The 230686-nt window shown below is 62.7% G+C and carries 178 protein-coding genes, 1 tRNA gene, 2 other RNA genes, 27 pseudogenes and 1 riboswitch (2 of these 209 cut by a window edge); of the genes and pseudogenes, 126 read left to right on the forward strand and 82 right to left on the reverse strand.

Translation table 11 applies throughout. From position 1 onward, the window contains the following. The 4 genes from PD885_RS10130 to PD885_RS10145 form a co-directional block, all read left to right on the forward strand. Positions 1-133: the 3' portion of a hypothetical protein gene (locus tag PD885_RS10130; RefSeq protein WP_065975229.1), read on the forward strand. It extends 80 nt beyond the left edge of the window; the window shows 133 of its 213 coding nt (coding positions 81-213); its start codon lies off the left edge, out of view; the stop codon is at positions 131-133. 163 nt (positions 134-296) lie between these two features. Continuing rightward, entirely contained in the window at positions 297-1484 is a 1188-nt protein-coding gene (locus PD885_RS20670; protein WP_134656604.1) for a hypothetical protein, read from the forward strand. Further along, on the forward strand, positions 1485-1775 hold the full coding sequence (locus tag PD885_RS10140; protein ID WP_065975232.1) for a DUF2523 family protein: 291 nt from the start codon (positions 1485-1487) through the stop codon (positions 1773-1775). Continuing rightward, on the forward strand, positions 1775-2953 hold the full coding sequence (locus tag PD885_RS10145) for a zonular occludens toxin domain-containing protein (protein ID WP_065975234.1): 1179 nt from the start codon (positions 1775-1777) through the stop codon (positions 2951-2953). The genes PD885_RS10140 and PD885_RS10145 overlap by 1 nt, the downstream gene beginning before the upstream one ends. Before the next feature lie 199 nt (positions 2954-3152). On the opposite strand, the gene PD885_RS10150 is transcribed toward PD885_RS10145, so the two are convergent. After that, positions 3153-3464 (reverse strand): chloride channel protein, encoded by a 312-nt coding sequence (locus PD885_RS10150; protein WP_083215074.1) that lies wholly within the window; start codon positions 3462-3464, stop codon positions 3153-3155. Between the two features lie 208 nt (positions 3465-3672). On the opposite strand from PD885_RS10150, the gene PD885_RS10155 reads away from it, so the two are divergent. Further along, positions 3673-3945, forward strand: coding sequence for a hypothetical protein (locus PD885_RS10155; protein ID WP_145954060.1), 273 nt, complete (start codon positions 3673-3675; stop codon positions 3943-3945). Positions 3946-4009: 64 nt separating this feature from the next. Here the strand turns inward: PD885_RS10155 and PD885_RS22725 are convergent. Together PD885_RS22725 and PD885_RS10165 are read right to left on the reverse strand one after the other, a co-directional pair. Beyond that, a pseudogene (locus PD885_RS22725) lies at positions 4010-4392 on the reverse strand (DUF3653 domain-containing protein). Beyond that, complete coding sequence (locus tag PD885_RS10165) at positions 4389-4859, reverse strand: DUF3693 domain-containing protein (protein ID WP_088056837.1); 471 nt, start codon at positions 4857-4859, stop codon at positions 4389-4391. The pseudogene PD885_RS22725 and the gene PD885_RS10165 overlap by 4 nt, the downstream one beginning before the upstream one ends. Positions 4860-5099: 240 nt before the next feature. Between PD885_RS10165 and PD885_RS10170 the strand changes: the two genes are divergently transcribed. From PD885_RS10170 to PD885_RS10200, 6 genes are all read left to right on the forward strand, one after another. Beyond that, positions 5100-6161 carry a replication initiation factor domain-containing protein gene (locus tag PD885_RS10170; RefSeq protein WP_065975223.1) on the forward strand — a complete coding sequence of 354 codons (1062 nt, stop codon included), beginning with the start codon at positions 5100-5102 and terminating at the stop codon, positions 6159-6161. 124 nt (positions 6162-6285) lie between these two features. Then, positions 6286-6576, forward strand: coding sequence for a hypothetical protein (locus PD885_RS10175; RefSeq protein ID WP_065975225.1), 291 nt, complete (start codon positions 6286-6288; stop codon positions 6574-6576). Positions 6577-6821: 245 nt separating this feature from the next. Continuing rightward, positions 6822-7034 (forward strand): hypothetical protein, encoded by a 213-nt coding sequence (locus tag PD885_RS10185; RefSeq protein ID WP_065975229.1) that lies wholly within the window; start codon positions 6822-6824, stop codon positions 7032-7034. A 163-nt stretch (positions 7035-7197) separates the two neighbouring features. Further along, the gene (locus PD885_RS20675) at positions 7198-8385 is read left to right on the forward strand and encodes a hypothetical protein (RefSeq protein WP_134656604.1); all 1188 of its coding nucleotides are present in this window, start codon (positions 7198-7200) and stop codon (positions 8383-8385) included. Further along, complete coding sequence (locus PD885_RS10195; RefSeq protein ID WP_065975232.1) at positions 8386-8676, forward strand: DUF2523 family protein; 291 nt, start codon at positions 8386-8388, stop codon at positions 8674-8676. After that, on the forward strand, positions 8676-9854 hold the full coding sequence (locus PD885_RS10200) for a zonular occludens toxin domain-containing protein (RefSeq protein ID WP_065975234.1): 1179 nt from the start codon (positions 8676-8678) through the stop codon (positions 9852-9854). The genes PD885_RS10195 and PD885_RS10200 overlap by 1 nt, the downstream gene beginning before the upstream one ends. Before the next feature lie 199 nt (positions 9855-10053). Here the strand turns inward: PD885_RS10200 and PD885_RS10205 are convergent, their stop codons facing one another. After that, positions 10054-10365 carry a chloride channel protein gene (locus PD885_RS10205; RefSeq protein ID WP_083215074.1) on the reverse strand — a complete coding sequence of 104 codons (312 nt, stop codon included), beginning with the start codon at positions 10363-10365 and terminating at the stop codon, positions 10054-10056. A gap of 208 nt (positions 10366-10573) precedes the next feature. Between PD885_RS10205 and PD885_RS10210 the strand changes: the two genes are divergently transcribed. Further along, complete coding sequence (locus PD885_RS10210) at positions 10574-10846, forward strand: hypothetical protein (protein ID WP_145954060.1); 273 nt, start codon at positions 10574-10576, stop codon at positions 10844-10846. A gap of 64 nt (positions 10847-10910) precedes the next feature. Here PD885_RS10210 and PD885_RS22730 read toward each other — a convergent pair. Continuing rightward, a pseudogene (locus tag PD885_RS22730) lies at positions 10911-11293 on the reverse strand (DUF3653 domain-containing protein). A gap of 277 nt (positions 11294-11570) precedes the next feature. Between PD885_RS22730 and PD885_RS22735 the strand changes: the two are divergent. Further along, entirely contained in the window at positions 11571-11753 is a 183-nt protein-coding gene (locus tag PD885_RS22735) for a hypothetical protein (RefSeq protein WP_425513299.1), read from the forward strand. Between the two features lie 593 nt (positions 11754-12346). Here the strand turns inward: PD885_RS22735 and PD885_RS10235 are convergent. The 10 genes from PD885_RS10235 to PD885_RS10290 all read right to left on the reverse strand — a co-directional run bounded on the left by PD885_RS10235 (position 12347) and on the right by PD885_RS10290 (position 20749). After that, the gene (locus PD885_RS10235) at positions 12347-13519 is read right to left on the reverse strand and encodes a zonular occludens toxin domain-containing protein (protein ID WP_088056839.1); all 1173 of its coding nucleotides are present in this window, start codon (positions 13517-13519) and stop codon (positions 12347-12349) included. Beyond that, positions 13516-13833, reverse strand: coding sequence for a DUF2523 family protein (locus tag PD885_RS10240; RefSeq protein ID WP_065975218.1), 318 nt, complete (start codon positions 13831-13833; stop codon positions 13516-13518). Before PD885_RS10240 ends, PD885_RS10235 begins: the two co-directional genes overlap by 4 nt. Continuing rightward, complete coding sequence (locus PD885_RS10245) at positions 13833-15326, reverse strand: A coat protein (RefSeq protein WP_231895739.1); 1494 nt, start codon at positions 15324-15326, stop codon at positions 13833-13835. The genes PD885_RS10240 and PD885_RS10245 overlap by 1 nt, the downstream gene beginning before the upstream one ends. 149 nt (positions 15327-15475) lie before the next feature. Continuing rightward, on the reverse strand, positions 15476-15727 hold the full coding sequence (locus PD885_RS10250; RefSeq protein ID WP_088056840.1) for a hypothetical protein: 252 nt from the start codon (positions 15725-15727) through the stop codon (positions 15476-15478). A gap of 315 nt (positions 15728-16042) precedes the next feature. Further along, the gene (locus PD885_RS10260; RefSeq protein ID WP_088056842.1) at positions 16043-16336 is read right to left on the reverse strand and encodes a single-stranded DNA-binding protein; all 294 of its coding nucleotides are present in this window, start codon (positions 16334-16336) and stop codon (positions 16043-16045) included. Beyond that, positions 16333-17442: a replication initiation factor domain-containing protein gene (locus PD885_RS10265; RefSeq protein WP_065975210.1), complete on the reverse strand. Its 1110-nt coding sequence runs from the start codon at positions 17440-17442 to the stop codon at positions 16333-16335. The genes PD885_RS10260 and PD885_RS10265 overlap by 4 nt, the downstream gene beginning before the upstream one ends. Further along, complete coding sequence (locus PD885_RS10270; RefSeq protein ID WP_065975209.1) at positions 17435-17617, reverse strand: hypothetical protein; 183 nt, start codon at positions 17615-17617, stop codon at positions 17435-17437. Before PD885_RS10270 ends, PD885_RS10265 begins: the two co-directional genes overlap by 8 nt. After that, positions 17614-17838 carry a hypothetical protein gene (locus PD885_RS10275; protein WP_065975207.1) on the reverse strand — a complete coding sequence of 75 codons (225 nt, stop codon included), beginning with the start codon at positions 17836-17838 and terminating at the stop codon, positions 17614-17616. Before PD885_RS10275 ends, PD885_RS10270 begins: the two co-directional genes overlap by 4 nt. Positions 17839-18357: 519 nt before the next feature. Then, positions 18358-20136 (reverse strand): hypothetical protein, encoded by a 1779-nt coding sequence (locus PD885_RS10285; RefSeq protein ID WP_002806575.1) that lies wholly within the window; start codon positions 20134-20136, stop codon positions 18358-18360. Between the two features lie 13 nt (positions 20137-20149). Continuing rightward, entirely contained in the window at positions 20150-20749 is a 600-nt protein-coding gene (locus PD885_RS10290) for an NfuA family Fe-S biogenesis protein (protein WP_002806577.1), read from the reverse strand. Positions 20750-20837: 88 nt separating this feature from the next. On the opposite strand from PD885_RS10290, the gene PD885_RS10295 reads away from it, so the two are divergent. The 5 genes and pseudogenes from PD885_RS10295 to PD885_RS20680 form a co-directional block, all read left to right on the forward strand. Continuing rightward, positions 20838-21194 carry a 4a-hydroxytetrahydrobiopterin dehydratase gene (locus PD885_RS10295; protein ID WP_002806579.1) on the forward strand — a complete coding sequence of 119 codons (357 nt, stop codon included), beginning with the start codon at positions 20838-20840 and terminating at the stop codon, positions 21192-21194. Next, positions 21191-21613 (forward strand): energy transducer TonB, encoded by a 423-nt coding sequence (locus tag PD885_RS10300; protein WP_002806581.1) that lies wholly within the window; start codon positions 21191-21193, stop codon positions 21611-21613. Before PD885_RS10295 ends, PD885_RS10300 begins: the two co-directional genes overlap by 4 nt. Positions 21614-21876: 263 nt before the next feature. Then, positions 21877-22053 (forward strand): annotated as a pseudogene (locus tag PD885_RS10305) (zinc transporter ZupT); the annotation flags it as partial. A 63-nt stretch (positions 22054-22116) separates the two neighbouring features. Further along, positions 22117-23260 (forward strand): annotated as a pseudogene (locus tag PD885_RS10310) (IS3 family transposase). Positions 23261-23285: 25 nt separating this feature from the next. Next, positions 23286-23755, forward strand: a pseudogene (locus PD885_RS20680) (ZIP family transporter); the annotation flags it as partial. Between the two features lie 7 nt (positions 23756-23762). Here the strand turns inward: PD885_RS20680 and PD885_RS10320 are convergent. The 4 genes and pseudogenes from PD885_RS10320 to PD885_RS10335 all read right to left on the reverse strand — a co-directional run bounded on the left by PD885_RS10320 (position 23763) and on the right by PD885_RS10335 (position 27699). Continuing rightward, positions 23763-24561 (reverse strand): IS5 family transposase gene (locus PD885_RS10320; protein ID WP_087946428.1). Its coding sequence is split into 2 segments (ribosomal slippage): positions 23763-24291 and positions 24290-24561, totalling 801 coding nucleotides; the frame shifts between segments, so codons are not numbered across the junction. A 145-nt stretch (positions 24562-24706) separates the two neighbouring features. After that, entirely contained in the window at positions 24707-25018 is a 312-nt protein-coding gene (locus PD885_RS10325; protein ID WP_231895740.1) for a hypothetical protein, read from the reverse strand. Further along, positions 25008-26374 (reverse strand): annotated as a pseudogene (locus tag PD885_RS10330) (IS5 family transposase). Before PD885_RS10330 ends, PD885_RS10325 begins: the two are co-directional and overlap by 11 nt. Before the next feature lie 338 nt (positions 26375-26712). Beyond that, positions 26713-27699: an RluA family pseudouridine synthase gene (locus PD885_RS10335; RefSeq protein WP_002806231.1), complete on the reverse strand. Its 987-nt coding sequence runs from the start codon at positions 27697-27699 to the stop codon at positions 26713-26715. 411 nt (positions 27700-28110) lie between these two features. On the opposite strand from PD885_RS10335, the gene PD885_RS10340 reads away from it, so the two are divergent. Continuing rightward, entirely contained in the window at positions 28111-31770 is a 3660-nt protein-coding gene (locus tag PD885_RS10340; RefSeq protein ID WP_040762549.1) for an Rne/Rng family ribonuclease, read from the forward strand. 715 nt (positions 31771-32485) lie between these two features. Here PD885_RS10340 and PD885_RS10345 read toward each other — a convergent pair. The 3 genes from PD885_RS10345 to PD885_RS10355 all read right to left on the reverse strand — a co-directional run bounded on the left by PD885_RS10345 (position 32486) and on the right by PD885_RS10355 (position 34660). Beyond that, positions 32486-33133: a response regulator gene (locus tag PD885_RS10345; protein ID WP_088056843.1), complete on the reverse strand. Its 648-nt coding sequence runs from the start codon at positions 33131-33133 to the stop codon at positions 32486-32488. A gap of 211 nt (positions 33134-33344) precedes the next feature. Beyond that, the gene (locus PD885_RS10350; RefSeq protein WP_002806228.1) at positions 33345-34106 is read right to left on the reverse strand and encodes a sulfurtransferase; all 762 of its coding nucleotides are present in this window, start codon (positions 34104-34106) and stop codon (positions 33345-33347) included. Between the two features lie 188 nt (positions 34107-34294). Continuing rightward, positions 34295-34660 carry a DUF6164 family protein gene (locus tag PD885_RS10355; protein ID WP_002806227.1) on the reverse strand — a complete coding sequence of 122 codons (366 nt, stop codon included), beginning with the start codon at positions 34658-34660 and terminating at the stop codon, positions 34295-34297. Between the two features lie 60 nt (positions 34661-34720). Between PD885_RS10355 and PD885_RS10360 the strand changes: the two genes are divergently transcribed. Then, positions 34721-35152 carry an FKBP-type peptidyl-prolyl cis-trans isomerase gene (locus PD885_RS10360; protein ID WP_002806223.1) on the forward strand — a complete coding sequence of 144 codons (432 nt, stop codon included), beginning with the start codon at positions 34721-34723 and terminating at the stop codon, positions 35150-35152. Between the two features lie 11 nt (positions 35153-35163). Further along, positions 35164-36434 (forward strand): annotated as a pseudogene (locus PD885_RS10365) (TIGR03862 family flavoprotein). Here the strand turns inward: PD885_RS10365 and PD885_RS10370 are convergent. Beyond that, a complete protein-coding gene (locus PD885_RS10370; protein WP_002806218.1) occupies positions 36418-37710 on the reverse strand; it encodes a nucleotide sugar dehydrogenase in 1293 nt (430 codons plus the stop codon). The pseudogene PD885_RS10365 and the gene PD885_RS10370 sit on opposite strands and share 17 nt — an antisense overlap. A gap of 139 nt (positions 37711-37849) precedes the next feature. Here PD885_RS10370 and PD885_RS10375 point away from each other — a divergent pair. The 4 genes from PD885_RS10375 (at position 37850) to PD885_RS10390 (ending at position 40992) form a co-directional block, all read left to right on the forward strand. Then, positions 37850-37933: transfer RNA gene (locus PD885_RS10375), tRNA-Leu, on the forward strand. A gap of 130 nt (positions 37934-38063) precedes the next feature. Continuing rightward, on the forward strand, positions 38064-39032 hold the full coding sequence (locus PD885_RS10380) for an IS5 family transposase (protein ID WP_088056844.1): 969 nt from the start codon (positions 38064-38066) through the stop codon (positions 39030-39032). Positions 39033-39298: 266 nt separating this feature from the next. Continuing rightward, positions 39299-39787 (forward strand): 4'-phosphopantetheinyl transferase family protein, encoded by a 489-nt coding sequence (locus tag PD885_RS10385; protein WP_108775418.1) that lies wholly within the window; start codon positions 39299-39301, stop codon positions 39785-39787. A 60-nt stretch (positions 39788-39847) separates the two neighbouring features. Further along, positions 39848-40992, forward strand: a protein-coding gene (locus tag PD885_RS10390; RefSeq protein WP_088057097.1) for an IS3 family transposase whose coding sequence is annotated in 2 segments (ribosomal slippage) — positions 39848-40085 and positions 40085-40992 — 1146 coding nt in all. Because the reading frame shifts where the segments join, the coding sequence is not laid out codon by codon here. Positions 40993-41018: 26 nt separating this feature from the next. On the opposite strand, the pseudogene PD885_RS10395 reads toward PD885_RS10390, so the two are convergent. The 14 genes and pseudogenes from PD885_RS10395 to PD885_RS10460 all read right to left on the reverse strand — a co-directional run. After that, positions 41019-41552 (reverse strand): annotated as a pseudogene (locus tag PD885_RS10395) (contractile injection system protein, VgrG/Pvc8 family); the annotation flags it as partial. A 48-nt stretch (positions 41553-41600) separates the two neighbouring features. Beyond that, the gene (locus PD885_RS10400; RefSeq protein WP_197685823.1) at positions 41601-43601 is read right to left on the reverse strand and encodes a phospholipase effector Tle1 domain-containing protein; all 2001 of its coding nucleotides are present in this window, start codon (positions 43599-43601) and stop codon (positions 41601-41603) included. Then, positions 43598-44065 carry a DUF3304 domain-containing protein gene (locus PD885_RS10405; RefSeq protein ID WP_088057122.1) on the reverse strand — a complete coding sequence of 156 codons (468 nt, stop codon included), beginning with the start codon at positions 44063-44065 and terminating at the stop codon, positions 43598-43600. Before PD885_RS10405 ends, PD885_RS10400 begins: the two co-directional genes overlap by 4 nt. Positions 44066-44192: 127 nt before the next feature. After that, the gene (locus PD885_RS10410) at positions 44193-45071 is read right to left on the reverse strand and encodes a DUF4123 domain-containing protein (RefSeq protein WP_088056847.1); all 879 of its coding nucleotides are present in this window, start codon (positions 45069-45071) and stop codon (positions 44193-44195) included. Between the two features lie 6 nt (positions 45072-45077). Further along, positions 45078-47840, reverse strand: coding sequence for a type VI secretion system Vgr family protein (locus PD885_RS10415; protein ID WP_088056848.1), 2763 nt, complete (start codon positions 47838-47840; stop codon positions 45078-45080). A gap of 92 nt (positions 47841-47932) precedes the next feature. Further along, positions 47933-48286 (reverse strand): hypothetical protein, encoded by a 354-nt coding sequence (locus PD885_RS10420; RefSeq protein WP_002812636.1) that lies wholly within the window; start codon positions 48284-48286, stop codon positions 47933-47935. A 30-nt stretch (positions 48287-48316) separates the two neighbouring features. Then, positions 48317-51055, reverse strand: a complete 2739-nt coding sequence (gene tssH, locus PD885_RS10425; protein WP_088056849.1) for a type VI secretion system ATPase TssH — start codon at positions 51053-51055, stop codon at positions 48317-48319. 85 nt (positions 51056-51140) lie between these two features. Beyond that, positions 51141-52232, reverse strand: coding sequence for a type VI secretion system baseplate subunit TssG (gene tssG, locus PD885_RS10430; RefSeq protein ID WP_002812660.1), 1092 nt, complete (start codon positions 52230-52232; stop codon positions 51141-51143). Beyond that, complete coding sequence (gene tssF, locus PD885_RS10435) at positions 52196-54031, reverse strand: type VI secretion system baseplate subunit TssF (RefSeq protein WP_002812662.1); 1836 nt, start codon at positions 54029-54031, stop codon at positions 52196-52198. The genes tssG and tssF overlap by 37 nt, the downstream gene beginning before the upstream one ends. Before the next feature lie 2 nt (positions 54032-54033). Beyond that, a complete protein-coding gene (tssE, locus tag PD885_RS10440) occupies positions 54034-54522 on the reverse strand; it encodes a type VI secretion system baseplate subunit TssE (RefSeq protein ID WP_002812665.1) in 489 nt (162 codons plus the stop codon). 147 nt (positions 54523-54669) lie between these two features. Continuing rightward, positions 54670-55167: an Hcp family type VI secretion system effector gene (locus PD885_RS10445; RefSeq protein WP_002812667.1), complete on the reverse strand. Its 498-nt coding sequence runs from the start codon at positions 55165-55167 to the stop codon at positions 54670-54672. A gap of 134 nt (positions 55168-55301) precedes the next feature. Next, complete coding sequence (gene tssC / locus PD885_RS10450; protein ID WP_002812669.1) at positions 55302-56798, reverse strand: type VI secretion system contractile sheath large subunit; 1497 nt, start codon at positions 56796-56798, stop codon at positions 55302-55304. Positions 56799-56801: 3 nt separating this feature from the next. Further along, complete coding sequence (gene tssB, locus PD885_RS10455) at positions 56802-57302, reverse strand: type VI secretion system contractile sheath small subunit (protein ID WP_002812671.1); 501 nt, start codon at positions 57300-57302, stop codon at positions 56802-56804. A gap of 45 nt (positions 57303-57347) precedes the next feature. Next, a complete protein-coding gene (locus PD885_RS10460; protein ID WP_172402119.1) occupies positions 57348-57962 on the reverse strand; it encodes a tetratricopeptide repeat protein in 615 nt (204 codons plus the stop codon). A 258-nt stretch (positions 57963-58220) separates the two neighbouring features. On the opposite strand from PD885_RS10460, the gene tssJ reads away from it, so the two are divergent. From tssJ to PD885_RS10550, 20 genes and pseudogenes are all read left to right on the forward strand, one after another. Then, positions 58221-58829: a type VI secretion system lipoprotein TssJ gene (gene tssJ, locus PD885_RS10465; RefSeq protein WP_002812675.1), complete on the forward strand. Its 609-nt coding sequence runs from the start codon at positions 58221-58223 to the stop codon at positions 58827-58829. Positions 58830-58977: 148 nt separating this feature from the next. After that, positions 58978-60312, forward strand: coding sequence for a type VI secretion system baseplate subunit TssK (tssK, locus tag PD885_RS10470; protein ID WP_002812677.1), 1335 nt, complete (start codon positions 58978-58980; stop codon positions 60310-60312). Further along, positions 60309-61100, forward strand: a complete 792-nt coding sequence (gene icmH / locus PD885_RS10475) for a type IVB secretion system protein IcmH/DotU (protein WP_172402118.1) — start codon at positions 60309-60311, stop codon at positions 61098-61100. The genes tssK and icmH overlap by 4 nt, the downstream gene beginning before the upstream one ends. A gap of 10 nt (positions 61101-61110) precedes the next feature. Beyond that, a complete protein-coding gene (locus PD885_RS10480; RefSeq protein ID WP_145954099.1) occupies positions 61111-63924 on the forward strand; it encodes a type VI secretion system Vgr family protein in 2814 nt (937 codons plus the stop codon). After that, entirely contained in the window at positions 63924-65471 is a 1548-nt protein-coding gene (locus PD885_RS10485) for a hypothetical protein (protein ID WP_231895741.1), read from the forward strand. Before PD885_RS10480 ends, PD885_RS10485 begins: the two co-directional genes overlap by 1 nt. After that, positions 65468-66547: an Imm71 family immunity protein gene (locus tag PD885_RS10490; protein WP_088056851.1), complete on the forward strand. Its 1080-nt coding sequence runs from the start codon at positions 65468-65470 to the stop codon at positions 66545-66547. Before PD885_RS10485 ends, PD885_RS10490 begins: the two co-directional genes overlap by 4 nt. 9 nt (positions 66548-66556) lie before the next feature. Then, positions 66557-67042 (forward strand): hypothetical protein, encoded by a 486-nt coding sequence (locus PD885_RS10495; protein WP_083215080.1) that lies wholly within the window; start codon positions 66557-66559, stop codon positions 67040-67042. Next, positions 67039-68118 (forward strand): Imm71 family immunity protein, encoded by a 1080-nt coding sequence (locus tag PD885_RS10500; protein ID WP_088056852.1) that lies wholly within the window; start codon positions 67039-67041, stop codon positions 68116-68118. The genes PD885_RS10495 and PD885_RS10500 overlap by 4 nt, the downstream gene beginning before the upstream one ends. Positions 68119-68185: 67 nt before the next feature. Next, positions 68186-68383, forward strand: a pseudogene (locus PD885_RS20685) (DotU family type IV/VI secretion system protein); the annotation flags it as partial. Positions 68384-68393: 10 nt separating this feature from the next. Continuing rightward, positions 68394-71208, forward strand: a pseudogene (locus PD885_RS22515) (type VI secretion system Vgr family protein). Further along, on the forward strand, positions 71208-72746 hold the full coding sequence (locus PD885_RS10510) for a hypothetical protein (protein ID WP_231895742.1): 1539 nt from the start codon (positions 71208-71210) through the stop codon (positions 72744-72746). Before PD885_RS22515 ends, PD885_RS10510 begins: the two are co-directional and overlap by 1 nt. Beyond that, a complete protein-coding gene (locus PD885_RS10515; protein WP_088056854.1) occupies positions 72743-73822 on the forward strand; it encodes an Imm71 family immunity protein in 1080 nt (359 codons plus the stop codon). The genes PD885_RS10510 and PD885_RS10515 overlap by 4 nt, the downstream gene beginning before the upstream one ends. Positions 73823-73899: 77 nt before the next feature. After that, on the forward strand, positions 73900-74256 hold the full coding sequence (locus PD885_RS10520) for a hypothetical protein (RefSeq protein WP_088056855.1): 357 nt from the start codon (positions 73900-73902) through the stop codon (positions 74254-74256). Continuing rightward, positions 74253-75332: an Imm71 family immunity protein gene (locus PD885_RS10525; RefSeq protein WP_088056856.1), complete on the forward strand. Its 1080-nt coding sequence runs from the start codon at positions 74253-74255 to the stop codon at positions 75330-75332. Before PD885_RS10520 ends, PD885_RS10525 begins: the two co-directional genes overlap by 4 nt. A gap of 9 nt (positions 75333-75341) precedes the next feature. Next, positions 75342-75827, forward strand: coding sequence for a hypothetical protein (locus PD885_RS10530; protein ID WP_083215080.1), 486 nt, complete (start codon positions 75342-75344; stop codon positions 75825-75827). Further along, a complete protein-coding gene (locus tag PD885_RS10535; RefSeq protein ID WP_088056857.1) occupies positions 75824-76903 on the forward strand; it encodes an Imm71 family immunity protein in 1080 nt (359 codons plus the stop codon). The genes PD885_RS10530 and PD885_RS10535 overlap by 4 nt, the downstream gene beginning before the upstream one ends. 154 nt (positions 76904-77057) lie before the next feature. Further along, on the forward strand, positions 77058-77744 hold the full coding sequence (locus tag PD885_RS20690) for a hypothetical protein (protein ID WP_145954100.1): 687 nt from the start codon (positions 77058-77060) through the stop codon (positions 77742-77744). Between the two features lie 529 nt (positions 77745-78273). Continuing rightward, positions 78274-79659, forward strand: a complete 1386-nt coding sequence (locus PD885_RS10545) for a type VI secretion system tip protein VgrG (RefSeq protein ID WP_231895776.1) — start codon at positions 78274-78276, stop codon at positions 79657-79659. Positions 79660-79663: 4 nt separating this feature from the next. After that, positions 79664-80011: a M23 family metallopeptidase gene (locus PD885_RS21415; RefSeq protein WP_156775353.1), complete on the forward strand. Its 348-nt coding sequence runs from the start codon at positions 79664-79666 to the stop codon at positions 80009-80011. A gap of 41 nt (positions 80012-80052) precedes the next feature. After that, positions 80053-81197 (forward strand): IS3 family transposase gene (locus PD885_RS10550; RefSeq protein ID WP_088056858.1). Its coding sequence is split into 2 segments (ribosomal slippage): positions 80053-80290 and positions 80290-81197, totalling 1146 coding nucleotides; the frame shifts between segments, so codons are not numbered across the junction. Positions 81198-81241: 44 nt separating this feature from the next. Here PD885_RS10550 and PD885_RS22045 read toward each other — a convergent pair. Continuing rightward, positions 81242-81499 (reverse strand): annotated as a pseudogene (locus PD885_RS22045) (recombinase family protein); the annotation flags it as partial. Between PD885_RS22045 and PD885_RS22050 the strand changes: the two are divergent. Continuing rightward, a pseudogene (locus PD885_RS22050) lies at positions 81494-81693 on the forward strand (Tn3 family transposase); the annotation flags it as partial. The pseudogenes PD885_RS22045 and PD885_RS22050 sit on opposite strands and share 6 nt — an antisense overlap. Positions 81694-81843: 150 nt before the next feature. Here the strand turns inward: PD885_RS22050 and PD885_RS10565 are convergent. Then, on the reverse strand, positions 81844-92046 hold the full coding sequence (locus PD885_RS10565; protein ID WP_088056859.1) for an autotransporter-associated beta strand repeat-containing protein: 10203 nt from the start codon (positions 92044-92046) through the stop codon (positions 81844-81846). A gap of 729 nt (positions 92047-92775) precedes the next feature. Here PD885_RS10565 and PD885_RS10570 point away from each other — a divergent pair. Then, a pseudogene (locus PD885_RS10570) lies at positions 92776-92986 on the forward strand (EAL domain-containing protein); the annotation flags it as partial. Here the strand turns inward: PD885_RS10570 and PD885_RS20695 are convergent. Further along, positions 92982-93104, reverse strand: a pseudogene (locus PD885_RS20695) (peptidase); the annotation flags it as partial. The pseudogenes PD885_RS10570 and PD885_RS20695 sit on opposite strands and share 5 nt — an antisense overlap. 331 nt (positions 93105-93435) lie before the next feature. Here PD885_RS20695 and PD885_RS10575 point away from each other — a divergent pair. The 3 genes from PD885_RS10575 (at position 93436) to PD885_RS10580 (ending at position 94853) form a co-directional block, all read left to right on the forward strand. Next, positions 93436-93693 (forward strand): KGG domain-containing protein, encoded by a 258-nt coding sequence (locus PD885_RS10575; protein ID WP_002812907.1) that lies wholly within the window; start codon positions 93436-93438, stop codon positions 93691-93693. A gap of 216 nt (positions 93694-93909) precedes the next feature. Next, a complete protein-coding gene (locus tag PD885_RS20700; RefSeq protein ID WP_156775354.1) occupies positions 93910-94131 on the forward strand; it encodes a hypothetical protein in 222 nt (73 codons plus the stop codon). A gap of 212 nt (positions 94132-94343) precedes the next feature. After that, complete coding sequence (locus tag PD885_RS10580; protein ID WP_002812909.1) at positions 94344-94853, forward strand: ferritin-like domain-containing protein; 510 nt, start codon at positions 94344-94346, stop codon at positions 94851-94853. 134 nt (positions 94854-94987) lie between these two features. Here PD885_RS10580 and PD885_RS21420 read toward each other — a convergent pair whose 3' ends face one another. Further along, the gene (locus PD885_RS21420) at positions 94988-95206 is read right to left on the reverse strand and encodes a hypothetical protein (RefSeq protein ID WP_002812911.1); all 219 of its coding nucleotides are present in this window, start codon (positions 95204-95206) and stop codon (positions 94988-94990) included. Between the two features lie 17 nt (positions 95207-95223). Here PD885_RS21420 and PD885_RS20705 point away from each other — a divergent pair. Further along, a pseudogene (locus tag PD885_RS20705) lies at positions 95224-95489 on the forward strand (transposase); the annotation flags it as partial. A gap of 391 nt (positions 95490-95880) precedes the next feature. Here PD885_RS20705 and PD885_RS10595 read toward each other — a convergent pair. Both PD885_RS10595 and PD885_RS22740 read right to left on the reverse strand, forming a co-directional pair. After that, positions 95881-96849, reverse strand: coding sequence for an IS5 family transposase (locus tag PD885_RS10595; RefSeq protein ID WP_088056860.1), 969 nt, complete (start codon positions 96847-96849; stop codon positions 95881-95883). A 51-nt stretch (positions 96850-96900) separates the two neighbouring features. Continuing rightward, positions 96901-97149, reverse strand: a complete 249-nt coding sequence (locus PD885_RS22740; protein ID WP_002812917.1) for a hypothetical protein — start codon at positions 97147-97149, stop codon at positions 96901-96903. A gap of 42 nt (positions 97150-97191) precedes the next feature. On the opposite strand from PD885_RS22740, the gene PD885_RS10605 reads away from it, so the two are divergent. Continuing rightward, positions 97192-98190 carry an NAD(P)-dependent oxidoreductase gene (locus PD885_RS10605; RefSeq protein ID WP_002812918.1) on the forward strand — a complete coding sequence of 333 codons (999 nt, stop codon included), beginning with the start codon at positions 97192-97194 and terminating at the stop codon, positions 98188-98190. 27 nt (positions 98191-98217) lie between these two features. Here PD885_RS10605 and PD885_RS10610 read toward each other — a convergent pair whose 3' ends face one another. Genes PD885_RS10610 through PD885_RS10620 form a run of 3 tightly spaced genes read right to left on the reverse strand, consistent with a single transcriptional unit; the run spans position 98218 to position 100424 of the window. After that, the gene (locus PD885_RS10610; protein ID WP_002812919.1) at positions 98218-98580 is read right to left on the reverse strand and encodes a hypothetical protein; all 363 of its coding nucleotides are present in this window, start codon (positions 98578-98580) and stop codon (positions 98218-98220) included. After that, entirely contained in the window at positions 98564-99133 is a 570-nt protein-coding gene (gene mobA / locus PD885_RS10615) for a molybdenum cofactor guanylyltransferase (protein ID WP_002812920.1), read from the reverse strand. The genes PD885_RS10610 and mobA overlap by 17 nt, the downstream gene beginning before the upstream one ends. Before the next feature lie 37 nt (positions 99134-99170). Further along, the gene (locus PD885_RS10620) at positions 99171-100424 is read right to left on the reverse strand and encodes a molybdopterin molybdotransferase MoeA (protein ID WP_002812923.1); all 1254 of its coding nucleotides are present in this window, start codon (positions 100422-100424) and stop codon (positions 99171-99173) included. A 264-nt stretch (positions 100425-100688) separates the two neighbouring features. Here PD885_RS10620 and PD885_RS10630 point away from each other — a divergent pair, with 264 nt between their 5' ends. Continuing rightward, on the forward strand, positions 100689-101459 hold the full coding sequence (locus PD885_RS10630; protein ID WP_040762974.1) for an OBAP family protein: 771 nt from the start codon (positions 100689-100691) through the stop codon (positions 101457-101459). A 38-nt stretch (positions 101460-101497) separates the two neighbouring features. Here the strand turns inward: PD885_RS10630 and PD885_RS10635 are convergent, their stop codons facing one another. Continuing rightward, on the reverse strand, positions 101498-104176 hold the full coding sequence (locus tag PD885_RS10635; protein WP_002812934.1) for a TonB-dependent receptor: 2679 nt from the start codon (positions 104174-104176) through the stop codon (positions 101498-101500). A 253-nt stretch (positions 104177-104429) separates the two neighbouring features. On the opposite strand from PD885_RS10635, the gene moeB reads away from it, so the two are divergent. Then, complete coding sequence (gene moeB / locus PD885_RS10640) at positions 104430-105572, forward strand: molybdopterin-synthase adenylyltransferase MoeB (RefSeq protein ID WP_002812936.1); 1143 nt, start codon at positions 104430-104432, stop codon at positions 105570-105572. A 171-nt stretch (positions 105573-105743) separates the two neighbouring features. Here moeB and PD885_RS10645 read toward each other — a convergent pair whose 3' ends face one another. From PD885_RS10645 to ndk, 8 genes are all read right to left on the reverse strand, one after another. Further along, positions 105744-106964 carry a molybdopterin molybdotransferase MoeA gene (locus tag PD885_RS10645; protein ID WP_002812938.1) on the reverse strand — a complete coding sequence of 407 codons (1221 nt, stop codon included), beginning with the start codon at positions 106962-106964 and terminating at the stop codon, positions 105744-105746. A gap of 170 nt (positions 106965-107134) precedes the next feature. Further along, a complete protein-coding gene (gene der, locus PD885_RS10650) occupies positions 107135-108532 on the reverse strand; it encodes a ribosome biogenesis GTPase Der (protein WP_002812940.1) in 1398 nt (465 codons plus the stop codon). Positions 108533-108542: 10 nt separating this feature from the next. Beyond that, positions 108543-109760 (reverse strand): outer membrane protein assembly factor BamB, encoded by a 1218-nt coding sequence (gene bamB / locus PD885_RS10655; RefSeq protein WP_162597163.1) that lies wholly within the window; start codon positions 109758-109760, stop codon positions 108543-108545. After that, positions 109760-110398 (reverse strand): YfgM family protein, encoded by a 639-nt coding sequence (locus tag PD885_RS10660; RefSeq protein WP_002812946.1) that lies wholly within the window; start codon positions 110396-110398, stop codon positions 109760-109762. Before PD885_RS10660 ends, bamB begins: the two co-directional genes overlap by 1 nt. 70 nt (positions 110399-110468) lie before the next feature. Then, positions 110469-111332 (reverse strand): helix-turn-helix domain-containing protein, encoded by an 864-nt coding sequence (locus tag PD885_RS10665; protein ID WP_088056862.1) that lies wholly within the window; start codon positions 111330-111332, stop codon positions 110469-110471. Next, positions 111329-112117 carry a type IV pilus biogenesis/stability protein PilW gene (pilW, locus tag PD885_RS10670; protein WP_002812950.1) on the reverse strand — a complete coding sequence of 263 codons (789 nt, stop codon included), beginning with the start codon at positions 112115-112117 and terminating at the stop codon, positions 111329-111331. The genes PD885_RS10665 and pilW overlap by 4 nt, the downstream gene beginning before the upstream one ends. Positions 112118-112127: 10 nt before the next feature. After that, the gene (gene rlmN / locus PD885_RS10675; protein ID WP_002812953.1) at positions 112128-113333 is read right to left on the reverse strand and encodes a dual-specificity RNA methyltransferase RlmN; all 1206 of its coding nucleotides are present in this window, start codon (positions 113331-113333) and stop codon (positions 112128-112130) included. Positions 113334-113351: 18 nt separating this feature from the next. Then, the gene (gene ndk, locus PD885_RS10680) at positions 113352-113777 is read right to left on the reverse strand and encodes a nucleoside-diphosphate kinase (RefSeq protein ID WP_002812972.1); all 426 of its coding nucleotides are present in this window, start codon (positions 113775-113777) and stop codon (positions 113352-113354) included. Positions 113778-113996: 219 nt separating this feature from the next. On the opposite strand from ndk, the gene PD885_RS10685 reads away from it, so the two are divergent. From PD885_RS10685 to PD885_RS10705, 5 genes are all read left to right on the forward strand, one after another. Next, entirely contained in the window at positions 113997-114629 is a 633-nt protein-coding gene (locus tag PD885_RS10685) for a TetR/AcrR family transcriptional regulator (protein WP_002812974.1), read from the forward strand. Positions 114630-114654: 25 nt separating this feature from the next. Next, positions 114655-117027 carry a 3-hydroxyacyl-CoA dehydrogenase/enoyl-CoA hydratase family protein gene (locus PD885_RS10690; protein WP_002812976.1) on the forward strand — a complete coding sequence of 791 codons (2373 nt, stop codon included), beginning with the start codon at positions 114655-114657 and terminating at the stop codon, positions 117025-117027. Positions 117028-117256: 229 nt separating this feature from the next. Then, the gene (locus PD885_RS10695; RefSeq protein ID WP_002812978.1) at positions 117257-118462 is read left to right on the forward strand and encodes an acetyl-CoA C-acyltransferase; all 1206 of its coding nucleotides are present in this window, start codon (positions 117257-117259) and stop codon (positions 118460-118462) included. A 142-nt stretch (positions 118463-118604) separates the two neighbouring features. After that, a riboswitch (Fluoride riboswitch) is annotated at positions 118605-118680 on the forward strand. A gap of 86 nt (positions 118681-118766) precedes the next feature. Beyond that, positions 118767-119999: a voltage-gated chloride channel family protein gene (locus PD885_RS10700; RefSeq protein WP_108780210.1), complete on the forward strand. Its 1233-nt coding sequence runs from the start codon at positions 118767-118769 to the stop codon at positions 119997-119999. Between the two features lie 281 nt (positions 120000-120280). Then, on the forward strand, positions 120281-121639 hold the full coding sequence (locus PD885_RS10705; RefSeq protein WP_088057125.1) for an IS5 family transposase: 1359 nt from the start codon (positions 120281-120283) through the stop codon (positions 121637-121639). Between the two features lie 75 nt (positions 121640-121714). On the opposite strand, the gene PD885_RS10710 is transcribed toward PD885_RS10705, so the two are convergent. From PD885_RS10710 to PD885_RS10725, 4 genes are all read right to left on the reverse strand, one after another. Continuing rightward, complete coding sequence (locus PD885_RS10710; protein WP_238396108.1) at positions 121715-123007, reverse strand: replication-associated recombination protein A; 1293 nt, start codon at positions 123005-123007, stop codon at positions 121715-121717. 160 nt (positions 123008-123167) lie between these two features. Continuing rightward, positions 123168-123797: an outer membrane lipoprotein periplasmic chaperone LolA gene (gene lolA / locus PD885_RS10715; RefSeq protein ID WP_002813398.1), complete on the reverse strand. Its 630-nt coding sequence runs from the start codon at positions 123795-123797 to the stop codon at positions 123168-123170. A 106-nt stretch (positions 123798-123903) separates the two neighbouring features. After that, positions 123904-125829 (reverse strand): DUF3857 domain-containing transglutaminase family protein, encoded by a 1926-nt coding sequence (locus PD885_RS10720; protein WP_088056863.1) that lies wholly within the window; start codon positions 125827-125829, stop codon positions 123904-123906. Between the two features lie 201 nt (positions 125830-126030). After that, positions 126031-128385: a DNA translocase FtsK gene (locus tag PD885_RS10725; RefSeq protein WP_088057126.1), complete on the reverse strand. Its 2355-nt coding sequence runs from the start codon at positions 128383-128385 to the stop codon at positions 126031-126033. Between the two features lie 285 nt (positions 128386-128670). Between PD885_RS10725 and trxB the strand changes: the two genes are divergently transcribed. The 4 genes from trxB to infA all read left to right on the forward strand — a co-directional run bounded on the left by trxB (position 128671) and on the right by infA (position 132109). Then, positions 128671-129639 carry a thioredoxin-disulfide reductase gene (trxB, locus tag PD885_RS10730; RefSeq protein WP_002813407.1) on the forward strand — a complete coding sequence of 323 codons (969 nt, stop codon included), beginning with the start codon at positions 128671-128673 and terminating at the stop codon, positions 129637-129639. Between the two features lie 57 nt (positions 129640-129696). After that, positions 129697-130815, forward strand: coding sequence for a GNAT family N-acetyltransferase (locus PD885_RS10735; RefSeq protein ID WP_002813410.1), 1119 nt, complete (start codon positions 129697-129699; stop codon positions 130813-130815). 246 nt (positions 130816-131061) lie between these two features. After that, on the forward strand, positions 131062-131811 hold the full coding sequence (gene aat, locus PD885_RS10740; protein WP_002813413.1) for a leucyl/phenylalanyl-tRNA--protein transferase: 750 nt from the start codon (positions 131062-131064) through the stop codon (positions 131809-131811). A 79-nt stretch (positions 131812-131890) separates the two neighbouring features. Then, positions 131891-132109: a translation initiation factor IF-1 gene (gene infA / locus PD885_RS10745; RefSeq protein WP_002813418.1), complete on the forward strand. Its 219-nt coding sequence runs from the start codon at positions 131891-131893 to the stop codon at positions 132107-132109. 270 nt (positions 132110-132379) lie between these two features. Here infA and clpA read toward each other — a convergent pair whose 3' ends face one another. Both clpA and clpS read right to left on the reverse strand, forming a co-directional pair. Continuing rightward, positions 132380-134662, reverse strand: coding sequence for an ATP-dependent Clp protease ATP-binding subunit ClpA (gene clpA / locus PD885_RS10750; RefSeq protein ID WP_002813421.1), 2283 nt, complete (start codon positions 134660-134662; stop codon positions 132380-132382). Positions 134663-134805: 143 nt separating this feature from the next. Then, positions 134806-135126: an ATP-dependent Clp protease adapter ClpS gene (gene clpS, locus PD885_RS10755; protein WP_002813423.1), complete on the reverse strand. Its 321-nt coding sequence runs from the start codon at positions 135124-135126 to the stop codon at positions 134806-134808. Between the two features lie 250 nt (positions 135127-135376). On the opposite strand from clpS, the gene PD885_RS10760 reads away from it, so the two are divergent. The 5 genes from PD885_RS10760 to PD885_RS10780 all read left to right on the forward strand — a co-directional run bounded on the left by PD885_RS10760 (position 135377) and on the right by PD885_RS10780 (position 139289). Beyond that, positions 135377-135835: an NUDIX hydrolase gene (locus PD885_RS10760; RefSeq protein WP_002813428.1), complete on the forward strand. Its 459-nt coding sequence runs from the start codon at positions 135377-135379 to the stop codon at positions 135833-135835. Beyond that, positions 135832-136968 carry a tRNA 2-thiouridine(34) synthase MnmA gene (gene mnmA, locus PD885_RS10765; RefSeq protein WP_088056864.1) on the forward strand — a complete coding sequence of 379 codons (1137 nt, stop codon included), beginning with the start codon at positions 135832-135834 and terminating at the stop codon, positions 136966-136968. The genes PD885_RS10760 and mnmA overlap by 4 nt, the downstream gene beginning before the upstream one ends. Then, positions 136968-137582, forward strand: coding sequence for a high frequency lysogenization protein HflD (hflD, locus tag PD885_RS10770; protein ID WP_002813431.1), 615 nt, complete (start codon positions 136968-136970; stop codon positions 137580-137582). Before mnmA ends, hflD begins: the two co-directional genes overlap by 1 nt. A 60-nt stretch (positions 137583-137642) precedes the next feature. Beyond that, complete coding sequence (locus tag PD885_RS10775; RefSeq protein WP_172402117.1) at positions 137643-138920, forward strand: methyl-accepting chemotaxis protein; 1278 nt, start codon at positions 137643-137645, stop codon at positions 138918-138920. 84 nt (positions 138921-139004) lie between these two features. Beyond that, entirely contained in the window at positions 139005-139289 is a 285-nt protein-coding gene (locus PD885_RS10780; protein ID WP_040762977.1) for a hypothetical protein, read from the forward strand. A gap of 154 nt (positions 139290-139443) precedes the next feature. Here the strand turns inward: PD885_RS10780 and PD885_RS10785 are convergent, their stop codons facing one another. Further along, entirely contained in the window at positions 139444-139719 is a 276-nt protein-coding gene (locus PD885_RS10785; protein WP_002813436.1) for a hypothetical protein, read from the reverse strand. Positions 139720-139933: 214 nt separating this feature from the next. Beyond that, a pseudogene (locus tag PD885_RS10790) lies at positions 139934-142726 on the reverse strand (sensor domain-containing protein). A 120-nt stretch (positions 142727-142846) separates the two neighbouring features. On the opposite strand from PD885_RS10790, the gene PD885_RS10795 reads away from it, so the two are divergent. Together PD885_RS10795 and PD885_RS10800 are read left to right on the forward strand one after the other, a co-directional pair. Next, positions 142847-144976 (forward strand): sensor histidine kinase, encoded by a 2130-nt coding sequence (locus PD885_RS10795; protein WP_002813438.1) that lies wholly within the window; start codon positions 142847-142849, stop codon positions 144974-144976. Between the two features lie 3 nt (positions 144977-144979). Then, on the forward strand, positions 144980-146701 hold the full coding sequence (locus PD885_RS10800; protein ID WP_002813441.1) for an EAL domain-containing protein: 1722 nt from the start codon (positions 144980-144982) through the stop codon (positions 146699-146701). A gap of 127 nt (positions 146702-146828) precedes the next feature. On the opposite strand, the gene PD885_RS10805 is transcribed toward PD885_RS10800, so the two are convergent. From PD885_RS10805 to flgA, 4 genes are all read right to left on the reverse strand, one after another. Then, a complete protein-coding gene (locus PD885_RS10805; protein WP_002813443.1) occupies positions 146829-148055 on the reverse strand; it encodes an ATP-binding protein in 1227 nt (408 codons plus the stop codon). Positions 148056-148219: 164 nt separating this feature from the next. Next, positions 148220-148552, reverse strand: coding sequence for a flagellar protein FlgN (locus tag PD885_RS10810; RefSeq protein ID WP_002813445.1), 333 nt, complete (start codon positions 148550-148552; stop codon positions 148220-148222). Positions 148553-148565: 13 nt separating this feature from the next. Further along, entirely contained in the window at positions 148566-148877 is a 312-nt protein-coding gene (gene flgM / locus PD885_RS10815; protein WP_002813447.1) for a flagellar biosynthesis anti-sigma factor FlgM, read from the reverse strand. A gap of 66 nt (positions 148878-148943) precedes the next feature. Further along, complete coding sequence (flgA, locus tag PD885_RS10820; RefSeq protein ID WP_002813449.1) at positions 148944-149588, reverse strand: flagellar basal body P-ring formation chaperone FlgA; 645 nt, start codon at positions 149586-149588, stop codon at positions 148944-148946. Between the two features lie 283 nt (positions 149589-149871). On the opposite strand from flgA, the gene PD885_RS10825 reads away from it, so the two are divergent. From PD885_RS10825 to PD885_RS10940, 24 genes and pseudogenes are all read left to right on the forward strand, one after another. After that, positions 149872-150816 carry a chemotaxis protein gene (locus PD885_RS10825; protein ID WP_002813451.1) on the forward strand — a complete coding sequence of 315 codons (945 nt, stop codon included), beginning with the start codon at positions 149872-149874 and terminating at the stop codon, positions 150814-150816. A 313-nt stretch (positions 150817-151129) separates the two neighbouring features. Beyond that, positions 151130-151531: a flagellar basal body rod protein FlgB gene (flgB, locus tag PD885_RS10830; RefSeq protein ID WP_002813453.1), complete on the forward strand. Its 402-nt coding sequence runs from the start codon at positions 151130-151132 to the stop codon at positions 151529-151531. Between the two features lie 3 nt (positions 151532-151534). Further along, complete coding sequence (gene flgC / locus PD885_RS10835; RefSeq protein WP_002813454.1) at positions 151535-151942, forward strand: flagellar basal body rod protein FlgC; 408 nt, start codon at positions 151535-151537, stop codon at positions 151940-151942. 40 nt (positions 151943-151982) lie between these two features. Then, entirely contained in the window at positions 151983-152648 is a 666-nt protein-coding gene (locus tag PD885_RS10840) for a flagellar hook assembly protein FlgD (protein WP_002813456.1), read from the forward strand. A 31-nt stretch (positions 152649-152679) separates the two neighbouring features. Further along, entirely contained in the window at positions 152680-153903 is a 1224-nt protein-coding gene (gene flgE, locus PD885_RS10845; protein ID WP_002813458.1) for a flagellar hook protein FlgE, read from the forward strand. A 141-nt stretch (positions 153904-154044) separates the two neighbouring features. Then, on the forward strand, positions 154045-154800 hold the full coding sequence (gene flgF, locus PD885_RS10850) for a flagellar basal-body rod protein FlgF (RefSeq protein ID WP_002813460.1): 756 nt from the start codon (positions 154045-154047) through the stop codon (positions 154798-154800). A gap of 479 nt (positions 154801-155279) precedes the next feature. Then, positions 155280-156065 (forward strand): flagellar basal-body rod protein FlgG, encoded by a 786-nt coding sequence (gene flgG / locus PD885_RS10855; RefSeq protein WP_002813462.1) that lies wholly within the window; start codon positions 155280-155282, stop codon positions 156063-156065. 38 nt (positions 156066-156103) lie between these two features. Then, the gene (gene flgH / locus PD885_RS10860; protein ID WP_002813464.1) at positions 156104-156796 is read left to right on the forward strand and encodes a flagellar basal body L-ring protein FlgH; all 693 of its coding nucleotides are present in this window, start codon (positions 156104-156106) and stop codon (positions 156794-156796) included. Positions 156797-156806: 10 nt separating this feature from the next. Next, positions 156807-157925 (forward strand): flagellar basal body P-ring protein FlgI, encoded by a 1119-nt coding sequence (locus PD885_RS10865; protein ID WP_002813471.1) that lies wholly within the window; start codon positions 156807-156809, stop codon positions 157923-157925. Between the two features lies 1 nt (position 157926). Continuing rightward, positions 157927-159111 (forward strand): flagellar assembly peptidoglycan hydrolase FlgJ, encoded by a 1185-nt coding sequence (locus tag PD885_RS10870; RefSeq protein WP_002813472.1) that lies wholly within the window; start codon positions 157927-157929, stop codon positions 159109-159111. Positions 159112-159122: 11 nt separating this feature from the next. After that, positions 159123-160997 (forward strand): flagellar hook-associated protein FlgK, encoded by a 1875-nt coding sequence (gene flgK, locus PD885_RS10875; protein ID WP_002813473.1) that lies wholly within the window; start codon positions 159123-159125, stop codon positions 160995-160997. Continuing rightward, on the forward strand, positions 160997-162202 hold the full coding sequence (flgL, locus tag PD885_RS10880; protein ID WP_088056865.1) for a flagellar hook-associated protein FlgL: 1206 nt from the start codon (positions 160997-160999) through the stop codon (positions 162200-162202). Before flgK ends, flgL begins: the two co-directional genes overlap by 1 nt. Positions 162203-162519: 317 nt before the next feature. Then, complete coding sequence (locus tag PD885_RS10885) at positions 162520-163719, forward strand: flagellin (RefSeq protein WP_002813477.1); 1200 nt, start codon at positions 162520-162522, stop codon at positions 163717-163719. 251 nt (positions 163720-163970) lie between these two features. Further along, a complete protein-coding gene (gene fliD / locus PD885_RS10890; RefSeq protein ID WP_002813479.1) occupies positions 163971-165296 on the forward strand; it encodes a flagellar filament capping protein FliD in 1326 nt (441 codons plus the stop codon). Between the two features lie 149 nt (positions 165297-165445). Then, entirely contained in the window at positions 165446-165859 is a 414-nt protein-coding gene (gene fliS, locus PD885_RS10895; protein ID WP_002813480.1) for a flagellar export chaperone FliS, read from the forward strand. 8 nt (positions 165860-165867) lie between these two features. Next, positions 165868-166161, forward strand: coding sequence for a hypothetical protein (locus PD885_RS10900; protein ID WP_002813482.1), 294 nt, complete (start codon positions 165868-165870; stop codon positions 166159-166161). Then, positions 166161-166727, forward strand: a complete 567-nt coding sequence (locus PD885_RS10905) for a PilZ domain-containing protein (protein WP_088056866.1) — start codon at positions 166161-166163, stop codon at positions 166725-166727. Before PD885_RS10900 ends, PD885_RS10905 begins: the two co-directional genes overlap by 1 nt. A gap of 69 nt (positions 166728-166796) precedes the next feature. Beyond that, positions 166797-167429 carry a response regulator transcription factor gene (locus PD885_RS10910; RefSeq protein WP_002813484.1) on the forward strand — a complete coding sequence of 211 codons (633 nt, stop codon included), beginning with the start codon at positions 166797-166799 and terminating at the stop codon, positions 167427-167429. Positions 167430-167652: 223 nt separating this feature from the next. After that, positions 167653-169056, forward strand: a complete 1404-nt coding sequence (rpoN, locus tag PD885_RS10915; protein WP_002813485.1) for an RNA polymerase factor sigma-54 — start codon at positions 167653-167655, stop codon at positions 169054-169056. Between the two features lie 8 nt (positions 169057-169064). Continuing rightward, positions 169065-169448 carry a response regulator gene (locus tag PD885_RS10920; protein WP_002813486.1) on the forward strand — a complete coding sequence of 128 codons (384 nt, stop codon included), beginning with the start codon at positions 169065-169067 and terminating at the stop codon, positions 169446-169448. Continuing rightward, positions 169441-170925: a sigma-54 dependent transcriptional regulator gene (locus PD885_RS10925; protein WP_002813487.1), complete on the forward strand. Its 1485-nt coding sequence runs from the start codon at positions 169441-169443 to the stop codon at positions 170923-170925. The genes PD885_RS10920 and PD885_RS10925 overlap by 8 nt, the downstream gene beginning before the upstream one ends. Before the next feature lie 127 nt (positions 170926-171052). Continuing rightward, a pseudogene (locus tag PD885_RS22520) lies at positions 171053-171136 on the forward strand (DegT/DnrJ/EryC1/StrS family aminotransferase); the annotation flags it as partial. Between the two features lie 119 nt (positions 171137-171255). Then, a pseudogene (locus tag PD885_RS10935) lies at positions 171256-172054 on the forward strand (IS5 family transposase). A gap of 287 nt (positions 172055-172341) precedes the next feature. Further along, the gene (locus tag PD885_RS10940; protein WP_040762984.1) at positions 172342-175839 is read left to right on the forward strand and encodes a glycosyltransferase; all 3498 of its coding nucleotides are present in this window, start codon (positions 172342-172344) and stop codon (positions 175837-175839) included. Positions 175840-175846: 7 nt separating this feature from the next. On the opposite strand, the gene PD885_RS10945 is transcribed toward PD885_RS10940, so the two are convergent. After that, positions 175847-175922: non-coding RNA, sX9 sRNA (locus PD885_RS10945), on the reverse strand. Positions 175923-176270: 348 nt separating this feature from the next. Between PD885_RS10945 and fliE the strand changes: the two genes are divergently transcribed. From fliE to flhA, 18 genes and pseudogenes are all read left to right on the forward strand, one after another. Beyond that, positions 176271-176642 carry a flagellar hook-basal body complex protein FliE gene (gene fliE / locus PD885_RS10950; protein ID WP_002813490.1) on the forward strand — a complete coding sequence of 124 codons (372 nt, stop codon included), beginning with the start codon at positions 176271-176273 and terminating at the stop codon, positions 176640-176642. 13 nt (positions 176643-176655) lie between these two features. Next, the gene (fliF, locus tag PD885_RS10955; RefSeq protein WP_002813492.1) at positions 176656-178389 is read left to right on the forward strand and encodes a flagellar basal-body MS-ring/collar protein FliF; all 1734 of its coding nucleotides are present in this window, start codon (positions 176656-176658) and stop codon (positions 178387-178389) included. 10 nt (positions 178390-178399) lie between these two features. After that, positions 178400-179389 (forward strand): flagellar motor switch protein FliG, encoded by a 990-nt coding sequence (gene fliG / locus PD885_RS10960; protein ID WP_002813494.1) that lies wholly within the window; start codon positions 178400-178402, stop codon positions 179387-179389. Next, positions 179386-180006, forward strand: a complete 621-nt coding sequence (locus PD885_RS10965; protein ID WP_002813495.1) for a FliH/SctL family protein — start codon at positions 179386-179388, stop codon at positions 180004-180006. Before fliG ends, PD885_RS10965 begins: the two co-directional genes overlap by 4 nt. Continuing rightward, positions 180003-181379 (forward strand): FliI/YscN family ATPase, encoded by a 1377-nt coding sequence (locus PD885_RS10970; protein ID WP_002813496.1) that lies wholly within the window; start codon positions 180003-180005, stop codon positions 181377-181379. Before PD885_RS10965 ends, PD885_RS10970 begins: the two co-directional genes overlap by 4 nt. A gap of 3 nt (positions 181380-181382) precedes the next feature. Beyond that, a complete protein-coding gene (gene fliJ, locus PD885_RS10975) occupies positions 181383-181838 on the forward strand; it encodes a flagellar export protein FliJ (RefSeq protein ID WP_002813499.1) in 456 nt (151 codons plus the stop codon). After that, positions 181835-183148 carry a flagellar hook-length control protein FliK gene (locus PD885_RS10980; RefSeq protein WP_002813501.1) on the forward strand — a complete coding sequence of 438 codons (1314 nt, stop codon included), beginning with the start codon at positions 181835-181837 and terminating at the stop codon, positions 183146-183148. Before fliJ ends, PD885_RS10980 begins: the two co-directional genes overlap by 4 nt. A 165-nt stretch (positions 183149-183313) precedes the next feature. Next, positions 183314-183862: a flagellar basal body-associated FliL family protein gene (locus tag PD885_RS10985; RefSeq protein ID WP_172404485.1), complete on the forward strand. Its 549-nt coding sequence runs from the start codon at positions 183314-183316 to the stop codon at positions 183860-183862. Between the two features lie 10 nt (positions 183863-183872). Beyond that, on the forward strand, positions 183873-184886 hold the full coding sequence (gene fliM, locus PD885_RS10990; RefSeq protein ID WP_002813504.1) for a flagellar motor switch protein FliM: 1014 nt from the start codon (positions 183873-183875) through the stop codon (positions 184884-184886). Next, on the forward strand, positions 184883-185221 hold the full coding sequence (gene fliN / locus PD885_RS10995) for a flagellar motor switch protein FliN (protein WP_002813506.1): 339 nt from the start codon (positions 184883-184885) through the stop codon (positions 185219-185221). The genes fliM and fliN overlap by 4 nt, the downstream gene beginning before the upstream one ends. Next, positions 185218-185625 (forward strand): flagellar biosynthetic protein FliO, encoded by a 408-nt coding sequence (fliO, locus tag PD885_RS11000; protein WP_002813519.1) that lies wholly within the window; start codon positions 185218-185220, stop codon positions 185623-185625. The genes fliN and fliO overlap by 4 nt, the downstream gene beginning before the upstream one ends. A 1-nt stretch (position 185626) precedes the next feature. Then, the gene (fliP, locus tag PD885_RS11005) at positions 185627-186460 is read left to right on the forward strand and encodes a flagellar type III secretion system pore protein FliP (RefSeq protein ID WP_002813520.1); all 834 of its coding nucleotides are present in this window, start codon (positions 185627-185629) and stop codon (positions 186458-186460) included. 166 nt (positions 186461-186626) lie between these two features. Further along, positions 186627-186896 carry a flagellar biosynthetic protein FliQ gene (locus PD885_RS11010; RefSeq protein WP_088056867.1) on the forward strand — a complete coding sequence of 90 codons (270 nt, stop codon included), beginning with the start codon at positions 186627-186629 and terminating at the stop codon, positions 186894-186896. A gap of 13 nt (positions 186897-186909) precedes the next feature. Continuing rightward, positions 186910-187701 carry a flagellar biosynthetic protein FliR gene (gene fliR / locus PD885_RS11015; protein ID WP_002813522.1) on the forward strand — a complete coding sequence of 264 codons (792 nt, stop codon included), beginning with the start codon at positions 186910-186912 and terminating at the stop codon, positions 187699-187701. 63 nt (positions 187702-187764) lie between these two features. Beyond that, a pseudogene (locus tag PD885_RS11020) lies at positions 187765-188471 on the forward strand (GGDEF domain-containing protein); the annotation flags it as partial. A gap of 409 nt (positions 188472-188880) precedes the next feature. Continuing rightward, on the forward strand, positions 188881-191802 hold the full coding sequence (locus PD885_RS11025; RefSeq protein ID WP_040762981.1) for a diguanylate cyclase domain-containing protein: 2922 nt from the start codon (positions 188881-188883) through the stop codon (positions 191800-191802). A 349-nt stretch (positions 191803-192151) separates the two neighbouring features. Continuing rightward, positions 192152-193282: a flagellar biosynthesis protein FlhB gene (flhB, locus tag PD885_RS11030; protein WP_002813524.1), complete on the forward strand. Its 1131-nt coding sequence runs from the start codon at positions 192152-192154 to the stop codon at positions 193280-193282. After that, positions 193279-195372, forward strand: coding sequence for a flagellar biosynthesis protein FlhA (flhA, locus tag PD885_RS11035; RefSeq protein ID WP_002813525.1), 2094 nt, complete (start codon positions 193279-193281; stop codon positions 195370-195372). The genes flhB and flhA overlap by 4 nt, the downstream gene beginning before the upstream one ends. A 31-nt stretch (positions 195373-195403) precedes the next feature. Here the strand turns inward: flhA and PD885_RS20725 are convergent. After that, a pseudogene (locus PD885_RS20725) lies at positions 195404-195644 on the reverse strand (transposase); the annotation flags it as partial. 632 nt (positions 195645-196276) lie between these two features. Between PD885_RS20725 and flhF the strand changes: the two are divergent. Genes flhF through PD885_RS11065 form a run of 6 tightly spaced genes read left to right on the forward strand, consistent with a single transcriptional unit; the run spans position 196277 to position 202267 of the window. Further along, a complete protein-coding gene (gene flhF, locus PD885_RS11040; RefSeq protein WP_002813527.1) occupies positions 196277-197932 on the forward strand; it encodes a flagellar biosynthesis GTPase FlhF in 1656 nt (551 codons plus the stop codon). Next, on the forward strand, positions 197919-198803 hold the full coding sequence (locus PD885_RS11045) for a MinD/ParA family protein (protein WP_002813529.1): 885 nt from the start codon (positions 197919-197921) through the stop codon (positions 198801-198803). Before flhF ends, PD885_RS11045 begins: the two co-directional genes overlap by 14 nt. Continuing rightward, positions 198800-199567 (forward strand): RNA polymerase sigma factor FliA, encoded by a 768-nt coding sequence (locus PD885_RS11050; RefSeq protein WP_002813531.1) that lies wholly within the window; start codon positions 198800-198802, stop codon positions 199565-199567. Before PD885_RS11045 ends, PD885_RS11050 begins: the two co-directional genes overlap by 4 nt. Positions 199568-199590: 23 nt before the next feature. Then, positions 199591-199983 carry a chemotaxis response regulator CheY gene (gene cheY / locus PD885_RS11055; RefSeq protein WP_002813536.1) on the forward strand — a complete coding sequence of 131 codons (393 nt, stop codon included), beginning with the start codon at positions 199591-199593 and terminating at the stop codon, positions 199981-199983. Then, positions 199983-200609 (forward strand): protein phosphatase CheZ, encoded by a 627-nt coding sequence (locus tag PD885_RS11060; RefSeq protein ID WP_002813539.1) that lies wholly within the window; start codon positions 199983-199985, stop codon positions 200607-200609. The genes cheY and PD885_RS11060 overlap by 1 nt, the downstream gene beginning before the upstream one ends. Before the next feature lie 2 nt (positions 200610-200611). Further along, positions 200612-202267 (forward strand): chemotaxis protein CheA, encoded by a 1656-nt coding sequence (locus PD885_RS11065; protein ID WP_002813542.1) that lies wholly within the window; start codon positions 200612-200614, stop codon positions 202265-202267. 94 nt (positions 202268-202361) lie between these two features. Here PD885_RS11065 and PD885_RS11070 read toward each other — a convergent pair whose 3' ends face one another. Beyond that, the gene (locus tag PD885_RS11070; RefSeq protein ID WP_145954063.1) at positions 202362-203987 is read right to left on the reverse strand and encodes an XVIPCD domain-containing protein; all 1626 of its coding nucleotides are present in this window, start codon (positions 203985-203987) and stop codon (positions 202362-202364) included. Between the two features lie 477 nt (positions 203988-204464). Here PD885_RS11070 and PD885_RS11075 point away from each other — a divergent pair, with 477 nt between their 5' ends. Next, a complete protein-coding gene (locus PD885_RS11075) occupies positions 204465-205271 on the forward strand; it encodes an IS5 family transposase (protein WP_083215081.1) in 807 nt (268 codons plus the stop codon). Here PD885_RS11075 and PD885_RS20730 read toward each other — a convergent pair. From PD885_RS20730 to PD885_RS11090, 4 genes are all read right to left on the reverse strand, one after another. Beyond that, positions 205222-205407: a hypothetical protein gene (locus PD885_RS20730; RefSeq protein WP_145954064.1), complete on the reverse strand. Its 186-nt coding sequence runs from the start codon at positions 205405-205407 to the stop codon at positions 205222-205224. The genes PD885_RS11075 and PD885_RS20730 overlap by 50 nt on opposite strands. 21 nt (positions 205408-205428) lie before the next feature. Next, positions 205429-205504: non-coding RNA, sX9 sRNA (locus tag PD885_RS11080), on the reverse strand. A gap of 74 nt (positions 205505-205578) precedes the next feature. Further along, the gene (locus PD885_RS11085; RefSeq protein ID WP_052032166.1) at positions 205579-206058 is read right to left on the reverse strand and encodes a hypothetical protein; all 480 of its coding nucleotides are present in this window, start codon (positions 206056-206058) and stop codon (positions 205579-205581) included. A gap of 42 nt (positions 206059-206100) precedes the next feature. Further along, positions 206101-206478: a hypothetical protein gene (locus tag PD885_RS11090; protein WP_052032167.1), complete on the reverse strand. Its 378-nt coding sequence runs from the start codon at positions 206476-206478 to the stop codon at positions 206101-206103. 481 nt (positions 206479-206959) lie between these two features. Between PD885_RS11090 and PD885_RS11095 the strand changes: the two genes are divergently transcribed. After that, entirely contained in the window at positions 206960-208327 is a 1368-nt protein-coding gene (locus PD885_RS11095) for an IS5 family transposase (RefSeq protein ID WP_088056868.1), read from the forward strand. Positions 208328-208349: 22 nt separating this feature from the next. On the opposite strand, the pseudogene PD885_RS11100 reads toward PD885_RS11095, so the two are convergent. From PD885_RS11100 to PD885_RS21725, 4 genes and pseudogenes are all read right to left on the reverse strand, one after another. Then, positions 208350-208577, reverse strand: a pseudogene (locus PD885_RS11100) (sorbosone dehydrogenase family protein); the annotation flags it as partial. Further along, positions 208574-208851, reverse strand: a pseudogene (locus tag PD885_RS11105) (hypothetical protein). The pseudogenes PD885_RS11100 and PD885_RS11105, both read right to left, overlap by 4 nt. A 216-nt stretch (positions 208852-209067) precedes the next feature. Beyond that, positions 209068-209289, reverse strand: coding sequence for a hypothetical protein (locus PD885_RS21720; RefSeq protein WP_197685824.1), 222 nt, complete (start codon positions 209287-209289; stop codon positions 209068-209070). A 17-nt stretch (positions 209290-209306) separates the two neighbouring features. Then, a complete protein-coding gene (locus tag PD885_RS21725) occupies positions 209307-209963 on the reverse strand; it encodes an alcohol dehydrogenase catalytic domain-containing protein (RefSeq protein ID WP_197685831.1) in 657 nt (218 codons plus the stop codon). Positions 209964-210153: 190 nt separating this feature from the next. Here PD885_RS21725 and xopAD point away from each other — a divergent pair, with 190 nt between their 5' ends. Continuing rightward, on the forward strand, positions 210154-219465 hold the full coding sequence (gene xopAD / locus PD885_RS21425; RefSeq protein WP_088056869.1) for a XopAD/skwp family type III secretion system effector: 9312 nt from the start codon (positions 210154-210156) through the stop codon (positions 219463-219465). Between the two features lie 966 nt (positions 219466-220431). On the opposite strand, the gene PD885_RS11120 is transcribed toward xopAD, so the two are convergent. Continuing rightward, a protein-coding gene (locus PD885_RS11120; RefSeq protein ID WP_088056870.1) for an IS5 family transposase occupies positions 220432-221206 on the reverse strand; the annotation gives its coding sequence in 2 pieces (ribosomal slippage) (positions 220432-220900 and positions 220899-221206; 777 coding nt in all). 204 nt (positions 221207-221410) lie between these two features. On the opposite strand from PD885_RS11120, the pseudogene PD885_RS11125 reads away from it, so the two are divergent. From PD885_RS11125 to PD885_RS11135, 3 genes and pseudogenes are all read left to right on the forward strand, one after another. After that, positions 221411-222777: pseudogene (locus tag PD885_RS11125) on the forward strand (IS5 family transposase). A 425-nt stretch (positions 222778-223202) separates the two neighbouring features. Beyond that, positions 223203-225923, forward strand: coding sequence for a S8 family serine peptidase (locus PD885_RS11130; RefSeq protein ID WP_002813560.1), 2721 nt, complete (start codon positions 223203-223205; stop codon positions 225921-225923). 162 nt (positions 225924-226085) lie between these two features. Continuing rightward, positions 226086-226292: pseudogene (locus tag PD885_RS11135) on the forward strand (efflux RND transporter permease subunit); the annotation flags it as partial. 83 nt (positions 226293-226375) lie between these two features. Here the strand turns inward: PD885_RS11135 and PD885_RS11140 are convergent. Further along, positions 226376-227501: pseudogene (locus PD885_RS11140) on the reverse strand (IS3 family transposase). A gap of 62 nt (positions 227502-227563) precedes the next feature. Between PD885_RS11140 and PD885_RS11145 the strand changes: the two are divergent. Further along, positions 227564-228170, forward strand: a pseudogene (locus PD885_RS11145) (IS5 family transposase); the annotation flags it as partial. Between the two features lie 192 nt (positions 228171-228362). Here PD885_RS11145 and PD885_RS20745 read toward each other — a convergent pair. Further along, on the reverse strand, positions 228363-228839 hold the full coding sequence (locus PD885_RS20745; RefSeq protein WP_145953988.1) for a hypothetical protein: 477 nt from the start codon (positions 228837-228839) through the stop codon (positions 228363-228365). A 378-nt stretch (positions 228840-229217) separates the two neighbouring features. Between PD885_RS20745 and PD885_RS11150 the strand changes: the two are divergent. Beyond that, positions 229218-230024, forward strand: a pseudogene (locus PD885_RS11150) (IS5 family transposase). Positions 230025-230335: 311 nt separating this feature from the next. On the opposite strand, the gene PD885_RS11155 reads toward PD885_RS11150, so the two are convergent. Further along, positions 230336-230686, reverse strand: partial view of a murein L,D-transpeptidase catalytic domain family protein gene (locus tag PD885_RS11155; protein ID WP_040762982.1) — the 3' end only. 396 nt of this gene lie beyond the right edge of the window; the window shows 351 of its 747 coding nt (coding positions 397-747); the start codon falls outside the window, past its right edge; its stop codon occupies positions 230336-230338.

The raw sequence follows: 230686 nt of genomic DNA on the forward strand, positions 1-230686 counted from the left end.
GACTGCGGGCGAACTGGCAGAAGCTGCCGTCGGCTCGATGGACAAGAGCGAGCTGACTGCCATCGGCGTCGGCGTGCTGGTCCTCTGCGGCGTCGTGGCCATCATCAAGTCGGGCAAGCGCGCAGCGGCTTGATCGCTGTAGGGGGGCAGGGCATAGGGCAGGGAAACCTGCCCTTTTTTTCAACGTGACGCGTCACGAAATAGGGGAACGAAATGGAATACGCAGGTTACTTCGTCATGGTCGGCATCCTGGGGGGTCTATGGCTCGCACTGGATTCCTAACCTTTCTCGGTCGCGTGTTCGCGTCCTCGATCGCTCGCAGCCTTGCTTACGCGGTAGCAGCGATCGTCCTTGCGACACTTGGCATTGGCAATGCCCGGGCTGCAACAACTGCGCAGGAGGCTTATGCGCGATGCATGCAGGACGCTTCTGTGCATGTACCCAATGACACGAACTTGATCACCAAGGCGGGTAGTTGCCCTCAGAAAACATCACCAAACGGCGGCAAGTTCTATCAGTGTCAATACGAAGCTGCTGAGTACTACCAGGGACCTGTCCGCATCGTTACGTGTGGCGATTTTGCATTCGACGACGACGCGAACACTTGTCCCTCTAAGCCTGATGAATTCGGTTGGCTGGTCGATGATCTCGGCACCAAGTGCCACGATGGCTGTACCTACGCGTACAACCCTACCGCAGGCGGTTACTCAACAACCGGCACGACGTGCACGCCGAATCCCGACCAGCCGGAGCCACAGCTAGACACTGATCGCGATGGTATGCCAGACGACAAGGACGCGTTTCCTAACGATCCCAACGAATCTAAAGATACTGATGGCGATGGCATTGGCGATAACAGCGACGTCGCACCTGACGACCCGGAGAATGGCAAGGACGACAAGGACGGCGATGAGAAGGACAACCAGGCCGCCGGGGGTGGAACCTGCGGTGCACCGCCTAGCTGCTCGGGTGACGCGATCGCATGCAACACAAATTGGCAGATCTGGCGCCTACGCTGCCAGGGCACTGCGACCGGTTCCGTGACGGGTGACGTAACTAACTGCTCGGCCGGCATCAACGTCACTAGCCCCGATCCACTCGCCAACGCGAACATCATCCTGCAGCGCAAGATTGCGTGCAAAACCGGCGATAGCAACGGCAACCAGGGCGACGGCGAGCAACCAGCCTGGACGAAGGTCAACGGCATGTCGCAAGACCCTGGCAAGGGCGGTAGCAACAGTGACATCCCTGGCATCAACGAAGTGCAGGTGACAGCAGACACCCTCGATCAATCGGGTTTCGGCGGCGGTGCCTGCGTTGGTTTTGTCGGTGCCAGCAGTGGCACAGGCGTGTCTTCTGGGTTCACGCAATCGCTTGCATCACCACCCGCGTTTTTCTGCGACTACATTGGCTGGCTCAAACTCGCAATCATCACCGGCGCTGCTATTTATTCCGTCATCACGATTTCAAAGGGACACGCCTAAATGCCCGCCATTCTCGGTGCACTCATCGCAGGCTTGTTGCAGGCCCTGCGCACGTATCTCCCCGGCATCGTCGGCCGGATCTTGTTGGCGTTCGGCATTGGCCTCACAACGCACGCGGTGGCGCTTCCAGCGATGAAGGCGGTGATTCAAGGCTTTCTCGGTCGGCTGCCCAACGTGCTTTATGCCTACTTCGAGGCGAGCGGCTGCGGCATTGCGACAACCATGGTTCTTTCCGCTGTGATCGCTGCGCGGTCGCAATCTGTGATTCTCACGAAATTGTGGAGCAAGTAATGGGCGTCTATCTCGTCACCGGCCAGCCTGGCCACGGTAAAACAGCCTATGGCCTTGACAAGGCCTTCCAGTGGCAGAAAGAGGGCCGCAAGATCTACGCCAACGGCGTCAAGGATCTGGACTACGGCAAGGCGGATTTCACCTACCTTGATGACCCCACCAAGTGGGAACAGCTGCCCGATGGATCCGTGGTGCTGCTCGATGAGTGCTACACCATCTTTCCGAACCGCAACCCAGGTGCCAAGGTGCCTGACCACGTTGAAGCGATGGCCCGGCATCGCCATCGCGGATTCGACTTCATCCTGATCGCGCAGCAAGGGCTGCAGCTCGACCCGTTCCTGCGTGGCCTGTACGAGGAGCACGTGCATGTGCGCCAGACCTCGATCATGAAGAGCAAGACGAAGTTGAAGCGCTGGAACATGTACCAGGGCAACGTCCAGGGCGCATGCAACGACATCGTGGATTGGGTGCGGCCTAAGTATGTGTTTGACTACTACACGTCCACCACGCTGGTCACCACGCGCCGCCAGATTCCCACCTGGATTCGCAACATCGGTATCGGGGTTGTACTGCTCGCAGTGGTCCTCTTTTGGCTGCGCTGGCACTTTCAATCCAAGATCGCCGGATTCGAAGCAGAGCACAAGGCACTGACCGCGAAACAAGGTGCGACACCGACTGCCCTGGGAGGTACGACGGGGGCGGGCGGTGTCGCCGTTACACGCGCACCACTCACGCCCCTGGAATACGCACAGGCGCATCGCCCACGCATTGCGTCCATGCCCTGGACAGCGCCCATCTATGACCAGCGTCCAGTCGTCTCTAATCCGCAGGTGTTCTGCATTGCAAGCAACGCCGGCATTGACGGGCAGGGCAAACACCACGAAGCCGGTTGCAGGTGCATGACAGAGCAGGGCACGCGTTACGTTGTACCGCCGCATGAGTGCCGATTCATGGCGGAGAACGGGCCGGCCTACAACCCGTACAAGATGCCTCCCACCGAGCTTGCCGCAACACTGCGCGACCAGCTCAACACGACGCCAGCTGCGGATGCTCCTTTGCCTTCCCTGACTGGGACCGTCCTGCAGACAAAACCGCGCAGCCTCGGCACCATGCCCGAGAACGAACCGTACAAGTCAGAGAGCTTTATCACCGCGCCAGCCCGCGAAGGAGTTATGTGATGCGTGACGAAAATGACAGTGCAACCCTGCAGCTCGCGCTACCTTGTCGACCAGGTCGGCCACCGGCAAACGGGTTATGTGCAATGACAGATGCCGAGCGATCCAAGCTCTACCGCGAACGCCAGGCCAAACGCCTTTCGACAGCCCCGCCAGGGGCGCAGTCACAGGGGAGTCGGCTTTCGCCTTACGCCCAACCGATTTAGCATGGGTCGTTAGTCAGTTCTTGCCATCCGTTGGATAGCCGGCCAAAGCGTTTGCCTTGAATGCATCGTTCGTCCGATTCTAGGGGGCGTAGCTTGGCTGCTTCTGATTGGTGCCGCTGGGCGTGTGGCGTGTATAGCTCTCGAGCATTTGGTTGAGGCACCGAACCTGCAATGCTGCGCACGGTCAAGTAGCCCAGGCATAGTGCTACCACGCCTGCGAATGCGGCGATCATTAGCTGTCCTACGAAGATGCCCAGTGCGATTTCCCACCAAAGCCCATCGTGGTTGTTTTGCGGTCTGTAGCCCATACGGCCCCCGATGACGATGAGCGGGCATTGTAGGGGTGTAGGGGCATAGCCCCTACGGATACTGCCTCACCCGCGCCGTGGACGTCTCGGCCCTCGCGTTCTATGCACAACCTGTGCCCTGTCGGCGAACTCCGCGCCAGCCACCACAGAATGAGCCGTATAAGACCGAGAGCTATATCACTTCAGCAGCCCGCGAAGGAGTTATGTGATGCGTGACGAAAAGGATTTGGGAACCCTGCAGCTGCCGCTACCTGGTCGACCAGGTCGGCCACCGGCGAACGGGTTATGCGCAATGACCGACGCCGAGCGATCCAAGCTCTACCGCGAACGCCAGGCCAAGCGCCTTGTCAAGGGCCGCTGCAACCTGCAGGAGCTGACCGACACCCTCCTCGTCGAACAGATCCGCCAGGCGATCGCCAACGGATCTGCCAAGCGCACGGTGGCCAGGTACGTCACCGAGCTGGCACGCCGCTATGCGTAACGGCCTGGAACCACCCGAGCGCCCTGGGTGTAGGGGCAGCGCCCCTACGGATACGCTCCACGCTTCACCCGCGCCGTGGACGTCTCGGCCCTCGCGTTCTATGCACAACCTGTGCCCTGTCGGCGAACCCCGCGCCATTCACCCTGCAGACCGCTTTTCGCGTCTGTGCCGGAGTATGTCCCGCAGGTAGATCACCTGGCAGGGCTCAGACTTCCTAGCGTCTGGTGTCCTTGTGGCCACAGGCGTTCCCGGCACGTCTCGCCGGCTTTGCCGTTCCTCGGCCATCATCAATGACCACTCCCGCGCGATGCAGCACGTCAGCGACCAGAACGCCATATCGGCGGGGTGCAGGTCTCGACCCTCGGGAGTGAAGAATCGGTCTCCCTGAAAACCAAAACCGGCCCAAGGGCCGGTCAGGTCTACGCGATCGTAGGTGTCTAGCTTCATTGTCCAGTCCGCTCCCTGTGGAGTGGCCGGCAGTAATAGGCCATCAGCACGCACAGGAGCGTCAACACGGCCACTTCGCATAATGTATAGAGGGTTGGCGTTATGGCGACCGGAGAGAAGGCCGCCACTACCGCCTCATGGCTTCCTGCGTGGATCCCTAGTGCGACTAGGCCCAGCACCCCGACCACCGCGGTGATCGGGGCCAGTCTGTCCAGGATCGATTGCCACAGAGCACGTTCTGTCGCGGACGCTGCACGCTCGGTGTGAATCCTTGCCATCCAGCTTGCCCCGTCTAGCGTTGCAAGCGCACAGAGCTGCGCAATTTGATCGTCCGGCAGCACATACCTGCCCGAACGCCAAGAGCTAACCATCGCCCTGGTCACCCCCAGCTTCTGAGCTAACTCATTGTCTGAACTGAACTTTCCTCCTGCTCGCACAAGGTTGATCAGTTCGTTTTCCGCGCTCATGTTTAGCTGACCTTTACATTCTTGTTTCGCTGAACTATACAAGCGTCTGCGTTTAGCGTGGCTAAGCGTCCCGCCCCCCGGCACCCCCCGGGGGTCACGGGTCAGGGTAGGGGACATGTCAAGGGGACATTTCGTGACGCATCACTTTATGCTGGCCGGCTTGCTGGTGCTGATCGCCTGCGCATACCTGCGCGGCGTGATCGGCTATTACATGATCGGCAACACCCCGGCGGTGGTTCTGTGACCCCGCTCCTCGCCCTTTGTTTACCCTTTTCACCGGCGCAGCTGTGCAATCGGCCGGCGCACCCGGTTGGCCCGAGCAGTAACACGGGCCAAAAGTCTCAGACCCTCGAATGTCTCTCGAAGCCGATCATCGATTTCTGCACCCTCGTTTTTGACTCTGACAAGGCCGTCAATTTCTTCAAGCGCATGAACGCACAGCAGATGGTGGCCTACGTGTTCGGCACCTCCAGCAGCATCGTTGCTGGCCCCCTCGCTGATCGCTTGTGGAACTTCCGCTATCAGCGCAGCGCAATGCTGATCGATGAGACTTCTAGCGTCTGTGGTCGCCTCGGTCTCTCCGACGATGGTGAGGTCATGATCAGCCTCACAGGGCAGGGCTGTAGCCACGTCCCCAGCTGGCCGTTTGTCGAGCGCATCGCCGAGGATCTCGGTGCGCATTTGACTCGCGTCGATATCGCCATCGATGACCACAGCGGTGAGATTTTCGATGTCCAGCAGTTCCGTGAGGCATACCACGAAGGACTGTTCACAATGAACGGCCGGCCTCCGCACGCTAAGTCGATCAACGACGAGGGCACCAACAAGGGGTCATCGTTCTACATCGGCCAAAAGGGCCACAAAGAGCTGTGCATCTACGAAAAGGGCAAGCAGCTCGGCGACCCGGAAAGTGATTGGGTTCGCTGCGAACTCCGTCTCTACGCCAAGCGTATCAATCTTCCCCTGGCCGCGTTGTCTAACCCTGGCAAGTACTTCGCCAGCGCTTACACCGTTCTCGCTGATCTGGTCATTGGTGAGTTGACCAGGCTGGAATTGAAAGAACGCATGGTTAATCCGTCCGTCAAAGCCATGGTCGATTTCATCGACACGCAAGCCGGCACAGCGCTCCGCGTCCTCTGGAACGCGTTGAACAGTCGCAGCCCCGAATACGCCGTGTCTGTCCTGCAGCGCTACCTGTCGCACGACGGCGTACCAGGGCGTTTCAAGAACCTGCATCAGCTCGACTTAGAGGTTCGCATCAGCAACCAGCTGGATGAGCTGTTCCCCGATTGCGCCTACTAGGGACCGTGTCGCTTGCGGCGCGGGCCCCACCAACACCGCATTCGTGACTCTTCACGAAACTAATTTATCGCAACCGCACCGTGACGCATCACGGAATTCCATCACAGTCAAGGTAACAATCGCAATGAAGATCACGATCACAAGCCAGCACGTCAATGAAAAGCACTGGGAGAAGCAGGGCCGCAGCGGAATCATCCGCACGCAGGAAGCCAGCGCCGAAACCCCGAAGTTCCGCCAGACGGTCCGTCTGGATCTTGGCAAGGAACCGCCCTATGAAAACGGCGTCTACGAGTACAACCTCGAAGACAACGTGGCTGTCAATCGCTATGGCGATTTCGAGCTCCCGCGTAAGCCGACCCTGGTGCGCGTCGACAAGCCCGCCCAGGGCGTCCAGCAGCCGCCCAAGGCTGCATAAGGAATCCTCATGGCCGTCTTTGTCCTGCACTGCAAGGAAGCCGACTACGACGCTTCTACGGGGCAATGCGCGGTCCCCTTCTACGGACCTGCATCGAGTTTCCCGCCGCCGATCGATGCAACCGAAGGCCTAATCCTCAGTGTCGCTATTGCTGGCATGTGGGGAGTGGGTTTCATGATCCGGCAAGCACGCCGGGCAGCAGGCGGATAACCCGATTCACCATCACTCAACCAAGGCACAAGCAAATGAAGAAGAACACCACCAAGCGTTTCACCCTTGCCAAGATCGGCACCGGCCTGGCCGCTGCTGCAGCTGCAGGCGCTGCGACTGCGGGCGAACTGGCAGAAGCTGCCGTCGGCTCGATGGACAAGAGCGAGCTGACTGCCATCGGCGTCGGCGTGCTGGTCCTCTGCGGCGTCGTGGCCATCATCAAGTCGGGCAAGCGCGCAGCGGCTTGATCGCTGTAGGGGGGCAGGGCATAGGGCAGGGAAACCTGCCCTTTTTTTCAACGTGACGCGTCACGAAATAGGGGAACGAAATGGAATACGCAGGTTACTTCGTCATGGTCGGCATCCTGGGGGGTCTATGGCTCGCACTGGATTCCTAACCTTTCTCGGTCGCGTGTTCGCGTCCTCGATCGCTCGCAGCCTTGCTTACGCGGTAGCAGCGATCGTCCTTGCGACACTTGGCATTGGCAATGCCCGGGCTGCAACAACTGCGCAGGAGGCTTATGCGCGATGCATGCAGGACGCTTCTGTGCATGTACCCAATGACACGAACTTGATCACCAAGGCGGGTAGTTGCCCTCAGAAAACATCACCAAACGGCGGCAAGTTCTATCAGTGTCAATACGAAGCTGCTGAGTACTACCAGGGACCTGTCCGCATCGTTACGTGTGGCGATTTTGCATTCGACGACGACGCGAACACTTGTCCCTCTAAGCCTGATGAATTCGGTTGGCTGGTCGATGATCTCGGCACCAAGTGCCACGATGGCTGTACCTACGCGTACAACCCTACCGCAGGCGGTTACTCAACAACCGGCACGACGTGCACGCCGAATCCCGACCAGCCGGAGCCACAGCTAGACACTGATCGCGATGGTATGCCAGACGACAAGGACGCGTTTCCTAACGATCCCAACGAATCTAAAGATACTGATGGCGATGGCATTGGCGATAACAGCGACGTCGCACCTGACGACCCGGAGAATGGCAAGGACGACAAGGACGGCGATGAGAAGGACAACCAGGCCGCCGGGGGTGGAACCTGCGGTGCACCGCCTAGCTGCTCGGGTGACGCGATCGCATGCAACACAAATTGGCAGATCTGGCGCCTACGCTGCCAGGGCACTGCGACCGGTTCCGTGACGGGTGACGTAACTAACTGCTCGGCCGGCATCAACGTCACTAGCCCCGATCCACTCGCCAACGCGAACATCATCCTGCAGCGCAAGATTGCGTGCAAAACCGGCGATAGCAACGGCAACCAGGGCGACGGCGAGCAACCAGCCTGGACGAAGGTCAACGGCATGTCGCAAGACCCTGGCAAGGGCGGTAGCAACAGTGACATCCCTGGCATCAACGAAGTGCAGGTGACAGCAGACACCCTCGATCAATCGGGTTTCGGCGGCGGTGCCTGCGTTGGTTTTGTCGGTGCCAGCAGTGGCACAGGCGTGTCTTCTGGGTTCACGCAATCGCTTGCATCACCACCCGCGTTTTTCTGCGACTACATTGGCTGGCTCAAACTCGCAATCATCACCGGCGCTGCTATTTATTCCGTCATCACGATTTCAAAGGGACACGCCTAAATGCCCGCCATTCTCGGTGCACTCATCGCAGGCTTGTTGCAGGCCCTGCGCACGTATCTCCCCGGCATCGTCGGCCGGATCTTGTTGGCGTTCGGCATTGGCCTCACAACGCACGCGGTGGCGCTTCCAGCGATGAAGGCGGTGATTCAAGGCTTTCTCGGTCGGCTGCCCAACGTGCTTTATGCCTACTTCGAGGCGAGCGGCTGCGGCATTGCGACAACCATGGTTCTTTCCGCTGTGATCGCTGCGCGGTCGCAATCTGTGATTCTCACGAAATTGTGGAGCAAGTAATGGGCGTCTATCTCGTCACCGGCCAGCCTGGCCACGGTAAAACAGCCTATGGCCTTGACAAGGCCTTCCAGTGGCAGAAAGAGGGCCGCAAGATCTACGCCAACGGCGTCAAGGATCTGGACTACGGCAAGGCGGATTTCACCTACCTTGATGACCCCACCAAGTGGGAACAGCTGCCCGATGGATCCGTGGTGCTGCTCGATGAGTGCTACACCATCTTTCCGAACCGCAACCCAGGTGCCAAGGTGCCTGACCACGTTGAAGCGATGGCCCGGCATCGCCATCGCGGATTCGACTTCATCCTGATCGCGCAGCAAGGGCTGCAGCTCGACCCGTTCCTGCGTGGCCTGTACGAGGAGCACGTGCATGTGCGCCAGACCTCGATCATGAAGAGCAAGACGAAGTTGAAGCGCTGGAACATGTACCAGGGCAACGTCCAGGGCGCATGCAACGACATCGTGGATTGGGTGCGGCCTAAGTATGTGTTTGACTACTACACGTCCACCACGCTGGTCACCACGCGCCGCCAGATTCCCACCTGGATTCGCAACATCGGTATCGGGGTTGTACTGCTCGCAGTGGTCCTCTTTTGGCTGCGCTGGCACTTTCAATCCAAGATCGCCGGATTCGAAGCAGAGCACAAGGCACTGACCGCGAAACAAGGTGCGACACCGACTGCCCTGGGAGGTACGACGGGGGCGGGCGGTGTCGCCGTTACACGCGCACCACTCACGCCCCTGGAATACGCACAGGCGCATCGCCCACGCATTGCGTCCATGCCCTGGACAGCGCCCATCTATGACCAGCGTCCAGTCGTCTCTAATCCGCAGGTGTTCTGCATTGCAAGCAACGCCGGCATTGACGGGCAGGGCAAACACCACGAAGCCGGTTGCAGGTGCATGACAGAGCAGGGCACGCGTTACGTTGTACCGCCGCATGAGTGCCGATTCATGGCGGAGAACGGGCCGGCCTACAACCCGTACAAGATGCCTCCCACCGAGCTTGCCGCAACACTGCGCGACCAGCTCAACACGACGCCAGCTGCGGATGCTCCTTTGCCTTCCCTGACTGGGACCGTCCTGCAGACAAAACCGCGCAGCCTCGGCACCATGCCCGAGAACGAACCGTACAAGTCAGAGAGCTTTATCACCGCGCCAGCCCGCGAAGGAGTTATGTGATGCGTGACGAAAATGACAGTGCAACCCTGCAGCTCGCGCTACCTTGTCGACCAGGTCGGCCACCGGCAAACGGGTTATGTGCAATGACAGATGCCGAGCGATCCAAGCTCTACCGCGAACGCCAGGCCAAACGCCTTTCGACAGCCCCGCCAGGGGCGCAGTCACAGGGGAGTCGGCTTTCGCCTTACGCCCAACCGATTTAGCATGGGTCGTTAGTCAGTTCTTGCCATCCGTTGGATAGCCGGCCAAAGCGTTTGCCTTGAATGCATCGTTCGTCCGATTCTAGGGGGCGTAGCTTGGCTGCTTCTGATTGGTGCCGCTGGGCGTGTGGCGTGTATAGCTCTCGAGCATTTGGTTGAGGCACCGAACCTGCAATGCTGCGCACGGTCAAGTAGCCCAGGCATAGTGCTACCACGCCTGCGAATGCGGCGATCATTAGCTGTCCTACGAAGATGCCCAGTGCGATTTCCCACCAAAGCCCATCGTGGTTGTTTTGCGGTCTGTAGCCCATACGGCCCCCGATGACGATGAGCGGGCATTGTAGGGGTGTAGGGGCATAGCCCCTACGGATACTGCCTCACCCGCGCCGTGGACGTCTCGGCCCTCGCGTTCTATGCACAACCTGTGCCCTGTCGGCGAACTCCGCGCCAGCCACCACAGAATGAGCCGTATAAGACCGAGAGCTATATCACTTCAGCAGCCCGCGAAGGAGTTATGTGATGCGTGACGAAAAGGATTTGGGAACCCTGCAGCTGCCGCTACCTGGTCGACCAGGTCGGCCACCGGCGAACGGGTTATGCGCAATGACCGACGCCGAGCGATCCAAGCTCTACCGCGAACGCCAGGCCAAGCGCCTTGTCAAGGGCCGCTGCAACCTGCAGGAGCTGACCGACACCCTCCTCGTCGAACAGATCCGCCAGGCGATCGCCAACGGATCTGCCAAGCGCACGGTGGCCAGGTACGTCACCGAGCTGGCACGCCGCTATGCGTAACGGCCTGGAACCACCCGAGCGCCCTGGGTGTAGGGGCAGCGCCCCTACGGATACGCTCCACGCTTCACCCGCGCCGTGGACGTCTCGGCCCTCGCGTTCTATGCACAACCTGTGCCCTGTCGGCGAACCCCGCGCCATTCACCCTGCAGACCGCTTTTCGCGTCTGTGCCGGAGTATGTCCCGCAGGTAGATCACCTGGCAGGGCTCAGACTTCCTAGCGTCTGGTGTCCTTGTGGCCACAGGCGTTCCCGGCACGTCTCGCCGGCTTTGCCGTTCCTCGGCCATCATCAATGACCACTCCCGCGCGATGCAGCACGTCAGCGACCAGAACGCCATATCGGCGGGGTGCAGGTCTCGACCCTCGGGAGTGAAGAATCGGTCTCCCTGAAAACCAAAACCGGCCCAAGGGCCGGTCAGGTCTACGCGATCGTAGGTGTCTAGCTTCATTGTCCAGTCCGCTCCCTGTGGAGTGGCCGGCAGTAATAGGCCATCAGCACGCACAGGAGCGTCAACACGGCCACTTCGCATAATGTATATTATGTCAAATCGCAGGGCGTGCACTGGGCTACTACGCCGGCTTGCTAAAGCTGCTGTTAGCATCTTTCTTTCCCGGACGGAAGTCCCCTACGAAAGGAAGCATCGACGCATGTGTGAGTATCTAAGCGGGCGTTTCGCCGGATGGCGTGTTGCAGGCAACTACCTCGTAAGTCCTGATGGTGATCGGATGACGCCTGAGCGGCTGAAAGGATTGGTGTGGCGAGACCAAATGGAGCTGCGACTTGCGGGATTTGCGACACGTAGAAAAGCGGAAGCGGCGAAAAAGCGGTTTCGGCAGCAAACAGTCAAAGTGGTCGTGGTCAACTTGAGTAGCTGGCGCGATAGGCACTTCGGAACGATTGCAGGATAAGCGTATCCGCAGGGGCGCATGCCCCTGCACCCCCACTCAAGAGATCTATACGAACTAGGCGAAAAGCCGACCCCTGCGACCACGCCCCACAGGGGCTGTCGAAAGACGCGAAAAGCGGTCATCAGTGGTGGCTGGCGCGGAGTTCGCCGACAGGGCACAGGTTGTGCATAGAACGCGAGGGCCGAGACGTCCACGGCGCGGGTGAGGCAGTATCCGTAGGGGCTTTGCCCCTACACCCCTAGAATGCCGGCATCGAGACAGATAGGGGGCGAAATGGATAAGGCTGGATGGCAGATATCGACCTTCGTAGCAGGCCTGGCGCTGCTAGGAACCACGTTGGGCATGGTCGCCAACAAGAGCGCACTGACACAGGAGCGCAACGATAGGCAGCCCTGCCCCGCGGCTGAAGTACAAACGCACGTCATCACCGAGACTCGGAGCATGGAGCTACCGAAAGACGTCATGTATTGGCCGGACACGGTGCGATGCCAGGGCGGACGGTTGCTGATCAAAACAGAACACGGCTTTGAATCACTGACGCGCCAAGGCTCAGCAATGCGCTGCGACAATTAGCTATGTGACGCGTCACGGAATTACATTTCCAAGGTCGTTGCCTTGGTGTAGCTCTGCGCCTGGTAACCAGGCGATTCCGAGAACGTGCCCTGGACACGCTGGCCCTTGGGAATGACCTGACCAGGCTGCGCATGCGCCTGCTGCTGGCTCACTGAGGCGTGCTGACGCTCCTCGCCACCCTGCTCCACCTTCGCATACTCCCGGCGCTCCTGCGGCGGCTTGTACGGGTTGTACGGCTCACCCCACCGCGCAACATCGCGGCACACATCGTCCCGCACCACGACGCGCGTGTTTTGCTCGGTGACGCAGCGGCAGCTGTTCTCGGTACTCATGCAGAACATGTGCGGATCTGCACGGAACTCGCGGCCCGCAAAGCCAGGCGCTGACCACGGCACATCCTGGACCATCGGCGTGATCGCACGCATGTAATCCTCACCGCTTGCGATAGCCGGCCTGGCGTTGCCTCCCGAGGTCGCTCCAGCGGAGGAATGGCCCGGCTGCGCCACAGGCGCAGTCTTGGCCATTTCCTCCGCTTCCGCTTGTCCATGGATGCCCTTCCAGAATAGCCACCCGAAAACGCTGAGCATCATCACGATGGCGATAGGTCCGGTGATCAGGATCTTCTTCATCAACGACGGCATGCGGTACTTGACAGTGTGCAGCTCGGCGCTCTTGTAGTACTGGAAATATTTCTCCGGCAGCTTCCACAGCTCGTAGTCGTACAGGCCCTTGATGCGCTTAAGGCCCAAGCGGACCTCATCCATCACCTGATGGTTGCGGAAAATAAAGGTCTGATCCTTACCGGACTGCCGCAGCAGATGCTCGTGGAAGCCCACCAACCCGCGCAGGTGCGTGTCGAGGTAGTTCGGCTGCTGAGTTGCCAGCACCAGGCGCACGCCGAGGTGACGGATAGTCTCCATGGCCATGATGTAATCCGGCGGCTCACCACCCCGGCGAGCGCGAAAATACTGCTGCGCCTCATCGACGAAGAGCACCGCGCCGGCCGGCAGATCCCTCCACTTTGTCGGGTCTTCCCAAGGCGTCACGCCCGGAACGCTGATGCCGTTGATGTTGCACGTGTAGACGTGCGCGCCCTTCTCAACCAGCTCCACAATGCGCTGCGTCATGCGTAGCGACTTGCCGGAGCCTGGAAGGCCGGTCAGCAGAGAAATAGAGGCAGTGTCACCGATCATTCGTCGCGCGCCTGGTTTGCACGAGTGAGGAAGACACGCTGCACACCTTGGATGCCGTACGCGCTGAGGAGGATTGAAATCGCTGTGTCCAACCCGAGTGCATGCACCCAATTGGCGGCAAGCGGCGGCACCAGCTGCCACGCACTCACGGCCTGGTCAATCAGCGGGTCATAGACAAATGCTTTGCCGGCGAAGCCGAGACCGAGCGCACCCAGCGCCTTGGCCGTCCACAACGCCAACTTGAGCTTCATGAGCTTGTTGAGCAATCCGCCCAGCGCGCCCAGCCACGGAACATCGAACGAGAACCACGACATTAGGACCTCCACAAGATCACGAACGCAGCCACCATGGCAGACGCGATGATGATTTTTTTGATGATGGCGAGCGCATCGTAGAACTGGGCGTTGAGCGTGAATGACGTGCCCATGATGTCAATGTTGCCGCCGAGCAAGTCGCCACCACCAATGCTCAAACGGTTCTGATCAAAATGCGGGCCCGGCTTGCCATCAGACGCCCACAGCTTGGCAACCTCGCCCTTTTCGTCATCACCAGCGGCATCGGCCGCACCGCGGGCAGCATCGGACTTCGCTGCGTCGCGATCCTTGTCAATCCCGCAACGTGTACGCCAGGACTGCAATACCTGCGTGTATTCGGCCGCCTTACAGCTCTTGCCGGCGCACATTGGCACGTCACCATCGCTGCAGGTGGTTCCGCCAGTGACTTCGCCACGTTCGGTGTTGCATTGCGTTTTCCATGTGAATTTCAGATGCAGACACTTAAGCGTGTCGCCAATGCACACCGGCGGCGTCGTGCAATTACCGCTATCGGTTGCACTGTCCTTACTCTCGTTTTCTTTGTCGCCGGATCCGCTCTCAAAGCCGTTACCGGACGTATTGCCAGAGCCATCTTGGCTGTTGTCACCGCTGGAGTTCTTCGACGTGCCTCCAGGGACGCTCGAATAGTTTGTGACGTTGTTCGTGTTGCAGCTGCCATTGGTGCACGTCGTCTGCTGATGCCCCTCTTTGCGCTGCCACTCGCCGTCCGCAGGCGGCACGTTCGGTGGCGTCACTGCCTCACCCTTAGGAGTTCGCGTCTGCGCATCTGAACCCTCAGTTTTCTTGCCGGTCTCCGCTGGACCCCAGCAGAACGTCTTGCCGGTTGAAGCAGTGGCACAGTAGTCACCATTGGGCTTTACACACGCTGTCTGACCGGCACCAAGTGAGGTGCATTCTGGCGACTTCGGTTGCGTCGCATCCTTCTTGTCATCCTCCGCCTGACCGATATCCTGAGTCGGTTTTTGTGGTGTGCACACCTGCCCGTTATAGGTGCGCTCCTTGATTCCATAGACCGTAACAGGTCCTTGCGCACTGCTAAACGGCGTACCTTGCACCTGACAGCCGCCAACGCAGGTTGAGGGTGCCGAGTAACCCAACGCGGCATCTGCGAGCTTGGTGCTATTACGCGCCGCGCACGTCTCATTTGAATTAAAACTGTAGTCGTATGCGCCACCTTGAGGCGGGGCGAAATTCTTAGCGAACGCAGCGCAACCGCCCGCACCGTTATTGACCGTACACAGATAGGTGTAATTGCCGGCCTGCGAGGGATCAATGACGCACGCAAAGGCGACTTTCCAATACTGGTCTCCGCGCTCAGAATTTTCTGACTGCACACGTGCTTGAGCAGCGGCCAAATGCGCCTGACACACCGCGTTCGCAATGCCCTGATCGCCGTAATTGGCAGCACGTGCGCCACCAATCCCGAGAGCTGCGAAAATCAACGCGACAAGCAAATAAACCACGCGTCGCACGACAGTGCGTGCAAAATATCGGCCTAGCCAACGCATCAGCGGAGACCATCGGCCATGATGCGACCGGCCATGAAATAGAAAATTAGGAGGACTGTTCCAGTCATATAAAAAAGGGCGGGTTTCCCCGCCCTGCCCTGTCGATGATTTGCTTACTTGCCGCCGATCAGGCCGAAGGCCTTCATGGTCCAACGACCCACCGCAAACGCGGTGTAGATCAACACGCCAGCCGCAGCCATGGCGGCCACCGCTGCCAAGATCGTTGACGGATCGAAACCGGCTGCGGCCTCCGCGAATGCAGACGGAGCGGCCATGGCAAACGCACCACCAACCGCGATGGCTTTCGGCTTGTTGCCGAGGGTGGACATGTAAGCGCCCAGGGCGCGGATCTTCTTGCTGTTCATTCGTCTTCTCCTTTACTTGGGATGATTAGCCGTAAGGCTGCGAGTGTTACGAAACCGACTACAATCGCTGGCCCCACGACATTGGCCTGTTCCGCCGTGGGCAGCATTTCCACCCAGCTGGATTGATCCAGCCAAGCAGTTTGGGAACACGTGCCGTCCTGCGCGGGCACTGGATCGATGCAGGTAAGGACACGTGTCATGAGGCTATTTCCGGGTTGCGCCGAACCACATCGCACCGACCGTCAGAGCGCCCAGGACGAAGCCTGATGCGAGGACGATGTAGGGATGCGTGGTGTAGATGAGGACGGCCATGGATTAGGCCGCAGCGCGTGCAGGCTTAACAGCGCGCAACACGTGAAATTTGCTGTAATTGATAGCACCCTTGTTGACAGTGACCATGGCTTCCAAATCAAGCTCATATTCACCCGGCTGATATGCGGCCTGGCCCTTCTCCAAGCGCACGTCCAGCGGGTACGCAAAGCCACCGGCTTCGAGCTTAGCTTTCTGCTTGCGCGTGGTGTATTCCCGGTCCTTGCCCTCGTCATCCTTGAACGTGCCGCCACGCTCATCGACTTCGGCGCTCAACACGGTGACTTTGATTCCGCTCATGGTGTTACCCCTTCTATGATTTGGTTAACGCCGGCAATTTCCGGCCAAAGGTCCGCTGCTTCCTGTGTTGCCCACGCCGGCAGCTTGTTCGACGTGCAGGTACTGATGACGGCATGCGCCGCTTCGGGCGTTGAGCAATGCCGCAAGATGAAATTGAGCGTTGCGCCGTACTGACGTTTAATATGCCGGCGCGCACTTTTCCAAGTGGCATCAACGGCAGCTTTTGTAATGTCAATGCGTAGCGCTACGCACTTAAGGAAGTTGAGGACGGGATAAGCGCCGAGCAGATAGGCAGCAGGGTCACGCAAAATATCGAGCGACAAATCTTTGCGGTTAGACGCCTTAAATTGCGCTTCGTAGCGCACCCAGGGCGATTCACGATCACCCTGCTCCCTGCCCTTCTCATAAACACGCAACTGCTTTTCTGATTTCTTGGTGCCAACATACAGGGTCTTGCCATCACCGCTGTCGTAGTCATCAATCAGCTGCGCCTTGGGACGCTGACCACGGTTGTCGAACTCACCATCCGAATACCACGTCTGCGCGAGTTTCAGCGGGTATTTGCCCAGAAGATCGTCGGCAGCGGTATCCACACGGGTCAATCGTCCTGCGCAGCTTTCGAGCTTCGCTCGAAGCTCCAGCCACCGCTTCGCATGGCCGCAGCGCGCTGCGCTCACCATGGCGCAACCTGTACCGGTCAACTCGATACGCGAGGTGTAGGTGCCATCTTTGCGCCGGCACTCTTCGCCACCGAACTCGATGATGCCCACGTGCTTGCCTTCGCGATCAAGTACACGCACACGCCAGGTGTAGAAGCTGCCGGGGCCTACCTGCTTGTCCAATTCCATGCCGAGGCCGGCGAAGAAGAACGTAAACAGGTTGATCGCAATGACCATGGCATTTTCGGCACATGCGTCCGACCACTGGCGAACCTCTTCGGCGTCGTCGAGGTCGAGGTAGCCGACCTGGCGCAGAACAGCGAATAGATCTACAGACGCAGAAAACCAGTCAATGATCACCGTCAGGGTGCCATCACTGTTCCTGAATTCACTGACTCCCCTGTTAGACGAGGGGAGTCCCGACACCGCGAGCGATCCATCAGCCATGAGCGTAGAACTCCACGGCAGCGGTTTCACACGCCAGAGCAGCACGGCGCGAGGCGTACTCGCTCTGCTCTACCAAGCGGCCAGCAACGCGGACGGTCAAGCGGAAACGCCGGGTGCGACGGCCACCAATCACGGTGTGGTAGGTGTCGATGTGGGAAACGATCGAGGCACTCATGCGATCACGTCCATTTCGCATTCGGCGCTGGAAATCGTGACGCGTCGCGAAATTGCCGGAGCGGCAAGTTCAACGTAGCTTTCGATGATGAAGACCTGTTCGCGGTGTACGCGCAGCGCAGCTTCGGCGCGACGGTCAAGAATCCAGGCGACCAATCGGGCGAGGCCGACGATCACGGTCAGCGCAGAAGCGCCGAGCAATGCAAGTGTGTTGGTGTCCATGAAGCCCCTATCCCCTACCCTGACCCGTGACCCCCGGGGGGTACCGGGGGGCGGGCGCTTACGCATGAGTAAGCATGTTCAGCTTATGGTAAGCGATACCGTACGTAAAGCGAAAGGTAAGCGAAAATGCACGTAGAAACCCTCATGCAGCTAGCAATTCAGCGAGCATTAAGGAAGACAATGAGGGGCCTAGCAGAGCAGATGGGAGTAACTAGCGCTGCGCTCAGCGAATGGAATAAAGGACACAAGCCGATCCCCGACGAGAGGATCAGGCAATTGGCAAAAATTGCTGGCCAGGACCCGGGACCGTGGCTACTTCTGATCCATTCAGAACAAGATCAGGGAGAGCTAGGGCGCGAATGGGCCAAGCTATACAAGCGACTGGGCATAACAGCAGCTGGAATTTTATGCGCAATAGGAATTGCTGCTAACCCACTGATTGCGAAAGCTAAAGCGGCTGAGCCGAAATCGGAAACGCGCGTAGCCTGTATATTATGTCCAAAGAAGGCTGGGGACGAACTATTTTTTGATCCCATTGTCTTCCTGCAGCTCCCGCTTGAACGGCACATCAGGTGGCGGTCTTGCAGTGGCCGGTTGATCGTTGAGGTTCGGGTCGCTCAGGCCGCAGCCACCGCCGAACTGCAGTAACGAAACTACGCAGCTGATCTTGGTGGTCGTTCCCGGGATTGGGATCTCAATCTTCTTCAAGCCGCGGCGTACCCATTCCTGCAGCAGCGACTGGTTCGGTATCCAGTATTTGTCCAGCGATGTCGGCTTGTAGCCATACGGCGGCCGCTTGAGCCAGGTGCCGCCTTGGGCGATCTGATCGCGGGTCCAAGTGTCGGTTTGGCTGCCTGGTGGTCCGCGGTCGCTGGTGCCGTTACCTGCATCACCTGCATCGCCGGTTCCGGCGGCCACGTGGACGCTGCCATCGGCGTCGAACATGCCGTTGCGCTGCCCGTTGGCGCTGGCTGATTCACCGTCACGGTTGCGGTTGGATTTGCTCCAATCGTCGGCACTGGCTGCCACATTCCATCCGCCGCTGCGGTCGGCAGGTTTCGGGCCAACATTGCTGCTGGTGGTCGGCTTGGACGATAAAGACCTGGCCGCTGTCGTGCTGTTGGATTGCTCGGATTTAGATGGATTGGCCTGCGCTTGCGTGGATGGCGCAGCAGTTGCCGCCGGCTGCGCGGCGGCGACAGACGAAGACGGCGCAGGCGCTGGATTTGCCGGCACCGGCACGCTCGGCAGCTCTGCGGTGCGGACCGCTAACTCGGGCATGCGAGCGATTGGCGTAATATCGCGAACGCGTGCGGTCGGCGCAGCGACTTGAGGCCGATCCGGTACAACGATAAGTTCGCGCTCACGAACCGCTGGCGCATTGGCAGACCGCACCGCAACCGTTGTGTCGGGACGTTGCAGCTCGCGCACTTGCGGCCGTTCGATCACGGTCTGGATGTCGCGTTGACGTACCTCGATCTGTGGCGCTGCCGGCTCGATCGGCCGCGGCGCCACCGTGATCGTTGGCGGTGGGGGCACGACGAAGTCGTTAGTTGCGACCGGCGTTTCGGTCACCTGCAACGGCGATTCGATCGTCACTGTCGGCACCTGTATCGTCACTTGCGGAACATTCGGTTTCATCGGTTCGCTGGCGGCCGCGATCACTGGCTCGGGCGCGATGTCCTGCGCCTGCGTAGCACTGGAACTGTCGACAGGATCAGCAGTTGGCTGTGGCGGCATCGGCGGCGATGTTTTCGGCTTGCCGGTCTGAGACGATGCACTGGACTGCGCCGAAGACGCCGCGTCACTTGAAGCCGCCTGCGTTGACGTTGCAGCAGCAGGTTGCCCTCCACTACTACCCTGCTCTGCCGCACCTTCACCAATAAAGGTCATGCGCACTCGCGATTCGTCGTCCGGCTTCGTTTCATCCGGTGCCCAACGTACCGTCACCACCCAGATCAGCATTGCAATGAGACCAAGATGGATCAGAAAACTGCCGAGCAACGCCAGCCAATGCTGCGAACGTTGATCTTTTGGACGCGGTTCCCAGTGCTGCCACCAGAGGCTGCAAAATGCCTGAAATGGCGACAACACGGCGGCAGTGCCGACACGGTGCAGTGGCACCGGCCGTGCCAGCAGCACATCCACCACCTGGTCGTCGTTGAACGGCGCAGCCGCGTTATCGCGATTGCACAGCCAGGTCGCCCAGCCATAAGGCAAGCCGGTGTGCGGATCGAGAACGAGCTGGCCCGGCATGCGCGCGCGCAGCGCATGCAGCAGATCGGCGGCGGTTGTCACCGGTGACGCGAAATCAGGCCGCGCTGTCGCGCGGGATATAAGGTGCGTCACCTGTGGCGTGATCGGTCGCATCGCGTACCGCGATCACGCCGGGCACACGGCCCATCAAGGTCTTTTCGATGCCCTGCTTCAAGGTGACATCGGCCATGCCGCAGCCGTGGCAACCGCCGCCAAAACGCAGCAGCACCACGCCCTCGGCCGAGACCTCTTGAACCGCCACACGTCCGCCATGCGAGGCCAGCTGCGGATTGATCTCGTTTTCCACCACCCAGCGCACGCGCTCCACCATCGATGCCGAATCTGTCGGCGCTTCGCCCTTGATCTTGGGCGCCTTGATGGTGAGCTGCTGGTTGCCGGTGGATTGGGTGACGTAGTCGATTTCGGCACCATCCATCCACGGCACGCTGGCGGCGACGACGTATAAGGTAAAGCCGTCGCAGTCGATCGCCCATTCGTCACCGCTCAACTCCGCCGGTTCGGCGAACTCGAGCCGGGCATCAGCACGTGGCGTACCTGCATCTACCGCGCTCAGGCGCACGCCCATACCGGGCACGCCCTCGCGTTCGATGAGCTTGCGGAAATAGGTTTGGGCTTTGTCGGATATCTGGATCATGCGGGTTATTCTACCGCTCAATGCGCCCTCGCTCATGGAACACCGTGATCCTGATAGGTGCGCTGTCCGCCACCCCTGCGAGACCGTCATGACCGATCTGATTCCCCTGGAACAGGCTCATTGCCTTCCGCGCAAAGGCAGCGACCACAAGCTTGGCGAAGCGCGCCTGGCCGAACTGCTGCCGCAGGTACCCGGCTGGGAACTGGCCGAGGCCGGTACGGCGATTACGCGCACGTTCCGCTTTGTCGACTATTACCGCACCCTCGCCTTCGTCAATGCACTGGCCTGGATCGCCCACCGCGAGGACCATCATCCAGACCTGGGCGTGCACTACGACCGCGTGGTGGTGCGCTATTCCACCCACGACGTCGGCGGGCTGAGCGAAAACGACTTCATCTGCGCAGCCAAGACCGCACAACTCTACGATCAGGGAGCCACTGCATGACCATCTATCGCGCCACCCTCGCCGGCTTGTTTATCGCCGCCGGCACCAGCGGGTGTAGCAAGTCGCAGCAGCAGGTGTCCGCGCCTGCTGTCGCGCCGACCGAGCTTGCTGCATTGAAGACGCCGCCGCCGGAATATTCGCCGCAACTTGCTTGCGCCGACATTGGCGGGACCACCGTGCTGCGTGTCGTGATCGGCGTCGAGGGCGCGCCCACCGATGTGTCGGTGTTGCAGAGCAGCGGCCAACCGGTGTTGGACGAAGCGGCGCAGAAGCGCGTGCGCGAATGGAAGTTCAAGGCCGCCACGCGCAACGGCCAGGCTGTGCCGCAGACTATCCAGGTTCCGGTCGCGTTCAAGCCGCCGGTGCCACGTCCGGACGACTGCTTCGCCATCGAAGAACGCGCGCGTCGCGGCGGCTAAGCACGGCTGATAAAAGGTCACCGTCCTTTTCGGCCAACGGGGGCGGCAAACAGGATCACGCTGCCCAAGCACTACACGCAGATCCTGGCACCGACCGCGCTCGCTTGCTGATCGCGCAACCACCTTGGTCGCTGCAAATACCACGCGTTCGTCATCTATGCATGGCCATCCTGCACCCGCGGATGGTCGTGCGCATATCGCGCAACTGCAGTCGCGACGCTCTCCGCAGGATAGCTTTCAATCCCACGAGGTCGTCGCGTCACATGCTTGAAGTGTCATCACACAACGTCTGGACCGCGCTTGCGGTCACCCTAGCCGCCGGACTTGCGACCGGGCTCGGCAGTCTAATGGTGGTGTTCGCCAAGAAGCCCAATCCGCGCTTGTTGGCGTTCGGGTTGGCATTTGCCGGCGGCGCAATGGTGTATGTGTCGTTGTCGGAGTGATACGCCCAGGGTTTCCTAGACATCTCAAGGCCATAGAAAATGGTCAATTCGGAGGTGTCTATGAGCAGCAAGCGGTATACGGATGAATTCAAGATCGAGGCGGTCCGGCAAGTGACCGATCGTGGTTTCAAGGTGGCAGAAGTCGCGGAGCGACTAGGTGTCACCACGCACAGCCTCTACGCCTGGCTGCGCAAGTTCGGCAAGCCTGGCGTGGTGCAGCGCGCCGAGGTGGACCAGAGCGCCGAGGTTCGGCGGCTGAAGGCAGAGTTGCGTCGAGTGACCGAGGAGCGCGACATCCTAAAAAAGGCCGCCGCGTACTTTGCCAAGGGGTAAGGGCAAAGTACGCCTTCATGCAAGCCCACTGTGGGGAATTCAGGGTGTGTGCGATGTGCCGGGTATTGCGGGTCAACCGGTCGGGCTATTACGCCTGGTTGTGCTCGCCCAACAGTGAGCGCGCCAAGGAAGATGAGCGCTTGCTTGGACTGATCAAGCACCACTGGCTGGCCAGCGGCAGTGTCTGTGGGCATCGCAAGATCACCAGGGATCTGCGCGATCTGGGTGAGCGTTGCAGTCGCCATCGGGTGCATCGGCTGATGCGCACCGAGGGACTGCGTGCCCAGGTGGGCTATGGTCGCAAACCGCGCTTCCATGGAGGAATGCAGTGCAAGGCGGCGGCCAACCTGCTTGACCGACAGTTCGACGTGACTGAGCCGGACACAGCCTGGGCGAGCGATTTCACCTTCATCCGCACGCATGAAGGCTGGATGTACCTGGCTGTTGTGATCGATCTGTTTTCCCGGCAGGTCGTCGGCTGGGCGATGCGCGATCGGGCCGACACCGAGTTGGTCGTGCAGGCCTTGTTGTCTGCGGTGTGGCGGCGCAAACCCAACGCTGGTTGCTTGGTTCATTCGGACCAAGGGTCTGTCTACACCAGCGATGACTGGCGCAGTTTCCTGGCGTCCATGGCTTGGTGTGCAGCATGAGTCGGCGTGGCAACTGCCACGACAACGCACCCATGGAGAGCTTCTTCGGACTGCTCAAACGCGAGCGGATCAGGCGGCGGACCTATTCCACCAAGGACGCCGCTCGCGCCGAGGTATTCGACTACATCGAGATGTTCTACAACCCCAACCGCCGCCACGGTTCAACTGGCGACCTGTCGCCTGTAGAGTTCGAGCGGCGCTACGCGCAACGAGGGTCTTGAGGGTCTACGGAACCCTGGGCGTATCATCGCCACGTTTTCCAGCACCTACAACGACAAGCTCGGTTTCACCTTCGGTACACTGACTTTTCTGGCCGGCATGCTGTTGATCATGGTGATCGACCGCCTGGTCCCCAATCCGCACCAGAGCCTGTCCAGCGATGATCCGCAGTTTCGCGACGATAACCGAGCCTACATCCGCCGGGTCGGCTTGATGACCGCAATCGCGATTACCGCACACAACTTTCCCGAAGGCTTGGCGACCTTTTTCGCTACGCTGGAAAGCCCGGCCGTCAGCATGCCGCTCGCGTTTGCGATAACGAAGTGTTCGGCACGGTATTCGGCCTGATTTCCGGCATCATGGTGTTCTTGGCATTGGACGAATTGTTGCCGGCTGCCAAGCGCTACGCGCAAGGCCACGAGACCGTCTACGGGCTGGTGTCGGGTATGGGGACGTTGGCGATCAGCCTGGTGCTGTTCCGCTTCGCAACGCCTTAGAGCCTGTTCACGATCTTTTGAGTAGAAGCGCCAAGAAGGCCAGATGGATGAACTGCAAGCTGGTGTTGAGTTTGCGCTCGCAGTTCTTCCACAGCCTTCGGTTTTTCTCCAGCCAGGCAAAACTGCGCTCGACGATCCAGCGCTTGGGCATGACCTTGAAGGTGTGCAGTTCGCTGCGCTTGGCAATCTGCACCGTGAGCTGCTCGCCTAGAATCTCTCGCACGCCTTCGGCAAACGGTACTCCGGTGTAACCACTGTCGCACAGCAGGCTTTGTACATGCGTCAAGTTTGACTGACAGCGCTCCAGCGCCCGCAGCGCACCTTTGCGGTCGGTCACCTCCGCCGTCGTCACCGCGATGGCATGGGGCAACCCCTGGGTATCAACAGCGATATGCCGCTTGATGCCCGACACCTTTTTGCCCGCGTCATATCCCTTTTGCCCGGCTGTGTCCGTGTTCTTGACGCTCTGCGCGTCCACGATCAAGAACCTGCTGAAGATGTTGCGCTCCTGTTTCTGGCGGGCCACGCCAACCTGATTTTTTGAGCGCCCGCTCCAGCAGGCTCACTCCTTCATCGTCGCACTCGCTCCACTTGGCAAAGTACGCGTGCACGGTCCGCCACTTCGGAAAGTCGCTGGGTAGCGCTCGCCATTGGCAACCGGTTCGCAGCACGTACAACACTGCGCACCACACCTCATACATATCCACTCGGCGTGGCTTGGTGCGCTTGCGCGCTTGTTCCAGGATCGGGAGGATGTGTTCGAAACGCTCCCGGCTCATGTCGCTCGGATAGGTTTTTTGGCGCATCCGCAGAGTCTGCACCAATCAGGAAAGATCGTGAACAGGTTCTAAGACATTTCGAACGATGAACCGTTGCGATATCCACGCTATCTGACGGTGCGTTCGTGACGATCGGAGGTAGCAACGGTTGATCAGTATCCCGTGGGGCTGATCACTGCGCGCTCAGCGCCACCTTGTAAGCATTGAATGCTCGGGCAAACTCGCCTGCCGCGATAGCGTCAGAAAACTGATGCTCCTCTTGAACGCCTCCCGGGCTGGTGAACAGCAAGCGTCCATACAAGCGTCCATACTGGACGATCGGGATTTGGTTGTTGTCCCGGAAGCGCATGTCGCGCGAGCCGTTCTTATTCACCTTTGCCCATGTCTGCCCCACGACGGCAGCGTCGGGTGGCACGACCTCATCCTCAATGAAGCGAACGACGTGGCATTGAGTCGTCCCTGAAAAATCCCCTTCAAGCGCCAAGTGCCGTCGGTGACAGCGGCACGGCACTCAAGGATGACCATCCCATCGCCCGCATCCAGGCACGCAAAAACGCGATCCAGCGCAGCAGCCAGCGCAGGTTGTAGCCGGCGGCGCAGCCGAGCACGTGCAGCGCATCGCCTTGGGCACCTTTCAGCCTGCAGCGACGCAACCGGCAGTCGTCTTTCAGATGTCCGATCACCGGCTCCACCGCCTGCCGTCGCTTGATCCAGCGCCATTGCCGTCGCGTCAGCGTCTTGGCCTTGCCGCGATGCAGGACCTGCACGCCATCGACCTCGCGCCCGCGATCGCCCAGGTCCACGATCGCCACCGTCGGTTCTACGCTCACATCCTGCAGTAACCCGCGTGTCTGCTCCAGCTGCTCGGCCAAGGTATCGCCGTCGTACGGGTTGCGCGGGAAGCTGCGCGCACCCACGACCAATCCCTTGCAGGCGGTGACCGCAATGCCGACCTTGACGCCGAATTCGTACGCTTGACGCGCCTTGCCCTTGCCGATGCATTCCACTTCCGGGGCATGCAATGCGTACAGTTTTTGTTTGTCCTTCGGACGCTGCGTGTACAGCCGTTGCGCACGTTCCAGCCAGACAGCGATGCGCTCGCGCACGCCGGTGTTTACCTGATCGAGTTTGCGTTGGATGTCGCGCATGAGCCGTCCCAGCACTGTGCGTTGACGTCGCAGGATGCGCCACATCCGCTTGAACTGGCGCGCATGCGCATACCGACCTGCCTTGCGGCTCAGGGCCGGGCCTTGCCGCGCGTAGCTCTGCCGCAATCCGATGCCGTGCCGCTTGGCCAGTAACATCAGCTTCTTGCGTGCCACCTCCAGCAAACGGCTGTCGGTCGGATAGGCGATCGCCTTTTCCTGCACCGTAGTGTCCACGATCACCCGCGACAACTCGCGTGCGTCCACCGCTTGCATCGCATGCGCGGCGTTGATGGTGTGCGCCAGCAGCTCTTCCATCCCGGCCTCACCCAGGCGCTGCCGCCAGCGCGTCAGCGAGCTGGCATCGCACGGCAAACACGTCTGGAACACGACCTCGCCAGTGAAGAACTGCCAGTACGGATTCTCCAGCCAGCGCTCGCACACCGCTTCATCGGACAGGTCGTAGGCGTGTTTGAGGTAGAGCAAACCGGCAATCAGCCGCACCGGCAATGCCGGCCGACCGCCACCGGCCTGGGTGGCCGGCAAGCGCGATGAAAGTGCTTGCTCCAACGCCGCCCACGGCATCTGTTGGCTCAGCCGCGTCAGCGGATGACGCAGATCGATCTGGTTCTCCAGCCGCGAACGAAACAACTCATCGGCGGGTCTGTCTCGGCAGCAGGACGGCGTGTACGCATGGGCGGAAATTGCAAGAAACCAGCCTTCAGCGTAGCGAACACTGGTAGTTCTGGCACGCCGGTGCAGACATCAAGGCCTTGCGGTCGTTGGGTGGTTGGGGGTTTTCAGGGGCGACTAGCGAGCGTCCGCAACAGTTGCCGCCCGCACCGCGCCCGGAGTCGCGCCCGACAATGAGGAACGAGTCTCAGCAGCACACGCAGCGAATGGCTTCCCTCACCCCGCCGCGTGCTGCCCATTGCCGGCCAGCCGATCCACATCCACCGCGGCCGTATGCACCACAGCAAGCGCGCCATCACGACAGCTGAGCGATCGCGCTGGCGCAGCTGCTACGGCTGCGTCAGCGCGCCAGTTGCTCAAATACCTCTGCCAGCTCCGGCGCTAGCGGTGCACTCAACACGTACGGCGTTTTGCCGGCATCCAGCGTGAACTCCAGCGATGCCGCGTGCAGAAACAGCCGCTTCAAACCGAGCTGATCGCGCAGGCGCTTGTTCACTTCTGCCTGGCCGTATTTGTCGTCGCCCGCCACCGGATGACCCAGATGCTGGGCATGCACGCGGATCTGGTGCGTGCGGCCGGTTTCGATGCGGACTTCGCAATACGAATGCCCGCCGCGACGTTCCAGCAACGTGAAGTTGGTCAACGACGGCTTGCCGATCGCATTCACCTGTACATGCCGCTCGCCGCCCTGACGCAGCCCGATATGCAGCGGCGCATCAACGGTCATCACCCCGTCCGGCAAACGGCCGACCAACAAGGTCAGGTAGCGCTTGGTGATGCCGCGGCCTTCGACACGGTCGTCTTCGCGCATCAGCGCCTGCATCTCGGTCAGCGCCGAGCGCTTTTTGGCCACGATCAATAGACCGGAGGTATCGCGGTCGAGCCGGTGTACCAGCTCCAGGCTCTGGTTCGGTCGCAGCGCTCGCAAGGTTTCGATGGCGCCGAAGCTGATCCCGCTACCGCCATGGCTAGCGACCCCGGACGGTTTGTTGAGCGCTAGCAGGCGCGCGTCCTCGAACACGATCGCCGCTTCCAGCCGCGCCAGGAACGACGACGGTGGCGCCGCCTTGTCGCTCTCTTGGTTGACATTCACCGGCGGGATACGCACTTCTTCGCCACCCTCGAGCTTGCGCTCGGCCTTTGCCCGCCCGCCGTTCACCCGCACCTGACCACTGCGGACCAGCTTGTAGATCAGGCTGCGCGGTGCGCCCTTAAGCTGACCAAGCAGGAAATTGTCCAGCCGCTGCCCAGTACGGTCTTCCGGAACTTTGAGAATGCGCACGCCCACACGGTCGGCGGGCGGCTTGGGGGACTGTGGGTCGGTCATCCGGCTCTTTAATTCTGTTACACTCGGCGAGCGAGATAAGGGTCTGATTTCGTTGGAAGTTGATTGGCCAGAAGCCTGCCTTCCGATGATTCCGGCACAGTGCGCGACCACCGTCCCCGGGGCGGCCATGTTAGCGGCTCACCGGCCTACCCAGCCATCGCCTGCGGTCTTTGGCCGTTGTGCTGAACATGTCCCGCGCGCTGCCCCGGTTTGTCCGGACTCGGCTGCCGGCCCTGAAACACCTAGAAAACTTAAGATAAGCGCTCCCGCGGCCTGCCGTGGTGTTGCAGCGCTGGAAACCCTGGTCAGGCCTGTCCGCGCGTTGCGCGAAGGGCCGACAAGCTGTTCCAGAGGCGAAACGTCACGGCGTTCCGCGCGGTAGAGCGCGTGAGGAACGCAACAATGAAGCGAATGCTGATCAACGCAACGCAGGCCGAAGAGCTGCGCGTGGCGATTGTGGACGGCCAGACCCTGTACGACATCGACATCGAACAGCCGTCCAAGGAACAAAAGAAGTCCAACATCTATAAGGGCCGTATCACCCGGCTCGAGCCCTCTCTCGAGGCGGCGTTCGTGGACTATGGCGCTGAGCGTCATGGCTTCCTGCCGTTGAAGGAGATCTCCCGCGATTATTTCCAGGCTGGCGTCGACCACACCAAGTCGACCATCCGCGAGCTGTTGCGCGAAGGCCAGGAAATCGTGGTGCAGGTCGATAAGGAAGAACGGGGCAGCAAGGGCGCTGCCCTGACCACGTTCATCTCGCTGGCCGGCCGCTACATGGTCCTGATGCCCAATTCACCGAGCGCCGGTGGCGTTTCGCGCCGGATTGAAGGCGAAGACCGCGCGGCGCTGAAGGAAGCGCTCGACAAGCTCGACATTCCGGACGACATGGGCGTGATCATTCGCACTGCCGGTGTCGGTCGTGACGCCGAAGAACTGCAGTGGGATCTGGATTATCTGCTGCAGACCTGGAAGGCGATTGCCGAGGCTGCGCTGAGCAAGCCGGCCGCATTCCTGATTTACCAGGAATCGCGCCTGATCATCCGCGCCCTGCGCGACTACTTGCGCGCCGACGTCGGCGAGATCCTGGTCGATACGCCAGAGCTGTATGCCGACGCCCAAGAGTTCATAAAGCAAGTGATGCCGCAGAGCTTGCGCAAGCTCAAGCATTACACCGATGACATTCCGCTGTTCAATCGCTTTCAAATCGAGTCACAGATCGAAGGCGCCTACGAACGCAATGTCCGCCTGCCTTCGGGTGGCTCGATCGTGGTCGACCAGACCGAGGCGCTGACCGCCGTCGACGTGAACTCATCGCGAGCCACTAAGGGCAGCGATATCGAAGAAACCGCCTTCCAGACCAACTTGGAAGCAGCCGAAGAAGTCGCGCGTCAGCTGCGCTTGCGCGATCTTGGCGGCTTGGTGGTGATCGACTTCATCGACATGGCGTCGACCAAGCACCAGCGCGAAGTCGAAAACAAACTGCAGAACGCGCTCAAGTACGATCGCGCACGCGTGCAGCTGGGCCGTATTTCGCGCTTCGGCCTGATGGAAATGAGTCGCCAGCGCCTGCGCCCAAGTCTGGGTGAATCCAGCCAGATCGTGTGCCCGCGTTGCGAAGGCCATGGCCGCATGCGCAGCGTCGAATCGCTGTCGCTGTCGATCATCCGCGTGGCCGAAGAGCACGCCATGAAGGAAAATACCGGGCAAGTACTGGTCCAGGCACCGGTGGAGATCGCCAACTACCTACTCAACGAAAAGCGCAGCGCGCTGCGTGAGATCGAAAATCGGCATGCCTCGCCGATTATCATCGTCGCCGACGAGCAACTGCACACCCCGCACTACGAAGTCACGCGCTTGCGTGAAAACGAGCTGGGCGAGGACAGCGGCAAGCCGAGCTACCAGCGCGGCACCCCGCGCAAGTTGCCGGTGCACGCGCTGACCAACGCGCAGTTGAATATTCCGGTTGCCCCGGCGGTGACTTCGATCAAGCCGAGCCAGCCGGCTCCGGTGCGTGAGGAGGCCCCTGCCTCGGTCGCTGCAGCACCTGCGCCGGCTGCGGTCGTCGCATTGCCACTGCCTGCGCCGGTGACCGGCGTGGTCAGTTGGTTGAAGCGCATCTTCGGTGGTGTCGAGCCGGTCGCTCCCGCGCCTGAACCGCCCCAGCGCCCGCGCCAGAACGATGCCGGCCGTGGCAACCGTAACGAGCGAGGCGGTCAGCGCCGCGATGGTCGCGATGCACGGAATGGCGGCAATAGCGGCAATAGCGGCAATCAGCAGCGTGGCAATGGCGGTAACGGCGGCAATGGCAACGGTGCCAACAAGGAGCGTCGTGACGAGCGTCGCCAGCCGAGCAACAGCCAGAGTGCGCAAAATGGCGCCCAGGTACAGCAGCAGGCGCAGGTCGCCAAGCCACCGCGCAATGAGGCGCAGGCACCAAAGCAGCAGCAACAGCAGCAAACTCAGAAGCAGAAGCAGGCGTCGCGTTCGCTGCGTGCACCTGCACAGCACGATGGCGCGTCGTCCGAGAAGCAGCAGCGTCCTGCGCGCCAGGACGAAGGCACTACAGCGGCACAGACGCTGACCTCGACTGCTGCAACGGCAACACAATCTAGCGTGGTTGGGGCAATAGCCGAGACTGTGGCTCCGGTGACGACGCAAGTTCCAGCGGAAGCGACCCAGGCGCATCCGGCTGATGTGATCGTGAGCGAATCGCCTGCCGACCGCAGCATCGACGCGACTGCGGATGGTCAGACCACGGATGCCCCGGGCGATGATTCGACCAATGGCGAAGGTGGAAGCCGTCGTCGTCGCGGTCGTCGCGGCGGACGTCGTCGTCGTCGCGGTGCTGGCACAAATGGTGAAGGCGGTACCGGCGTCGATGGTCTGGAAACGGACGATCTGGACGGCGATGCCGAAGGCGATCTCGACGGCGACAACGAGCACGACGGTGACGCCGCCACGCAGACACAGAAGCCTGCCGCACCGCGGGCCGGCCAGCCGGAGTTCGACTTCGACGACGAGGCGCCTGCCCCGTGTGCCAAGCCCGAGCCCAGCGCTTCGTCAGCGGTGAAGCCGCGTCCGGTTCCGAAGGAACGTTTGGAGACGCAAACCGATGCCGATACGTACTCGACCACCGCACCGGTCTCCAACGCCACGCCGTCTTTCGAACAGCAGGCCGCGGCTCCCGGTGCCGCAGCAGCTGATAGGGCACGTAGCGATGCGACAGTACTAGCTGCAGCATCTGCTGCATCGACGCCTGTTACTTCCCCCGTGTCGGATACAACTCCGGCTCCGGTTGCAGCTCCGGCTCCGATCGCTCATCAGGCGCCGGTTGCCACTTCGACTCCGGCGGCCGTGTTGAGTCCAGCACCTTCGACTCCAGTGACAGCACGTGATGCGGCAGCGACGTTGGCTCCTGCAGCCGTGCCTACAGCTCCCATTCCTGCCACCAAGCCGGTCGAGCATACTGGCACTGGTACAGCTGCAACCGCGGCGGAACCGGCTGAAGTCAGTCAAGAACGCGCTGTACATGCCACTGCTTCGACCTCTGCAGCGCAAGCCGAGCCGGTAAAAGCCGACACGGCGCCGATTGCCGTTGACGTGCAGAGGCCTGTAGCAACGCCGTCGAATGTCCCGGCTGCGCAGGCCACCGTGGTGACCGTCAATGCTTCGCATGCAGAGCCCACCAGCGCTGCGAGCCCCGCCGCGGATATCGCAGTGACGTCCACAACAACCGAGCCGCAGCGGACCCAGGCTGCGGATACCGCACCGATTGCTCCGGTGAAGCCATACGCCCCTGTGCAAACGAAGTTGCTCGATGTGCTGGCTACCGAAACCGCAGCAGCCCCGCCCTCGGCACCTGCCGAGACACTGGCGCCTTTCAAGGCTTCCGAGCAGTCAGCAACGGTGGCATCTGTCACGCCCGCAAGCGTCCAGGAACAGGCAGCCGACAAGCCGACGTCCACAGTCGTCGTCTCCGAAGTAGTCAAACCGGCGGACCCGGCAAGTCCTGCGGTCGACACTAAAAAGCAAGAAGAAGACGTCAATAAGCCGCGTCACGATCACTGATCGTGAAAGCCTAGCCTGCGAATAGTCCGGGCTAGGCCAGTGTCAAACAAAGCAGCCTTCGGGCCGCTTTGTTTTCGCCTACGGTGTGCTTGAGCAAGAGTGGTTGCGATATGGTGAAGAATAGCGGGACGTAGCTATTGGGTACGTCAAACAAACGAGGAAAACGCGCTACGCCTTACGTTCCGGCCATCTTTGCTGTGATGCCGCTGAGCTCTGCAGGATCAGCCCGATCTTGAAGGCTTTTTCTAACCAGTGTTCTTTAGACAAACGCAGCTGCCACTCGAACCGGATGCTTTTGATGGCGCACGCTTGCGCGCAAAGCCTCTGATCAATACTTTGCAGTCGAGAATTGATCCGCATCAATCGACAAGCACTTCTCGTAGACATCCGGTACCGCGCAGGAGGCATCGCGCGAAGACGTCATCGTGATGAACATGTGCCTGGCCGGACGCGCTTCCGCTTTTAGATCTCGCTCTTAACGAGGCGCAATTGCAACATGTGAGACTTGAAAAGCCGTGCATCTGCCAGTGCCGTTTTGGCGCATTCCGAGCTTTGAAGTACTCGACTTTTAATCGCCATCGAATCTCTGCACTGATCGCACAGACGGAAAATGAGGCACTTGCTCGCCTGCATGGAAACCCAGGCAGGGTTAGCCGACCAGCTCAAACCCCAATAGCGTGCTGCACACAGAAATCGGACAAGCCCGAATCGCGCATTACAGCGTTCGAGCAGGATCTGTAAGCCCATACTGATTGGCCAGGCGCGCCAACGCGATGTTGTCCTGGATGCCGACCTTCTCGAACAGACGCGCCTTGTGCGTGTTGATTGTCTTAGCGCTGAGATTCAAGCGCTTGGCGATGTCTTCCTGTCGTAGACCCTGGGTCAGCAGCAAGGCGACTTCCAGCTCGCGCGGGGACAACGCATCGAATGGCGAACCGCCGCCTTCAAGACTGGAAAGTGCCATGTTCTGTGCGATCGTATTGCCCAGATAGCGGCGACCCAGTGCGACCTCGCGCACCGCACGCAACATCTCGTGCGCATTGCCGCCCTTGCCTACATAGCCAGATGCGCCAGCTTCTAGCAGACGCTTCGGCAATGGGCCATCTTCTAGCACCGACACGATGATGACGCGCGTTCCGTAATCGCCCTTGACGATGCGCTCTGTGATTTCCAGGCCGCTAACACCGGGCAGATGCAGATCGCATAGCACGATCCCGGGCTTGATCTGACGAATCTGCGGTAATGCCGCTTCGCCGCTCTCTGCTTCCCCTACCACATCGATGTCTACTTCCTTGGACAGGATCATCTTCATGCCTGTACGCACGAGTGCATGATCGTCAATCAGAAAAACTCTGATGGTCATCCTTGTTGTCCTCGCTATGCGGCTGGCTGGTGCAGCCTATCTCCGTGAATAATTCAGGGCAAGCTCGATGCGACGTATTACATTTAAGTTAGAGCGAAAAACGCCTTGTTACATGGCACTTCACGACGCGCGCTCGGTGCAATATCGCGACGTGTTCCGATGATGCAGGCACCGCAGTATCTGATGTATCAGGCAATCCAGTCGCACTCGGTCAGATTTTTCCTGTCTCGACGGCACGCTCGGCGCCCATCAAAGGGCGCAGGTCGGGATCCAGCGCGACGCGTTGGTCGAAGACGAAGCACCGGCCATCGTAGCCTTCGCCACCGACTTCTTCGAAGTAGCCAAGAATCCCGCCTTCGAGTTGCAGCACGTTGTCCATGCCATCGGCTTGCATCCACAGTGCAGCCTTCTCGCAACGGATACCACCAGTGCAGAAGCTCACCACCGTGGCATCGGCCAACGCGGCGCGATGCGGTTCGAGCGCGCCTGGCAATTCGGTGAACTTGTCGATCGGCAGCGTCAATGCGCCCAGGAAGGTGCCGTGGGCCACTTCCTGTGCATTGCGGGTGTCCAGCAATACCAGCGGGCGACCACGGTCGTCTTGCCCGTTGCGCATCCACTCGCGTAGCACGGCGGGCGTCACCGCCAGCGCACGGCCTTGCAAGGGCGATGCATCGTCGCGACGGAAACTGATGATCTCCGGCTTGACCTTGACCTTGAGCCGTGCGAACGGCCGCTGCACGCTGAGGCTGAACTTGATGCGCATCTGCGCGAAGCGCGGATCGGCCTGCAACCAGGCGTAAAACGCGTCGATCTGCTCGGCCTCACCAGCCAGAAACAGATTGATGCCCTCCTCGGCCACCAGCACCGAGCCCTTGAGCGCTTGCTGCTCAGCGTGAGCCAGCACGCTGTCGGCAAGTTGCTGCGGGTCCAGGATGGTGACGAATTGATAGGCGGCGGTATTGGTAATCATCCGGCTATTTTAGCTGCTGGCAGAACGTAGCAAGCATGGTCAGACTAGGTTCGGCGCGCAGCCCCCCAGGCGCGAGTGAATGCATGTCAATTTCGAGCAACGGCCGCATCCGCTTGGCAACCGCGCACGCTTGGCAACCGCGCAGTGAAGGCGTGGCACCTTTTAACCCCGATACGGCCACGGGTAGGTCAGCCGCGCAGCAGCAAAAACGGCAGCAATACCAACGACGCGACAACCAACATGCAGATCAGCGTGGCGATCACAAACATCGGTCGCTTGCGCAGCAGCGCGCTGAAGGTTTCCGCAGTGCCCGCAGCGAGCGCGCCCTGACGCTGCGCGCGTGCGATGGCGCCGCGCTGGGCCTGATAGGCATCCATTACGGCCTTGGCGCGCGGGTAGTCGACATCCTCGCTAAGCCAGATACCTCCAGCAGAAATGCCCCAGTTGCTTGGTCGTGTTTCGTAGATCTGCACGAGGTGCTCGCGCATCAACGCCCGCACCTCGTCGGCTTCGTCATCGGGAACATTGCGCAGATTGAGCAGTAGCTTGGCCATGCGCACGATGATACCAGGAGCCAGGTGCGATAATGGCGCATCATCTTAAGAGACCATCTCATGCGCCTTCTATTGACGCTCTATGCCGCCTTGTTGCTCGCAAGTTGCGCGCCTGCCCTGCCGCCGTCTGGTGGCACCATCGCCAGCTTCCAGCGGATCGACCGCACCGTCGGCACAGGCGCAGAAGCCACAACGGGCTCGATGGTCACCGTGCACTACAGCGGCTGGCTGTACGACGAAAAAGCAGCCAACAAGCACGGCAAGAAGTTCGATAGCTCATTGGATCGTGCCGAACCATTCCAGTTCGTGCTGGGCGGCCATCAGGTCATCCGCGGTTGGGACGATGGCGTCGCCGGCATGCGCGTGGGCGGCAAGCGCACCTTGATGATTCCACCGGACTACGGCTATGGCGACAACGGCGCAGGCGGCGTGATTCCGCCGGGCGCCTCGTTGGTGTTCGATGTGGAATTGCTCGGCGTGCAGCCGCGCTGAGTGCCTGAGCGATGACCGATCTGAGCATGCGGCGGCTGACCGTCATTGGCGGTGGGACGGCCGGTTTGATGGCAGCAGAAGTCGCATGCGCGGCAGGTCTTGCGGTGGATCTGTACGAGGCCAAGGGTTCGGTGGGACGTAAGTTTCTAATCGCAGGCAAAGGCGGTTTGAATCTCACCCATTCCGATCCGATGCCACTGTTTGCGCAGCGCTACCGCGAGCGCACAGAACAGGTTGCGTCGTGGTTGCAAGACTTCGACGCAGATGCGCTGCGCGCATGCGCGCATGGGCGCGTGGGTTGGGCGTCGAAACCTATGTCGGCACTTCGGGGCGTGTATTCCCGATGGATCGCAAGGCTGCGCCATTGCTGCGCGGCTGGGTGCGACGGCTCAAGGACCATGGCGCAGCGTTTCATATGCAGCATCGCTGGCGGGGTTGGAACGAGAACGGTGCGTTGCGCTTCGATACACCATGCGGCGCAATCGAGCGCCCTGCAGGTGCCGTGGTGCTGGCGCTCGACGGCGCCAGCTGGCCGCAGCTCGGCTCCGATGGGCTATGGCAAGGCCTATTGCAAGAACGCGGCATTGCGGTTGCGCCATTGGTACCGCCGAACTGCGGTTTCGATATCGATTGGAGTGCGCACTTCGTCAAGCGGCACGCTGGCGCGCCGCTTAAACCGGTGGTGGCACATTGGCATGATCGAGATGGTGTGCAACACGAATTGCAGGGCGAATGCGTCGCCACGGCCACCTGCATCGAGGGCAGCCTGATCTATACCGTAGGCGCCGATTTGCGCGAGCAGATCGATACCCATGGCGTAGCCGAACTCGGCCTGGACTTGGTGCCTGGACGTTCGCTGGAACGGGTGAGCGCCGAGCTGGACAAACCACCCAAGGGACGCAGTTTCAGCGAGCATTTGCGGCGCCAGGTCGGTATCGGTGGCGTCAAGGCTGCATTGCTGTACGAACACCTCGGCAAGCAGCCCGGCGACGATCTTGCACTTGTGGCACGCACGCTCAAGTATTTGCCATTGCGCTTGTTGAGGCCGCGCCCGATTGCCGAAGCGATTAGCTCAGCAGGCGGCGTGCGGCTGGAGGCGCTGGACGCGCATCTGATGGCGCTCGCGCAACCGGGCGTGTTCTGCACAGGCGAAATGCTCGACTGGGAAGCGCCGACAGGTGGGTATCTGCTCACCGCCTGCTTCGCCGGCGGCTTACGTGCAGCGAACGGCGCGGTGCACTGGCTGCAGCGGCAGGGCGCTCGCGTTACAAGCGATCATTGACCGCTGCACGCGGCCACACCGATTTGACGTCGTAAACCACAGCGCCAGGCTTGCCGAGTGCGGCGATGCGCTCCGCGTCGTAGCCGCGATATTGCGCGTGCGCCACCGCCAGCACGACGGCATCATATGCACCTTCGTCTGGCGCCTCGCACAACTGCACGCTGGCATGTTGCAGCGCTTCGCCAGGGTCGGCCCATGGGTCGCAGGTGTCGACCCGCACACCCACGGCCTGCAGCAGCTGCACCAGCTCCAGCGCACGGCTATTGCGCAGGTCCGGGCAGTTCTCCTTGAAAGTAGCGCCAAGCACCAGCACCCTGGCCTGCGCGAGCACCACACCACGCATGGCCAGCATGCCGCATACCCGCTCGGCGACATGCTGGCCGACGCGATTGTTGACCTGACGCGCGGTGTAGATCAGGTCCGGGTGATAGCCCACGCTTTCGGACTTGTGCATCAGGTAATACGGGTCCACCCCGATGCAATGACCACCGACCAAGCCGGGTCGGAATGGCAGGAAATTCCACTTCGTTCCGGCCGCTTCCAGTACATCGAGCGTGTCGATGCCCAGCTTGTCGAAGATCAGCGCAAGCTCGTTGACCAGAGCGATATTGACGTCGCGCTGGATGTTTTCCACGACCTTCGCCGCTTCGGCCACGCGCATCGATGAAGCGCGCCAGGTGCCGGCCGTGATGATACCGGTGTAGAGCGTATCGACCGCGTCGGCCGCCTCTGCCGTCGAGCCGGAAGTGATCTTGCGGATATCGCGCAGACGCCGCTGACGGTCACCCGGGTTGACCCGCTCAGGGCTGTAGCCGCAGAAGAAATCTACGTTGAAACGTAGTCCGGATGCTGCTTCAAGCAAGGGAACGCAGACTTCTTCTGTGGTGCCCGGATACACGGTGGATTCGTAAATCACCAGGTCGCCTGGTTTGAGCGCGGCGGCGATCAAGGTAGTGGCGCTGCGCAGCGGTTCCAGGTCCGGTTGCTCGAAGCTGTCGATCGGCGTCGGTACGGTGACGATGAAGATACTGCACGCGGCCAGGTCCGCAGAATTGGCCGTGTAGTGCAAGTGCGTCGCAGCGGCCAATTCGGCGTCGTCCAGTTCCAGCGTCGTATCGTGGCCATCGCGTAATTGCCCTACCCGCTTCGCATCGATGTCGAAGCCCAAGGTGTCGCGCTGCTGACCGAATGCAACTGCCAGCGGCAGGCCGACATAGCCCAGCCCGATGACAGCGATGCGCGCCTGGAGCGGTTCGAAGAGCGTATTGCCGGACATGCAGTTCCTTGAGATTGTGCGCATTTGGTGGCCTAGCGCCGTGCGGCGGCAGCATAGCGCAGCTGCACCTGACCGGCAGCGCACAGCACCGTCGAACAGAGATTCACAATCGCCGCGCAATCAGGCACGCTATCGCAATGCCCGGGTGGCGAAATTGGTAGACGCAAGGGACTTAAAATCCCTCAGCTGCAAGGCTATGCGGGTTCGACCCCCGCCCCGGGCACATTTTCGATCGATCGGCATCCACCCAGGTGCGCCCCTTAGCCTGTGTCGCTGCCTGGGCAGCGCTAGGGAACCTCTGAACAACGCACTTCAAATGCGCGACACTACACACCTACGTTGAGGAGTCATCCATGCAACTGACGTTCGGTGACGCTGAAGGTTTGGGCAAGCGCAAGCAGACTCGCCGCGAGATCTTCCTGGCCGAGATGGAGCAGGTGGTTCCGTGGAGGCATTTGCTCGGACTGATCGCGCCGCACTATCCGGTGTCGGGGCGGCCTGGTCGACAGCCGTACGCACTGGCGACGATGTTGCGGATTCATTTGCTGCAGCAGTGGTATGCGTTGAGCGATCCGGCGATGGAAGAAGCGTTGCACCAGATCCGGACCTTGCGCCGTTTTGCCCGGCTCGGCGGTTTGGACAATGTTCCCGACGAGACCACGATTCTCAACTTTCGCCGCTTGCTGGAAACCCATGGCCTTGCAGCGCGGATGCTGGAGGCCGTCAACGCGGATCTGGTGCGCAAGGGTCAGAGCCTGCGGTCCGGCACGATCGTCGATGCAACCCTGATCGCTGCGCCCATTTCGACCAAGAACACCGACCGCGCGCGCGACCCTGAAATGCATCAGACCAAGAAAGGCAATCAGTGGTATTTCGGGATGAAGGCACCCATCGGCGTGGATGAGTTTTCCGGGCTGGTGCACCACGTCCGTTGTACGGCTGCCAATGTGGCCGATGTCACGGTGACCCACGCATTGCTGCACGGCAAAGAAGACAGTGTGTTCGGCGACAGCGGCTACACCGGTGCGGACAAACGCGAAGAACTGCAGACCTGCAAGGCTGGTTTTTTCATTGCCGCCAAGCGTTCGACGATTCAAGCCATTGGCAACAAACGCGAGCGCCGCCAGGAAGAACGTTGGGAATACTTCAAAGCAAGTGTGCGTGCGAAGGTGGAGCATCCATTCCGGGTGATCAAACGCCAGTTTGGCTACACCAAGGTCCGCTATCGCGGCCTGGCCAAGAACACCGCGCATGTGCTGACCCTGTTCGCACTATCCAATCTGTGGATGGTGCGCCGGCAGTTGCTGCCGGCCAGGGGATAATGCTGCCTGGCGCCAGCCAACGCCGCAAGAAACCGTAGAAATCGTATCGTACGCATCAACTCTGTGCGCTATTGGCACGCAGCAGGCTCGAATTTTAGAGGTCTGGTGCGTCGTTCAGACCTTCCTTAGCTCAGACAGAAAGGTCCGAGGAATTGAAGACCTCCATGATGTCCGATACGCGGGACGATGAAGGTCTTGACGAGCAAGCCTGCGCTTCTTTTTTGGCCAGGAGCGCGCTAGCGTCCTTCGACACGACGACCTATGCAATGGCTGCCATCCGCATGCGTTGGCAATACTCCCTGCCCTGCCCGGATGCCAGTACGCTGATCGTGCAGGTGATCGCATTCGAGTTCGAGCGCTTCTCACTCGATGCGTTTAGCCTCTGCGATATTGTCTGCCCTGACACGATTGCCCGCAGCGTTCGCAAGCGTCAGGCGGAATTTTTCTTTGGCCGGCTAGCTGCGCGAGAGGCCTTGCGCCAGCAGTCGCTGATTCCTGCCGACAGCTCACTCCAGATCGCCATCGGCGGCTTGCGCGAACCGCTCTGGCCGGCTACGGCGATTGGCAGCATTTCGCACACTCCCCATCTTGCTGCGGCTGCGGTAGCGCCACTTGGCACCTGGCGTGGTATCGGGATCGATCTTGAGCATGTTATCGATGCTGGCTCACGCGAAGCCTTGCTGAGTACCGTTGTCGACCGCTCGGAACTGTCACTACTGCAGTCGATCTGCACATCCACCGATTACCCATTGTGATACGCCCAGGGTTTCCTAGACATCTCAAGGCCATGGAAAATGGTCAATTCGGAGGTGTATATGAGCAGCAAGCGGTATACGGATGAATTCAAGATCGAGGCGGTCCGGCAAGTGACCAATCGTGGTTTCAAGGTGGCAGAAGTCGCGGAGCGACTGGGTGTCACCACGCACAGCCTCTACGCCTGGCTGCGCAAGTTCGGCAAGCCTGGCGTGGTGCAGCGCGCCGAGGTGGACCAGAGCGCCGAGGTTCGGCGGCTGAAGGCAGAGTTGCGTCGAGTGACCGAGGAGCGCGACATCCTAAAAAAGGCCGCCGCGTACTTTGCCAAGGGGTAAGGGCAAAGTACGCCTTCATGCAAGCCCACTGTGGGGAATTCAGGGTGTGTGCGATGTGCCGGGTATTGCGGGTCAACCGGTCGGGCTATTACGCCTGGTTGTGCTCGCCCAACAGTGAGCGCGCCAAGGAAGATGAGCGCTTGCTTGGACTGATCAAGCACCACTGGCTGGCCAGCGGCAGTGTCTATGGGCATCGCAAGATCACCAGGGATCTGCGCGATCTGGGTGAGCGTTGCAGTCGCCATCGGGTGCATCGGCTGATGCGCACCGAGGGACTGCGTGCCCAGGTGGGCTATGGTCGCAAACCGCGCTTCCATGGAGGAATGCAGTGCAAGGCGGCGGCCAACCTGCTTGACCGACAGTTCGACGTGACTGAGCCGGACACAGCCTGGGCGAGCGATTTCACCTTCATCCGCACGCATGAAGGCTGGATGTACCTGGCTGTTGTGATCGATCTGTTTTCCCGGCAGGTCGTCGGCTGGGCGATGCGCGATCGGGCCGACACCGAGTTGGTCGTGCAGGCCTTGTTGTCTGCGGTGTGGCGGCGCAAACCCAACGCTGGTTGCTTGGTTCATTCGGACCAAGGGTCTGTCTACACCAGCGATGACTGGCGCAGCTTCCTGGCGTCCCATGGCGTGGTGTGCAGCATGAGTCGGCGTGGCAACTGCCACGACAACGCACCCGTGGAGAGCTTCTTCGGACTGCTCAAACGCGAGCGGATCAGGCGGCGGACCTATTCCACCAAGGACGCCGCTCGCGCCGAGGTATTCGACTACATCGAGATGTTCTACAACCCCAACCGCCGCCACGGTTCAACTGGCGACCTGTCCCCTGTAGAGTTTGAACGGCGCTACGCGCAACGAGGGTCTTGAGGGTCTACGGAACCCTGGGCGTATCAGCCGTCGCTGACCACGATCGCACTCAGCGTGCCCACGACCGTCGGCTTGGGATGCAGGTGCACGCCATGGCCGTCCTCGGTCTGCGGCCGGTACGTCGCCGTGGCCGGCAACGCGGTGAAGTGGTTGCGATAGAACTCCACTTCAGCGTCTTCCTGTACCGGCGCATCGCCGCCGCTCAGGCCCGCCAGCGCCGGCGGCAGTGGCGCGCCGGCCACCGCCACCGCGCCCAGCGACTGCTCCAGCGCATCGAATACGTCCGCGCCCAGGTTGTTGCGCGCCTGGTGCCGCACCTGCAGGCACAGGAACGCCGCATCGGCCGCCACCCCGGCATGCTGGCTCAGCGCGAAGCGCGTGCCCGGCGCCAGCTGGCGCCAGCTGCCCTGGCCCTCGATGGTCTGCGCCGCCACCTGCTGCGCATCGAGCTGCTGCTGCGCGCGGCGCTGGCCGCGCGTGCTGTCCTGCCAACCGTAGGGGCCGGCGGTGTCCACGTCCTCGGCGCCGATGTCGCCCAACGGCGTGGCGTCGGCGCCGGCCGGGCTGCGAGCGCTGGAGGTGCTGCACTATATTGGCTCCACTGCAAACTATTTGTAGAGGTTTTTATAGGATTCCCACAAATCCCCCAAGAAACTCTTGTCGGGCTTGGTCTCGATCTTCTGCATCGGACGGCGGTTCATATAGTGCTTGGATGCGACGAACGAACCATATGCACCCTCAAAGCTGCTCTCTGCCATGCTGTCGTGTACATATTTAAGAAAGCCACCATACAGCGCCTCAACCTCTGGCAGTCGCTTACCAGGGTTGTTCCATATCCAATAAAGCGCTTGGCCTTGCGGATCGGTGACAAAGATATTGGATGCGACCTCTCCGTCGATCTGTTTCTTTGCCTGTTCCATGTTGAAGGTATCGACCGAACGCGCGTTGCGTTCCAGGTAGCTCAGTTCGGCCGCGAGCTTGTCGTACCGGCCTTTGGCGGCGGGATATTTCGGGGCACCCAACAACCAGGAGCCTGTATGTTCATTGGCAGTCTTGGCGAATTGCTCGTACCACATACGCAGCCACTGGATGTAGATGATCATATGGCCCTTCATCTGCCCCTGGATGTCCTTGGGCAGCGTGCGCACCACCAGCGGCTCCGGCGGCACATAACACTGACTTTCCTGTTCGGCCGTGCGTTGGCCGGGCTTGGTGTAGGTGCAGACGTATGGAAGGTTCAGGCGGATTACTGCGGGGCTGATTTCTTTGACATCCTCCACAAGCGTAGTAACGGCTCGTCTGTATTTGCGCTGGAATTCGTCAATTTCAGGAGTCGATGTCAGTTGCGAATGCAGCGCCGGGTTAAGTCCTCTCAACTCTGTCAAACTAGGCATCGGAATACCAGCTCCGTAAGCCCGGTTGTACATCATCTGAAGCGGATAACGTGCAAGTCCATCCAGCACACCCGCTTCCTCGGCTTCGGCACCTCCCCCCACATCCACCTGGCTGCCGGGGAAAAGCAGCTCCTGTCGGCTGCCCGTGGCGCTGGCAGTGCCACCGATAATCGTCAATGGCTTGTAGAAGCGTAGTTCATGTGCCGCCGCATAATGCACGCAGCGTTCGACCTCCGGCAGCAACTTCATCTCCGACGACACCTTGTTGCTGAGCGGGATGAATCCGGTCAGCAGGTTGTCGTCGTAGCGATTCGTCACGCAATCGAACAGGCCCATAAAGCGGATCTTGACCTCGACCGCTTGGTAGCGACCACTCGCACAGATGTCGTCGATCAGCAGCTTGCTGAACGCAAGCGCGATCCCGCCGCCCATGTCGTAGCCAAAGATCGCCACGTTGACCCTGTGCACCGGAAGCTTGGCCTTGGCCAGTGCGAACGCGGCCTTGAAATCGGTCTCGGCCGACTTCAGGCGCGTATCCGCGCCCGTGTTGAACAGCGCCGCACCGAGGGTCGAGTCGCGGATCAGTCCGACGCTTTCGGCCCCATAGCCAGCGGTATTCTTGGCCACGGCCGCGCCAGCATCCTTGGCTGCGCGCCACGGGTGCCTGACTACGTCCTTCCAGAGCCCACGCCATTCCTTGCGCAATTTTTTCCAGCCTTCCTTAGCTACGGTGGTAACGGGCTTCTGGGCCGTCTTGACGATCTGCTTCGCTTGCTTCTTGACGCGATCTATCGTCCAGGCCGCACGATTCGCATAGGACTTGTCACGCAGCCGTTCGCTTTCCTTCCAGGCATCCGTCACCGCGCCCTTGGCAGCGTCCTTCGGTGCGGAGCTGACCTTGTCCTCGATCTCCTTGCCGGCCTTGTCGCCCAGGGCGGCAGCAAGTGCGGCGTTCTCGGGGTCGAATTCTGCGCCAAGACCAGGGTAGTAAAAAGCTCGTGCACCGTTTGCCGGATCTTCGCGTAAGGCTGCATGAATTTTCGCGATGTTACTTGCAGGACCACTCTTGTCTGTGAAACCAAAACCGTCAAAGGAAAAACTCAACCAGAGCACCTGCTGGCAGGCCGGGCATCGCTGCTCAGCCTCGACTTTTGTGCGATCAAGAAATGCGCGCTTTTGGTCTGCATCTTTACTTTCTTTTCTCACCTGACTCACTTGGACTCTCCTTTTCCACCGGGCGTTGCGGGCAACTCTTCTGCCCCCATATCATCCACCCATTGCAAAGACGCCGTTCCATCTTTCCGGAAATAGACCCTAAAATAACGAGAATTCCTTGATTGCGGCTGAGGGATGGTTACCTTCGTAGTGTACTCCTTAGCTTTTTTCCCGGCGTCAAACTCCTCTACAGACTGCACAAAAGACCACTGCAAATTAACGGTCTTTCCAGGCGTAACATTACATCCGCAAGAAAACTTCCCACCACCTCCCCACAAAGTCCCAGCAGTCCGACCTGGAGGATTCCCAAAGCAGCCAGATTTTGACTCGTTATCCAGCCAAAATTCATAAATCTGCTTTTCGTATTCATTATATCCAGTCACGCAAACGGTTCTCGACTGCGAGAAACCATCCTTGCAACCGCCCAGCAAGAAGATAAACGCCACCATCAAAAATCTACGCATGCTCATAGGTGCCTCAAAGATCATACTTCTTTAGCAATAGATGGGGTTGGAGGAAGCTCATCCGCGCCCATGTCGTCTACCCAATGCAGCGAGGCAGTTTCATTCTTTCGAAGATAGACTTCGGTTCTCATGTCAGGCGCTCTTGCGTGCTCGCCGCGTCATCGGCCCAGTCGAACAGTTCCTCGCCGAGCGCGTCGTCATCGGCGCAGTGATCGTGCACGATGGAGGACAGCTGTGCGTGCCAGCTGTCATCGACATCCCGGTGCACGACCGCGGCGCAGCAGCGATAGAGCAGCGGTTCCGCTTCCAGTCCCGCCTCCAGCAGCACGTCCTGCATCACGGACAGTTTCTTCCACGTCTGGAAGGGATCGGCATCGACCGGCAGCGCGCCGTTGCGCTTCAGGTCCGCGGCAATGCGATCCAGCCGGCCGAGCGCGTCCAGCCGTTGCAGCTCGGGTGGGGTGAGCGCAAGGCGCGCGGCGGGCCGGCCGGGCCTGCGTTCCGGCGAGGGGCGCAGTTCCAGCGGGGTGGCGTCGCGACCGATACAGACCCATGCATCGGCGCAGGACAGGAAGGCATCCAGCTTGTTGGCCTCCACCGCCCTGGGCAGCGCCTGCAGCACCGCCGCATCGTAATAGCGGAGCAATCCTTTCTTGCCGCCGGGCAGGGATACCTCGGCACGTTTCGCCAATGCCTGGGCCAGTTGGACGATGGGAAGCGCGCTGGAAAGTGCGACGAAGGCGAACGGCCTGCGCGGCAAATGCCTGTTCAACAACGCATCGACCCAGGCGGCCTCGTAGTCCATCAGCAGCGCGCACACCGATGGATCGATGCTTTCGGGTTGATCTCGCAGCACATTGTAGACCCGCTGCTCGCCGATCATCTCCTTCCACGGCATCGCATTGATGGGCAGCTGCGCGGCATCCAGCAGCAGGAAAGCCCCGGTGCCCTCACGGTGGCGATGGGGGGCGAGGAAGGTGGACCACGATTCGAAGAGCGGATGCATGACCGATCATCCGCGAGATGCGACGGCTTCGTGCCGGGACGCCAGATCGCGCATGCATTCCAGGCACACCGGCTTGTCCGCCGAGGGCAGCTGCACGCGGGTGCTAAAGCCCTGCGGCCCCGTCCACACCTGCTGCCCGCCCTTGAACTCGATCGTCCCCGGCGCGCCCAGTTCGATGTCGTCGCCTTCCAGCTTGATGTAGGCGCCGGCCGCCGTGGCCAGCAGGTGCTTGGTCGGGGCGGCGATCTGGACGTCGGCGGTGGTGCTGACGAGTTTGACCTGCGTCTTGGCCGCGAGCTTGGCCAGGTTCTTGTGCGCGCGGGCGCTGAGCGTGCCTTGCGCGGCGTGCAGGGCGATGCCGCGCTCCTGGTTGGGACTGCCGGCATCCGGTGCGCTGCCCTGGGTGTATAGCACCAGCCCGCCGGCCACTGCCAGCACCAGCTGCGCCTGGCTGGCCCAGTTCAGTGCGGTGCCGGCCAGCAGTGTGGTCTGCGTGCCCGACACCCACACCTGGTCGGCCGGGGTCAGGCTCAGCAGGCCCGCGCTGCCGCTGCCCAGCAGCGCCGGGTGGCTCCAGCCCGGCGCCTGGCCGTCGCCACCCTGGAGCTGGCCGGCCGCGCTGCCGCGCTGGGTCGCCTGCAGGCTGGCCTGCAGGGTCTTGAGTCCTTCCTGGGCGGGGAGGCTGTCCGGGTCATTAGGCAGCTGCGCCTGCTGTTGCCGGGCCGCGTCGGCCAGCGCCTGCAGCAGCTGCTCGCCCTGTTCCAGCTGCGACAGCGCCTCGCTCGCCGCCAGCTGCTGCTGGCCCGGCTCGCTGCTCAGCAGCAGGCCCTGGCCGGCGCGCACCGCGCCGTAGGCCTGGGTGGACAGTTCCGCCCCGAATCCGCGCTCGCCTTCGCGCAGGTTGTCGCTGCCGCCCTTCAGGTGGCCCAGGGTCAGCGTGCTGGCGTGCTGGGTGGTCGACAGCTGCGCGCGGCCCTGGCCGGGGGTGTCGTCCAGACGCAGCTGCTGGTAGCCGCCGGTGCCGTCCTGGCTCTGCGCCAGCGCCTGGCTCTTGAACCCGGTGAACACCGCGCCGTGCGCGTTGCCCTGGAACCACGCCGGCGCATTGCCGGTGGCCCCGGCCCCGCCGCCACCGACCTGGTTGTGCGCCGCATCGGCCTGGCCGCGCCCGTTGTAGACGCTGCCGATCACCACCGGCCGGTCGATGTCCCCTTCCAGGAACCCCACCAGCACTTCCTGGCCCTTGCGCGGCAGCACCACCCCGCCCCAGTTGTCGCCGGCCCATGGCGTCATCACCCGTACCCAGGTCCACGCCGACGCGCTGCCCGGCGCGTTGTCCTCCCCGGCCGGGTGCGCCAGCGCGCTGCTGGCATCGGCACCGCGCTGGAACGGGAACTGCACCTTGATCCGGTGGTCGCGGTCGGACTGCACCGGGTCGCCGTCGCTGACCACGATCGCGCTCAGCGTGCCGGCCACCGTCGGCTTGGGATGCAGGCGCACGCCATGGCCGTCCTCGGTCTGCGGCCGGTACGTCGCCGTCGCCGGCAACGCGGTGAACTGGTTGCGATAGAACGCCACCTCAGCGTCGTCCTGCGCCGGCGCATACCCGCCGCCCAGGCCCGCCAACGCCGGCGGCAGCGGTGCGCCGGCCACCGCCACCGCGCCCAGCGACTGCTCCAGCGCGTCGAATACGTCCGCGCCCAGGTTGTTGCGCGCCTGGTGCCGCACCTGCAGGCACAGGAACGCCGCATCGGCCGCCACGCCCGCATGCTGGCGCAGCCCGAAACGCGTGCCCGGCGCCAGTTGGCGCCAGCTGCCCTGGCCCTGGATGGTCTGCGCCGCAACCTGCTGCGCATCGAGCTGCTGCTGCGCGCGGCGCTGGCCGCGCGTGCTGTCCTGCCAGCCATAGGGGCCGGCGGTGTCCACGTCCTCGGCGCCGATGTCCCCCAGCGGCGTGCCCTCGGCGCCTGCCGGGCGCAGGCTGAGGCTGCGGTAGTCCCAGCTGGCCCGCGACAGCGTGGTCGGGCGCCAGCGACACGACCGCACCCACTGCTGCACGCTGTCCTGCTGCTCGGTGACGTCGGTGCGGTGATAGCGCACCGTGCCCAGCTCGGCGAAGGCGTGGTTGTGGTCCGACAGCACCAGGGTGTGGCTGCCCAGGCGCTCGCTGCCGGCATCGCCGGCATGCGCGAACCAGACATAGATCCCTTCCTCGGCCAGCAGCCGCTGCACGAAGGCCAGGTCGGTCTCCTCATACTGCGTGGTCAGGCTGCGCTTGGCGTACACGCGGCGGTCGGCCAGCTCCCAGCGCCAGGCCGGCGCCAGCGCGCCCTGCTCGGCGTAGTCGGCGAACACGCTCTCGACGATCTCCACCACGCTCAGGTCCTGGAACACGTAGCTGTCCACACGCTGGCCCAGCAACGCCAGCCACGGCTCGATCGTCAGCCGATAGCGCGCCAGCCCGCCGTTGCTGCCGAGCCGCTCGAACGCGGTGACGTGGCCGTGGAACGGGCGCAGCGCGGTGCGCGATTCGGCGGTGAGCAGTTCCAGCAGCACCGGCTGGCAGAGCAGCGCGTCCAGCGGCAGGCTGGCGTTGGCCGATAGCGCGCTCACTTCGAAATGGAAGCCACCGCCGTCGACCGACTCGCGGCCGTCCAGGGTCTCGGCGACCAGCACATCGGGGCCCAGCGGGGTGTGCAACCGCAGCAGGCGTTCTTGCTGCTGCGGGGCGGCGCTCAGGGCGGAAAGTACTGTGGCGACCGGGTCCATAGGTGCTCCTTGCGATTACAGATCGGCCGCCCGCGCCTGGCGGCCAAAGGCCGCGCGAGCGCGGCCTGGAAGTTGGCGCGTGGTGAAACGGCTCAGGCGGCGATGATGCGCTCGAGCTGCAACGCCGGGCTTTCGGTGCACTGCAGCTTGAACTCACGGCCGGCGGCTGTGATCGCCACTTCGCGCACGTTGCTGACCAGTTGGTTGGCCTTGCCCTGCGTCGGCACCTGCATATTGATGCGCCAGCAAGTGCGCTCCATCAACGAGGCCAGCGCGCGCGCATCGGCGCGCGCGTCGGCGGCGGCATTGCTCAGCAGTTCGACCACGTGTTCCGGGCGCAGGCGGTTCCAGCTGCGAAGGCTGTCGGTCTCGCGGCTTGCCCGTCCCACGGCCAGGCTGTCGCAATGGGCAATGGCTTTGGCGCGGTTGTATCCGTAGAAATCCATGGTGTTCCTCCTTGGTGATGGACTGCGGGGTCAGGATAACTTGTATTTGAACGCGCCGTTCTTGCCGGCGCCTACCTTGATGGCGTTGATTTTGCCGCCTTCGGCCATCGCCGCGAGCACGCTCTCGGCGATTTCCGGCAACAGCGTCCCATTCAGAATGTGGTCGACGTTGCGCGCGCCCGAATCCACCTCCGTACAGCGCGCCAACACCGCCTCCACCAGGCTCTGGTCCCACTGGAAGGCGGCCTTGTGGTTGGCGGCCACGCGGTCGCGGATGCGGCCGAGCTTGAGCGCGATGATCTGCGCCAGCACGTCGTCGCTGATCGGGTAGTACGGCACCACCTTCAGCCGGCCGAGGAAGGCCGGCTTGAAGCTGCGCATCAGGATCGGGCGCAACGCCTCGGCCAATGCGTCGGCGGCCGGAATCTCCTCGGCCGGCTTGTTCAGGCAGGCCTGCATGATCTGCGAGGAACCGACATTGGACGTGAGGATGATCAAGGTGTTGCGGAAGTCGATCTCGCGGCCTTCGGCGTCGTCCATCACGCCCTTGTCGAACACTTGGAAGAACATCTCCAGCACGTCCGGGTGTGCTTTCTCCACCTCGTCCAGCAGCACCACGCTGTAAGGATTGCGCCGCACCGCCTCGGTCAGCACGCCACCCTCGCCGTAGCCGACGTAGCCAGGCGGGGAACCCTTCAGCCCGGACACGCTGTGCGCTTCCTGGTACTCGCTCATGTTGATGGTGATCAGCTTGCGCTCGCCGCCGTACAGGATGTCGGCCAGCGCCAGCGCGGTCTCGGTCTTGCCGACGCCGGACGGGCCGACGAACAGGAAGACGCCGCGCGGCTTGTTCGGGTCTTCCAGCTTGGCGGTGGCGGTGCGCACGCGCTGGGCGATCGCGGCCAGCGCATGGTCCTGGCCGATGACGCGCTCGACCAGCAGGCTGTCGAGGTTGCGCACGGTGCGGATCTCGTCCTTGACCATGCGCCCCAGCGGCACGCCGGTCCAGGCCGAGACGATCTCGGCGACCACGCCGCCGTCGACCTGCAGCGGCACCATCGGGGTCTCGCCCTGCAGCTCGCCCAGCGCGGCGAGCAGCGCGTCCAGCTGCGCGTGCTGCGGCGAAGCCGCCGCGGCGGCCTGCTTGGCCGCGCCGCGTGCCGGCTTGGCGGCGGCGCTGGCGGCCGCGGGTTCGGCGGCGGCCGGCGCCGCTTCCATCTGCGCGCGCAGGGCGACGATGCGCTCGGCTAGTTCGCGCTCGCGCACCAGCCGCGCCTCGTTGTCGGCCAGCACCTTGCGTGCGCGTTCCTGCGCCTGCAGTAGCTCGGCCACGCGGGCGTCGTGGTGGCGGGCGCCGCCGGAGGTCTCGCGGTTCAACGCGGCCAGCTCCGCGGCCAGCCGGTCCAGGTGCTTGCGCGTGTCCTCGATGATCGCCGGCGTGGCGCTCTGCCCGAGCGCGACCTTGGCGCAGGCGGTATCGAGCACGCTGACCGCCTTGTCCGGCAACTGGCGGCCGCTGATGTAGCGGTGCGACAGGCGCACCGCCTCGGTGACCGCCTCGTCCATCACCCGGATGCCGAAGTGCTTCTCCATCAGCGGCACCATGCCGCGCAGCATCGCCGCGGCCAGCGTCTCGCTCGGCTCCTCGACCTTGACCACCTGGAAGCGCCGCGCCAGCGCCGCGTCCTTCTCGAAGTACTTCTTGTATTCGCTCCAGGTGGTGGCCGCGATGGTGCGCAGCTCGCCGCGCGCCAGCGCCGGCTTGAGCAGGTTTGCCGCGTCGTTCTGGCCGGCGGTGCCGCCGGCGCCGATCATCGTGTGCGCCTCGTCGATGAACAGGATGATCGGATGCGGGCTCTTCTTGACCTCGTCGATGACGTTCTTCAGCCGGTTCTCGAACTCGCCCTTGACGCTGGCGCCGGCCTGCAGCAGGCCCATGTCCAGTACATGCAGTTCCACCCCCTGCAACACGTCCGGCACGTCCTTCTCGGCGATGCGCCGGGCCAGCCCCTCGACGACCGCGGTCTTGCCGACGCCGGCTTCGCCGGTGAGGATCGGATTGTTCTGGCGCCGCCGCATCAGGATGTCGATCACCTGGCGGATCTCGCCGTCGCGGCCGATCACCGGGTCGATCTGCGCATCGCGGGCGCGCTGGGTGAGGTTGGTGGTGAACTGGTCCAGCGCCGGGGTCTTGGTCAGGCCGCCCTTGCCGTCCGGCGCGCCGGTGAGGCCATCGACCGGGTCGCCGCCGGCGTCGGCCTGGCCGGCATCGGCGAAACGCAGGCTTTGCCCGGCTTCCTGCGAGCCTTCGGTGAGGCGGGCGAAGTCGTGCTTGAGCGCATCGAGTTTGATCTTCACGAACTGCTTGGAACCGCGGTAGGCCAGCTGCGACAGGTCCGGCTCGGTCAGCAGCGCCAGCAGCAGATGACCGCTGCGGATGCGCGTGGTTTCCGAATCCAGCGAGGCGATCAGCCAGGCGTGCTCGAACAGCGTGGGCAGGTGCTGGGAAAATACCGGCGTGCGCGTATTGCCGGCCTTGAAGCGGCCGACCTCCTCGCTGAGATCGCGTTCCAGCGTCTCCGGCGAAATGCCGCAGCGGCGCGCGATCAGCACGAAATCGCTTTGCGGTTGCTCCAGCAGCGCCAGGAACAGATGCTCCAGGTCGACTTCGTAGTTGCCGCGCGCCATGCACAGATTGGCCGCGCGCTCGGCCGCCTGCCGGCAGGTGTCGTCGAGTTTGCTGATCAGGGTCTTGAGATTGATGCTCATGCGAAAACAGGACGCTCCATGCTGGCGGTTTCATGATGTGGCGCCGACGTCACTGCCTGCCGTCGGCGTTGGGCTCGCGCCCGGGCTATTGAAGGGTATGCAGACCGTAGGTGGTGTCGGCGCGCGGCTGGGTCTGCGCGCGCGAGCATAGGTAGCTGTCCCAGCCCAGGCGTACGCCCAGTGCTGCGCCGACGCCGGAGCCGCGTACGTCCTCGGCGCGCAGCACCAGCTTGACCTCGTATTCCAGCCCGCCGCCGGTGAGCAGCGTCAGCCATTTCGACAAGGCCTTCGCGGCGCTGCCTCCGGGCAGGAACTGGTCGAAAGCCTCACGCTGCAGCGGACCGAAGCGCAGGCGCATGCGCAGGTCGCGCTGCCACACCCGCTCGCCGGCCAGCGCACTGGACCCGAGTGTGGCGTTGGCCTGGCCCAGCCGCGTGGCCTGTTGCGCCGGCACCTTGTACCAGGCGCCGACGAACTGCTCCAGCTCCACCGGCACCTTGAAGTAGTCGGCCAGCACGCGCTGCAGCAGCTTGGCCGAGATCGGCCGCTGGCGGATGGCGCCGGCGTAGTACGCCACCGCCTGGTCGAAGACGCCGCCGCCGCCGTCGACCATGCGATCGCGCAGTCCCGGCATGCCCATGCCCAGCAGCGACAGCACCAGCGGCAGGAAGCGTTCGCGCCGGTCCAGCTCATACTGCAGCGCCAGCCGGTGCTTCTTCCACGCGGCGTAGTGCAGCGCCACCGCGCGGTTGGAGAACATGTCCAGGAACGCGCGTGGGGTACGGTCGCGCTGGTACAGCTCGCGTTCGTGCAGGGTCTCGGTGTAGTGCAGCGGCAATGCGCCGGAGGTGCCCAGCAACCCCATGAAGTTCGGGGTCAGATGTACTTCGCCCAGGCTCTCGGTCTCGATCGCGAACGCCAGCGCCGCATCGCTTTCCAGGCGCTCGCCGTCCTGCGAATAGGCCTGGCCGACGGGGTCCAGCTCGGTCGCCGGAAAGGCCAACGACAGCGAGTTGTGGAAACGCACGCGCGTGGGCAGGGCCTGACCGGCCTTGACCCCCTGGCGCTGGAACACCCGCTCCAGAATCCGCATCGCCTGGAAGAACTGGAAGCGATGCGGCTCGGCCAGCAGTTGCAGCGCTACGCCAGGATCGATTCGCCGCTTCGCGGTAAGCATCGGACGAGTTCCTCCCCTGTGTCGCTGGAAATGAGCACCAGCCGGGTAAAGCTGTTGGCGTGGACGTACAAGCCGAAGAAGTGGTCGAGCACATGCGCGAACGCGGCCACGCCGGTGCCGACGAAATGGTTTTCTCTGATGGTCAAACGCACTTCCAGGCCGCGCACCACCGATGCGAAATGCTTGCCGGACAGCCAGGTGGTGACCGGATGCTGCTCGATGCTGACGATGCCGTCGATCTGCCGCGACGACACGCTGCTGCCGGAAATGTCGTACAGCCGCAGCATCTCCTTCAACGCCGGCAAGCCGCTGCCGGTCAGCGACAGCTGATTCAACGACAGGTGCGAGATCAGCCGCCATTGCGCGCCGCGCCCGTGGCGGAACCGCAGTGGCCGGCTCGGCTTGCGCAACAAGCTGATCGCGCGCGCCGGGGTTCCGCCCTCGATCGACAGGTCACCGCCGGCGATGCCGTAGGCGAGCTGGCTGGGCAAATCGCGATTGCTGCAGGTGAGCTCGACGCTGACCACATCGGTCTGCGGCAGGGTCGGATTGAATTCCAGGTCAACGAAGCTCAATTCGGTTTCGTAACCGGGACTCTGCCGCGCCACATCCTCGTCGCGCCGCGCCACCCAATACTGGCCGGCGCGCTCGGGGTCTTCGCCATGGTGCAGCGAATAGAACGGGCGGAACTCCTGGATCAGCTCGCCCTGCGGAGTCTGCCGGATACGGTGCACTGAGTCGATCGAATGCACTTCGTAGGCGAAGGCGCGGCGCCCGTCGGCGATCACCGGATAGGTGACGCTGCGATGGGTGATCCGGATCGGCTCGCCGTGCTGCGCAAACAGGTTCACCACCGGGGTGCAGCCCAGGCGGATGTTCTTGCGATCCAACTCCTCGAGCACTTGGTTGGCGGCGCGATCGGGCGGCGTCGCTTGTAAGACCAGGTGCAACGTGAACCAGCGGCTGGTGCCAGCGATCACCGGCTTGAGCTGGAGATCGAAGAAGCCGAACTTGTCCGGGTAGCCGAACAGCTCGGTCAGCAGGCGGTAGGCCGGGTGCGAACGCGCCGGGAAATCGATCAGCGATTCGTCGTCGGCGAATCCCACTGGCGCCAGCGGGGTTTCCGCCAGCCGGCGCCAGCGTCCGCTGCCGTCGGACTCGACATAGGCCGCCTTGACCCCCAGCGCCAGCGCATCGCGCATCGCCGAGCATAACGACGGCTCGCCGTCGACGAAGAAACGCAGCGCGTCGGTGCCCAGGCCGGCGAACGAGGCCTGGTCGGACAACAGCTCGAAGCTGATCGAGATCTGTGCGCCGGTGCCCGGCGGCAGGCTGACCGCCATTGGCGCTTCGGCCACGCCGCGGTAGCTGGCGGCCTTCACCGCCACCGGCGCCAGTATCACGTCGTAGGCGGTGCGGAACCGGCAGTTGATCCCGCGCACCGGGCGCGACTGCAGATAGCTGCCGCGCGGCAAGCGGATCGGCGCGCTGAGCTTGGCAGCCACGCCTTCCATGTCGAAATAGGCGATGGAGCAGGACGGAAACGGCCGCAGATAGTGCGGATACAGCACTTCCAGCAGCGCGTCGGTGAACTCGGGGTAGTCGTCCTCGATGCGCTTGGAGATGCGCGCGCCCATCAGCGCGAACGCCTCGATCAGGCGCTCGACATGCGGATCCTGGCTGCCGTCGGCCGACAGCTGCAGGCGCCCGGCAATCTTGGGATAGCGCTCGGCGAACTCGCGCCCGTAGCGACGCAGATAGCCCAGTTCGCGTTCGTAGTAGGGAAGCAGGTCTTGCATGGTCAGGGCGCCGCCTGGCGCCGCAGGCGGCTGACCGAGTATTGCAGCGTGGAGGGTTGCAGCATGGCGTCGAAGCTCACCGGCTCGCGCGCCGGCTCCATGTCCAGCAACGCATGGATGGTGAAGTGCAGGCCGCCACCGAACTGGCCGGCGGTTTCCAGCTTCACGTGCACGTTGCGCAGGCGCCGCTCATGGCGCGCGATCGCCTGCTCCAGCGAGCGGCAGATCATCGTGCGGTCGTAGCCATTGGCCAGGCTCATCGCGGAAAAATCGCTGAGACCGTAGGTCAGCAACGACTGCTTGCAATTGGGAAATTCGGTGAGGCCTTCTTCGCTGAAGGCCGAACGGGTGTTCAATAGGCCTTCCAGGTCGCGAGCGACCGATTCCTTGTACTGGTCGATGGAGATGGCCTTGAACACATGCGATCCACCCGTGGACTTGGGCGTGTCGTCGAACAATTTTTCCAACAGACTGGGTTCGAGTCCCTTCATTGACCGCCCCTACGTGAAGTCGTCCTTGAGCCTTGCTGCCAACTAGGCGCGACCGGCGGATGGCGCGGCCCTGCTGTGCGTCGGTCCTGTGTCTGCGCGCGGCGCGGAAATGCGATGGCGCGCGAAGGCGCCATCGCAAAACAAACATCAAACGGTGTAGTTGGGAATGTTCTTGGTAGCACTCCACTGCGCAACCGCTTTGCCGCCGACTCCGCCTTCCGGCTTCTGCTGGTTGTAGGTCCACTTGATCGCGCCGAAGCTCAGCTGGACGACTTCCTGCGGCATGCCGTCCTCGTCCACCGTCGTGGTGACGCGGTGTACCAGCACGTTCATCAACTCAACCAGGTAGTAGTTGATGGCATTGCCGTCCTTGTCGGCGCGCATGAACTCGATGCGGGCTTTGGGGAAGGTGGTGCCGTTGGCGCACGCCTGATTCAGCGCGGTGGTGGACAGATCAATCGCCTTGACGATCTCGATCGGCGACAGGTTCACACGAGCGGCCGACTGACCGCCAGCGGTGGATGCGGTGGCCGAGCGCGGCTGCAACAAGTCCTGGGAGAACGACTTGATCTCCACCCAATCCTTGTGCTTATCGTCGTGCGATTCACCCTTGATGGTGTCGATAGAAAGAAACGCGTGCTGCATATCTGGTCTCCTAAATTCCGGTCTTCCGTGAGATTGTTTTGCCAGGAGCGGCCTGGCGGTTATTTGCCTGTCCCGAAGGACATTGCGTCAACTGCAAAACAGTGGGATCTCCGTCCCTACGACAACAAGAAACGCTACGCCTTTTTAGTACCAGCCGGCAGTTCGGCCACCAGACGCAACGAAACAGACAGCTCATCGAGCTGGAAATGCGGCCTGATGAAGGCCACCGCGCGGTAGACACCGGGTTTCCCCGGCACTTCCGAAACTTGGACAGACGCTTCCCGCAAGGGGTATTGCGCCTTTGCTTCCTGACCGGCGTTGTCGTCCAGCAACACGTACTGTGAAATCCAACGGTTCAGGAAATCCTCGACATTGCGCGCCGAGGCGAAACTGCCGATCTTCTCGCGCATCATCGCCTTGAGGTAATGGGCGATACGCGACACGGCGAACATGTACTGCAGCTGCGCCGACAGGATCGCGTTGGCATTGGCCGAATCGGTGTTGTACTTCTTCGGCTTCTGCGCGGACTGCGCGCCGAAGAACGCCGCATAGTCGGTGTTCTTGCAATGCACCAGCGGGATGAAGCCAAGGTCGCTGAGTTCCTTCTCACGGCGGTCGGTGATTGCGATCTCGGTCGGGCACTTCAGCGCCACTTCGCCGTCGTCGGTGCGGAAGGTGTGGGTTGGCAGGTCTTCGACCAGGCCACCGCCTTCCACACCGCGGATCGCCGCGCACCAACCGTAGTCCTCGAACGCCTTGGTCAGGCGCGTGGCCATCGCATAAGCGGTGTTGCACCACAGATACTTGCTATGGTCGGCAGCGTCGACGTCTTCGACGAAGTTGAAGCCTTCGACCGTAGTGCCGTCCTTCGGGTTGTACGGCAGCCGCCCGAGAAAACGCGGCATGGTCAGGCCGACGTAGCGGCTATCCTCCGACTCACGGAACGACTTCCACTTGGCGTATTCGACAGTGTCGAACACCTTGGCCAGATCGCGCGGTTTGCCCAGGTCGGTGAAGGTTTCCAGACCGAACATCGATTCAGACGCGGCAGAGATGAAGGGCGCGTGCGCCGCGGCGGCCACATGCGACATCTGCTCGACGAAGTACATGTCCTCCGGCTGGCGGCCGATGTAGTAGTCGCCGACCAATGCGCCGAATGGCGCACCGCCGAAGGTGCCGAACTCTTCCTCGTAGACCTTCTTGAACAGCGCGCTTTGATCGAAGTCGATCGCCGACTTGAAGTCGCGCACCAGATCCCGCTGGGGCGAGTTGAATACCTTGATCTTCATCGTCACGCCGGTGGACGTCTGCTCGCACATGTAGTGCAGGCCGCGCCAGCTGCTCTCCAGCTTCTGGAACTCCGGCGCATGCATCACAGCGCTCAGCTGCTCGGAGATGATCCGGTCGATCTCGGCAATGCGCGCGTCCAGCGTCAGATTGAGGTTGTCCGACACCACGACGGTACCTTCTAGCACCTCCTTGGCCAGCTCGGAGATGATGTCCTTCGCACGCTGGTGCTCGGTCTCCGATTTGGCGACCTTGCTCTGCTCGACGATCTGGTCGAGCAAGCCTGTTTCTGTCAGCGTGGCCGGCGCCGAATTGTGGGTGGCACTCGAAACCTCTGCGGCCATGGCTTACTTCTCCTTTTCCCGACCCAGCTTCTTCAGCTGTTCGGTGTTGTTCAACACGTCCGTTAGCAGGTCTTCGAGCTTCTCGTTGCCGGCCAGCTTGTTGCGCAGGTCGGCCAGCTTGGTGCGCGATTCGAGCAGCTTGCGCAGCGGTTCCACCTGATCGACCACAGCCTCGGGACGGAAGTCGTCGATCGACTTGAACTTGAGTTCGACGCCGAACTCGCCCCCGGCATCGCTGATCTTGTTCGGCACGCGGTAAACCGCGCGCGGCGCCATTGCCTCCATCACCTCGTCGAAGTTGTCGAGGTCGACGTTGACGAATTTGCGGTCCTTGACCTTGGCCAGGGGCTGTTCGGGATTGCCGCTGAAATCCCCAAGCACGCCTACCACGAACGGCAGTTCCTTCTGTTCGATCGCGTCACCCTTTTCCACGTCGTAGGTCAGTTGCACGCGCGGCGGCCGAATCTTCTGCAGACGTTTCTGGATGCTTTCCTTCTTAGCCATGGGTGTCTCCTGACGTTAAGGCTTTAGGGGAGTCCGGATGACCGGTCAGTTGCCGCCCAAGTTCTGGAACGGATCCGCCGACGCATTGGGCGTTTCCTTGGGCGGCGCGGCGTCTTTCGCAGCCGGCGGCGCGGCGCGGCGGGTGTTGCGGACGGGCTTGCGCTTCTTCGGCTCTTCAGGCTGAAGGATATCGTCGCCCATAGTCGCGCGCAGCGTGCTAGCCAGCGTCTCGGCCTCCTTGCGAGCTGTGCCCGAAGCCAGCGCACCGCGGTTCTGTAGACGCTGCAGCGACTGGTTGGCGATACGGAAGCCTGCGACAGTCAGCACGCCATCGGCGACAAGGTCGTCGGGATCGCGCTGTAGCACTTCCTGCGCCGCGACGATGGCACGCGCGTAATTGGCGCGGTCGAACTGCAATTGCGCGATACGCACCCACGGCTCCTTGCGGGTAGGGTCGGCGCGGCCGGCGTCTTCGAAGGTTTTCAGAGCCTGCTCGGCCCCGCCGCTAGTGACTTCGGCTTCGGCGCGCGACATCGTGGCGTCGAACGACGACGGGGGCGGAGCCTTCTTCGGCGCGGAAGCGCAACCGACGAGGGCGGAGAGCAGAACGAGTGCGAACATCGTCCGGAATGTGACCAGCCCCTTGACTACCGTCATCATGACTTCCTCTGAAAACCAATCCTGGAGTTAACCTGGAGACCCCGATGTGAAGGCGGGGTGAGCCAAGCCTGTGCGTTTTTTCGTTAGTGTACAGCCACGAATAGGACCGGGTATAGTGGGCTCCCACGACCGCGTCAAGCCGGCCAGAGTCTGTCCTATGCTGCGTCTCTGCACGGGCGGTCGGGCGCACGGCACAGGGGCGAACACTCCTGAGTGGCTGGATGCGGATCGCCCTTCGTCCGCCACGTCAGAGCAAGCATGAATATATCCGCTCACCGTTTCGGTTTTCTGTTGGTCCTTGTTGCGGCCACGCTGGCTCTGTCCGGCTGCGCCAGCGGCGGCATCGGCAAGGCGATGGACAAGACCCTGCAGGCAGTGGGCATCAAGGACGCCAAGCCCGAGGCGCCTCCGCTGATTCCGCTGCGACTGTTCGCCGGCAGCAACCTGAATGCGGGCACCGACATGCACGCCACCGCCGCGGTGGTCAAGGTCTATCACCTGCGCAGCGCGCAACGCTTCGAGCAAGCACCGTTCAACGCGTTCCTCGATCAGGCCGGAGAGCAGGCGGCGCTGGGCGCGGACCTGCTATCGGTCAACGAGATCGTGCTGACGCCAAGCGCCCGCCAGGAACTGAACGAGCAGATGTCCGAAGGCACCACCACCCTGGGCGTGGTGGCCTTGTTCCGCGCGCCGGCCGAGGGCCGCTGGCGCATGGCCTTCGATACGCGGCGCAAGGAATTGCCGACCCAGGGCATCACCATCGGCATTCACGCCTGCGCGCTGACCACCGATAGCCCGGCGCTGGTCACCCGCCTGGCGGGCGATCCCAGCAGCCTGGCGTCGGTGCGTTGCGCCGCTGCGCGCTAGCGCCCGCCTGCGGACGCGTGCTGTAGTATCCCGTCCGTCGGCAAGGAATCTGCGGTATGGGCGCGAGGCCTTGCCTCTCGCGGCCGGCCTTATCGGTGCGGACCGACCTCTTCAATCCAGGGATAGACCCGTGTCACATGTAAGCAGGATGTCGAAAGTATTTTGGGGCGAAGGGCTGTTTTTGCGGCCGCAGCATTTCCAGCGCCAGGACACCTACCACGAAGCAAGGCTGCAGGATCTGGCGCAGACGCTGCATCCCTATGGCTGGGGAACACGCCGGATCCGCTTCGATCCGCAGAGCATGGCCAGCGGCAGCCTGCGCGCGCTCGACCTGTCGGTGGTCTTTCCCGATGGCGAATCCTACGACGCGCCGGCGCACGACGCGCTGCCCGATGCGCTGTCGCTGAATGACCTACCCGCCGGCATCCAGACCACCATGGTGTACCTGGCGCTGCCGTTGCTGCGCGACGACGGCGGCAACTGCAGCGATGCGGAGGGCTCGCAACTGGCCCGCTACCAGCAGCTCAACCGGCCGACCAGCGACCTGTACACCGACGCGGCCGAATCGGAACTGGCGTACCTGAGCAAGGCGGTGAAGCTGCTCACCGACGACACTCCGCGCGATCCGTACGTGACCGTGCCAGTGGCGCGTGTGCGCCGTACCCCGACTGGCGGCTTCGAGCTGGACGAGGACTTCATCCCGCCATGCGCGCACATCGACGCCTCGCCGACGCTGTATCGCGCACTGCGCGGCCTGCTCGACTCGCTGCAGGCCAAGGTCGATGCGCTGTACGGGCTGCATCGGCAACCGTCGCAGCACATCATCGAATTCCGCTCCGGCGACATCGCCTCGTTCTGGCTGCTGCATACCGCCTGCTCCTCGTTCGGCGCGCTGTCGCACCTGTTCCATCATCCGCAACTGCACCCCGAGCGCCTGCACCAGGAACTGCTGCGCATGGCCGGCGCGTTGCTGACCTTCTCCAACGCCTACCAGCTCAACGACCTGCCCAGGTACAACCACGCCGCGCCGGAAGTCTGCTTCCAGCGCCTGTTCCAGATCGTGCGCGACCTGCTCGACACGGTGATCTCGGCGCGCTACTTCAAGATCGCGCTGAGCGAGGTCAAGCCGTCGTTCCACCTGGGCCGGATCGATTCGCAGCGGATCGACGAGAACGCCGCGTTCTACCTGAGCGTGTCGGCCGACATGCCCGGGCCGGAGCTGGTGCAGACGGTGCCGGTACGGTTCAAGGTCGGTGCGCCGGACGACGTCGAGAAGTGCGTGCTGTCGGCCCTGCCGGGCGTGAAGCTGACCCACGCCGCGCAGGTGCCGGCGGCGATCCCGGTGCGTCCCGGCAGCTACTATTTCGCCCTGGAAGCGCGCGGGCCGCTGTACGAGCGCATGCTCAAGGCGCAGTCTATGATGCTCTATGTGCCGTCGGGCATTGATGACCTCAAGATGGAACTTGTCGCGGTGACCTCATGATGAACCCACTGCCCCCCACCCCCGGCCCGATGCCGTCGCTGACCTCGCAGGCGCCGCATGGCCTGGCGAGCGCGCCTCCCTCGACGCCGCAGAGCCTGCTCGACCTGATGGCCGACGGCTTCTACCTGTTGCTGCTGCTCAAGCGCGCGCAGATGCCTGGCGACACCGAATCCTTCGTGCAGTCGGTGCAAACATTCCTCGATGGCGTGGAACGCAGCGCGGTCAAGCTCGGCATCGCGTCCGAGGACATCTACGCGGCCAAATACGCGTTCTGCGCGGCGGTGGACGAAGCGATCCTGTCACAGCCCTCGGCCCTGCACGCAACCTGGGAACGCAATCCGCTGCAGCTGCGCCTGTTCGGCGAACACCTGGCCGGCGAGCATTTCTTCGATCGCCTGGAAGAGCTGCGCCGCCAGGGCGCCGTGCGCCTGCCCTCGCTGGAGATCTACCACTATTGCCTGCTGCTTGGCTTCGAAGGCAAGTATCGGCTGGAAGGGCCGGAGAAGCTCGGCTACCTGACCGCGCGGCTGGGCGACGAGATCATCTATTTCAAGGGCAAGCGCACCGGTTTCGCACCGCATTGGCCGCCGCCGGACACCGTGCGCCATGCATTGCGCCGTGTGGTGCCGCTGTGGCTGCCGGCCGCGCTGGTGGCCGGCTTCGGCCTGCTCGGCTTCTTCGGTCTGCGCCTGTCTCTGGACCATCAGACCGAGCAGCGCATGGCCGCCTACAACCAGGTGGTGCAGATGCCGCAACGCACCGCGCACATTACGATCACCCTGCCGTGAGGACGTCGATATGGATATGCCGACGCTGGCCGTCGCCCTCGCTAGTCTGGCGCAGCCGTCCCAACATGCCCGCCTGATCCAACTGCGCGCCCCGGTCGAGGGGCTGGTGGTGGAACGCTTCCACGGGCAGGAGGCGGTGTGCGGCGCCACCGTGCTGCAGATCGAGTGCCTGGCCACCTCGGCGTTTCTCGATGCCGAGGCGCTGCTGGAGCAGCCGCTGGACCTGCAGCTACGCCAGGCCGACAGCACGCAACGCCACTGGCAGGGCCTGTGCACCGAAGTGGCGCAACTGGGCGGCGACGGCGGCCTGGCCCGCTACCGGCTGACCCTGGCGCCGTGGACGGCGCTGCTGGAGCTGCGGCGCAACGCGCTGGTGTTCCAGGACCTGGACGCGCGCGCGATCTGCGAACGGATCTTCGCCGACTACCCGCAGGCGGCGTTCCGCTTCGACGTGCAAGCCGCGTTGCCCGCGCATCCGATCACCACCCAATACCGCGAGACCGACTGGGCCTTCGTCACCCGCCTGCTGGCCGAGGCCGGCCTGGCCTGGCGCTACGCGCACGCGCAGGACGAGGACAGCGAGGCGACCGCGGCCACGCTGGTGATCTTCGACCCGCAGGCGCAGGTGCCGGACAGCGGCACGATCCGCTTCCATCGCAGCGACGCGGCCGAGGCCGACGATGCGATCGGCGCCTTCGGCGAGCGCCGCAGCGTGGTGCCCACCGCCAGCACCGTGACCAGCTGGCACAGCGAGCAAGTGCGCGCGGTCGCCGCGCAGGCCCAGGCCGAGGCCGGCGCGCTGCCGCCGCTGGAGGTCTACGTGCAGCCGCGCGCCGGGCGTTTCGCCCAGGAGGCGACAGCGCAGGACCAGGCGCAGGCGCGGCTGGACGCGCTGCGCGTGCCGCACACGCTGCACGCCGGGGCCGGCAGCGCCCGCGTGCTGGCGGCCGGGGCGGCGTTCACCTTGCGCCAGCACGCCCAGCACGACGGCCAGCGTTTCGTTGCGGTGGCGATCGAGCACGTGGCGGTGAACAACCTGGGCCAGGGCATCGTCGCCCTGCTCGATGCACCGGACCTGGAGCACGGCAGCTACCGCAACCGCTTCCTGGCAGTGCCGGCGGCCACGCCGCTGCGCGCGCTGCCGCAGGACCGCCCGCGCATGCCCGGGCCGCAGAGCGCGCGCGTGGTCGGCGTGGCCGATGCGGCGCTGAGCCCGAGCCGCGACCACCAGGTGCGGATCCAGTTCCCGTGGCAGCGCGGCGCCCAGCCCACTCCCGGCGGCTTGACCGACAGCGCCAGCGCCGCGCCCGGCCACGCGCCGGGCGACCAGAGCGCCGGCACCTGGGTGCCGGTGGCCGAGTGGGTGGCCGGTCCCAACTGGGGCAGCCACTTCCTGCCGCGCATCGGCAGCGAAGTGCTGGTGGAGTTCCTGCACGGGGACATCGACCAGCCGCGCATCACCGGCCAGCTGTACAACGGCGAGGTCGCCCCACCCTTCGGCGGCGGCCTGGACGCGCGCGCCAGCCACCCCGGCACGCTCAGCGGCCTGCACACCCAGTCCCACGATGGCGGCGGCACCCAGCAATGGCTGCTGGACGACACCCCCGGCCAGCTGCGCACGCGCCTGCACACCTCCCTGGCCGACACCCGGCTGGAACTGGGCTACCTGGTCCAGCACAGCGACAGCGCCCGCGGCGCGCTGCGCGGGCAAGGCTTCGAACTGGCCTCGCAGGGCTGGGGCAACGTGCATGCCGCGCAAGGCCTGCTGCTGTCCAGCAGCGCCCGCGGCCAGGGCGCCTCGACCGCGCTGGACGTGGCCGAGGCGGTGGCCCAGTTGCACGGCGCCGAACGCACCGCCCAGGCGCTGCACGACACCCTGACCCAGCAACAGGTGCCCGGCCTGGACGCCCACCCCAGCGTGACCCGGCTGCGCGAGGCGATCGACCCGCAGGCGCAGGGCAAGTACGCCGGTGCGGTCGGCGGCCAGCCAGCGACCAAGCCGGCCGATGGCGGCCGCGACGGCCAGGCGCCGGTGGAACGATTCGCCGAGGCGCGCCTGCTGGGCGAGTCGCCGGACCACATCGCCTGGACCACCCCGGCCAGCGGCGTGGCCTATGCCGGGCAGGCCCTGCAGGTGACCGTGCAGCACGATGCGCAGCTGAGCGCCGGGCAGACCCTGTCGGCGGTGTCCGGCCAGCACACCGCGCTGTTCGCGCAACGCGGGCCGATCACACTCATCGCCGCCGCCGGCCCGGTGAGCCTGCAGGCGCACACCGGCGCGCTGGAACTGCTGGCCGACCAGGCGCTGACCGTCACCGCCACCGACACCCGCATCGACGTGCTGGCGCAGCAGAAGATCGTCCTGCAGGCCGGGCAGACCCGCCTCACCCTGGAAGGCGGCGACATCACCTTCGCCTGCCCGGGGCAGTTCACGGTCAAGGCCAGTCGGCATCCGTTCTTGGGTGGGGAGATGAAGACCGTCGCCATCCCCCCGCTGCCGGAAGAACGCCTTCCCCTGCAAACGTTGTCGCTTGATCATCGCTACCACGACGATCAGGGCCTGGCCGGTGCCGACTACGTGGTCACCCTGGCCGATGGCAGCAAACGGCAGGGCACGCTCGACGCGCAGGGACGCGCCGAGGTGGCGCATGTGCCCGGCGGCTCGGCCGAGGTGGTGTTCTCGCCGATGCCGGGCCTGTTCGGCCGCAAGGACATGACGCCCACGCCCGATCACGCGGCCAATCCTGCCGATGCAAGGCTGGACGGCGTGGTGGACAAGTATCTGGCCGCCGCCACCGCCGATTCCGGCAAAGGAGTGCAGTAATGGGCGCTACACCCGCGGTCTCTCCCCCAGGCGGGCTCAGTTGGAGCCAGTTCCAGGCGATGGCGGCCGATGTCGGCAGCTGGACCTGGGGCACGGTGCAAGGCGCCTTCAACGAGAAGGCCTCGCTGTCGCAGATCCTGGTGGATGCGGTGATCGGCATGATCCCGCTGGTCGGCGACGTCACCGCTGCGCGCGACATCATCGCCGTGGTCATCCGCCTGATCGACGATCCCGAGGCGCGCGAACGGGTCTGGGAATGGGTGTTGCTCGTGGTGCTGGTGCTGGCCTTGGTGCCGGTGATCGGTGGCGTCATCAAGGGCGTGGGCCGCATCCTGTGCAAGGTGTTCAAGGCCGCCGCCGAACTGCGCGGCGCCGCGCGTGCCGCGCACCTGTTGCAAGGTGCCAAGGACATCATCGCCTTCCTCAACCGCATCGGCACGCGCAACGCCGAGGCGTGGCTGCTGCGGCTGAAGTTTGCCGACTATCAAGCGCAGATACTGGAGCGGTTCGCCGCGCTCACCAATACCCTCGCCTCGGTGCTGCGCAAGGCCAAGGCGCGGATGGGGGCGCTGATGCCGCAGATGCTGGCACAGCGGATCGATGGACTGATCGGCGGCCTGGGCACCTTGCGCACGACAGCCGAGCAGATGATCCCCAAGGCGATCAAGGAACTGGACCAGAACCTGCGCGAACTGCAGGCCTACGTGCGCAGCGGCGGCGAGACGACCAGCCGGGTGGCGCTGCACCGGGTGGCCACCGGCGAGCGCGTCATCACCCGCGCCGACGAGGCGCGCCTGGTGGAAGATGGTGTGTTACCGGTGCGGTCGAGCCGGGGCGGGTTCAAGCAGAATCCGGCGCTGGTGAAAAGGCCTGAGCAATGGGAACACTTGTACAAACCGGAAGACGGGTATCCGAACTTGGCGGACCCTGCTCGGGCAGAGGGTGAGTCGACTTATCGCAACGTCCAGGCTTACTCGGGAAGGATGGTCAATCGAAGGTTGCACGATGGCGAATACTTCTTTCGTGCCTTTGGGGAAGAGGGCGTCACGCACGGCCTAGAAATAGGCGAGACTTGGGCAGGAGGGGCTTGGTGGGGCATCGGCGAAGCGCCGAAGAGTGCGCAGGAATGGCGCCCGCCAACGGCCGTACTGGACGAATTCAACCGCAATGGATTTATCGTCACCGGCAAGGTAAGCGGCGGCAATGGCCCCAAGGCGGTGGTCGGCACGGTGGCCGAGCAAATGGGTAAGGACCTCCCAGGTCAGTACCTGCCAGGTGGCGCCACGCAGGCATTTTTCTTGCTGGACAAACCGGTGGCGGACCAGCTGACAGACTTGGGCAAGCGCGCCATTGCAGAAAACAAGCCGTTTGCGTGGATCGACCCGGCGAGTGGCATGCGTTTCGAAGTGAAGCCGACCGGCTGGAAGGATGTCAACGGCATCATCGGTTACTTCCATACGCCTGGCCCGACCAGCGTCACAACCGTCCGACTTGCCGAGCGCGAGCAAGCGACCAAGGAGCATCGTCAAGTGGTGGTATCGCCGTGAGCAGTAATTTTCCTGAAGGCTTGAAACTTCCCAACGAACTCGAACGTCGGCAGATGTTCTACCAGCTGAAGAAGGAATCTTCGTTCACCGCGTGGAACCGGATGCTTGAGCTGTATCAAGCGTGGGCGGGTGTGACAGAAGAAAGTGTGCGACAAGCCGATGCGAAGGGGTGGCTGGATAAGAGCGGGATCCGCGAGTCTCATTACGTGCGCATCTTGAAAGGATTGGCACACCAGGAAGAAGGCGTGCGCAGGCTGCGCAAGGGCGACAAGCGCGTCTTCAAGTTCGATGCCAATGGCGAGTTCGTCATGGGGCATCGGACTGTCAGTCATTGGCTTGAGTTGGTATGGCGAATCGAGATTGGCGAGAACGGGATAAATGAAGCGCTGACTCCGTTGTGGAATGAGTTTTGCACTCGATTGAGAGAAATAGCGAATCTCAGAGCAGAAATCTGGTCAGATATCATCGAAAGTCCTTACTTTGAAGATTCTGCGCCCAGTATTTATGGCAGATGGTTCCAGGAAAATGTAGCAAGAATGCATTTTCCTCCGGTCATCCCGGAGGTGCCCAACCCTGTTGAGAACACGTTGATTGCCACCGGTAGTCGTATCCCCTGCTCGGGCATCTGGGAGCCCGTGGATGCGCCGAAGCCAAAGAAATTCAGCCTGTTTTCCAAGCCGGACGTGCCGACTGGCTTTTTGCCATATATAGGCGCACTCAATTATCTTCATGGTGGTTCGCCTGCGCCACAAGCCGGGCAAATTGTGAGGGACACTAACATCGACATTGATGTCGTCTGGCGCCTGATCTGGCGCGACGACCGCTACGAGGACGGCACCATTCCGGACGAAGAGGCCGGCTATGTTTTCATGAAGTCCGAGCCACCGCCTGTTCCGCAGGAGGCAGCAACGGACGCAGCGCGTCGGCAGGTCAGTGCCATGAGCGGTCAACGCGCATCCCAGGCCGGCCGTTGGCTGGTGATGGAAGATCTCAACGCGGCCGCGCAGTTCAACGCGGGCGACGAGCTTCCATTGCACGAGGGCCGCAAAGTGCAATGGGTACTCGCCGACCATTGAAGTGTTGATGTGGGTTCGAACTCGACGGGTGGCTTTTGGTGGGGCATCGGCGAAGCGCCCAAAAGCGCCCAGGAATGGCGCCCGCCAACGGCCGTACTGGACGAATTCAATCGCAATGGATTTATCGTCACCGGCAAGGTAAGCGGCGGCAATGGCCCCAAGGCGGTGGTCGGCACGGTGGCCGAGCAAATGGGCGTCAAATTGCCAGGACAATACCTGCCTGGTGGCGCCACGCAGGCATTTTTCTCCCTGGACAAACCGGTGGCGGACCAGCTGACGGCTCTGGGCAAGCGTGCCATTGCAGAAAACAAGCCGTTTGCGTGGATCGACCCGGCAAGTGGCATGAGTTTCGAGGTGAAGCCGACCGGCTGGAAGGATGTCAACGGCATCATCGGTTACTTCCATACCCCCAGCCCGACCAGCGTCACAACCGCCCGCCTTGCCGAGCGCGAGCAAGCGACCAAGGAGCATCGTCAAGTGGTGGTATCGCCGTGAACAGTAATTTTCCTGAAGGCTTGAAACTTCCCAACGAACTCGAACGTCGGCAGATGTTCTACCAACTGAAGAAGGAATCTTCGTTCACCGCGTGGAACCGGATGCTTGAGCTGTATCAAGCGTGGGCGGGTGTGACAGAAGAAAGTGTGCGGCAAGCTGATGCGAAGGGGTGGCTGGATAAGAGCGGGATCAGCGAGTCGGATTATGTGTGCATCTTGAAAGGATTGGCGCACCAGGAAGAAGGCGTGCGCAGGCTGCGCAAGGGCGACAAGCGCGTCTTCAAGTTCGATGCCAATGGCGAGTTCGTCATGGGGCATCGGACTGTCAGTCATTGGCTTGAGTTGGTATGGCGAATCGAGATTGGCGAGAACGGGATAAATGAAGCGCTGACTCCGTTGTGGGACGAATTCCGTGCGCGCCTGAATGATGTAGCCACTTTAAGGTCGGAAATATGGGGGGATATCATCGAAGGTCGTTACTTTGAAGATTCTGCGCCAAATGTATATGGAAAATGGTTTGTGGAAAATGTCTCCAAGATGCATTTTCCTCCCGTGCTTCCAGAGGTCCCTAACCCAGTCCAGAACACCTTGGTCGCCACGGGTAGCCGAATTCCTTGCTCAGGCATCTGGGAGCCGGTGGATGCGCCGAAGCCAAAGAAATTCAGCCTGTTTTCCAAGCCGGATATACCGACTGGCTTTTTGCCATATATAGGCGCACTCAATTATCTTCATGGTGGTTCACCCGCGCCGAAAGCCGGTCAAATTGTGAGGGACAGAAGCATCCACATCGATGTCGTCTGGCGCCTGATCTGGCGCGACGACCGCTACGAGGACGGCACCATTCCGGAAGAAGAGGCCGGCTATGTGTTCATGCAGCGCAATGAACGTGCGGGCGCCGCCGCAGCAAATGACCAGCCGCAGCGCCGACAGGTATCGGCCATGAGCGGTCAACGCGCATCCCAGGCCGGCCGTTGGCTGGTCATGGACGATCTCAACGCGGCCGCGCAGTTCAACGCGGGCGACGAGCTTCCATTGCACGAGGGCCGGAAAGTGCAATGGGTACTCGCCGAACCTTGATTCGCAACTGGCCCGCTACCAGCAGCTCAACCGGCCGACCAGCGACCTGTACACCGACGCGGCCGAACCGGACACCGCGCGCCATGCATTGCGCCGTGTGGTGCCGCTGTGGCTGCCGGCCGCGCTGGTGGCCGGCTTCGGCCTGCTCGGCTTCTTCGGTCTGCGCCTGTCTCTGGACCATCAGACCGAGCAGCGCATGGCCGCCTACAACCAGGTGGTGCAGATGCCGCAACGCACCGCGCACATTACGATCACCCTGCCGTGAGGACGTCGATATGGATATGCCGACGCTGGCCGTCGCCCTCGCTAGTCTGGCGCAGCCGTCCCAACATGCCCGCCTGATCCAACTGCGCGCCCCGGTCGAGGGGCTGGTGGTGGAACGCTTCCACGGGCAGGAGGCGGTGTGCGGCGCCACCGTGCTGCAGATCGAGTGCCTGGCCACCTCGGCGTTTCTCGATGCCGAGGCGCTGCTGGAGCAGCCGCTGGACCTGCAGCTACGCCAGGCCGACAGCACGCAACGCCACTGGCAGGGCCTGTGCACCGAAGTGGCGCAACTGGGCGGCGACGGCGGCCTGGCCCGCTACCGGCTGACCCTGGCGCCGTGGACGGCGCTGCTGGAGCTGCGGCGCAACGCGCTGGTGTTCCAGGAGCCTGGACGCGCGCGCGATCTGCGAACGGATCTTCGCCGACTACCCGCAGGCGGCGTTCCGCTTCGACGTGCAAGCCGCGTTGCCCGCGCATCCGATCACCACCCAATACCGCGAGACCGACTGGGCCTTCGTCACCCGCCTGCTGGCCGAGGCCGGCCTGGCCTGGCGCTACGCGCACGCGCAGGACGAGGACAGCGAGGCGACCGCGGCCACGCTGGTGATCTTCGACCCGCAGGCGCAGGTGCCGGACAGCGGCACGATCCGCTTCCATCGCAGCGACGCGGCCGAGGCCGACGATGCGATCGGCGCCTTCGGCGAGCGCCGCAGCGTGGTGCCCACCGCCAGCACCGTGACCAGCTGGCACAGCGAGCAAGTGCGCGCGGTCGCCGCGCAGGCCCAGGCCGAGGCCGGCGCGCTGCCGCCGCTGGAGGTCTACGTGCAGCCGCGCGCCGGGCGTTTCGCCCAGGAGGCGACAGCGCAGGACCAGGCGCAGGCGCGGCTGGACGCGCTGCGCGTGCCGCACACGCTGCACGCCGGGGCCGGCAGCGCCCGCGTGCTGGCGGCCGGGGCGGCGTTCACCTTGCGCCAGCACGCCCAGCACGACGGCCAGCGTTTCGTTGCGGTGGCGATCGAGCACGTGGCGGTGAACAACCTGGGCCAGGGCATCGTCGCCCTGCTCGATGCACCGGACCTGGAGCACGGCAGCTACCGCAACCGCTTCCTGGCAGTGCCGGCGGCCACGCCGCTGCGCGCGCTGCCGCAGGACCGCCCGCGCATGCCCGGGCCGCAGAGCGCGCGCGTGGTCGGCGTGGCCGATGCGGCGCTGAGCCCGAGCCGCGACCACCAGGTGCGGATCCAGTTCCCGTGGCAGCGCGGCGCCCAGCCCACTCCCGGCGGCTTGACCGACAGCGCCAGCGCCGCGCCCGGCCACGCGCCGGGCGACCAGAGCGCCGGCACCTGGGTGCCGGTGGCCGAGTGGGTGGCCGGTCCCAACTGGGGCAGCCACTTCCTGCCGCGCATCGGCAGCGAAGTGCTGGTGGAGTTCCTGCACGGGGACATCGACCAGCCGCGCATCACCGGCCAGCTGTACAACGGCGAGGTCGCCCCACCCTTCGGCGGCGGCCTGGACGCGCGCGCCAGCCACCCCGGCACGCTCAGCGGCCTGCACACCCAGTCCCACGATGGCGGCGGCACCCAGCAATGGCTGCTGGACGACACCCCCGGCCAGCTGCGCACGCGCCTGCACACCTCCCTGGCCGACACCCGGCTGGAACTGGGCTACCTGGTCCAGCACAGCGACAGCGCCCGCGGCGCGCTGCGCGGGCAAGGCTTCGAACTGGCCTCGCAGGGCTGGGGCAACGTGCATGCCGCGCAAGGCCTGCTGCTGTCCAGCAGCGCCCGCGGCCAGGGCGCCTCGACCGCGCTGGACGTGGCCGAGGCGGTGGCCCAGTTGCACGGCGCCGAACGCACCGCCCAGGCGCTGCACGACACCCTGACCCAGCAACAGGTGCCCGGCCTGGACGCCCACCCCAGCGTGACCCGGCTGCGCGAGGCGATCGACCCGCAGGCGCAGGGCAAGTACGCCGGTGCGGTCGGCGGCCAGCCAGCGACCAAGCCGGCCGATGGCGGCCGCGACGGCCAGGCGCCGGTGGAACGATTCGCCGAGGCGCGCCTGCTGGGCGAGTCGCCGGACCACATCGCCTGGACCACCCCGGCCAGCGGCGTGGCCTATGCCGGGCAGGCCCTGCAGGTGACCGTGCAGCACGATGCGCAGCTGAGCGCCGGGCAGACCCTGTCGGCGGTGTCCGGCCAGCACACCGCGCTGTTCGCGCAACGCGGGCCGATCACACTCATCGCCGCCGCCGGCCCGGTGAGCCTGCAGGCGCACACCGGCGCGCTGGAACTGCTGGCCGACCAGGCGCTGACCGTCACCGCCACCGACACCCGCATCGACGTGCTGGCGCAGCAGAAGATCGTCCTGCAGGCCGGGCAGACCCGCCTCACCCTGGAAGGCGGCGACATCACCTTCGCCTGCCCGGGGCAGTTCACGGTCAAGGCCAGTCGGCATCCGTTCTTGGGTGGGGAGATGAAGACCGTCGCCATCCCCCCGCTGCCGGAAGAACGCCTTCCCCTGCAAACGTTGTCGCTCGATCATCGCTACCACGACGATCAGGGCCTGGCCGGTGCCGACTACGTGGTCACCCTGGCCGATGGCAGCAAACGGCAGGGCACGCTCGACGCGCAGGGACGCGCCGAGGTGGCGCATGTGCCCGGCGGCTCGGCCGAGGTGGTGTTCTCGCCGATGCCGGGCCTGTTCGGCCGCAAGGACATGACGCCCACGCCCGATCACGCGGCCAATCCTGCCGATGCAAGGCTGGACGGCGTGGTGGACAAGTATCTGGCCGCCGCCACCGCCGATTCCGGCAAAGGAGTGCAGTAATGGGCGCTACACCCGCGGTCTCTCCCCCAGGCGGGCTCAGTTGGAGCCAGTTCCAGGCGATGGCGGCCGATGTCGGCAGCTGGACCTGGGGCACGGTGCGAGGCGCCTTCAACGAGAAGGCCTCGCTGTCGCAGATCCTGGTGGATGCGGTGATCGGCATGATCCCGCTGGTCGGCGACGTCACCGCCGCGCGCGACATCATCGCCGTGGTCATCCGCCTGATCGACGATCCCCAGGCGCGCGAAAGCGTCTGGGAATGGGTGTTGCTCGTGGTGCTGGTGCTGGCCCTGGTGCCGGTGATCGGTGGCGTCATCAAGGGCGTGGGCCGCATCCTGTGCACGGTCTTCAAGGCCGCCGCCGAACTGCGCGGCGCCGCGCGTGCCGCGCACCTGTTGCAAGGTGCCAAGGACATCGTCGCCTTCCTCAACCGCATCGGCACGGGCAACGCCGAGGCGTGGCTGCTGCGGCTGAAGTTTGCCGACTACCAAGCGCAGATCATGGAGCGGTTCGCCACGCTCACCAATACCCTCGCCTCGGTGCTGCGCAAGGCCAATGCACGGATGGGGGCGCTGATGCCGCAGATGCTGGCACAGCGGATCGATGGACTGATCGGCGGCCTGGGCACCTTGCGCACGACAGCCGAGCAGATGATCCCCAAGGCGATCAAGGAACTGGACCAGAACCTGCGCGAACTGCAGGCCTACGTGCGCAGCGGCGGCGAGACGACCAGCCGGGTGGCGCTGCACCGGGTGGCCACCGGCGAGCGCGTCATCACCCGCGCCGACGAGGCGCGCCTGGTGGAAGATGGTGTGCTACCGATGCGGTCGAGCCGGGGCGGATTCAAGCAGAATCGGGCGCCGGTGAATCAACCTGAGGAATGGGAACACTTGTACAAGCCGGAAGACGGGTATCCGAACTTGGCGGACAGGCAAAAGAAAGGTGTCTATCAAGCGGTCCAAGCCTACTCCGGAAAAATGATCAACAGGCAACTCCATGACGGCGAAAACGTCTTCCGTGCATTTGGCGAGGAAGGAGTCACGCACAGTGTCGCCGTGGGTTCGACCTCGCCGGGTGGCTTTTGGTGGGGTGTCGGCGAGGCGCCGAAGAGTGCGCAGGAGTGGCGCCCCTCCACCGCAGTGCTGGACGAATTCAACCGCAATGGATTTATCGTCACCGGCAAGGTGAGCGGCGACAATGGGCCCAAGGCGGTGGTCGGCACGGTGGCCGAGCAAATGGGCGTCACATTGCCAGGGCAATACCTGCCTGGTGGCGCCACACAGGCCTTTTTCCGCCTGGACAAATCAGTAGCGGACCAGCTGACGGCCCTGGGCAAGCGTGCCATTGCAGACAACAAGCCGTTTACGTGGATCGACCCGGCCAGTGGCATGAGTTTCGAGGTGAAGCCGACCGGCTGGAAGGATGTCAACGGCATCATCGGTTACTTCCAGCCCCCCGGCCCGACCAGTGTCACAACCGTCCGCCTTGCCGAGCGCGAGCAGGCGACCAAGGAGCATCGTCAAGTGGTGGTATCGCCGTGAGCAGTAATTTTCCTGAAGGCTTGAAACTTCCCAACGAACTCGAACGTCGGCAGATGTTCTACCAGCTGAAGAAGGAATCCTCGTTCACCGCGTGGAACCGGATGCTTGAGCTGTATCAAGCGTGGGCAGATGTGACAGAAGAAAGTGTGCGGCAAGCTGATGCGCAAGGTTGGTTGGAGAAAAGCGGCATTAAAGAGTTGGATTACGTCGGAATACTGAAGGGACTGGCCCATCAGGAAGAAGGCGTGCGCAGGCTACGCAAGGGCGACAAGCGCGTCTTCAAATTCGATGCCAACGGTGAATTCGTAATGGCCGACCGCCAAGTGAGTCATTGGATCGAATTTGTATGGAGAGTCGAAGTCGGGGAAATGAATATAAATCAAGAGATGACGCCGCTGTGGCATGAATTTTCTGAATGCCTCGAAAAGATGCGCCATCTCGGAAACGAAATCTGGGCAGATATCATCGAAGGTCGTTACTTCGAAGATCCTGCGCCAAATGTATATGGAAAATGGTTTGTGGAAAATGTCTCCAAGATGCATTTTCCTCCCGTGCTTCCAGAGGTCCCTAACCCAGTCCAGAACACCTTGGTCGCCACGGGTAGCCGAATTCCTTGCTCAGGCATCTGGGAGCCGGTGGATGCGCCGAAGCCAAAGAAATTCAGCCTGTTTTCCAAGCCGGATATACCGACTGGCTTTTTGCCATATATAGGCGCACTCAATTATCTTCATGGTGGTTCGCCTGCGCCACAAGCCAGCCAAATTGTGAGGGACAGAAGCATCCACATCGATGTCGTCTGGCGCCTGATCTGGCGCGACGACCGCTACGAGGACGGCACCATTCCGGAAGAAGAGGCCGGCTATGTGTTCATGCAGCCCGATGACCGTGCGGCCATCGTCGCAGCAAGCGATCAACCGCAGCACCGGCAAGTATCGGCCATGAGCGGTCAACGCGCATCCCAGGCCGGCCGTTGGCTGGTCATGGACGATCTCAACGCGGCCGCAGAGTTCAACGAGGGCGACGAGCTTCCGTTGCACCAAGGCCGCAAGGTGCAATGGGTGCTGGCCGATCAATAACGCGCCAAATGGATGCGGCGCTCGCCCCATGCTAGCCGATACCGGGCTGGCGCAATGGATGTATCGTCACCGGCAAGGTGAGTGGCGAAAATGGACCCAAGGCGGTGGTCGGCACGGTTGCCGAGCAAGTGGGCGTCCAATTGCCAGGACAATACCTGCCTGGTGGCGCCACGCAGGCATTTTTCTTCCTGGACAAACCGGTGGCGGACCAACTGACGGCTCTGGGCAAGCGCGCCATTGCAGAAAACAAGCCGTTTGCGTGGATCGACCCGGCGAGTGGCATGCGTTTCGAGGTGAAGCCAACCGGTTGGAAGGATGTCAACGGCATCATCGGTTACTTCCATACGCCTGGCCCGACCAGTGTCACAACCGCCCGACTTGCCGAGCGCGAGCAAGCGACCAAGGAGCATCGTCAAGTGGTGGTATCGCCGTGAGCAGTAATTTTCCTGAAGGCTTGAAACTTCCCAACGAACTCGAACGTCGGCAGATGTTCTACCAGCTGAAGAAGGAATCTTCGTTCACCGCGTGGAACCGGATGCTTGAGCTGTATCAAGCGTGGGCGAATGTGACAAAAGAAAGTGTGCGGCAAGCCGATGCGAAGGGATGGCTGGATAAAAGCGGGATCAGCGAGTCGGATTATGTGTGCATCTTGAAAGGATTGGCGCATCATGAAGAAGGCGTGCGCAGGCTGCGCAAGGGCGACAAGCGCGTCTTCAAGTTCGATGCCAATGGCGAGTTCGTCATGGGCAATCGAATCATCAGTCATTTCATTCAGCTGATTTGGCGAATCGAGATTGGTGAGAACGGGATAGATGAAGCGCTGACTCCGTTGTGGGACGAATTCTCTGAATGCCTTGAAAAGATGCGCCATCTCGGAAACGAAATATGGGCAGATATCATCGAAGGTCGTTACTTCGAAGATCCTGCGCCCAATATCTATGGGAAGTGGTTCCAGAAAAATGTTTCCAGGATGCATTTTCCTCCGGTCATTCCGGACGTGCCTGACCCTGTTGAGAACACGCTGGTTGCCACTGGCAGTCGTATTCCCTGCTCAGGCATCTGGGAGCCGGTGGATGCACCGAAGCCAAAGAAATTCAGCCTGTTTTCCAAGCCGGATGTGCCAAGCGGTTTCCTGCCGTACATCGCGGCAATGAACTACCTGCATGGTCAATCTCCCGCACCAAAAGCACGGCAGGAAACTCAGACCGGCAGCGTATACCCCGATGTCGTCTGGCGCCTGATCTGGCGCGACGACCGCTACGAGGACGGCACCATTCCGGACGAAGAGGCCGGCTATGTTTTCATGAAGTCCGAGCCACCGCCTGTTCCGCAGGAGGCAGCAACGGACGCAGCGCGTCGGCAGGTCAGTGCCATGAGCGGTCAACGCGCATCCCAGGCCGGCCGTTGGCTGGTGATGGAAGATCTCAACGCGGCCGCGCAGTTCAACGCGGGCGACGAGCTTCCATTGCACGAGGGCCGCAAAGTGCAATGGGTACTCGCCGACCATTGAAGTGTTGATGTGGGTTCGAACTCGACGGGTGGCTTTTGGTGGGGCATCGGCGAAGCGCCCAAAAGCGCCCAGGAATGGCGCCCGCCAACGGCCGTACTGGACGAATTCAATCGCAATGGATTTATCGTCACCGGCAAGGTAAGCGGCGGCAATGGCCCCAAGGCGGTGGTCGGCACGGTGGCCGAGCAAATGGGCGTCAAATTGCCAGGACAATACCTGCCTGGTGGCGCCACGCAGGCATTTTTCTCCCTGGACAAACCGGTGGCGGACCAGCTGACGGCTCTGGGCAAGCGTGCCATTGCAGAAAACAAGCCGTTTGCGTGGATCGACCCGGCAAGTGGCATGAGTTTCGAGGTGAAGCCGACCGGCTGGAAGGATGTCAACGGCATCATCGGTTACTTCCATACCCCCAGCCCGACCAGCGTCACAACCGCCCGCCTTGCCGAGCGCGAGCAAGCGACCAAGGAGCATCGTCAAGTGGTGGTATCGCCGTGAACAGTAATTTTCCTGAAGGCTTGAAACTTCCCAACGAACTCGAACGTCGGCAGATGTTCTACCAACTGAAGAAGGAATCTTCGTTCACCGCGTGGAACCGGATGCTTGAGCTGTATCAAGCGTGGGCGGGTGTGACAGAAGAAAGTGTGCGGCAAGCTGATGCGAAGGGGTGGCTGGATAAGAGCGGGATCAGCGAGTCGGATTATGTGTGCATCTTGAAAGGATTGGCGCACCAGGAAGAAGGCGTGCGCAGGCTGCGCAAGGGCGACAAGCGCGTCTTCAAGTTCGATGCCAATGGCGAGTTCGTCATGGGGCATCGGACTGTCAGTCATTGGCTTGAGTTGGTATGGCGAATCGAGATTGGCGAGAACGGGATAAATGAAGCGCTGACTCCGTTGTGGGACGAATTCCGTGCGCGCCTGGATGATGTAGCCACTTTAAGGTCGGAAATATGGGGCGATATCATCGAAGGTCGTTACTTCGAAGATCCTGCGCCAAATGTATATGGAAAATGGTTTGTGGAAAATGTCTCCAAGATGCATTTTCCTCCCGTGCTTCCAGAAGTCCCTAACCCAGTCCAGAACACCTTGGTCGCCACGGGTAGCCGAATTCCTTGCTCAGGCATCTGGGAGCCGGTGGATGCGCCGAAGCCAAAGAAATTCAGCCTGTTTTCCAAGCCGGATATACCGACTGGCTTTTTGCCATATATAGGCGCACTCAATTATCTTCATGGTGGTTCGCCTGCGCCACAAGCCAGCCAAATTGTGAGGGACAGAAGCATCCACATCGATGTCGTCTGGCGCCTGATCTGGCGCGACGCCCGCTACGAGGACGGCACCATTCCGGAGGAGGAGGCAGACTATGTCTTCATGGAGTCCGAGCCACCGCCTGTTCAGCAGGAGGCAGCAACGGACGCAGCGCGTCGGCAGGTCAGTGCCATGAGCGGTCAACGCGCATCCCAGGCCGGCCGTTGGCTGGTCATGGACGATCTCAACGCGGCCGCGCAGTTCAACGCGGGCGACGAGCTTCCATTGCACGAGGGCCGCAAAGTGCAATGGGTACTCGCCGAACCTTGAGGTGTTGACGTGGGTTCGACCTCGACGGGTAGCTTTTGGTAGGGCATCGGCGAAGCGCCCAAAAGTGCCCAGGAATGGCGCCCGCCAACAATTTTATTTAATAAATATCATTAAATGATCAACTGACGGCCAAACAGATAATCTGGAGAGCTCCATGGAGTCAGCACGCGACAAGTACACGGGCGAGATCATCGACGCCGAACAGCTATGGATCATGAATTCAGTCAACGATTCCGGATATATGTGCATAGGATGCATTGCTAGCGTAATTCCTTGCTCGTATCTGCCTGAGAACAAAGTGCGTGCTCATTTCAGAATCAAAGACAAGCACGAAACTGACTGTGACATTGATGGTGATGAGAGATTGGTCAAACGCGCATTGAAACAGCGCGTAACGACCAAGGATGGTTTCCCTGGAAGATTTCCAAACCGTCTCGTCCTTCGTGATGCGCGCCCTGTCACCGGATCAAATGGTTCCCCTGCTGTTTCCACAGCAAGTAATGGAACAATAAAAAATGTATCGGATGTGTTGAGCGAGGCACGCCGGGAGCGCCGTTGGGCAGCTAATACTATTCGACCAATTTGCCGTACTTTCATAAATTTTCCGTTTGATCGTGATCTATCTCTGGCTATTTCAGGGATTGCAGCCAACACCTATCAGCGCATTTTTCTGTGCCTCAACAGGGATAAGGTTGTCAAGTACAACGAACCACATATCTTCTACGCACCCATCGCTTGGAAAGCACCAGCCTCAGATGATAATCAAATAGAAATCCAGCTCAGCTATGGCGAATGGAAAGATCGTAAACTCGTAAACCCATATCGGCTGAGGGTTAATTAGAAAAACTGGAGTGCCGCGAAGAGAAATTATTTTTCCAAAGATATTGAAATATCCAGATTGGAATCTATAGCAGCAAAAAATAGTGATTCCAAAAAGAAGGGATGGTTATTTTTCATAGGAAGACAAGATGAAGAGGATCTTACCCTTTTTCATGTTGACGATCATCGGCTCATCTGTTGCTTTGTCGTCGAAATGGTTTACCCGCCTCGGCCAACTGAATCTACTGCAAAGAAGTGGCCTCCCCGTCGTCTCGTTCGAAAAAATTATTGAAACCGCGCCTACAGCGTTCATGGTGCTGTAGCCGTAGTCGCTGGCGGCCGGGGCGGCGTTCACCTTGCGCCAGCACGCCCAGCACGACGGCCAGCGTTTCGTTGCGGTGGCGATCGAGCACGTGGCGGTGAACAACCTGGGCCAGGGCATCGTCGCCCTGCTCGATGCACCGGACCTGGAGCACGGCAGCTACCGCAACCGCTTCGTGGCAGTGCCGGCGGCCACGCCGCTGCGCGCGCTGCCGCAGGACCGCCCGCGCATGCCCGGGCCGCAGAGCGCGCGCGTGGTCGGCGTGGCCGATGCGGCGCTGAGCCCGAGCCGCGACCACCAGGTGCGGATCCAGTTACCGTGGCAGCGCGGCGCCCAGCCCACTCCCGGCGGCTTGACCGACAGCGCCAGCGCCGCGCCCGGCCACGCGCCGGGCGACCAGAGCGCCGGCACCTGGGTGCCGGTGGCCGAGTGGGTGGCCGGTCCCAACTGGGGCAGCCACTTCCTGCCGCGCATCGGCAGCGAAGTGCTGGTGGAGTTCCTGCACGGGGACATCGACCAGCCGCGCATCACCGGCCAGCTGTACAACGGCGAGGTCGCCCCACCCTTCGGCGGCGGCCTGGACGCGCGCGCCAGCCACCCCGGCACGCTCAGCGGCCTGCACACCCAGTCCCACGATGGCGGCGGCACCCAGCAATGGCTGCTGGACGACACCCCCGGCCAGCTGCGCACGCGCCTGCACACCTCCCTGGCCGACACCCGGCTGGAACTGGGCTACCTGGTCCAGCACAGCGACAGCGCCCGCGGCGCGCTGCGCGGGCAAGGCTTCGAACTGGCCTCGCAGGGCTGGGGCAACGTGCATGCCGCGCAAGGCCTGCTGCTGTCCAGCAGCGCCCGCGGCCAGGGCGCCTCGACCGCGCTGGACGTGGCCGAGGCGGTGGCCCAGTTGCACGGCGCCGAACGCACCGCCCAGGCGCTGCACGACACCCTGACCCAGCAACAGGTGCCCGGCCTGGACGCCCACCCCAGCGTGACCCGGCTGCGCGAGGCGATCGACCCGCAGGCGCAGGGCAAGTACGCCGGTGCGGTCGGCGGCCAGCCAGCGACCAAGCCGGCCGATGGCGGCCGCGACGGCCAGGCGCCGGTGGAACGATTCGCCGAGGCGCGCCTGCTGGGCGAGTCGCCGGACCACATCGCCTGGACCACCCCGGCCAGCGGCGTGGCCTATGCCGGGCAGGCCCTGCAGGTGACCGTGCAGCACGATGCGCAGCTGAGCGCCGGGCAGACCCTGTCGGCGGTGTCCGGCCAGCACACCGCGCTGTTCGCGCAACGCGGGCCGATCACACTCATCGCCGCCGCCGGCCCGGTGAGCCTGCAGGCGCACACCGGCGCGCTGGAACTGCTGGCCGGCCAGGCGCTGACCGTCACCGCCACCGACACCCGCATCGACGTGCTGGCGCAGCAGAAGATCGTCCTGCAGGCCGGGCAGACCCGCCTCACCCTGGAAGGCGGCGACATCACCTTCGCCTGCCCGGGGCAGTTCACGGTCAAGGCCAGTCGGCATCCGTTCTTGGGGGGGGAGAGCGGAACTGCACTCATCGACAAGCTGCCACAAGGCACGGTCGATGGTGTCAGGAAATTATCTTTCTCAAGGTAGAGACATGATCATCAGCCCTCCGTTTCTGATTGCCCGCAATGCCACTGAGGCCGAAGATTCATGGCTGGCACGCGCCATGCCATTGGCCGACAGTGGTACCTATCCGGTCAGCGAGCTACTTGGCTGGCATGGAGGCATTCACCTTCGCGCACCAAGTGCAGGAACCGGTACCGAGCCGATCCGGGCCATTGCCGATGGCACAATCGCCTATGTCCGCCAACCTACCCAACAGAGCGATAGCCATGCCCTCAACTATCTGGGATGGACAGATGATGGGTGTGTTGTCCTACAGCATGACACTTCGATTGGGGCCGATGACACCACTGAAACTGATACGCCCAGGGTTTCCTAGACATCTCAAGGCCATGGAAAATGGTCAATTCGGAGGTGTCTATGAGCAGCAAGCGGTATACGGATGAATTCAAGATCGAGGCGGTCCGGCAAGTGACCGATCGTGGTTTCAAGGTAGCAGAAGTCGCGGAGCGACTAGGTGTCACCACGCACAGCCTCTACGCCTGGCTGCGCAAGTTCGGCAAGCCTGGCGTGGTGCAGCGCGCCGAGGTGGACCAGAGCGCCGAGGTTCGGCGGCTGAAGGCAGAGTTGCGTCGAGTGACCGAGGAGCGCGACATCCTAAAAAAGGCCGCCGCGTACTTTGCCAAGGGGTAAGGGCAAAGTACGCCTTCATGCAAGCCCACTGTGGGGAATTCAGGGTGTGTGCGATGTGCCGGGTATTGCGGGTCAACCGGTCGGGCTATTACGCCTGGTTGTGCTCGCCCAACAGTGAGCGCGCCAAGGAAGATGAGCGCTTGCTTGGACTGATCAAGCACCACTGGCTGGCCAGCGGCAGTGTCTATGGGCATCGCAAGATCACCAGGGATCTGCGCGATCTGGGTGAGCGTTGCAGTCGCCATCGGGTGCATCGGCTGATGCGCACCGAGGGACTGGGTGCCCAGGTGGGCTATGGTCGCAAACCGCGCTTCCATGGAGGAATGCAGTGCAAGGCGGCGGCCAACCTGCTTGACCGACAGTTCGACGTGACTGAGCCGGACACTGCCTGGGCGAGCGATTTCACCTTCATCCGCACGCATGAAGGCTGGATGTACCTGGCTGTTGTGATCGATCTGTTTTCCCGGCAGGTCGTCGGCTGGGCGATGCGCGATCGGGCCGACACCGAGTTGGTCGTGCAGGCCTTGTTGCCTGCGGTGTGGCGGCGCAAACCCAACGCTGGTTGCTTGGTTCATTCGGACCAAGGGTCTGTCTACACCAGCGATGACTGGCGCAGTTTCCTGGCGTCCCATGGCTTGGTGTGCAGCATGAGTCGGCGTGGCAACTGCCACGACAACGCACCCGTGGAAAGCTTCTTCGGACTGCTCAAACGCGAGCGGATCAGGCGGCGGACCTATTCCACCAAGGACGCCGCTCGCGCCGAGGTATTCGACTACATCGAGATGTTCTACAACCCCAACCGCCGCCACGGTTCAACTGGCGACCTGTCCCCTGTAGAGTTTGAACGGCGCTACGCGCAACGAGGGTCTTGAGGGTCTACGGAACCCTGGGCGTATCAGCTACAATTTGACGAAATTTAGCTTTGCTGGGGTTCTTGACCGGTCCCACGCAAAGCATCGTAAAGATGAGGTCTTCCCGATCTTGAGCCGTGTGGCCACCTCACGCACATTCAGCCCCGCTCCAACAGTGTTCTCGCTTGTTGCAATTTATCGCCAGTGACGACGAGTTTTCTCCCGCCTTTGCGGCCATGTGCGGCGGCAGCCGCCACTCCTGCTTTCGTTCGCTCTCGGATGAGATCAAGGTCGAATTGTCCAAGCGCCCCGAAGACGTGAAACTGTGGAATACCGTCTATCTGGAGCGAACCGTGAAGGCCTTATGCAATCACCGCCAAATAACGACGCGCTGTTGCAGTAACTATCCCCGCTGGGCTGGGAGCATATCAACTTGACCGGTGACCACCTGTGGCGCAGCCGCACCAGGGTCGGTGCGGGGAAGTTCAGGCCACTGCGAGCTCTGCCACCCGCTTAACGTGCTTTAAATTACCTTTTCTGAGATGCCCCCAATGTAAAACACGCTAGTCCGGTTGCAGCGGTCGAAGCTCCGCATGCCGCAATGCATCCACGCAGACAAAGCCCCGGCATGCCGGGGCTCCCTGCTTTCAACCACGCAGGCGAACGATCAGAAACTCACCCCCCAGGTCACCTGTCCGCCATACGCGGTCTGGCCATCGCCGTTGAGTCCTTGCAACGACAACGACAACCGGCTGCCGGGCGAGGTAATCAGGTTGACGCCCAACTCGCCGATTACCGCGTTCTTCGCCAAGGTGACGCTTTGCACCGAGAACTGCGAGCCGCTCCCGACAAAGCCCGTCGAGCGCTGCACGGAGCGGTCGCCGAATGTATGCCGCCAGCCGGCCGAGGCGTACAACGCCGCTATCCGACCCAGCTCCCAGTGCCCGCGCGCACCCACCGTGCTGGTGGTGAACGTGTCGGTGGCGCTATCCACTGACAGCACGGTAATGCCGCCGCGCTCGTTGAACCCATCGGTCTTCAGGCGGGTGTAATCGGCCGCAATGAACGGGCTATACACCGCATTGCCGCTACGCAGATTCCAGGACGCTTCCAGCGACACGGTGATCGCGGTTGCATCGTAGTCGCTGGTCAGCCGCTCTTCGAGCACGCCGGGCAACCTCACCCGGCGCGTGCTGTCCACGCTGTTGCTGGCGTAGTCGACGGCACCTTGCAAGGTGAACGCGGACCAGTCGGCATGGCCGTACACGCCAACGTGGGTGCCATCGACGTCGGCACGATCGCCCGACTGGCGCGACCAGCTTTCGATGTCCTGGTTGCCCACTGCGATGCCGACCACGCTGCGCTCGCCGAAATGCCGCTCGGCACCGGCCATCAGCCCGTTGTCCTCGCGGCGCACCGAAACCGTATTGGCATCGCCATCGACGTGGTTGGGCAGGCTACGCCCGGTGATCCACACCGTGGTGTCGCCAACGCGCGTGTCCTGGCTATCGCCACGCAGATGGTTGCCGATGCCGCTGGTGAGAAAGCGATTATCCAGCAATGCGGTCGCGGTGCTGGCATGGCTTTCGCCCGACAGCGACGCAAACGCGGTGCGGATCGCTTCCGGATCATCGGGCAAGCGCACCACTGCCTGGTAGACCGGGCTGGTGGTCGGCAAGCCGTCCACGGCAGCTGCAGCTGCCTGCTGGTTGGGCGCGGTGACCGCATCGACCATTGCCTCGGTATTGCGCCCCAGCGTTACCGACAACACAGTGGCGGTGGTGCGGACATTCGGCTCGACGAAGGCATAGTCGGAGACGACACTGGTGAACTGCCCGGTGAGCCCGCCAGCGGCCGTGATCACCGAAATCTCGGTAAACAACGGCATGTCGAATGCGCGCACCAACTGCAAGATGGTGCCGGTTGCCACCGTGGCCACACCGCCCACCATCACCTGTGTAACCACGCCGCTGGCAATGGGCGTGACCTGCAAGATGGAGCCGGCCGCGAAGATGGCGTTGCCGCCAACACGGATCGTGCCGGTGGTACCACCGATCGCCACGGTGCCAGCCGAGATCAAGCTGCCGACAATGCCGTCGCCGGTCAGCGTGCCCTCCGGACCCACCGTCACCGGCCCACCCAATGCAGCGCCCGGATTGGCTGAGTTGCCGACACTCAAAGTGCCTGCATTGACCTCGGTCAGCCCGGTGAAGCCACTGCTGTCTGCGGTCATCAACAGGGTCAACGCACCCGCACCGTTCTTGACCAACGTACCGCTACCGGTAACGTTGCCGGAAAACGTGCCATCGTCCGCCTGATCGAACACTATTGTCGCGTTGTCGACGATGCTGCCTTGCAGGCTGGTGGTGTTGCCGATCAGGCTGCCGCTGGCAATCGTGGTGCCACCGCTGTAGGTGTTGGGGGCGACCAGCGTCAATGCACCTGCACCCTGCTTGATCACACCGCCCGTGCCGCTCACCGCCCCGGCAAACACGCCGTCGGTGGCCTGATCGAATACCAGCGTGGCGTTATCCACCACGTTGCCTTGCAGGCTGGTGGTGTTGCCGATCAGGCTGCCGCTGGCAATCGTGGTGCCACCGCTGTAGGTGTTGGGGGCGACCAGCGTCAACGCACCTGCACCCTGCTTGATCACACCGCCCGTGCCGCTCACCGCCCCGGCAAACACGCCGTCGGTGGCCTGATCGAATACCAGCGTGGCGTTATCCACCACGTTGCCTTGCAGGCTGGTGGTGTTGCCGATCAAGCTGCCGGCGCTGACCACGGTACCGCCGGTGTAGGTATTGGCACCCACCAACTGCAAGACGCCGGTGCCGGCTTTTTCCAGCGATCCGGTGCCGCTGACCGTGCCGGCATACACGCCGCCGATGGCCTGGTCGAACACCAATGCTGCGTTGTTGGCGATGTCGCCCTGCAGGCTGGTGGTGTCGCCGATCAACGTACCGGCAGCGATGCTGGTGCCGCCGGTGTAACCGTTGGCGCCGTTGAGCTGTAGCGCGCCTGCGCCGTCTTTTATCACGCTACCGGTGCCGGTGATCGAGCCGGTGAACACCTCATTGGCTGCCTGATTGAACACCAAGGTGGCGTTGTCGACGATCGCACCTTGCAAGCTGGCGCTGTCGACCACCAGCGTGCCGGCGTTGAGCGTGGTGCCACCGGTGTAGCTGTTGCTGCCGTCCAGCGTTAGCGTGCCGGTATTGGTCTTGATCAATGCACCGCTGCCACTGATGTCGCCAGCAAGGGTCAGGTTTGCCGGGTTGTCGACGGTGAGCGCAGCGCCCAGCGTGACCGCATTGCCCAGAGCGGCAGCAATGGCGTTGCTCAGCACCGAATCACCGGTCACCGCCAGCGTGCCGGTGCCCAGTGCGTTATTGCTGCCGACCGCCAGCGTGCCATCGCTGAGGACCGTGCCGCCGGCATAGCTGTTGGTGCCGCTGAGCGTGAGCGTGGACGTACCGTTCTTGATCAGGCTGCCGGCGCCGTCGATTGCACCGGTCAGGCTCAGATCGTTGCTGCCGGCCAGACTCAGCGCACCATCGAGCACCACCGCATTGGCCACCGTCAGTGCCTGATCGGTGTCCAGCGTGGTGCCGGTTGCTGCGGTCAACGTGCCGGTGCCCAATGCCTGCGCATCGCCCAGGATCAAGCTGCCGCCGCCCAGTGCAGTGCCGCCGGTGTAGGTGTTGGCTGCACTCAGCACCAAGGTGCCGGTGTCGAGTTTCTGCAGCGTGCCGGTTCCGCCGATGGTCACATCGATGGTGCCGGTGACGCCGGGATCGACCCGGATGATGGTGGTTGCTGCATCAGTGCTCAGCGCACCGGCGCCGGCATCGCTCAGCACATACCCGTCGCTGGCGAACTGGATACCGGTAATGCCTTGGGTGCCCTGCACGCCCACGTTGCCTGCGGTGCCGGCGAACACGGCGAAGCTGTTCTGCCAATCGCTGTTGCTCAGCCCATCGATCGAGGTCCAGTTGGTGGAGCCTGCGCTCCACACCCCTGCGCCGCCATCGATGCTGCCATTGGCCAGCGTCTGCGTGCCATCCCAGAACTGCACATTGCTGCCGGGCAACGCCACCACCACGTTGACTTGCTGGGCCAGTGCGGTTTGCAGCGTCAGCTGAGTCGGATCGATGCTGCCGGGAAGCGTGCCGATGCCCAAGCCGTTATTGGTCAGCGCGCCGGTGTAGTCGATCAGGCGATACACACCGGTGCCGAAGCCACCGATGTCGGTGATGTTGAGGGTGCCATCCAGGGTGAGATCGCCGTTGACCGCCAGCACGCCGGTCTGGCTGGGCACTCCCAGGAACGCATCGAGCGTGGCGTTGGGGGCAAGGCTCATGCTGCCGGTGGTCAACAATGCCCCACTGGTCACTACCAGACGGCCGCCGTCGTTCACCGTGACCGGCGCACCGACCACACCGCTGCCGCTCAGGGTGCCACCGGTGCCCACGGTCAAGCCGCCTGCACTGGTCAACGTGCCATCGACATCCAGGGTGCCCGCAGTCACCTGCGTGGTGCCGCCCAGCGTGCTGGTGCCGGTGAGCTGCAGCGTGCCGGTGCCCACCTTGTCCAGATTGCCCGCATCGCTCAGGCTGCCGGCAAAGGTGCTGCCGACGTTATTGAGGCCGAGCTGCAGCGTGTTGCCGCTCAGGACCGCCACATTGCCCAGCCCGGTCACTGCGCCCAACGCCGTATTGCTGCCGAGCGAGAGCCCGGCGCCTGCCGCGACATCCACTGCGCTGGTGGTCCCCAATGCACCGGGTGCTGCGGTGGCCAGTACGCCGGTCTGCACCGACACCGGGCCGGTGAAGGTGTTGCTGCCGGACAGGCTCAAGGTGCCGAGTCCGGTCTTGGTCAAGGCGCCCGCGCCGCTGAGCGTGCCGGTCAGTGCCAGGTCATCCGCACTGGCGATGGTCAGATCGGCGCCAAGGTTGACGTTGTTGCCCAGTGCCAACGCAATCGCGTTGCTCAAGGTGGAATTGCCCAGCACAGACAGGCTGCCAACACCCAACGCGGTGTTGCTGCCCACCGCCAAGGTGCCTGCGTTCAACACGCTGCCACCGGCATAGCTGTTGGTGCCGCTGAGCGTGAGCGTGGACGTACCGTTCTTGATCAGGCTGCCGGCGCCGTCGATTGCACCGGTCAGGCTCAGATCGTTGCTGCCGGCCAGACTCAGCGCACCATCGAGCACCACCGCATTGGCCACCGTCAGTGCCTGATCGGTGTCCAGCGTGGTGCCGGTTGCTGCGGTCAACGTGCCGGTGCCCAATGCCTGCGCATCGCCCAGGATCAAGCTGCCGCCGCCCAGTGCAGTGCCGCCGGTGTAGGTGTTGGCTGCACTCAGCACCAAGGTGCCGGTGTCGAGTTTCTGCACGCCGCCGATGCCAGAGATGGCGACATCGACGGTGGCGGTTGCACCCGGGTCCACGCGAATTGCGGTCAACGGGTCGGTCACGTCCAGCGCCCCCGCGCCGGCATCGGTCAACTGATAGCCGTTGCTGACGAACTGCAGGCCACCGATGCTCTGCGTGCCTTGCACACCCACCGTGCCGGCGGTACCGGCAAACACCGCAAAATCGCCTTGCCAGGTGCTGTTGGCGCTGCCGTCCTGGCCGGTCCAGTTGGTGGCAGCGCCCCACGTTCCTGCCCCGCCATCGACGGTGCCGTTGGCGGTGGTCTGCACGCCATCCCAGAACTGCACGATACTGCCCGGCGCAGTGACTACCAGATTGAGTTGCTGGCCGATTGCGGTTTGCAGGGCGAGCTGGCTGATATCAACGCTGCCGGGAAACAGGCCGATGCCCAAGCCGTTATTGGTCAGCGCGCCGGTGTAGTCGATCAGGCGATACACGCCGGTGCCGAAGCCACCGAGGGCGGTGATGTTGAGGGTGCCATCCAGGGTGAGATCGCCGTTGACCGCCAGCAGACGCGTGTTGCTCGGCGCTGCCAGCGCCACATCGATAGAAGCGCCCTGCGCCAGCGTCAAACCAGCCACGCTGAGTGAAGAGCCACTGGTCAATGCGAGCCGGCCGCCATCGCCGATGGTCACGCCACTGGCCACACTCCCGTTGGTTCCGGTGCCGGTCAATGTGCCGCCGAGCCCGACATTCAACGCGCTGGTGCCGAGGCTGCCGATCACATCCAAGATGCCGCCACTGACTTGCGTGGCGCCGCCGATCGCACTGTTGCCGAGCAAGCGCACCGTGCCCGCACCGACCTTGTCCAGGTTGCCGCCACCGCCCAGGCTGCCGGCAAAATCGCCGCCGCCCAGCTTCAAGGTGGCGCTGGCATCGGTGTCGATATCGCCTGCGCCGCTAAGCGCGTTGATTAGCCCACCGTTGGTCAGATTCAACACCGCGCCTGCAGCGACATCGACGTTGCTGGCGTTGCCCAGCGACGCAGCGGTGCTGGCCACCACGGTGCCAGCCTGAATCGCCAGCGGCCCGGTGTAGCTATTGCTGGCGCTCAAAGTCAAGGTGCCCGCGCCGGTCTTGATCAGATCGCCCGCACCGCTGATGGCGCCGCTGGCCAGCATGTCGGCCGCGTTGTCGACGGTGAGCGCCGCGCCAAGCGCGATGTCGTTGCCCAAGGCCACCGCAACCGCATTGCTCAGTACCGAATTACCGACCACCGACAGATTGCCGGTGCCGAGCGCATCGTTCGCGCCCACCGCAATGGTGCCTGCCGTCAGCGTGGTGCCGCCGCTATAGCTGTTGCTTGCAGTGAGCGACAACGTGGTGGTGCCGTTCTTGATCAAGTTACCAGCGCCGCTGATGGCGCCGTTCACGACCAGATCGTTGCTGCCGACCAGCGTCAGTTGATCGTTCAACTGCACTGCGTTGCCGACCGTCAGCGCTGCATTGGCATCCAGTTCGGCAGCACCGCCGACCAGCAAACCGCCCACGCCCAGCGCAGCGTCGTTGCCAAGCACCAAGCGGCCTGCATCCAGTGCCACGCCACCGCTGAACGTATTGGCGTTGCCTAATGTCAGTGTTGTTGTGCCTTGTTTGTCGAGGCTGCCGATGCCGCTGATCACGCCATTGAGCGCGATGTCCTGCGTGCCGGGGAGTGTGAGTTCGCCGTTCAATGCAATCGCATTGCCCAGTGCCACTGCCGTGGCCGCATCCAACGTGGTGCCGCCGGCCGCGGTCAGCGTGCCAACGCCCAACGCGGTGTCGCTGCCCGCCAGCAATGCCCCGCTCTGCAACTGCAGGCCGCCGGCCCAAGTGTTGTTGCCGTTGAGCGTGAGGGTCTGCGTACCGTTCTTGACCAGACTGCCGGCACCGTCGATCGCGCCATCGAGCGTGAGATTCTGTCCATCGATGCTGAGCTGACCATCCACTGTGACCGCGTTCTGCAACGTCGCTACAGTGCTGGCAGTGAGCAGCGTGTTATCGGCGGCGGTGAGCGCACCGCTGCCGAGCGCTGTGTTGCTGCCCACTACCAACGCACCGTCGTTCAATAGCGTACCGCCGGTATAGACATTATTGCCGCTGAGCGAGAGCGCCCCGGTGCCCTGTTTGACCAGGCTGCCCGCGCCGCTCACGGTGCCGGTCACGCCCAGGTCGTTGTTGCCGGTGAGCGACAGCGCGCCATTCAAGATGACATCGTTGCCTACCGTGGTCGCCGTGGTGGCTTGCAGTTGCGTGCCGTCGGCAGCCGTCAACGCGCCGCTCCCCAATGCAGCGCCGTTGCCGATCAGCAAACTGCCTGCATTGAGATCCACACCACCGGCAAACGTATTGGGTCCACCCAGGGTCAATGCCGCGGCGCCGCCCTTGGTCAAGCCACCTGCGCCACTGATGCCGCCATTGAGGGTGAAATCCTGGCTACCACCGAGTTGCAGGTCCGCATCCAGTACGACAGCATTGGCGAGAACGCGTGCCGCGGTGCTGTCGAGCAAGCCGCCACTCACGCTCAAGGTCCCGGCACCCAATGCGGTGTCGCTGCCCAGGATCACGCTACCTGCGGTCAAACGCGTGCCACCGGCATACGTGTTGTTGCCGGCCAAGGTCAGACTGGCGGGGCCGAGTTTGTCCAGGCTGCCGGCGCCGGTGATATCGCCGGTGAGCGTGAGCGCATTGCTGCCGCCCACGTTGACCAGCCCCGCCAGTGCGATCGCATTGGCGAGCGTGCTGACCGTCGCGTTGTCCAGCGTGGTGCCCGCTGCTGCGGTCAATGCACCGACGCCTAGCGCGGTATTGCTGCCCACCGTCAGCGTGCCGGCGCTGAGCGTAGTACCGCCGCTATACAGATTGTTACCGCTCAACGTGACATCGCCGCTGCCGGATTTGACCAGGCTACCGGTACCGCTGATAGCACCGCTCAACGTCAGTGCTTGCGCCGCGTTGAGCGTCAGTACACCTGGAGTCAGCGCAATCGCATTGGTCAGCGAGGTAGCTGCAGTGTTTTGCAGAACCGCATTGCCGGTGACGTTCAACGCACCCGTGCCCAGTGCAGCGCCGTTGGTCACCTGCAAGGTGCCGGCGTAGAGGCTGGTACCACCGGTGTAGGTGTTCAAGCCGCTCAACGTCAGTGTGCCGGTACCGAGTTTGTTCAATCCACCGGTGCCGCCGATCGTGCCAGCTAGATTCAAGCCGTTACCGCTGCTGCCGACGCCCAAGGTGCCGGTGAGTGCAATCGTGTTGCCCAGGGTTGCTGCAGTGGTCGCATCGAGCTCACCGCCGCTGGCAGTCAGCGTGTCGGTGCCTAATGCTGCGTTCGAGCCCACCACCAGACGCCCGGTGCTCAGCGTGGTGCCGCCTGTATAGGCATTGGTGTTGGTCAGGGTGAGATCGCCTGCACCGCTCTTGATCAGGCTGCCGCCACCGTTGATGGCACCGCTGAGCGTAAGCGCCTGCGCACCGGTCCAGTTCAACGGACCGGCAAGGCTGACGGCGTTGGTCACCGTCAACGGCGCACTGGTACTGAGGTTGGAGGCGCCGGTGACATTCAATGCGCCGGTGCCCAGTGCCGAAGCCGTGCCCAATTGCAGCGTGCCTGACGCAAGCGTGGTTCCGCCGGTAAAGGTGTTGGTGCCGTTAAGGGCCAACGTGCCGGTGCCGGTCTTGTTGATGCCACCAACGCCGGCGAGAATTCCGGTCAAGGTGAGCGCGTTTCCGCTTGCACCCAGGCCAAGGGTATTGGTCAGCGCAAACGCATTGCCTAGCGTCAGCGGCACGGTGGTATCCAGCAACCCGCCTGCTGCAGTCACCGTGCCGGTGCCGAGCGCACCGGAGGTTTCCAGCACGACGCTGCCCGCACCCAGTGTTGTGCCACCGCTATACGTTTTTGCGCCGCCAAGTGTGAGCGTGCCGGTACCGATCTTGTTCAGTACACCGGTTCCTGTCACTGCGCCGCCGATTCGCAGATTATTTGCGCCGCCGATGCCGATGGTGTTGCTGAGCACAAATGCATTGGACACGTCGACGGCAGCACCTGCCAGCACGCTGCCGCCAGATGCGTTGACGGTGCCGCTTCCCAACGCGCTGTTGGTGCCGATCGTCAGCGCGCCATTGATCAGATTTACGCCACCGGTGAAGGTGTTGGCGCCGGTCAGCCCCAATCCACCGGTACCGGTGATGGTCAGCGCACCGGTGCCGGTGATTGCACTGCCGATGGTCAACCCATTGGCGCCCTGCAAGATCAGGCCACCCGTGCCAAGCGCGATGCCGCTGGCAGGTGCCAGGGTCAGACCTGCAGCAGTGGCTTGAAGCGCACCGCCGTTGGCCGTGATGGCGGTGCCGAGCTGCGCAGGGTTGGCGAATTGCAATACACCGCCATTGAGCGCGCTGTTGCCGAAGTTGCTTGCGCCGTCCACCGACCAGGTGCCGCTATTGACGCGCAAACTGCCGAAATTGATGTACTGCGCGGTGCTCAGCGATCCGACACCGGTGCTGCCGCTGCCGGTACCCGTGGCCGAGTTCTGCAGGATCAACGTGTTGGTGCCGCCTCCCCCCCCGTCGACCACGCCGGTCTGCGCGAAGCGCAGCAAACCGCCAGGGCCAAGCAACTCCAGAGCAAGTCCACCAGCACTGTTGACGCTGCCACCGGTCACTGCAGTAAAGCTGTTGGTGCTGCCTACACCCATCGACACGCTGCCGTTGATAGTGCCCGCGTTGACGAAGGTGTTGCCGGTGGCCGAACTCTGAAAGCCCACTCGCCCATTGATGGTGCCGGTATTGACGGCATTGACGGTGCCGCCACCGCTCACTGCGATTACCGGTGTGTCCGAGCCCAGTACCGACAAGCCCAACAACGCACGGCTATCGATCGTGCCAGCGTTGTTGATCTGCACAGCGCCATTGCTGGCCGAGGTGATGCCAAGCGCCATGCCATCGAGATTGAGCAGGTTGACACCGAGCAAACCGCCGGTGCCGTAAATCGTGCCGGAGGCAAGATTGTTGACGGTGACCGCGGTGGAACTGGCATTCCCCATGGTGACGCCGGTGCTCAGCACCGAGAGCAGCCCGAGCGCGGAGGGATCGACCGTGCCGGCGTTGTTGAGCGTGGGGTTGGTGCCGCTCAGCGCGATGGCGGTGCCGCCCAGCAATCCGGCGGTCATCTGCGTGCCGGCTGCAACATTCACGGTTAAATTATTCGCGCTGCTTGAGAAGCTATTGCTGATGATCGGCACTCCCGTGCAATTAACCGTTGCGCCCGCTGCCGGCGACGCAGGCGTGCATGCTCCCCAGGCCAGCGCGGGCGCGGCGGCCCCCACCGCCAAGATAACCAGGCTCGGCAAACTACGACGGGTCGCTCCGGATTTGCGCCGCCGACGCACTAGCTCGTGCGTTACGACCCAATTACCGATCGCTGCGTTCCAGACCAGCGCAAATGCACGATTCATTTTGATGTCCCCTGATTGCCGCACACAGACAGACGCGCACCCATGCGCGCGCCTTCAAAGACGGGATTGGAATGACGGTTGAGTTTTTTTAAACCAGCGGGCTCGCCTCAGCCTGATCATTTCAGGCTGAGGGCGTTTAATTCCATTCCCCGATTGCGCTCCTGGCCGATTAATAGGCTAAGCGACAAGAATGAAACCGTGCTTAATATCACCAAACTGAAAATTACCGATGATACAGACGGAATATGCGAACTAGATTACTGGTGCTCGCTACACCAGCTCGTCCTGCCTTATCCATAGCCGAGAACACCGCAGATATGGCTTGCTTCTCCGAAAAAACGGGTTTTTTCCAAGGCCGTATGCCGAATACGACTGGATGAGTCCGGATTGCCCAAAGCGGACTGATGCAATGCTTGTTGACAGTTGGCGAGCCCAACGATGAAAGAGCAGAGGCACCGGATCTTAGTTAATTCCATGAAAGCGAAATTCGAAATTTTCGGCTTTCCATCGTCTTAATGAGCTCGCCTCCGCGATTAAGACCATCGCTTACGATCGACATCGGTCGATGGACCGCGGCATTTTTCTGTCGCGGCCTCATCAGAGGAATTATTGTCGGGTTCGTTGCTGCGACACGGTATTTAGCGTGGCGGGCGGTTACCGTTAAGACCATATATACGATGCTCGTCACCCATCGATAAGCTCGGTTTGTTTCTGGTAGCGGTGCAGTGTGTGATCTTCCACACGGCAACTGACGGCATGCCGCTTGCTCCGGACGAAAAAACGCAGGAACGCCACTTCGACTGTTCGGGCGTGGCGATTGATCTTGGTGGCATGGAGCTGCTCGAAACACAGTATGCGGGCGCTGTACCACGCGTTGGTTGCACCCGCCGCGGCGCTGACCATTACCCAGGGCGGCCGCTTGCGCGTACTGGCCACACGCTGAGTCTGCCGGCATTGTCTGCAGCGCGTTGCTGCAAGAACTCTAGCGCGCCTTGCACGCCACCGGTTTCGTAACCATGTACGCCGCCGGTGACCAAGGCACACGGCAGCGTGGTATCCCGGCTGGTGGCAAACCTACCGTGCCGGTTTGGAGCGGCGCTTCCTTCAGGAGCAACTGAGCGTGCGCGCGCAAGCGATCACGCTGCTGTAATCGTGCAGCGTGAGTGATCGGCTGGGTGGCTCTGCTCTATGTATTGATAGCGCTATCCAAAAACCGGAGCGATGCCATCACATGAGGTAAGGCAGGAGTGCAAGATTTGCGCAGCGAGCGCAGCTGTTTTTTCCTGCATCTGCTTGTTCTGCACCGTATGGCCTCGCTTTTCGGGTTGGCACGATTGTTGCGTTAAGCCCATTACCAATGTCGTAACCGAAGCATCGAGAGGAGGCACAGTGGAAGACCTACAAAACAGTACTCGTAGCCGGCGCGGCTTTGCCGCATTGGATCCCGAAAAGCGCCGTGTGCTGGCTAGCAGCGGCGGAAAGGCAGCGCATGCCAGCGGAAATGCGCACGAATTTACCAGCGACGAAGCACGTGAAGCTGGCCGCAAGGGTGGCCAGGCAGTGAGCCGCGATCGCGATCATATGTCGCGTATCGGCAGCAAGGGTGGGCGCTCCAAGCAGACAAAGCCGCAAGAAGAATCCGCGTAATCGAGTCTTCGGCACGCCGATGACGTGCCGGTCTTGATGAGCTGGAATGCAGGCTCTGCGCCAATGCGGCGCAGAGCCTGCGTCGTTTTGCGAGCAATTGGGCGTTGCAGTTGTACGCCGGGAGGAGCAATCGATTGCACGCGGATGTGGTTGATGCATCGGCGCAGACCGATTGCCACGCCTGAAGTTTCGATAAATTGTTGATGCGCAATGATCATGGGCGAACAGGAAATTTTTGCAGCTCTGGCGACGTGCGCCGTCTACTGCAGAGAACATTTACACCTTCGCCGCGCTGCAACATCGGTTGTCGGCGTGATGTGCAGGCACCACCCGATCGTTTGCCTGATCGCCGTGTTGTCGCGTACATATCTGGCGCCGCTGTGGCTGCGTCTCAGTGATCTGCTTAATCCAGTCAGCGCCAATGAACAGTATTTGTAGATGTCATGCGCTTGTAGCGCGGCCGCCGATGACCGATGAGTCACCCACCGGTTCGCTACGTGCGCGAATCGATCCCAGGTGCAGCAGACCTGCCTGCGGTGTCGCTGTGTCAATGCCATGTGGATACCACACACCCCGCTCACCTGAAACAGCCGTGGTTTTCATGCGTGGCACGCCAGCCTGGACGCATCGCACACAACAGGAGAATCCGCATGGCCGAACCCCAAGAAAATTTGATGGACTGGTTGCGCGATGCGCACGCGATGGAGCAGCAGGCCGAGCAGATGCTCAAGGCCCAGGCGGCCCGCATCGAGCACTATCCGCAGCTCAAGGCACGCATCGAACAGCATCTGGAAGAGACGTTAAGCCAACAGCGCCTGGTCGATTCGTGTATCGAACGTCTGGGCGGTTCGCCGTCGGTGCTCAAGGACACCATGGGCAAGGTGGCTGCGTTTGGTCAGGCCATGGGCGGCATGACCACCTCCGACGAAATCGTCAAGGGTGCGATGGCCAGCTATGTGTTCGAAAACCTGGAGATCGCCGCTTACACCGCGTTGCTAAGTGCTGCCAAGACCGTCGGCGACATCCAAACGCAGCGCGTGTGCGAGCAGATCCTGCCGCAGGAGCAGGCGATGGCCGACTGGCTGCTTGCCCATCTGCCGGCGCTGACCGAGGAATTCCTGGTCCGCGATGCAACCCCAGGCGTCACCGCGAAGAATTAACCGGCTGCTGCCAGTATCTAGTAGGCATGTTGAAGGGCCCTGCGGTGCGGGGCCAACCGCATTGGCATGGTCGCTCCTGCAGCGTGGCATGACAGGCTACGCACATCGCGCGCATGTCGATGCGTTGACGCACGCTAGGTGTTCAGTCCAGGCATTAGATGGATCGGATTCACCTTGAACCGCGCCGGCTTGAATGTGCACTGCCTGCTGAGGAATTCGTACGCTGTCACGTCCTTCAGGACGTTGAGCCTGCGACCGACCTCGTAGGCGTCGATGACGTTGGCCAGCTGCTGTCGCAGTTGCGTGTGATCAACGTCCCCCGACGTTGCGTAGCGCCCCAGTTCGGAGTCCAATTCCCAATCCCAAGTAGATTGGACGCGAAGAAGCGTTTTTCGAAGAACAGATCATCGGTTTCCTGCGCAAAGCCGAAGCCGGCGTAGCAATCAAGGACCTGTGCCGGCGCCAGGGCTTCAGCGAGTCCTCGGCCCTAGCTGTGGCGTAGCAAGTTCGGAGGGATGAGCGTACCCGGTGCCAAGCGGCTCCAGAACCTGGAGGCCGAGAACGCCCGGCTGAAGAAGTTGCTGGCCGAGCAGCTGTTCGAGAACGATCTGATCTAAGGATGCGCTTCGAAAAAGTCGCTGTATCAGCTTGCCGTAGTCGTCGTAGACGTTCTCGGCGGAACTAAGCTAGAAGACAACCCTGCTAAAGCAGCCAGTGCCAATCCGAACGCGTGCACCTGGCGCGGCCTTGTGCCCAATTCCATAGCAACTTCCAAATTGATGAATGACCAAGGTCCAGGCGGACCTCATCGCTCCCGCGAACTCGCGCTCATGCACAGACAAGGCAAGATAATGCATGCCCAGTGAGCGCTATCTGCCGGTGTTCGTGATTAAGAAATCTAGGGAAGGTCTGAACAACGCACCAGACCTCTAAAATTCGAGCCTGCTGCGTGCCAATAGCGCACAGAGTTGATGCGTACGATACGATTTCTACGGTTTCTTGCGGCGTTGGCTGGCGCCAGGCAGCATTATCCCCTGGCCGGCAGCAACTGCCGGCGCACCATCCACAGATTGGATAGTGCGAACAGGGTCAGCACATGCGCGGTGTTCTTGGCCAAGCCGCGATAGCGGACCTTGGTGTAGCCAAACTGGCGTTTGATCACGCGGAATGGATGCTCCACCTTCGCACGCACACTTGCTTTGAAGTATTCCCAACGTTCTTCCTGGCGGCGCTCGCGTTTGTTGCCAATGGCTTGAATCGTCGAACGCTTGGCGGCAATGAAAAAACCAGCCTTGCAGGTCTGCAGTTCTTCGCGTTTGTCCGCACCGGTGTAGCCGCTGTCGCCGAACACACTGTCTTCTTTGCCGTGCAGCAATGCGTGGGTCACCGTGACATCGGCCACATTGGCAGCCGTACAACGGACGTGGTGCACCAGCCCGAAAAACTCATCCACGCCGATGGGTGCCTTCATCCCGAAATACCACTGATTGCCTTTCTTGGTCTGATGCATTTCAGGGTCGCGCGCGCGGTCGGTGTTCTTGGTCGAACTGGGCGCAGCGATCAGGGTTGCATCGACGATCGTGCCGGACCGCAGGCTCTGACCCTTGCGCACCAGATCCGCGTTGACGGCCTCCAGCATCCGCGCTGCAAGGCCATGGGTTTCCAGCAAGCGGCGAAAGTTGAGAATCGTGGTCTCGTCGGGAACATTGTCCAAACCGCCGAGCCGGGCAAAACGGCGCAAGGTCGGGATCTGGTGCAACGCTTCTTCCATCGCCGGATCGCTCAACGCATACCACTGCTGCAGCAAACGAATCCGCAACATCGTCGCCAGTGCGTACGGCTGTCGACCAGGCCGCCCCGACACCGGATAGTGCGGCGCGATCAGTCCGAGCAAATGCCTCCACGGAACCACCTGCTCCATCTCGGCCAGGAAGATCTCGCAGCGAGTCTGCTTGCGCTTGCCCAAACCTTCAGCGTCACCGAACGTCAGTTGCATGGATGACTCCTCAACGTAGGTGTGTAGTGTTGCGCATTTGAAGTGCGTTGTTCAGAGGTTCCCTAGCGTGTGCGCAAAGCGCGGCCGCAAGATCATTCCCAATATGCTCACGTAGATCGACTTTTCACGGCACAAAAACGATGTCAACTGTCCACCATCGCTTATATCTCGGTGCTTGCGCACCGTGTAGCCGGTGCGCGGCATTGCCTGGCACAGTTCGCCAATCGGCGTTTCGGTCTCGTTGACCAGCAAAACACGCAATGGTCGCAGCGAGGCGTGGACGTGGCCTGATGGCGCCATGCAGTATGCCGCCCGTGCGTGCCATCTTTTGGAGTATGTCTGATGCCGTTGTTTCCGTTGTTCGCGAATCTGCAAGGACGCGCCGTGCTGGTGATCGGCGGCGGCGAAGTCGCCACGCGCAAGGTGCTCGCCTTGCTCAAGGCCGGCGCGCATATCCGTCTGTACGCACATGCGCTGTCGCCGGAGCTGGCGGTACTGATGCAAGCCGGCCGCTTCGAGCAGCTCGGCGATGAATTCGACCCGGCCTGGATCGACACGGTGTGGCTGGTGGTCGCCGCCACCGACGATGCCAACTTGAATCAACGCGTCGCCGCTGCAGCCGGCGCGCGTCAGCGCCTGGTCAATGTGGTGGACGATGCGGAGCTGTCGACGTACCAGGTGCCGGCCATCGTGGACCGCGACCCATTAGTCATCGCCATTTCGTCTGCGGGTGCCGCCCCGATGCTGGCACGGCGCCTGCGCGAGCGGCTGGAGCGCGAACTGGATGCATCGGTGGGCCGATTCGCCGCGCTATTCGCGCGTCACCGCGAGCGGATCCGCAGCCAGTTCCCGGATATGAATCGGCGTCGGCGCTGGTTCGACCGCGTCATCGATGGCGAGGTGCCGCTGTTGCTGCAAGCCGGCAGCGATGACGCTGCCGAAGCCGCATTCACTGCCGCGTTGGACAATGCAGGCACGGTACCGGCGCGTGGCAGCGTGCAGTTGGTCGGCATTGGCCCGGGCGATCCGGGCCTGCTTACCTTGAAGGCGCTGCGTGCGATGAATCTGGCCGATGTCTTGTTGGTCGGCGAAGACATCCCGGATGCAGTGCTCGAACTGGCACGGCGAGATGCTTCGCGCCGCGCTTTGCCGCAAGCGCCCGATACACAACAGGCTTTATTACTGGAGCTGGCCAGCGACGGCCTGCATGTGGTGGCGTTGCGCAGTGGCGCAGGCTACGACGACACTGCCGCCGAAGCGATCGAAGCAATCCTACAGGCGCACGGCATTGCCTGCGACCGCGTGCAAGGCATTCCAGCGAACACGCAGGCGATTGCCTGAGTGGTGCCAACACCCGCCGCCGCAAGCTCACGCTTTTGGAAACCGCTTGCGCGCACTGTCGCGTACATCGATATCGAAGGTCACGCGCAGCGTCATGAGCTCGGCATGGCCGGCGCCCGCATCGAAGCTGAAGCTCAATCCGTCGCGGCTGGGCAGCTGCCGCGCATGTTCTTCGAGCGCATCGCGTGACACCGATAGCTGCCAATGGTCGGTAGCGCAATTGCACGCTGGATGACCGCTGGTAAGACGCACGCTATGCCGCACCAACCGCGCGCCCTGTACGCTCGGCAAACGACTCAAATTATCGACGCTGCGCCCGTCGAGCAGTTCGGCCAGTTCGGCCTCGTCGATGCGGAACCGCAGGTGCTGACCTTCAATCTGGATTTTCATGAATGAGCCGACTCCATTGCTCGGGCGTATTGCAATTGACGAACGCGGCACCTTCGCTGGCGGTGACAGCCACGCGATGGCACTGCAGTGAACGCTGCAAGGCGCGCAGCGAGCGTGACGATGCATCGCCAACCATCAGCACCGACAACGCCTCACGCAAGGTGGTATCGATGCGCAGGCGCATCGGCAGGATGTGGTCCTCGAAGGTCGCACAGCAGTACTGCGATGGAGCCAGCAGCTTTTGCAGCAATGGTGTGGACAGCAACGGCATATCCACCGGCACCACCACCAGGATGCTCGCATCGGCCACATGGTCGATTACGCTCGCAAGACCACCGAGCGGACCCAGATCGGGTTGGATATCGGCAATGCCGGGGTAACCGGTACGATCACCGCTGATCAGCACCTCCTGCGCGCCGGCGTCGCCCAGCAGCACCTGCATATGCGCGATCAACGGACGCCCGCGCCACAGCAGCAGCGCCTTGTCGTGCCCCATGCGCGAGGAACGCCCGCCGGCCAGCACCACACCTGTCCACGGGTATGCGGCACTCATGCAGCGCACTCACACGTAACGCAGTGCAGGTACATGCTCATAGCGTTGTTGCCGGCGCAGCCGGTTGCAGATGGCCCAATCCGAACACCTCCGCCATCGTGCTCGGCGCTGCGCCGACGTCTTGCGGTTCCAGCACCGCCCAGACATTGGCCTGCAGCAATGGCGCCACGCGAAAGGACTCTTGCTGCGGCAGGATGTGCACCGACAGCACGCCAGCTTCGCTGCAGCGCAGACGGGCGCGCAGATGCTGTCGCCAAATCGGCCGAGCCTGCAGCGGCGTCTCAAATGCGACACGCAAGCCGCGCTCCACTGGCATGCCCAGCAAACCGCGCAACGCTGGTTCAACGAAGAAACGTAACCCCGCAGCGCTCGCCATCGGATTGCCTGGCAAGCCGACGAACAAGACCCCATCGGCAAAGCGTGCCAGCAGCATCGGCTTACCCGGCCGCACGGCGACCTTTTGAAAAATAAACGCGGCAGCGTGCCGCGCCAGCGCATCAGGCACGAAGTCGTAGCGACCACGCGACACCGCACCCGTGCTTAAGATCACATCGGCACCGGCCTGGCGCGCCCGCGCGAGCGCTCTATCGAATGCCGCATCGTCGTCGCCAACCTGCCCCCGCCACACCAGTTCTGCGCCGGCTGCCTGCAACTGACTGAGCAGATAACTGCTGGTGCCGTCGCGAATCTGGCCCGGCTGCAATGATTGCAAGGGATCACTGACCAACTCGCGCCCGGTGGCGATCAAGGCCACGCGCGGGCGACGTACTACCTGCACCCGCGCACATCCCAAACCGGCAAGCAGCATCAGATGCGCGCCGCGCAGCACGGTACCGGAATTAATCGCCTGATCATGCAAGCTCACGTCTTCACCGCGACGACGAATATGCTGCCCGGCACGCACCTCGGTGCGCAGACGAATGCGGCTGAGTCGCGTGCGCTCATACGCGAGGATCTCGACTTGCTCGATCGGCACTACCGTATCGGCACCTGGTGGTATGCCGGCACCGGTCATGATTTCCCATGCCGTGCCCGTCGCTGCAGCGCCAGCATCTTCGCCAGCTGCAACGGTACCGATCACGATGTGTTCGCTGCCTGCAGATGCGCCGAGCCCGGCGGTGGCCAGCGCAACGCCATCCATTGCACTGTTATCAAAGGACGGCAACTCGGCCGGGCTCGACAATGCCTCGGCTAGCACGCGGCCTTCCGCAGCGGCGCTATCCACCCACTCGCTGGTTAGCGTGGCGACCTGCTGATGGACAAGCGCGAGTGCTTCGGCATAGCTGATCATGAAAGGCACTGCCAACCGTTGGATGACCTGGCCAGGATACTGGCCCCCAGCGCAGCAGGTACAGGCGCGGCCTGGTCGGCAACGCGGTGTTTATCGCCAGCAATTGCCGATGCTGGCGACCGCCATCACGTGCGATGTGCTGCAACGGATCAAGCGCTGGCGGCTGGATAGAGCCGATGCTCAAGCGAGGTGAAGCTGCGCTGCGTGCACCTGCACATACTCACGCTTCGCAGACCGCTGGCGTTCTTAGCTTGGGGTACCTCGATGTTTGGAACTGGCATGAGATATTCCGCGTTATTGATTGGCCTTGCGTTCTGCGTCAGCTGCTCGCGCAGCCCGCCATCGGTGACCCCGCCCGGCGCACCGGAAAGCACCAAAACCAATGTACTGGAAGCCGGCGCCAAGATGCTGCAACCCAGCGGCCCGGTCGGCAAGCTCGACATCTATCTGGTCGGCTTCCATCCGATGAAAGACGCGCCGGACGAACAGATGGAAGCGCATCACTATTGCCAACAGGTCAACGAAGACCTCGCGCAATGCGCGCTTTACGACGGCAATACCGATAGCGCCAATCTCATCGGCATCGAGTACATCATCTCGGAGAAGTTGTTCGCGCAACTGCCAGAACACGAGCGCGACTTCTGGCATCCGCACAACGGCGAGATTCTATCCGGCCAGCTGTCGGCTCCCAATCTGCCATTGGTGGCCGAAAAGGAATTGATGCGCAGCAAGATCAACACTTACGGCAAGACCTGGCACACCTGGCATTCGCGCAAAGGCGCTGCGCCAGGCGATGCGCTGCCGCTAGGCAAGCCGATGTTGGCATGGTCGTTCAACCGCGATGGCGAACTGCAGCAGCCGCTGATCGCGCAGCGCGATCAGGCTATGTCCGTCTCCACCGCCGAACGTCGCACCAACCGCCAGGACCTTACACCGCTGGCAAAGCCGCAACACGGTGTGGACGCGTTGCACGCGCATTTTGCCGATGCCAAACCCATCCCCGGTGTGGTCGACGCAAACGCCGCCCAGCCCTGACTCGCCAGGACGAAAAAAGCACTGCCGCAACGCCCACATCACAGACGGAAGCGAAAGCCCAGCGTGTAGGTACGCTCGGGCGATGCGATCTCACGTGGAAAATCGCCATTACGTTGACCGAAGTAGTTGTTGGTCGTCGTCCCCAGCAGATTGGTGGCCTCTGCAAACAGCGTCAGTTTCTTGCTGAGCTCGTAGTTGAACGCCACATCCAGCCACTTCTCGCTTCCTTGGTTGATCTGTTCGGGTTGATCGCCGGAACTATTGAAACTCACCGCGTAATCACCGCGCCAGTTATAGGCCAGCCGCGCAGAAAAACGTGCGTACTCGTACATCAGGATCGCGTTGCAGGAGTTCTTTGAAACATTGGTCAACGGCTGGCTGATCCCTTCCGGCGAATCGACTTCGGCTGAAATATAGGTGTAATTGAGCTGGCTACCGAAGCCGGACCACCAGCCCGGCAGGAAATCGTAGAACTGCGCATAGCCCACTTCAACACCCTTCAGTGTGCCCTCGCCTGCATTGCGTGGCCGGCTGATCGAATAGACGATGCCGCCGATGACCTCTTCGGCCGCGTAGTTCTGGATGTATCCGTCGATCTTGCGATGAAAAGCGGCGACCGAAAGCAACGAGCCGGGGCGGAAATACCACTCCAACGACACATCGGCATTGCGCGATTCCACCGCGCGCAGCTGCGGGTTGCCGCCATTACCACGCGCCGGCAACGACTCGGTGGATTGATACAAGGCCAACTGCGGGTTCAGATCGGCAAATTCCGGCCGGGTGATCGTGGTGCTGCCGGCCAGCCGCAGCATCAGGTTCTCGAGCAAGGCCAGGTTGGCGCTGTAATTAGGCAACACCTTGTCGATACGGCGATCGATGCTGAGCGGGCTCAGTATGCCATCCAGCGACTGGCTGCCCTGCAGACTGGAATCCAACCGCGTCGCACGCGCGCCCAAGCGTCCATCGACTGGAATCGACCCAAGCGAGAATCCGTAGTTGAGCTGCGCATAGACGGCATAGTTATCTTCGCGATCATCGAAGAACAGCGCAGGATTCTCATCCGGCAAGTCCGGTGTCTGGCCCATCAAGGTGCGCACCTGCGTGCTTTGCTGCAGCAAAAAATCCTGATTGGCCGACGCCCAACGGTCGCTGGTGAACGCACGCGCGCCATCGATCATGTTGCCCGGCGTCACCGATGCCAGACCCGGCACATCGCTCAAATAAATTGGCTTACCAGTGATGTTGTCACGTGCGCCGGTATCGCCAGAATGATTGGTCGCGGTACGCCGGCTCGCACGTGCACCGACATCCAACGAGCGCAGCGGCCCGACGTCCAGATCGATATTCGCATCGCCTCGCCAGGCCCACTCCTCGCCTTTTTGTTTGTTCCAGCTGTCATAGTACTGGCTCAACTCCCAATTGCCGGGAGCCGTGATGTCGTACGCGCTGCCGTCTGCCTGGGTGATCCAGATATCGGCCGCACCGCCGCCCGAACGCATGTTGAGCAACGGCGCCTGCGTGTTCATATCGAGCGTAAACGAACGATTCCTGGCGCTGCTATAGGTATAGGCCAGCTCGCTACTCAAACGCATGTGCTCACCGGTCCAACGCCCGCCCAGCGCGGCCTGATAGGTGTCCGATGCGTTCTTGTGCGCCTGGGTGCTTGATAGCGCAAGCATGTCGCGCGCCACCAGGCCATCCAGCACATTGGTGCCCGGACGCATACTTACCGACTCGGTGTTTTCAGCCGTTGCCAGGCCCGGGAACGGCAACCAGTAGTTCACCTGCGGCCGGTTGTCGTAACCGATATACAGCGTGTCGAAGTAGACTTCGCTGTTCTCGCTCGGCGCCCACTGAAACGAAAAATTCGCCGACTTACGCTTGCGGTCGCCGCGCGCCATCAGCCCGCCTGCGCTGTACGGCACATAGAGTTGCTGACTCGCATCGACCGGATTCGGTTTGAGATCGTAGGTGCCGTATAGCGTGTTGGACTCCTGATATGGGCGACGCTGATAAGACACGCTGCCCATCCAACCGATGCGGCCAAAATCGGTATCCCTGCGCTGGCTCATGGTGAGGCTGCCGTTGGGAACGGTCTTCTCGGACTGATCGCCACGCAACGCACTCACGCTGCCGGCGATCGTGCTGTCTTCCACGAAGTCGAACGGCCGCCGCAGATGCACGTCCACCACACCGGCAATGCCGCCTTCCTGGAATTGTGCGCCGGTGGTTTTGTACACATCCACGCTGCGCAGCAACTCGGCCGGCACATCGGCCAGTTCCACGTCGCGGCCCACAGTGGTAAACACGTTGCGCCCATCCAGAGTGGTGATGACATTCGGCAAACCGCGCACCAGCACTTGCCCCACCTCGCCGCCCGCACGCGCCACCTGCACACCGGTCACACGCTGCAATGCGGCCGCCACGCTGTTGTCGGGCAATTTGCCGATGTCTTCGGCCACGATCGAATCGCTGATCTCAGAATTGGACTGCTTCGTCGCAATGGCGCTTTCCACGCTGCTGCGCACGCCTTTGACCTGCACCGCGTCCAACGTTGAGGTAGGCTGCGTGGCATCGGGCTGGGCCGCGTCGTCGGCATTGGGCGCGGCTTGCAGCGCCTGCGCGCTGCAGCTCAAAGCCAGACCGATCCACAAGGTCAGCGGTCGATGCGCTATGGCACGGCGCGCGAAGGGCGCGTGCTTGGATGAGATGAACATGTGTTTCTCCTGAGTCGGTCGCTGCGATGACGCGCGGCTGGGCGCGCTGCGCAAGACGGCAAACCGGGCCGAACCAGCCGCGGTGCCGTGTGTGACGACGCCGAATTACAGCGGTGCCGCTCGCAGTGCGGCGTGATTGCACACGCGACATTGCCGCGACCATGACGTGCCTTTCATCGGCCGACCTTGCCGCTCGGCTGCCACAAGGACACTGCACATCGAAGCGCTCTAGCGTTTGCGCGACAATAGCTGCATGAGCAGCCAAGACATCTCCCCCACCGACGCCCGCGCCCTTGCTCTGCAGGGCGCCTTGCTGATAGATATCCGGCAACTGCACGAGCGTGCCGGCGGCCAGGCCGAAGGCGCGTTAGCGATTACGCAAAACGCGTTGGAAACTGCGCCCGCACAGCATCTGCCCGAGCAAACGCGCGAGATCGTGTTGATCTGTCAGAGCGGCAAGCGCTCCGCGCACACGGCCGAGGTTTTGCGTGCGCAGGGATATGCGCAAGTTTCTTCGGTGGTTGGTGGTACCAGCGCGTGGTCGACTAACGGCCTGCCGTTGGTGCGCCCGACGCTGCTACCGGACGAACAGGATTTTCTCGAGCGCTACTCGCGCCATCTGCACTTGCCGCAGGTTGGTCTCGAAGGACAGCAGCGCCTGGCGCGTTCGCGCGTGCTCCTGATTGGCGCTGGTGGGCTGGGCTCGCCAGCGGCGTTCTATCTCGCTGCGGCAGGCGTTGGTCACTTGCGTCTCGCCGACGACGATGTGGTGGATCGCAGTAACCTGCAGCGCCAGATTCTGCACACTGAAGACAGTGTCGGTAGCGCCAAGGTCACATCGGCTGCGCAGCGCCTCGCCGCGCTCAATCCACGTGTGCAGATCGATGCAGTGCAGGCGCGCGTCAATTCCAGCAATATCGAAGCACTGCTACAGGACGTGGATGTGGTGGTCGATGGCGCTGACAACTTTCCTGCGCGCTATCTGCTTAGCGATGCCTGCGTCAAACTCGGTAAGCCGCTGGTGTACGGCGCGGTACAACAGTTCGAAGGCCAGTTGAGCGTGTTCGATGCCGGCCGCAACCGCGGCCGTGCGCCCTGCTATCGCTGCCTATTCCCCGAGCCGCCGCCGCCGGAGTTCGCACCCAGCTGTGCCGAGGCCGGCGTGCTCGGCGTCTTGCCCGGCGTGATCGGGCTGTTGCAGGCCACGGAGGCGTTGAAATTGCTGCTTGGCATCGGCGACAGCCTGGCCGGACGCTTGCTCAGCTTCGATGCGCTGGCCATGCGCTTTCGCGAAATCCGCCTGCCGCCCGATCCGCAGTGCACGGTGTGCGCGCCCGGCGTCGCATTCCCCGGGTATGCCGACTACGCCGCGTTGTGCGGCAGCGCAATCGGCTGAGGGCGGCGCTCAAATCGACTGCGCAGCGTCAACCAGCCCGGCCTGACCGGGCGCCCTTTACGTGGCACATCGCTCGACCGCTGTACTCCGAAATTCTGCCACACACGCTTGCTGCAAACGCACCTGAGGTCTATTCGCTACGTATCGGTCGCCACCTGATTCGGTGAGCGATCAAAGCGCGTAAGGAATCACCCGTACGATCTCGCCCGCATCGAACCGTCGCGCCTGCTCCGGCAACACAATCAAGGCATTGCTATCGGCCGCGCCACGGAGCAGATGCGAGGCATCGCCACGATGCGGTAGCGCCGTCAGACGTCCGTCTTCGCCGCACTCCAGTCGCCCACGCAGAAACTCCAGGCGCTCGTGGCGCTTTTCCCACGGGCTTGCCAAGGCCGCATGCCATACCGGACGCGGCTCGCTACGTCCCTGCAAGCTATCCAGCAACGGCACGCCGTAAGCGATCAAGGTCGCCAGTACCGACACCGGGTTGCCCGGAAGACTCAACACCAGACAGAGGCCGATCTGACCTAGCAACGCCGGCATGCCCGGGCGCATGCGCACGCGCCAGAAATGGATACGGCCCAGTTCGCCGATCAACTGGGGCAGATAATCCTTTTCGCCCGCCGAGACACCGCCGCAGGTGATCACCACATCAAACGCCGCTGCCGCATCTTCCAGCATAGTGCGGATGCGCTGCGGATCGTCGGGCAAGGTCGGCCACGCCGTCGGCGCGTAGCCCAATGCCCGCAGCTGCGCCATCAACATGTCGCGATTGCTGTTGTAAATTTGCCCGGGACCGAGTGGCATGCCCGGCTCGACCAACTCATCGCCGGTAGCCAGGACCGCAATGGTCGGCCGCGGTGCTACCGCCAGCCGCGATACACCAAGCGCAGCGGCCAGGCCGATGCGTGCGGGGGTCAGTACCTGCCCGCTCTGGATCACCAGATCGCCAGCACGCACATCGCTACCGGCAAGCCGCACTGCGGCCCCCGACACAGGCATGGTGCGACAGCGCACCACACCATCGCGCTCGTCGGCGTCTTCTTTGGGGATCACGGTATCGGCGCCATCCGGCAGCGGCGCACCGGTGGTAATGCGCAGGCACTGCCCAGCACGCAGCGCGCCGGTCCAGAGATCACCAGCAAATTGTTCGCCGACCAATTGCAACGACGCATCGCCGCCAGCGACATCGGCATGTCGGAAAGCAAAGCCATCCATCGCGCTATCGGCGAACGGCGGCAGCGCGAGTGGAGCAATCAGATCGGCGGCGCAAATCCGCCCATCGGCACGCGAGGTAGCGATGTTTTCATCGGGCGGACGGCTATTGGCCGCGACGGCCTGCAGAATCTGCAGCGCATGTGCATAGGGAATGCGTGAGGGATAGTCAGTCATGGCGCACAGGATACCAGCGCGCCACGACAGCCAAGAGCGATCGCCAAAACGCGCATCTAGCTGACAACCGCGCGGCCACTGCGGGCAGCGATCTGCCGACGCCCACATCCGATCCCTACCCGCCTCCCCCAACACCTGACAACTGATTGCCAGGGCTCCCGGGGGCACGTTTACTTGCCCTTGACGTGCCGCATCAAGCGCCGCTTGCGCGCAACCTGCCGGTCGGAGAGCGTGTTCCTCTTGCCTTCGTACGGATTGGCACCTTCGCGGAAGATAAAACGCACGGGCGTACCAACCAGCTTGAAGCGCTTACGGAAGAAGTTTTCCAGGTAGCGCTTGTACGACTCCGGCAACACCTTCAACCGCGTGCCATGCACGATGAAAGTCGGCGGATTGGCGCCGCCCGGATGAACGTAGCGCAGCTTGGAAACATGTCCACGGATGCTCGGCGGCGGATTGGTCCCGTAGGCGATTTCCAGCGCCTGATTGACTTCGCTGGTGCTGAATTCATGCGTGGCCGATGCGTGTGCACGATGGATCGCCTGGAACAACTCGCGCATGCCCGAGCCATGCAGCGCAGAAATCCGCACCGCCTCGGCCCAGCTGACGAAACCCAGCTTGCGCGACAGCAGATCTTCGGCCTGCGCACGCTGGTATTCGGTCTGCCCATCCCACTTGTTGATCGCCACGACCAAGGCACGACCAGCGTCCAGAATCGCGCCAAGAATGGTTGCATCCTGGTCGGTCACGCCTTCGCCCGCATCGAGCATCAACACCGCAACCTGGCATTGCTCGATTGCCTGGAGGGTCTTGAACGCGCTGAACTTCTCTACCGCCTCTTCGACCTTGCCCCGACGGCGCAGGCCGGCCGTGTCGATCAGTCGGTATTGGCGACCATCGCGATCCATGTCCACGGCGATCGAGTCGCGCGTGGTGCCCGGCACTTCGGAAGCGATCATGCGTTCCTCGCCGAGCAGACGGTTCACCAGGGTCGACTTGCCCACATTTGGACGGCCAACAAAGGCGATGCGCACACGCGCCGGATCGGTATCGAGCAACTCGCCGGCGCCTTTCTCAGGCAGGCGTGCACCGACTTCTTCGAGCAATTCGTCAATGCCCTGCCGATGCGCGGCAGACAACGCCACCACATCGGAGAAGCCGTAACGCGCGAATTCCGAGCGCACGGTTTCTTCGTCGGTGCCGTCGATTTTGTTGATGACCAGCACGGTCGGCCGTGCCAGCTTGCGCAGCCAGGCCAGAATCTCGTCATCGAGTGAGGACGCGCCTTCGCGGCCATCGACCACAAATAGCACCAGATCCGCTTCGCCAGCGGCAGCACGTGCCTGACGCGCGGTGGCGCCGGCAAGGCCTTCCTCATCGCCGCCGATACCGCCGGTGTCGACGACAATGAAGGGGCGCTCCCCGTCGAGACGGCAGACCCCGTAATTGCGGTCGCGGGTAACCCCAGGCTGGTCGTGGACCAGCGCGTCACGGGTACGCGTCAGCGCGTTAAAAATGGTGGACTTGCCGACATTGGGCCGTCCAACCAGGGCGACCAGGGGCAGCATTACGAAGTCCTTATTGTGTCAACCGGAAGGCGGTCAGATCGCCATCGGTGTTTTGTACCAGCAGAATGCCATCGACGACCACCGGCTGCGCCAGCAGCGTGTCGCGTCCAGCGCGCTCGCGCGCGGCCAATGCACCGTCGCTGAGTTTCAGCCAGTGCAGATAGCCCTTGTAATCGCCAACCACCGCATAATCGCCCTGGATGGCGACACCGGTCAGCGAGCGGCGAGCCAAGGCAGCCTGCGACCACATCGCCGCACCACTGCTCTTGTCCAAGCCCCAAACCGAACCGGCGTTGTCCGACACCACCACCACGCTGGACGACACGCCAACACCACCAGCGCCGCCGTGATCGCGCGTCCACAGCGGCCGGCCGCTCGGGCCTTCCAGTGCGAGGGTTTCGTTCTTGAAGCTGGTCGCATACAGCGTGGTGCCGTCCAGTACCGAAGCACCGTCCACGTCGGACATCCGCTCCAGCTCGGTGCGGCCTTCCGGCACCCCGATGGCCTGCTCCCACAAGGAGCGACCATCCTGCAGTGCCAGCGCGCTCAAGGTGCCGCTGTCGTTGCCGACAAACACCACGCCCGGGCCAGTCACGATCGGTGCGTTGCCGCGCACCGACAAGGTCGGACCTTCTTCGGCATGGAACCAGCGGCGCTCGCCGGTCGCCGAATCGAATGCAGTCACGCGGCCGTCGTTGCTACGCACCAGCACCAGATTCTGCGCGATGGCCGGCGCGGCGATCACTTCGTTGGGCACCTTGGCGCGCCACTTTTCGGTACCGTCGGCCTGGTTCAACGCAATCACATCGCCAGACAGCGTACCGATCACGACCAGGCCTTCGCCAACGCCGGGTCCACCGGACAAGCGCTGCTTGAACTTGTGATCGTTGCGCTCTTCCTTCTTGGGCTTGTATTCCCACACGCGCTTGCCGGTCTGCAGGTCCAGCGCCTGCACGCCACCAGTAATCGCCGAGGCATATACCTTGCCGTCAGCCACTGCCGGACGCTGACGCACACCGATGTGTCCTTCGCCCTTGCCGATGCCGGTGGACCAGATCTTGTCCACTTTGACCGACGGCTCGAACTTGACCAGTTCGGAAGGTTCCTGCGCCTTCTTGGCAGCAGCATCTTTACCAGCAAACCAACCCTTGACGGTGCTGCAGCCAGCCAACGACATGCCCATCAGGGCAATCAATGCAACGCGCTTATACATGTCAACCTGCTTCATCAAATCTGCTCCGCCGGATCGGGCACTTTGCCGCCCACATCCATCAACTTGGTTTCCAGCAACCGGCGCTGCGGCGAGGCCACATCCACCGTGGTCAGGGCCTTGGTGTAAAGCGCACGCGCTTCATCCGGCTTGCCCTGCACGACCAGCGCATCGGCCCGGATCTCCAGGCTGGTGTGGTCCTGGGCATCGGCCAACAGCTTGATTGCCTCATCCGGCTTGCCGCTCTCGGTCAGCACGCGCGCAAGGCGCTGCCGCACGATCTGCTTGAGCTCCCCTTCGGCAGGTACGTCACGCAGGGTCTTGATTGCTTCGGCATTCTTGCCGGCGTCCAACTGGGCCTTGGCCAAACGCAGCGCGGCCAGCTCGGCGTAAATACCGCCCTTGCCGTTATCGAGCACCACGATGTCCTTGGCTGCCTTGTCCAGGTCCTTGGCCTGGATGGATTTGACCACCGCCTCGTAACGGGCGTTGGCTTCGACCAATTCGGTGTTGGTGAGCTTCTGCCACCACTGCCAGCCTAGAATCAGGGCCAGGCCAACCACAACGCCGCCTACCAGGCCCGCGCCATTTTTTCTCAACCAGGAACGAACGCGTTCGCCTTGTTCGTGTTCGTCCAACAGATCGTCGATCGCCATGCGTAATCTCGCTCCGTCATCCAGGAGGCGCGGAACATCTATAGGGAAAAATGAAAAACCGCAGTCCGCTTCACTCGGAAGCAGGTACCACGGAACCGTCGGAGGATACCGCAAAACGCGCCACGTTAGCGCGCTGGAACGGTTTCACATCGACGATACTGCCGCCTTGCTGAACCTGTACCGCCGATGCATTGCCCAGCACGACGCGGCCCACCTGACCCGGCGAATAGCTGCGACGTTCGCCGGCACGCACGAGTGCTTTTTCGACTGCGCTGCCATCCGGTGCCAGGATCTGCACCCAACTGTCGCCGCTGAAACTCAACGACAAACTGCCGCCACTGGTAGCACTAGCCGCAGTAGCCTCGGGCTCAGCAGTGGCGCGCGGCACTGGCGTCATCGACGCGATATATGGCGCCGGCTGCTCGCGCGGCGCGCTGGCCGGTTGAGCTGCAGCATTGCCCGGCCTGCCAGCCTTTGCGGCCTCCGGCATGCTATCCAGCGACACCATACTCGGCGCCCCTTTGCCGTCCAGATGTGAGCGGGTCGCGTACCAGACCGGCACCGCGAACACGCCGGTTATGACAACGTACATCGCCTTGCGCGCGGTGCTTTCGAGAATGCGACGCGCACGCGGGGTGTGAGTGTGGCTGATCAGCTTGACCGGTTCGATCGGTGCGATGTCTGCCTGCTGCAGCAGCGACTCCAGGTCGACCTGCAGCAAGCGCGCATAGCTGCGCAACTGACCGTGCACGAAGACCGGCGCACCGAGGCGCTGCCATTCTTCCTGCTCCAATGAGCGCACCACATGCGCCGGCATACGCAGCTTGCCGGCGACATCGTCCACGCTCAGACCTGCTGCTTGGCGCGCTTCGCGCAAATGCTGTCCGCAGCCCTTTTCCTGCTCGAAAAGGTTCGAATTGGAATCACTGATCACAATGCATTGGCCCCGGGAGTAGCGGTCGCTGCGTCAGGGAATTCCTTGACCAACCGCTGTTGGTAACGGCCGGCGGCTACCTTGTCGCCTAGCCCTCGCTCAATCTGAATGGCGAGTTGTAACACGGAAGCTGTCGCCGGTGCAGCCGCCAAACGTCGTTCGATAAAAGCACGGGCTTCGAAATAATTGCGACGCCCTGCTTCCGACCGTGCCATCGACTCAAGCGCGTACGGGTTATTCGGATCCAGGTCGAGCGCTTTGCGCAGATCGCTGACTGCACGCTCGGGCTGACCAGCCTCAAGTGCACAACCGCCCGCGTTGCCTAGTGCAGAAGCAGGAGATGCGTAGTTTCTGTCGATCAACGCGCGATCGAACCAGATCAACGATTCGGCAGGCGACCCATTCGCACACAGCCACGCACCGTAGTTGTTCAATACATCGCCACGCTGCGGCGCCAGTTCGGCAGCCCGGCGGTAGGAGGCGCCAGAACCCGTCACATCGCCCTTGGCTCCTTGGATCAACGCCAGCATGCCGATGGCATCCACCGACTGCGCGTCATTCTTCAATGCCGCACGGACCTGCTCTTCGGCACCGGCATAATCGCCGGTCTGCAGTCGATTGCTGGCCAACCCAAGCTTTTCCTGTACAGCCAGGCGGCTCTTGGTCGCCTTGCTGTCGCGGAACGAATACACCGGCGCGACTTCTTCCACGGTCTTGACCGAGCTGGCCTTGGCATTGCGACCACCGCAACCGACCGCGCCCAGCGCGATCGCCATGGCCACCATTAACGCGATATCACGCTGCCGCATCTCGATCGGCCTGCCCTTCCAATATGCGGCGGAACTCCGCCTGGCGACGGGTACGGTCCATGACCTGCCCTTTAAGCTGCCCGCACGCTGCATCGATGTCGTCGCCACGGGTGCGGCGAACCATCGTCAGCACCTGCGCGTCGAGCAGGATCTTCTGGAATGCGCGAATCTGTGCCTCGCCCGAGCGCTCGTAGCGCGTACCCGGGAACGGATTGAACGGAATCAGATTGACCTTGCCAGCGTCCTTGGACTGCACCGCATTGTCAAACTGACGCATCAATCTGGCCAGCTGGCGCGCATGCTCCGGCTGGTCGTTGATTCCTTTCATCAAGGTGTATTCGAAGGTCACCGAATCGCGCTTCTTGCTGCCGCGCAAATAGCGCGCACACGATTCCATCAACTCCGCAATCGGATATTTCTTGTTTAACGGCACCAGGCTCTCGCGTAGCGTGTCGTCGGCAGCATGCAGCGAGACCGCCAGCGAGACATCGCTTTCGGTCGACAACCTGTCAATCATCGGCACCAGACCCGAGGTCGACAGCGTGACCCGCTTGCTGGCCAAGCCGTAGCCCAGATCGTCGCGCATTACGCTCATCGCGCGCACGACGTTGTCGAAATTCATCAACGGCTCGCCCATGCCCATCATCACCACGTTGGTAAGACGGCGCTGCTGGTGCGGTACGTTGCCCAGATGGCGCGCCGCCGCCCACACCTGCCCGACGATCTCGGCCGTGGTGAGGTTACGGTTGAAGCCCTGGGTAGCGGTCGAACAGAAGGTACAGTTCAAGCCGCAGCCGACCTGAGAGGACACGCACAACGTACCGCGCCCCTTATCGGGGATGTATACCGTCTCGATCGCATTCTTGCCGTCGGTGCCCATGGCAAGTAGCCACTTGTGGGTGCCGTCAGTGGAAGGTTTGTCGAACACGATGTTCGGGACGAGAACCTCGGCGTGCCGGTGCAACTTCGCGCGCAGCGCCTTGCCGAGATCGGTCATCTGGTCGAAATCGGTGACGTAGCGATGGTGAATCCACTTCATCACCTGATGTGCACGGTAACGCGCCTCGCCGAGCGTCTCGGCGAAAAAGCGCTCCAGTCCCTCGCGATCGAGGTCGAGCAGGTTCTGCTTGCGCAGTTCCGGGGTGCGGACGGGAACGTCCTGCAACACGGAGGGGATCACGACCTCATTCACGATTCGACTCTCTCGTCCTCAGCGCGATACCACTTCGGTCGCGGCAAAAAAATAGGCGACTTCGTTGGCAGCATTCTCGACCGAATCCGACCCGTGCGCGGCATTGGCATCGATCGAATCGGCGAAGTCGGCGCGGATGGTGCCCGGCGCAGCGTCCTTGGGATTGGTCGCGCCGAGCAGGTCACGATGTGCGGCTACGGCATTCTCGCCTTCAAGCGCCTGGATCATCACCGGGCCGGAGATCATGAACTCGACCAGCGCGTTGAAGAACGGACGCTCGCGGTGCACCGCATAGAAACCTTCAGCTTCGCGACGCGACAGCTGCTTGTATTTGGCGGCCACAACCTTCAGGCCAGCCTTCTCAAAGCGGCTGTAAATTTCACCGATGACGTTCTTGGCGACGGCGTCAGGCTTGATGATGGATAAGGTGCGCTCCAGCGCCATGGGAAAATCTCCGTTGGGCGGGCCACTGAAGGCCCGAGGTTATCATGAAAAAAACCCACGACAAAACGCGGGCTTAGGCTTCTTTTTGATGATCAAGTCTATACTCTTCGCCGCTTCATTTGCACACCGCCCTCCGAATCGTGCTGCGTTGCCGCATGACCCGCGCGACGCCGAGCCCATAAGCTCAAACAATCGTTTGATTGAGCTCCATCTCCTCGCATGCCCAAGCCCGCTCACTTCTCCACCAAGTACCGCATCCTCGGCGCGGCCGAGGAGCTGTTCGCCCAGCACGGGTTCGCTGGGACTTCGCTGCGTCAATTGACCACCCAGGCCGATGTCAACATCGCTGCAGTCAACTATCACTTCGGCTCCAAGGAAAATCTGGTCAACGAAGTGTTCCGCCGCCGCATGGACGAAATGACCGCCGCACGTCTGCAGCAGCTGGAGGTGGCAAAGAAGTCGCAGCCGGGTGAGCTCACTGCCGTGCTCGCTGCATTCGTCGAGCCGGCCCTGGCGATGGCGCAAGACCGACAGAGCGGCGGCGCCTTCGTGCGCGTGATCGCACGTGCCTACGCCGAAAAGAACGACAACCTGCGCAAGTTTATGTCCGACCACTACGGACATGTGCTACGCGAATTCGGCAAGGCCATCGCCGCCTGCGTGCCGGGCCTGAGCAAGGAAGAGCTTTACTGGCGCCTAGACTTTCTGGCCGGCGCGCTGACCTATGCCATGGCCGATTTCGGCCTCATCAAGCGCCCTGCGGGCGTCAGCGAGGCCGACCACCGCGCGCATGCCGCGCGCGAACTGATTCGTTTTGCAGAACCCGGTTTCCATACCCATTCCACACCGTAGTCGCTCACACCAAAGGCTCATCGCTATGTCCAATCCGTTGCTAGTCCGTCGTGCCGCCGTGCTCGGTGCCGGCGTCATGGGTGCGCAGATCGCCGCGCACCTCACCAATGCTGGTGTCGACACCGTGCTGTTCGACTTGCCTGCCAAGGAAGGTCATGCCGAAGGTGTCGTGCTCAATGCCATCGCCAACCTCGGCAAGCTCCGCCCTGCCCCGCTCGCCAGCAAGGCGTTGGCCGAGGCGATCACGCCGGCCAATTACCAGAGCGGTCTGGAACAACTGCGCGACTGCGATCTGATCATCGAGGCGATCGCCGAGCGCATGGACTGGAAGCAGGACCTGTACAAGAAGATCGCTCCGTTCGTGGCCGATCATGCCGTGCTGGCATCGAACACCTCGGGCTTGGGCATCAACAAGCTCTCCGACGTGCTGCCCGAGCAATTGCGCCACCGTTTCTGCGGTGTGCATTTCTTCAATCCGCCGCGCTATATGCACCTGGCCGAGCTGATCCCGGCCAAGGGCACTGACAAGGCCGTGTTGGGGGGCCTGGAGAGCTTCCTGGTCACCACGCTCGGCAAGGGCGTCGTGTATGCGAAGGACACGCCGAACTTCATCGGCAATCGTATCGGCGTGTTCTCGATCCTGTCCACCATCCATCACACCGCCGAGTTCGGTTTGGGCTTCGATGAAGTCGATGCGCTGACCGGCCCGCTGGTTGGGCGCCCGAAGTCGGCAACCTACCGTACTTCGGACGTGGTCGGCCTGGACACCATGGCGCACGTGATCAAGACCATGGGCGACACCCTGCCCAACGATCCGTGGCACCAGCATTTCAAATCGCCGAAGTGGCTGGACGCGCTGATCGCCAAGGGCGCGCTAGGCCAGAAGGTCGGCGCCGGTATCTTCCGCAAGGACGGCAAGGACATCGTGGTGCTGGATCTGCAAAAGCAGGATTACAGAAACGCCGATCGCAGCGCTGCGCCGGACGTGGTCGAAATCCTCGAGATCAAGACCCCGGCCGAAAAGTTCGCCAAGCTGCGCGAAAGCCAGCATCCGCAGGCACAGTTCCTATGGGCCACATTTCGCGACCTGTTCCACTATAGCGCCTTCCATCTGGCCGATATCGCAGAAACTGCGCGCGACGTTGACCTGGCGATTCGCTGGGGTTACGGCTGGTCGCTGGGCCCGTTCGAAACCTGGCAGGCCGCAGGCTGGAAGCAGGTTGCTCAGTGGATTGCCGAGGATATTTCCAGCGGCAAGAGCATGAGCAGCACGCCGTTGCCTAACTGGGTGTTCGACGGCCGCGATGGCGTGCACGCCGCCGAAGGCTCTTACAGCCCCGCGCGTGATGCCCAGCTGCCGCGCTCGGCGCTGCCGGTGTACAAGCGCCAGCGCTTCCCCGATCCGTTGTTGGGCGAGCAGTTCTCGGCGGGCGAGACCGTATTCGACAACGATGGCGTGCGCATGTGGCACGACGGCGACGACATCGCGGTGGTCAGCTTCAAGACCAAGATGAACACCGTCTCCGATCACGTGCTCAATGGCTTGCAGGAAGTCATCGGACGGGCCGAGAAAGACTTCGCCGGGCTTGTGATCTGGCAGCAGAAGGAGCCGTTCTCCGCCGGCGCCGATCTGGCCGGCGCGCTGGGTCTGCTGCAGGCCGGCAAGGTCGATGCATTCGATGCCATGGTCGCCAACTTCCAGGCCACCAGTCAGCGCATCAAGTATGCGCAGGTGCCGGTGATTTCGGCAGTGCGCGGCCTGGCACTGGGTGGCGGCTGCGAGTTCCAGATGCACAGTGCCAAGGCTGTGGCATCGCTGGAAAGCTATATCGGACTGGTGGAAGCCGGCGTCGGTCTGTTGCCGGCAGGTGGCGGTTTGAAAGAAATCGCGGTGCGTGCCTCCCACGCCGCTGGCGCTGGCGGCGATGTGTTCGCCGAACTGAAGAAGACCTTCGAGACCGTGGCGATGGCCAAGGTGTCCAACTCGGCAGTCAACGCCCAGGAACTGGGCCTGTTGCGCGCGACCGACAAAATCGTGTTCAACAGCTTCGAAGCGTTGCATATCGCCAAGGCCGAAGCGCGCGCACGAGCCGAAGGCGGCTACCGCGCACCGCTGCCAGCACGCCGCATACAGGTCGCCGGCAATGTCGGTATCGCCACCTTCAAGATGCTGCTGGTCAACATGCTGGAAGGCCGTTTCATCAGCGAATACGACTATGAAATCGCCACCCGCATTGCAACGGTCATGTGCGGCGGTGAAGTCGATCGCGGCGCACTGGTCGACGAAGAATGGCTGCTCAAGCTGGAGCGCACGCACTTCGTCGAACTGGCCCAGCAAGAAAAGACCCAGGCACGGATTGGGCACATGCTCAAGACGGGCAAGCCGTTGAGGAACTGAGATATGTGATTGGTGATTGGGGATTGGCAACAGCGATTTCCCGTCTCTCTAACGATTTGTTTCGCCGGATAGTCAGCGCCGGCATTTGTGATCAGGGATTGGGCACGCGCAACGGCGTTTCCTCTGCCTCCAAACATTCCATCCCGCCGGGCGGGAACATTCGGACACCGGGACTCGTTCTGACCAATCCCCACTCCCGAATCCCCACTCCCGGCTTTCGGATAAAGCCATGAGCAAGCAGATTCAAGAAGCCTACATCGTTGCCGCCACCCGCACCCCAGTCGGCAAGGCGCCGAAGGGCGTGTTCCGCAATACCCGTCCAGATGACATGCTGGCGCACGTGCTGCGTGCGGTGGTTGCACAGGCGCCGGGCATCGATTTGTCGCGGATCGACGACGCCATTATCGGTTGCGCGATGCCAGAGGCCGAGCAAGGCATGAACGTGGCGCGCATCGGCGTGCTGCTGGCTGGCCTGCCGATTACCGTAGCCGGTCAGACCATCAACCGTTTCTGTTCGTCCGGCATCCAGGCCGTGGCGATGGCCGCCGACCAGATCCGTCTTGGCAACGCCAACCTGATGCTGGCCGGCGGTACCGAGTCGATGTCGATGGTGCCGATGATGGGCAACAAGGTCGCCATGTCACCGAGCGTGTTTGCCGACGACCATGTCGCCATTGCATACGGCATGGGCATCACCGCCGAGAAGGTCGCCGAGGAATGGAAGGTCTCGCGCGAGGATCAAGACGCGTTTGCCCTTGCCTCGCATGAGAAAGCGATTGCCGCCATTGCTGCCGGCGAGTTCCGCGACGAGATCACCCCGTACGAGATTCTGTCGCACCATCCCGACTTGGCCGGCAATGTGATTGCGTTGCGCAAGCGTCTGGTCTATACCGACGAGGGGCCGCGCCCGGATAGCTCGATCGAAGGCTTGGCCAAGCTGCGCCCAGTGTTCCGCAACGGACAGTTCGGCGGCAGCGTCACCGCCGGCAATTCCTCGCAGATGAGCGATGGCGCCGGTGCAGTGCTATTGGCCTCCGAGCAGGCGATCAAGGACTACGGCCTGACCCCGCTTGCGCGCTTCGTCAGCTTCTCGGTAGCAGGCGTGCGCCCGGCAGTGATGGGCATCGGCCCGGTCGCGGCGATTCCCAAAGCGCTCAAGCAGGCCGGTCTGAGCAAGGACCAGCTCGACTGGATCGAGCTCAACGAAGCATTTGCCGCGCAGGCATTGGCAGTGATCCGCGACAGCGAATTGGATCCGTCCAAGGTCAACCCACTCGGCGGCGCAATCGCACTCGGTCACCCGCTGGGTGCTACCGGCGCGATCCGTGCTGCCACGCTGGTGCACGGCCTGCGTCGTCGTCAGCATAGGTACGGCATGGTCACCATGTGCATCGGCACCGGTATGGGCGCGGCGGGCATTATCGAAGCACTGTAAATGCCACATGGTTGCCAACCCTGCCGGCAGCCATGGCAAAACCAATGAAGGCCAGAGAGCAACCGCTCGCCGGCCTTTTTGCAGGCTTGATGTATCGGGATGGGCCGACTGTCTGGACAGGGGGGGCGGAGCGGGATTAGTCTAGATGCTCGGAGATGGCGTTCCTCCGCGCTGTTCCATCAACCGTAGCGATCGCTACTGATGACGCCTACAAAAACTCTGGCCCGGCCCAGGGATTGTAGGCGTTTAAATGCTCACATCTCCCTGCCGTGCCAGCCATCATGTCACTAAGCGACAGGCTGCCATGTCACGATTTCGGCCCTTTGAACATCTCGACCTTTTCTCCCATCTTGCCAAGTGGCTGGTGATTGCCAGCGTGGCCGCCGTACTGGCCGGCACTGCTTCTGCATTTCTCTTGTTGGCCCTGGATTGGGCCACCAGCTGGCGCCTGGCGCATCCGCGCGCGATCTGGCTGCTGCCGCTGGCCGGCTTTGCAGTCGGCCTGGTGTATTACCTGCTGGGCAAACAGGTGGACGCCGGCAACAACTTGGTCATCGAAGAAATCCACGACCCCAAGAAGCTGGTGCCGCTGCGCCTGGCGCCGCTGGTGCTGGGGGGCACGGTGATCTCCCATATGTTCGGCGCCTCGGTCGGACGCGAGGGCACCGCCGTGCAGATGGGCGCCGCGCTTGCCGACCAACTCACGCGGCTGCTGCGCTTGTGCAACGAAGACCGGCGCATTGTGCTGATGGCAGGCATCAGTGCCGGCTTCGCCTCAGTGTTCGGCACTCCGTTAGCCGGCGCAATCTTCGGGCTGGAGGTACTGGCCATCGGTCGATTGCGCTACAACGCGCTGCTGCCGTGCGCGGTGGCCGCCATCGTGGCCGATCAGGTCTGTTTGGCCTGGGGCATTCACCACACCCAGTATGCAATCGGCCCCATCGTTCCGGTCGGGATCAGCAGCGTGCTGGCCGTGCTGGCGGCCGGCATGCTGTTTGGTCTGGTCGGCATGCTGTTTGCCACCGTCACGCATCGCCTGGGCAGCTTGAGCAAAAGCGCCATCGGCTACGCTCCACTGCGTCCGTTGCTCGGGGGATGCGTCATCGCGCTGGCGGTGTGGCTGCTCGGCACGCAGCGCTACATCGGTTTGGGAATTCCGGAGATCGTCCGCGCCTTCCACGAGCCGACGGCGCCATGGGATTTTCTGGGCAAGCTGTGCTTTACGACAGTCTCACTGGGGGCCGGTTTCAAGGGCGGCGAGGTTACGCCGCTGTTCTACATCGGTGCCACGCTTGGTAACGCGCTTGCACCGCTGCTGCACCTGCCCTTTCCGATGCTAGCCGGGATCGGCTTCGTGGCGGTATTCGCCGGCGCATCCAACACCCCGATCGCGTCCACGCTCATGGCGATCGAACTGTTCGGTGCCGATATCGCACCGCTCGCCGCACTCGGTTGCATCACCGCCTATCTGTTTTCAGGCCATACCGGGATCTACCACGCACAGCGCATCGGTCACGGCAAGCACCGATCGACGTAGCGCCGGGCTGTCCGAAACCATACGCCTTGCCGACCTGCCCGCGCGGCGGCGGCAACCTAGTGCCGACACACGCAGCAGCGCTCCCAGCCAGGAGCGATCATGACCCTGCCGCATCGCACCTGTGTGCTGCTCGGTGCGGCGCCCCCCCCCCCGCCACTTTACGGAGTCGCCCCTGAAAAACCCCAACCACCCAACGACCGCAAGGCCTTGATGTCTGCACCGGCGTGCCAGAACTACCAGTGTTCGCTACGCTGAAGGCTGGTTTCTGGCAATTTCCGCCCATGCGTACACGCCGTCCTGCTGCCGAAGACAGACCCGCCGACGAGTTGTTTCGTTCGCGGCTGGAGAACCTGCGTCATCCGCTGGCGCGGCTGAGCCAACAGATGCCGTGGACGGCGTTGGAACAAGCACTTTCATCGCGCTTGCCGGCCACCCAGGCCGGTGGCGGTCGGCCGGCATTGCCGGTGCGGCTGATTGCCGGTTTGCTCTACCTCAAACACGCCTACGACCTGTCCGATGAAGCGGTGTGCGAGCGCTGGCTGGAGAATCCGTACTGGCAGTTCTTCACCGGTGAGGTCGTGTTCCAGACGCGCTTGCCGTGCGATGCCAGCTCGCTGACGCGCTGGCGGCAGCGCCTGGGTGAGGCCGGGATGGAAGAGCTGCTGGCGCACACCATCAACGCCGCACATGCCATGCAGGCGGTGGACGCACGCGAGTTGTCGCGGGTGATCGTGGACACCACGGTGCAAGAGAAGGCGATCGCCTATCCGACCGACAGCCGTTTGCTGGAGGTGGCCCGCAAGAAGCTGGTGTTACTGGCCAAGCGGCACGGCATCGGATTGCGGCAGAGCTACGCGCGGCAAGGCCCGGCCCTGAGCCGCAAGGCAGGTCGGTATGCGCATGCGCGCCAGTTCAAGCGCATGCAGCGCGTGCTGCGACGTCAACGCACGGTATTGGGGCGGGTGTTGCGCGATATCGAGCGCAAGCTGGACCAGGTGGAACCCGGCGTGCGCGAGCGCATCGCTGTCTGGCTGGAACGTGCGCAACGGCTGTACACGCAGCGTCCGAAGGACAAACAAAAACTCTACGCATTGCATGCCCCGGAAGTGGAATGCATCGGCAAGGGCAAGGCGCGTCAAGCGTACGAATTCGGCGTCAAGGTCGGCATTGCGGTCACCGCCTGCAAGGGATTGGTCGTGGGTGCGCGCAGCTTCCCGGGCAACCCGTACGACGGCGATACCTTGGCCGAGCAGCTGGAGCAGACACGCGGGTTGCTGCAGGATGTGAGCGTAGAACCGACGGTGGCGATCGTGGACCTGGGCGATCGCGGGCGCGAAGTCGATGGCGTGCAGGTCCTGCATCGCGGCAAGGCCAAGACGCTGACGCGACGGCAATGGCGCTGGATCAAGCGACGGCAGGCGGTGGAGCCGGTGATCGGACATCTGAAAGACGACTGCCGGTTGCGTCGCTGCAGGCTGAAAGGTGCCCAAGGCGATGCGCTGCACGTGCTCGGCTGCGCCGCTGGCTACAACCTGCGCTGGCTGCTGCGCTGGATCGCGTTTTTGCGTGCCTGGATGCGGGCGATGGGATGGTCATCCTTGAGTACCGTGCCGCTGTCACCGACGGCACTTGGCGCTTGAAGGGGATTTTTCAGGGACGACTACGGAGCGTGCCGACCACAACGTCTGACGACCGCACTGCGTTTGCTGGCCGCTTTAAGCCTGGCTCTTGGATCCGTGCTTTTCCGCGCGCGCTTGTTCCCTGGCCTGGCGTAGCCGGTCGAGCTTTTCCTTGAGCTTGATCTCAAGTCCGCGCGGGACCGGGTTGTAATACACCCGCTCGCCCATCGCATTCGGAAAACCGGTCTGGTCCAGCGCGATCCCGCGTTCGGCATCGTGGTCGTACTGATAGTCCTGCCCATAATTGAGCGTCTTCATCAGCTTGGTCGGCGCATTGCGCAGATGCAACGGTACCTCTTGGGTGCCGGTGGCGCGCACCTCGGCCTTGGCCTGATTGAAGGCGACATAGCCAGCGTTGGACTTGGCAGTGCTGGCCAGGTACAGCACCAGTTGCGCGAACGCCAGCTCGCCTTCCGGGCTACCGAGACGCTCATAAATATCCCAGGCTTCCAGCGCCATGCTTTGCGCGCGTGGATCGGCCAAGCCGATGTCCTCGATCGCCATACGGGTGAGTCGCCGCGCCAGATAGGCTGGGTCGCAACCGCCGTCGAGCATGCGCGTCAACCAGTACAGCGCCGCATCTGGATTGGAACTGCGCACGGATTTATGCAGCGCCGAAATTTGGTCGTAGAACTGCTCGCCATTCTTGTCGAAACGGCGCGTACGGTCGGCCAGCACCTGCAGCAGCGTCTGCGGAGTGATCTCGCCGCCCTCGCCCGTCGCCAGTTCCGCAGCGATCTCCAGCAGCGTCAATGCGCGGCGCACGTCGCCATCGGCGGCGCTGGCGATTTCCAACAGCGATGCGTCAGTGACCTGAATTGTCTCCTGCCCCAGCCCGTACTCCGAATCATGCAAGGCCCGCTGCAATGCTTCGACGATATCCTGCGGCGAGACGCCTTCCAGCACGTGTACACGACAACGCGAGAGCAACGCAGAGTTCAATTCGAAGGACGGATTTTCGGTAGTCGCGCCGACGAACAGAATCGTGCCGCGCTCGATATGCGGCAGAAACGCATCCTGCTGTGCCTTGTTGAAGCGATGCACCTCATCGACGAACAACACCGTACGGCGCCCGCTGGCGAAGCGCTGCGCGGCTTCGGCCAGCACCTGACGCACCTCCGGCAAGCCCGACAACACCGCCGAAATCGCTTTGAAGTCGGCATCGGCGTAATGCGCCAGCAACAGCGCAAGCGTGGTCTTGCCGCAGCCGGGCGGTCCCCAGAGAATCATCGAGTGCACGCGGCCGGATTCAACCGCGCGTCGCAAAGCGCTGTCGGGCGCGAGCAGACGTTTTTGCCCGACCATTTCGTCGAGGGTGCGCGGCCGCATACGCTCTGCCAGCGGGCGCAGATGCTCACGGTCTACGCTGAGCAGATCGGCTTCGGGAGCAATGGGGAGCTTGGTTCGTGCCACGCATCATTGTATCGCGTCAGCAAACGGCCTTCTGCCAAGAAGGCCGTCATCAGCGCGGATGCCTGCGAGCGACTGTTTAGTGCGCGTCGCCGACCACGTCCACGCCTTTGCCTGGGGTGTAGCGAAAGGTGTCTGCAGCAAACGCCGGATTACGCTTCCAGCCGCTGAAGCTGATTGCAGTGTGCTGGCCCACCGCATCCACCACTTCCATACTGGCCAGGCCGTCCTTGCCGAAGCCAAGCAAGGCCATCTGGAAGCTGGCTTCAGTGTCGACTTTCGGTGTCAACGACAACCACTGCAGCCCGTCACGCGGCGCGGCTTCTTCGCTGACGTCGTACTGCTTGTCCAGACGTGCCGGGTCGATCAATGCAACCAGCGGACTGTTTTGTTCTTCGCTGCCTTGCGCGCGCACGGTCACCTGTTGCAAGTCGGGATCAAACAACCACACCTTCTTGCCGTCGGCGACGATGAGCTGCTTGTATGGTTTGGCGTATTCCCAACGGAATTGGCGCGGTGCCGACAATGCCACGCGCCCGTTTGAGCGCTCCTTGACCCGGCCATTGGCGTCGGACACCTGCTGACTGAATTCACCATCCAGGGCTTTCAAGCCACGCGTGAATGTGTCCAGCTCCTGGCGCGCCCCTGCAAACGCGGTGCTGGCGAACAGAGCAGTGGCAAGGACGGCATAACGGAGCTGGCAATGCATCGCGGTCTTCCAGAAAGGGCTGCATCGATTCTGATGCTTCATTGATGAATGGGCGCGCGCTATCGCACGAGGCGTTCAGATGGCGACTCTCACGCAACGAGTAGGCTTACCGCGCAGTCTGTACCTTGGTTAGATCGCCATAGACGATCTGACCGCGAAAACCGCGCCGCACCCGCTGGTAGAGCTCGCGGAATGCGCGGTAGTCCTGCGGCTGACACAGCGCCTGCGGCCCGCGGACTGCAGTGCGTTGCAGACGATGTACGGCGGTCACGGTCTGCCCCTGGCGCGTCCAGCCCACTGCGTATTCGCCAGCCGTATTGCGAAACCTGGTGCTGCGCGGAATTGCGATGATCGGCACCGTGTCCGGAAAGGTCACCACGTAGGTTTCCTCGCGCACGCTGTCGTTGCAGTAGAACGGGGTCAGATTGTTTTCGGCCGATGTCGTCGTATAGATCGCGCGCGTCGACTCGGCACCCGGCATATCCGGCAAGGTCATGCCCCCAACCACCGAAAAATCCACCGCGTCCTTGGCCTCAAACGTGTAGCGATAGTTGAACGGCGCATCCAGATCCAGCGGATCGCCCTGGATCAACAGATCGCCGGTGCCGTCGAAACCAGACTGCGCAATGATCGACTCCTCGATGCGATTACGATTCTGCGCATTGAGCTGCACGAACATCGCACGCAAGCCAACTTCGCCGGTCTGTCCGCTGTCCAACGAGGTTAACCCGTGCAGCCCGCCCTGCGGCGTGAAGCGGTATTCGGTGCGCGCCACATAGCGATTGAGCTTGCGATCGTTCGGCGGCGTCTGCGTGAGCTTGCCGTCGCGCGTGTGCACCACCGGCGCGCCGAGGTCGCCCGCCGGCAGCTGGCCGAAGCGTGCGTAAGAGTTGGTCGAATCGACGTACAGATCGAACGCCGGAATATAGGTGATGGCGTGATTGAAGCGGCCGAGCACCGGAATCTCCGGCAGCGTCGGGCCGCCCTCGGCGCCGATCAACACCGGCGTGCTGTCGATGCCCTTGGCCGCCAGCAGGGCTTCCAGAATCACGGTGTGATCTTTGCAGTCGCCGTAATGGTTGGCCAGGATGCTATCGGCACTATTGGGCTCCAGCCCGCCGTTGCCCAGGTACACCGCCACGTAGCGGATATTGCGCGCTACCCAGGCGTACAACGCCGCCGCCTGCGCGCGAGGGTCGTCGGTGCCCTTGGTGACTTCATCGGCCAGCGACTGTATCGCCGGAGTCACCGCAGCGGCGCGTCCGCTTTTGAGGTGATATGCCAAGCCCATCTGCGACCAGCTGTCGAAGGTGCTGGCCATCAAGGTGGGGCTAAACTCCCAGGTCGCCGCGCTCCAGTTCTGATTCTTCTTCGGCGCGGCGCGCTGGTAGTGCCATTCCCAGCGCGCTTGATTGCCACGCACCACCGGCTTAACGCTGCCCTGCAGCCCGCGTGCGGACAGATGCATCGGCAGCGACTTTGGCGCCACCAGCGTGACCACAGCATCATCGTATTGCGCGAATACGCTGAAGGTTTCCCACAGGCTGAAATAGCCCGGGAAATACGGCGTGTTCTGCGCCCGACGCACGCGGTAGACGACGCGCGCGCCCGGCGCCAGATTCGGGAACACCACGACTTTGACCTTGCGGTCGGCATACATCGCCGCCGACGCGCCGGAGTAGCTTTCCTGGGTATAGATCTTGTCGGTCGACACGTCCCGGCGCAGTCCTTCCGCGGTCACCGTGTAGGCCTCCAGCACGTCGAGGGTTTCCATCTTCTCGCTATAGCTCAGCCGTACCTGGCTGAACCGCTCCACCGCCGACTTGGTTTTGAGCAGGATCTCGTATTCGTCGGTCACCACGCTGCTGGCATCGGCTCCCACTTCGTAGTCGGCGCGATAGCGCACGAAGCTGTAGTTGGTGTCGGCCTGCGTGCGCGCCGCGGCTGCAGCGGGCGCGGCCTGCTGCCGAGCCTGGACCAGCAGCGGCATGGAGGTCAGCAGCACGAGCAACAACAGGAGACGACGCAACATGGGTCTGGATCGCAACGAGCCGGGGCGGCTCTTGCTCAACAGGGTAGCCGTTGTGACCGACAATGGCAGGCACCTGGTTCCAACAAACGCCGCGCCATCCGTGAAAGCGGCTGACAACCACCGCGCAAACGCCGGGCAGACGTTCGCTATGCCTGTCGGTTGCTCCCAGGCAGCGTTTGCCACTGGCGCTTCGAGCTGCCCTTACTTGGGTGGCGGCGGTGCCAACACGGTGCGGTCGCCATTGTGCTCTGGCTGGCTGACCACACCGGCCGCTTCCATCGCTTCGATCAAGCGTGCGGCCCGGTTGTAGCCGATCTTCAAGCGCCGCTGCACGCCCGAGATCGACGCACGCCGGGTCTCGGTGACGATGCGCAGGGCCTCGTCGTAGAGCGGGTCGGATTCGTCGCCGCCACCGCCGCTGCTTTCCGGTAAGCCGGTCGCGCCGACCACGGTGCCGTCGCCCATGGTTTGCACTTCGTCCAGCACGCCTTCGACGTAGGACACCGGCCCGCTGGCCTTGAGATGTTCAACCACGCGGTGCACTTCTTCGTCGCTGACGAAGGCGCCATGCACGCGATCCGGTAGCGCCGTGCCCGGCGGCAGATACAGCATGTCGCCGTTGCCGAGCAGCGCTTCGGCGCCGGACTGATCCAGGATGGTGCGCGAATCGATCTTGGAGCTGACCTGGAACGCCACGCGGGTCGGAATATTGGCCTTGATCAGGCCGGTGATAACGTCCACCGACGGGCGCTGCGTAGCCAGAATCAAGTGGATGCCGGCCGCACGCGCCTTCTGCGCCAGACGTGCGATGAGTTCTTCGACCTTCTTGCCGACGATCATCATCATGTCGGCGAATTCATCGATGAAGATCACGATGAACGGCAGCGTTTCCAGTGGCCGCGGCGCCTCGCCCAGCTCCGGATTCGGCTTGAACAGCGGGTCCATCATCGGCTGGCCGGCGTCTTCGGCGTCCTTGATCTTCTTGTTGAAGCCGGCCAAGTTGCGCACGCCCACCGCACTCATCAGCTTGTAACGGCGCTCCATCTCGGCCACGCACCAACGCAGGCCGTTGGCGGCTTCCTTCATGTCAGTGACCACCGGCGCCAGCAGATGCGGGATGCCCTGGTAGACACTCAGCTCGAGCATCTTCGGGTCGATCATCAGCATCCGCAGTTCCTTGTGCGACGCCTTGAACAACAGGCTCAACACCATCGCGTTGACTGCCACCGACTTACCCGAGCCGGTGGTCCCGGCCACCAGCAAGTGCGGCATGCGCGCCAGATCGGCCACCGTCGGGCGCCCGGCGATGTCCTTGCCCAGCGCAAGCGTCAGCGGGCTGGGCGACTTGTCGTATTCCTTGGAACGCAGCAGCTCGGACAGGAAAATCATCTCGCGGGTGACGTTGGGGATCTCCAGACCCACCACCGACTTACCCGGAATCACGTCCACCACACGCACCGATTTGACCGACAGCCCGCGCGCAATGTCCTTGTCCAGCGAGCTGATCTGGCTGACCTTGATGCCCGGCGCCGGCTCGATCTCGAAGCGCGTAATCACCGGACCGGGATAGGCCCCGACCACTTGCGCCTCGATGCGGAAATCCTTGAGCTTGAACTCGATCTGCCGCGACAACGTTTCCAGCGTCTCTTCCGAATAGCCCTTGGCCTGCGGCTTTGGGTCGTCCAGCAGCGCGAGCGGCGGCAAGTCTGATCCGTCGGTACTTACGCCCTGGAACATTGGGATCTGGGTATCGCGCTTGGCGCGCTCGCTTTTTTCCACCACCGGTGCTGGCGGTGGCTCGATCTTGACCGGCTCGCGTCTGGCCTGCTTGACCGCATCGACCTTGCGCACTTCCTCGCGTTCTTCGCGCATCACCCGAGTCTGCCGCCACTCGGTAGCCTGATGGGTCTTGCGCTGCATCAGCGGGCCTAGCGCCAGCACCAACTTGCCGATACGCTCCATCGCCGCGAACCACGACAGGCCAGTGGCTAGCGTGATCGATACCAACAACAGTACCACAACGAACAAATTCGCGCCCAACGCGCCAAAGCCAGAGCTGAGCGGTTCGCTAACCGACTTGCCGAGAATGCCGCCTGCCTCCGCAACCTCGGCATGAAACAAGCGCAGGTGCAAGAAGCCGGTCGAGGAAATCAAGAAGCCGACCATTCCGACCAAGCGCAACGCTGGCTCAAGATCACTCTGGCTTTGCTCTTCGCGTTCGCCGATCAGCGCAATCCAGGCTACCGCCCCCAAAATCACAGGTAACAGAAAGGCCACATAACCGAACAATTGCAGCAGAACGTCCGCTGCCATAGCACCAAACTTGCCGCCCATATTGTGGATCGGCGCAACCAAGTTGCCGGTCCGCGACCAGCCAGGGTCGGCTGCCGAATAGGTGAACAGGCTGGCCAGCAGATACAGCAGCAACGGCGCCACCGCGATCAATGCCAGATCGCGCCAGAGCTTTTGCCGACGCGGATTGTCCGCTACCGCCGTCTTGCGCGACGACGATTTACTCTCTGCGGGCTTGCTGCGTTCGGGAACCTGCTTTGCCACCTGTAGCCACACCTTAGGAAAATGCTGTTAGTGGTTGATAATAAACGACTGGAGGCCACGGTTTCAGCTGTTGGATGAGCACCGGTCGCCAGGGCACGCGGCGGTCAACGAAAAACGCCGCACAAGGCGGCGTCGCGGACGTCTACTGGATGGATCATGCCATCTGCGGTTCAAGCAGTTCCATCGCGCCGCCTTGATTCGCCGGGTGGGGACCGCCACTCTATGCCGCCACAGGGGCTGCCAATGCATTTGGCAGCCATACCAATTCCTGGATCACGAGTATACATGAGCGCCTCTTCTGCCATCCCTGCCAAGCATTCCCGCCTGCTGATCCTCGGCTCCGGCCCGGCCGGCTGGACCGCCGCGGTCTACGCCGCCCGCGCCAACCTCAAGCCGGTGGTGATCACCGGCCTGCAGCAAGGCGGCCAGCTGATGACCACCACCGAGGTGGATAACTGGCCAGGCGACCCCCACGGCCTGATGGGGCCGGACCTGATGAGCCGCATGCAGGCGCATGCCGAGCGCTTCGAGACCGAGGTCATCTTCGATCACATCCACACTGCCGACCTGTCGCAGCGCCCGTTCCGCCTGTTTGGCGATGGTGCCGAGTACACCTGCGATGCGCTGATCATCGCGACCGGCGCTACTGCCAAGTACCTGGGCCTGCCTACCGAAGAAGCCTTCAAGGGTCGCGGTGTCTCCGCCTGCGCCACCTGCGACGGGTTCTTCTACAAAGACCAGGACGTGGTGGTGGTCGGCGGCGGCAACACCGCGGTTGAAGAAGCGCTGTATCTGTCCAACATCGCCCGCAAGGTCTACCTTGTGCACCGCCGCGACACCCTGCGCGCCGAAAAGATCATGCAGGACAAGCTGTTCGCCAAGGTCGCATCCGGCAAGATCGAACCTGTCTGGCATCACGGCATCGACGAGGTGCTGGGCAACGATGCCGGTGTCACTGGCGTGCGGGTCAAGTCGACCCTGGACGGCAGCACCCGCGAGATCGCTGCGCACGGCTTCTTCGTCGCCATCGGCCATCACCCCAACACGCAGTTGTTCGACGGCCAGCTGGCGATGAACAACGGCTATCTGGAAATCCGTTCCGGCCTGAACGGGGCTGCGACCGAAACCTCGATCAACGGCGTCTTCGCCGCGGGCGATGTCGCCGATCAGCACTACCGCCAGGCGATCACCTCGGCCGGCTTCGGCTGCATGGCTGCGCTGGATGCCGAGCGTTACCTCGACAAGAGCGCTTGAGGTGGTCGCTGACCGCTGGCCACGCCGCGCGGGCAGCATCGCTAGCGGGTCGCGCGCATGAGCGTCACCGCGCGCTGGTGTCGCCGACTTGACCAGATTCCGGCTGACGCCTGGGATGGATTGCACGACGGCACGCATCCCTTCGTTTCCTACGCGTTTCTGCAAGGTCTCGAACGCGAGGGTTGCTTGCGCCCGGACTGGGGCTGGGACCCGCTGCACCTGACCCTGTGGGACGGTGGCTCGCTGGTGGCCGCTGCGCCGGGGTATCTGAAGAACAATTCGCACGGCGAGTTCGTATTCGACCACGCCTGGGCGCACGCCTATGCGCGTTACGGGCAGGAGTACTTCCCGAAGTGGCTATGCGGTGTGCCTTACTCGCCGGTGACCGGCCCGCGTCTACTGGGTGCGCCACAGTGGCGCCCGCAACTGCTTGCGGCAATGCGTGAGCTGGTGGAGCGCAGCGGGCTGTCGTCAGCTCACGTGAACTTCCACCTTGCCGCCGAAGACGCCGCCTTCGATGCCGACTGGTTGGAGCGCAACGATCTGCAATACCACTGGCATAACGCCAGCGGCTGGAGCGATTTCGATACATTCCTGGCAGCGATGGACCACAAGCGACGCAAGAACATCCGTCAGGAGCGCGCAAAGGTGCAACGCGCTGGCGTGCAGCTACGCGTGGTGCATGGCGACGAAGCCAGCGATGCGGACCTGGACGCGATGTATGGCTTCTACCTCAAGACGTTCAACGAATACGGCAACTCGCCCGCGCTGACCTTCGAATTTCTGCGTCATCTCGCACAGCATCTGCCGCGTCAGCTGGTGATGTTCCTGGCCGAACTAAATGGGCAACCGATCGCTGGCGCGCTCTGCCTGCGTGGACATGGCACGTTGTACGGGCGCTACTGGGGCGGCGAAGCCCTGCCAGGTCTGCATTTCGAGACCTGTTACTATCAAGGCATCGACTATTGCCTGCGCGAGGGCTTGACCCGCTTTGAGCCGGGCGCACAAGGGGAACACAAGATCGCGCGAGGCTTTCTGCCCACTCTTGTGCGCAGCCGCCATTGGATTGCAGATCCCGGCTTCCGCGGGCCGCTGGCGCTGTGGTGCGCAGACGAGCGCAAGGCGGTGACCCAACACGCACGCGACCTGTCCGAGCACAGCCCGTTTCGCGATTGACGCAGCGTGGCTGACGCCATCGGCGTGCACTGGCTGATCACAGATCAAGCGCACCGCAGACTTCGCAACGAAGCGGTTCACAAAGCTCAGCTGGCAACCGCTTGGTGGGTGCAAACCGCGCGTACAAGCTGCAGTGCAAGCGGGCAAATGAAATCCAGGCACCGATCGCGTCCAGCTTCCGCGGCAAAGTGATTCTTTGTCGTTGGCTCTAGAAGCGACCTGCACGACACGCTCTACACTTCACGCATGTCGCGCCACCTTACCTACCTGCTCGCTGCCGATCCTACCGCGCCCTTCCCGCCGGCCGAGCACGCGTTACGCGAGCCGAACGGCCTGCTCGCCATCGGCGGCGATCTCTCGCCGCAGCGACTGCTCACTGCCTATGCGCACGGCGTCTTCCCATGGTTTTCCGAGGACCAACCGATCCTGTGGTGGAGCCCGGACCCACGTATGGTGTTTCGCACCGACGACGTACGCCTGTCCTCGCGCTTCAAGCGCCAACTGCGCAGCAGCAGCTGGACGTTGCGGGCCGACACCGCCTTCGCACAGGTGATCGCTGCCTGCGCGTCGATTCCACGTGCCGGTCAGGACGGCACCTGGATCAGCACGCCGATGCGACAGGCATATATCGAGCTGCACCGTCTGGGCCACGCGCATTCGCTCGAAGTGTTCGATGGCACGCGTCTGATCGGCGGTATCTACGGTGTGGCGATTGGCCAGATGTTTTTCGGCGAAAGCATGTTCAGTGCCGAAAGCGGCGGCTCCAAGGTGGCCCTGGCGGCGCTGGCCAGGTATCTGCATGCATGTAGATGGCCACTGCTCGACGCGCAAGTGGAAAACCCGCATCTGCTGCGTCTGGGTGCTCAACGCTGGCCGCGCGTGCAGTTTCTGCAGCAAGTTCAGCTGCAAGTCGCCCAACCGGCGCCCCCCGGGAATTGGGCCAAACGCTACGGCGAGCGGCCTGCAAGTGCGCTTGGTGAAGTCCGCTTAACATAAATTTGCGCCGCGGGGAGATGCCGCGTAAAATGCCGCTCCTTACGGCCCTGCCGGGCCAGCCGTGATTGCACAGGATTACATGTCGAAAGACGACTCCATTGAATTCGAAGGCAGCGTCAGCGAGACGCTCCCCAACACCACGTTCCGGGTCAAGCTGGAAAACGGGCACGAGATCATTGCCCACATCTCCGGCCGCATGCGCAAGAACTACATCCGCATCCTCACCGGCGACCGGGTCAAAGTTGAGATGACTCCTTACGACCTGACGAAGGGCCGTATTACCTACCGCATGAAGTAAGCGGTTCGGTGCTGAGAAGCAAGGCGGCCACGGCCGCTTTTTATCGTTTCTGCGATTTGCGTCGGTGATAGCGAGTGACCGTATCTCTCCCTCACCGTTTCTACTCATCAACATCAAGGCTGCCAGCAGATACGCGGGTCTCGGTATTGTCGAAAAGTACCGATGTGAATTTGTAACGTAGGCAGCTTTCGTGAAAGCCAGACCACCTCTCAGCCATCAAAAAAAACCGCTCTTGCGAGCGGTTTTTTTCGTTCCAGAGACTCAGGGCGATCAGTCGACGGTCGCAGGTAGCAGACGTTCCGGTTCTGGGTGCGCCTCCACCACCAGCTCGCCATCCTTGACGTCGATATTGACCCTACCGCCCTCCACCAACTTGCCGAACAGTAGCTCGTCGGCCAGCGGACGCTTGATCTTCTCCTGGATCACACGCGACATCGGGCGGGCCCCCATCAGCGGATCGAAACCATGCTGGGCCAGCCAATCGCGCGCAGTCGGGGTGGCCGACAGAGAGACGTGCTTTTCCTGCAACAGCATTTCCAGTTCGATGATGAACTTGTCCACCACTCGCAGGATGTGGTCGAAGGCCAGCGGCTGGAACTGCACGATCGCATCCAGGCGATTACGGAACTCCGGGGTAAAGCCGCGACGGATCGACTCCATCGCATCGGTGGAATGATCCTGCTTGGTGAAGCCGATCGAACGCCGCGAGGCCTGGGTGGCACCGGCATTGGTCGTCATCACAAGGATCACGTTCTTGAAGTTCGCTTCGCGGCCGTTGGTGTCGGTGAGGATGCCGCGGTCCATGACCTGCAACAGGATGTTGAAGATATCCGGATGTGCCTTCTCAACCTCGTCCAGCAGTAACACGCAGTGCGGGGTCTTGACGATCTTCTCGGTCAACAAGCCCCCCTGATCGAAGCCGACATAGCCCGGAGGTGCACCGATCAAGCGGCTGATCGAATGCGCTTCCATGTACTCGGACATGTCGAACCGCACCAATTCAATACCCAACTGCAGTGCGAGCTGCTTGGTGACTTCGGTCTTGCCGACCCCGGTCGGGCCTGCGAACAGGAAGTTGCCGATCGGCTTTTCCGGATTGGCCAGGCCCGAACGCGCCAGCTTGATCGACCCGGCCAGCGTCTCGATCGCCGGGTTCTGCCCGAAGATCACCATCTTCAGATTGCGCTCCAGATGCTGCAGCACGTCCTTATCGGTCGCGCTGACCTGCTTGGCCGGAATCCGCGCCATCTTGGCGACAATGGTTTCGATTTCCTCGATGTCGATCAGCTCCTTGCGCTTGTCTTCCGGCAACAGACGCTGACGCGCACCGGCTTCGTCGATCACGTCGATCGCCTTGTCCGGCAGTAACCGATCGCCGATGTGCTTGACCGACAGATCCACCGCCGCTTGCAGCGCGTCGTCGGCGTAAGTTACGCCGTGGTGCGCTTCGTACTTGGGCTTGAGGCCCTGCAGAATCTCGAACGTCTCACCGACAGTTGGCTCGACGATGTCGATCTTCTGGAAACGGCGTGCGAGCGCACGGTCCTTCTCGAAGATGCCGCGATATTCCTGGAACGTTGTCGAGCCAATGCAGCGCAACTCGCCCGACGACAGTGCCGGCTTGATCAGGTTGGAGGCGTCCATGGTCCCACCTGAAGCGGAACCGGCACCGATGATGGTGTGGATCTCATCGATGAACAGCACCGCGTTGGGCACCCTCTTCAGCGCACTCAGCACGCCCTTCAGGCGCTTTTCGAAATCGCCGCGGTACTTAGTGCCGGCGACCAGCGCGCCCAGGTCCAGCGAAAAGATCACCGCATCGGCTAGCACTTCCGGAACATCGTTGTCGACGATGCGCTTGGCCAAACCTTCGGCAATGGCGGTCTTGCCTACGCCAGCCTCGCCCACGTACAACGGGTTGTTCTTGCGACGACGGCACAGGACCTGGATGGTGCGTTCGATCTCATCGGCGCGACCGACCAACGGATCGATCCTGCCGTTACGGGCCTGCTCGTTCAGGTTGGTGGCGAACTCGGCAAGCGCATCGCCCTTCGTCTCGCCCTCCCCGCCTTCGCTCTTGGACTCGCCGTCCGGCGCAGACGACTGCTCACCATCGTCGCCCAGCTTGGCGATGCCGTGCGACAGGTAGTTGACGATATCCAGCCGGGTGATGTCCTGCTGATTCAGGAAGTACACCGCATGCGAGTCTTTTTCGCCGAAGATCGCAACCAGCACATTGGCACCGGTAACTTCCTTCTTGCCCGAGGACTGCACGTGATAGACAGCGCGCTGCAACACGCGCTGGAAGCCCAACGTAGGTTGCGTGTCGCGGCCATCGTCCTCAGCCAGACGCGAGACCGACGCCTCGATTGCCTGTTCCAGATCGTTGTGCAGACGCACCTGATCTGCGCCGCAAGCTTTGAGCACCGCCTGTGCGGAAGGGTTGTCCAGCAGCGAGAGCAGCAGGTGCTCGACGGTCATGAACTCGTGACGCGCCTCGCGTGCTCGCTTGTAGCACTGGCCGATTGTTTGTTCTAGGTCTTTGCTGAACATTGATAACTCCAAGCGGCTGTTGCCAACAATATGCGGCTTTTGTTGGGATTTTCCACACCCCTATCGGATAGGCATGTTCAGACGGCGTTAGCACGTGATCGCAGCCACACTGTTGCGCTGCTAGAATGATCACGCAAGCGCCTTTAGGCCTGTTCCATCGTGCAGAGCAGCGGATGCTGGTTCATGCGCGAAAACTCGTTGACCTGCGCCACTTTGGACTCTGCGACTTCGCGGCTGTACACCCCGCAAACGCCACGCCCACGTGTATGGACATGCAGCATGACCTGGGTCGCCTGTTCCAGGCTCAGATTGAAAAACTGTTCCAGAACAGTCACCACGAAGTCCATCGGGGTGTAGTCATCGTTCAGCAAGAGCACCTGATACCGCGGCGGCGGCGCCACTTCAGGCTTGCTGGCTTCGACCATCAGGCCGTGGTCGTGTTCGTGTGAGGTATTACGGGGCATCCGGGCATTATACGGTTCATCGTTGCGCGCATTGGACGATTTGCGCTGCGCCCCGCACAATTTGTTTCCAACTTCCTGGCTCGCCTTTGATGACCGATTTCATGACCGCGCTGCTGCTGGCGCCGTTGTCCACCGCCTTGGCGCCTGTATCCGTAGCGACGATTGGTGTGCGCCACCACGCTCACCGCGGTGACGCCGAAGCAACCACTGGCGCAGCGATCTGGCTTTCGAGTGTGCTGGGCCGATGCCGATGAGCACGTCCGCACAACGCTGGCACCCCGATGTGACGGTCGCCACCGTGGTAATGCGCGACGGGCGCTTTCTGCAGGTCGAAGAAGCCATTGGCGGCCGACTGCTACTGAATCAACCGGCCGGGCATTTAGAGCCTGACGAAAGTCTGCTGGACGCGGCAGTACGCGAAACACTGGAAGAAACCGGCTGGGACGTGCGCCTGACCCAGTTCATCGGCACTTACCAGTGGGTGGCGCCGAGCGGGCAGTGTTTTGTGCGCTTTGCGTTTGGCGCCGATGCCCTCACCTACCACCCCGAACGCAGCCTGGACACCGGCGTGGTGCGTGCGTTGTGGATGACGCCGGAAGAACTACGCACCTCGACCGAGCGTTTGCGTAGCCCGCTGGTGTGGGAGGTAGTGGCCGATTATCTGGCCGGCCAGCGCTATCCGCTATCGTTGGTGCGCCACGTCGAATGAATACGCCGCGCATCGTGGTCGGTGTATCTGGCGGTGTGGATTCGTCGGTAGCGGCGTGGCGGCTGGCGCAGCAAGGTGCGTCGATCGCCGGGCTGTTCATGCAGAATTGGGCCGACGACGGCAGCGGCGATTGCCGCGCTGAAGACGATCGCCGCGATGCGGTGGCAGTCTGTGGCGTACTGGGCATCCCGTTTCACTTCCGCGATTTCTCCGGTGAGTACTGGAGCGGCGTGTTCGAGCACTTCCTGGCCGAGTACGCAGCCGGCCGCACGCCCAATCCGGATGTGCTGTGCAATCGCGAAGTGAAGTTCAAACATTTCCTGGATGCAGCTCAGGCACTGGGCGCCGAGCGCATCGCTACCGGTCACTACGCACGGGTTGCGCACAGCGGCGGTCGTTGGCGGTTGCTGCGCGGTGCAGACCACGGCAAGGACCAGAGTTATTTCCTGCACCAGTTAGGGCAGACCCAGTTGGCTGCGACGCTGTTTCCGATCGGCGATCTGGAAAAAAGCATGCTGCGGCGTATCGCTCAGGACGCTGGCTTGCCGACCCATGCCAAGAAGGATTCCACTGGCATCTGCTTCATCGGCAAGCGCGACTTCCGCGAGTTTCTGGGCCGCTACCTGCCCGCGCGTACCGGCGAAATCCGCGACCCGCAGGGGCAGCGCATTGCCGAGCACCCAGGGGTGTTCTATTTCACGCTGGGTCAGCGCGAAGGCCTGAACATCGGTGGCGTGCGCGGGCGTGCTGCCGCGCCGTGGTACGTGGTCGGCAAGGATGTGGCGAGCAATGTGTTGTATGTAGACCAGGACCGCGACAGCCCGCTGCTGCAATCGTACTGGCTGCAGTCCGAGCAGGCCCATTGGGTCACCGGGGCGCCGCCGGCACGCAGCTTCAGCTGCACCGCACAGACGCGTTATCGGCAGCCGGACGAGCCATGCAGAGTGGATGTGCAGGACGATGGCGGTGTGCAGGTGCGTTTCGCACGGCCGCAGCGGGCGGTGACGCCGGGGCAGTCGCTAGTGCTGTACGACGGCGAAGAATGCCTGGGCGGCGCCGTCATTGCCGCCACCGATGCACCGTTGGAATCTCGATTGGCGGGATCTTCTTTTTCCTCGGAGGTAGTAGCTTGATGAGTTCTTCCATGGATCACCGCGTGCTGGCGCTGGCCGGCGTCGCTCAGGCCCTGCAACAGGTGCGGCGGATTGCCGAGACCGGGCATTCGGAGGCCGCGACGGTGCGCACCGCCATGGACAGCGTGTTCCGGGTGGACGCCTCTTCGCCGGAGGCCGTGTACGGCTCGGCGGTGGCGCTGGCGCCTGGCCTGCGGCTGCTGCATAACTATTTTCGCAATCAGGGCCAGGACGAGGTGCTGCCGCGGCTGGCGCTGGCAGTACTGCAGCTGGAGCGCCGCTTCGTGCGCGACACTTCCACCGTCACCACCGTGTCCAACGGCATTGATGCGGCGGCACGCCAGGCGCAGATCCTCGGCGACAGCAGTCACCCCGACGTGCTGAGTGCGCTGGGCGGGCTGTACGCGCAGACCATCAGCCATTTGCGGCCCAAGGTCATGGTGCAAGGCAACCCGCATTATCTTGGCCAGGCTGGTGTGGTGGCGGAGATCCGCGCGCTCTTGCTGGCGGCGGTGCGCTCGGCGGTGTTGTGGCGGCAGATGGGAGGAAGCCTGTGGGATTTTCTGTTCGCCAAACGGGGGATGATCGAAGCGGTGGATCGCGCACTGCGCTGATCGACGCAACCAACCTGATGTCAGACGCACGCTAGCGGTCGCTGGCGCGCGTCAATCGCGGTGAATGTACGAGACGATGTGGCGATCTTCGCTAAAGACAAAGGGGGTATGGCCGATACAGCAACCGTGACTCCGCCGAGAACGCCCATGTATTCACGTCCACTCATCCGTCTAGCTGCTCCCTTGGCTCTGACCTTGCTGTTTCCCTTCGCTGTCGGATTCGACTGGCCTGCCTCGGTACGCTGGGCAATCCTGGCGACCATGACCCTTAGTTGGTTGGGTTTCGCTGCCTGGGTGACTTATTCCCAGTTTCGACGCAATCCGGACCAGACCCGCATCCTGCGTGAGCAGGACCAACTACTTAACGAACTGCGTACGTTCGTCAGCAACGAAGTTGACGGTTCGCGTTCGGAAGTCGAGCGTGCCCGCGAACTGATCCGCCAGGCCGTGTCAGGTCTTGGCGGCAGCTTCGAAGCGATGAATCGCAAGTCGCGTCAGCAAAGCCAGGCACTAGCCCGCATCGTCGACCGTGCCGGTGACGACGGCAGCGCCGGTGTCGATGTCGCCCGCTTCGCCCAGCACGCCAGCTCACGCATGGAGCAGCTGGTGGAGGCGCTGGAACAGGTGAGCGGCCAAAGCACCAACACTGTGCATCACATCGATGAAATGGCACAGCATTTGGACGGCATCTTTGCGCTGCTCGAAGACGTCAAGTCGATCGCTGACCAGACCAACCTGCTGGCCTTGAACGCCGCCATCGAAGCAGCACGTGCCGGCGAAGCCGGTCGCGGCTTCGCAGTGGTCGCCGACGAGGTGCGCAATCTGTCCGAGCGTTCCACCACTTTCAACGAGCAGATCCGCAAGCTGGCTCACAGCTCCAAGGAATCGATCGCCAAGGTGCGTGAAACGGTCTCGCAGCTGGCCTCGCGTCACATGGACCGCTCCCGCGAGGCGCGCCATGAGTCTGCCGCGATGCTGGAGAACGTCGCTCAAATCAACGCCTCGTTGGGCGATGGAATGCGCGAAATCTCCGAGTGCGCTCGCTCGATCGACGGTAGCGTGGCCGAAGCCGTCCGCGCTCTGCAGTTCGAAGACATTGCGACGCAGACTTTGAGCGGTATCCACACTCACCTCGATCGCCTCACCGCGATCAACCGTGAAGCGGTGGCTCTGCAAGAACTGCTGCATCGCAATGGCGGCGTGTACGACAGCGATCTGGTCGCCGCCTTGCAGAAGGTGTCCACTCGTCTGCGCGACATGCGTGTGGAGTGGGAACGCCCACCGCACAAGCCGGTGGCCCAGCAAGGCATGGGTGCCGGTACGGTCGAGCTGTTCTAAGACCGATGCCACGCAGGCTTTGACTTCCGACATTCCCCGGCCTTCCGGGGATTTGTCGTTCCGCGACAACCTGGTGCATTGCTCATGACGCTCCTCGCCCCGACCATTGATACGCCTAACGCTACGCTGGAAGCGGCCGCAATGGCGGTTGAACATGCCGAGCGTCTCGCGCAAAGCGCTGCCGCCCGACCCGCGACTGGCCGCATGCGCATGCCGGCCGCGCTGGAACGGCTGGAGCAAGCCGCACGTGCGGAAGTCCAGGCACTGTTTAAGCCGCGACGCAGCTGCAGCGTAGACGAACTGTTGTTCGCCACGGTGGCCTGGGACCTCGGCCTGGATGGTGCCGCAATCGGCGCTTCGGGACGCTGAGGCTGCAACGACGGCGAGGTGTATCTCGGCAGGCGCCTCGTCGGTGTTGTGAGGGTTGCCTGGTATTTTGACTTTCGCTGGCCAGCGTCGATGCGATGCGTCATGCAGAACGCGTAGGTTCGATCCCGTCCCTGCCCGCCTGGCCACCACGGTTTCAGATCGCTGCTGCCCTGTCGGTGCCGATCTTGCGCACCGGGGTGATCATTGCGACGCCATGCCACGGAAACGCTGCGCCGTGCGTATCGACATGCGCCTTGATGCAGGTTTCGCACGATCCGCTGCTCGACGCTGTCAGTGTGTCGGCGCGACCAAGCCCGCGCAGCGATTCGGATGCAGGCGAGGCAGTGGCCTGCCAGACAGCACGCACTCCGCTCCGCATCTGCCACACGCTCGCACATGCCTGCGCGCCGGGCAGAAGATCGGCGACCACGACGTTTATTGCGATAGCGCGGCGTCGCTTCTGGAGGCCGTCGAGACGTTGGAAGCGACCTTGCAGTGGCCGGAGGAGATAAGCTTAAAGTGCACTCGGTGCGTCGATGCCCGGGGGCGCCAGGTGATGGCAAAGCAGGCAGGCGCTAAGGGCGGCTAACAAAACGTAACGAGCAGTCGCCAGGTATGGAGCGCGCGCGGCGGCGGCGGGTAGCTCAGCTCGCAATGACCAGTTGCGCCCCAAGACGCTTGCCGGCTTCGGCTTCGGCTTCGCGCAGCCACTGCGCCATGTCGCGCGGCGACAATGGGCGCGAGTAGAGAGAATCCTGGATTTCATCGCAGCCTTGTTGGCGAAGCAGTGCATCTTCCTGCACGGTTTCCACACCTTCGGCGACCACTTGCATGCCAAATGCGTGGCCCAGATGCACGATGGCCTGGGTGACCTCGGCCGTGTTGGCGTCGTCGAGCATGCCTTGCACAAAGCTGCGGTCGATTTTCAGACGCTGCACTGGGAAGCGGTTGAGGTAGTGCAGATTCGAGAAGCCGGTTCCGAAGTCGTCCACCGCCAACAGCACGCCGTTCTGTTCGAACAGTTCGAAGCAGCGGCGTAACGAGTCCGAATCGCGGATCAATTCAGATTCGGTCAGTTCCAGCTCCAAACGCGATGGCGACCAGCCGTTGTCGCGGCAGATTTCCAATACGCGCTCGGCAAAACCGCGTTCGCGCAACTGCACGGCAGATACATTGACCGCGATGCGGCTGAAATTGAGACCAGCGCGATCCCAGGCCACTGCCTGGCGGCATGCTTCACCGATGACCCATTCGCCCAGGCGCACGATTTCGCCGCATTCTTCGGCAATCGGAATGAATTCGACCGGACTGCATGGACTGTGGCCGTGGCGATGCCAGCGCATCAGCGCTTCGATTGCCGGCGACCCGTCGCCTACCATGTTGACCAGCGTCTGATAGACCAGCGTGAATTCTTCGCGCTCGAGCGCGCCCTGCAGCGCGTGTTCAAGCTCCAGGCAGCGCTGCGCACGCAGCAGCATGTCCTGGCTGTAGTAATGGAAGGTATTGCGGCCGGATTCCTTGGCCGCATGCATCGCTGCATCGGCCGCGCGCAGCAGGCTGTCGAAATCCGACAGGCCTTCGCCCAACAGCGCAATGCCGATGCTGGCACCGAGCTTGAGGGTGACGTGCTCCTTGCGCAGCGGCTCGCCAAGCGCGCTGATCAGCTCGCGCGCTACGTGGCCGGCATCTTCCGGCACGGACATATCGCGCAGCAGCACGATGAACTCGTCGTCGCTGAAGCGGCCGAACAGTTCGTCGTTGCGTAGCTGTTGATGCAAGCGCGACGAGGCAAGCTTAAGCAGACTGTCGCCGGTGGCATGACCGAACGAGTCGTTGATGCTCTTGAAGCCATCCAGATCGATCAGCAGCATCGCAAGTATCTGGCCACGCTCATGCGCCTCACGAATCGCGTTTTCTACCTGCTCAAGTAGTAGAAAACGGTTCGACAAGCCGGTCAGACGGTCGTAATGGGCCAGCAGTTCGATGCGTTCGTTGGCTTCGCGCTCGCGAGTGACATCGCGGAACAAGGCGACAAAACGCGGCGGCAAACCTTCGCGACGGTCCAGCTCGATCAGCACCTGCACCCAGATGCGCTGGCCGGAGTTGCGGTAGAAGCACAGCTCCAGTTGCTCAGGCAGACCGCCATCGGCAATCCGCAGCAGCGCCGCGTCGAAAGCGTCGCGCGAATCCTTGGTGTATAGCGACAGCGCCTGCTCCAGGGTGATGTTTTCCTTGCGCAGGCCATGGATGCGGTAGCACTCCTCGGTCCACTGCATGCGCCGCGTCTCCACCTCGATCTCGCAACCGCCGATCTTGCCAAGTGCAGACACACGATTGAGCAGTTCGGTACGCCAGCGTATCAGCGCATCGGTCTGCCTTTATTCGGTGACGTTGTGCAGTTGGCCAAGCACACGCACCATGCTGCCGTCACCATCGAAGACCGGCTGTGCCCAAACGCGCAGATGATGCGGGTAGGCACCGAGCAGGCCGTTGATTTCCAACTCGAAATGCACCGGCATGCGTTCGTTCTTGATCTTGCGCCAGGCGCTGCGCAGTTGCGCAACCGAGGGACGACCCAGCAGACGCAGGATGTCGCGAATGCCATGCAGACGCAGATGGGTGATGCCGAGCTGCTGCAGGAAATCGGACGACACCCACAGCGCGTCTTTGAGCGCGTCCCAACTCCAACTGCCCATGCTGGCGATGCGCTGGAATTCTTCGAGCTGGGCCTGCTGCTCGCGCAATTGCTGCTCGAGCAATTTGTAGTGATGCACATCGGTATGTGTGCCGACCATGCGAAGTGGTCGGCCGTCGGCAGTGCGTGCTACCACGCGGCCGCGATCGAGAATCCAGCGCCACTGACCATCGTGCTGACGCAGCCGGAATTCGGCCACATAGGTATCGGTGCGCCCGTCCAGATGCGCCTGCACCGCCGCGCTGACCTGCGCGTGATCGTCGGGATGGATCAAACCGGACAACGCGGCGAGATTATTAGGTAGAGGCTGCTCGCAATACCCAAGCATGCGAGTCCAGCGCTTCGAGCGATACACCACGTCGGTCGAAATATCCCAGTCCCACAATCCGTGGTCGGCACTGTCCAGACCCATCTCCCAGCGACTGGTGCCATCGGCGCCCATCGGCTCGGGAATGCTCAAGGTGAAGGCCATGACCTTACCATGCTCGTCGCAGACCGCGCGCAGCCATCCTTCCAGCCGCACGCCGCCCGTCCCTGGCAACACACACGCGGCCATGCCGCCGCTATTGGCCACCTGGGCGCGACTGCTTTCCAGGACTTCGGCATACGCACCAAGGGTTGCCGGTAATCCAAGCGATTGCGCAACGCTGTTGGCCGCCAGAGGCTGGCCACGCGCGTCCAGCAACACCATCGCTGAGGTAAGCGGGTGCTGCAGCATGCTTGCAATGAAGCCTGAGTCCACTCTGGGGCACTCCCAAGAATCGACCCCGGCCTTCGGGGTTTCAACTTATAGCGGCCGTTTTGCAGATTAGTTGAGGCGCCTGTTTCGAGCTCGGCCGAAGCCGGCCGAGTTACAGCTAAGATGGCTGCATCGCCAGCACACAAGGTCGTCCGCGGACCCATGCATCATCCTGTCGCAGCGCCCGCGTTTTCGTCCGCCCCGGTTTCCCGCCTGCGCCTCGCCGAGCGCCTTCGGCAAGGCCTGTGGACGCTGACCGGCCTGTATCTGCTGATCGGCGTGGTCTGGCTGTTACTCGGCAACCGGCTGCTGAACCCGTCCGGTGCCGCCATTCCCGAGCGCTGGTCGGATGCGAGCTTCCTGGTGGTTTCGAGCATCGTCATCCATCTGGTGCTGCGGCGCTTTGCGACCTTGATCTTGGACGAACACGCGCAGCTGGCGCAGTCCGAGGCCCTGTTGCAGGCCAAGTTTCTGGCGCTGCCTAGCCCGGCCCTGATCTATGACCTGGCCACGCTGCGCATCCTCGATGCCAATCCGGCGGCGCTGGAATTTTACGGTTGGGAGCGCGATGCGTTTCTGCAGCAGACCCTGCACGCGATCTGGCCCAGTGCCGATGGCACCCGGCTGGAGGAAATCATCGCGCAGATCCGTGCCAAGAGCGACGACACTTGCACCCTGCATGAAGATCTACTTACCCGCAGCGGGCCGCGCCATGTCGAAATCCGCAGCAATCAGCTGCATCTGGCCAGCGGCCCTGCCCGCTTGGTGGTCACGGTGGACCGCAGCGAAGAACGCCAAGCGCAGCATCTGCGCGATGAAGCACTTGAGCGTCTGGAAGAGGCGCAAGGCATCGCAAGGCTGGGGTCGTGGCAATTGGATCGCGCCACCGGTCTGGGCCGCTATTCGCCGGCGGTGTATCGGCTGCTGGGGCGCAGTGTGCCGATGCATCGTCGCGAACATCGCCTGGAAGAATTGCTGACCGCCTCCGACACTGCTACCCAGGCGCGCATCGAACGCATGATCGAGGACATGTGCACCGGCGAGGTGCAGATCGATGTGCTGTTGCCACTGACCGGTGGCGATTCGCAGCCGCGTACCGTGCACCTGCGTGCCGAAAGCGTGACCACGCCCAGCGGCTCGCGCCATGTCCACGGCACCTTGCAGGACGTGAGCGAGCGCGAGCAATCGCGGCGCCTGCTGCGCGAACGCGAAGAACAATTTCGTGAGCTGGTGCGGGTACTGCCCGATGCTGTGTTGATCCTGATCGACGAACACGTGATGTATGCCAATGCAGCGGGCTCGGCGCAGTTCGGCTTTCAGGGCGAGACCATTCTGGGCGAACCGTTGCAGATACTGGTCGACGACAACGACCTGCCAGTCGTACGCGAGTATCTGCGAGCTGGCAGCGACCGCACTGAGCCGGTGTCCAGCGCACGGGCGATGCGCCGTCGCGACGGCAGCACCTTCTATGCCGGTCTGTCGGCTGGCGATATCCGCTATGGCGGGCGCAGCTGCAAGTTGCTAGTGGTGCGCGACCTGAGCGAACCCGAGCGCATGCGCGATGCGTTGGCCGAGAGCAATGCCGAATTGCAGGCGATGGCCAAGCGGCTGTTCTCGTTGCAGGAAGACGAGCGCCGCGCTATCTCGCGCGACCTGCACGACGACATCGGCCAAGCGATCACCGCGATGAAGTTATCCGCGCATGCCGCATTGGATGAGCTGGACCCAGACGCGCGTCGCGAGGATCTGCTGGAAGTGGTGTCGCTGGCCGATAGCACGGTGACCAAACTGCGTAACTTGTCGATGCTGTTACGTCCGCCGCAGCTCGATGCGTTGGGCCTGGAAGCGGCACTACGCTGGCAGGCGTCGATGCTGTTCCGCGCCTCGCAGGTGCGGCTGGAATTGGATATTCAAGCGCTCGATGTACGGCCAGGCAACGAGATCGAACAAGCCTGCTTCCGAATCGCGCAGGAAAGCCTGACCAATGCATTGCGGCACGCCTGCGCAGGCGAAGTGCGCATGCGTCTGCAATCGATCGACAGCAAGAGTTTCCGCCTGGAAGTGAGCGATGACGGCGATGGCTTCGAACCGGAAGGCCCGCGCGGGCTTGGACTAATCGTGATGCGTGAGCGTGCGCAAACCGTCGGCGGTACGCTCGCGATAGAATCGGCCCCCGGAGCAGGCACGCGCGTGACGTTGTGCCTGCCCTATCACCCGGTCGGCGAGTCCGTCCATGACGTTGGTGGACGTTAAGTCATGTGGAGCCCTGTCATCCTGCCTGGACTGGAAATCGTCAAGCCGACACGCCTCGGTGCAGGTCATCCCGAATTACTGCACCTTGTAGACGCGGCCGCTTCCGGTGGCCCGCCGCTGATGATCTTTCACGTCGATATCGATCACTTCGCCTCGATCAACGAGAACATGAGTGGCGAAGTCGGCGATCAGGCACTCACTTTGGCGGCGCGCCGGTTGCAGGAATTTCTCGGCACGCGCGGCAAGCTGTGGCGCCACGGCAGCGATGAAATGGTGGTGGTGGCGGTGCGTCGCGAGGACACGCCGCTACCGGAAGATTTTGCAGAACAGATCCGCCAGCAGCTGGAACTGCCGCTGTCGGTGCTGCCGTACACCTTGTTCATGACCGGCAAGGTCGGCATCAGTCTGTGTCCGGAACACTCGACCTCGCTGTCCATCCTTCTCGATTACGCCGAAGAAGCGAGTTACCAGGCCGCGCGCGAAGGAGGCAATACGGTGCGGCTATACACGCGTAACTCGGCTACCAACACGCATAGCGAAAGCATCATTGCGCGGCAGATCGTCGATGCTATCCCACATGGCGAACTGCGTCTGCGCTATCAGCCATTGGTGAGCGCGCGCGACGGCCGCATCGTCGGCATGGAAGCCTTGCTGCGTTGGCAATCGCCTACCTTGGGCATGTTGGTGCCGGAACGCTTCATGCGCACCGCCGAGCGCCTTGGCGTGATCGTGCAGATCGGCGAATGGGTACTGCAGAACGCGGTGCGCCAGGCGCGGCTGTGGCGCGACCAGGGCTTCGACGATTTCAGCATTGCGATGAATGTCTCCACGCTGCAATTACTGCGCCCGGGCTTCTTCAACGAAGTGATGGGAATATTGCAAACCGCTGGCGTGCCGGCGCAATTCGTCACGCTTGAGATCAACGAAAGCGCGTTGACCAACAATGTCAACTTCGTCCACGAGACGATGGCCAACCTGCGCAACGAAGGCATCAGCCTGAGCCTGGACAACTTTGGCACCGGCGATTCCAGCCTCAGCGCGCTGGTGCGTTATCCGGTTGATCGGTTAAAGATCGATCGCAGCTTCATCAAAAGCGCGCCGGCGGGCAGTCGCGAAGCGGCCATTGCCCGCGCGATCATCGCGATGGGTCACCAGCTTGGCATGACCGTGATCGCCAATGGGGTGGAATCGCAGGCGCAGTTGGGCTTTTTGCGCCGCAACGATTGCGACATTTTCCAGGGTTATCTGTTCGGCGAACCGATGTCGGCCGAGTCGGCCGGCATGGCGCTGCGGCGCCGCTATCTGCGCCCGGAATCGTTCGCCGAAAGCCGCCCCGATCGCACCTTGCTGCTGCTGGATGACGAAGAAAACGTACTGCGCTCGCTCGTGCGGCTGTTCCGCCGCGACGGTTACCGCATTCTGGCGGCAGGCAACGTGCGCGATGCCTTCGACCTGCTCGCCACCAACGACGTGCAGGTGATTCTGTCCGACCAGCGCATGTCCGACATGAGCGGCACCGAGTTCCTCGGCCGGGTCAAGATGCTCTACCCCGACACCGTACGTCTGGTGCTCTCCGGCTACACCGACCTTGCCACCGTGACCGAAGCGATCAACCGCGGCGCGATCTACCGATTCCTTACAAAACCCTGGAACGACGACGAACTGCGCGAACACATTCGCCAGGCCTTCCGCACGCATGATGAGCTGCGGAACGGCAGGGAGTAGAGATTCGGGATTGGGGATTGGTTAAAAGCAGAGCGCCGCACCGTCGTGTCAGATAGCGTATCAAAGATAATCACCAGCCAAGCCCGCTCTTCCGAATCCCTGATCTCGAATAACCCATCCCGGCGCTTCAGCGCGGCTGCCGCACCGGCAACACAATCCTGAAGCTGGCGCCCTGCCCCGGTGTACTTTCGACGTCGATTCGGCCGTGGTGTTTGTTGATGATGCCGTAGGAAATCGACAGTCCTAAGCCGGTGCCGCTGCCGACCGGCTTGGTGGTGAAGAACGGGTCGAAGATGCGTTGCAGAAGGTCTGGGGCGATGCCGGCGCCGGTGTCCTGGAACTGGATCCAAACGTTTTCGGCGTCATCGCGACCAGTAGTCACGGTAATCGTGCCGCGCTCGACCATCGCCTGGCCGGCGTTGAGCAGCATGTTCATGTAGACCTGGTTGAGCTCGGAGGGAAGGCATTCCACCAACGGCAGCTCGGCATAATTGCGCTCCAGCGTCACCTTGTACTTGAGCTCGTTCCAGATGATGTTGATCGTGGATTCGAGACCGGCGTGCAGGTCCGCCATCTTCCACGACTCGGAACGGTCCGAATACGAGAAATCCTTGAGGTCGCGAACGATGCGGGTCACCCGCTCGATGCCTTCGCGCGATTCGGCCATGAGCTGCGGCAGATCGCGGCTGATGAAATCAATGTCGGCGCGGTTACGGATCTCGTCGATCTCTGGAATCAACGCCTTCGGATCGGGCGCCTGCAGCGCGCGCTCGTAGGCTTCGATCAGCGTGAACAAACTACGCAGATATTCCTGCAAGCTGCCGAGATTGGAGTGCACGTAGCCGATCGGATTATTGATTTCATGCGCCACGCCGGCAGCCAACTGGCCGATGGAAGCCATTTTTTCCGACTGGAGCAGTTTGTCTTGCGCACCATTCAAACGCAGATAAGCCTGGCGCAATTCGGCGTGGCGTTGTTGCAGCTCGCGCTCGTAATCCTGCTGGCCTTCGATGTTGTGGAACAGCGCGAGAAAATGCCCAACACTCCGCTCTTCGTTGTAGTACAGATGCGCGATGACCACGCGATCGGCGACCGGCAGGCTGCCGGTCCAGCTACCTTTGATGCGCGCTTGATTGAGTGCGTCCGACGGCAAGACTTGCGAAATCCGCTCACCGAGATTGCAATCGTCCGCGGGGTCTTCCTTGCACAGACTCTGGCGAGCGACTGCATTGGCCAGGATCAGCTTTCCGTCTGCGCGGAACAGCAGAACGCCTTCAAGCATCTGGTCGCCGAAGGCGCGCAACATGTCCGAGGACGGCAATAGGGTTTGATTGAGAAAAAACTTGGCGGTCACGGGACGAGGCGGCGTAAAGGACGCCTTAATATACGCCGAACCGTTGACGCGCCGTATTGCCGTTTCGTATTACCGGCGACAGCAATTGGCGTATCCAGCAACTGTGCTGGCTCATGCCTGCGCGCCATGTCGGCTGCGCAGGCTTTGAGCGCCAAGCGGCTCGTTCAGGCTACTGCCAACGAACGTCCGCCACGCACCACGCTCGATTGGCCTCTGGCATCGTAGGACGGCGCACTTTCGGTGCGGCCCAGGTGACGCAGTGCCCAATTCACTTCGCGACGCCGGCGCGCCAGCAGCGCGCCGTTGGCGCGATTGGCTTCGGCCAGTTCGCGCAGACGCCCTTCTTCACCTTCGGGCATTGCCGCTTCGAGCGCACGCAGCACCGACAGCTTGTCCTGCGTGTGTTGCATCAAGCCATCGATGTCGTTCTCAAGCAATGCCTGGCGTTCGCCGGCCAGCGCATCGCTGAGACGTTGCAGGAACTCGTTCACGTTCATCCTTTGTCGGGGTTCAACCCGCCAGTTGTTGATTCAGATCCATCATGCGGCTGGCGATGGCATCCGGGTTGATGGAATAGCTGCCGTTCTGCAACGCACTCTTCACTGCCTGGACGCGACCGGTGTCGATCGCCGAAGACTGCGAAAGCTCGCGCTGCAGGTTCTGCAAGTTAGTCGCCTCACCGGTCAGCTTGATGCTGTCAGCCGGCGGCAATGCGGCGATCGGGGACGCCCGGTCTTCGCCGGCCGAAGCGATCCTGCTGCTCGGGGCCGCGGTGCGAATGGTTGCGGCCGTCGGTAGATTGGCTTCAATTTTCTGGCTCATGTCGGGAACTCCTCTACAGGTCGTAAGGAATAACGGCAGGCCAAAAAAAAACTTTACGACGATTTTCTATCTGGACACCACAACCGTACCGCTCGCTTCGACGATCCCCTGCACTACCCGGCGAGAGGATGAATTCTCTACCGAAACGCGCTCGTTCTCGCCGGCATCGGACAGCGCGCGACCGCTCATGCGCACCTCCAAACCGCCGTTACGCGACACCAGTGGTACCGTGTCGCCGCGCCGAACCAGCCGCGCGGTCACCAGATCGTTGGACGACAGCAGCGACCCGGCGGGCAGGACGCGCCTGGCGGTCTTGCCAACGGCGGCTACCGGATCCGCCAACACCGCGCCGACGATCCGCGCGGCATCGCGCTTCTCGATGCTGATATCGGCCAGTGAAATGATTTCTCCAGCGCTGATACCGCGGCGCAATACCAGAACGTTCTGGTTGCGACGCACCTTCAGCGGTACGAACAAGCGCCAGCCGGCCGGCTGCGGGCAAGCCACTTCCACCGTATTGGTGGCGGTGGGCTGCGCCTGCAGTGCGATGGGACAGGCCGGCATGCGCAGACCCGGATCGAGCGTGGCTTCGGCCTCGGCGTCCGGGCTAACGGTGGCCAGCGCCGCAGCACGGATGGAATCGACAGATTGGTACCCCTCGGCCCAGGCCGGAGCGACCACCAACAAAATGACAAGCAGGAGCAGGCGCATGGGACCAGATCCGAAGGAAGACCGGGAAAACGTTGCAAGAGGTGTGCCTGTTTTTGCCTGAATTGCGAATTTCAAGATCTGGGAATTGGCAAAGCGGCTTTGCGGACGATTCGTGCATCCGCGGCAGCGACCCAATGACACCCCTCTTATATATGTTTCTCCAGGTGCAAAAAGCAGCCGGGATCTCCAGCGAATCCCAGATCCCGACTCCACAATCCCGACAGCGCCCACGCAAGCCGCAAAAGCCCTCAAGTTTTCTAATGGCGCTGTCGATATCTGCCACATGACTCACGATCTGCTCAACCGCATCGACCAGCGTACGCGTCTGGCTGGCCACAATCGACTGGCCCTGCTGCTATTTCGGCTGGGCGGGCGCCAACTTTTTGGCGTTAACGTCTTCAAGGTACAGGAAGTGCTGCGCCGCCCGGAACTGTTCCAGGTGCCTGGCCTGCCAACCGAGTTCGCCGGCGTGGCCGACGTGCGCGGGCGTTCTGTGCCAGTGCTGGACCTTGGCCTGGCGATCGGCCACCCGGAGCGCGATTCGCTCTCTAAAACCGGCCCCGGCTACCTGGTCGTGGCTGAGTTCAACCGCTCGGTCCAGGGCTTTTTGGTCAGCGGGGTGGAGCGCATCGTCAATATTGCGGTGGAAGACATCCATCCGCCGCCGGAACTGGGCGCAGAAGCCACTTATTTGACGGCGGTAACGCGGTTCCAGGGCGAGTTGATACAGGTGATCGACGTGGAAAGTGTGCTCGCCGACATCGCCAAGGTCAGCAAGGACGTACAACTGGATCCGTCGCTGCAGCTAGTCGCTTACGACCGGCAGTTTCAGGTGCTGGTGGTGGACGATTCGCGGGTGGCGCGCCAGCAAATTCGTAGCGTGCTCGACCAGCTCGGCGTTGCGGCGACCCTGCTGTCGGATGGACGCCAGGCACTGGACCACCTCTTGCAGGTGGCTGCATCGGGCGAGAACCCGGCCGATCGCTACGCCATGGTGATCTCCGATATCGAAATGCCGGCGATGGACGGTTACACGTTGACGACGGAAATCCGGCGCACGCCTGGGTTGCAAGGCTTGTACGTGCTGTTGCACACCTCGTTATCGGGCGTGTTCAACAATGCCATGGTCGAGCAGGTCGGCGCCAATGCGTTCGTGGCCAAATACAGTGCCCACGAATTGGCCGATTACGTACTCGCCCGCCTGAAAGTGGTCGCCGAAGCGGCCTGATCTGACTTCTCGGCCATTCTGACCCGGCGGTCAATAGCTGGCAACATGCAGCGCCCGTAACTTCAGAACACGCGTGTAGTAAAAGAATCGGGGCTGTTGTGAGCACACATATCCTACCCTAGCCAGATAATGCCGGATTAGCCGGCAAGCTGCGTACCCTTACGTTAGCGGCAGCCGCTTATCGCGATTCTCTGACGGCCCAGCTACCACTTATCGTCGGCTTAAAGCGTCCTACGCGCTCGGTGGGACCACAACAGCCCGGATCTGGCACAAACATTGCTTTCTTCCTTGCAACACTTCGCGGGAGAGCACCGTGTCCAATCCCATCTCGTCCTTCCTTGGCATCCACGGCGATGCATTGCCGCTGCGCGAGCAGCGCATGAAGTTTATCGCCAGCAATCTGAGCAATGTGGACACCCCTGGTTACAAGGCCAAGGACCTGAATTTCGAAGCGGCGCTCAAGTCGGCCGAAGGCGTGCGTGACGGCACGCTGCTGCAGACCACCGACGCTAAGCATTATGAAATCGGCAGCGGTGCCGGGCTCAATCCTTTCCAGATCACCCGCGAAGCCGACCAGCCAAGTCTGGACGGCAATACCGTCGATCCGGACGCCGAACGCGCTGCCTACGGCCGCGCCGCGCTGGAATACCGCGCGTCGCTGAGCTTCCTCGAATCCAAGGTGCGCTCGATGCTCACCGCGATCACGGGCCAATAAGTCATGAGCAATCTTCCCATCTTCGATGTGGCTGGCTCGGCGCTGCATGCGCAGTCGGTGCGCCTGAGCACGATCGCTTCCAATCTGGCCAATGCGGATTCTGTCGCGGGCTCGGCCGAGGCGACGTACAAGCCGATCGAGCCGATCTTCCAGGCCCAGCAGAACCGTCAGGACCCCAGCCTGACCTCGGTGAACGTCAAGGAGATCACCACCACCAATGCGCCACCGATCCGTCGCTACGAGCCCGGCCATCCGCTGGCCGATGCCGATGGCTACGTGTTCTCGCCCGACGTGGACCCGGTCTCGCAGATGGTCAACATGATTTCCGCCTCGCGCAATTACCAGGCAGGCGTGGAAATGCTTAATACCGCCAAAGAACTGGCGCTCGCGACTCTGACCATGGGTCGCTGACCCGTTTTAGCTGACCCTTAAACCTTACGGACTATTCCAGATGAGCACAATCGGCAGTGACCTTTACACCAGCCTTGGGCTGACCACCAGCAGCACCGTTGCCAAGAAAGAAGAGGCGCTCGGCCAGGCCGACTTCCTCAAGTTGATGACCGAACAGCTGCAGCACCAGGACCCGCTCAAACCGATGGAAAACAGCGCATTTCTAGGGCAGTTGGCGCAGTTCTCCACCGTCCAGGGCATTGGCGACCTCAATACCAAGTTCAGCAGTTTCTCCGCATCGCAGAACAGCGATCAGGTGCTGAAGGGCGCTTCGCTGGTCGGGCACAACGTGTTGGTGCCGTCGGCGCAGGTGGCCATCGATGCCACTGGCTCGGCCAATGGTGTGGTCGCCGCGACCTCGGCCGGCACCGTCAACTTCGAAATCACCGATGCAAATGGCACATTCGTCAAACAGCTCAGCGTGCCGGCCAGCGCCGCCGGTGAGGTGGCGTTTGCCTGGGATGGCACCGATGCCAATGGCAACCGCATGGTGGCCGGCAAATACGGCGTCACCGCTACCCAGACCGACACCGCCGGTGACAAGAGCAAACTACCCACCTATGTCGACGCACCGGTGGACAGCGTCACGATCGGCTCCGACGGCTTGTATCTCAACCTGATCGGGCTAGGCACTTCCCCTCTCGCCAACGTGCTCCGCGTCAGCTGAGCCGGCAACCGATACTTAAAGGAATTTATCCATGGCTTTCAATACCTCGTTGTCCGGCATCAACGCAGCCAATGCCGATCTGAACGTAACTTCCAACAACATCGCCAACGTCAACACGACCGGCTTCAAGGAATCGCGCGCCGAGTTTGCCGACATGTTCCAGAGCACCAGCTACGGACTGTCGCGCAATGCGGTGGGTTCGGGCGTGCGCGTCAGCAACGTGGCGCAGCAGTTCTCGCAAGGCAATATCGACCCGACCGGGCGCAGCTTGGATCTGGCGGTTTCCGGTGAAGGCTTCTTCACCGTAGCGTCCAACGGCGCCAAAATGTACACCCGCGCCGGCAACTTCCAGACCGACGCCAACGGCTATGTGATCAACCCGGAGGGCGCTCGCCTGCAGGTGTTCGCGCCTAACACGAGCGGTAACGGTTTCGACGTCGGCCGCCTGTCGGACCTGCAGTTGCTGACCACCGACAGCCCGCCCAAGTCGACCTCCACGGTCAACCTGGCCTTTACCTTGCCCGGTAATGCCACCGCTCCGACAGTGAGCCCGTTCGACCCGGCCGACGACAAGAGCTACAGCCATTCCACCGGCGGCATCAACGTCTACGATTCGCTGGGGGTTAGCCACGTGCAGACTTCCTACTTCGTCAAGACCGCCAACCCGAACGAGTGGCAGGTGCATAACTATGTGGACGGCACCGCGGTTGGTGCCCCGACCGTGATGCAATTCTCCGACACCGGCGCGCTGACGACCCCTGCCAACGGCATCATCGCGATGGACCCATTCACCCCGAGCACAGGTGCCGGTGTGCTGAGCATGCAGCTTAACGTCAGCGGCTCGACCCAGTACGGCGAAGCCTTTGCGCTGCGTGACACCCGCCAGGACGGTTACGCCAGCGGCAAGCTCAACGAGATCAGCATCGACACCGGTGGAGTGGTGTTCGCGCGCTACTCCAACGGCGCCGACAAGCCGCTGGGCCAGGTCGCACTGAGCAGCTTCGTCAACCCGCAGGGTCTACAGTCGCAGGGCAACAATATGTGGGCCGAAAGCTACACCTCCGGCGCCGCCCGCACCGGCGCACCGGACACCTCGGACCTGGGCCAGATCGAATCCGGCTCGCTGGAAGCGTCCACGGTGGATCTGACCGAACAGCTGGTGAACATGATCGTGGCCCAGCGCAACTTCCAGGCCAACTCGCAGATGATCTCGACCCAGGACCAGGTCACCCAGACGATCATCAATATTCGTTAAGAACCGGGATGGGTGATTCGGGATCAGGGATTGGCAAGAGCCAGTACTCCGTCAAATGGAGACCGGCCCTGCTGATCTCTCCGCTAACAGCAACCCCGTTTTTACAACTCCCCAATCCCGACTTCCAAATCCTGGTGCCTAATGGACAAAGCTCTCTACGTCGCGATGACCGGCGCCCGCGCCTCCCTGCAGGCGCAGGGCACCGTGTCGCACAATCTCGCCAACGTCGATACGGTGGGGTTCAAGGCTGCGCTGGCCAACACCGAAGCGTTCAAGATCCAGGGCAAGGGGTATCCATCGCGGATCGATGCGCTGCATGTGGACCAGGGTTTCGATCGCAGCCAGGGCCATCAGAAGGTGACCGGCAACCCGCTGGACGTGTCGCTGCAGCAGGACCGTTGGTTGTCTGTACAGGCGCCCGATGGCAGCGAGGCCTACACCCGCAATGGCGAGCTGGCGCTGACTGCCAATGGCCAGCTGGTCACCGCCAATGGCCACGCGGTGCTGGATGAAGGCGGCAACCCGATGACGATCCCGCCGCACCAGGCGATGGAGATCGGCAGCGACGGTAGTATCTCGATCATTCCGCAGGGTGAAGGCCCGCAGACCATGGCCATCGTCGGCAAGATGAAGGTGGTGGATGCCCCCGCCGACCGTTTGACGCGGCGTCCGGACGGATTGATGCGCAATAGCAGCACCGACCCGGCGCAGGCGTTTCAGGTCGCCACCGGCAAGACCATCAACAGCGGCATGCTGGAAGGCAGCAACGTGGACGCCGCTGGTGCGCTGGTGGAGATGATCCAGCTGCAGCGGCAGTTCGAAATGCAGGTCAAGATCATCAAGAACGGCGACGAAAACGCGCAGTCGGCCAATTCGCTGTTGCGTGTCAGTGGCTAACAACAGCCAGCCGGCTCCTGCGCGGTTAGCGGTTCCGGCATAGCGGATAGCGCTGCGGACGATGCCGTGCGCCTGCCGCGTATTTGCAATTGGGTTTTTTGATCTCCCGGCCTATTGCGTAGGCGCGATGCCGCCTCGCGCCTCGAAACACGTTAGACACGGCCGCGACTGAAGCAAGCATGCCCTTTTGCGTGCGCGAAGCTGGCGGTCGAGTCTGCAGGGACAACGGCGGTGCTTATCTATCGGTCGTGGCCAACGCCTGCACCGACCAGAATCGCATGTTTCCACATGCACGCGAATTTCCACGTGCACGCGAAGCTGTCCGCATGGCGCTCGCCACGCTGTCTGCCTGGCCAACACACACCGTTGCGCGTGATCCCAGGCACGGGCGACAAAATTCCGTCGCAGCTTTGGCACAGCACGTGCATATACCCAGCCGTGCCCGGAACATATTCCCGGGTCTAACGAGGAATCGGGTCATGAATCAGGCTTTGTGGGTCGCCAAAACCGGACTGGATGCGCAGCAGACGCGCATGTCGGTCATTTCCAACAACCTGGCCAATACCAACACCACCGGCTTCAAGCGCGATCGTGCTGCTTTCGAAGACCTGTTGTATCAACAAGTGCGTGCGCCCGGCGGTTCGACATCGGCGCAGACGCAGCTGCCGACCGGCCTGCAGCTGGGTACCGGCGTGCGCGTGGTGTCCACCTTCAAGGGCTTCGATCAGGGTAGCCAGCAGCAGACCGGCCGCGCGCTCGACGTGATGGTCAACGGCCGCGGTTTCTTTGAAGTGCAGATGCCCGACGGCACCTCCGCCTACACCCGCGACGGCACGTTCCAGATCAATGCGCAGGGCGAGCTGGTCACCAACAGCGGCTACCCACTGCAGCCGGGCATCCAGGTGCCGGAAGGTGCGCAGTCGCTGACTATCGGCAACGACGGCACCATCAGCGTAACGCTGGCCGGCCAGTCCGCCGCGCAGGAAATCGGTGCGTTGACGCTGACCGACTTCATCAATCCCTCGGGCCTGCAATCCAAGGGCGAAAACCTGTTCGTCGAAACCACCGCCTCTGGCCCCGCGCAGAACGGCACCCCTGGCCTCAATGGTCTGGGCAGTACCGTGCAGGGCGCGCTTGAAGGCAGCAACGTCAATACGGTGGAAGAACTGGTGAGCATGATCGAGACGCAGCGCGCCTACGAAATGAATGCCAAGGCCATTTCCACCACCGACTCGATGCTCGGTTATTTGAACAACAACGTCTGATCGGCTTGCCGGTCGCTGCCCTCCCAGGAATCCACGCCATGTCACGCCTGCCTTCCGTTTCTTCTATGTGCCTCGCCACCGCCTGCAGCCTGCTGCTGGGTGGCTGCGTGGCGGCCGGCGATGTGCGGCCATTCGCCGAACTGGCGCCGATAGTGCCGGTGGTTGCGCCGGTAGCGCAGCCCACTTCCGGTGCGATCTATGCCGCCGGCCCGGGCCTGAATTTGTACGGCGACCGCCGGGCGCGCGATGTCGGGGATCTGCTGACGGTGAATCTGGTTGAAAGCACCACCGCCTCGTCCACCGCAAACACCAGCGTCAGCAAGACCGACACCGTAGACATGAGTACGCCCACGCTGCTTGGCGTCCCGCTCACCCTCAATGGCACCGATGTGCTGCGCAACTCCACCAGCGGCGACCGCAGCTTTGCCGGCAAGGGCAACACGGCGCAAAGCAATCGTATGCAGGGAAGCGTGACCGTCACCGTGATGCAGCGCCTGCCCAACGGCAATCTGGTGATTCAGGGGCAGAAGAATCTGCGCCTGACCCAGGGCGACGAGCTGGTGCAGGTGCAAGGCATCGTGCGCGCCGCCGACATCGCCCCGGACAACACCTTGCCCTCCAGCAAGGTAGCTGATGCACGCATCGCCTACGGCGGCCGCGGCGCCATCGCACAGTCCAACGCGATGGGGTGGCTGAGCCGCTTCTTCAATTCCCGTCTGTCGCCCTACTGAGCCTGCGACCATGAATCTGTCTTCCCTGCCCTTCCGTCTCCTTGCTGCCGCCGTGGCGCTGTGCGCGATCGCCGCGCCGGCCTCGGCCGAGCGCATCAAGGATCTTGCCCAGGTCGGCGGCGTGCGCGGCAATGCGCTGGTCGGTTATGGCCTGGTGGTTGGCCTGGATGGCAGCGGCGACCGCACCAGCCAAGCACCCTTCACCGTGCAGAGTTTGAAAAGCCTGCTGGGAGAGTTAGGCGTCAATGTTCCGGCGAACGTCAACCCGCAGCTGAAAAACGTCGCGGCCGTGGCGATCCACGCCGAACTGCCGCCGTTCGCCAAGCCCGGCCAGCCAATCGACATCACGGTCTCCTCGATCGCCAATGCAGTCTCGCTGCGCGGCGGCTCGCTGCTGATGGCACCGCTCAAAGGCGCCGACGGCCAAGTCTATGCGATGGCCCAGGGCAACTTGGTGGTCGGTGGCTTCGGCGCGCAAGGCAAGGACGGCTCGCGGATGTCAGTCAACATTCCCAGTGTCGGTCGCATCCCCAACGGCGCCACAGTTGAACGCGCATTGCCGGACGTGTTTGCCGGCAACAGCGAGATCACCCTCAACCTGCATCAAAACGATTTCACCACTGTCTCGCGCATGGTCGCGGCGATCGACAGCAGCTTCGGCGCCGGTACCGCACGTGCGGTCGATGGCGTGACCGTGGCGGTGCGCTCGCCGACCGACCCTGGCGCCCGTATCGGCCTGCTGTCCCGGTTGGAAAACGTCGAGCTCTCTCCGGGCGACGCGCCGGCCAAGATCGTGGTCAACGCACGCACCGGCACGGTAGTGATCGGCCAGTTGGTGCGGGTGATGCCGGCAGCAATCGCGCATGGCTCGCTTACCGTGACCATCAGCGAGAACACCAACGTCAGCCAGCCAGGTGCCTTCAGTGGCGGCCGCACGGCGGTGACACCGCAATCGACGATCACGGCCACCTCCGAAGGCAGCCGCATGTTCAAGTTCCAAGGCGGCACCACGCTTGATCAGATCGTACGTGCAGTTAACGAAGTGGGCGCCGCTCCCGGCGACCTGGTGGCCATTCTGGAAGCGCTGAAGCAAGCCGGTGCACTCACGGCGGAGCTAGAGGTGATCTGACATGCGTATCGCAGCCTCGCCCATTGATCTCAATCCGAGCACCAAGGCCGATCCCGCAAAGATCGACAAGGTGTCACGTCAGCTCGAAGGACAGTTCGCTCAGATGCTGGTCAAGAGCATGCGCGATGCAAGCTCCGGGGACCCGATGTTTCCTGGCGAAAACCAGATGTTCCGCGAGATGTACGACCAGCAGATGGCCAAGGCATTGACCGAAGGCAAGGGTCTGGGCCTGTCGGCGATGATCTCCAAGCAGCTGAGCGGCGATACCGGCGGCCCGGCGTTGAACACCTCGCTGAGCACCGCCGATGCCGCCAAGGCCTATTCGCTGGTGGCTGGCCGGCGCGATGCATCGTTGCCGCTGCCCGCCCGCGACGGCGCGGCGACCGGCATCGGTGCGAGCACCGGCACGGGCAGTGGAACCGGTGCAGGCAGCCTGAGCGGCATCGGCATCGGCGTGAGCCAGGTGCTGGATTTGATCGCCGGGCGTACCGGTGGCAGCGACTCCGGCAGCGACGATGCGGCCGCGCCGAGCTGGCCGGCGGCCAACGACCGCTGGAGCGATGTGGCCGCCAGCGATGTCGCCGATGCCAATGCCGCGGTCAATGCGAGCGCCGCCAGCAGTGCTGCCGCCAGTCTGGGCGAAAGCACCCCGGAGGGCTTCGTCGCCAAGATCTGGACGCATGCGCAGAAAGCTGCGCGCGAACTGGGCGTGGATCCGCGGGCGCTGGTGGCACAGGCCGCGCTGGAAACCGGCTGGGGCCGGCGTGGCATCGGTAATGGCGGCGATTCCAACAACCTGTTCGGCATCAAGGCCACTGGCTGGAGTGGCGACAAGGTCACCACCGGCACCCACGAATACGTCAATGGCGTCAAAGTCACCGAAACCGCAGATTTCCGCGCTTACGGCTCGGCCGAAGCGAGCTTTGCCGACTACGTGCGGCTGCTGAAGAACAACAGTCGCTACCAGCCCGCACTGCAGGCCGGCACCGATATCAAGGGTTTTGCACGCGGCTTGCAACAGGCCGGGTACGCCACCGATCCGGGCTACGCAGCCAAGATCGCGGCGATCGCCAACGGTCCGACCATCGACCGTGCGGTCGCCGCAATTGGCAACGCGGCGGCGGACCTGTCCAACCGCTATGCCAGCAACGCCGGGCCCGCCGGGCTTGGCACCATCCGTCGTTGAGGTAAACGCCCATGTCCATCATGTCCACCGGGACCAGTGCGCTGATCGCCTTCCAACGGGCGTTGTCGACCGTTAGTCATAACGTCGCCAACATCAATACCGAAGGCTACAGCCGCCAGCGTGTGGAGTTCGCAACGCGCACGCCGACCGACATGGGCTACGGGTACGTGGGCAATGGCGCCAAGATCACTGACGTGAGCCGCGTGGCCGACCAGCTGGCCATCTCGCGTCTGCTCGACAGCGGCGGCGAACTATCGCGGCTGCAACAGTTGTCGTCGTTGTCCGATCGCGTGGACAGCCTGTACTCCAATACCGCCACCAGCGTGGCAGGGCTGTGGTCGAACTTCTTCGACTCCACCAGTGCGGTCTCGTCCAATGCCTCTTCCACCGCCGAGCGGCAGAGCATGCTCGACAGCGGCAACAGCCTGGCTACGCGTTTCAAGCAGCTCAACGGGCAAATGGACAGCCTGAGCAATGAGGTCAACAGCGGCTTGACCGGCTCGGTGGACGAGGTCAATCGCCTGACGCAACAGATCGCCAAGATCAACGGGACCATCGGCAACAATATCGACAACGCCGCGCCAGACCTGCTCGATCAACGCGATGCGCTGGTCTCCAAACTGGTCGGCTACACCGGTGGAACCGCTGTGATCCAGGACGGCGGCTTCATGAATGTTTTCACCGCTGGTGGCCAAGCGCTGGTGGTGGGTACCACTTCATCCAAGCTGACCACCGTTGCCGATCCGTATCAGCCGACCAAGCTGCAGGTGGCGATGCAGACCCAAGGCCAGAATGTCAGCCTCAGTGCCAACTCGCTGGGCGGGCAGATCGGCGGCCTACTGGATTTCCGCACCAGCGTGCTCGAACCGACCCAGGCCGAACTCGGCCGTCTTGCCGTGGGCATGGCCAGCACCTTCAACGCAGGTCACAGCCAGGGTATGGACCTGTATGGCGCGATGGGCGGCAATTTCTTCAATATCGACTCGCCCACCACCGCCGCCAACCCGAACAACACCGGCAGCGCGTCGCTGAGCGCAAGTTTCAGCAACATGTCTGCAGTGAACGGCCAGAACGTCACGCTCAGCTTCGACGGCGCCGCCTGGAAAGCCACCAACGCCAGCACCGGCTCCGCCGTGCCCATGACCGGCACCGGCACTGCGGCCAATCCGCTGGTGCTCAATGGCGTCAGCATGGTGGTTGGCGGCACCCCGGCCAGCGGCGACAAGTTCCTGTTGCAGCCCACCGCCGGGCTGGCTGGTACCTTGTCGGTGGCGATCACCGACCCCTCGCGCATCGCCGCCGCCACCCCGGTCAAGGCCACCGCCACGGTCGCCAACCTGGGCACCGGGAAGATCAGCGACGTCAAAGTGACCAATGCGCAGAATCCCGCGCTGCTGACGCCGGCGTCGGTGGAGTTCATCGACGCCAACCAATACACCATCGATGGAACCGGCCCGTTTACTTACACCGCCGGCCAGACTATCAGCGCCAACGGCTGGAGCTTTGCGCTGGATGGCGCGCCCAAGGCCGGCGACACCTTTGGCGTCGGCCCGATGGGTGCCGGCTCCAGCGACAACGGCAATGTCAAGTTACTGGCCAAGGTCGAAGACGCCAAGGCGCTCAACGGCGGCACCGTCACGCTTAACGGCGCGTTGTCGGGCCTGACCACCTCGGTCGGCTCGGCTGCGCGTGCGGCCAATTATTCGGCCGATGCGCAGAAGGTCATCAACGACCAGGCACAGGCCAGCCGCGATTCGATTTCCGGCGTCAACCTCGATGAGGAAGCCGCCAACATGCTGAAACTGCAGCAGGCCTATCAAGCCGCCGCGCAGATGATTTCCACCGCCGACACCATCTTCCAAGCCATCCTGGGCGCCGTACGCTGATGACCGACCGTATCTCCACCAGCATGATGTACAGCCAGTCGGTGTCGTCGATGACGGCCAAGCAGTCGCGGCTGAACCAACTCGAAGCCCACCTCGCCAGCGGGCAGCGCCTGGTCACCGCCAAGGACGACCCGGTCGCCGCCGGCACCGCCCTCGGTCTGGATCGCGCCCTGGCTGCGATCACCCAGTTTGGCGAAAATGCCAACAACGTAAAGAACCGGCTCGGCCTGCAGGAAACCGTGCTGGCGCAGGCCGGCGACGCCATGACGCGCGTCAACGAGTTGGCGATTCAGGCCAACAGCTCGGCGCTGGCGCCCAGCGACCGCAAGGCGATCGCCTCGGAACTGACCGCACTGCGCGACAGCATGGTGAGCCTGGCCAACAGTACAGACGGCACCGGGCGCTACCTGTTCGGCGGCGCCGCCGACGGCAGCGCGCCGTTCATCAAGAGCAATGGCGGCGTCACCTACAACGGCGACCAGACCCAGAAGCAGGTTGAAGTGGCGCCGGACACCTTTGTCAGCGACACCCTGCCCGGCAGCGAAATCTTCATGCGCATCCGTACCGGCGACGGCAGCTTGGATGCGCTCGCAAATGGCGCCAATACCGGCACCGGGCTGCTGCTGGATTTCAGCCGCGATTCCAGTACCGGCAGCTGGAATGGCAGCAGCTACAGCGTGCAGTTCACCGCCGCCAACACCTACGAGGTGCGCGACAGTGCCAATGCGGTAGTCAGCACCGGCACTTACAAAGATGGCGAAGACATCAACGCGGCCGGCGTGCGCATGCGCATCAGCGGCGCGCCTGCGGTGGGCGACAGTTTCCAGATCGGTGCTTCCGGGACCAAGGACGTGTTCTCCACCATCGACGACCTGGTCGGCGCGCTCAACGCCGACACGCTGACCCCGCCGCAGAAGGCGGCGATGATCAACACGCTGCAGACTTCGATGCGAGACATTGCGCAGGCTTCGTCGAAGGTGATCGATGCGCGCGCTTCGGGCGGTGCGCAGTTGTCGGCCATTGACAACGTCAACGCGCTGCTCGAATCCAACGAAGTCACGCTCAAGACCACCTTGTCGTCGATCCGCGATCTGGACTACGCCGCGGCAATTGGGCAGTACCAACTCGAAAAAGCCTCGTTGCAGGCCGCTCAAACGATTTTTCAGCAGATGCAGTCGTTGTCGTTGTTCGACCTGATCCGCTGATTTGCAGCAGAAAACCAGCGTTTTGTCCGCTCCTGCGCGTGCGCACCTGCGCAGACAGACAGATTTTGTTTTTAGAAAATTATACAGGTGCTAAAGATCTATGGGGTGCTGCCGAATTAAACCGGACCCCTTGATACACAACGTTTCCGTATTTCGTCCCGATGCAGAAAAACAGAAAAAAATACTGGATTTCGCTAAAGGTTCCCGACGCAACGCCGTTATTTATCTCAGCAGCGGCAACGGCCAACTTGATGGCCCCCCTGCGGAGGCTCCAGGCAAGTCCCCCTTGCCGGAAAAATCGCTCAGGAGAGATCAAAATGGCACAGGTAATCAACACCAACGTAATGTCGCTGAACGCTCAGCGTAACCTCAACACCAATAGCACGAGTTTGGCGCTGAGCATTCAGCAATTGTCCTCGGGCAAGCGCATCACCAGCTTCTCGGTCGATGCGGCCGGCGGTGCAATTGCCGAGCGCTTCACCACGCAGATTCGCGGCTTGGACGTCGCTTCGCGCAACGCTAACGACGGTATCTCGCTGTCACAGACCGCCGAAGGCGCGATGCAGGAAATCGGCAACAACCTGCAGCGTATTCGCGAGCTGTCGGTGCAGTCTGCCAACGCGACCAACTCGTCCACCGACCGCGAGGCGCTGAACTCGGAAGTTAAGCAGCTCACCTCCGAAATCGATCGCGTTGCCAACCAGACCAGCTTCAACGGCACCAAACTGCTCGACGGCTCCTTCAGCGGCGCGTTGTTCCAGGTCGGCGCAGACACCGGCCAGACCATCGGCATCAACAGCATCGCCGATGCCAATGTCGATTCGCTGGGCAAGGCCAACTTCGCCGCCGCGGTTTCCGGTGGCGGCGTAAGCGGTACCGCGACTGCTTCTGGTTCGGTTTCCGGCATCAGTCTGTCGTTCAACGACGCCAGCGGTTCAGCCAAAAGCATCACCATCGCTGACGTCAAGGTCGGGGCCGGCGACACCGCGGCTGACGTGAACAAGAAGGTTGCTTCGGCGATCAACGACAAGCTGGACCAGACCGGCATGTATGCCTCGATCAAGTCCGACGGTACGGTGCAGATCGAATCGCTGAAAGCCGGCCAGGACTTCACCTCGCTGTCGGCCGGCACCTCCAGCGCCACCGGCATTACCGTGGGCACCGGCATTACCACCGCCTCGGCCGCTTCCGGCTCCGCCGCCTCGACCCTGAGCAACCTGGATATCTCCACGTTCTCGGGTGCACAGAAAGCCCTGGAAATCGTCGACAAGGCGCTGACCACGGTCAACACCTCGCGCGCCGACATGGGTGCGGTGCAGAACCGCTTCACCTCCACCATCGCCAACTTGGCCGCCACCTCGGAGAACCTGTCGGCCTCGCGCAGCCGGATCGCCGATACCGACTACGCCAAAACCACCGCCGAGTTGACCCGCACGCAGATCCTGCAGCAGGCCGGCACCGCGATGCTGGCCCAGGCCAAGTCGGTTCCGCAGAACGTGCTGAGCCTGCTGCAGTAATCGTCAGCGCTTTGCAGTAAGTCCAAAGCCCCTCCTCAGAGGGGCTTTTTTTTGACTGAAGATCTGATGCGACTGCTGCCGCGGTTTTTTTTGACGCAGTTTCCTGACGCATCCTAAGCATGGAAATTGCACAGACCAAGCGTCGTGACTGAGAACGGGCGCTGCCGCTAAAGTCCCCCTGGATGCGGCCGATACTCAACTCGTAATCCAATGCATCCGCTTTCGCCGGACGCCTAGACGAGGAATCCACCATGGCATCGTTGATCAGCACTTCCGGCTCCGGACTGGATGTCCCTACCGTGGTCTCTACGCTTGTGGCCCAGCGCAAGGATCCCGAGCAGGCCCGCATCAATAAGGCCGGCACTGCGGCAACGACCCAGCTGTCGGCGATCAGCCAGATCAAGAGCAGCATGACCACGCTTAAATCTGCGCTGGACAAGGTCGTCAGCAGCGCCGACACCAACGCCTACAAGGCCACGGTGCCGACCGACGCCGGCTTTACCGCCACCACTACCAGCACCGCTGCTCCCGGCAACTATTCGGTGGAAGTGGTTTCGCTGTCCGCCGCTCAGAAACTGGCCTCTGGTGCGTTTACCGCCGATGCCACGGTCGGCAGCGGGACGCTGACGATCGGCTACGGCGACAGCAGCGTCACCGTGGATATCAGCGGCACCGATAAGCTCACCGACATCGCCGCCGCCATCAACAAGGCAGCGGGTGGCAAGGGCGTCACCGCAAGTGTGGTGACCGCCAACGATGGTCAACATCTGGTGTTCAATGCAGTAGACACCGGCGTGAAGGGCGCACTAACCGTCAGTGCCAGCGACCCGAGCTTGAGCAGCCTCACCTTCGGCGTCGGCGTGACCGGCGGCTTGACACAATCCGTGGCCGCCGTCGACGCGCGGGTGCGCGTGGATGGCTTCGAGCGCACTTCCAGTTCCAACACGATCACCGACATCGTGCCCGGCGTGGTGCTCAACCTCACCAAGGCTGCCGAAGGCACCAAGTTCAATCTGGGTGTCGCTGCCGACACCAGTGGCCTCAAGGGCAATCTCACCGCGTTCGCCGCCGCCTACAACACTGCCAATACGCTGTTAAAGAACAGCAGCAGTTATGACGCCACCACCAAGACGGCCTCGGCATTAACCGGCGACTCGCTGGTGCGCGGCCTGCAGCAGCAGTTGCGTGGCCAGGTCAGCGGCAACGTCAATGAACTCAAGGCGCTGGGCCTGAGTATCGACAAGGATGGCGTAATGAGCTTTGACAACGCCAAGTTCGATACCGCCATTGCCGCCGACGGCGGTGCCGCCACCGACGCGTTGGGCAAGGACAGCAAGTTCAGCTCCGGGATGACCAAGTTGCTGGAAAGCAACGTCAACGCCACCACCGGCACCCTAAGCTTGCGCTCGGACAGCCTTAACAAGCAGATCAAGGGCTACGAGACCGATCTGGACGACCTCGATGCACGCATGACGAAGTTCAGCGACCGCTTGACCGCGCAGTTCACCGCGATGGAAGTCTTGGTCAGCAAGCTGCAGAGCAGCACCGGCTCGCTTAGCAGCCTGCTGACAAGCTAATTTCCGTGCTGCGGGTCCTCAAGTCCTGCAAGGGTCTTGCCGATACATGAAGGGCCTATCGTAATTCGGCCTTGCCTTCTGGCAGGAGCGTCGTCGCAGGAGCACAGCGCTCCGGGACCAGCGAAGGTCAGCCTATTGAGGAGTCATCCATGTACGGTTCCAATCGTCAGTCTGCCGAGCAATACCGCAAGGTCGGCGTATCCACCAGCGTGACCGAAGCCGGCCCGCACAAGCTGGTGTCGCTGCTGTTCGCCGGCGCCTGCCAACGCATTCGTCTGGCCCAGGCCTGCCTGGCGCAGGGCGATCAGGCGCGCAAGGGCAAGGCTATCGGCGAAGCCTGTGCGATCGTCGGTCATTTGAATGGTTCGCTCGATCACGAAGTCGGTGGCGAGATCGCCGGTAACCTTTCGGCCCTGTACGACTACGTGATGCAGCGGCTGACCGCAGCCAACCTGCACAACGACGAGTCCGAATTGGTCGAAGCGCTGGATCTGCTGAGCGAAATAGACTCGGCTTGGAATTCCATTCCCCTGGATCAACGCGGCATTGCTGCCGTCTCGTGAGTTAACTCATGCATAGCGTGCAAAGTCTTCAAGCAGAAATCGCCGACCTCCGCATCGCCATGGCGCACGAGGAATTCGAAGCGATGCCGCAGATGCTGGATAACCACGACCTGCACTTGCGCGAATATGCGCAACATGTAGATCTGAACCAGGACCGCGACGCGTTGCAGACCTTGCTGACGATGCACCACGATCTGATGCGCCTGATGCGCGAGCGTCAACGCAAGTTGGCTGAAATGATCCGCGCGCAACGCACTTCCTCGTCGGCCAGCCGCGCTTATGCACGGGTCGGACGGATTTAATGACCGCGCTCGGCTCACTCGCGCCATCCGCCGATGCCGAGCTGTTTGCCGACACGCTGAGTTGCCAATTGCGTCTACCGGCCGGCTTCCGCGCAGGTAGCGATGCCGGCTCGCATAGTGCTGCAGAAACCTTGCTGCGCAGTCTGGGCCAAGTCGAAGACCTGCGCAGCGATGAAACCAGCGAAGACCGCGGCGAACTGCCGCTGCTGGTGCAGCGCATGGACGCCAAGCTTGATCTGATGCTCGCGTTGATCGGCCGCCTGGTACATCAGGGCGAAAACGGCCTGATCCACGGTACCGTGCGCTGGTCGGTGCGCGGCATCTGCCTGAGTGGCGCAACCGGTCACGCGCCGGGCACGAAGGGCAGCGTCTGTTTGCAGCCATCCGACTGGCTGCCTGAATTGGTAAAACTTCCTGCCGAAGTGCTGACAAGCGCCAGCGATGGCCACGATGACTGGCTGTGGCTGAGGTTTGCCCCGCTTTCCACAGGCTTGCAGGACGCGCTGGAACGGCACTTGTTCCGTCTGCATCGTCGTCAAATTGCCGACGCCCGCCGCCAGCGCTGACGCCGATGGTTGGCGCGAGGCGCCGGGTCGGCTAATGTGCTCTTTACTGAAAAAGGTTTCTTCTGCGCCGTGCGAGTCATCATCGTCGACGATCACACCCTTGTCCGCGCCGGCCTGTCCAGGCTGCTGCAAACCTTCGCTGGCATTGATGTCGTGGGCGAGGCAAGCAACGCGCAGCAAGCCTTGGATATGACATCCCTGCACCGCCCCGATTTGGTGCTGATGGATCTGTCCTTGCCCGGCCGCAGCGGCCTGGATGCCATGACCGACGTGCTGCGCGCCGCGCCGCGCACGCATGTGGTGATAATGTCGATGCACGACGACGCGGTGCATGTGCGCGACGCACTGGATCGCGGCGCGGTCGGCTTCGTGGTCAAAGACGCCGCACCGCTGGAACTGGAATTGGCATTGCGTGCCGCCGCCGCCGGCCAGGTGTTCCTGAGCCCGCAGATTTCTTCCAAGATGATCGCGCCGATGCTGGGCCGCGAGAAACCGGTCGGTATTGCCGCACTGTCGCCACGTCAACGCGAAATCCTGCGCGAAATCGGACGCGGCCAGAGCAACAAGGAAATCGCCGCTGACCTTGGCATTAGCGTCAAGACCGTCGAAACCCATCGCGCGCGCATGATGGAATCGCTCGGCTGCCGTCGCGCCAACGATCTGGTGCTGCTAGCAGCCAAACACCACAACGAGCTGGTCTGAGGCGCCGACGTCGGTGGATTGCTTTCACACTACCGACGATCAAAACTGGTGACGAAATTGCGGCGGGCACGCTTGAGTCCGCATGTAGTGTCAGGGGGTTTCTGACATGTTGTCAGGAAAATCATGAGTCACCTCACACGACTCCCTGATTAAAAACCTGCGGCATTATGTTGCAAGATGCGTTCCATGGCCGCTACATGCGGCGCCCTCCGGAAGCGCCTCCATGAAGACGATTATTGCCGCCCAGCTTGGCCAGCAACTGCACCTCACCCCGCAGTTGCTGCAGTCGATCCGTCTGTTGCAATTGGACGGCATGCAGCTGGAGCTGGAGATTCGCCGCGCTTTGGAAACCAACCCGCTGCTGGAACTGGAAGAGCTGGTTGACAGCAGCGACGACGACGCTGCCAGCGATGATGGCGCTGCCGATATCGCAGCGTTCGACGAGTTGCCGGAAAGCACGATGTGGGACGTGCAGAGCAGCAGCTGGAACGATGGCGACGACGACCGCATGCAACGCGTGGCGGCTGGCGAATCCACCGACCCGCACGTGCGCATCCTGCGCGAGCTGGCGCTGGACCTGGACGAGGCCACATTGGGGGCCGCTGCGTTTTGGCTGGAGCAGACCGACGATGCCGGCTATCTGCGCGAGGCGCTGTCGACGCTGCAGCAGCTAGGCGCCGCGCGCCTGGGCATGACCGTGGAGGGAGTGGAAGCGATCCGTCAGCGCCTGCTACACGGTGACCCTGCCGGCCTGGCCGCCTGCGATCTGCGCGAGTGTCTGCAGGCCCAGCTAAGTGCCCTGCCCGGTCGCGTGCCGGCCCGCCATTTGGCCGAGCGCATCCTCGCCGGCGATCTGGAATTGCTGGCCAGCCACGACTACGCGGTGCTGGCACGTGCGCACGACACCGAGGTCGGAGACGCCCGCGAGGCGGTGCGGCTGATCCTGTCGCTGCAGCCACGTCCGGGCGACGACCTGCTGCAGGAAAGCAACGCCAGCGTGATTCCGGATGTGCTTGCCTGGCATGCCGATGGCAGCTGGCGGGTGGCATTGAATCCGGCCACCACCCATCGCGTCAGCATCAACCCGGTGCACGAGCGCGCACTGGCCGAGGCTGGCGACGCTGCGCAGCCGCTGCGCGACATGCTGCAGGAAGCGCGCTGGCTGACCCGTGGGTTGTCGATGCGCTACGAAACCTTGCTGCGCGCAACGCGCGCCATCGTCGAACGTCAGGCCGCCTTCCTGGCGCGCGGCGAAGAAGCGATGGCACCGCTGACCTTGAAAGAAATCGCCGACGAGATCGGCATGCACGAATCGACGATTTCGCGCATTACCACCGGAAAATACATACAAACCCCGCGCGGCACATTCGAACTCAAGCATTTCTTCGCGGTGCGCCTGGAAGGCGCCAGCGTCTCCGGCCAGGCGGTCAAGGCGATGGTGCGCCGGCTGATCGAGAGCGAGCCGGCAGGTCGGCCACTGGCCGACGAAGCCATTGCCGGGCTACTGTCGCGTCAAGGCGTTAATATTGCGCGCCGGACCGTGGCCAAGTACCGCGAGCAACTGGACATCGCCCCGGCCCGCGAGCGCCGCCGCATCAATAAACCGCTGCTTGCACGAGCGGGATAAGGATTACTATGAGCAAACTCACCGTGTTGCTGGTCGACGACCACGAGGGCTTCATCAACGCTGCGATGCGCCATTTTCGTAAAGTCGAATGGCTCAATATGGTGGGCAGTGCCGCCAATGGACTCGAAGCGATCGAGCGTTCGGAGTCGCTGCGCCCCAATGTCGTGCTGATGGACCTGGCCATGCCCGAGATGGGCGGCTTGCAGGCGACGCGTCTGATCAAGACGCAGGACGATCCGCCGTATATTGTCATCGCGAGCCACTTCGACGATGCCGAGCATCGAGAACACGCTCTTCGCGCGGGTGCCGACAATTTTGTCAGCAAGCTGTCCTACATCCAGGAAGTCATGCCAATCCTGGAGGGCCTGACGGAAGGAGCGAGGAATGAGTGAGTCCCGGATTCTGTTGATCGATAGCGATGCCGTGCGCGCCGAGCGCACCGTGTCGTTGCTTGAGTTCATGGACTTCAATCCCCGCTGGGTCACCGACGGCGCCGACATCAATCCTGGCCGTCATCGCCACGATGAGTGGATGGCGGTCATGGTGGGCTCGGCGCAGGACGCTGCACAGGCCAACACATTCTTCGATTGGCTGGCCGATGCCAAGCTGCCGCCGCCGGTGCTGCTGATGGAAGGCAGCCCGAGTGCGTTTGCGCAGACCCATGGCCTGCACGAAGCCAATGTCTGGACACTGGATACGCCCCTGCGCCATACGCAGCTGGAAGCCTTGCTGCGCCGCGCAAGCCTCAAGCGGCTGGATGCCGAGCATCAGGCCGGCGTACAGCAGGACACCGGCCCTACAGGCAACAGTGAAGCGGTGACCCGTCTGCGCCGCCTGATCGATCAGGTGGCAGCCTTCGACACCACGGTGCTGGTGCTGGGCGAATCCGGCACCGGCAAAGAGGTCGTCGCACGCGCCATTCACCAGCACTCGCCGCGTCGCGATGGGCCGTTTGTGGCCATCAACTGCGGCGCGATCCCGCCGGATCTGCTGGAAAGCGAATTGTTCGGCCACGAAAAAGGCGCCTTCACCGGTGCGCTGAGCACCCGCAAGGGCCGCTTTGAAATGGCCGAAGGCGGCACGCTGCTGCTGGACGAGATCGGCGACATGAGCCTGCCGATGCAGGTGAAATTGCTGCGCGTGCTGCAGGAGCGCAGCTTCGAGCGCGTCGGCGGTGGTCAAACCATCCGCTGCAACGTGCGCGTGATCGCTGCCACTCACCGCAATTTGGAAATCCGCATCAGCGATGGCCAGTTCCGCGAGGATCTGTTCTATCGCCTCAACGTGTTTCCGATCGAGATGCCGGCACTACGCGAGCGCGTCGACGACTTGGCCGTACTGGTGCAAACCATCGCCGGGCAACTGGCGCGCACCGGGCGTGGCGAGGTGCGCTTTGCCGATGAAGCCTTGCAGGCGCTGCGCAGTTACGACTGGCCGGGCAATGTGCGCGAGCTAACCAATCTGGTGGAGCGCCTGGCAGTGCTGCATCCGGGCGGGATGGTGCGCGTGCAGGATCTGCCGGCGCGCTACCGCGGCGATTTCGCCTCGGCCGTTCTGGTCGAGTTGCCGCCGGAGCTGGCACTGGTGGCCGCGCCGGCGGTGGACACCAGCGTGCCGAGCAATGTGGTGCCGCTGCAGCCCAACACTGCCGATACCGAATCGGCCGCCACCTCTAGCCTGCCCGACGACGGAATAGATCTGCGCGGTCACATGGCCAACATCGAACTGGCGCTGATCAACGAAGCGCTGGAACGCACCCAGGGAGTGGTTGCGCACGCCGCCCAGTTGCTGGGCCTGCGGCGCACCACGCTGGTGGAAAAGCTGCGCAAGTACGGCATCGATCGCGAGCAGACCGAGCTGGCGCACTGAGCGGACCAGCGCACCGGCTCGGTTCCCTGGCATAAGCTTGCTTCATCAGGATCACTCTGTTCGCAGCCGTCGGCTTCGGCGTAATCCCAGCATCCACCAGCATCCACCAGCATCCGCCGGGGCACTGATTCCCATCTCCGTCACCAGTGCGCCGCCGTTGGAAGAATTTCTGCCGTATCTGGAGCGGGTCTGGACCAGCCGCATCGTCAGCATGTGCGCGACGATGGCGGCTCGATCTTGCGCCACGGCGGCCTGAGCGGGCTGAGCTTTCACGCGACCAAGCGCTTAGAACCTGTTCACGATCTTTCCTGATTGGTGCAGACTCTGCGGATGCGCCAAAAAACCTATCCGAGCGACATGAGCCGGGAGCGTTTCGAACACATCCTCCCGATCCTGTAACAAGCGCGCAAGCGCACCAAGCCACGCCGAGTGGATATGTATGAGGTGTGGTGCGCAGTGTTGTACGTGCTGCGAACCGGTTGCCAATGGCGAGCGCTACCCAGCGACTTTCCGAAGTGGCGGACCGTGCACTCGTACTTTGCCAAGTGGGGCGAGTGCGACGATGAAGGAGTGAGCCTGCTGGAGCGGGCGCTCAAAAAATCAGGTTGGCGTGGCCCGCCAGAAACAGGAGCGCAACATCTTCAGCAGGTTCTTGATCGTGGACGCGCAGAGCGTCAAGAACACGGACACAGCCGGGCAAAAGGGATATGACGCGGGCAAAAAGGTGTCGGGCATCAAGCGGCATATCGCTGTTGATACCCAGGGGTTGCCCCATGCCATCGCGGTGACGACGGCGGAGGTGACCGACCGCAAAGGTGCGCTGCGGGCGCTGGAGCGCTGTCAGTCAAACTTGACGCATGTACAAAGCCTGCTGTGCGACAGTGGTTACACCGGAGTACCGTTTGCCGAAGGCGTACGAGAGATTCTAGGCGAGCAGCTCACGGTGCAGATTGCCAAGCACAGCGAATTGCACACCTTCAAGGTCATGCCCAAGCGCTGGATCGTCGAGCGCAGTTTTGCCTGGCTGGAGAAAAACCGAAGGCTGTGGAAGAACTGCGAGCGCAAACTCAACACCAGCTTGCAGTTCATCCATTTGGCCTTCTTGGCGCTTCTACTCAAAAGATCGTGAACAGGCTCTTAGACACGTTCGAGGGCGGCGCCATTGTCTGCCCGGACGAAAAAACCTATCAACGCGCCGGGCAACTGTGACTTCGGCTTGCTGACGTCTCGGCAGCGACCGACCACGCCAACGGTATGCTTGTTGCACCTGCGGCCAGCCCGAGCACCGCCCAGGTGTACCGACTTCCGGTGCATGATGGAGTGCATCGCCCTCCCCCGATGCCTCGCCGTGGGTGCACCTTGACTGCTCAAGACGATCGATCACCGATGACTGCCAACGCCCTCGTCAGCATCGTCATGCCGACCTGCAAGCCGCGCCACTTCGCGCAGGCGCTCGACAGCGTGTTGGCGCAGACCTACACCGCGTTGGAGTTGGTGATCTGCGACGACAACGCTAACGGCGCCATCGAAGCGATGTTGGCGTCCAGGCTGGCGGACGCGCCATTCCCGATCCGCTACCACCGCAATGCATCCCGGCTCGGCGAACTCGGCAGCACCATCAAAGGCATCGGGTTGGCACAGGGCGAGTACGTCAAATTCCTGCACGACGACGTGCTGCAGCCTGACTGCGTTGCGCAGTTGGTTGCGGCGATGGAGCACAGCCCTGACGCCGCGTTGGCGTCCTCGCGGCGGCGGCGCATCGACGATGACAGTGCGCCGTTGCCGGACATCCTGGCCACCTGCTTCCCGTTTGCCGAGGATGTAGTGATCGACGGGCCTGAGTTGGTGTCGTTTCTGGCCGACCACACCATCAACCTCATCGGCGAGCCGAGCTGTGTGTTGTGTCGGCGTGCCGACTTGGTGGCGCTGGGCAGCGAGCTGATGTCTTTGAACGGCAAGCCGATCTATTGGGTCGGCGGCTTGGCGATCTACGTCAAGCTGCTGCGCCACGGCAATCTGGTCTTGCTGTCCAGTCCGCTCACGCACTTGCGCGCGTCCGGCGCGCAATGCAGTCAGGCCGATCCCGATCAGCCAGGCAGCGGCGATTGGGGCCATGAAGATTTGCGCCAGGGCATCTGCCAGCTCGGGTGGCGACGCGAGAGTGGCGACAACCGCCTAGTGAGCGTCGCACCGCTTAGCTCGCACAAGGCGCGGGTGTTCAAGTCGGTGGATCTGGTCAATGCGTTGATGCAAAGCGCCGGGACGGCCGAGCGTGTGTCGCCGCCCACCTGGTTGGGCGTACGCCATCCGACAGCGATCCAGCGCACGTTGATCGAAGCCCGCTTGCAGGCGCATGCCGGCGGCCCGCGCATTGCGGTGATGCTCATCGACAGCAACGGCGATGCGGCAGCCGTGGCTGCTACACAAGCCAGCTTGACGGCGGTGGCGTGTTATCAGAACCAGCAGACCTGGGTGGTCGGCGCCTGTGCGCAGCAGGTTTCCGACCACGGCGAGCGCGGCGTACTGATCAGCGCAGATGGCTTGGCGGCAACGCTCAACCAGTTAGTCGCCACACAAGAGTCGATCGACTGGGTGCTGCTGGTCGACGCTGGCACACTCTTCACCGCCAGCGGCTTGCTGATGCTGGCACTGTACATACTCGTGCTGCCAGACGATTGCCAGGCGGTCTATGCAGACGAAGTGGTGGCGTTGGACAACGCGCAGCTGGGGCTGGCGATGCGGCCGACGCTGTATCTGGACATGTTGGTGAGCGCGCCATCCACGATGTCGCGGCACTGGTTGTTCCGGCACCGCATGTTGTTGGCCGATGGCGGTTTTCCGGCCGGCCAGGGCGATGCCTTCGAGCTCGGCTACCAACTTGGCCTGGTCCAACGTTACGGCCTGGCATGCGTTCGACATATCGCCGAACCATTACTGGTCGCATCGGCCAACACGCGGCACGGCGACGAGGACGAACAGCAGGCCATCTCGCGCCATCTCGCTGCGCGTGGCTACGTGAACGCGGTGGTGCACAGTGCCGGACCCGGCCGGCATGCGGTGGACTATCGCCATACGCAGCAGCCCATGGTCAGCATTCTGGTGCTGGTCGATGGCCGCCTGCCGCAGGTGCAGCGCTGCCTGGAAAGCGTGCTGGCCAACACTGCCTACCCGCATTACGAATTGCTGCTACTGGACCGCGCAGACAGCACCCAGCCGGAACTGCGCGACTGGTTGGCGGGTATCGACAACTTAGGCATGCAGCAGATCCGCGTGCTGCGCTTGGACGATGAGCCTTCGCGCGAGGCGGCCTGCAATGCGGCGGCTGAGCAAGCACGTGGTGACATGCTGCTGTGGCTGGCGGCGGGTGCGGCAGCCATGAAGGCCGATTGGCTGGCGCAACTGCTCAACCACGCGCTGCGCCCGGAGGTCGGTGCGGTGGCCGGCAAGCTGCTGCGGGGCGATGGGACCGTGCATCACGCCGGCTTGCTGCTGGGCCTTGGGGCACCGGCAGCGCGCGCGTTCGAAGGCGCTGCGTTCGACGAATCCGGCTATCTGCAGCGCCTGCAACTCGATCAGAACTACAGCGCGCTCAGTGGCCAATGCCTGATGCTGCCGCGTCAGTTGTTTCTGGACGCCGGTGGCTTTGAGCAGGAACCAGCGTTGGCGCAGTGGAGCGATGTCGACCTGTGCCTGCGCCTGCAGCAGGCTGGCTATCTCAATGTGTTTGCAGCGCGCGCGCAGCTGGTGATCGACCCGCCGGAACCCGCGCCGGCCAGCGCGCTCGACGAAGAAACGATGTACGCGCGTTGGCTGCCGGTGATGGCCAACGACCCGGCCTATAACCCGGGCTTTTCGCTGGACCCCGGTGCGGGCTTCACCCTAGCCGACCCGCGTGCCAGTTGGCGGCCGCTGCAATCCTGGCGGCCGCTGCCGATGGTCATCGCCTTGCCCGCCGACATCGAAGGCTGCGGGCACTATCGGGTGATCCAGCCGCTGCGGGCATTGCGCGAGGCCGGGATAGTCGAGGGCGTGCTGTTCAACGGCTATCTGGAGATCAGCGAGCTGGCGCGCCAGGATCCCGACGTGGTCATCCTGCAGCGCCAAGTCGGCGAGCCGCGGCTGGAAGCGATGCGGCGGATGAAGGCGTTGTCGCGCGCGTTCAAGGTCTACGAGCTGGACGACTACTTGCCCAACCTGCCGCTGAAAAGTGTTCACCGCGAGCACATGCCCAAGGACATTCTCAAAACGGTGCGCCGCGGGCTGAGTTTTGTGGACCGCTTCGTGGTGTCTACATCGGCGCTGGCCGAGGCGTTTGCCGGTTTGCATAGCGATATCCGCGTGGCCGAAAACCGCCTGCCCGCCCATTGGTGGAAGGCCCTGCCGGAACGTTCGGCGCACCGTGGTCGGCGTCCGCGCATCGGCTGGGCCGGCGGTGCCAGCCACACCGGCGATCTGGAAGTGATCGCCGATGTCGTGCGCGAACTGGCTAACGAGGTCGAATGGGTATTCATGGGCATGTACCCGTTCGCACTGCGCCAGCACATCCACCAGTTCCAGCCCGGAGTGCGGATCGATCGCTACCCGGAAGCATTAGCTGCGTTGGATCTGGATCTGGCCCTGGCGCCGGTGGAGCAAAACCTCTTCAACGCATGCAAGAGCAATCTGCGCCTGCTGGAATACGGCGCCTGCGGCTACCCGGTGATCGCCAGCGACGTGCGCTGCTACCAAGGCAACCTACCGGTGACCCTGGTAAAGAACCGTTACCGCGATTGGATCGGCGCGATCCGTGATCACTTAGCCGACCCTCCCGCGGCGGCGGAGAAAGGTGCGGCGCTGCGGGAGGTGGTTCGCCGCGATTGGATGCTGACCGGCCATAATCTGGAGCGCTGGCAGGGGGCTTGGTTGCCGGGTTAGCTAGATTGGCTAACAAATCGTAGCGAGCAGTCGCCAGGTGGGTGCGGACGGCGGGGAGGAACCGCAGTGTACAAATGAGATATGCCGATTCCGGGCACCGGCCGCGTCCGCCTGACGATGAGCGCAGTCGTTTTGTTAGCCACTCCTAATTGAAGGTGCGGCGCACTTGTCCGGTTTCGGTACGTGCTGCTGGTCCATCCAAGCCGACCCGAACTTGATTCTTGACGTCGGTGGACTGTCACCAAGCTGGTTCAGTCGATGGCGTAGTGCCCTCGCCAGCTGCCAACCGCAGCTGATCCCGCGCGCCGACACCGGTGCCCGACCCGCTCGCAGCCCCGCTGTAGCGACCCCTCGCCCTGGCGCCGGAATCCCGGCGCGATTTCGGCATGCCGCTTGCTATGGTGTGGGTGCCTCCCTGGCTGACCTTACCCATGAGCGACTCCGTTACCTCCATCCTCTCGCAGATCCGCAGCTACCAGACGCAGATGGGCCAAGGCCCGATGCGCACGGTGGGCGATGCGGCGCGCGGCAACCAGATCCAGGGACTGGCCGGCACGCAGGGAACGCCGGCCACGCAGGCGCCCAGCTTCAGCGAGACCTTGCGCGGTGCCATCGGCGGCGTCAACGAGGCCCAGCAAAAGTCCGGCGCACTGGCCAAAGCATTCGAAATGGGCGACCCCAGCGCCGATCTGGCACGGGTGATGGTCGCCTCCCAGCAATCCCAGGTGGCCTTCCGCGCCACCGTGGAAGTCCGCAACCGTCTCGTCCAGGCTTATCAGGACGTCATGAACATGCCACTGTAAAGGTTGACGACACATGGCTCTCGCGATCACCAAAGAAAACATGAACCAGAACGCCGAAAAGGCGGGGCAATGGTTCGACCGTGTCCGAAGCCTGCAAATCACCCGCAAGCTGACCATGATGACGATGATCGCCCTGGCGGTGGCTGCCGGTTTGGCGGTGTTCTTCTGGTCGCAGACGCCGGGCTACCAGGCCCTGTACACCGGCCTGGACGAAAAGGGCAATGCCGAAGCGGCCGACCTGCTGCGCACCGCGCAGATCCCGTTCAAGATCGACCAGAGCACCGCTGCCATTACCGTGCCACAAGACCGGCTGTACGACGCCCGCCTGAAGCTGGCCGGCTCCGGCCTGACCGGCAAGGAGACCGGCGGTGGCTTCGAGCTGATGGAAAAAGACCCGGGCTTCGGCGTCAGCCAGTTCGTGGAGAACGCCCGCTACCAGCACGCACTGGAAACCGAGCTGGCTCGCACCATCAGCACCTTGCGTCCGGTGCTCGAGGCCCGTGTGCATCTGGCCATTCCCAAACCCAGCGCTTTCACCCGCCAGCGTGAGGTTGCCAGCGCCTCGGTGGTGCTGGAATTGCGTGGCGGCCAGGGCCTGGAGCGCAATCAGGTCGATGCGATCGTCAATCTGGTCGCCTCCAGCATCCCGGACATGACCCCCGAGCGCGTGACCGTGGTCGACCAGAGCGGCCGCATGCTCTCGATCGCCGACCCCAACAGCGATGCCGCCCAGCACGCCGCCCAGTTCGAACAGGTGCGCCGCCAGGAAAGCTCCTACAACCAACGTATCCGCGAGCTGCTCGAGCCGATGACCGGGGCCGGCCGGGTCAATCCGGAAGTCAGCGTGGACATGGATTTCTCCGTAATCGAGGAAGCCCGCGAGCTATACAACGGCGAGCCGGCCAAGCTGCGCAGCGAGCAGGTCAACGACAGCAGCACCAGCGCCGGCGGCGGCCCGCAAGGCCCCCCGGGCGCCACCAGCAATAGCCCCGGCCAGCCGCCGGCTCCGGCTGCTAATGCCACCGCTGGCGCACCGGGCACGCCGGCCGCCAACGGCCAGGCCGCCGCACCCGCCACGCCGACCGAAAGTTCCAAGAGCGCCACCCGCAATTACGAATTGGACCGCACCTTGCAACACACCCGCCAACCGGCCGGCCGCATCAAGCGGGTGTCGGTGGCAGTGCTGCTGGACAACGTGCCGCGCCCCGGTGCCAAGGGCAAGATGGTCGAACAACCGCTCACCGCCGCCGAGCTCACTCGCATCGAGGGACTTGTCAAGCAGGCAGTGGGGTTCGACGCGGCACGTGGCGACACGGTGTCGGTGATGAATGCCCCGTTCGTACGTGAAGCGGTGGCCGGCGAAGAAGGCCCGAAGTGGTGGGAAGACCCGCGTGTGCAGAGCGGTCTGCGCCTGCTGATCGGTGCGGTGGTGGTGCTGGCGCTGCTGTTCGGTGTGGTGCGCCCCACCTTGCGTCAGCTCACCGGCGTGACCGTGGTCAAGGACAAGCAAGGTAAGGCTAGCAAGGATGGTGCTCCCCAGAGCGCCGGCGTGCGGATGCTCGATAAAGACGATGACCTGATTCCCCGCCTGGAAGAGGACACCGCCCAGCTCGGTCAGGATCGCAAGGTTCCGATCGCCCTGCCGGACGCTTACGAAGAGCGCATGCGCGTGGCGCGCGAGGCAGTGAAAGCCGATTCAAAACGTGTTGCACAAGTCGTGAAGGGATGGGTCGCCAGTGAAGCCTGAAACACAACCAATGAGTGGCGTGCAGCGTGCTGCGGTGTTGTTGCTGTCGCTTGGGGAAACCGACGCCGCCGAAGTGCTCAAGCACATGGACCCGAAAGAGGTGCAGAAGATCGGCATTGCCATGGCCACCATGACCGGCATCTCGCGCGATCAGGTCGAGCAAGTGATGGACGACTTCAACGGCGAATTGGCCGGCAAGACCTCACTGGGCGTGGGCGCCGACGACTATATCCGCAACGTGCTCATACAAGCGCTGGGCGCCGACAAGGCCGGTGGCCTGATCGATCGCATTCTGCTTGGTCGTAACACCACCGGCCTGGATACCTTGAAGTGGATGGACCCGCGTGCAGTGGCAGACCTGGTTCGTAACGAGCACCCGCAGATCATCGCTATCGTCATGGCGCATCTGGATAGCGACCAGGCCGCCGAAGCGCTGAAGAACCTGCCCGAGCGCACCCGCGCCGACGTGCTGCTACGCATCGCCACGTTGGACGGCATTCCGCCCAACGCGCTGAGCGAGCTCAACGACATCATGGAGCGCCAGTTCGCCGGCAACCAGAACCTGAAGTCGTCCAATGTGGGCGGCATCAAAGTGGCGGCCAACATCCTCAACTTCCTGGACACAGGCCCCGATCAGGGCGTGCTGGGCGAGATCAGCAAGATCGACGCTGATTTGGCCGGCAAGATCCAGGACCTGATGTTCGTGTTCGACAACCTGGTGGACCTGGACGACCGCGGCCTGCAGACATTGCTGCGCGAAGTCTCCGGCGAGCGCCTGGGCCTGGCCCTGCGTGGCGCCGATGTCAAGGTGCGCGAAAAGATCACCCGCAACATGTCCCAGCGCGCCGCCGAGATCCTGATCGAGGACATGGAAGCGCGCGGCCCGGTGCGCCTGGCCGACGTGGAAGCGGCGCAGAAGGAAATCCTCACCATCGTCCGCCGTCTGGCTGACGAAGGCGCCATTACCCTCGGCGGCGCCGGTGCGGAGGCGATGGTATGAACGACATCGTCACCCGCTGGCTGGCTCCCGACCTGCAGATGGCGTCGGCGTTGCCGGAAACCGAATTGGACGAACCGGCCGTTTACGAGCCGGTACTGCGTCCGCCCACCCTGGAAGAGATCCAGGCCATCGAAGACGCCGCCCACCAGGAAGGCTTTGCACGCGGGCACGCAGAAGGCTTCGCGCAGGGTCAGTCGGAAGTGCGCCGGCTGACCGCGCAGATCGACGGCATCCTGGACAACTTCACCCACCCGCTGGCGCGGCTGGAGAACGAAGTGGTCGGCGCGCTCGGCGAACTGGCCGTGCGCATTGCCGGCTCGCTGGTTGGGCGTGCCTATCAGGCCGACCCGCATCTGCTGGCCGATTTGGTGCACGAAGCGATCGATACGGTGGGCGGTGCCGGTCGCGAAGTCGAGGTGCGTCTGCACCCGGACGACATCACCGCCCTGCTGCCGCATCTGGCGCCCAGCAGCACCACCCGCGTAACCCCGGACCTGAGCCTGAGCCGCGGCGATCTGCGCGTGCATGCCGAAAGCGTGCGCGTGGACGGCACCCTGGAGGCGCGCCTGCGGGCCGCGTTGGAGACAGTCATGCGCAAATCCGGAGCGAACCTGTGAGCGCCCTGTTCGGCGCCACACCGGCAGATTGGCTGGATGCACGCAATCTGCGCTTGGCCGCGCGCTTGGGCGCGCTCGGCCTGGAGCCGAGTGCAGGCCGCAGCCTGATCCGCGAAGGCATCCTGCGCCGCGCGGTCGGCCTGACTCTGGAAGCCATCGGCTGCGAAGCGCCGATGGGCGCCACCTGCAAGGTCGAAGTCGACGGCGGCTGGGTCGATGCCGAAGTAGTCGGTTTTGCCGGAGAACGCACCTATCTGATGCCCAGCGCCGAGTTGCATGGCCTGCTGCCGAACGCCCGCGTGGTGCCCTCGCGGCGCCGCGGCGGCGTGGAAGTGGGCGAAGGCCTGCTCGGCCGCGTTATCGACAGCGACGGCACCCCGCTGGACGGCAAGGGCACGATCCGCGGCGAAGGCAGCGTCAGCATGGCCGGCATGTCGATCAACCCACTCTCACGCGAACCCATCACCACCTCGTTGGATGTCGGCGTGCGCGCCATCAATGCACTGCTACCGATCGGCCGCGGACAACGTGTCGGCTTGTTCGCCGGCTCCGGCGTCGGTAAATCGACACTGCTGGGCATGATGACCCGCTTCACCTCGGCCGACGTGATCGTGGTGGGGCTGATCGGCGAACGTGGCCGCGAAGTGCGCGACTTTGTCGAAACCACACTGGGCGAAGAAGGCCTGCGCCGCGCGGTGGTGGTCGCCGCCCCGGCCGACCGACCGCCGTTGGCGCGTCTGCACGGCGCCTACCGCGCCACCGCCATTGCCGAGTGGTTCCGCGACCAGGGCCTGAACGTGCTGCTGCTAATGGATTCGCTGACCCGTTTTGCCCAGGCGCAGCGCGAGATCGGCCTGTCTGTGGGCGAGCCGCCGACCACCCGCGGCTACCCGCCGTCGGTGTTCGCCAAATTGCCGGCGCTGGTCGAACGCGCCGGCAACGGTGCCAAGGGTCGCGGCTCGATTACGGCCTTCTACACAGTGCTGACTGAAGGCGACGACCCGCAGGACCCGATCGCCGACGCCGCACGCGCCATCCTCGACGGCCACATTCTGCTCTCGCGTCGCGTTGCCGACAGCGGCCTGTATCCAGCCATCGACGTCGAATCCTCGGTCAGCCGCGTGGTGCAGGACATCGCCGATGAACCCTGGCGCCTGCGTATCCGCAAGCTCAAGCGGCTGCTTTCGGCCTACACCGCCAACCGCGACCTGATCGCCATCGGCGCTTACCAGCGCGGCAGCGACCCGGCCACCGACGAAGCATTGATGCGCTGGCCGGACATCGTCGAATTTCTTGGACAGGACGTCCACAAAGCCGCCCACCTGCCCGATAGCCTGTCCGCGTTACAGCGGCTGGTCGAACCCGAGAACTAAACCATGATGCAGTCCAAACGGATCGACCCATTGCTGCGTCGCGCGCAGGAGCAGCAAGACAAGATCGCCCGCGATCTGGCCGAGCGCCAGCGCGCCCTGGAAACCCACCAGTCGCGCCTGGAAGAACTGAACCGCTATGCCGAGGAATACGCCAACAGCCGCATGGCCGGTACCAGCGCCGCCGCGCTGACCAACCGCCGCGCGTTTCTTGACCGCCTCGACATTGCCGTGCTGCAGCAAGCGCAGACCGTGGAAAGCAACCACACCAAAGTGGAAGCCGAGCGCACCCGCCTGTTGCTGGCCAGCCGCGAAACACAAGTGCTGGAGCAGTTGGCGGCCAGCTACCGTGCACAGGAGAACAAAGTGATCGAACGCCGCGACCAGCGCGAGATGGACGACCTCGGTGCACGCCGCTCGCGCCTGGCCCACAGCGAAGACACCCACGGAGACTCCGCATGAACCCCTTGTCCGCCTTCGCAGCCGGTCTCGGCGCGCTCGCCAGCACCGGCAAAAAATCCAGCTACAGCGACCCCTCGTCCGAGCAGGACCAGGGCCAGGAGCAGTTCGCACGCATGCTCAATCCAGCCAACGCGCCGAACCAGGCGCCGCCGCAGGCGCCCGAGCGCGTGCCCGCCAAGCAGGCTGCGCCCAAGCCCAACCAATCCGACAAAAACCGTGCCGATGACGACAACCGGGACGATGCGACCGGCGATGCCACCAGCGATGCCACCGCACCTCCGCGCGCGCAGGACGGCGACACCAAGCCGGCCAAGTCCGCCTCCACCAAGGACAAGGAGCCGGCCGCAGCCGACAGCGGCACTGCCGCAAAAACCGGCAAGAACGCCAAGACCACGACCGCGACTGCGACCGCGAGCGGAGACATCCCTGCCGAAGCGGCCACAACGACCGACGCCGTCTGGCCCCCGCCGGGGCTGGGCGGTTTCGGCATGGGTCTGCTGGCCCAGGCATTGCCGGGCGGCGATGTACTGGCTGCTGCAACCGCGGCGTTGACCGCCAGCATGGCCGGCGCAGCAGGCGCCACGCCGACCGCAACCGCCCTGCCGAGCGACGCGACCGCGCCCAGCGCAACGGCAACTGCCAGCACCGCACTGCCCTCGTTGGGCGCGCTGGCACCGGCCGTTGCCGCAGGCGCCAAGCCCATATCGACCACTGCGGTGAGCGGCAATGTCCAGACTGCCGCGCTGATGAGCATGGCCGCCAAGGCGCTGGAGCCGGCCACCGACGACAGCACCGCGCCAGCAACCCTGGATACCCCGGCGTTCACACTACCGACCACGACGGCCGCAGCACTCAGCCGCCTGCAGGATCCCGCGCCGGTGTTCAGCGCCTCGCCTACCCCAATTCCGGAAATGGGCAGCGACAATTTCGACGATGCCATCGGCGCGCGCATGAGCTGGCTTGCCGACCAGAAGATCGGCCACGCGCATATCAAGGTGACCCCAAACGAGATGGGCCCGGTCGAAGTCCGTCTGCATCTGGACGGCGACAAGGTCAACGCCAGTTTCACCTCCGCCAACGCCGACGTACGTCAGGCGTTGGAACAAAGCCTGCCGCGCCTGCGCGAAATGCTCGGCCAGAACGGTTTCCAGCTCGGTCAGGCCGATGTCGGCCAGCAGCAACAGAGCCAGTCAGGCAATCGCAACGGCGGCGGCACCGACGGCAATGGCCTCAGCCTGGACGACAGCCCGCCCGTCGGAATTCCGTCGGTGGTGTTACGCCAGCGTGGATTGCTGGACGCCTACGCCTGAAATCCTGCGCCGGGACGACCCGGCGCGACTAAAAATTGCATATTGGCGCGATGCCGATGCAGCTCGTCCACCCCCGCCGTGTAAAGCCTGCGGGGGTTTTGCCACTTGCGCGCAACCCGCGCCGGAAAACCGTCGCGGTTTTGGCACGCCAATTGCAACGGCAGGGTGAGCATTCCCCTGGAGCACATCGTGGCAGCGGCCGAAAAATCCAGAAGTACCGAAGACAAAGACGACAAAGGCGAGAAGAAGAAGGGCGGCAAGAAGCTTCTGCTAATCGCAATTGCGGTAGTGGTGCTAGCGGCCGCTGGCGGCGGCGCCTGGTTCTTCTTCGGCCACAAGGACGATGAAAAAGGCGGTAAGCACGCTGCACCCAAGGTCGCCGACGTGCCAAAACCCGCCCAGTACTTCCCGATGGACCCGGCGATCGTGGTCAACCTGGCCGATCCCGGCGACGGCCCGCAGTACCTGCAGGTCGAAGTGCAACTGGTCACCCGCGACTCGGAAGAACTCAAGCTCATCACCGAAAACGCCCCGGCCATCCGCGCACATCTGCTGATGTTGCTGTCGCAGACCAAGGCCACCGACGTGGCCGACGTGGCCGGCAAGCAGAAGCTGCAAAAGGCCGCGCTGGTCGAAACGCAGAAGGTCATGACCAGCGAGACCGGCAAGAAGTGCGTCGAAGAATTGTTGTTCACCAGTTTCGTTACTCAGTAAGGCCTGCCCCATGAGCGTCAGTGATCTGCTTTCCCAGGACGAGATCGATGCGCTGCTGCACGGCGTCGATTCGGGCGTGGTCAACACCGAGCCGGAGGCCCTGCCCGGCGAGGCCCGCCAATACGACCTGTCCAGCCAGGACCGTATCATCCGTGGCCGCATGCCGACCCTTGAGATGGTCAACGAGCGCTTCGCGCGGCTGTGGCGCATTGGCCTGTTCAATCTGATCCGGCGCTCGGCCGACCTTTCGGTGCGCGGCATCGACTTGATCAAGTTCAACGAGTACATGCACTCGCTGTACGTGCCGACCAACCTCAACCTGATCCGCTTCAAACCACTACGCGGCACCGGCCTGATCGTGTTCGAACCCACGCTGGTGTTCACCGTAGTCGACAACTTCTTCGGCGGCGATGGCCGTTATCACACCCGTATCGAAGGTCGCGAATTCACCGCCACCGAGATGCGCGTGGTCCAGCTGATGCTCAAGCAGACCTTCGCCGACTTGAAGGAAGCCTGGGCGCCGGTGATGGAAGTGGACTTTGAGTACATCAACTCGGAGATCAACCCGCACTTCGCCAACATCGTCACTCCGCGCGAGTACGTGGTGGTGTGCCGTTTCCATGTGGAATTAGAAGGCGGCGGCGGCGAGATCCACATCACCCTGCCGTATTCGATGCTGGAGCCGATCCGCGAATTGCTCGATGCCGGCATCCAGAGCGACCGCAACGACCGCGACGATACCTGGAACGTGATGCTGCGCGAGCAACTGGATACCGCCGAGGTGACCCTGTCCAGCGTGCTGGCCAGCAAGCGCATGAGTCTGCGTCAGCTCACCGGTTTGAAGGTCGGCGACATCCTGCCAATCGACCTGCCCGCCCAGGTGCCGCTGTGCGTGGAAGAAATTCCGTTATTCACCGGCGAATTCGGCGTTTCCAATGGCAACAACGCCGTCAAGATCACCGCGGTACGCCCGCCTGGCGTGCAAGCCCCGCGCGCCGTTCCATCCCAGGACCCTAGCAAATGATCAATTCCGACATCCTCAATGCCGCGCCCGCCACCTTCGAAAGCCTGCAGGCCGAGCGCGACCTGAATGCCACCGACCTCAATCTGGACGTGATCCTGGACGTACCGGTGACCTTGTCACTGGAAGTGGGCCGTGCGCGCATCCCGATCCGCAACCTGCTGCAGCTCAACCAGGGCTCGGTGGTGGAACTGGAACGCGGCGCTGGCGAACCGCTGGACGTGTACGTCAACGGCACCCTGATCGCGCATGGCGAAGTGGTGGTCATCAACGACCGCTTCGGCATCCGCCTGACCGACGTGGTCAGCCCCAGCGAACGGATCCGGAGGCTGCGGTGATCGGCCTGCTGGCCACCGCCGCGCCGGCCGCAGCCAAGGCTACCCAGGTCGGCGCGCAGGCACCGGCCTCGCCCGGCCTGTTTGGCGCAGTCTTTGCACTGTTGTTCGTGCTCGCGCTGATCGTTGGCCTGGGTTGGTTGCTCAAACGCATGCCCGGCAGCGGTTTGCGCAGCAGGGAGGGCTTGCGTGTGGTGACCAGCCTGGCGGTCGGTGCCAAGGAGCGCGTGGTAGTGGTGGAAGTGAACGGCCAGCAGTTGTTGCTCGGGGTTACCGCCGGCGGCATCAGCACCTTGCACACCCTGCCCGAACCGCTCCCGCCCACGCCGGTTCCCAGCCTGCCCAATTTCAAGCAACTCCCCAATTTCGCCCAGCTGCTCGCAAAGAAGCTCCGCAAGGACCTGTGAAATGTTCAGTTTCTGGAATCGCTTGGGGCGCAGCATGCGCCTGGTATCGATAGTGCTGGTGATGAGCTGCCCGCTGTTGGCGGCCGCCGCACCCGCCGCCGTGCCGGCGATGGCCCAGGCCGCTGCACCCGCTGCCGCTCCGGCCGGTTCCAACCAGTTGCCGTCATTGCCGACTGTGAGCGTTGGCCGCATCGGCGACCAACCGGTGAGCCTGCCGCTGCAGACCTTGCTGCTGATGACGGCCATTACCCTGCTGCCCTCGATGCTGCTGGTGCTGACCGCCTTCACCCGTATCACCATTGTGCTGGGCCTGCTGCGCCAGGCGCTAGGCACCGGGCAGACCCCGTCCAATCAGGTGCTGCTGGGCTTGTCGATGTTCTTGACCGGGCTGGTGATGATGCCGGTGTGGCAAAAGATGTGGGGCGCCGGCCTGTCGCCGTACCTCAACAACCAGATTGACTTCCAGACCGCCTGGACGCTGACCACGCAGCCGTTGCGCGCCTTCATGCTGGCGCAGATCCGCGAGACCGATCTGATGACCTTCGCGGGCATGGCCGGCGATGGCAAATACGCGGGCCCGGACGCGGTGCCGTTCCCGGTGTTGGTGGCCTCGTTTGTGACCAGCGAGTTGAAGACGGCGTTCGAGATAGGTTTTTTGATCTTCATTCCGTTCGTAATCATCGATTTGGTGGTGGCCAGCGTATTGATGTCGATGGGCATGATGATGCTGTCGCCGATGTTGATCTCGGCGCCTTTCAAGATTCTGCTATTCATCCTGGTGGATGGATGGGTGTTGGTGGTGGGGACATTGGCAGCAAGTTTTAACGCGTCGTAGTCGCAGGGCGAGGCTTTCGCTCTTGCTGATGATCGGCCCTGCCCATTGTTCTGGCTGTGGCCGACTCAAGTTCCAAGTGCAACACCATAGATATACCCAACGAACTCCCGATTCCAGCTCCCCCCACACACCCTCCTTTGGCATTCCACTTGCATCATCACTTCCCATGAGCCCTGAAGTCGCCTTGACCGAATTGCGCGGTGGCCTGGTCACCGTGTTGTGGATTGCCGGACCGATGTTGCTGGCGGTGCTGATCGTCGGTGTCGTCATCGGTGTGGTGCAGGCCGCCACCCAGTTGAACGAGCCGACCATCGCCTTCGTGGCCAAGGCGGTCGCGTTGACGGCTACCTTGTTTGCTACCGGCAGCATGCTGCTGGGGCATTTGGTGGAGTTCACCATTGCGCTGTTTCAGCGCATTCCGCATCTGATCGGTTAGCGGGATAGCGCGGATGGATGCTGCAACCCAGATGGTGATCGATGGCCAGCGCGCATTTGCGATGGTCGGGGCAATCATGTGGACGATGCTGCGGACCGGTGCGTTGCTGACCGCGATGCCGTTGATAGGCACGCGCGCGGTGCCGGGGCGAGTGCGGGTAATGCTGGCCGGGACCTTGGCAATGGTGCTAGCGCCGATTCTGCCGCCGGTGCCGCAGTGGGATGGGTTCACCGCACAGGCGGTGCTGAGCGTCGCGCGCGAGCTGGCAGTTGGGGCCAGCATGGGCTTCATGTTGAAGTTGATATTCGAGGCCGGAGCGCTGGCGGGCGAGCTGGCGTCCCAGTCCACCGGTCTATCGTTTGCGCAGATGTCCGACCCCCTGCGTGGGGTAACGTCGGGTGTGATCGCGCAGTGGTTCTATATCGGGTTCGGGATGCTGTTCTTCGCGGCCAATGGGCATCTGGCAGTCATCGCCTTATTGGTGGACAGCTATAAGGCCTTGCCAATCGGCACTGCGGTGCCGAATGCGGCCGCATTCGCCGAAGTGGCGCCTACGCTGTTCCTGCAGATCCTGCGCGGCGGTCTGACCCTCGTGTTGCCGATGATGGTGGCGATGTTGGCGGTCAACTTGGCCCTTGGCGTCTTGGCCAAGGCGGCGCCGGCCTTGAACCCCGTACAGTTGGGCTTGCCGCTGACGGTATTGCTGGGGCTGTTTCTGCTATTCAGTTTCGCCAGCGAATTCGCGCCGCCCGTGCAGCGCATGTTCGATACCGCATTCGATGCCGCCAGAAAATTGACTGGCTGACAATGTCTGACAACGTGTGAGATAGAACGAATCAGCAACCGAAGTACCGCGTGTGGCTTGCCCTTCCAACGTCGCAGCAGCCCGATCGCCCGTTTCGGCGTCGAACCTGTGCCGCCGTGATGGCGCGGCGTGCCGGCCATCTTGGGGTGTGCGCTGCTCGCCATAGTGACGGTGATCGCGCTGCTGCACTTGCGCACGCGCAAATTGCTGGCGCGCAAGCGCGAGCTGGAGCAACTGGTGGCCGGGCGAACTGCCGAACTGGAGCAAGACAAGCGCGATCTGGAAGCGGCGCGCGCCGAACTGTCGTTCAAGGCCATCACGACGAGCTCACCGGGCTGCTCAATCGCATCGGCATGCTCGCCGCGCTGCGCGACTTGCTGCTGCACGCCAATGCGACGGCACCGCCGTTGGCGGTGGTGTTGACCGATCTGGACCACTTCAAGCTGGTCAGGGACCAACACGGCCATCTGGCCGGCGACGCTGTGCTAGCCGAGGTCAGTCGCCGCCTGGATATGTTGGTGCGCGGCGACGACCTCATCGGCCGCTACGGCGGCGAAGAGTTGCTCGCGTTGCTGCCCGGATTGACGACCGAGGCCACGCACCGATTGGAAGCGCTTCATCGCGGCATCTGCGGCAATTACCCAATCGATGGCGACGTATTGCCGGTGACCTGTTCGATAGGCGTGACCTGGTATCGACCCGGCGAAACACTGGAGCAGCAACTGACGCGTGCCGGTACCGCGCTGTATTGCGCTCGATATTCTGCCAAACCATTGAGCCGGAAGATCGCACGTGGTGAAAGCGCGGCAGATAACGCTGCCATCGGCAATCGTCTGGGCGTAAACCGCGCATGCAATTCCAAATGCAGATTTCCAGCCGGCGCAGTGCATCAAGATCGCACATGCTCGACCATCACGCCGACGGTTTTGAAACGCGCTTCAACCAATCCACGTGACCAATACCTCAGCAGCGACACGACGCAATCGAGCATTGCTGCATCGAGACGGCCGCGCTCGCTAAGCACTACGCCACCCAATTGGCATAAGCATTAAAGAAACTCGCGTGAACAGCCGCTAGTCGATTCAACGCGGTCTGCTAGGGGGCCGCCGGTGGCAAGCGTAAGACACCGCGCGAGGGGCGCGGACTGTACGTGCCGATGCATGGGAGATCGCAACGCCTGTGGGGTTTCACTACCGCCAGTGGAGGTCGTCGAGCCGGCGCACACCGTTTGCCGCGGTGTTGCTGCTGGCGTTGCTGTCGTTCGCCGATCTGGCTGGCGCGCAGAGCGCGAGCATTCGTCGCTACGCCCACGACCAAGGGCTGCTCGGGCTAGCCGGTACCTGCCTGCTGCAGACCCGCGCCACTTTGCTGTGGGTCTGCACCGAAAGCGGGCTGTATCGCTACAACGGGCATATTTTTCAGCAGGTGACGTTGGATTGCCTGCGCAACGAGCCGATCAATGCGATGACCGAAACTGCCAATGGGCGGCTGTGGGTTGCCGGCTTCCAGGCACTGTTCGTCGGCAACGAACACGGCTTTCGCAAACTGGCGCCCGATGAGGCCGAGCATCTGCACGAAGGTCTGCTGCTGGCCAGCCTTTCATGGGGCACAGTGCTGGCCAACGGCGGCACGCTGGAAGAACTGCGCGCACGCGCCAATGGCCGCTGGCATAGCGAACCCTTGCTCGACACCGCCACCCGGGTGCGCGTTCCCGAGCTGTCGCGGGTACTGAGCTTGTCGGTGGAAGGCGACACGCTGTGGGTGGGCTGTGCGCGCAAGCTTTGCGCCATCGATGCGCAGCGCAAGGTGCAGGTCTACGGGCCAGAGCAAGGCGTGCCGGAAGACCGCTGGCACAGCGTCTTGCGCGACCACGACGGTGCGCTGTGGGTGCGCGGCACTGGCACCCTGCTCTATCGCGCGGCGGGCGCAACCAAGTTCAGTGTGCGGCCATTGCCGCTGCTGGATGGCAGCACGGTCGGGCGACCGGCGCCATTGGTGCTCGATCACGAAGGGCATGTGCTGGTGCGCCGCAACGACGGCCTGGCGCGCTGGGAAGATGGTCGATGGCGCAGTTTCGGTGCAGATAACGGCTTGCCACCCGGCAGCAGCGTCGCGATCGTGGTGGACCGGGATGGCGATCTTTGGATGACCGTCGACGGCGAAGGTCTGGTGCGCTGGGCCGGCTACGAATGGATCGAAAATTGGGACGCCTCGCAAGGCATGCCGGCCGCGCCGACCTGGTCGATCGCCCGCGACGCGCGCGGAGCGCTGCTGGTCGGCAACGAACACGGCATCGGTCGCCAGGCCAACCCCGGCGGGCGCTTTACCCCTGCTCTGCCGCAATCCGGCATCCAGATTGTGGGCATGGTGCGCAGCGCTGACGGTAGCCTGTGGACGCTCAGTTCGGCCGGATTCCTGCACCGCACCTGGCCGGATGGGCGCAGCGCCCAAATCGCCAAACTGCCGCACACCGGGCTGCGTTTGCTTAGCGATCGTCAGGGGCGGTTGTGGATGCTCAGTGACGGCGGCTTGTTCGTGATCGAACGTCCGCTGGAAAGCGGCACGCTGCAAGCGGTGGTCGACATGCCGGCAATCACCTACACCGATATTCAACAGACCGCCGACGGCACGCTATGGGTGTCCAGCGCCAACGGCCTGTTTCGTCTGCAGGGTGCGCGCTGGTCGAAGGTCAAGGTCAAGGTCAACGGCAGTGCGTCCGAGCCGTGGATCAGCAAATTCCACATCAGCGACAGCGGCCAGGTGTGGCTGGCGTTTTATCGCCCCGGGCTGTGGCAAGGCATGTTGCTGAACGACGGCCTGGATCTGCATCAGATCAACGACGAGGCGCTGCGCGATGTCGTGGTGTACCTGCTGCGCGGCGACAGCGTCGGCCGGGTCTGGGTTGGTCATGCGCGTGGCGTGGAGGTCTACGACGGCGAACGCTGGGCGCATCTGTCGCAGTCGCAAGGGCTGGTCTGGGATGACGTGTCCGATGCCGCGTTTGCAGAAGACCCGGATGGTTCGGTGTGGATCGGGACCGCACGCGGGGTGAGTCATCTGCGCGATCCGGCGCGCTTGTTCGACGAGCGCAAGCCCAGCGTACGCATCGATAGTGTCAGCCGCGGCGGCGTGCCGGTGCAGCGCGGGCAACTGCTCGGCTGGAGTGACAAACCGCTGCATATCGCGCTGTCGACGATGGCAGTCTACGACGACCCCAGCCGGCTGACGGTGCGCTATCGCCTGCTCGGTCTGCACGACGAATGGATTCAGAGCGATGATCTGTCGATCGACCAATCGCCACTGCCGTCCGGGCATTTCCGCCTGCAGGTGCAGGTGCTGGATCGGTATCTACGCACCGCCTCGCCGATCGCCGATCTGCCGTTTGCGGTGGCGCCGTTGTGGTGGCGCAGCCCGCCGGCATTCGCGCTGTATCTGCTGATCGGTAGCGGACTGCTGGCTGGATTATGGCGCTGGCGGCACCGCCAGCTGGTCGCGCGCGAACGCATGCTTGCCAAGCTGGTGGCCGAGCGCACCCATCAGCTGGAACGCGAAAAACACGAGCTGGAAAGCGCGCGTGCAGCTTTAGCGCTGAAGGCCAGCCACGATGCGCTGACCGGCCTGCTCAATCGCTCCGGCATCCTTGAAGCCATGGCCGACGCACTGCAAGCCTGCGCGCACGGCGAGCATCCGCTGGCGGTGGTGTTGATCGATCTGGATCACTTCAAACTGATCAACGACGAACACGGACATCTGGCTGGCGACGCGGTACTGGCCAAGGTGGGCGCACGGCTGACTGCGTGCCTGCGCGATTCGGACAGAGTGGGCCGTTACGGCGGCGAGGAATTGCTGCTGTTGCTACCCGGCATAACGCGCCAGAGCCAGCACCGGCTGCGCGCTATCCACGAGGCGATCAGTGTGGCTCCGTACGAGGTGGGCGCCGCGCATCCGTTGCAGGTGACCTGTTCGATCGGCGTGTCCTGGTTCCGCATCGGCGATGTCGCTGCCACGCTGCTGGCGCGTGCGGACGAAGCGCTGTATCGGGCCAAGCGCTACGGACGCAATCGCATCGAACCGGAGGAGCCCGAATCGTCGGTGGCGTAAGGCGCGCAAGCGACAGCAGACACGCGCGCCGGTGTTGCAGTGGCACAGCCGGGTATCGGCGACATCGACGCTGCATCGCGCGCAGCCATACTTCAACGGTCCTCGAGCGCGCGGCTATCTATGGGCCGGCCGCTGGAAGCCCGGTGCTTCATCGCAACGGTGGTCGCCCAGCGCGACGGCCCGCGCCGCTTGGCGGGTTGAATCCGGTGATTGGTCAACACTCTTGACCGTTGAGCCGGCAAGTCGATCAGCCCACGCCCAACCGCGTGGAAATCACCCCAACAAGGTCATGTCGCCAGACTGGAACGCGGCTTGCATTGGGCAGGGCTGACAAGTCACCGGCACCGTAATGTCCGAGTCCGAAGACGGCGGCGAACGTACAGAACTTCCCACCGAAAAACGTCTGCGTGAAGCCCGCGAGCAGGGCAACATCCCGCAGTCGCGCGAGCTGTCCAACGCCGCGGTGTTCGGTGCCGGCGTGTTCGCACTGATGGCCCTGGCACGCGGCATTGGCGCTAGCGCCACGGTCTGGATGAAGACTGCACTCAGCCCGGACCCGAAGATGCGCGAAAACCCGATGGCGCTGTTCGGCCACTTCGGCGATCTCTTGCTGCAACTGCTGTGGGTAATGCTGCCACTGATCGGTATCTGCCTGGCCGCTGGCGTGGTTGGCCCGCTGCTGATGAGCGGCCTGCATTTTTCCAGCAAGGCGATCATGCCCGACCTCACCAAACTCAATCCGATGAACGGGATCAAGCGCATGTGGGGCAGCCACGCCCTGGCCGAGCTGGTCAAGTCGGTGCTGCGGCTGCTGTTCGTTGGCCTGGCTGCCAGCCTGTGCATCTCCAAGGGCCTGCATGGCTTGCGCTCGCTGGCGAACCAGCCGCTGGAACAAGCGGTCGGCAACGGCCTGGACTTCACCAAAAGCCTGCTGTTCTACACCGCTGGCGCACTGCTGCTGCTGGCCGCCATCGACGCGCCGTACCAGAAGTGGAACTGGATGCGGAAGCTGAAGATGACCCGCGAAGAGATCAAGCGCGAGATGAAAGAAAGCGAGGGCAACCCGGAGGTGAAGGGCCGCGTCCGCCAGATGCAGATGCAGATGTCGCAGCGCCAGATGATGGAAGCGGTGCCCAAGGCCGACGTGGTGCTGGTGAACCCAACCCACTACGCGGTGGCGCTCAAATACGAAGGCGGCAAGATGCGCGCCCCGATCGTGGTGGCCAAGGGCGTGGACGAAATGGCCTTCCGCATCCGCGAAGTCTGCGAACAACACCGGGTGGCAATCGTCACCGCACCGCCTTTGGCACGCGCCTTGTATAGGGAAGCTCAAATCGGCAAGGAAATTCCCGTGAGACTCTATTCGGTCGTGGCCCAGGTACTTTCCTACGTCTACCAGTTGCGCGGATGGAACGGTGGCCCGATGCCGGAATTGCCCTCGCTGGATGTGGATGAGTCAGGCAAGGGAGCCAGCGCATGAGTGCCCAACCGGCCCCGTTGAATGCTCGTCGCATCATGGAGTTGCTGCGCAACGGCCTGGGCGCCCCGCTGGCGCTGATAGCCATGCTGTCCATGCTGATGGTGCCGCTGGCCGCACCGGTGCTGGATGCCTTGTTCACCTTCAACATCGCCATCTCGCTGATGGTGCTGCTGGCGGTGATCTACGTGCAGCGCCCGCTGGAATTCACCATCTTCCCGATCGTGCTGTTGATGACCACGATGCTGCGCCTGGCGCTGAACGTCGCCTCCAGCCGCGTGATCCTGATCAACGGCCAGGACGGCCACGCTGCGGCCGGCAAGGTCATCGAGGCGTTCGGCCAGTTCGTCATTGGCGGCAATTACGCGGTCGGTATCGTGGTGTTCGCGATCCTGACCATCATCAACTTCGTGGTCATCACCAAGGGCGCCGGGCGCGTGTCGGAAGTGACCGCGCGCTTCATCCTGGACGCGATGCCCGGCAAGCAGATGGCCATCGACGCCGATCTCAACGCCGGTTTGCTGACGCGTGAGGAAGCCAAGGCCCGCCGCGAAGAAGTCCGCGAGGAAGCCGACTTCTACGGCGCAATGGACGGCGCCAACAAGTTCATCCGCGGCGACGCCATCGCTGCCATTATGATCCTGTTCATCAACCTCATCGGCGGCATGGCGGTAGGCATGTTCCAGCACGACATGAGCTTTGTGGATGCCGCTTCCACCTACACACTGCTGTCGATCGGCGACGGTCTGGTGGCGCAGCTGCCGGCTTTGCTGGTGTCGTCTTCGGTCGCCTTGCTGGTGACCCGCGCCTCGCGTGCGCAGGATATGCGCGGCGCCATGATCAGCCAGGTGTTCGGCCAGCACCGCGCGCTGGCGGTGGCGGCAGCCATCCTGGGCCTGGTCGGGCTGGTACCGGGCATGCCAAACGTCGCGTTTTTGACGCTTGGCCTGATCCTGGGCGTGATCGCCTGGAAAATGTACAAGCGCAGCCTGGTCATCCCGCCCACCGGCGACCCCGCTACCGACCCCAAGGCCGCCGCGGCCGCCACTGCCGCCCAGGCAAGTTCCGAATTGAGCTGGGACGAACTGCGCCCGATCGACCCGCTGGGCCTGGAAGTGGGCTACCGGCTGATCCCGCTGGTGGACAAAACCCAGGGCGGCGAACTCATGGCGCGCATCAAGGGCGTGCGCCGCAAGCTCACCCAGGACATCGGCTTCCTGGTGCCGCCGGTGCATATCCGCGACAACCTGGAGCTGTCGGCCAACGCCTACCGCCTGCTGGTGCACGGCGTGCCGGTAGCCACGGCGGAAATCTATTCCGACCGCGAACTGGCATTGGACCCGGGCGGTGCGCTCGGCCAGCTGGACGGCATCGCCGGCAAGGACCCCGCCTTCGGCCTGGATGCTACCTGGATCCAGCCGCATCAACGCGCTTATGCCGAATCGATGGGCTACACCGTGGTCGACCCGGCCACCGTGGTCGCCACGCATCTATCGCACCTGATCCGCGAACACGCCCCGGAACTGCTCGGCCACGAAGAAGTGCAGCAACTACTGGCGACCCTTGCCAAGACCGCACCGAAGATGGTCGAAGACCTCACCCCGAAGGCACTCCCGCTATCGGTAGTGGTGCGCGTGCTGCAGAACCTGCTGATCGAGCGCATCCCGGTACGCCAGCTGCGCAAGATCGTCGAAGCCTTGGTCGAGCACGCCCCGCAAAGCCAGGATCCGACCACCCTCACCGCCGCGGTGCGCACCTCGCTGGGTCGCTTCATCGTGCAGGAAATCGCCGGCATGTCGGCCGAGCTGCCGGTCTACACGCTGGCCCCACAGCTGGAACGCGTGCTGCAAGAATCCACCCACGGCAACGGCGTGGCATTGGAACCCGGCTTGGCCGAGCGCCTGCACCAAAGCCTGGCCGATTGCGTCGGCAAGCAGGAAGCGCGCAACGAACCGGCGGTGGTGCTGGTGCCCGGCCAGGTCCGCGCCGCCCTCGCCCGCCTAGTGCGCCACAGCGTGCCGACCCTGTCGGTGCTGGCCTACAGCGAAGTGCCGGAAGACAAGCGTTTAAAATTGTTGGGTACGATCAGCTGAGAGCTTGACGCGGATCGCCTCGCACGGCCTCGCCGTCCTTCATCGTTCCAGCGATCGGACGGGTCTGATGCCGGCACGCGCTGCATTGGGAGTAGACCGCAGCACCACGCTTGAAACGCGACTGCGCCCGTCCAGCACAGCAGGGGCAACGAAATCCCTGCGGCTACCGCCACTTGTAAAGAGCGCAGTATCACCTGGCCTCGGTACCGTAGGACGCAACGAACTCGGACATCGACAGTCCAGCTTGCGAACTGCACGGCATCGATGCGCATCACGCCACCTCGTTGGTTTCAGGTGACAGCTGCATCAACTCAGCGCGGCGCAGATCCTGCGACTGCTGGCTGAAGGCACAGGGCTAATCAGGACATCGAATCCGGGCGCAGGATTTACTGTCGCTTGGCCGATATCGTCCGGCTACAGAGCCTTCTCAGGCCGAACTTTCACACGCGATTTGCGAAGCCTGCAACCACCGGTCACCCGATTCGGATCAGGGATGTCTCCTGGCGCGAAGCGCAACCAGGACCGATTGCCATTGGGATCTTCCACCCCGCCGCTTACCTCACACCCGTCACCTTCGCCAGCCCTGAAGACAGCCCTACCGCTCAGCGAGCGTGAACGGTTGGCCAGCACGCGACAGAAAACTGGCGCAACTCGACACATCGACCCGCGCACCCAGAAAACGGTCGCATAAACCACAGGTCCGACCGTCAAAAACCCAGCGCCTCATTTTGGCACGCCGCGTGCATTTGCTCTGACGGGACCGCAGACAGCATCACCGCTGCGGGGCGAGAGCAGGAATTGGAACAAACGAACGGGACAGGCAACTCATGACGCTGGCAACGCACCCACATTCATCGCGCACCCGTCCGGCGTCCAACGGGTTCCGTTCCTTGAGGCACTTCGCATGAAAATCAAACGCTTCGTTGCCCCGGACATGCGCACCGCATTCCGCATGGTGCGTGAAGAACATGGCCCGGATGCAGTGATCCTGTCCAACCGCCGCACAGCTGAAGGCATCGAGATCGTCGCGGCCAGCAATTACGACGAAGAACTCGTGCAGCGCGCCCTGGAAACGGCGCGCTCCGAGCCGCCGACCGCTGAGTCGGCCCAGATCCAACAGGCGCCTGTGCAACACGCTCCCACCCTAGTCCACGTACCGCTCAAGCCGACGGCCGAGACCGGCATGCGCCAACGCGTTGCCAGTGCCGCCAACGACATGATCGCGGCCATGGCGCTGCGCCAGCCAGTCAACCTGCTGCGCCAGAAGCCGGTCGCCGCATCGGTACGCGGCGCCGCCCCGTCATCCACCGCCCAGGCACTAGCCCATGCGGTTGCAGTGACGGCCGCGCCGCGCCTGGAACACGCGCTGTCGGCAGTGCCGGAACAACTGTTCGCCGACTTCCTGACCACCGCCCCGGTGCAGCGCGAAGCTGTGCAGGCTGTCACCGCAGCGACGCCGGTCATGCCCGCCGCTCTTGCGGTCGCCGCCCATGCCGGCTACGGCCAAGACCAGGACGACCGCGACGACGAGGCCGACTTCGACATGGATGACGCCCTGCCGCAGATCCTGCCGCCGGCGGCGTTACCGCAGCTGGTGGTCGCCCCGGTTGCGCTGGTCTCCGTGCCGGTCGCCGCCGCCCCGGCGCCGCAGAACGATGAAGAACTCAAGCAGTTGCGCGGTGAGCTGTCGCTGATGCGTCAGATGATCGAGCGCGAAATGAACCGCCTCACCGACGAGCGCCTGCGTGGCTCACCGGTGCGTGCGCAGGCTCTGGAGCTAATGGACGACTACGGCTTCGATGCCGGTCTGATCCGTGACGTGGTCCTGCAGATTCCGGCCGATACCGAATTGCACCGTGGCCGCGGGTTGATGCTGGGCCTGCTGTCCAAGCGCCTGCCGGTGGCCCCGATCGACCCGCTGGAACATGGCGGCGTGATCGCTCTGGTCGGCCCAACCGGCGCCGGCAAGACCACCACCATCGCCAAGCTTGCGCAGCGCTTCGCCGCCCAGCACGCCCCGCGCGACGTGGCCCTGGTCACCACCGACATCCAGCGTGTCGGCGGCCGCGAGCAGCTGCACAGTTACGGTCGTCAGCTTGGCATCGCGGTGCACGAGGCCGACAGCGCCGAGAGCCTGCTGGAACTGCTCGAGCGTCTGTGTGACTACAAGCTGGTGTTGATCGACACCGCCGGCATGGGCCAGCGCGACCGCGCCCTGGCCGCGCAGTTGAACTGGCTGCGCGCCGCGCATCAGGTCACCTCGCTGCTGGTGCTGCCCGCTAACGCCCATTTTTCCGACCTCGACGAGGTCGTGCGCCGCTTCGCCCATGCCAAACCCCAAGGCGTGGTGCTGACCAAACTCGACGAGACCGGCCGCTTCGGCAGTGTCTTATCGGTGGTGGTCGATCACCAAATGCCCATCACCTGGGTGACTGACGGACAGCGGGTCCCTGACGACCTGCACCGCGCCAATGCCGCCAGTCTCGTTCTTCGCCTTGAAGATTTACGGCGCGCTGCCGATAAGCCCTGTACCCCGGAGCATCAACATGCAGTCGCGTGAATACGCAAAGCTGACCAACGCCTTCCCCCTGTCGGCGACCCGTCCCGAGCCCTTTGGCCCAGTGCGCACCATCGCCGTCACCGGTGGCAAGGGCGGCGTGGGTAAAACCAACATCTCCGCCAACTTGGCGGTGGCGTTGGCCGACATGGGCAAGCGCACCTTGCTGCTCGACGCCGACCTTGGCCTGGCTAATCTGGACGTGGTCCTGGGCCTGTCGCCCAAGTACACTCTGGCCGACCTGATCGCCGGCCGTTGCACGCTGGACGAGGTGATCATCGAAGGCCCCGGCGGCGTGTTGGTGGTTCCGGCCGCCTCTGGCCGCCGCCACATGGCGGAGCTGGCCCCGGCGCAGCACATCGGCCTGGTCAACGTGTTCTCCGAACTGGAACGCGACCTGGACATGATGGTCATCGACACCGCCGCCGGCATCACCGACAGCGTACTGACCTTCTGCCAGGCCGCCCAGGACACCGTGGTGGTGGTCTGCGACGAACCGGCCTCGATCACTGATGCCTACGCGCTGATCAAGGTGCTTTCGCACGAACGCGGTGTGGACCGTTTACAGATCATCGCCAACATGGTGCGCAACCCCAACGAAGGTCGCCTGCTGTACGACAAGCTGTCGCGGGTCTGCGAAAAGTTTCTCGGCGATGTGTCGCTGAACTACCTCGGCCACGTGCCTCAGGACGACTGGCTGCGCCTGTCGGTGCAGCGCCAGCAACCGGTCATCAAGGCTTATCCCGCCAGCCCATCGGCGCAGGCCATCTTAGAAATCGCTCGACGTACCTCACGCTGGCAGGCCCCTACGGTACCGGGCGGCAACGTCGAGTTCTTTGTCGAACGCATCATCCAACGGGGAGTGGCCGCATGAATACCGCAGCTGTGAATACCGCAACCGCGCAGTACCGTGCCGTACAGCGCCACACCGCCAACGACATCGTTACCCAGCACGCCGATCTTGTCCGTCGCATCGCCCACCACCTGGCCGCGCGACTGCCGGCGAGCGTGGAAGTGGACGACTTGATTCAGGCCGGCATGATCGGCCTGATCGAAGCCTCGCGCAGTTACGACTCCGAACAGGGCGCCTCGTTCGAAACTTACGCTTCCATACGCATCCGCGGCTCGATGATCGATGAGATTCGCCGTGGCGACTGGGTGCCGCGTTCGGTGCACCGTCGCGCTCGCGACGCTGCTGCCGCCGTGCGCAAGATCGAGCAGAACACCGGCCGCGCCGCCGCCGCCACCGAAGTGGCCGCCGCGATGGAAATGCCGCTGCCCGATTACCTGCGTCTGATGGAAGACGCCTCCCGCGGCCAGGTACTGAGCCTGGAATCGCGGATTGAAGATCACGGCGAGCTGGACACTACCGCCAAAGGTGGCCCCAACCCGCAGCAAATGATGGAGCGTGGCGAATTCGGCCGCGAGCTGGGCAAGGCCATCGGCCTGTTGCCCGAGCGCGAGCAGCTGGTGCTGTCGCTGTACTACGAACAGGAATTGAACCTGAAGGAAATTGGCGCCGTGCTCGGTGTCAGCGAATCGCGCGTCTGCCAGATCCATGGCCAGGCGGTGGTACGTCTGCGCGGCCGCCTCAAAGTCTTCGAACTGGCCGATGCCGGTGTCGAAATTGACGAATAATTTTTTCGTGTTAGGAGCTTGATGTGAATAAGAACATGCGGATCTTGATCGTGGACGACTTCTCGACGATGCGGCGTATCGTCAAGAATCTGTTGGGCGATCTCGGCTTTACCAACACCGCAGAGGCCGAAGACGGAAACAGCGCATTGGCGGCATTGCGCGCTGGCCCGTTCGATTTCGTGGTCACCGACTGGAACATGCCAGGCATGACCGGCATCGACCTGCTGCGTAACATCCGCGCCGACGCCAAGCTCAAACATTTGCCAGTGATGATGGTGACCGCAGAGGCCAAGCGCGAGCAGATTATCGAAGCCGCACAGTGCGGCGTGAATGGCTACATCATCAAGCCATTCACCGCGCAGACGCTTGAAGAAAAGCTGGGCAAGGTATTCGAACGTCTGGCGGCGACCGCATGATGGACGCCACAGTGGAGACCAATGCCGAACGCGCCGCATTGATCGAACGCCTGCAGGGCGCGATCGATGCACTGGAAAGTGGTGACGAAGCCGCGTGGCGCCTTGAGGTGGATCACCTCGCCGCCTTGCGCACCCGTCCAATGATGCAGGGCCTGAGCCGGCTCGCACGCGAACTCGGTCAGGCGCTGGGCGAACTGCCCACCTTGCCCGAAGAAGCCGGCGAACTGGACGATGCGTGCTCGCGTCTGGACCACGTGGTGGATATGACCGAAAAGGCCAGCCATCGCACGCTGGATCTGGTCGAGGAATGCCGCGAGCTGGCCGAGCAATTGCGCTCGGGCGGCTTGAATGCCGACCAGGGCGTGTTGCTGGACAGGATGCGCAGCAGCCTGACCGAACTATCGTTGGCACAGAGCTACCAGGATCTGAGCGGCCAGATCATCCGGCGCGTGGCCAGCATCGTGCGGCGCGTGCATGAAGGCTTCGGCGCACTCGGCCTGCCGCCGAAGAGCACCGAACCGAAAAAAGACGACGGCGGTCTTGCCGGTCCTGCAGTCAAGGGCCTGGACCGTCACGCGGTGTCGCAAGACGACGCCGATGACCTGCTGTCCGGATTGGGGTTGTAGCCATGAGTGCTGTTCCTGACGATATTGCAGCCGATTTCATCGTCGAGGCCCAGGAAATCCTGGATCGCCTCGGCGAACAACTGGTGTCGCTGGAACAGGCACCAGACGAAGCCGATCAGCTCAACGCGGTGTTCCGCGGTTTCCACACGCTCAAGGGTGGCGCCGGCTTTCTGGCGATCAAGCCCATGGTCGAGCTATGCCACGCTGCTGAGGAAACCCTCGGCATGGCGCGCTCAGGCCAGGCAGTGCTGCAGCCGCATCACTTCGATGCCGCGCAGCAATCGCTGGACTATTTGCAGTCCATGCTGGATGCAATGGGCTCCGGTGCGCCCGTACCGCATGCACCGGCCGCGCTAATCGCGCAATTCGATGCCAAAAGCGGCCCGCCAGCCATCAAGGCGGTGCCCGAGGCCGCCACTGCAGCCGCACCGGCGCACGATAACGGCCACGCCGCTGCTGCGCCCGGTACCAAGGCCGCCCCCAAGGCGGCGGCAAAGGGTGCCGACGCCGAACAGACTGTGCGCGTGGACACCAAGCGCCTGGATGCCATTGTCAATTTGATCGGCGAACTGGTGCTCTCGCGCAATCGCTTGAAGACCCTACGCACCCGTTTGCGCGATGAAGAACTCGATCGCGCCGTCAGCGTGCTGGACATCGCCACCGCACGCCTGCAGACCGCGGTCATGCGCACCCGCATGCAGCCGGTCAGCAAGGTATTTTCGCGCTTTCCCAAAGTGGCTCGCGATGTCGCGCGCACGTTGTCCAAGGAGGTGGAACTGGAACTGATCGGCGCCGAGACCGAACTGGACCGCAACCTGGTCGAAGCCCTGGCCGACCCTCTGGTGCACTTGGTACGTAACGCCATCGACCACGGCATCGAATTGCCTGCATTGCGCGAAGCCACCGGCAAACCGCGTAGCGGCCATGTACGCCTGTCCGCGCAGCAGGAAGGCGATTACGTCAGTATCGAAATTCAGGACGATGGCGCCGGCATCGACCCGGAACGGCTGCGCGAAATCGCCCGCAACAAGGGCTTGATCGACGCCGAAGCTGCCGCCCGTCTGAGCACCGACGAATGCCTGCATCTGATCTTCATGCCGGGTTTTTCGACCAAGGTCGAGGTTACCGACATCTCCGGCCGCGGTGTCGGCATGGATGTGGTGCAGTCGCGCATCCGCGAACTCAGCGGGCAGATCCAGATCCAGTCCGAACTGGGCCGCGGCAGCCGCTTCATGATCCGTGTACCGCTGACGTTGGCGATCTTGCCGACCCTGCTGGTGCAGGCCGGCGAAGCGGTGTACGCATTACCGCTGGCCCGCGTGGTCGAAGTACTGCATGCACCGCAGACCTCGTTGGGCTGGTTCGACGGCCGCGCAGTGCTGGACCGCCGCTCGCACACTTTGCCGCTGATCGACCTGCGCCGCTGGCTTGGCGTGCCCGCCGAACAACCGCCGCTATTGACGGTGGTGCTGCTGCAGGCCGGCGAAACCCGCTTCGGCCTGGTGGTAGATCAGGTGCGCGGCCGCGAAGAAGTGGTGATCAAACCCCTGCCCCGCGCCCTGCGTGGCCTACCCGGCTACTCCGGCGCCACATTGATCGGCGACGGTCGCATGGCGCTGATCCTGGATGTGGATGGGCTGCGCTCCAGCGCTCATTGAGCGGCGCAGCGACAGATCAACCTGCGGCATGACGGCTAGATACCGCCTGCAGCAGGGAGACGTCCTGAGCCTACATCGGCCCGGACGCTGACGATCATGTCATCGTCATCTGCGGCCCAGGCTGTGGCGGCGTCTGCGTCTGGGCCAGGGTGGATTGCTGCAGTTGCTCTTGTGCCAAGCGCGCATTGATCGCTTCGAGTTGTTGGTGAGACTGTTCGACCGGCGTGTGTGCAGCCTGCACCGTTGGCATGCCCGCATACATCACCGAGAAACTGGTGGGCCAGCCCTGGACGACGAACACTTTTTGCGCTGCCTCAACGCCGTTGGCTTGCCTGCTCAGCCCTACATGGTCGACCTGTGTCAGCCCGTTATCCTTGGCAAGTACAAGCAAACTGGCCGTCATGCGCTCGCTGATGGCATCGAAACTGCGGCCGACATGTCGATCGGGTTCTTCCACCTTGCCTTTAATCTGCTGATGCATTGCATGATCGGGATGCTCGGCATCGGCTGGCGAACGCGCAGGCGGGGCGTTTTCGTTGCACAAGGATCGCTCATGGCGCCGTTCCGCCGGTGTCATCCCCTTTTCGATCTCTGGCGTGCCGGTGATTGCGCCAGTGGCAGGGTCGCGATCGATATTGACCCGCGCCCAGTTTGCTTTGATATCGAGTTTGCCGGTGGTTCGATCCCGAGTTTCTTCAATAATTCTTGCGGCCATTGCCTGCGCCTGCTCTTCCCACATGTTTTGGGGCGCCCATAGACCTTGTTCCAGTCCTCTTTCACTGGCCGCTCGATTGAGACGAACAGTTAGGAAATCTTCCGGATCGCCACCCTGCCTGCGCGCAATCCCCTGCACGGACGCCTTGACCTCAAAGATCTCCCAGCGATTCGTCTCGGGATTGATACCAGCCAAGTCGATACCATGTCCCGAGTTATTCTGGATCGGCACCAGATCCCTATAGCCCTTCGCCGCCAGTTCGTACGACACCAACGCCTCGCCGATGGCGCCGACCTCGTGGTTCTTGAGAGACGTCAACTCACGTTTGCCGATAGCGGCATCGAGCGCAGCGTGAAACGACACCTGTCCATCGAACAGGCTGACATCGGAGCGTGCAAGGTGCGCCAATTCCTTGGGAGACAACGCGCCACTTTGCAACAGCCCGTCCAGGTTGCTCGAGCGACGCAGCTCATCGACCAATGCGCCAAGTGCGCCCTGGCTGCGCTTTACCCCCGCCAGGCCATGGAACATCAGATTGGCGCCATCGGCCTCCAATCCGCCCTTGCCTTGCACCCGCCGCGCATCCTGCACCAGCTCGGCGAGCGTTTCGCTCAGCGCACCGGCTTGGCGACGTTCGAGGCTGCTTAATGTCCTTCCTGCCGTAGGCGCAAGTTCTTCGCCAGCATCGGCAACCGCCGCCACGCGTGCCAGCTTGGTCAGCTTGGTGGTGGGCACAAAGGTCGCGATGATTTCGACCGCTGCCGCGCCTTTGGCATTCCCCAGATACTCGTGCTCCTTGCCCTCGCGGATGGCCTGCTCCAGGCCTGCTTTCCAGGTGTTCCAGGCGCCAACGGCCGCATGGCGCAAATCGCGCGGCAGCTTGGCGGGGTCTTCGATGGCCTCGGATGCATAGACCGACGCCGCCCCGATGACCAGATTGCGAAAATCCCGATCCGTACTGAACTGATGCGCAAACTTGGCCAGATCCACCGTCTCGCCCAGCATGCCAAGGCCATGCCGGATGGCACCTTTGAGGGCTCCATAGCTTTCCTGCGCCCCGCCAGCCACTTCACCGGCAGCATGGTCGAGATAGCGGTTGTGCGGCGTCTCGCGCGCGGTTTCCGCCCACCGCCGCGTCGCGGCCAGGTTGTCGCTGATCTGCCGATCGGTCCACGCTAGCGCTTGGCCTGCACGTGCCGATTCATCCCGCGCAGCAGCGCCCATCGGTTCTTCCACATAACGCTCGTAGTCTCGCTCGACCCACGATTCACCGACATTGGCCACATCCAGCGCCGCATCGAACCGCTTCGCATCGGAGGCGGGCAACCGACTGGAAATGGCCTCGATCAACGAACCCACCTGCGCTCTGCCGCGCGCATCGGCATAGACAGGCGAACTCACGATCGCGGCGACCACACCCCGCGCATCCAGGCCGTCTAGAGCGTGTTATGAACTTTGCCCTTGTCACGCTAACGTATACGGATGAAGCCTCGTAAGCCTTATTCCACCGATATTTCGGACGAAGAATGGGCCTTTGCGGCTCCCTATTTGACGCTGATGGATGTGCAGGCACCGCAGCGCAAGTATGAGCTACGCGCGATGTTCAACGCACTGCGGTGGATCGCGCGCGCCGGCGCACCATGGCGATTGCTTCCCAACGATTTTCCGCCCTGGGAAGCGGTGTATCAGCAAACACAGCGCTGGCTGCAAGCGGGCTGCTTTGAGGCCATGGTCAGTGATCTACGCTCACTCTTGCGTGTGGCGCAAGGGAAAAAAGGCCAGCCGAGCGCGGTCATTTTCGATGCTCGCACGCTGCAGTCCACCTGCGAAAGCGGGCCGCGTGCTGGATACGATGGCTATAAACGCAAGAAAGGCAGCAAGGTACACATGGCCGTCGATACGCTTGGACATCTGCTCGCTGTCCAGGTGACGCCGGCTAATGAGCAGGAGCGCGCGCAAGTCCGATCGTTGGCACAAGAGGTACAACACGTGACCGGTGAAACGGTCAAGATCGCCTTTGTTGATCAGGGCTACACCGGTCAAGAACCGGCGCAGGCGGCCACGGAAGAAGGCATTGAGTTGCACGTGATCAAGCTGCAAGAAGCGAAAAAAGGCTTTGTCTTGCTGCCGCGCCGTTGGGTTGTCGAGCGCAGCTTCGGATGGGCCAATCGTTTCAGACAGCTGGCACGCGACCACGAGCGATTGCCGGAAACCTTGGCCGGTTTGCACTTCGTCGTCTTCACGATCCTGATGCTTGGAAATGCAGCCACCCTCTTTCAAAGTTCATAACACGCTCTAAGGTCTGATGCGCTTTCATCAACCGGTAGCCCTGATACGCGGTGAGATCCACCTGTCCGGTCGCGTCGGTGGCTTGCGCCAGCGCAGCCAGATCGGATGTGCGGATCGAGCGGGTCGTGTCGTGCATGTCCAGGTCCTTATTTAGAGCGGCTAACAAAACGTAGCGAGCAGTCGCCAGGTGGGTGCGGACGGCGCAGAGGAAACGCAGTGTACGATTGGTACATGCCGATTCCAGGCACCGGCCCCGCCCGTTTGACGGTGAGCGTAGTCGTTTTGTTAGCCACTCTTAATGGGTGGTCTAACGGAACTGCGGGTAATCCTCGATCAGGCGCGCTTCCACGGCAGCGGCCAGCGGATGCGATTCCACAGCGGTGAGATCGCGCACGAACGCCCACGGCGTATCGATCAACAGATGGTCGATTGCGAACTCCGGCAGACCTTTTCGACGACGCAGTGCCTGGACGGCAAGAAGTTCTGCGGGAAAGACTCGATCCAGGGTTTCTTCAAACTCGTACTTGGTCCGATCCGTACCGTCCTTGCTGCGCGTGATATGGAAGTCGGCCGCTTTCTGCATTACCGACCTGAACACGTCCTCCTCTTCGCTATGCCAATGATCCAGCACCGCTTGATACTCCGGGATGAGCTCTACCGGCGCAACGAAATCAGTTTCCATCTTGAATGCCTGGGAAAACAGCCCGACCAGAAAGGCGTCGCTGGTGCCATGCTTGATTCTGCGCATTTCGTGTAGTGTGTTAAGGCGCTGGTCTTTTTCGGCCATCTCGATAAACAGTTGCGCACAGGTCTCGGCGTTATCCCACCACTACAGCATGGCCGGGCCTGCAGCCTTCATGCCGTCTGAAAATTCTGCAGGCCAGTTTCCCAAGTCATGGCGCATGTCGCTATACATGCCGTCCCAACGAAAAACCAAAGCGCGCAAGTAGACTGCGTGTTGGAGTGAACGAGTAAGCGCCTCCACATCAGAGCGAAGAAACGCATCAGCGCTGGCAAGGTCGTAGTAATGCGCAAGACGACTGAGATGTATCCCTGCCTTGGGGTCCAACGGCCCCGCAGCGTCCAGAAATTTCTGCACAGCGGCAGAGTAACGCTCGTACTCGCCATTCTGTCGAGAGTCTTCCAGCCACTCCTGGCACTCCACTGCCAGTTTCTTTTTCAAAGAAGGATCAGGGGTAATTTGCATGAAGTAATGAAATCCTTGTTATGGCGATCCAGGCATGCCGAGATATTTTCAGCAACGACATCGCTTATGCGAAACAGGCGTTTTTATACACAGCTTTCGGCTTGCTCAGGTCAATTATTTAACGGAACTGCGGGTAATCCTCGATCAGGCGTGCTTCAACGGCAGCCGCCAGCGGATGCGGTTCCACAGGGGGGAGATCACGCACCAACGTCCACGGCGTATCGATCAATAGATGGTCGATTGCGAACTCCGGCAGACCTTTTCGACGGCGCAGTGGCTGGACGAGGCGAAGCTCTGCGGGAAAGACCCGATTGACGAGCTGACGACCATGGCGAAAAAAGGGCCTTCTAGTCGCACAGTAGAGAGTCGCCCCTGAAAAACCCCAACCACCCAACGACCGCAAGGCCTTGATGTCTGCACCGGCGTGCCAAAACTACCGGTGTTCGCTACGCTGAAGGCTGGTTTCTTGCAATTTTCAGTCATGCGTACACGCCGTCCTGCTGCCGAAGACATGCCTGCCGACGAGTTGTTTCGTTCGCGGCTGGAGAACCAGATCGATCTGCGTCATCCGCTGGCGCGACTGAGCCAACAGATGCCGTGGGCGGCGTTGGAGCAAGCACTTTCATCGCGCTTGCCGGCCACCCAGGCCGGTGGCGGTCGGCCGGCATTGCCGGTGCGGCTGATTGCCGGTTTGCTCTACCTCAAACACGCCTACGACCTGTCCGATGAAGCGGTGTGCGAGCGCTGGCTGGAGAATCCGTACTGGCAGTTCTTCACTGGCGAGGTCGTGTTCCAGACGCGTTTGCCGTGCGATGCCAGCTCGCTGACGCGCTGGCGGCAGCGCCTGGGTGAGGCCGGGATGGAAGAGCTGCTGGCGCACACCATCAACGCCGCGCATGCGATGCAGGCGGTGGACGCACGCGAGTTGTCGCGGGTGATCGTGGACACCACGGTGCAGGAAAAGGCGATCGCCTATCCGACCGACAGCCGTTTGCTGGAGGTGGCACGCAAGAAGCTGGTGTTACTGGCCAAGCGGCACGGCATCGGATTGCGGCAGAGCTACGCGCGGCAAGGCCCGGCCCTGAGCCGCAAGGCAGGTCGGTATGCGCATGCGCGCCAGTTCAAGCGGATGCGGCGCGTGCTGCGACGTCAACGCACAGTGCTGGGACGGCTCGTGCGCGACATCCAACGCAAACTCGATCAGGTAAACACCGGCGTGCGCGAGCGCATCGCTGTCTGGCTGGAACGTGCGCAACGGCTGTACACGCAGCGTCCGAAGGACAAACAAAAACTGTACGCATTGCATGCCTCGGAAGTGGAATGCATTGGCAAGGGCAAGGCGCGTCAAGCGTACGAATTCGGCGTCAAGGTCGGCATTGCGGTCACCGCCTGCAAGGGATTGGTCGTGGGTGCGCGCAGCTTCCCGGGCAACCCGTACGACGGCGATACCTTGGCCGAGCAGCTGGAGCAGACACGCGGGTTGCTGCAGGATGTGAGCGTAGAACCGACGGTGGCGATCGTGGACCTGGGCGATCGCGGGCGCGAGGTCGATGGCGTGCAGGTCCTGCATCGCGGCAAGGCCAAGACGCTGACGCGACGGCAATGGCGCTGGATCAAGCGACGGCAGGCGGTGGAGCCGGTGATCGGACATCTGAAAGACGACTGCCGGTTGCGTCGCTGCAGGCTGAAAGGTGCCCAAGGCGATGCGCTGCACGTGCTCGGCTGCGCGGCCGGCTACAACCTGCGTTGGCTGCTGCGCTGGATCGCGTTTTTGCGTGCCTGGATGCGGGCGATGGGGTGGTCATCCTTGAGCGCCGTGCCGCTGTCACCGACGGCACTTTGCGCTTAAAGGGGATTTTTCAGGGGCGACTACCTAGATCGGTGGCAATCGCAGTGATCCGGTAGCCTGCGGGCACGGTCGGCTTACGCTCATTCCACGCGGCCGGCTCGGCGATGGTCATGTCGGGCAATAAGCCACGATCGGGCGTAGGCAGTTCTGGCGTTGCACCGTGCTGATTGAGCTCAGGTGCCTTACCGCATGCGGCCAATGCTGCGGCAAGGATGGAGCCCGTGATGAGTGTGGTTGCCTGACGCTTCATCGTGCACCTCCCACGCGCAGAGCGGACAATCCCGCCCAGGTTGCAACCAATGCAAACAGCGTCGCGATCGCCGACAACACCAACGCTGCCGGCATGATGGCCCACGCATCACGAGCGTGATGCAAGGCGTCGAAGAAGTCGACAATCCGAGCGGCGCCAAGTACACGTAATCGTTCATCAGAGCGCCGAGAAACAGCGGCCACACACCACCGAGAACGGCTGCGTGGAACGGGTGGATTGCCCATGTGCGGGCCGGGACGGCAATTGAATTCATAGCGGACTCATTCGGACGATGTTCAAACGTGCCCCGATGCTGCCAGCATGCATGTGATGAGGAACGTGATGTTGGCGCTTACGCCACGGCCGGCTCCAGCGATGTCATGTCGATTACGGAGCGGCGGTAGCGCACATCCGATTGCTGCGTGCATAGGCGTCGTTGATCTGATCCATCCGGATCAGTTCGCAGTCGGGAACTAATGTCTTTCTTGGCTCAGAAATCCAACACCTCCTGGGTTTCGCCGATGCCACCGATCGGCGAGCCGGCAATGCGGCGGCGACCGAGTAACAGCGGCAACGTGTTGGCGCCTTCCATCGGCCCGACCTGGCGGACGATCACCAGCATGGCATCCACGTCGAGCATCGGCAGATACGGATCGAGCTGATGCTCGACCGGGACGGTGTCGATGATCAAAATCGAAACTGGCTTCGTCATCGCTCATCGCTCATCGCTCATTGCATCGGTATCGGTATCGGTATCGGTATCGGTGATACCACCAACGCATCTTCGCGCTTGGATGGGCTGCGGCTGAGTACCGTGACGTCGGCGCCCATGCCGGCGGCGAGTTTGACCGCCATATGCCCTAGCCCGCCCAGCCCGATCACGCCGACGCGGCTGCCGGAGCCGACATTCCAGATGCGCAACAGCGAATAGCTGGTGATGCTCGCGCACAGCAGCGGCGCTGCGCGCGCCACGTCAAGTCCCTTGGGGATCTGCAGGCAGAACTCTTCGCGCACGACCAGATGTTTGGAATAGCCACCCTGGGTAGTTTCGCCGGTGATGCGGTCCCGGCCAGCGTAAGTGCCGGTATTGCCCTCGCGGCACAACTGTTCTTCGCCGCGGCGCCATTGATCGCACTGCTGACAGCTGTCGACCATACATCCCACCGCGACATGGTCGCCAACGCGATAGCGCGAGACCTCCGCACCGACCTCGATCACACGGCCGACAATCTCGTGGCCAGGCACGATCGGGGAGTAGATCCAACCCCAATCGTTGCGCGCGGTGTGCAGGTCGGAGTGGCAGACGCCGCAAATACAGGATTTCCATCGCGACGTCGTGGGGATGAATAAGGGCCGGTAGGATTCGTGTAAAAAAAACAGCCAAATCTAGCCTAACAGACTGAAAAAATATGAATCCCTGCCGACCCTCAGTTTCATCCGGCGCCACGTAGGGAAGCCGATGATCTGTTGTCCGGATAAAATCGGGGGTCGTCACTGCCGATGGGGCGTGGACCGCCCAACCCGCAACGAACGTCGCAAACCGCTGGCAGACGGACCCACTAAATAAGTTGCAGGCATGAAAACCTCCAAAGTCAATCTAAACGCATTGGGCACAAACTGGCCTTTCCCTCGAGAGGACCAGCCCAGGCCGGCCGGGGAGCAGGCTGCAGCCTGCTCCCGCGACAGTCAGTCCACGCTTGGGCGGCCACCGTCCAAACGGCGGCGGGTAGAACAGGATGAGCCTGGGACGGCGACGCAACGCAGGGTTCCTTTGTCCGTAAATGCGCAAACTGGAGCCAGTGGCCGCGCATGGGACAGGCACGCCCAGCAACAGCCAGCCACTCACTCGCACCGGCGCGATGATCCTACCGACCGACGCGGTACCGCGCCCGAGCGACGCCCGGACAGAATGTCCGCTTACGTCGGCGCCTCGTCGTCGCATCGTAGGCCACAACGAGCAACGCATGGTTTGGAGGCGACGGCGGATCTTCGCCTGACTGAGCAAAAGTCCAAACGGGCGGCAGGAAAGCGACCGCGGGAAGAGCGAGAGCCGTATCGGCAGCCAAAGCGGCCAAGGCAGGGCTTGGTGCTGACGACGGCCGATCTTAATCAGGCCGAACATCGGCTCGACTCGGCGGCAAAAAAACGGCTGCAGGCTGAGCGAGAGCGGTATCGGGGACAATTGGAAGCACACAGCCGGATGGATCAGACGCACAATGCTCGCCTGTGCGTCGCCATGGCACGGGACAACGAGCTGGCGCGTCGTATGGATTGCAAGCTGGCCCTGCCCTTCCTGGATAGGAAGTTCAACGAGCAAACCAACGCGAAATGGCTCGACAAATACCTTCAGATGATTGGCAATGCAAAGCCGGCCGCAGAGCTAACGCACAGCGATCTCGATCGTTGCACCGAGCTCGCGGCGCAGTATCTATACAAGACCGAGTGGTTCAACGGTGCATCTCTGAAACAGCTAGCCCATGTAAGCAACAAGCTGAGCAAGCACCCGAACCAGCCAGCGTGCATGGATGCAATCGCGTGGATCGCCAGACAGGTGGAGCAGGCCAATGGTCCATTGGGGCTGGATGGCCACCTATCAGTCCTACTCCTGAACGCCTTCGCCAAGAACACCAATAGCGGCAGGTGCGAACACGCAGTGGCTCGTCTGGCACGTCACCTGCAACGTGGCCACCAGGCCCGGCAGCCTCTGCAAGCGAAGGGCATCGGCCTGGCACTCAATGCCTTCAGCAAGTGGTTCAACAACCCGGATTGCCAGTCCATGGCGCACTCGCTCGCCGAGCTGCTCGCCAGCAACAGCCGCTTGTGTTATGCGATGGATGCGCAGAGCATCGCGAACACGCTCAACGCCCTGAGCAAATGGCCCGACGCGCTGGTCTGCAAAAATGCCGCCAACGCGCTGGCCTCGCGGCTGGCCGACAATGATCCCGATTTGCGCAACGCCCTCAAACCGCAAGAAGTAGCCAACGCGCTCAACGCCCTGAGCAAATGGCCCGACACGCAGGTCTGCAAAGATGTCGCCGACGCGCTGGCCTTGCGGCTGGCCAAGGAGACCAACTTGCGCAAAGACCTCGACTCGCAGGAGGTAGCCAACGCGCTCAACGCCCTGAGCAAATGGCCCGACTCACCGGACTGCGAGAGGGCCGCCAAAGCGTTGGCTGCGCGGCTGGCCGACGACCCCGAGTTGTGCAAAGACTTCTATCCACAAGGCGTGGCCAACGCGTTGAACGCACTGAGCAAATGGCCCGACACGCCGGACTGCAAAGTTGCAGCCACAGCGCTGGCCTTGCGGCTGGCCGACGAGCCCGAGTTGTGCAAAGAATTTTGCCCGCAAGGCGTGGCCAGCGCATTGAACGCCCTGAGCAAATGGCCCGACATGCCGGACTGCGAGAAGGCCGCCCACGCGCTGGCCTGGCGGCTGGCCTACGAGCCAGAGTTGTGCAAAGACCTCGACCAACAAGGCGTTGCCAACGCGTTGAACGCCCTAAGCAAATGGCCCGACTCGCCGGACTGCAAAGATGCCGCCAACGCACTGGCCTCGCGACTGGCCGAAGAACCCGAGTTGTGCAACGCCCTCAAACGGCAATACATCGCCAACGCGCTCAACGCTCTGAGCAAATGGCCTGACATACCGCGCTGCGCCGTCGCCGTTAAGGCGCTGGCCTTGCGGCTGGCCGACGAGCCCGAGTTGCACAAAGACCTCGACCCTCAAGAAGTGGGCATTGCACTGAATGCCCTGAGCAAATGGCTCGACACGCAGGTCTGCAAAGATGTCGCCGACGCGCTGGCCTTGCGGCTGGCCAAGGAGCCCAAATTGCGCAAAGACCTCGACCCGCAAGGCGTGGCCAACGTGCTCAACGCCCTGAGCAAATGGCCCAACACGCAGGTCTGCAAAGATGTCGCCGACGCACTGACCTCGCGACTGGCCGCCGAGCCCGAGTTGCGCAACGGCCTCAAACGGCAACACATCGCCAACGCGCTCAACGCTCTGAGCAAATGGCCTGACACACCGCTCTGTGCTGTTGCCGTTAAGGCGCTGGCCTTGCGGCTGGCTGACGAGCTCCGGCTGGCCGACGAGCCAGGGTCGTGCAACGCCCTCCACCCTATTGACGTGACCCAAGCGCTCAACGCCCTGAGCAAATGGCCCAACACGCAGGTCTGCAAAGATGTCGCCGAAGCGCTGGCCTTGCGGCTGGCCAAGGAGCCCAAATTGCGCAAAGACCTCGACCCGCAAGGCGTGGCCAATGCGCTTAACGCCCTGAGTAAATGGCCAGACACGCAGGTCTGCAAGACCGCTGCCAACGCACTGGCCTTGCGGATGGCCGACGAGCTGCGACTGGCCGACGAGCCAGGGTCGTGCAACGCCCTCCGCCCTATTGACGTGACCCAAGCGCTCAACGCCGTGAGCAAATGGCCCGACACGCCGGACTGCAAGACCGCCGCCGAAGCGCTGGCCTTGCGGCTGGCCAAGGAGTCCAAATTGCGCAAAGACCTCGACCCGCAAGGCGTGGCCAATGCGCTCAACGCACTGAGAAAATGGCCCGACACGCCGGACTGCAAGAAGGCCGCCAACTTATTGATCTTGCGACTGGCCGCCGAGCCCGAGTTGTGCAACGCCCTTAAACCGCAAGAAGTAGCCAGCTTACTCAACGCCCTGAGCAAATGGCTCGACACGCCGGTCTGCAAAGATGTTGCCAACGCACTGATCTCGCGACTGGCCAAAGAGCCCGAGTTGCGCAACGGCCTCAAACGGCAACACATCGCCAACGCGCTCAACGCTCTGAGCAAATGGCCTGACACGCCAGACTGCAAAGATGTCGCCAGCGCGCTGGCCTCGCGGCTGGCCGACGACGATCCCGGTTTGCGCAATGCCCTTAAACCGCAAGGCGTGGCCAACGTGCTCAACGCACTGAGCAAATGGCCCGACACGCCGGACTGCAAGAAGGCCGCCAACGTACTGATCTCGCGACTGGCCAACGAGCCCGAGTTGCGCAACGCCCTCAAACCGCTAGACGTGGCCCACGTGTTGAACGCCCTGGGCAAATGGCCCGACACGCCGTTCTGCAAAGATGTCGCCAACGCACTGACCTCGCGACTGGCCGCCGAGCCCGAGTTGCGCAACGGCCTCAAACGGCAACACATCGCCAACGCGCTCAACGCTCTGAGCAAATGGCCTGACACACCGCTCTGCGCTGTTGTCGTTAAGGCGCTGGCCTTGCGGCTGGCCGACGAGCCAGGGTCGTGCAACGCCCTCCGCCCTATTGACGTGACCCAAGCGCTCAACGCCCTGAGCAAATGGCCCAACACGCCCGACTGCAAGACCGCCGCCAACGCGCTGGCTTCGCGGCTGGCCAAGGAGCCCAAATTGCGCAAAGACCTCGACCCGCAAGGCGTGGCCAATGCGCTCAACGCTCTGAGCAAATGGCCCGACACGCCGGTCTGCAAGACTGCAGCCAGCGAGCTGGCCCCGCGGCTGGCCGACGACGATCCCGGTTTGCGCAACGCCCTCAATCCGCAAGGCGTGGTCAACGTGCTCAACGCCCTGAGCAAATGGCCTGACACGCCAGACTGCAAAGATGCCGCCAACGCTCTGGCCTCGCGGCTGGCCGACGACGATCCCGTTTTGCGCAACGCCCTCAAACCGCTAGACGTGGCCAACGTGTTGAACGCCCTGAGCAAATGGCCCGACACGCCGGACTGCAAGAAGGCCGCCAACGTACTGATCTCGCGACTGGCCAACGAGCCCGAGTTGCGCAAAGACCTCGACCCGCAAGGCGTGGCCAACGTATTCAACGCCCTGAGCAAATGGCCCGACACGCCGGACTGCAAGGCCGCCGCCAGCGAGCTGGCCCCGCGGCTGGCCGACGAAGATTCCGGTCTGCGCAACGCCCTCAATCCGCAAGGCGTGGCCAACGTACTCAACGCCCTGAGCAAATGGCCCGACACGCCGGTCTGCAAGACCGCCGCCAACGTACTGGCCTTGCGGCTGGCCAACGAGCCCGAGTTGCGCAACGCCCTCAAACCGCTAGACGTGGCCCACGTGTTGAACGCCCTGAGCAAATGGCCCGACACGCCGGTCTGCAAAGATGCCGCCAAAGCGCTGGCCGCTCGGCTGGCCGACGACCCCGAGTTGTGCAAAGACTTCTATCCAAAAGGCGTTGCCAACGCGTTGAACGCACTGAGCAAATGGCCCGACACGCCGGACTGCAAGACCGCCGCCAAGGTACTGGCCTCGCGGCTGGCCGACGAGCCCGAGTTGTGCAAAAACCTCGGCCCGCAAGGCGTTGCCAACGTACTCAACGCCCTGAGCAAATGGCCCGACACGCCGGACTGCAAGGCCGCCGCCAGCGAGCTAGCCTCGCGGCTCGACGACGACCCCGGTTTGCGCAACGCCCTCAAACCGATAGACGTGGCCCACGTGTTGAACGCCCTGAGCAAATGGCCCGGCGCGCCGGACTGCAAGGCCGCCGCCACCGCGCTGGCCCCTCGGCTGGCCGACGATGCCGGTTTGCGCAACGCCCTCGACCCGCAACACGTGGCCAACGTGCTCAACGCCCTGAGCAAATGGCCCGACACGCCGGACTGCAAGACCGCCGCCACCGCGCTGGCCTTGCGGCTGGTCGACGACGATTCCGCTTTGTGCAACGCCCTCAACCCGCAAGAAGTGGCCAACGCGCTCAACGCCCTGAGCAAATGGCCCGACACGCCGGACTGCGAGACCGCCACCAGCGCAATGGCCTCGCGGCTGGCCGACGATGCCGGTTTGAGCAACGCTCTGCGCCCTATTGGCGTGACCCAAGCGCTCAACGCTCTGAGCAAATGGCCCGGACGCGCGAGCTGCGAAAAGGCCATCGACGCCTTGGCCAGGCGGCTGGCTGCAGACCACGATATGCGACACGCCCTGGGAGCACAGGACGTGGCCTTGTCGCTCAATGCGCTAAGCAAATCGCTTGGAGGGACGGCCTGTCCCCAGACAGCGTTGCTGCTCGCCGAGCGCTTAGGCTCGACCGAGCTGCTGTGGCAGCAGTTCGAGATGCTTGGGCTCGCCATAGTAGCCAACGCGATGTCCCGTCTGCGGCACCTGGACGATGAACAATTCCAAACCTTGGGTAGCGACAAACTGAAGGCGCTGGCCGGGCACCTGGAGCTGCACCGCGCGCGTTTTGAGTCCGCCTCGGTCTCGGAGATCGGGCTGATCTTCAAGGCCCTTTCATCGACGCAGCTTCAGCGCCAGATGCGTCCGCTGGCGCGACCGGCACTCGAGCGGGTTGCCGCGCTCATGCACGAGGATGGATTACGCGCAACGAACCTCGAGGGGCTAGGCAATCTGTGCATGGGCCTGCTGCCGCTGATCCGCAGTCCGGAGCTGACCCCTCGCCATCGCAGTCACGCCCTGAGCGTATTCAACACGTTGCAGCCGATCGTAGAGCGCAAGATCGCCTTGTACCTCACGGTCGGTGGCTCACCTGCATCGGCTCAGACCGAACAGCACGCCACACGTTGCCCGGCGTTGACGTTCTTCCAGGTGCTCAAGGCCTATGCGGTGGTGAGTCGGCAATGGAAGCCGCGCCACGTCCAAGGCGCGCGCCAGGAACTGCGCCAGCGCCGCGAGCAGCTGGCGCAATGGGTCGACCAGACGCTCGAGCGCACGCGCGAGGCCATCGAGGCGGACCTCGGCGAGATGAGCTGGAACCTGATCGCGCAGATCGAGGCGGGCGACCAGGTGTTCGACGCCCTGGACCGGCGCATGGCCAAGGAGGCGCCAAGGATCGCGCAGGCCCATCCACCGAGCCGCTTCGACCTGGGCGCTGGGCGCCTGGGCATGCGTTCGGCACCCGGCCAGCCCGTCGCGCCGGCACCCGGCACCGGCAGCACGACCCACATCGTGGTCGATCTGCGTGGCAAGCAAGTGTCGACCAACGCGACCGAGACGGACAAGCCTTACTCGCTGTTCACGCGGCTGACGGGCCTGCCGCTGGTGGAGGTTCAGCTGCCGGGATCGATTTCAACGTTCATGCTCGCGCGCACGCTCACCTACCAGGGCCAGCCCTGGCGCTTCGACATGTTCGGCGGCAGCCGCGCCACGCGCGGCCACCTGAGCCGCCCCTCCGACCTGCTGTCCGGCGCATCTGCATCGCCGTCGCTGCTGCCGGCGATCCGCTATGCCGACACCGTCCCGGGCAGCAGCCTGATGAAGCTCATCACCAAGCTCGCCCCGCAGCGCGAGGACTGGTCGCGCATGCAGCGCTCGCTGCTGGAGATGGTGCCAAGCGACCACGTCGTGGAGGGCACGCTGCGCCTGGGCTTTTTCGACGACGTCAGCGGCCCTGCGCACCCATTCAAGCCCACAGCACCCGACGGGCGCCCCCTGGCGCTGTGCCCCAACGATGGCTGCGGCTTTCTGAAGCTGGAGGTGGCCCAGCGCATCCCTGCCTTCCGTGCGTACTTCTCCGCCTGGGAAGCGGTGCAGGCCGGCCGGGCTAGCCAAGCCCAGCGCGACCTTCTGGCCAAGGACAAGGGACCCACGCGGCTGGCACCACAGGCGCTGCAGCACTTCCCACGCGACCAGGCGGCGCTGCAGGAGGCGCACGAAGCGATGCAGCGCCGGCTGCAGGCGCTGCCGCCCGAGCTGAGCCAACTGGTGCTGTACGAGCTGGCCACCAGCGGCGGCTACGAGGGCCAGAGAGTCCGGGCGGTGCCCTCCGCCGACAACCAGGTGCACCTGCCGCGCGAGCGCAGCCAGGCCTTCGACGCCGCCGGCGGCGCCTTGCTGATCGGCAAGCCGCCTTACGACAAGGAGAACCTGCTGCCGGTGCCGCAGGAGTATGTCGCTACCGCGGCGCAAGGCGATGCCACGGCCGAATTCCTCTCGCAGTGCTTCGGCATCCAGTACAGCTACACCGGCTTCGACGACAGCGCGGGCGACGCTGCTGGCAGCGACCCGGCGATGCTGCACAGCAAGGGCATGCTCATCGTAGTGCCGGCGCAGAACTGGCCGGCGCAGTTCGCGGACGTGGACCTGGCCTGCTCCAAGGAAGATCTCAAAACCCTGTCGCGCTGGACCGCCGGACGCGACCGCAGTGCCGTGCCGCAGGACATGCTCAGCACCGGCAGCCTGCGGCTCAAGGACATCGTGGAACCCGGGCGTATGGGCGCACTGCCGATCCCGGAGCTGCGCAAGCGCAACATGGACACCGACGGTGACGATGCGTTCGTGTACGCGGGCTACCCCAGGCTGGCGGAGCTGATCGCGCGCGAGATGGACGATCGTGCGGCGCGGCGCGGCCAGCCACGCTCTTTCAAGCCGCCGAAGACGGCCACGCCGGCCATCGACCCAGACAGCGGCCACTACCAGGCCGGGCGGCTGTCCGAGATCATGTCGCTGCAGCGTGGCGGCCAGATCATGGGCGCGGCCAGCACCCTGGCGGCGCGCTTCATGGCGCAGCCCGACCAGCTGCGCAAGGCGATGGCGCGCAAGATGATGTTCGGTACGTACGACGGCATCGAGCGCGACCTGCGCAACGGCTTGCGCCAGGTACTCGACGGCGAGACCACAGATCGCGAGGTGTTGTTGGCGCAACTGCGCGCCCAGGCGCACGAAGCGATCAGCCGCGCCCACATGCCCGAGGCGCGTGAAGTGGCCGAACTGCTGCACGCGCAGCTGCTTGAGCTCGAACTGGCAACGGCTCGCTCAGCCGAGGCGCCAGGCTTGCCCGACGCACTGGCTTCAGCCGAGGCGCCAGGCCTGCCCGACGCGCCGGCTTCAGCCGAGACGCCGCGCCTGCCCGACGCGCTGGCTGAGGCGTTCCCAACGCTCGCCCGGGCCTACATGGCTGCGCCTGATGCCGACGCACGTCTGCGCGCCATCCTCGACAACTACCCGGTGTGCCTGTTATCGCACGCACAGTTCCCGGAGGGGCAACCGGGGTTCATCCCCAACGAGCCGGAACTGAGCATGCGCAACCTCTTCACCATCGCCATCAAGGTGGGCACCGATGCGCTGAAATCCGACACCGGCACAGCGCTGTTCGCCAAGATCGTGGAGTCTTGCGAACGCTCCGAGCGAGCGTTCGCCGAGCGGGTACGCAGCGTGCCCTACGGCAAGACGACTGCCCGGGCCATGCACGAGGGCCGCTTCGACGCCGAGCAGACCAAGGTGCTGCTGCAGAACATGCCGACGATGGCGGCGGGCGTCATGCAAGACGCGCTGCACTCGCTGCAGCAGGCAGGCCTGATCGACCCGCCGCCCCCGCCGGCCGAGCGCCTGCGCGCCGTGCAGCACGAGGACATCGTGCGTGCGGCCGAGGCCCTGCGGACACGCGCCGGCGAGATGGAGCCCGTGATCACCAAAATGCTGATCGGCGCCGCCAAGCTCCATGGTGGGCACCTGGAGGGAATGGGCCATAAATTCAAATCGACCGGCTCGCTGACGGAAAAATTCGAGCGGCAGATTGCTTTGAAACACAAGACCCTGGAAGAAGCGGCCGCTGGCATCAACGACGCGCTGCGCTACAGCGTGGTGTTGGAGCCGCAGCACTTCACCGCCGGCCTGCGCGGCGTGCTGGCCTTGCTGGACAATCAAGGCCATGTGCGCGTCAAGCTGCTCAACCTGTTCACGCGGCAGCGGCAGGCATTCAAGGCAGTCAACGTCACGCTGCGCAGCCCGGAAGGCGCGCTGTGGGAGATCCAGTTCCACACGCCGGACACCTTCAAGCTCAAGGAGAAATTCCACGACGTGTACAAGGAAAGCTTTGCGCTGCAGCTTAAGAGCGCCTCACAGGTCGATCAGCACCAACTGCAGGCGTCTGCGCAGACGGCCTTCAGCGGCGTGAATGCGCCGCCGGGCTGCGAGGAGATCGACGATTGGGAATAGCCCTGCCTTTGGCGCGGCGCACGCCGCAGTAGGAGCGGCGTGAGGCGCAGTGGAACGGCAAAGCGGTCTGTGTCCAGGACCCACTAGGCGGAGGGTCGGCAGTGAAGTCCAAGAAATCGAGAGGAATGCCTTTAGCAGTCAATCGGTTGCCTACGAATTGTCTGTTTTTTGCACGAATCCCTGCCGACCCTCGGAATGGGATGGCGTGTGCACGTGGGCGGGAACGGTTGGCCGGACAACGCGTCCAGGCGACGGGCCCTGGCCAATCAAGCGCGTCGGAACGGATGCGCTTGTGAGCGCGCTTCATCAATCCGTGTGTAGCGCGAACCGGCAATCAGCGCCGCGTGTGCTGCATGCGCAGTTGGCGACGGCCATGACACACACCTAACGCGAGCATACGTCGGTAGAGGCCTTTTGCATGCGCGCCTGGCTTGCATCGGTATGTTTGGAACACCACGCCGTTATAGAGCGCTCTATGCCTCATAGCTCAACGCCGCCACGCCGCGCTGGCTCTTGAAACGATCGGCCCACATGGTCAGGATTGATTCCACGCCCGGCCGTTCAAATCGCATTGAATAACCCAACGAGTGCTGGCCGGCTGCGACCACCTCTAGTTGTCATGCGTGCAGCATGCTCTTTTCCAAAGTCCCGAAAGTCGAATTAATTCGTGGATAATTAATTTGCGTCATCGCAATACCAGAAGCGATGAATGACGCACAACGCACAACGCGCAGTAGCGCTCAAGCTCGCTTAGCGTAACGCTCCATGTAAATACCAGGAACCCGGAACGGGGAGGCGCGAATATACATGGCCGTTTTATATAAGAAAGGGCAACCAGCTGCTCATACGGCAGAGTCCGTTAGAACGACTAAATTACGCTTGAATTCGCTACAAAATGTGAGAGATTTCCCTAAATCCGGGACAGGACTCCCTGATTCCATGGGAATTTAATCGCATTTAGAGCGGCTAACAAAACCCAGGAAGAAGCCGTAAGCAGATGATGGAGCAAGCAAGCGAGAGCAACGCCAAGTGGAGATCGATGCGGCGTTCAAAGCGGATGCGCAGTTTGCCCATGCCTGCGAACCAGGCATGGGTGCGCTCGACGACCCAGCGATGGCGGCCCAACCGGTCGTTGCGCGCGATCCCCTTGCGTGCGATCCGCGCAATGATGCCGCGCTGCTTGAGGAAGGCGCGACAGCGGTCGATGTCGTAAGCCTTGTCGGCGTGCAATTTGTCTGGCCAACGTCGCGGGCGCCCTGGTTTGCCACCAATTGGCGGCAAGGCGTCGATCAACTCCTCGAACACGACCGAGTCGTGCCGATTGGCGCCGGTGACGCACACCGCCAAGGGGATGCCGTTGCGATCGACGATCAGATGCCGTTTGCTGCCGAGTTTGCCGCGATCGGTCGGGTTCGGCCCGGTGTATGGGCCCCCGGGGGGAGGCTACGCTAGCGGCGTCCAGACCAGCTCGGCTCAGGTCCAGCGTCTGAGCGCGACATAGCTCGGCCAGCAACACCTGATGCAGACGATGCCACACACCGGCGGCCTGCCAATCACGCAACCGACGCCAGCAGGTCATGCCGCTGCCGTAGCCCAGCTCCATAGGCAGGTCTTCCCACGGCACGCCCGTGCGCAGGACATAGACGATGCCGTTGAGGGCTTGCTGATCACTGATACGCGGCCGTCCACCTTTGGGCGAACACTTCACTTGCGGAATCAGTGGCTCGATGCGCTTCCACAGCGCAAATGGGAATCTCTTTGCGACGTGTCATGTCCGCAATTTTGCCACCGGCGAGACAAGATTCAAGGGGTTTTGTTAGACGCTCTTAGTCGCCCCTGAAAAACCCCAACCACCCAACGACCGCAAGGCCTTGATGTCTTCTCCGGCGTGCCAGAACTACCAGTGTTCGCTACGCTGAAGGCTGGTTTCTTGCAATTTCCGCCCATGCGTACACGCCGTCCTGCTGCCGAGACAGACCCGCCGATGAGTTGTTTCGTTCGCGGCTGGAGAACCAGATCGATCTGCGTCATCCGCTGACGCGGCTGAGCCAACAGATGCCGTGGGCGGCGTTGGAGCAAGCACTTTCATCGCGCTTGCCGGCCACCCAGGCCGGTGGCGGTCGGCCGGCATTGCCGGTGCGGCTGATTGCCGGTTTGCTCTACCTCAAACACGCCTACGACCTGTCCGATGAAGCGGTGTGCGAGCGCTGGCTGGAGAATCCGTACTGGCAGTTCTTCACTGGCGAGGTCGTGTTCCAGACGTGTTTGCCGTGCGATGCCAGCTCGCTGACGCGCTGGCGGCAGCGCCTGGGTGAGGCCGGGATGGAAGAGCTGCTGGCGCACACCATCAACGCCGCGCATGCGATGCAAGCGGTGGACGCACGCGAGTTGTCGCGGGTGATCGTGGACACTACGGTGCAGGAAAAGGCGATCGCCTATCCGACCGACAGCCGTTTGCTGGAGGTGGCACGCAAGAAGCTGGTGTTACTGGCCAAGCGGCACGGCATCGGATTGCGGCAGAGCTACGCGCGGCAAGGCCCGGCCCTGAGCCGCAAGGCAGGTCGGTATGCGCATGCGCGCCAGTTCAAGCGGATGCGGCGCGTCCTGCGACGTCAACGCACAGTGCTGGGACGGCTCGTGCGCGACATCCAACGCAAACTCGATCAGGTAAACACCGGCGTGCGCGAGCGCATCGCTGTCTGGCTGGAACGTGCGCAACGGCTGTACACGCAGCGTCTGAAGGACAAACAAAAACTCTACGCATTGCACGCCCCGGAAGTGGAATGCATCGGCAAGGGCAAGGCGCGTCAAGCGTACGAATTCGGCGTCAAGGTCGGCATTGCGGTCACCGCCTGCAAGGGATTGGTCGTGGGTGCGCGCAGCTTCCCGGGCAACCCGTACGACGGCGATACCTTGGCCGAGCAGCTGGAGCAGACACGCGGGTTGCTGCAGGATGTGAGCGTAGAACCGACGGTGGCGATCGTGGACCTGGGCGATCGCGGGCGCGAGGTCGATGGCGTGCAGGTCCTGCATCGCGGCAAGGCCAAGACGCTGACGCGACGGCAATGGCGCTGGATCAAGCGACGGCAGGCGGTGGAGCCGGTGATCGGACATCTGAAAGATGACTGCCGGTTGCGTCGCTGCAGGCTGAAAGGTGCCCAAGGCGATGCGCTGCACGTGCTCGGCTGCGCCGCCGGCTACAACCTGCGCTGGCTGCTGCGCTGGATCGCGTTTTTGCGTGCCTGGATGCGGGCGATGAGATGGTCATCCTTGAGCACCGTGCCGCTGTCACCGACGGCACTTGGCGCTTGAAGGGGATTTTTCAGGGACGACCATTTAGGATTTCCACCCTGTGAGAAACGTGATTGATAATTGTAGAGTTCGCTATCACATCTTTCTGTTGCCGGACCTGTTGAGGGCTTTCTAAGCTGATCTGGCTATGGATTAAATTGCAAACGCCTATGGATTGAATTTTTTGCTGAAGAGCAACTGTCCATTCATATTTTAGAGTTTTTGGATAGCGCCGTTATTCAATCTCGCAAGCAATAATTGATCCATAGAAATATTTTCCGCGCTAACCTTAGGGCATCTCTGAGGAGATTTAGTCACGCCGGCTAAAGTAAATAACGTGTGAAATAAAATGCCTCGCTGGCAATCGCCGATGCTAGGGCCCTCTGCGCCAATTTTGAATATCCAGCTGTAGCGGCGCGCCAAATAAACCGGAATTGACTAAATTTATGAATCGCTCGCTACTCGCAACCACCATCGCATCCTGCCTCGTCCTGACCGCTTGTGGCGGCGGTGGCGGCGGCAACGTCCGCAGCGACGCGCCACAGACCACCGTGATCGCGCCGGCTCCGATCACACCTGCACCTACGATTCCGACCACGCCGGTTACGACGCCTGCGCCGCCTCGCTACCAGGGCGTGGGCAGCAATCTGCTGGTGTCGACCAATGCCGATCTAGCGCAACAGGCCGGTGCCAGGGGCCAGGGCGTGAAGCTGGCAGTGCTGGACGACAACCTGGTCACCAGCTACGCGCCGCTTGCTGGCAAGGTCGATGGATTTACCGATTACACAGCCAGTCCAGGCACGCCCGAGTCGTCGTCCAATGCCTTGCGCGGCCACGGCACGGTGGTCTCGGCACTGGTGCTGGGTTCGGCACAGGAAGGCTTCGCCGGTGGCATAGCCCCGGACGCAGACCTGTTCTATGCGCGCATCTGTGCCGAAGATTCCTGCGGCACGCAGCAGACCCGCAGCGCAGCGGTGGATCTGGCGGCAGCCGGCGTGCGGATTGCCAACTTGTCGATCGGTGCCTCGTATGCGGATGCGGCCAGCAGTGCGAACGCTGCATTGGCGTGGAAATACGCGCTGACCCCGCTGGTGCAGGCCGATGCATTGATCGTGGCTTCCACCGGCAATGAGGGCGCGGCCGAAGCCTCTTACCCGGCGGCGGCGCCGGTGCAGGAAGCCAGCCTACGCAACAACTGGCTGGCCGTAGGCGCGATCAATATCGACAGCGCCGGCAATGCGGCCGGTTTGACCAGCTATTCCAACCATTGCGGCGCCGCTGCGCAGTGGTGCCTAGTGGCACCGGGCAGCTACACCGTGCCGGCCCTGGCGGGTACCGAGTTTCAGGGCCAGATCGCCGGCACCTCGTTCTCCACTGCCGCAGTGAGCGGCGTCGCGGCGCAGGTACTGGGCGTGTATCCGTGGATGAGCGCCTCCAACCTGCAGCAGACCTTGCTGACCACTGCGACCGATCTGGGCGACCCAGGCGTGGATGCGCTGTACGGCTGGGGCCTGGTCAATGCGGCCAAGGCGATCAAGGGTCCGGGGCAGTTTGCCAGCGCTTGGTCGGCCAACGTCGGCGCTGGCTATGACAGCACCTTCAGCAACGATATCTCCGGCACGGGCGATCTGACCAAGAGCGGCGCCGGCAAGCTCACGCTGAGCGGCAACAACACTTACACCGGCGGAACCAGCGTCAGCGACGGCGTGCTTGCACTGTCCGGCAGCCTGCGCTCTGACGTCACCGTGCTCAACTCTGCTACGTTCGAATCGCGCGGCGGCGTCATCAACGGTAATTACAGCCTGGTCAACACCACCGGTACCACCGCTCTCGAATTGGGCAAGGGCTTGATCGTCACCGGCCAAGCCAGCTTGAAGGGCAACCTGCTATTACTGCCGGAAGCGGCTGGCTACAGCGTCGGCAGCAGCGAGAAAATCGTCAAGGCCGGCAACCTGCAGGGCACCTTCGACAACGTGCAGTACGCTAACAACTTCTTCTGGACCGCTGCACTGGCCTACGACCCAACCACCGTCACCGCAACGCTGACCCGCAATTCCTCAGCTGCCAGCGCGCAAGCAGCAGGTGCCCCGCAGTCGGTGGTCAACGGTGCGACGCAGGCCGATATGCTGGTCAAGGTGTTGGATACGCGTGTGGCCTCGGGCGATACCGACAATCTGGGCGGCTTGATCAGCGCCACCGGTTCGCTGCTGGCGGCTTCCGACGCTCAGGTTGCCGCATCGCTGCCGACCCTGGCTGGCCAGGTGCATGGTATCGAGCGCACGCTGGGCTTCCAGTCCGCACTCAACGATGCGCGTGTTGCTGCCGATCGCCTGCCCTACCTAGCTGACACAACCACGCTGACCACCTGGATGCAGGGCAGCTACCTGGATGGTGACCTCAGCCGTACTGGCTTCGACTCGGCCGATTACACCCAGCAAGCGACAACCGTCGGTGTTGATCTGCCGATGGGCAGCGCCGGCACGATTGTCGGTGCGTCTCTGACCTCCGGTCAGGACCGCGCAAACATCGCCGCATCGGCCAGCCGCCTGCGCTCGGACCGCTATGCAATGACTGCGTATCTGTATCAGCCGGTCGGTCGGGCGTATGTGTCGGGGATCGGTTCGTACGGCATGAGCAACGTGGAAACCGAACGCACTGTGCAGGCCGGCAGCATCGGCGAGCGCTTGCAGGATCGTCGCCACGACACCAACTGGTCGCTGCGCGCTGAAGTCGGTCTGATGCCGCACGCGGGTCTTTCGCCGTTCGTCGCCGCAGGTGTGGTCAGCCAGACCCAGGATGCCTTCAGTGAAGCATCGGTCACTGGTCTGGGCTTGAGCGCCAACAGCGATACGCTGCGCGCCGGTTACGGTGAAGTGGGTGTGCGCGGTCATCTGGCACGCGGCAAGTGGGGCTTCGATGGCTTGATCGCCTACCGCTCGCTGCTTGGCAACCCGAACTCCGACTTCACCGCGTGGTTCACCGGTCTGCCGGAAGCGCGCTTCAACGTTTCCGGCGAGCCGGTGTCCAAGCAGTCGGTGCGTGCTTCGGTCGGCGTGCGTTACCAGCTCAACGATGCGTTCTCCATCTACGGCAATGTGGGCGCCGAGCGCGGTCGTTCGGATGCCAACAGCATCAACGCCAATGTCGGTTTGCGCTGGCAGTTCTGATTGCGCTTGATTCGGAGGTCATGTATCGGGTGATCGAGTGAATGAAAGGCACTGGCATGCCCCGGGCCTTTTTATTCTTTACGTTGGAACGGGAACCTGATTGCAGGGATCAGCTTGCACTGGAACGTCCGCCGCAATGGCCGCACACGAACGATACGAAGGTCTATCCAGGCTATGGGCCTGGTGCCGGCGATGCTGGCCACTGGTTCGGGCAGCGATGTGCAGCGCCCGTTGGCCACGGTGGCGATCGGCGGACTGGTCACTGCCACCGTGGCCACCGTGCTTACGCTGATCCTGTTGCCATCGTTGTACTGCCTGGTGCAAGCCTTCGTCGCCTGGTTTCAGCCCCACCAGGAGCATGTTGCATAAGCCGGTTTCCTGCTTGCCGGTTGGCCGTTGTAGTGACAGCGTTTGTCGGCGCGACGTCCCCCCGCCCTGAGTAGCGGCCGGGTTTAGAGTCCGGGCCTGATGATATCGGTGTTTGCCAGATGTTGGGCATAAGCGGCCGGCGTCATGCCGCCGATTGCTTTCTTGGGTCGGTCCTCGTTGTATTCGCGTCGCCAACGTTCGATCTCGGTGCGTGCATGCAGCAGTGTTGGGAACCAGTGCTCGTTGAGGCATTCGTCGCGTAGTCGGCCGTTGAACGATTCGACGTAGGCGTTCTGGTTCGGTTTGCCCGGCTGGATGAGCCGTAGCTGCACACCACGGGCGTGCGCCCAGGCGACCATCGCCCTGCCGCAAAACTCCTTGCCGTTGTGCCCCGAGGGCAGGCTTCGCGCTCGGTACGGATGACTTGCGGCAAACCGCGACTGTCCGCCAGCCGATCCAGCACCCGCGTCACGCCGTGGCCGGAGATCGCGCGTTCCACCTCGATGGCGACCGCTTCGTGGGTTGCGTCGTCCACGATCACCAGACACTTGATCGCCCTGCCTTCGGCAGTGCGGTCGAACACGAAGTCCATCGACCACACCTGGTTGGCTCGCAATGGCCGCAGCAGCGGCTGACGCTCGCCCACTGGCACTTTCTTGCGCTTGCGGCGCCGGACCTGCAACTGCTTTTCGCGGTACAGCCGCTCCACACGCTTGTAGTTCACGATGCGGCCTTCCTGTCGCAGTTTGAGATAGATCATCCCCACGCCATAGCGGCGATGACGATGCGCCAACGCACAGATGCGCTCACGCAATTCGATGTTGCGATCTTCGCGCGGGCAGTAGTGCAACTCACTGGCGCTCATGCCGATCGCGGCCAACGCGCGACGCTCGCTGGCACCGCACCCGATCCACTCGCGCACCAGCGCACGACGCGCCGGTGCGCTCACCACTTTTTTCGCAGCGCATCCTTGATCAGGTCGTTCTCGAACAGCTGCTCGGCCAACAACTTCTTCAGCCGCGCGTTTTCGGACTCAAGGTCCTTGAGTCGCTTGGCATCGGGCACGCTCATCCCGCCGAACTTGCTGCGCCACAGGCAGTACGAGGCCTCACTGAAGCCATGGCGCCGGCACAGGTCTTTGATCGCCACGCCTGCTTCGGCCTCACGCAGGAAGCCAATGATCTGCTCTTCGGTAAAACGCTTCTTCACGTCCAATCTCCTCGGGGTAGGGAATTGGACTCCAAACTGAGGCGCTACTCAAAATCGGGGGGACGTCGCACTCGTACTTTGCCAAGTGGAGCGAGTGCGACGATGAAGGAGTGAGCCTGCTGGAGCGGGCGCTCAAAAAATCAGGTTGGCGTGGCCCGCCAGAAACAGGAGCGCAACATCTTCAGCAGGTTCTTGATCGTGGACGCGCAGAGCGTCAAGAACACGGACACAGCCGGGCAAAAGGGATATGACGCGGGCAAAAAGGTGTCGGGCATCAAGCGGCATATCACTGTTGATACCCAGGGGTTGCTCCATGCCATCGCGGTGACGACGGCGGAGGTGACCGACCGCAAAGGTGCGCTGCAGGCGCTGGAGCGCTGTCAGTCAAACTTGACGCATGTACAAAGCCTGCTGTGCGACAGTGGTTACACCGGAGTACCGTTTGCCGAAGGCGTGCGAGAGATTCTAGGCGAGCAGCTCACGGTGCAGATTGCCAAGCGCAGCGAACTGCACACCTTCAAGGTCATGCCCAAGCGCTGGATCGTCGAGCGCAGTTTTACCTGGCTGGAGAAAAACCGAAGGCTGTGGAAGAACTGCGAGCGCAAACTCAACACCAGCTTGCAGTTCATCCATCTGGCCTTCTTGGCGCTTCTACTCAAAAGATCGTGAACAGGCTCTCAGAGGCCAGGCCCAATGCCGGCCACGCCCGACTGGCGGTTGCCCGGCAGTTTGTTAGTCGTTCTCAGAATGCGCTAGCGGTACGGGATGGGTGACCGCGTGGAGCACGTTTTCTGCCGGTCCTCAGGTCTGCAACCCGGCTGCCGCTCAGCGGATTGCGGCGTGCGTTTGTGCAGATCCTCTTTAGCGTGGAAGCAAGCTGTAACTGACATCGACTAATGGAGTAAGTTGTGATGTGTCCGGATCGTAGAGCATGGATGGCTGGCAGCTATGGCCAGTAAGTTCGATCTGCCCACCCACGCGTAAGTGCTGCTGATAAAGCTGTGGAGGGTAGTTAATTGCAATAAACCACCGTTGTTGAGGAGCAAGCGCTCCATAAACATCTGCGGGTAACATTCTTTCCACAAAAGATTGCTGTTCAGCAGTAAGTGTTGGCTCCGGATCGCTCATGCCTCCGGCTTCTGGCGGCCTCGATAGATCGCGCAAATAATCTGCGGCGTCAACGAGTTGCCCTTCTGGAATGGAGCTGGACTGTGCTCGTTCTTCTAAAACGTTAAGTAATCTCAAAGCTCGGCGACGCGTTAAGTTGGTGTGGCGTGGTGAGGTACTTACTCGCCTGGCGGGAAGATCGGCAAGGATGCCATCGGCCTGCGCGTTCAACCGAGCGGTCCTTTCCTGTGCCGTCTGAGGGCACGCAGGCTCATCGGATGAACTGTAGTCGTCGTCCGAGGGATGGGCAGAATGAGAAGAGCTGATTGAATTGGGGCGCATTGCAAGCTTCCCTGGATTGAATGTAACCAGATTAGCCGTCAGCGGTGTGTGCAACCTCGCATGAGCGAACCATGGTGAACGAAAACGAATACAGCTGCTTTCGAGACTCCGCAGCGTGCTTGTGCATCAACAGGGATATGCCAGGGCACAGGTGAAGTCGAGGGCAGGATAGGAATTCGTGCGAAAACCGCCATTTCTCCGGCACCCCATTAAGAGCGTCTAACAAAACCCCTTGAATCTTGTCTCGCCGGTGGCAAAATTGCGGACATGACACGTCGCAAAGAGATCCCCATTGCGCTGTGGAAGCGCATCGAGCCGCTGATTCCGCAAGTGAAGCGTTCGCCCAAAGGTGGACGGCCGCGTATCAGTGATCAGCAAGCCCTCAACGGCATCGTCTATGTCCTGCGCACGGGCGTGCCGTGGGAAGGACCTGCCTATGGAGCTGGGCTACGGCAGCGGCATGACCTGCTGGCGCCGGTTGCGTGATTGGCAGGCCGCCGGTGTGTGGCATCGTCTGCATCAGGTGTTGCTGGCCGAGCTACGTCGCGCTCAGACGCTGGACCTGAGCCGAGCTGGTCTGGACGCCGCTAGCGTAGCCTCCCCCCGGGGGGCCCATATACCGGGCCGAACCCGACCGATCGCGGCAAACTCGGCAGCAAACGGCATCTGATCGTCGATCGCAACGGCATCCCCTCGGCGGTGTGCGTCACAGGCGCCAATCGGCACGACTCGGTCGTGTTCGAGGAGTTGATCGACGCCTTGCCGCCAATTGGTGGCAAACCAGGGCGCCCGCGACGTTGGCCAGACAAATTGCACGCCGACAAGGCTTACGACATCGACCGCTGTCGCGCCTTCCTCAAGCAGCGCGGCATCATTGCGCGGATCGCACGCAAGGGGATCGCGCGCAACGACCGGTTGGGCCGTCATCGCTGGGTCGTCAAGCGCACCCATGCCTGGTTCGCAGGCATGGGCAAACTGCGCATCCGCTTTGAACGCCGCATCGATCTCCACTTGGCGTTGCTCTCGCTTGCTTGCTCCATCATCTGCTTACGGCTTCTTCCTGGGTTTTGTTAGACGCTCTAAATGCGAACGTGATAGCAAGTTTTGCAAGGGAATTTCCATCACTGTCTCGGCTCGCAGTCAGGTTCAAAGTTGCGGTACCTGATGCGCTGGCGACGTGGGATTGGTGGCCGTGTTTAGCACGATTCCCTGCCGCCCCTCGTTCCCGGGTTTTGCTGGCCGCTTAGCTCAACACCGCTCGCGACGTGTCGCAAGCAGCCCGAACTGCAGGTATCGCTCAGTGGCTCGCTTATCGATTCGACAGGAGCGCCGACGCTTCAAGCTGATCGCAAGACGCCTGCGTGTGACATCTTGCACGCAACCATTCAACGCCCACCTACAGCCGCACCCGCCACCGACGCGGCACATCCGCCACCCAGCAACCGCGATTGCCGCAGCCAGGAACGGTCCGGGTAGTACGCGAAGACGAAGGCGCCTTCGCGCAAGGTATCGATCAACTGCTTGGCCACCGCCGGCCGCACTGCCGGGCAACCCTGGCTGCGACCAAGCCGCCCCTTGGTGCGAATCACCGCCTCGCTGACGTATGGCGCACCGTGAATCACGATTGCGCGGTCACGCGCATGGTCGTTGAAGCCGGGTTCCAGTCCGTTGAGTCGCAACGAATAGCCGTTGTGGCCGGTATAGGATTCCTGCGCACTGAACGCGCCGAGGCTCGA

The organism is Xanthomonas fragariae (genome assembly GCF_900183975.1).
Classification (GTDB): Bacteria; Pseudomonadota; Gammaproteobacteria; order Xanthomonadales; family Xanthomonadaceae; genus Xanthomonas; species Xanthomonas fragariae.

What these genes read in the sequence shown, in the direction of transcription:
- PD885_RS10265 (WP_065975210.1), bottom strand. Translation starts at nt 17,442, where the DNA reads ATGGCTGATGGATCGCTCGCGGTGTCGGGACTCCCCTCGTCTAACAGG.
- PD885_RS10660 (WP_002812946.1), bottom strand. Translation starts at nt 110,398, where the DNA reads ATGGCGATCGACGATCTGTTGGACGAACACGAACAAGGCGAACGCGTT.
- mnmA (WP_088056864.1), top strand. Translation starts at nt 135,832, where the DNA reads ATGAATACGCCGCGCATCGTGGTCGGTGTATCTGGCGGTGTGGATTCG.
- flgF (WP_002813460.1), top strand. Translation starts at nt 154,045, where the DNA reads ATGGACAAAGCTCTCTACGTCGCGATGACCGGCGCCCGCGCCTCCCTG.
- PD885_RS10580 (WP_002812909.1), top strand. Translation starts at nt 94,344, where the DNA reads ATGGCCGAACCCCAAGAAAATTTGATGGACTGGTTGCGCGATGCGCAC.
- PD885_RS10925 (WP_002813487.1), top strand. Translation starts at nt 169,441, where the DNA reads ATGAGTGAGTCCCGGATTCTGTTGATCGATAGCGATGCCGTGCGCGCC.
- PD885_RS11085 (WP_052032166.1), bottom strand. Translation starts at nt 206,058, where the DNA reads ATGGCCGAAAAAGACCAGCGCCTTAACACACTACACGAAATGCGCAGA.
- PD885_RS10635 (WP_002812934.1), bottom strand. Translation starts at nt 104,176, where the DNA reads ATGTTCATCTCATCCAAGCACGCGCCCTTCGCGCGCCGTGCCATAGCG.
- PD885_RS10205 (WP_083215074.1), bottom strand. Translation starts at nt 10,365, where the DNA reads ATGGGCTACAGACCGCAAAACAACCACGATGGGCTTTGGTGGGAAATC.
- PD885_RS10565 (WP_088056859.1), bottom strand. Translation starts at nt 92,046, where the DNA reads ATGAATCGTGCATTTGCGCTGGTCTGGAACGCAGCGATCGGTAATTGG.
- PD885_RS10645 (WP_002812938.1), bottom strand. Translation starts at nt 106,964, where the DNA reads ATGACTGACTATCCCTCACGCATTCCCTATGCACATGCGCTGCAGATT.
- PD885_RS10415 (WP_088056848.1), bottom strand. Translation starts at nt 47,840, where the DNA reads ATGGACCCGGTCGCCACAGTACTTTCCGCCCTGAGCGCCGCCCCGCAG.
- PD885_RS10290 (WP_002806577.1), bottom strand. Translation starts at nt 20,749, where the DNA reads ATGATCCAGATATCCGACAAAGCCCAAACCTATTTCCGCAAGCTCATC.
- PD885_RS11130 (WP_002813560.1), top strand. Translation starts at nt 223,203, where the DNA reads ATGAATCGCTCGCTACTCGCAACCACCATCGCATCCTGCCTCGTCCTG.
- PD885_RS10270 (WP_065975209.1), bottom strand. Translation starts at nt 17,617, where the DNA reads ATGAGTGCCTCGATCGTTTCCCACATCGACACCTACCACACCGTGATT.
- PD885_RS10840 (WP_002813456.1), top strand. Translation starts at nt 151,983, where the DNA reads ATGAGCACAATCGGCAGTGACCTTTACACCAGCCTTGGGCTGACCACC.
- PD885_RS20690 (WP_145954100.1), top strand. Translation starts at nt 77,058, where the DNA reads ATGGAGTCAGCACGCGACAAGTACACGGGCGAGATCATCGACGCCGAA.
- PD885_RS10340 (WP_040762549.1), top strand. Translation starts at nt 28,111, where the DNA reads ATGCTGATCAACGCAACGCAGGCCGAAGAGCTGCGCGTGGCGATTGTG.
- fliS (WP_002813480.1), top strand. Translation starts at nt 165,446, where the DNA reads ATGTACGGTTCCAATCGTCAGTCTGCCGAGCAATACCGCAAGGTCGGC.
- moeB (WP_002812936.1), top strand. Translation starts at nt 104,430, where the DNA reads ATGAGCAGCCAAGACATCTCCCCCACCGACGCCCGCGCCCTTGCTCTG.
- PD885_RS20730 (WP_145954064.1), bottom strand. Translation starts at nt 205,407, where the DNA reads ATGCACGACACGACCCGCTCGATCCGCACATCCGATCTGGCTGCGCTG.
- fliD (WP_002813479.1), top strand. Translation starts at nt 163,971, where the DNA reads ATGGCATCGTTGATCAGCACTTCCGGCTCCGGACTGGATGTCCCTACC.
- PD885_RS10410 (WP_088056847.1), bottom strand. Translation starts at nt 45,071, where the DNA reads ATGCATCCGCTCTTCGAATCGTGGTCCACCTTCCTCGCCCCCCATCGC.
- PD885_RS10870 (WP_002813472.1), top strand. Translation starts at nt 157,927, where the DNA reads ATGCGTATCGCAGCCTCGCCCATTGATCTCAATCCGAGCACCAAGGCC.
- infA (WP_002813418.1), top strand. Translation starts at nt 131,891, where the DNA reads ATGTCGAAAGACGACTCCATTGAATTCGAAGGCAGCGTCAGCGAGACG.
- PD885_RS10485 (WP_231895741.1), top strand. Translation starts at nt 63,924, where the DNA reads ATGGGCGCTACACCCGCGGTCTCTCCCCCAGGCGGGCTCAGTTGGAGC.
- rpoN (WP_002813485.1), top strand. Translation starts at nt 167,653, where the DNA reads ATGAAGACGATTATTGCCGCCCAGCTTGGCCAGCAACTGCACCTCACC.
- flgC (WP_002813454.1), top strand. Translation starts at nt 151,535, where the DNA reads ATGAGCAATCTTCCCATCTTCGATGTGGCTGGCTCGGCGCTGCATGCG.
- flhB (WP_002813524.1), top strand. Translation starts at nt 192,152, where the DNA reads ATGTCCGAGTCCGAAGACGGCGGCGAACGTACAGAACTTCCCACCGAA.
- PD885_RS20700 (WP_156775354.1), top strand. Translation starts at nt 93,910, where the DNA reads ATGGGCGAACAGGAAATTTTTGCAGCTCTGGCGACGTGCGCCGTCTAC.
- PD885_RS10235 (WP_088056839.1), bottom strand. Translation starts at nt 13,519, where the DNA reads ATGATCGGTGACACTGCCTCTATTTCTCTGCTGACCGGCCTTCCAGGC.
- PD885_RS10920 (WP_002813486.1), top strand. Translation starts at nt 169,065, where the DNA reads ATGAGCAAACTCACCGTGTTGCTGGTCGACGACCACGAGGGCTTCATC.
- PD885_RS10760 (WP_002813428.1), top strand. Translation starts at nt 135,377, where the DNA reads ATGAGCACGTCCGCACAACGCTGGCACCCCGATGTGACGGTCGCCACC.
- PD885_RS10195 (WP_065975232.1), top strand. Translation starts at nt 8,386, where the DNA reads ATGCCCGCCATTCTCGGTGCACTCATCGCAGGCTTGTTGCAGGCCCTG.
- tssF (WP_002812662.1), bottom strand. Translation starts at nt 54,031, where the DNA reads ATGCAAGACCTGCTTCCCTACTACGAACGCGAACTGGGCTATCTGCGT.
- PD885_RS10965 (WP_002813495.1), top strand. Translation starts at nt 179,386, where the DNA reads ATGAACGACATCGTCACCCGCTGGCTGGCTCCCGACCTGCAGATGGCG.
- flgA (WP_002813449.1), bottom strand. Translation starts at nt 149,588, where the DNA reads ATGCGCCTGCTCCTGCTTGTCATTTTGTTGGTGGTCGCTCCGGCCTGG.
- PD885_RS10940 (WP_040762984.1), top strand. Translation starts at nt 172,342, where the DNA reads ATGCCGACCTGCAAGCCGCGCCACTTCGCGCAGGCGCTCGACAGCGTG.
- PD885_RS10605 (WP_002812918.1), top strand. Translation starts at nt 97,192, where the DNA reads ATGCCGTTGTTTCCGTTGTTCGCGAATCTGCAAGGACGCGCCGTGCTG.
- PD885_RS21415 (WP_156775353.1), top strand. Translation starts at nt 79,664, where the DNA reads ATGATCATCAGCCCTCCGTTTCTGATTGCCCGCAATGCCACTGAGGCC.
- icmH (WP_172402118.1), top strand. Translation starts at nt 60,309, where the DNA reads ATGATGAACCCACTGCCCCCCACCCCCGGCCCGATGCCGTCGCTGACC.
- PD885_RS10210 (WP_145954060.1), top strand. Translation starts at nt 10,574, where the DNA reads ATGCGTGACGAAAAGGATTTGGGAACCCTGCAGCTGCCGCTACCTGGT.
- PD885_RS10300 (WP_002806581.1), top strand. Translation starts at nt 21,191, where the DNA reads ATGACCATCTATCGCGCCACCCTCGCCGGCTTGTTTATCGCCGCCGGC.
- PD885_RS10240 (WP_065975218.1), bottom strand. Translation starts at nt 13,833, where the DNA reads ATGTCGTGGTTCTCGTTCGATGTTCCGTGGCTGGGCGCGCTGGGCGGA.
- PD885_RS10140 (WP_065975232.1), top strand. Translation starts at nt 1,485, where the DNA reads ATGCCCGCCATTCTCGGTGCACTCATCGCAGGCTTGTTGCAGGCCCTG.
- fliR (WP_002813522.1), top strand. Translation starts at nt 186,910, where the DNA reads ATGGATGCTGCAACCCAGATGGTGATCGATGGCCAGCGCGCATTTGCG.
- PD885_RS10780 (WP_040762977.1), top strand. Translation starts at nt 139,005, where the DNA reads ATGACGCTCCTCGCCCCGACCATTGATACGCCTAACGCTACGCTGGAA.
- PD885_RS10355 (WP_002806227.1), bottom strand. Translation starts at nt 34,660, where the DNA reads ATGGCCAAGCTACTGCTCAATCTGCGCAATGTTCCCGATGACGAAGCC.
- flgK (WP_002813473.1), top strand. Translation starts at nt 159,123, where the DNA reads ATGTCCATCATGTCCACCGGGACCAGTGCGCTGATCGCCTTCCAACGG.
- PD885_RS10165 (WP_088056837.1), bottom strand. Translation starts at nt 4,859, where the DNA reads ATGAGCGCGGAAAACGAACTGATCAACCTTGTGCGAGCAGGAGGAAAG.
- PD885_RS10695 (WP_002812978.1), top strand. Translation starts at nt 117,257, where the DNA reads ATGAGCAAGCAGATTCAAGAAGCCTACATCGTTGCCGCCACCCGCACC.
- PD885_RS11060 (WP_002813539.1), top strand. Translation starts at nt 199,983, where the DNA reads ATGGACGCCACAGTGGAGACCAATGCCGAACGCGCCGCATTGATCGAA.
- clpA (WP_002813421.1), bottom strand. Translation starts at nt 134,662, where the DNA reads ATGTTCAGCAAAGACCTAGAACAAACAATCGGCCAGTGCTACAAGCGA.
- PD885_RS11050 (WP_002813531.1), top strand. Translation starts at nt 198,800, where the DNA reads ATGAATACCGCAGCTGTGAATACCGCAACCGCGCAGTACCGTGCCGTA.
- lolA (WP_002813398.1), bottom strand. Translation starts at nt 123,797, where the DNA reads ATGCATTGCCAGCTCCGTTATGCCGTCCTTGCCACTGCTCTGTTCGCC.
- PD885_RS10460 (WP_172402119.1), bottom strand. Translation starts at nt 57,962, where the DNA reads ATGATGACGGTAGTCAAGGGGCTGGTCACATTCCGGACGATGTTCGCA.
- ndk (WP_002812972.1), bottom strand. Translation starts at nt 113,777, where the DNA reads ATGGCGCTGGAGCGCACCTTATCCATCATCAAGCCTGACGCCGTCGCC.
- PD885_RS10150 (WP_083215074.1), bottom strand. Translation starts at nt 3,464, where the DNA reads ATGGGCTACAGACCGCAAAACAACCACGATGGGCTTTGGTGGGAAATC.
- PD885_RS10200 (WP_065975234.1), top strand. Translation starts at nt 8,676, where the DNA reads ATGGGCGTCTATCTCGTCACCGGCCAGCCTGGCCACGGTAAAACAGCC.
- PD885_RS10865 (WP_002813471.1), top strand. Translation starts at nt 156,807, where the DNA reads ATGAATCTGTCTTCCCTGCCCTTCCGTCTCCTTGCTGCCGCCGTGGCG.
- tssC (WP_002812669.1), bottom strand. Translation starts at nt 56,798, where the DNA reads ATGGCCGCAGAGGTTTCGAGTGCCACCCACAATTCGGCGCCGGCCACG.
- pilW (WP_002812950.1), bottom strand. Translation starts at nt 112,117, where the DNA reads ATGGTGGCCATGGCGATCGCGCTGGGCGCGGTCGGTTGCGGTGGTCGC.
- fliF (WP_002813492.1), top strand. Translation starts at nt 176,656, where the DNA reads ATGGCTCTCGCGATCACCAAAGAAAACATGAACCAGAACGCCGAAAAG.
- PD885_RS10480 (WP_145954099.1), top strand. Translation starts at nt 61,111, where the DNA reads ATGGATATGCCGACGCTGGCCGTCGCCCTCGCTAGTCTGGCGCAGCCG.
- PD885_RS10905 (WP_088056866.1), top strand. Translation starts at nt 166,161, where the DNA reads ATGACCGCGCTCGGCTCACTCGCGCCATCCGCCGATGCCGAGCTGTTT.
- PD885_RS10420 (WP_002812636.1), bottom strand. Translation starts at nt 48,286, where the DNA reads ATGGATTTCTACGGATACAACCGCGCCAAAGCCATTGCCCATTGCGAC.
- PD885_RS11075 (WP_083215081.1), top strand. Translation starts at nt 204,465, where the DNA reads ATGAAGCCTCGTAAGCCTTATTCCACCGATATTTCGGACGAAGAATGG.
- PD885_RS10795 (WP_002813438.1), top strand. Translation starts at nt 142,847, where the DNA reads ATGGCTGCATCGCCAGCACACAAGGTCGTCCGCGGACCCATGCATCAT.
- flhA (WP_002813525.1), top strand. Translation starts at nt 193,279, where the DNA reads ATGAGTGCCCAACCGGCCCCGTTGAATGCTCGTCGCATCATGGAGTTG.
- PD885_RS10385 (WP_108775418.1), top strand. Translation starts at nt 39,299, where the DNA reads ATGGCTGCCATCCGCATGCGTTGGCAATACTCCCTGCCCTGCCCGGAT.
- der (WP_002812940.1), bottom strand. Translation starts at nt 108,532, where the DNA reads ATGCTGCCCCTGGTCGCCCTGGTTGGACGGCCCAATGTCGGCAAGTCC.
- PD885_RS10260 (WP_088056842.1), bottom strand. Translation starts at nt 16,336, where the DNA reads ATGAGCGGAATCAAAGTCACCGTGTTGAGCGCCGAAGTCGATGAGCGT.
- PD885_RS10685 (WP_002812974.1), top strand. Translation starts at nt 113,997, where the DNA reads ATGCCCAAGCCCGCTCACTTCTCCACCAAGTACCGCATCCTCGGCGCG.
- tssE (WP_002812665.1), bottom strand. Translation starts at nt 54,522, where the DNA reads ATGAAGGGACTCGAACCCAGTCTGTTGGAAAAATTGTTCGACGACACG.
- PD885_RS11090 (WP_052032167.1), bottom strand. Translation starts at nt 206,478, where the DNA reads ATGCAAATTACCCCTGATCCTTCTTTGAAAAAGAAACTGGCAGTGGAG.
- PD885_RS10295 (WP_002806579.1), top strand. Translation starts at nt 20,838, where the DNA reads ATGACCGATCTGATTCCCCTGGAACAGGCTCATTGCCTTCCGCGCAAA.
- PD885_RS11095 (WP_088056868.1), top strand. Translation starts at nt 206,960, where the DNA reads ATGCGTACACGCCGTCCTGCTGCCGAAGACATGCCTGCCGACGAGTTG.
- PD885_RS22735 (WP_425513299.1), top strand. Translation starts at nt 11,571, where the DNA reads ATGACGCCTGAGCGGCTGAAAGGATTGGTGTGGCGAGACCAAATGGAG.
- PD885_RS10630 (WP_040762974.1), top strand. Translation starts at nt 100,689, where the DNA reads ATGTTTGGAACTGGCATGAGATATTCCGCGTTATTGATTGGCCTTGCG.
- aat (WP_002813413.1), top strand. Translation starts at nt 131,062, where the DNA reads ATGTCGCGCCACCTTACCTACCTGCTCGCTGCCGATCCTACCGCGCCC.
- flgG (WP_002813462.1), top strand. Translation starts at nt 155,280, where the DNA reads ATGAATCAGGCTTTGTGGGTCGCCAAAACCGGACTGGATGCGCAGCAG.
- bamB (WP_162597163.1), bottom strand. Translation starts at nt 109,760, where the DNA reads ATGAAGCAGGTTGACATGTATAAGCGCGTTGCATTGATTGCCCTGATG.
- PD885_RS10545 (WP_231895776.1), top strand. Translation starts at nt 78,274, where the DNA reads ATGCCCGGGCCGCAGAGCGCGCGCGTGGTCGGCGTGGCCGATGCGGCG.
- PD885_RS10185 (WP_065975229.1), top strand. Translation starts at nt 6,822, where the DNA reads ATGAAGAAGAACACCACCAAGCGTTTCACCCTTGCCAAGATCGGCACC.
- tssG (WP_002812660.1), bottom strand. Translation starts at nt 52,232, where the DNA reads ATGCTTACCGCGAAGCGGCGAATCGATCCTGGCGTAGCGCTGCAACTG.
- hflD (WP_002813431.1), top strand. Translation starts at nt 136,968, where the DNA reads ATGAGTTCTTCCATGGATCACCGCGTGCTGGCGCTGGCCGGCGTCGCT.
- PD885_RS10810 (WP_002813445.1), bottom strand. Translation starts at nt 148,552, where the DNA reads ATGAACGTGAACGAGTTCCTGCAACGTCTCAGCGATGCGCTGGCCGGC.
- PD885_RS10155 (WP_145954060.1), top strand. Translation starts at nt 3,673, where the DNA reads ATGCGTGACGAAAAGGATTTGGGAACCCTGCAGCTGCCGCTACCTGGT.
- PD885_RS10370 (WP_002806218.1), bottom strand. Translation starts at nt 37,710, where the DNA reads ATGTCCGGCAATACGCTCTTCGAACCGCTCCAGGCGCGCATCGCTGTC.
- PD885_RS11045 (WP_002813529.1), top strand. Translation starts at nt 197,919, where the DNA reads ATGCAGTCGCGTGAATACGCAAAGCTGACCAACGCCTTCCCCCTGTCG.
- PD885_RS10175 (WP_065975225.1), top strand. Translation starts at nt 6,286, where the DNA reads ATGAAGATCACGATCACAAGCCAGCACGTCAATGAAAAGCACTGGGAG.
- tssK (WP_002812677.1), top strand. Translation starts at nt 58,978, where the DNA reads ATGTCGAAAGTATTTTGGGGCGAAGGGCTGTTTTTGCGGCCGCAGCAT.
- flgE (WP_002813458.1), top strand. Translation starts at nt 152,680, where the DNA reads ATGGCTTTCAATACCTCGTTGTCCGGCATCAACGCAGCCAATGCCGAT.
- PD885_RS10345 (WP_088056843.1), bottom strand. Translation starts at nt 33,133, where the DNA reads ATGACCATCAGAGTTTTTCTGATTGACGATCATGCACTCGTGCGTACA.
- PD885_RS10825 (WP_002813451.1), top strand. Translation starts at nt 149,872, where the DNA reads ATGACTCACGATCTGCTCAACCGCATCGACCAGCGTACGCGTCTGGCT.
- PD885_RS11065 (WP_002813542.1), top strand. Translation starts at nt 200,612, where the DNA reads ATGAGTGCTGTTCCTGACGATATTGCAGCCGATTTCATCGTCGAGGCC.
- PD885_RS10380 (WP_088056844.1), top strand. Translation starts at nt 38,064, where the DNA reads ATGCAACTGACGTTCGGTGACGCTGAAGGTTTGGGCAAGCGCAAGCAG.
- mobA (WP_002812920.1), bottom strand. Translation starts at nt 99,133, where the DNA reads ATGAGTGCCGCATACCCGTGGACAGGTGTGGTGCTGGCCGGCGGGCGT.
- PD885_RS10335 (WP_002806231.1), bottom strand. Translation starts at nt 27,699, where the DNA reads ATGACCGACCCACAGTCCCCCAAGCCGCCCGCCGACCGTGTGGGCGTG.
- PD885_RS10690 (WP_002812976.1), top strand. Translation starts at nt 114,655, where the DNA reads ATGTCCAATCCGTTGCTAGTCCGTCGTGCCGCCGTGCTCGGTGCCGGC.
- PD885_RS10405 (WP_088057122.1), bottom strand. Translation starts at nt 44,065, where the DNA reads ATGCGTAGATTTTTGATGGTGGCGTTTATCTTCTTGCTGGGCGGTTGC.
- PD885_RS10720 (WP_088056863.1), bottom strand. Translation starts at nt 125,829, where the DNA reads ATGTTGCGTCGTCTCCTGTTGTTGCTCGTGCTGCTGACCTCCATGCCG.
- PD885_RS22740 (WP_002812917.1), bottom strand. Translation starts at nt 97,149, where the DNA reads ATGGCGCCATCAGGCCACGTCCACGCCTCGCTGCGACCATTGCGTGTT.
- PD885_RS10275 (WP_065975207.1), bottom strand. Translation starts at nt 17,838, where the DNA reads ATGGACACCAACACACTTGCATTGCTCGGCGCTTCTGCGCTGACCGTG.
- PD885_RS10700 (WP_108780210.1), top strand. Translation starts at nt 118,767, where the DNA reads ATGTCACGATTTCGGCCCTTTGAACATCTCGACCTTTTCTCCCATCTT.
- PD885_RS10705 (WP_088057125.1), top strand. Translation starts at nt 120,281, where the DNA reads ATGCGTACACGCCGTCCTGCTGCCGAAGACAGACCCGCCGACGAGTTG.
- PD885_RS10595 (WP_088056860.1), bottom strand. Translation starts at nt 96,849, where the DNA reads ATGCAACTGACGTTCGGTGACGCTGAAGGTTTGGGCAAGCGCAAGCAG.
- flgL (WP_088056865.1), top strand. Translation starts at nt 160,997, where the DNA reads ATGACCGACCGTATCTCCACCAGCATGATGTACAGCCAGTCGGTGTCG.
- fliE (WP_002813490.1), top strand. Translation starts at nt 176,271, where the DNA reads ATGAGCGACTCCGTTACCTCCATCCTCTCGCAGATCCGCAGCTACCAG.
- PD885_RS10445 (WP_002812667.1), bottom strand. Translation starts at nt 55,167, where the DNA reads ATGCAGCACGCGTTTCTTTCTATCGACACCATCAAGGGTGAATCGCAC.
- fliM (WP_002813504.1), top strand. Translation starts at nt 183,873, where the DNA reads ATGAGCGTCAGTGATCTGCTTTCCCAGGACGAGATCGATGCGCTGCTG.
- PD885_RS10710 (WP_238396108.1), bottom strand. Translation starts at nt 123,007, where the DNA reads ATGCGGCCGCGCACCCTCGACGAAATGGTCGGGCAAAAACGTCTGCTC.
- tssJ (WP_002812675.1), top strand. Translation starts at nt 58,221, where the DNA reads ATGAATATATCCGCTCACCGTTTCGGTTTTCTGTTGGTCCTTGTTGCG.
- trxB (WP_002813407.1), top strand. Translation starts at nt 128,671, where the DNA reads ATGAGCGCCTCTTCTGCCATCCCTGCCAAGCATTCCCGCCTGCTGATC.
- clpS (WP_002813423.1), bottom strand. Translation starts at nt 135,126, where the DNA reads ATGCCCCGTAATACCTCACACGAACACGACCACGGCCTGATGGTCGAA.
- fliG (WP_002813494.1), top strand. Translation starts at nt 178,400, where the DNA reads ATGAGTGGCGTGCAGCGTGCTGCGGTGTTGTTGCTGTCGCTTGGGGAA.
- PD885_RS21720 (WP_197685824.1), bottom strand. Translation starts at nt 209,289, where the DNA reads ATGACGAAGCCAGTTTCGATTTTGATCATCGACACCGTCCCGGTCGAG.
- PD885_RS10510 (WP_231895742.1), top strand. Translation starts at nt 71,208, where the DNA reads ATGGGCGCTACACCCGCGGTCTCTCCCCCAGGCGGGCTCAGTTGGAGC.
- PD885_RS10610 (WP_002812919.1), bottom strand. Translation starts at nt 98,580, where the DNA reads ATGAAAATCCAGATTGAAGGTCAGCACCTGCGGTTCCGCATCGACGAG.
- tssB (WP_002812671.1), bottom strand. Translation starts at nt 57,302, where the DNA reads ATGGCTAAGAAGGAAAGCATCCAGAAACGTCTGCAGAAGATTCGGCCG.
- PD885_RS10800 (WP_002813441.1), top strand. Translation starts at nt 144,980, where the DNA reads ATGTGGAGCCCTGTCATCCTGCCTGGACTGGAAATCGTCAAGCCGACA.
- PD885_RS10360 (WP_002806223.1), top strand. Translation starts at nt 34,721, where the DNA reads ATGCGCCTTCTATTGACGCTCTATGCCGCCTTGTTGCTCGCAAGTTGC.
- fliJ (WP_002813499.1), top strand. Translation starts at nt 181,383, where the DNA reads ATGATGCAGTCCAAACGGATCGACCCATTGCTGCGTCGCGCGCAGGAG.
- fliN (WP_002813506.1), top strand. Translation starts at nt 184,883, where the DNA reads ATGATCAATTCCGACATCCTCAATGCCGCGCCCGCCACCTTCGAAAGC.
- PD885_RS11010 (WP_088056867.1), top strand. Translation starts at nt 186,627, where the DNA reads ATGAGCCCTGAAGTCGCCTTGACCGAATTGCGCGGTGGCCTGGTCACC.
- fliP (WP_002813520.1), top strand. Translation starts at nt 185,627, where the DNA reads ATGTTCAGTTTCTGGAATCGCTTGGGGCGCAGCATGCGCCTGGTATCG.
- PD885_RS10145 (WP_065975234.1), top strand. Translation starts at nt 1,775, where the DNA reads ATGGGCGTCTATCTCGTCACCGGCCAGCCTGGCCACGGTAAAACAGCC.
- PD885_RS10350 (WP_002806228.1), bottom strand. Translation starts at nt 34,106, where the DNA reads ATGATTACCAATACCGCCGCCTATCAATTCGTCACCATCCTGGACCCG.
- flgH (WP_002813464.1), top strand. Translation starts at nt 156,104, where the DNA reads ATGTCACGCCTGCCTTCCGTTTCTTCTATGTGCCTCGCCACCGCCTGC.
- PD885_RS10885 (WP_002813477.1), top strand. Translation starts at nt 162,520, where the DNA reads ATGGCACAGGTAATCAACACCAACGTAATGTCGCTGAACGCTCAGCGT.
- PD885_RS10735 (WP_002813410.1), top strand. Translation starts at nt 129,697, where the DNA reads ATGAGCGTCACCGCGCGCTGGTGTCGCCGACTTGACCAGATTCCGGCT.
- PD885_RS10900 (WP_002813482.1), top strand. Translation starts at nt 165,868, where the DNA reads ATGCATAGCGTGCAAAGTCTTCAAGCAGAAATCGCCGACCTCCGCATC.
- flhF (WP_002813527.1), top strand. Translation starts at nt 196,277, where the DNA reads ATGAAAATCAAACGCTTCGTTGCCCCGGACATGCGCACCGCATTCCGC.
- tssH (WP_088056849.1), bottom strand. Translation starts at nt 51,055, where the DNA reads ATGAGCATCAATCTCAAGACCCTGATCAGCAAACTCGACGACACCTGC.
- xopAD (WP_088056869.1), top strand. Translation starts at nt 210,154, where the DNA reads ATGAAAACCTCCAAAGTCAATCTAAACGCATTGGGCACAAACTGGCCT.
- PD885_RS11070 (WP_145954063.1), bottom strand. Translation starts at nt 203,987, where the DNA reads ATGCTGGGCGAGACGGTGGATCTGGCCAAGTTTGCGCATCAGTTCAGT.
- flgM (WP_002813447.1), bottom strand. Translation starts at nt 148,877, where the DNA reads ATGAGCCAGAAAATTGAAGCCAATCTACCGACGGCCGCAACCATTCGC.
- PD885_RS10620 (WP_002812923.1), bottom strand. Translation starts at nt 100,424, where the DNA reads ATGATCAGCTATGCCGAAGCACTCGCGCTTGTCCATCAGCAGGTCGCC.
- PD885_RS10980 (WP_002813501.1), top strand. Translation starts at nt 181,835, where the DNA reads ATGAACCCCTTGTCCGCCTTCGCAGCCGGTCTCGGCGCGCTCGCCAGC.
- PD885_RS10250 (WP_088056840.1), bottom strand. Translation starts at nt 15,727, where the DNA reads ATGAACAGCAAGAAGATCCGCGCCCTGGGCGCTTACATGTCCACCCTC.